We start from the raw sequence: 230,686 nt of genomic DNA, 5'->3' as shown, positions 1-230,686 counted from the left end.
GCACATCCTGCTCGCCCGCCAGGTGCAGGTACCGGCCATCGTGGTGTTCCTCAACAAGGTCGATATGATGGACGACCCCGAGCTGCTGGAGCTGGTCGAGCTGGAGTTGCGCGAGCTGCTCAGCAAGTACGGGTTCCCGGGCGATGAGATCCCGATTGTGCGCGGGAGTGCCCGCAATGCGCTAGAAAGCCCAAGCCAGGACATCAACGCGCCGGAGTACGCTTGTATCCTAGAGCTGATGAAGGCGGTGGATGAGTACATCCCCACGCCGCAGCGGGCGATTGACCAGCCGTTCTTGATGCCGATTGAAGACGTGTTCGGGATCAAGGGACGCGGAACGGTGGTGACCGGGCGGATCGAGCGCGGGAAGGTGAAGGTCGGCGATACGGTCGAGATTGTGGGCATGACCGAGGAAGCGCCGCGCCGGACGGTAGTGACCGGGGTGGAGATGTTCCAGAAGACGCTCGACGAAGGGATTGCTGGCGACAACGTCGGCTGTCTGTTGCGGGGGATTGAGCGCAACGAGGTTGAGCGCGGGCAGGTGTTGTGCGCGCCTGGGAGCATCAAGCCGCACAAGAAGTTTGAGGCGCAGGTGTACGTGTTGAAGAAGGAAGAGGGTGGACGGCACACGCCGTTCTTCTCGGGCTACCGGCCGCAGTTCTACATTCGGACGACCGACGTGACGGGGGCGATTAGCTTACCGGCGGGGATGGAGATGGTGATGCCAGGCGACAACGTGGTGATGACCATCGATCTGATCGTGCCGGTGGCGATTGAAGAGGGATTGCGCTTCGCCATCCGCGAGGGTGGTCGCACCGTCGGTGCCGGTGTCGTAACCAAGATTCTTGATTAGTAGATAGGAAACCGATGGCGGGGGCGTGGGTGTATGCCACGTCCCTGTTGATTGGAGAATAAAGATGGCTAAGCAAAAGGTTCGAATTCGCCTAAAGGCGTATGATCATAAGATCCTCGATCAATCTGCGCGTCAGATTGTCGAGGCTGCTGAACGGACAGGTGCCCTTGTTGCTGGTCCCGTTCCGCTCCCGACAAAAATCGAGCGTTACAGCGTAATACGCTCGGGTTTTATTGATAAGGACTCGCAAGAGCAGTTTGAGATTCGGACCCATAAGCGGCTCATCGATGTACTCGATCCAAGCCAGCAGACAATCAACGCGCTGATGAAGCTCAATCTGCCGGCTGGTGTCGATATTGAAATTAAGTTGTAGAAGAAAATGATGCGCGACACCACTCTATCGACAACTTCACCCTTGGTCAAAAGGAGTGATGTGCGCTAAAAAGGCAGCCGCTGCGCGAAGACGCATGCTGCGGAGGTGTATCCATGATTCACGGATTGTTAGGTCGTAAAATCGGGATGATGCAATACTTCACCAAGGAAGGCATGGCCATTCCAGTGACAGTCATTGCCGCTGGTCCTTGCATCGTCACGCAAATCCGCACCCCTGAGCGTGATGGCTACAGTGCGGTACAGCTCGGTTACGAAGAGGTCGAGTCACGCAAGCTGACTAAGCCTCAGCAAGGGCATCTGAAGGCTTCAGGTGGCAAGATGTTACGCATTCTGCGCGAGTTCAGCGCCGATGACCCTCTGGCCCATAAGCCAGGTGAAGTCGTGACAGTTGAGCTGTTCCGACCAGGTCAAAAAGTTGACATCTCTGGTACCTCAAAGGGGCGCGGCTTTGCCGGTGTTGTGAAGCGACATGGGTTCCGGGGTGGTCCGAAGACCCACGGTCAGAGTGATCGTCATCGTGCTCCTGGTTCGATTGGTGCAGGTACGACGCCGGGTCGTGTGTGGAAGGGTCAGCGCATGGCTGGTCGAATGGGTGGCACGCGGGTTACCATCCAGAATCTGGAGGTGGTTGAGGTGCTTCCCGAACAGAATTTGCTACTGGTAAAGGGCTCCGTTCCTGGCGCCCGCAATGGCCTGCTTCAGATCCGCAAAGCGGTGAAGGGCTAGAGGAGTAAAACGATGCAGGCAACGCTCTATAATCAGGCCGGCGAACAGGTGGGCGCCATTGAAGTGAGTGATTACATCTTTGGCATTGAGCCGAACGTACCGGTCATGCATCAATATGTTGTGATGCAGCAGGCCAACGCCCGCCTCGGCACGCATAATACACGCGGGCGCGGTGAGGTAAAGGGTTCGACCCGCAAGCTCTATCGGCAAAAGGGGACTGGACGTGCCCGTCAGGGTTCGATCCGCGCCCCACACCACAAAGGTGGTGGCGTGGCTCATGGCCCGCATCCGCGTTCGTATCGTGTCTCAATGCCACGGAAGATGCGTCGGCTCGGTGTCCGCTCAGCTTTGTCGGCAAAATTCGCCGCCGATCAGATTCGCTTTGTCGATGAGCTGACGTTCCCCCAGCCGCGGACGAAGGATTTTGTCGCTTTTCTGAAGGCCCACGGCCTCGCTGATAAGAAGACACTAGTCGTGATCGATAGCAAGAGTCCGGCGAATGAGAATCTGCGCCGCTCGGCTAACAATTTACCCCAAGTAAAAACGTTGCTGGCCCATTACCTCAATGTGCGCGATCTTCTGGTTTATGATCATATTGTGATGCCGAAGGCAGCCGTTGAGGTGGTGGAAAGCTACCTTGGCGAGCGTTCTCGCACAGCAGCGCCGGCGCAGGAGGAGTAACCATGCTGACGCCGTATGATATTTTGATCCGCCCGCTGATTACCGAGAAGAACACCAGCCTCATGGAACTCAATAAATATACGTTTGAGGTTCATCGTGAGGCAACAAAGCCGCAGATTAAGCATGCGGTCGAGACAATCTTCAACGTGCGGGTGACAAAGGTGCATACGATGAATGTGCGCGGGAAGCTGCGCCGCCGTGGCCGTTCGGTCGGTTATACCCGCGATTGGAAGAAGGCCATTGTGACCCTTGCTGAAGGCGATCGGATCGAGATCTTCGGATCATAGGTCACTACTGCAATGAAAGTAGTGACCGGCGACGATTCGCACTGAAGAGTCGTTGCCGATGGAGGGAGCAAGACGATGGGAGTTCGTATCTACAAACCAACCTCGGCCGGTCGCCGCAATATGTCGGTTTCGACCTTCGAGGAAATTACAAAAAAGCGGCCTGAGCCGCGCTTGATTGAGCCGCTACGCAAGAAAGCTGGCCGGAATAATCAGGGCCGAATCACGGTGCGTCATCGTGGTGGCGGTCACAAGCGCTTTTACCGAATTATTGACTTTAAGCGCAATAAGTTTGGTATCCCGGCGAAGGTTCAGGCGATTGAGTACGATCCAAACCGTACTGCGCGGATCGCATTGCTGGCTTACGCCGATGGTGAGAAGCGCTACATTATCGCTCCGCTTGGCCTGAAAGTCGGCGATACCGTTATGAGCGGTCCAGATGCCGAAATCCGCGTAGGTAATGCACTGCCGCTCAGTGCGATTCCGCTCGGTACTCAGATTCACAACATCGAACTTGAGATTGGGCGCGGTGGCGTGCTGGTACGTTCGGCTGGTACCGCCGCTCAATTGATGGCCAAAGAGGGTAACTACGCTACGGTTCGTATGCCCTCTGGTGAAATGCGCCTTATCCATCTGCGCTGTATGGCTACCATTGGCCAGGTTGGGAACGTTGATCACCAGAATATCCGACTCGGCAAAGCTGGCCGCTCACGCTGGCTCGGCCGCCGTCCGCGCGTGCGTGGCGCTGCGATGAACCCGCGTGACCATCCCCATGGTGGTGGCGAGGGCCGTGCACCACGCGGTATGAGTACGCCAAAGACGAAGTGGGGTAAGCCGGCACGTGGCGTTAAGACTCGTCATAATCCGCGCTTTGATCGCTTCATTGTTCGCCGGCGTAAGTAACATTGCCCTGTGTCGGGCGGCCACTGTTGTCGCCCGACGTGCCTGTGAGGAGGAACTATGTCCCGCTCGTCAAAGAAGGGGCCATACGTCGATATTAAGTTGCTCGAGAAAATTGAGGCTATGAACAAGGCCAATGAGAAGCGGGTTATCCGAACCTGGTCGCGCGACTCGACCATCTTCCCGCAGATGATTGGTCACACCATTGCAGTCCACGATGGCCGCCGCCATGTGCCTGTTTACATCACCGAAAACATGGTCGGTCACAAGCTGGGAGAGTTCGCACCTACCCGCTTCTTTCGCGGCCACGGTGGCAAAAAAGCCGATAAGCGCGGGAAAGTCAAGTAGCTCCCGCTGTTAGACCTGATTGCATCTTCCCAAAAACGTGGTACAATGGCACGCTTGTGGTGATGCGTCGGGTAGCGATACGAGAAAAAACAATGGAAGCAAAAGCAGTTACCCGCTATGTGCGAATCTCGCCATTGAAGGTTCGCCTCGTGATGGATGTGGTGCGCGGTATGGATGTAGACCGTGCGCTGGCAACGCTTCGGTATATGCCGCAGAAGGCAGCCCGAGAAGTCGCCCGCACGATCAAGTCGGCCGCTGCAAACGCAGAGCACAACTTTCAAATGGATCGCGAATCGCTGTATATCAAGGCAATCTATGCCGATCAAGGCCCGGTCTTGAAGCGGTTTATGCCGCGTGCACGCGGGATGGCGAATCGCATCCGCAAACCAACTACCCATATCACCGTGGTAGTTGCTGATAGGTCGGAGTACTAGTAGAGGGAGGCTCGCTTGGGGCGCAAAGTACATCCGATTGGCTTTCGGCTCGGTTACATCAAGGACTGGCAGTCGAAGTGGTTCGCTGAAGGCGAGGAATATACTCGCCAGCTCCACGAAGACATCGAGCTGCGGAAGCTAATTAGTAAGGAATTGCAAAGCGCTGGCGTGTCGCGGATCGAGATCGAGCGTTCAGCAAACAAGATCGAGATCTCGGTGTACACAGCTAAGCCCGGTATTGTGATCGGGAAACGCGGCACGAATGTTGACACGTTGAAGAGTGCATTGGAGCGCAAGACCGGGAAGAAGATCAAGCTCAATATCAAGGAGATCCATCAACCGGAACTTGATGCTCAGTTGGTTGCTGAGAGCATTGGTGAACAGATTACCAGGCGCGTGAGCTACAAGCGTGCAATGAAGCAGGCTGTGCAGCGCGCAATGCGACTCGGGGCCTTGGGAGTGAAAGTGCGTTGTTCAGGTCGCCTCGGTGGAGCCGAGATGGCGCGCGTTCACGAAGAGGCCGAGGGTCGTGTGCCGCGCCATACGCTGCGGGCCGATATCGATTATGCCCAGGTACACGCCCATACCACCTACGGTCGGATTGGCGTGAAGGTCTGGATTTACAAGGGAGACGTCTTCCCCAACCAGGCTGCCAAGGCACCGGTCGAGCAGGCAGCAGCCGCGCCTACACCTACGCCCGCGCCCGAACGGCGTGAACGTCAGCCGAGGAGGAATAGCAATGCTTCTGCCTAAGCGCACGAAGTACCGCAAAATGCAGAAAGGGCGCAGCCATGGCCTCTCGTATCGCGGCAACAATGTCGTGTTCGGTGAATATGGCCTGATGGCACTCGAACCGAGCTGGATCTCCAGCCGTCAGATTGAAGCTGCCCGTCGTGCAATTACCAACTACGTCAAGCGTGGTGGAAAGGTCTGGATTCGTATTTTTCCAGATAAACCGATCACCCGCAAACCGGCCGAAACCCGTATGGGTGGTGGTAAGGGTTCTGTCGATCACTGGGTTGCCGTTGTGAAACCCGGCCGTGTCATGTTTGAACTGGCCGGCGTTCGCGAAGATGTAGCTCAGGAAGCCCTGCGTCGTGCCGCGCAGAAGTTACCGATCAAGTGCAAAATTATCGATCGGGAAGAGCAGGGTACGATGGCAGCAACTGGGGAGGTGAGCAGTGAAAGCGAGTGAACTGCGCGCCCTCGATGATGCACAGTTGCGCGAGAAATTGGCTGAATATAAGGTTGAGTTGTTTAATCTGCGCTTCCAGAAAGCAACTGGAAAGTTGACCAATACGGCCCGACCACGGCAGGTCAAAAAAGAGATAGCGCGCATCTTAACCATCCTGCGTGAACGTGAGTTGGCGCAGGCTGAGCTCGGCTAATCAGAGATGGAGCAGAGCATGATGACTGCAGAGCAAAAGCGCAAAACGACAAAGGTGGGTCGCGTCGTTAGCGATAAAATGGATAAGACGGTGGTGGTCGCGGTAGATTATCTCAAGCCGCATCCCCTTTACCGTAAGATTATTCGACGAACGAAGAAATTTCACGCCCACGATGAACATAATGAGTGCAAAGTGGGTGATACGGTGCGGATCGAAGAGACCCGTCCGCTCAGCCGCACAAAGCGCTGGCGGGTCGTGGAAATTGTGAAACGTGGCGAGGAGGAGTAGCCATGATCCAGCCTCAGACACGGCTGAAGGTTGCCGATAATACCGGGGCGAAAGAGATCATGTGCATCCGGGTCCTCGGAGGTTCACGGGTGCGCTACGGTCGAGTTGGCGACATCATTGTTGCCTCGGTAAAGGTTGCTACACCCGGTGGTCAGGTGAAGAAGGGTGATGTTGTCAAGGCGGTAATCATCCGCACGGCAAAGGAATACGGCCGACCTGACGGATCGCACATCCGCTTTGATGACAATGCGGCGGTGCTGATTGGGAAAGAGAACAACCCACGCGGCACGCGCATCTTTGGCCCGGTGGCCCGTGAGTTGCGCGAGAAGCAGTTTATGCGGATCGTGTCGCTCGCCCCGGAGGTGCTGTGATGCATGTGAAAACTGGTGACGAGGTGTTGGTTATTGCCGGCAAAGATAAGGGGCGTCGTGGCAAGATTAAACGCGCCTTGCCGGCAGAGAACCGTGTTGTTGTCGAAGGGATTAATATCGTCAAGCGGCACCAGAAGCCGCGTGGCCCTGGTCGCCCTGGCGGTATTATCGAGATGGAAGCGCCACTTCATGCATCGAATGTGATGCTGATCTGTCCGAGCTGCGGTCGGGCGTCACGTACCGGTAAGCGCTTCCTGGAAGAAACCGATCATAAAGGCCGTCCGCGCAAGGTGCGCTATTGTAAGGCATGTGACGCCATTATCGATAAGTAGTCTGTTCACAGGGCCGGCACAAGAGATGTCTGCTGCCAAGCCCCTGGAGAAAACGCTATGACCGTTCGATTACGTGAAAAGTATCAAAAAGAGGTTGTCCCTGCCTTGATGGAGGAGTTTAAGTTCAAGTCCATCATGCAGGTGCCACGTCTCGTCAAAATTGTGGTAAATGTTGGTGTCGGCGAGGCGGTTCAGAATGCGAAGGCTATCGAGGCTGCGGTAAATGACGTTGCTACCATCACCGGGCAGAAGCCGGTCGTGACACGGGCCAAGAAGTCTGTAGCATCGTTTAAGCTGCGTGCCGGGATGCCTATTGGGGTGATGGTAACCCTGCGCGGTGACCGCATGTACGACTTTTTAGATCGGCTCTGCTCGCTGGCGCTGCCGCGCATCCGTGATTTTCGTGGTGTGAGCCGCAGCTCGTTCGATGGGCGCGGCAATTACAGTCTGGGATTGCGTGAGCAGATTGTCTTCCCAGACATTGATTACGATAAGATCGACAAGATTCGTGGTTTAGAGGTGGCAATTGTCACCAGTGCGCCGAATGATGAGCAGGCTTATTCCTTGCTGAAACGTCTCGGCATGCCATTTCGTGATTAGTTTGAACTAAGAGCGCAGGACGCTGACTGGTTCAACGCATTTTGAGGAGGTAATCCTTTGGCTAAGAAGTCGTGGATTGTAAGGGCCCAGCGGCCGCCGAAATTCAAAGTTCGTGCGTACAACCGCTGTAAAATCTGCGGTCGCTCACGAGCGTATATTCGTAAGTTCGGGATGTGCCGCATTTGCTTCCGCGAACATGCATTAAAGGGCCTCATTCCGGGCGTCGTAAAGGCAAGTTGGTGAGTGCTGTGCGGCAAGCGAGTGATGCTGACGCCCGCGATCGTTGAGGAGGCATACCGTGAGTGTCAATGATCCTATCGGCGATATGCTGACACGCATTCGTAATGCGTGTATGGCCCGCCATACAACTGTAACAATTCCGGCATCGAAGATGAAGATCGCGATTGCCGATATTCTGAAACGTGAAGGATTTATTCGGGATTACACTGTAATCGATGATGGCAAGCCGTACAAGACCATCTCGATTACGCTGAAGTATATGCCTGATCGTCGGCCGGCTATCACCGGCTTGCGACGGGTCAGTAAGCCGGGGCTGCGAATTTATACCAAGCGCGCTGACATTCCACGAGTGCGCGGTGGTCTCGGGCTGAGCATTCTTTCGACGCCGAAGGGTGTGCTTGCCGATCACGAGGCTTGGCGCGAGCGTGTCGGCGGCGAGGTACTCTGCTACGTTTGGTAACGCGCACGGAGGAGTATCATGTCGCGAATCGGAAAACGACCAATTACCGTGCCAAAGGGGGTTCAGATTACCATCGGCGAGCAGAATCTCGTGACGGTAAAAGGCCCCAAGGGGACGCTAAGCCAGAGATTGCATCCTGATATGATTATTCGTCAGGAAGGCGATGTCATTACCGTTCAGCGTCCTTCTGATGGGAAGTTGCATCGCGCTTTGCACGGTTTGACCCGTACCCTGATCTACAATATGGTGGTTGGGGTTACCCAGGGCTGGCAACGAGCGCTCGAAATCAACGGCGTTGGGTATCGTGCTCAGCTCGAAGGAAAAACGCTCGTGCTCAATCTGGGTTTTTCACACCCGGTACGTATCGAGCCGCCACCGAACATTAGCTACATTGTCGGTGAACGTAAGTCGGCAAACGATCCGTTGTCGCTGACGATCGTTGGTATCGATAAACAACAGGTCGGCGAAGAGGCAGCCCGAATTCGTAGTCTGCGTCCGCCTGAGCCGTATAAGGGTAAGGGCATTAAGTACGTTGAAGAGAAGATCCGCCGCAAGGCTGGTAAGGCTGGTAAGGCGAAATAGTTGGTTGGGCTGCGGCTGCTATGCCGTAGCCTGCACCCCTAGCGAGCGGTAGGGGATACAATCTCTATCGCGACAGTATTTGAGGATCGTATGGGACAGCGAACACCACGTGAACTCCGGCTTCGCCGGCATCGTCGCATCCGAAAGCGGGTTTTTGGTACGCCTGAACGACCACGCCTGAACGTCTTTCGGAGCCACGTCCATATTTATGCGCAAGTAATTGATGATACTGTTGGTCACACGCTCGTTGCCGCTTCAACGAACGAAAAAGGGTGGACCGGCAGTCCAGAGTTGACCAAAACTCAAGAGGCGGCACTGGTTGGTAAGCTGATTGCCGAACGAGCGTTACAGGCTGGGATTACGAAGGTGGTCTTCGATCGCGGTGGCTATAAGTATCACGGACGAGTGAAGGCGCTGGCCGAGGCGGCCCGCGAAGCTGGTCTGAACTTCTAGTTGCCTAAGGGCAGCGTAGCGGAGGAACTGTGAAACGAGAACGTATCAACCCCGACACGCTGGAGCTCGAGGAGCGAGTCGTCCAGATCAACCGCGTGTCAAAGGTCGTGAAGGGCGGCCGGCGTTTTAGCTTCAGCACGGTCGTTGTCGTTGGTGATGGCAAAGGCCACGTTGGTATTGGCATGGGGAAGGCGGCAGAAGTGCCGGACGCTATTCGCAAGGGAGCTGAGGCCGCAAAACGGAATCTGATTCGCGTGCCCCTTGTTCATGCGACGATTCCCCATGAGGTCACTACAAAGTTTGCTGCAACTAAGGTGATGCTACGGCCGGCAGCACCCGGTACCGGCGTTATTGCAGGTCGCGGTGTGCGTCCGGTGGTGGAAGCAGCCGGGATTAAAGACTTGCTCTCTAAAGTCTACGGTAGCAATAACCCGGTGAATGTGGTGAAGGCAACCTTTAAGGCGTTAAGCGAGATGACCTCGCTCCAGGAAATGGCTCGTCGGCGTGATATGACGCCGCAAGAGCTGATGGAGCGCCGGAGACGACGGGAAACGGAGGCAGCATAATGGCAAAGCTGCGCGTGACCTATGTGAAGAGCGCAATCGGCTATGCGCGTGACCAGAAAGCAACGCTGGCCGCGCTCGGCTTGCGCCGGTTGAATCAGAGTGTACTCAAACCTGATACTCCATCGGTGCGGGGGATGCTGTTTAAGATTCAGCACCTCGTAAAGGTGGAGGAGGTTGAGGACGAGGTGCAGGCATGAAACTTCACGATTTACGTCCCCCTAAAGGTGCGCATCGAGAGCGCAAGCGGATCGGTCGCGGCCATGGTTCAGGGAAAGTCAAGACTGGCGGTAAAGGTATGATGGGGCAGAAAGCCCGCAGTGGACCTGGTCCGTATCGTACCTTTGAAGGTGGTCAGAACCGTCTGGTCAAGCGTATGCCCTTTAAGCGCGGATTTGTTAATAAATTCCGCGTCGAATATGAAGTGGTAAATGTTGGTAGTCTGGCCGATTGGCCAACCGAGGTTGAGGTAACTCCAGAGACCTTGCTGGCCCGCCGTCTGGTGCGCCGCAAGCGGATGCCGGTCAAGATCCTCGGCGACGGTGAGCTGAACCAACCGTTGACAATTAAAGCTCATAAGTTCTCGGCAAGTGCGCGACAAAAGATTGAGTCTGCCGGTGGGAAGGCAATTGATCTCCCTTGGATTGTCGAACGCCACTCACGCTCGCGCGGCCCCAATCCCAGTATGCGCAACGCTCGCCAGGTTCAAGCGTAATTGGTCAGAGCGGCGAGAACCCTCGTGTTCTCGCCGCTGACAGGAAGTACTATCATGCTACAGGCTGTACTTCGTGCTATTCAGTTGCCAGATCTACGGCGCCGCATCCTCTTCACCTTGGGGATGTTGTTTCTGTTTCGCCTGATCGCGCACATCCCGGTACCAAATGTTAATCCGGCGACGCTCAATCAGTTGCGACAGGCACTGGCTACGAATCAACTGGCACAGTTGCTGAATATCTTTGCCGGTGGGGCGTTGGAAAATTTTTCGGTTGCGGCAATGGGGGTCTATCCGTATATCACGGCCCAAATTATTATGCAGTTGCTGCAACCGTTGATCCCGGCACTTAAGGAATTGCAAAAAGAGGGTGAGCAGGGACGCCTGCGTCTAAATCGCTATCAGTTGTGGCTGACGATCCCACTTGCTTATTTGCAGGCGTATGGCCAGACGCTGACACTCGAACGGTCGATCAATCCGAACAACGATCCAGCATTATCGTTATTCCGCACGCCATTTGACCTGGGCGCAAATTTCCTGCCTACGTTCACCGTGCTGACCACGATGGTCGCCGGTACAATGCTGTTGATCTGGCTCGGCGAACAAATCAACGAGCGCGGGATTGGTAACGGTATCTCTATCATTATCTTCGGTGGGATTGTCTCACGTCTGCCAGGATTAATCATTCAAGGCTTCCAGATCAGTCAGGCTGGCGATTTCAGTACGATTCTTGGACTGATCGGCTTTATTGCAATTGCCCTTCTGACAATCGTCGGTATTGTACTGGTACAAGAAGGACAGCGTCGTATTCGTGTCCAGTACGCACGCCGGGTTCGCGGCAATAAGGTGTATGGTGGTCAGAGTAGCTTTATCCCGCTCAAGGTGAACTCTGCCGGGATGATCCCGCTGATCTTTGCACAAAGTATCATCATTTTTCCTGGCATTGTGGCATCGTGGTTCTATCGTCCCGGTGCTGAAGGAATTGGCAATGCCATTGCTGGTTTCTTTTACAACACCTTTAATCCGACGGGTCAGGGTGGTGGTATTGTCTATATGACTCTGCTCTTCCTGTTGACGGTTGGCTTTACCTACTTCTACACTGTTGTGATCTTTACGCAACAGGACCTGGCAGAAAATCTGCAACGGAATGGTGGTTTTATTCCTGGTATTCGGCCCGGGAAGAAAACGGAAGAGTACCTGATGAAAGTACTGAATCGCATCACTCTGGCAGGTGCACTCTTCCTGGGGTTGATCGCTGTCCTACCGTTTATCACGCAGTCGATTACCGGTGTACAAATCGGTCTGGGGAGTACTGCGCTTTTGATTGTGGTCGGTGTGGCTGTCGATACCATGCGTCAACTTGAAGCGCAGTTGATCATGCGAGACTACGAGGGATTTCTGAGCCGCTGATCGCTGCACACAAACGAAAAAAGTGTAGTACAATGGGAATTGTTGCTCGCCGGCGTACCGGTTGGGCAGCGTCTTTGTGAGACAGGCAGATGGTCTACCGTGCATACGATCATGTACGGTTTTGAAGTTGAGCGAGCGCCGAGTCATGACCAATGTAATCTTACTAGGACCGCCGGGCGCCGGCAAAGGAACGCAGGCCAAGACCCTCGCCGACCGCACAGGGTTGACCCATGTTGCGAGTGGTGATCTCTTTCGTGCCGCGCTGCGCGAAGGAACGGAACTGGGGATGCTGGCTAAGTCCTATATGGATCGGGGGGAGTTGGTACCCGATGAAGTCGTGATTCGCATGATCCTCGAACGCATTCGCCAACCCGATTGTGCAGCGGGGGTCATCTTCGATGGGTTTCCCCGAACCCGGGAACAGGCGCGAGCCCTGGAAGAGGCGCTCGCCGTTCATAACTCACGGATCGATGCCGTCCTCTTCCTGGCCGTACCACAAGATGTGCTGCTGCGCCGAATTGCCGGTCGGCAGACGTGCCGCACCTGTGGCGCGATTTTCAACATTTACTATTTCCCGTCACACCGACCGGGTGTCTGTGACGCCTGCGGCGGCAGACTCTATCAGCGAAGCGACGACTCGATTGAAACGGCGCAGCACCGATTGGATGTCTATTTTGCCCAAACGATGCCGTTGATCGAATACTATCAGCGGCAGGGCATTCTCCATGAGATCGATGGCCAACGTGAGATCGCGCTCGTGACAGAGGCAATGTTGAAAGCGCTGAGTCCATACCTGGCTCCGGCGCAGCCGTAGGTTAGGAGGGGTATGTCAAAAAAGAAAGATGTCATCGAGATGGAAGGTACCATCACGGAACCATTACCAAATGCAATGTTCCGGGTGCAGCTCGATAACGGGCACGAAGTACTGGCTCACATCTCGGGCAAGATGCGTATGAATTACATTCGCATCTTAAAAGGTGACCGGGTTCTGGTTGAATTGTCGCCGTATGACCTGACCCGGGGGCGGATTACGTATCGATATAAGTAGGGGGCGCGACGCAGCACGGCGGCGTCCGCCGCCGCAAGGAGGCTGAAATGAAAGTGCGAGCGTCGGTAAAGCCGCGCTGCGAATATTGCAAGGTGATTAAGCGCAAGGGCGTGATTCGGGTGATCTGCTCGCGCACACCAAAGCATAAACAGCGGCAAGGCTAACAACAGGTAACGAGTATCTGTTATCAGGGACAAGCGATCTGTTCTCGCCAGCCTTGTCGGAGCTGGCCGAGTACATCAGGAGCGAAGAGGACTGGCATGGCACGTATCGCCGGGGTTGATATTCCCCGCAACAAGAAGATCGAAATTGCGATCACTTACATCTATGGTATTGGTCGCTCAAACGGCATGGACATTCTGCGTAAAGCGAATGTGAACCCCGAACGCCGGGTGCGTGACCTGACCGAAGAAGAGATAGGCCGTATTCGCGAGATTATTGACCGCGAGTATCGGGTTGAAGGTGATTTGCGCCGTGAGGTGCAGTTGAACATTAAGCGCTTGATGGATATCGGCTGTTATCGTGGGCTCCGTCATCGCCGTGGTATGCCGGTGCGTGGGCAACGTACCCGTACCAATGCGCGTACCCGGCGTGGCCGTCGCGGTCAGGCGATCGGTATCAAGAAGAAGGCCGTAAAGAAGTAGTTGTAATAAGGAGTGAGGCATGCCCGCTAAGGGAAAAACGACCACTACGACACGCCAACGCGGCAAACGCCGTGAGCGTAAGAACGTGCCACGGGGTCAGGCCCATATCCAGAGCACGTTCAACAATACGATTGTAACTATTACCGATCCCCAGGGCGCTGTCGTCTGCTGGTCAAGTGCTGGTCAGAGTGGATTTAAGGGATCACGGAAGAGCACACCCTACGCTGCTCAAGTGGCAGCAGAAAATGCTGCTCGGAAGGCAATGGAAAACGGTATGCGCTCGGTTGAGGTCTTTGTTAAAGGACCTGGCGCCGGTCGTGAGGCTGCTATTCGCGCTTTGCAGGCTGCTGGTTTGCAGATTACTGCCATTACCGACGTAACACCGATTCCACATAATGGTTGCCGACCGCCAAAACGTCGGCGTGTGTAGGAGCGTGTGCGGTTTCATCGTTGGTGTGGTTGAATGATACAACTGAATGTACGCTGTGAGACGACCACAATTGGAACCGGAGGGATTATTCCCGGACGCCCGTTGTGGTAGTGTGTCTGCTCAATTGCAGCACCAGCGCCCATCTCACAGTTTGAGATAGAAGCGCAGTCACTGGCTGCTCGGATGAATATATTCTGAATAAAGGATTAATAAGACTATGGCGCGATATATAGGACCAGTCGGCAAAGTTAGCCGACGCCTCGGTATCGGAATCACCGAAAAAGGTCAACGTATTCTGAATAAGCGGCCAGATCCGCCTGGACAGCACGGTGCCGCCGCTCGTCGTCGGCAATTGTCCGACTACGGTATGCAGTTGCGTGAAAAGCAGAAGGCAAAATTCATCTACGGCGTGCTCGAACGCCAGTTTCGTCGACTGTTTGAGCAGGCGTCACGTCGTAGTGGCGTAACTGGCGAGTACTTGTTGAGCTTGCTTGAGCGCCGACTTGATAATGTGGTGTATCGTCTTGGATTTGCCACAACCCGCGCTCAGGCTCGCCAGTTGGTCAGCCATGGGCATATTGTTGTTGATGGTCGCAAAACAAACATCCCGTCGTATACGGTGAAGGTTGGGCAGGTTATTGCCGTTCGTCCACAAAGTCGGAGCCGTACTTACTTTAAGAATCTCGTCGATAGCGGTGTTTTGAACAAACATCGTGCGCCCGAATGGCTGCGGCTCAATCCTGCCGATCTTTCGGGTACCGTCGTTGCTTTACCACGCCGTGAAGATGCTGAGGCCGGAATTAACGAGCAGTTGATCGTTGAGTTCTATAGCCGGTAATGATTACTCTCGTCTGTAAGACGGAGAAAAGAAATGGGAGGTAGCAGTGCTCGATATTGCACAACCAAAGATTGAGGTTGTTGAAGCAACCGATACCTTTGGACGCTTTAAAATCGAGCCGCTCGATCCGGGCTATGGACACACGCTCGGTAATGCGCTTCGGCGCGTGCTGCTTACGGCCATTCCCGGATCGGCGATCACCCACGTGCGCATCGCTGGTGTTTATCAGGAGACCGACACTATCCCCGGTGTGACCGAGGATGTCGTCGAGATTATCTTAAACCTGAAAGGCATCCATTTGCGTGGTCGCCACGAGGGAACAGTACAGGCAATGATCCGAAAACAGGGACCGGCTGTAGTGACGGCTGCCGATCTGGTGTTGCCAGAAGGTCTGTCGGTCGTTGATCCCGATCACTATATTTGCACCCTTGAGCATGATCAGGCACACATCGAGGTGATCGCAACGATTGAACAAGGTCGCGGCTACCTATCGGCCGATCAGCGAGGCATCTTGCCGCTCGGTGAGTTTCCGATTGATGCTATCTTTACGCCGGTGCCGCGTGTCAATTATGTGGTGGAAAATACCCGTATTGGGCAAGCCACCGACTATGATCGCCTGATCCTTGAGGTCTGGACGAACGGAACCGTGCGACCACAAGATGCTCTCGATTACGCGGCCCGAGTCCTGGTACACTACAATACTACTATCGCGAATTTTAATCGCCTAGCTGCTGAACCGGCAACACAACCAGAAACCAATGGGCTGGAGATTCCAGCACATATCTACGATCTGTCAATTGAGACTCTTGATCTCTCAACCCGAACGTACAACTGCTTGAAGCGGGCGGAGATTACCAAGATCGGTCAAGTGTTGCAAATGGACGAGAAGGCGTTGTTGTCGGTACGGAATCTCGGCCAAAAGTCGATGGAAGAGATTCGTGATAAATTGATTGAACGAGGTTATATTCCGCGCATAGTGCCAAAAAACGGGGCAGCGCGTTCATAAGGATACGACCATGCGACATCGACATGCCGGAAAATTACTGGGGCGGTCGTATGAGCACCGTAAGGCGCTCTACCGCAATCTGATGATTGCCCTAATTGAACACAAGAAGATTAAGACGACGCTGGCTAAGGCACGTGCCGTTCAGCCTGAAGTAGAAGCGCTGATTTCCATTGCGCGCGAGGATACACCCCATGCGCGACGGATGGCGCTCTCGAAGTTGGCCAGTAAAGATGCAATGCGGAAGTTGTTTGCCTTTGCCCCAACGACCTACGGCGGACGTAACGGTGGCTACACGCGCATTACCAAGCTGGGGCCGCGACGGGGTGATGGGGCCGAGATGGCCTTAATCGAGTTGATCTGATGCGCACGATTGCGCTGCTGTTGGCCTACGATGGCACCGACTTTGCCGGGTCGCAGTGGCAGACCGATATTCGTACTGTTCAGGGTGCTCTGGAATCGGCGTGGGAAGCCCTGACCCAGGAACGGCGTCGGATTGTGCTGGCCGGCCGAACCGACGCCGGGGTTCATGCTAGTGGTCAGGTTGCTCATGTGCAGACGACCACCCGTCATGATCTACAAACGATCTGGCGTGGCTTGAATGCTCATCTGCCGGTTGATCTGACGGTACAGAATGTCGGTGACGCAACTGAAGATTTTCACGCTCGCTTTAGTGCGATCCAGCGTGAATATCGCTATCTTATCGATTGTGCGCCAGCGCCATTGCCACAACTTCGCCATCAAGCCCTGCATGTAGCAGGAACCCTTGATGTACCGGCAATGACCGCAGCGCTCAAGTTGCTGGAGGGAACGCACGACTTCGCTGCCTTTACAACGGCAGCACCGGCCCAACGTTCGACCGTTCGTACAATATATTGGACCCGAATCGGTGAGTATGAATGGTTCGAGCGGCGTTTACTGGCTATCGAAGTTGCAGCTAACGCTTTTCTCCAGCATATGGTACGGATGATCGTCGGTACACTCTTACAGGTTGGTCGTAACCGAATGACGGTCGATCAGTTCGGTGAAGTGCTCATGAGTCGTGACCGGCGGCTGGCCGGTCCAACTGCACCGGCTCATGGCTTGACCTTAACGGCTGTACGCTATCCACCCGGCCTCATCCGCTGGGTAGAGACATCGAAACGGCAAAATGGCTCGACGAAGATTGCCCAATCTTCGTCCTACGTACACGAGGAATAGGTGCTGTGAAGACCTATCATCAAAAACCATCAGAAGTGCAGCGCGACTGGTATGTCATCGATGCGAGTGGTAAGGTGCTCGGTCGATTGGCAACGCAGATTAGTACTCTGCTGCGCGGGAAACACAAACCAACGTTCACACCATCAGTTGATGGTGGAGATTTTGTGATCGTGGTGAATGCCGAGAAAATTGTCTTGACCGGACGGAAACCCGATCAGAAAATCTACTATCGCCACACCGGTTATCCGGGAGGTCTCAAAGCGACACCTTACAAGATGATGCTGGCAAAGCATCCTGATCGGATTTTACGCCTGGCGGTGAAGCGGATGTTGCCCAAAAACCGCATGGGTCGCCGATTGTTGAGCAAGCTGCGCATTTACGCTGGGCCAAACCACCCGCACGCGGCGCAGCAGCCAAAGCCTTATATTCCGCGCTAAAACAGTGTGTAGCAAGCGGGAGATATTGCGGTCCGTGTGCAGACAGTCAAGAGCACCCCAGTGGTGCCAAGGTGGTGAGGAGAAGGAATGGAAGCTAAGCGCTATTATCAAGGCACTGGCCGTCGCAAGACTGCGGTGGCGCGGGTTCGCCTCTTCCCCGGAAATGGGGAATTTATCGTCAATGGGAAGAAGCCGGAGGATTACTTCGGTCGTCGTGATCTATACCAGTATAACCTCCGTTTACCGCTGGTATTGACAAACCATCTCAACACGTTTAATGTGTTGGTAAAGGTCAAGGGTGGGGGAATTTCCAGCCAGGTCGGTGCTGTTCGTCACGGTATTGCCCGGGCACTGTTAGACTACGACAGCACCTTGCGTCCGACGCTCAAGCAAGCCGGGCTGCTCACCCGCGATCCACGTGCCAAAGAGCGCAAGAAAGTTGGTCTCAAGCGAGCACGCAAGGCACCACAGTACACAAAGCGCTAATCCGATTGGGGTACGGCAATGGTGCAGTGGGGCAGACGGTCGTATCACAGACCGTCTGCTGTGCGTTATAACGATGGCAACAGAGTCATGCGAGTTATTACCGGAAAAGCTAAGGGACACCGTTTGAAAGCACCGAAAGGCCTCGGTACTCGTCCGATGCTTGATCGGGTGAAAGAAGCCCTCTTTTCGGTGCTCGAGGGGTACGGTCCAATCCGCGGTGCAGTCCTTGATCTCTACGCCGGTACCGGATCACTCGGTATTGAGTGTCTGTCGCGTGGTGCTGATAGTGCTGATTTTGTTGAGCGAAATGCGCATGTCTGTTCCATCATTGCTGAAAATTTGCGCCATACCCACTTCGAACAGCAGGCACATATCTATCACATGCCGGTGGATCGATTCTTGCACCGTCAACGCGGTATCGGACGCTATGATATAATCATCATGGATCCACCTTATGCTGACCCGACGATCGAGATGACGATGCAGCTTGTGGCAAAAAGCGGTGTGGGAAAGGAAGGTAGTCTCTTGATTGTCGGTCATTCACCACGAGTAGAACTGGCCGATGATTATCCAGGGCTGCACCGAATCAAGTTTCGGCGTCTAGGAGACTCGTGCTTCTCGATTTATGAACTGACAGCAATAACGACGCCAGAATCCGATCAGTAAGCTATGCGCATCGCAATCTACCCCGGCAGTTTCGATCCAGTTACATACGCTCATCTTGACATTGCCCGTCGTGCAACGCGGATTTTTGACCGTGTTATTATGGCAGTGTTTGATCGTCCACAGAAAAAACTGCTCTTTTCGACTGCTGAACGACTCCATCTGTTGCGCGTTGCAACGGCCGATCTCGAACGGGTAGAGGCAATGAGCTATGAAACACTAACAGTTGATTTTGCCCGGCAGGTAGGTGCGTGCGCGATTGTACGTGGCCTCCGCGCTGCAAGTGACTTCGAGGCTGAATTTCAAATGGCGCAGGTGAATCAGGCCATCGATCCAGGCATCGAGGTGGTGGTGCTGATGGCCGGTCGGCAATTTGCTCATATCAGTTCAACGGCGGTACGCGAAATGGCCAGCCTTGGACGCGACCCGGTGGAATTTGCACCGCCGGTCGTTGTAGCGGCCTTACGCGACAAGTTCGCACAGAGGGGGTGATCATCATCGAACTGGATGATTTGATTGATGAACTGGAAGAGGTGATTGCTGCCGGCTTCCGGCTGCCCCTCAGCGGTGGACGAACCTTAGTCGATGAAGGTCGTATCCTCGAAATCATCGATCAGATGCGCACGGTTATTCCTGAAGAGATCCGACGAGCCAGACGAATCATTGCTGAACAAGAACAGTTGCTGGCTACTGCTCAGGCCCGTGTGCAGGAGGTATTGAGCGAACGCGGGTTGCTGGCCGCCGTCGAAGCCGAGCGAGAGCGCCTGTTGCAACAGGCCGAACATGAAGCTGCCGAAATCCGCGCTGGTGCCGATGCGTATGCCCGGCAGGTGCTTGAAGAACTCGATGAACGGCTGAGTAAACTGTTGAGTAGTGTGCGTAATGGCTTACACGCGCTGGAAGAACGCCGAACAAGTGCTTGACAATCTTCCGCTCTCTCGCCTATAATTTGGCGCTTGTGGCGGAACCACGGCGCGCCACAGGTGATTGCTATGACTGCATTACGATTCAATCTCGCGCAATTGTTACGCGAAGAGATAGGCGCACGACGCGATATTTCTTTTAGCGAAGCGGCTTTGCCACTCGATGAGGAGTTGACGCTACGGAATATTTCTGGTCGTGTGCGTCTGACCCGTACTGCGGCAGGGGTCTATGCCCAGGTAACGGTGCATGGTGTCGTGACATTGACCTGTGTCCGTTCGCTCGAATTATTTGATTATGAGCTTGACCTCGATTTCAGCGATCAGTTTTATGCGGTCGTTGATGTTGTCAATGGTCACCGATTACCGCAACCCGTTGAGGATGATCCATTTATGCTCGACGAGTTGCATCATATTGATATTGGGGAAGCGATCCGTAGCTACGCGCTGATCAATCTGCCGATGAATCCAATTGCGCCGGCATATCGTGATCAACCGGTCAACTATACGGTTGCATCGGAGGGGATTGAAGATGACGATACGCTGGTTGATGATCGCTTCGCCGCTTTACGTGAATGGGCTGAACGACAACGTAACCAAAATTAAGGAGTAACAATCATGGGAGCAGTACCAAAACGAAAAGTATCGCGTCATCGACGCGGTAATCGGCGGCGACATTTGGCTCTCACCCCACCGGTGTTGGTGTCTTGCCCACGCTGCGGCGAACTGATGCGGGCGCATCGAGTATGCCTCTCTTGTGGGTATTATAAGGGCCGGCAGGTACTCGACATTACTGCTGAATAGCTCTATTCCTGGTACCGAATTTCCTGTCGGGAAATGCGTATCGAGAAGGCTGCCTGCCGTGGTTATCGGGCTGGCAGCCTTTGATTATGATAGAAAGGGTATAAGGGTGAGCAGGGAACGTTATGCAGCAGTGGTCGGCTGGGGGATGGCTGTTCCGCAACGTCTGATTACCAACGATGAACTGGCACAACGGATAGATACATCCGATGAGTGGATCCGTACTCGTACCGGTATCCGTGAACGGCGAGTGGCCGGGCCTGGTGAGAGTACTTCCACGCTGGCAACTGCTGCTGGCCGTGAAGCACTGGTGATGGCCGGTATTGAACCCTCTACGATCGATACGGTCATCGTTGCAACCTGTACTCCTGATCGGCCATTTCCTGCTACTGCCTGTACAGTACAGGCTAACTTGCGAATTCCGCGTGCAGCAGCGTTTGATCTAGCAGCGGCATGTAGTGGCTTTGTCTATGGGCTTACGGTCGCAACCAGTTTAATCAAGAGCGGTGTGAGCCGTCGCTTATTACTAGTCGGTGCCGACATTTTTACGCACTATATCAACTGGAATGACCGTAATACCTGCGTTCTGTTTGGTGACGGTGCTGGCGCTGTTGTGTTGGAAGCCACTGATGAACCACTCGGTCTCTTGACGTCGCATCTGAGTGCCGATGGGAAGCTGGAAGACCTGATGGCCGTTGATGCGGGTGGTACGCGCATGCCGCTTACTGCCGAGTTGCTGGCTGAAGGTCGACAGTACGTGTACATGAATGGACGGGAAATTTTTAAACACGCAGTGCGCGAGATGAGCGACTCGGCGTTACAGGTATTGCAGGCGGCCGGGGTGACGGTTGACAATATTGCTTTGGTGATTCCGCATCAGGCCAATGTGCGAATTATTGACGCGGTCGCTCGTCGGCTCGAAATTCCACCAGAGCGTGTGATGATCAATCTTGACCGATACGGCAATACGTCGGCAGCCTCAATCCCAATTGCCCTCTACGAAGCTGCCTGTCAGGAACGGATAAAAGCGGGTGATTATGTATTGTTGATGGCATTCGGTGGTGGTCTTACGTGGGGGGCGGGTCTGGTACGTTGGGGGAAACCAGCACGCTCAGTATGTTGAAGGAGGTAAGGCGTCAGGGCTTTAGATAAGGCTACGACATACCGCTGATAAGCCGCTGATCTAGAACTATTCTGAACGCGGGCCGACACGATGGGGAGGGGAAGGCAATGGTCGTGTCAGCAAAGAAAGAAGAGGCATCAGATCATGAGCATTGCATGGGTATTTCCGGGACAGGGATCGCAAGTTGTAGGTATGGGGCGTGATTTGATCACGGTATCGCCCGCAGCACGTCGGATCTTCGCCACGGCCGATGAGACACTTGACTATCCACTGAGTGAGTTGTGTTTTAGTGGACCGGAAGCTGACCTCACTGCCACCGAAAACGCCCAACCGGCACTCCTAACAACCAGTATGGCTTTGCTGGCGGCGATGCAGGAATTGCTGGGAGACCGACTTGAACAACCGATTGTCGTTGCCGGCCACAGTCTGGGTGAATTTTCAGCGTTGGTGGCCGGTGGTGCACTCGATTTTACTACTGCCCTGCGTTTGGTACGCCGACGTGGTGAATTGATGGCAGCAGCTCATGAAGGAAGTATGGCTGCGGTTATCGGTTTGGACGCCGATGTGCTCGAACAGATCTGCCAAGAGGTCAGTGCTGCTCTCCAAACCGAACATGACCACAGTACCGTAGTGATTGCCAACTACAATGCACCTGACCAACTGGTGATCAGTGGGAGTGTGGTGGCCGTAGAGCACGCCAGTATGCTGGCGAAAAGTCGGGGAGCAAAACGGGTTATTCCTCTCAGGGTTAGTGCAGCCTTCCACTCGCCATTGATGATCGCGGCTGCTGAAGGGATGGCTCAGGCGCTTACCAATGCAACCGTCCATGATCTCACCATCCCTCTGGTTGCTAATGTGACAGCCGAGCCGCTCTACCACGCCGATGATGTTCGGCGAGAAATCGTTGCTCAGGTTGTAGCGCCGGTACGCTGGATCGCATCGGTGCAACGGATGGTTGCGCTCGGTGTCGAGACCTTCGTTGAAATTGGTCCGGGGAAGGTGTTAACCGGCCTGATCCGGCGTATCGTTCCTGGCGCACGCTTAATCAATGTCGGAACATTTGCAGATATACAGTCGCTCACGGCAATGCAACTGGTATAGAGCGTCGTATGGAATTGCGCGGTCAAGTCGCTATCATTACCGGGGGGGCACGTGGGATTGGGAGGGCCACAACGATCGAGCTGGCTCAGGCCGGTGCACGAGTGCTTATCAACTATCAGCGGAGTGCCGGTGCCGCCGAGGCATTGGCGGCCGAGATTGTTGCGGCAGGCGGTGATGCCTTTGCGTATCAGGCAGATGTATCCGATGAGCAAGCAGTAACCGGCATGGTGCAGGCGGTGCTTGATCGGTGGGGAAGGATTGATATTTTAGTTAATAATGCTGGCATCACCGCTGATGCGCCGCTGGCTCGGCTTCGGCCAGAACAGTGGCAGCACGTGATAGACACTGACCTGACCTCAGTGTTTTTGTGTTGTCGTGCAGTGATCCCGACGATGCAACGTGCTGGCTACGGACGCATTGTATCAGTAAGTTCACTGGCAGCGCTGGCAGGAAATGTTGGCCAGACCAACTATGCTGCTGCTAAAGCAGGGATCATTGGTTTGAGCCGTTCTCTGGCCCGCGAAGTGGCGCGTGATGGGATCACGGTTAACGTTGTTGCGCCTGGCTACGTCGAGACGGACATGGTTGAGACCGTGCCCGAGGCGCTGCGAGCGTGGGCATTACAGGCTATCGCTATCGGTCGATTTGGTCGTCCAGAAGAGGTTGCCGCTGCGATTCGGTTTCTTGTTTCACCTCGGGCTTCGTACATCACCGGCCACGTCTTGACGATTGACGGTGGTTGGGTCATGCCTTGACCATGGATGCTTGCATGATCGACTTTCAAGGACAAGTAGCAATTGTTACCGGCGGTTCGGGGGGGATCGGGCAGGCAATTGTCCGTGGATTGGCGCGCTACGGCGCTCGTGTGCTGGTTGGATACCATTCGAGCGATAGCGCAGCTTACGATGTGGTAACGGCAGCGCAGGCGATTGGTAGTGATGCAGTGGCATTAGCCGTCGATGTACGGGAACCTGACAGTGGTACGGTGCTGGTAACAGCAGCACTGGAACGCTGGGGGCAGCTTGATATTTTGATCAACTGTGCCGGTGTTGCCGATTATGGCCCGCTGCGTGAGATGAGTAGCGAGCGCTGGCGGCAAACGATCCAGACTAATCTTACCGGAATGTACCATACCTGTCGCGCAGCGCTACGCCCAATGATGCAGCAGCGGTATGGTCGTATTGTAAATCTGGCGGCTCTCTACGGTGTGTCCGGATTTCCAGGACAGGCCGATTTCGCCGCAGCCGCTGGGGGAATCATTGGTTTGACACGGTCTCTGGCGCGCGAAGCAGCACCGTGGCAGATCACTGTAAATGCGGTTGCACCGGGCATGATCGAGACCGACCTTATCACCGTGATACCGCAAGCTATTCAACAGTGGAGCGCGGGAATTATCGCCTTACGTCGACTGGGTAAGCCCGAAGAAGTTGCTGCGGCTGTCCTCTTTCTTGCTTCACCAGTTGCTTCGTATATCACCGGGCAAACCTTAATGGTTGATGGCGGCTGGACGATGGCATAGCGGCTAAAGTTCGTAAAAACGCAGATGCGGTAGCTTGAGCTACCGCATCGCGACTAAATGTAACCCTACAACCCACCTACGACCTGACTTGACCAACCACCTCGAGAGTTCATCAGTGTGTGAAGGAGGAGGTCCACCACCGTACCCGCACAGTTCCTTTAGCTGCTCTGCCTTCAGCAGATTAATGCGCCGGGCCAGCTTTTGCTATCGGATTTCCTCACCTCCAGCGTGGGACAGCAGCTCCTTCTTACCCAACGCGGTGAGTTTGTTTGGGAGGTAACCGTACAGCTCGCACAGCATCCAGTTACTCGGCAGCAACCTGGCGCTTGTCTGTTCGTCTCCCCCACCCTCATCACTTATTTTTCTCAATCTCTTGATGAGGGGGTTTCCCCGAACTTACGCTTCATCTCTTCAAACTTTACCCACAGATAACTTTTTACACTTGAGATGAAGCGCTTGCTTTTCGGTTACACGTAAGTGGTTTCGTTCCTCCTTTGCTTTCTGATGTTCTCTCGAGGCTTCGCCCATATCATAGCACTACGTTGGTCATAAATCAAGTAGTTTATCGCAATTTGACGATGATAAACCACAATTCTTGCTGCTATGCACCATCGTAAAGTTAAGAGAGCGTTAAGCGTTTTACCCGTTCCATCGTGCAAGTGTAAAGAGTTTTTGATGTTAAACCGGTATATCTGTCGCAACACGTGCTGCAACCGCTCGTCCTGACAACAAGACGAGCGGAATACCACCACCCGGATGAGTACCACCGCCCACAAAGTAGAGGTAGCGTATCCGGCGTGCTCGCAATGGCGGACGGGCAAAGGCGGCAAAGGGTGAATTTGAGCTGGGACCGTAAATAGCGCCCAGCGCAGCGTTGTATCGTTTAGCCAGATCGTGAGGTGTCCAGTGGTGCATATAACGAATAGCCTGGCGTAGGCCGCTTAATCCCATTGTTTCCAGTTTCGCAATGATGTGATCGCGATAGGCAGGCATTACTGCATCCCAATCAACCCGACCATCATCGGCTGGTGCATTCACCAGTACAAACAGGTTTAGATGACCAGGCGGCGCATGCATGGGGTCAGAACGGCACGTGACTGCGACGTAGATAGTCGGGTCAAGCGCCGGTTGACGTTCGTGGACAATCGCATGGAATTCGGTAGGATAGTCATTACTGAAAAAGATATTGTGATGCACCAGTTGCGGAAAGTCTCCCTCGACACCGAGGAAGAGCACGACACCGCTGTACGATGGTTCAAGGCGAGCGAGTCGTTCTGCTTCCGGTCTACTGTCAGGCAGGAGTTGTTCGTAGGCGTAGCGTGGGTCGGCATTTACTACGACTGCTGCGGCTGGGAGGGTTGTGCTATCAGCCAGTTGCACACCACATGCTCTCCCACGTTCGACCATGATCCTGGTCACCGGGGTCTGGAGACGTATCTCTACTCCCATTTCGGTTGCCAGCCGGCTCAGGGCAATTGCCAGTTGGTACATTCCACCACGTACATACCAGCCACCTTCAGCAAGCTCGATATAGGCGATCAGGTTGAACGTAGCCGGGGAGCGATACGGGGATGACCCGTTGTAAGTCGCGTAACGATTAAAGATTTGGCGCAGGTACGGACTGCGAAAGAATGAACGAACCGCAGTGTCAACGCTCCGCAGTGCATCAATGCGAAGCGCATGGCGGAGTAACGAGGGCGTAATCAGTTCACGGAGACCATCGAATGGCTTTAACAGAAATGGATCGGCGACGGCGTCGTAGATGCGTGCCGTATGCGCCATAAAGCGAAAAAAGTTCGGGACATCTCCCGCGCTGAGACGTTCAATTTCTTGAATAAGCTGTGGTAATCGCTGCCATGCATCAAAGCGGGTACCATCAGACCAGAAGTAACGACAGGTCGGCTCGACCTGTTCCAGACACAGGTAATCTTCCATCCGCCGGTTAGCCGCCGTGAAGAGGTCACGAATAACCCACGGCATTGTCAGCAATGAGGGTCCGGTATCGAAAGTATAACCGGCAGCCTGATGGATATTCAACTTTCCGCCGAGGCGCTCATTCTTCTCACAAAGAATGACTCGGCGACCCTGACCGGCCAGTCTGATGGCCGCAGCCAGGCCGCCCAGACCACCGCCTACAACGATGATAGGGAGTTGCGATCCGTTCATGGGTAACACTCATTCTAGTTCAAGCACGTGGCGTTGTACCGGTTGCTATGGTTTGGTATTGCCAGAACACAAGGGGAGGGCAGCCGTAGCGGCTGCCCGCAGAGGATGGTCGAACAATGAGAGAACGCTAGCGCCGAACACGCTGACCAGGGATTTGGGCGCCGAAAATGCTCGGTGGTAACTTGAATCCATGCGCTTCCAGGCGCGGCGTGAACTTAGGCCGCACTCCCGTCGGGCGTAGTTCAGCGATAATCTTTCCTTCACCCGTCTTCCCAAGGATTTCGAGCTTAAAGATATCTTGCAAGACGACAGTATCGCCCTCCATTCCCTGAACCTCGGTAATGTAGGCGACTTTGCGCGAACCATCTTCAAGGCGGGTCTGTTGCACGATCAGATCGATAGCCGAGGCAATCTGTTCACGGATCACCTTGAGCGGCATCTCCATACCGGCCATCAGCGCCATCGTCTCCATACGGGCAATGGCATCACGCGGAGTATTCGCGTGCAAGGTGGTTAGCGAACCGTCATGGCCGGTATTCATTGCCTGCAACATATCGAGTGTTTCACCACCACGACACTCACCGATCACGATTCGTTCGGGCCGCATACGGAGTGAGTTGATCACCAGATCGCGGATCGTCACCCGTCCGGTGCCATCAATCTCTGGTGGCTTTGCTTCGAGGCGCACTACGTGATCTTGGGCCAATTGCAACTCGGCACTATCTTCTATCGTGATAATACGTTCGTCTTCGGGAATAAAATTCGAGAGCACATTGAGGAGTGTCGTCTTACCAGAACCGGTACCACCGGCGACCACAATATTCAGCCGTGAGACGACACACGCACGGAGAAATTCAGCCATCTCAGGCGTCATCGAGCCGAAGCGAATCAGATCATCGACTTTCAACTTGTTCTTCGAGAACTTACGAATCGTGATCGTCGAGCCATCGATCGCGCACGGCGGAATGATTGCATTGACACGAGAGCCATCGGGGAGACGGGCATCGACCATTGGCCACTTACGGTCAATGCGGCGACCGAGCGGGCGGATAATTCGATCAATGATCTTCAACACGTGTTCATCAGAAGCAAAACGCACGTCGGTGAGCTTTAGTTTCCCCTTTTGTTCGATGTATACTTTATTGGGGCCGTTAACCATCACCTCTGAAATCGTATCATCATCGAGCAACGGTTGCAGTGGGCCAAAGCCAAACAGCTCATCGCAAACCATTGCAAAGAGCTTTTTCACATCCTGATCAGATAGGTGGACATTTGCCTGTTGATAGATGCGGGCGAACCGCTCTTGCAAGAGGCGTTCGGTTTCTGGCGACCGTTTTAGCTCGGTCTGATTACCCAAAGAGGCCTGAATCCGGTCAACAATCCAGAGCGAGAGTTCAAGCATCCGCTTCTGATCGTTGGCCGGCGTAGCATCTTGCACAGTTGGACGGGTGGGCGCTGGTGTAGGGGTAGTTGGCACCGGCGGGGGCGGCGGGGGAGCTGGTGCGACGGCAGCCGCTGTGGGTGGCGATGGCGTGGCAGCAGCCGGAGCAGGCTCTGGTTGCGGTTGATTACCGAGACGTTTGAACAGCGACATAGGGAAAGAACCTCCTTCGTGCCCTTCGTTCTGGCAACGGGTTAATCTGATACGACACGATCTGGCCAGGCGATCAGCCCAACTTGACGAAATAGGCTTCACAGGCCCGGTCGATCAACTCTCGCGACATAGCCGGTGGAATGCCACGGTATTTGGCTTCATCTAGTATCTGGTCGCACAAATCACGTGGGTGACACGCCCGTAATTCGCGCCCAACCTTCATGTAATGCTCCTGGATGAGGTAACGCAGACCATCATCGCTGTAGGGAATGCGCTTGCTCTTACAAACGAGCTGAAAAATTGCCCGGAATTCGGTTGGTGTTGGATTAGGAACCTCGATCTTATGACGGATGCGGCGGAGAAAGGCGTCATCGACGAGGTCTTTCGGGTTGAGGTTGGTTGAGAAAACGATCAACACGTCAAACGGCACCTGAATCTTCTTACCGGTTTGCAAAGCCAGAAAATCTACTTTCTTTTCTAGTGGCACGATCCAGCGATTAAGTAGGTCTTGTGGCCGACACTTCTGCCGACCAAAGTCATCGATCAGAAAGAGACCGCCATTTGCTTTCATCTGAAATGGCGCTTCATAGACCTTTGAAACCGGATCGAAGATCAGTTCAAGTTGTTCCAGCTCAAGTTCACCACCAACCATCACTCGTGGTCGCTTACACACCACCCACCGCGCATCAGGATAGGTCGTCGGTGCAATGGTGGCGGCTGAACCAAACGGCGTCGGCGGCAGGTCGGGGTGACCGACTTCATTGATCTGCACAACCTGATGGTTTAGGGGGTCGAAGACTTTGATAATCTGACCATCGACCTCGACAGCGTAGGGAATAATGACCAACCCACCAAGCAGATTGGCAATACCCTCGGCAATGGTGGTCTTGCCGTTTCCTGGTGGGCCATACAAGAAGAGCGAACGGGCTGAATTGGCTGCCGGGCCGATTTTATCGAGCATCTTCTCACTGACCACCAGATGGCTAAAGGCTTTGCGAATGGTGGCCTGATCGATAACCAGTTCGCCGATACTCTGGCGGAGCGTTACTTCGACATACTGCTGGAGTGGCACCGGCGCCGGTCCGGCGTATTGGTTACGATCAATCACCTCGTGAACTTTGTTTCGACCTTTGGCGGTAATCACATACTGAAACGATCGCTCACTAAAACCACCCTCGGCGCCGATAATATCAACGTATTCCTCAAGTTTGAGAAACTCAAGCACCTTATCAATAACACCGAGAAATGGTAGTTTCACCGTTTCTTCAAGTTTTTGACCGGTAATTGCTCCTGAAAAGTAGATCACCTTCAAGATGTGATCGGTCAAAAACCCCATTGATAACCCGGTTTCGGCAATACTGTTTGGTTGTGGTGGTATTTCAGGCATTCGGTTAGGCGTGTTACCGGTTGAGCTGGTCGTTGGATTGACTTCATGCAAACGGAAGCTCATAGCCTAATCCTTTCTGCCGGATACTGTTTCTCTGCCAGGTGGCGGTTGGTGACAGGTGTCTGTATGCCCGCTAGAGGTAGTATAGCGATCTACGAGGTTCAGCGCAAGGAGAGAAGTGAGGAATCATGGGCGAAAAAAGTCATTTCAATATTGATCGTGCAGGCGTGCCATACGCATATTTGAGGAATATTCTTCCGATCCGGTACTGACAGGGGGCGAAGCGTCGCTTCGCCCCTTCGCGAATATCCGTACCCGCCGGCGGGTGCGGTGACCACCAGTGCTGACCGGTGTGATGGTCGGGAAACGCTCTATACCTCTGCTGAACGTTCTTGCAGCGACAATAGTGTCCACTGACCGGTACGCAATGCCTGAATCGCCTGTACTGCTGCCGCTGCTCCTGATAAAGTAGTAAGCGTTGGCACGCCGTATGTAATCGCTGCCCGCCGGATAGCCGCTTCGTCGAAGAAGCTGGTCTTACCAAGGGGTGTATTAACGATCAACGCAATCTCACCATTCTTGATGTAGTCAACAGCGTTGGGGCGCCCCTCATTCACTTTATAGATGGATTTGACTTCGAGGCCATGTTGCTGGAGATAAGCAGCGGTACCACTGGTCGCCAGGAGTTTGAAGCCGAGAGCCGCCAGATCACGGGCAATCGGGAGCAGCGTTGCTTTATCGCGATCATTCACGCTCAAGAACGCATTGCCGCTGGTGGGCAGATGGCTGCCACAAGCCATCTGGGCCTTGGCAAAGGCCTCGCCAAACGTTGCGCCGCTCCCCATGCCCTCACCGGTTGATTTCATCTCTGGGCCGAGCAGGGTGTCAACACCGCTGAAACGTGACCAGGGTAACACAACCTCTTTGACGTGGAAGCGCTGGATACCAGGCACGGCGAGACGGTAGCGGGGAGAATTGGTTAGTGTTGGATGATTGACATAAACAATTTGACCGTCGCAGAACAGTTTGGCGCCAGCAGCACACTGTACGGCCAGTTGTGCCCATGGAATACCGGTAGCTTTGGCGACAAAGGGTACTGTGCGCGACGCACGGGGATTCACCTCCAGCACATAGACAACCCCGTCCTTCATCGCATACTGAATGTTCATCAACCCAACAACACCCAGGGCGCGGGCCAGTTGTTCGGTGTAGCGCCGCATCGTTACCACATGCTCTTCGGCGACCATATAGGTTGGGATAACGCAGGCACTGTCGCCGGAGTGTACGCCAGCCAGTTCGATTTGTTCCATGATCCCGGCGATGACCACTGTTTCGCCATCACAAATCGCATCGACATCCATCTCGAAGGCATCTTCGAGAAAGCGATCAATAAGTACAGGATGTTCTGGCGAAGCGGCGACTGCCTCGCGCATGTAGCGTTCGAGTGCCGCATCGTCGTACACGATAGCCATGGCTCGTCCACCCAAGACGTAGCTTGGTCGTACTACGACGGGATACCCGATTCGGCGGGCTACAGTCAGGGCTTCTTCCCACGACGTGGCACTGCCATGCTCAGGTGCGGGGATGTTCAACTCCTTGAGTAGAGCGCCAAATCGATCGCGATCCTCGGCCAGATCAATCGCGTCTGGTGGTGTACCCCAGATGGGGACACCGACGGCTTCAAGTGCCTGAGCGAGCTTAAGCGGTGTTTGACCGCCGAATTGAATGATCACGCCGTCAGGTTTTTCAACATCGACCACGTTAAGCACGTCTTCCAGGGTAAGTGGCTCGAAGTAGAGCCGATCTGCCGTATCGTAGTCGGTTGAGACCGTTTCCGGGTTACAGTTGATCATGATCGTTTCGTAGCCAAGCGCACGCAGCCCGAAGACGGCATGGCTACAGCAATAGTCAAACTCGATTCCCTGCCCGATACGATTAGGGCCAGAGCCGAGAATAATAACCTTTTTGCGATTGGTTGGTTCGGCCTCATCTTCACTCTCGTAAGAAGAGTAGAGATAGGGTGTATAGGCGGGGAATTCAGCGGCGCAGGTGTCAACCCGGTGATACGTTGGTCGAATACCAAGTTCGAGTCGTCGTTGACGAACAGCCAGTTCCGCCGACCAGCGCTGTGGGCCTGCCGGCACGCGCAATAAGTGGGCTAATTGGGCATCGCTAAAGCCCATCCGTTTGGCCTGACGCAGCAGATCGGGAGGGATTGTAGCGAGATCAAATGCCCGTAGCCGTCCTTCGAGATTGACAATCTGCTCAAGTTGGCAAATAAACCAGGGATCGATTCTGGTGAGGGTACTGATCTGCTCAACCGACATACCGCTCTGGAGAGCGTAGCGAACATAGAACATCCGATCAGGATGTGGTGTAATCAAACGCTCGCGCAACCGTTCTGGTTCAATCACATCACGACCATCGGCACCCCAACCAGCACGTCCTTGTTCGAGTGAGCGCCATGCCTTCTGGAAAGCCTCAGCGAATGTTCGCCCGATAGCCATCACCTCACCAACCGACTTCATTGAAGTCGTGAGCGTCTGATCGGCCTGGGGAAATTTCTCGAAGGTAAAGCGTGGAATCTTTACCACCACGTAGTCGAGGGTTGGCTCAAACGAGGCCGGTGTCTCGCGGGTGATGTCGTTGGGTAATTCATCGAGAGTGTAGCCAACAGCCAGTTTGGCTGCGATTTTGGCAATCGGGAAGCCCGTTGCTTTCGATGCCAGTGCTGATGAGCGCGACACACGGGGGTTCATTTCGATGACGTAGATACGACCATCAGTCGGTGAAACCGCGAATTGTACATTTGAGCCACCGGTTTCTACGCCAACGGCGCGCAGGACAGCCAACCCCATATCGCGCATCCGCTGATATTCGCGGTCGGTTAGGGTCATTGCCGGTGCCACCGTGATGCTATCGCCGGTGTGCACACCCATTGGGTCGATATTTTCTATCGAGCAGATAATGACTCCATTGTCGTTACGGTCGCGCATCACCTCTAGCTCGAACTCTTTCCAGCCTAAGACACTTTCTTCGATCAACACTTGCGAGACCGGTGAAGCATCAAGCCCACGTTCGACAATAGCGCGAAATTCTTCCATGTTGTAAGCGATTCCGCCACCTTCACCACCGAGCGTAAACGAAGGGCGAATGATAGCTGGGAAGCCAGTCTGATTGACAACAGCCAGTGCCTCTTCAAGAGTGGTGGCCGTACCCGAACGTGGTACCTGGAGACCGATCTCGATCATCTTATCTTTGAAGCGTTGGCGATCTTCGGCGATGCGTACAGCTTCTACCGAGGCGCCGATGAGTTCAACGCCATATCGATCTAGAATACCCGCTTCGTGCAGGGCAACTGCGAGATTCAAGGCGGTTTGCCCACCAACGGTAGGCAGAATGGCATCAGGTTTTTCACGAGCAATAATGCGTTCCAGACTGGGAACGGTCAGCGGCTCAATATAGGTTGCGTCGGCCAGGCTAGGATCGGTCATGATGGTGGCCGGATTAGAATTGACAAGGACGACCCGGTAGCCTTCTTCACGTAACGCTTTGCAGGCCTGAGTGCCGGAATAGTCGAATTCACAGGCTTGCCCGATCACAATCGGGCCGGAGCCAATAATGAGGATCGTATGTAAATCGGTGCGCTTTGGCATGTTTGTTCCAACTCCTCTGCGGTGGGTCAACGAGCGCGCCCCGGCGACGCTGACTGATTATACAATAAGCGATACCGATCAGTGTGAAGGATGGACCCTCACCTTCCCCTTGGCCCCCTCACCTTCCCCCCCAGCCCCCTTCCTCTCCCACGCTGTGGGCGAGGAAGGGGGAGATGCTACCTGACGAGTTGAGACATAGCGCAAGCTCATTTGTGTATTTCTCCCACACTGCGGGAGCGGAAGGGGGGATGAGCGGAGCAGAGGGGTTCCTGCGTCTGGCAACGCTACTGCGTTCACGCACCAGCTCCCCCCTCTCCCCCAGCGCGGGAGAGGGGCCGGGAGTGAGGGCTGCCCTCACCTTCCCCCCCAGCCCCCTTCCGCTCCCACGCTGTGGGCGAGGAAGGGGGAGATGCTACCTGACGAATCGAGACATCCCGCAAGCTCATTTGTGAATTTCTCCCACGCTACGGACGAGGAAGGGAGATGAGCGGAGCAGAAGGGTTCCTGCGTCTGTCAACGCTACCGCGTTCACGCACCAGCTCCCCCCTCTCCCCCAGCGCGGGAGAGGGGCCGGGAGTGAGGGCTGCCCTCACCTTCCCCCCAGCCCCCTTCCGCTCCCACGCTGTGGGCGAGGAAGGGGGAGATGCTACCTGACGAATCGAGACATCCTGCAGGCTCATTTGTGTATTTCTCCCACGCTACGGACGAGGAAGGGAGATGAGCGGAGCAGAAGGGTTCCTGCGTCTGGCAACGCTACCGCGTTCACGCACCAGCTCCCCCCTCTCCCGCAGCGCGGAAGAGGGGCCGGGGTGAGGGCTGCCCGCACGCAATGGTTGCGCGGGTACAGGACGTACCCAACGAGACATCTGGGTTTTTGATCAGGCTCTACGTGCCGATCCGAATCACCGTCTCACGGTGGAACGGATGAAAGCCGTCGATGGATGTACCGGCGCAGCGTTGCTGCGCCCCGACCGAGCGGCTGCTACAACAGGAGAGGTTGAATAGGTGCGCCGTGACCATCGTCGTGGATACCTGTAGGGGCGAGGCGACATCTCGCCCTGCCTCGTGCAGCTCATCAATCGCGTTGCCTCCATCGCCGAGGTTCATCCGTCGTGATGTCATAGGGGATTATTCGGATAGGCGCTCAGAACTCTCTTGTTCTCGTGCGCCGTCGCGTTGTGAGGTGAGCGGGTGAGACTCGTCCTGTAACCGACCGTTTCGGGTAGGTTCAGCATTACCGTGTTTTTTCGTGTAACTTTTTGGCCGCTCAAACGCTTTCTTTATTGAGCACCATTTTGAGCACCAGGAAGACACAATGAATGGAAAACACCACCACCCGCTGCCCGTTGCGCTGCCGCCGTTGCCCCTGCATCCTGCCCAGCGCTGTGCTACAATACCGGCAGACCCACCTACCACAGCAAGGAGGAACTGCGATGACCCATCCTACTGCCACCGCACCTGCACCGCTCCCCGAAGAAGACCCCTTCCGCTACGGCTGGCGCTACGTCCGTCGGCCCACCCCCGACGACCCCGACCACCTCGAACCGGTGCCGCTCACCCTCGAAGACGTGTTGCACCCCGAAGAGGGAGACTTCATCGTGCACAGTGACCGTCACGAAACCGACCGGATGTACCTCACGGCGGTGCTGCGCGCTCGGCTCGAAGCGCACGGGCGGGCCATCGTGCTGAGTGATGTGCGGGTGGCGTGGGACGTGCCCGACCTACGTCCGCACGGGCCGGACGTGATGGTCATTCCAGGGCTGCGCGAGCGGCGCGACTGGAGCACGTTTGACGTGGCGGAAGAGGGGGTACGACCGGCGTTGATGATTGAGATCACGTCGCCGGAGACGCGGGAGAACGATGTGGTGTGGAAGGTGGCGCACTACGCACGGGCGGGGGTAGCGCAGTATGTGATTGTGGACAACGTTGGACGGCGGGGGGAGCGGCAGCTCCGGTTACTCGATTATCGGCTGGTGGGCGATACCTACCGGCTGCAACCGCCGGACGAGCGGGGGTGGGTGTATCTGGAACTGGCTGAGCTGTGGGTAGGAGTGGAAGGCGACCACGTAGTGTGTTACACCGACGACGGCACGGCGTTTGGCGACTACGCGACGGTGGTACAGCAGGCGGCGGAAGAAGCGGCAGCGCGGGCAGCCGCCGAAGCGCGAGCGCGACAGGAAGCAGCCGCACGGGCCGAGGCGGAGGAACAGGCCCGACGGGAAGCGGCAGCGCGGGCGGAGGCGGAAGCACGAGCGCGAGCAGCGGAAGAACAGGCGCAACGGGAAGCAGCGGCGCGAGCCGAGCTTGAAGCCCGTCTGCGCCAGCTTGAAGTCGAGCTGCGGCGCTTGCAGGGTTTAGAAGAATGAAACAGCAACAGTCTTATTGTCGGGAAACCTATTGTCTCTGTGGGGCTTCCATACATGCTATGTGAAGCCCTGCGTGACAGCGTCGCTGAGGAAAGGAGGGTTTGATGTTTTGTAAATGGTGTTGGTCTTCAGGAAACTGGTAATATGTGTGATATAGTATACTAAACAAGTCATATTCGTTGTTGATTACGTTGGCAAGTTCCTATGAACGATCGAAGTTACTTCGGCAGAGTTGCCAGTTGGAAACAAAAAGAGGGATACGGTTTTATCGCTTCACCAAGTCATCCGGGCGACATCTTTTTTCATATTCGCGATACCTTCGACTGCAACTGGCAGCCTCAGCCAGGTGAAATGGTCAAATTTACTGTTCAGCTCGATGCTCAGGGGCGATTACGGGCAGTCAATGTACGAACACAGTCGGCAGCGCCACAGATCGCTGGATCGGTTTCTCGGTTTGATACGGTGTTGGCCTTGTTGGTCGTTGGCGCATTTGTAATCTTGCTGGGGCTTACAGTATTCGCAATGGTAATGCCATCATGGGTTATTGGGTGGTATCTGGCGTGTAGTGCAGTGACGCTGATGTTATACCAGGAAGATAAGCGGCGAGCACAATTTGGAGTTTGGCGTATCCGCGAACAGACTCTGCATGCATGGGAGCTGTTAGGGGGATGGCCTGGTGCGCTGCTTGCGCAGCAGATTTTTCGACATAAAATTAGTAAGTCTTCGTATGCCAGATATTTTTGGGGTATTGTAAGTTTGCATATTGGCGGGATTCTCTTGTATCTGGCAGTTACACTATTGGTCTGGTAACGGATATATCGGGATGCTGATCCTGATGTGGGAGGTTTTCAACCCGCATGTATTGATGTAATGAAGAGAGTGTGCGGCGGTAAGCCGGGTGAGTTGGGTAGGAACGCGCTAACCAGTGGGGTATAGGGTGATGCAAAATAGCAAATTGCGCGTCACAATGCCAGGAAACGTATCTTTATGCACGCCTCTTGTCAGTTCCTCAGCGATTGTTGGGATAGCAAGTGGTGGAAGAGACCAACTGGCGGGCAGGGTGGGATTCGAACCCACGACAGCGTTTCCGCTGTACGGCATTTCCAGTGCCGCGCACTAGACCAACTATGCGACCTGCCCTTGCGGTTGCGATATTACCACATTGTGTAACGCTGTGCAAGTATGATCTGCACCGGTTAGTGCTTTTCTGTGTTCTCAGCTTCGGGTTCCATTCGATGTCTTGACGCTTCAATAGTGTCATCACGAGCTTCTACGCAGCTACGGAGCTGTGGGTTCTTTTCCGCGCTGACGAAGGAGTGCTTCAACTTTTTCTCGGAATCGGTTAAAGTCAATCGGTTTAGTCTCAAAGTCATCACAACCAGCATCCAGTGAGCGTGTCCGATCTTCGGTGAGGGCGTAAGCAGTCAATGCCAGGATCGGAATATGCCTGGTGGCCGGTTGCGATTTGATACGGTGGGTGGCCTGCCATCCGTTGAGCACGGGTAATCCCATATCCATTACAATCAGATCAGGCTGCGCGCTACGGGCGAGGGCGACACCCTGAGCGCCATCGGCTGCCAGAATTGGTTCGTGCCCCATCAATTCTACTAATCGTGCGATCAGATCGCGATTATTAGCATCATCTTCTACGATAAGAATTTTTGCCATTGTTTACCCTGCCTTGTTACTGTTCTATGAGTAGAGACTTGTTTTGGGACAGTAGCCGTCGCAAATGATCGATCATTTGCTCCAGGTTTAATTCTGCTTTGCGTTGAATCATGCTCACACTGACTGCCAGTTGTTGTCGTTCATCAGCGGTTAGCTCATGGGCCGTCATCAAGATCACCGGAATATTCTTCCCGTGAGGATGGCTTCGTAACTGTTCAAGCAATTGTAGTCCATCCATACCGGGCAACATATAATCAAGCAATATCAGGGCCGGTGGTCGGCTTAGCGCAGCAGTAAGACCGGTTTCGCCATCGGAGGCGACCTCTACCGACCAGCCGACGGTTCGCAGGGTTTGGGCGAACAATTCGGCGAGTGCCGTATCATCTTCAACCAGCAAAATATGTGGTGTTGAAACTTCGGCTTTGGGTTGGTAGAAACGTCTAACAATGCTGATCAATCTGTTCGGCTCGACAGGCTTGACCAAATATTCGTCGACTGAGAGGGTCAGACCGTGCTGAGCCTGGTCATCAATCGTTAGCACAACGATTGGGATATGAGATAGCTCTGGGTTTTCACGCAGCCGCGCCAACACTTCGAGGCCGTGCAAATCGGGTAATTTTAGATCGAGGACGATCACCTCAGGGATGAGAGCGGCAGCCAGTTGCAGACCTTCAGTACCGGTCTCAGCAGTAACGATAGTCGCTTCAGTAGCCGGTATGAGTCGACGCAACATATCGCTCATTGTTGGATCATCGTCGATAATCAGTAAAACAGCATTTTTGGCCGTTACTGTCGAGGCGGTCCTGTCAGTCGTGATTGGTGCTGGGATTGCAGAAAGACTGGGCGCGTCCAGGTCTGATGTCGAAGAGATTGCATTAAGTTCGGCAGGGACTTCGATTGTAAATGTTGATCCGAATCCAACAGTGCTTTCGACCGTAATTCTGCCACCGATAAGCGCACATAAACGCTGACTCAAGGCCAGACCCAGGCCGGTGCCACTGTATTTTCGGGTGGGTGTATCATCAACCTGCGAAAACGCTTTGAACAGCTTATCTAGTTTATCAGCAGGGATGCCAATACCGGTATCAGAAACGGTAAAGCGGAACCACTTCTGCGCATTCTCATAATAGTGACTAACGGTTAGGGTTATCTCACCATTTTCAGTAAATTTTGCGGCATTACTTAACAGATTTATCAATGCCTGACGCACCTTGGTCGCATCACTGTTTAGAATACCAATATCTGGTGGACAATTGATCTGGAGGCGATTCCGATTCTTCTCGATTTGGGGCAGAACCGTATTTACGGCAGAGCGCACCAAATCTGCTACATCGGCATATTCGATGCTGACCGTCATTCGACCAGCTTCGATTCGGGAAATATCAAGAATATCGTTAATAAGGGCAAGGAGATGCGTACCGGCAGCACGAATACGTCCGACATCGTGTGCAACCGTATCATAGATACCCTGACCGATTAACTGTTCTAGGAGCTGGCTGTAGCCGATAATTGCGGTCAAGGGAGTACGCAACTCGTGGCTCATTGTGGCAAGAAAGGTACTTTTCGCTCGTGAAGCTGCTTCAGCAGCATCGCGTGCCCTTATCAGCTCTTGCTCGATCCGGCGACGTTGCTGAATCTCGGTTTTCAGGCTTTCTGTCTGGCGGGTAATTTCAAGATTACGGGCATGCAACTGTTGCATCATCGTGTTGAATGCACTGGCGACCTGAGCCAGTTCATGCTCAGGTGGTACGACCAGCGGTTGGGTGAGGTCACCTGTCCCGACTCGTTCGGCACCTTGTCGGAGTTCATTTAGAACGCGGAAGATGAAGCGATCGAGCAGATAATTTATGCTCAGCAGGATGAGCGCACCAAAAAGGAACAGACTGATGGTGACAACAATTCCGGCCCGTGTCGACAGTTCAGTGGCTTCATCTTCAGGTATTTCGGCCAGTAATCGCCAGGGTGTACCGGGAATATTCAGTGCAACGCCGAGAGTCTCTTGCTGAAAGCGATTCATGTAGAAACGCTGGTTCCCATCGGGAGGAAAGGTGCGAAATTCTGGACGTTCGCCAATGGTGGTGTTGGCCAGCACAATTTGTGGATCGGGATGGGCAATAATAGTACCAAGATCATCGACAATATAGGCATGCCCGGTACGGCCAAACCGGATTGTCGCTACAGTTTCCCACAACAAATTCATCCGTAACCGACCGGCGACGACTCCGCCATCACTCGCAGGCATCGACAGAATAATGTACGGTTCACTATTAGTGGTAATGAACAGCGGGCTAAGGTAATTGTTTCCCTTGCGCGCCTGTTGGAACCAGTTTGCGAGCAGAATGCTTGCCGGATTTGTTAGAAGCGGTTGATCACGGCTGGTCGACGCGATGACACGACCGGTTGCATCGACACGGACAATCTCGATCCAGGCGGGTATGCGGTTAAGAATTTCAGGGAGTAATTCAGGTGATTGCCGAATCTGTTGAACCGATAGTGCTCCCACCAGGTTGAGCGTATCTTCAACCCGCAGCAGAAAGTCATCGATTGTGCGCACTGCATACTGAGCTGCTTCGCGTTGGCGACCAGCCCATCCCTTTTGTTCAACCGTTTCAATATATCGGAAAACACCGTAAGCCGCTATCAACAATATTGATAGCATGCTCAGACTTAGAAAGAGCAATAATTTAGCCCGTAAACTGGTTTTAATCGATTGTTGCCAATGTTGTAAGACTTGCACAGACGACCTCGTTGGTGTGAACAGGGTGTTGGTCAATAGTGTGTTTAGCTTCTCCTTCTTCAATCATCGTTGCCGGCAGGCCGGTCTAGGAGCACGCTCATGGGTAATTGCCTGTTGCATAAGATTTGATTGAAAATCCTTGCGATTTCAGCAGGATGCTTATCGTATCGCGAGGAATCGGGCCAGAGCACAATCTTGTCCGTAAGTGCTGTTTCCCAGCGATCAGCCCGTCTTGTAATCGGTTTGTCAACCAGATCGGTACGTACCGGTAAGCCGGTAATACCCCATTGATACACGATTGATATATCAGGTCGTAGAAATCGATCCTGATATTACGTACATTAGGAATGAATGATAACCAGTTTTGATGTGATTGATGACGAACGATACTCTATCGAACACCCACCAACAGGATCACCAGCATTGCCGGAAAAAGTCGCACTGATATTCTCCGGTAAAGCCGGTGCTTCTGTTCAGTATACCACTGAATGATTATCAACTGTTGCTTGCTCGCTCATGTTCGTGCTGATGTGTGCGCTGCGCAGTGAATGTTCCTTCCGTTGACACCGACATGAGGGCGTGTGGAGTGCTGCTCACTGCTCATCGGTTCCAGGTGACGGTTGACCGTCTCTATCCGACAATCTGCTACCTGTTATCCCCGCTGGCGAGGGGGTAATCCCACATCTTACCGTCCCCTGGTGAGGAGTGAGTGGAGAGCAGTGAGCGGTGAGATGAGGCGGTGTAACGCTCACTCTTCTCCGATCTTCATTCGCTTCTCTTCTGCGGTGTGCTGTTGTGGGAAGGTGTTGACTCCTCTCGCAATACGGGCGGGTTTACAACCCGCCCTGACCGGTGAATCGTAAGCCCGAGCCTGAGTTAATCAGCGTTGTCAATCTGTGCCCGCTGTAACGTCCCACTGTAATCAATATAAACGCTCTTCCATTCGGAAAAGACATCGAGCATGGTTGGGCCGGCTTCGCGATGACCGTTACCGGTTGCTTTAACGCCACCGAAGGGCAGATGGATTTCGGCGCCGATAGTGGGGGCGTTGATGTACACGATACCGGCCTGAAGCGCGTGCATAGCCCGGAAAGCAGCGTTGATGTCGCGCGTGTAGATTGCAGAGCTGAGGCCGTAGGCAACGTCGTTGGCAATGGTGATCGCTTCATCAAGGCTATCGACTTCGATCACACTGAGAACAGGCCCGAAAATCTCTTCACGAGCGATCCGCATGTGAGGCGTAACATTGGTAAAGACGGTAGGCGCAATAAAGTAGCCATAATCGTAGTCGCCGCCGGTAAGTCGGTAACCACCGCACAGCAGCGTGGCACCCTCTTGTTTGCCGATTTCGATGTAGTTTAGCACTCGCTGCAACTGCTTTTCATTGACCAGTGGCCCCATTTCGGTAGCGGGGTCGAGACCATTGCCTACGCGCAGTGACTGAGCACGCGCCACAATCCGATCGACCAATTCGCGGGCAACGGCGCGGTGGACAATTAGGCGGCTGGTGGCAGTACAGCGTTGGCCAGTGGTGCCAAAGGCTGCCCACAAGACGCCATCGAGCGCCAGGTCGAGATCGGCGTCGGGCATCACAATTAATGGGTTCTTGCCGCCCATTTCCAGGCTGACCCGTTTGATCCGGCGCGCACCCAGTTCGTATACCAGCCGACCGGTTTCGGTGCTGCCGGTGAAGGAAATGACCGGTACATCGGGATGTTCGACCAGCGGTTGACCGGCCTTTGGCCCATAGCCAGTGACGATGTTGACCACACCGGGAGGTAACCCGGCTTCCATCAGGCACTGCACCAGATTATACGTACTGGCCGAGGCATCTTCACCCGGTTTAATCACAACCGTGTTGCCACAGACGATGGCGGGCAGCATCTTCCAGGATGCAATAGCCATTGGAAAGTTCCACGGCGTGATCAGGCCAACTACACCGATTGGCTGCCGAATACTCATCTGAAACTTGTTGGGCAATTCGGAAGGGGTTGTCACCCCAAACATTCGCCGCCCTTCACTACCGGCGTACTGGGCCATGCCGATCGCTTCGACAATATCACCACCGGCCTCGAAGAGCGGTTTGCCCATCTCGCGAGTCAGATCGCGACTGTACTGCTCTTTACGGGACTGTAGCAGTTCAGCAGCGCGCAGCAAAATCTCGCCACGCTTTGGCGCCGGTACTTTGCTCCAGTGGGGGAAGGCGGCTTTGGCCGCTTCAACGGCGGCATAGACATCGCGCTCGTCGCTGTCGGCAAATACACCTACCAGATCGCGAGTATCGGCGGGATTACGCCGCTCAAAGGTTTTTCCGCTCTGAGCGGGAACGAATTCGCCGCCGATCAAGTTGTGGAATACACGTCCTTCGGACATCGTCGTCCTCCTCAATCGTCTAAAGAATGGCCCTATTCCGGTAACAGTGTGATTATAGCATGGTGTAAGTTGTGGTATGCTGTTACAGATTAACGAGCAAGACGAGGGGATGCATGTGATGGCCGATCTGGAAATGCGCGTAGCAGTTGCCAAAGTTCCTCGTTATGGTGAGCTGGAGAGCGGTGATACGCTCGAGACGATTGAGCGTCCGGGTGGTGGATTTTCGTTTGTTCTGGTTGATGGGCAGGGCAGTGGCCGCAGTGCCAAAACGTTGTCGCATCTGGTAGCAACGCGAGCGATTACGTTGCTGAAAGATGGGGCACGCGATGGGGCAGTGGCGCGGGCTGTGCATGACTATCTGTATACTTATCGAATGGGACAGGTGGCGGCAACGCTGAATATTCTATCGGTTGATTTTGCCGGGCCGAAAATTCTGGTTACCCGTAATAATCCGGCACCGTTTTTCGTTATTACACCACAGGAAATGCGCAGTTTTAACGCGCCCTCCAGTCCGATTGGCTTGCAGCCATTAATTCGTCCTCATATCAGTGAAATACCGGTTGCTCCCTATACCTATATCGTCTTGTTTACCGATGGCTTGTTGCGAGCAGGAGAGCGACGAGGTGAGGATTTGGGATTGCCCAATTATCTAGCGGCGTGGCCGGCCCACGAGGGTCGTGATCCGCAGACGCTAGTTGATAGCATTCTCCAGTACGCACTTGAGCTTGATGATGGACAACCATCTGATGATATAAGTATTGTGGTGCTGGCCATTTTGCCGACGAACGGTATTCCTGGATTGCGTCGCTTGACGATGAGTGCGCCGATTGTGGCAACCAGCCTGTACGAACCACCTGATGAGCCGGAAGTGATAGATGATTAGGGCACCGGATGGCAATGGATCGACAACGTGGCAACCGACGGCAACGATCACCTACGTTACCGCAGGGCAGTGCACGGGAACGAGTTGCTCTGCTCCGTGCCCGGCGTCGGCAGCGTTGGCGATGGCTGGTTCTCATTGGTGGAGTCGTTTGTGTGCTGCTGCTCGCATTCAGCGGTGTAGGTTGGGTATGGAACACTCTGACCAGTATACGCCAGAATGAGCTGCGCCCGCTGACCAGGACGGCAACGCCGACCAGTACAATGTTTCGGCAACCATTTACGGTATTGCTGCTCGGTGTTGATCAGCGTGCTGATGGCGGCGAAGGTGTGCGCAGTGATACATTGATTCTGGCGTATATCCATCCGACCGAACAGTGGGTGAGTTTACTCTCGATCCCACGTGATACGGTGGCCGTGATCCCCGGTCTTGGCGAGCAGAAGATCAATGCTGCTTATAACTATGGTTATCAGCATGCAGCCAGTCTGTATGGGCCTGGTACTGATCCGGCTGCTGCCGGTGGGGCGCTGGTTGCCGAAACCGTTGCGATGTTGCTGAATATGCCGGTTGATTATGTTGCTCAAATCGATTTTAGTGGCTTTGAACGGTTAATCGATGCGATAGGCGGCGTTTTGATCGACGTTCCTGCCCCACTCCTCGACAGTAGTTTTCCTACCGATGATTATGGGTATGAGCGAATCTTCATTCCTGCCGGTCTACAGATTCTCGATGGGAAGACGGCGTTGAAATACGCACGATCCCGTCACGGTTCGAGTGATTTCGACCGTGCCCAGCGGCAACAGATGTTGTTGCGGGCAGTGGTTGCGACGATCCAGCGTCGGGGCCTGATCGATCAGGCAGGAGTGCTCGCAACGTTGCTTGAAGAGGTGCGGCGCAGTATCAAGACGACGCTGCCAATTGACGACCCGGCTGTCTTGCGGGACCTGTTGATGCTGGCCCAAGCGATTGATAGCAGCCGGATCGCAACGTTCGGTATTAATCCGCGTGATGTGGCCGTGGTTGCCGAGATTGGATCAGACATTTACTGGAACCGGCGCGATCTGGCAATGTTGGTCGAACGATTCCGGGCCGGGCCCCAGATCGATAGCGAACTGGCGAAAGTGCAAGTCTTGAACGGTACGCCGGTGAACGGTCTGGCGGGGCGAATCAGTCGTGCGTTGGCCCAGGCAAATTTTCAGACGCTGCCCGCCAGTAACACCGAACGGCGAGAGAAGACTATGCTGATCGATTATACCGGGAAACCGGCAACACTGGCCCGGCTGGCTGCGCATCTGGGTCTGCCACCGAGTCAGGTTTTTGCGACACCACCGGCTGATGCACCGCCCCAACCCTTGGGCGCAGATATTGTGCTGGTCGTTGGGTTGGATTACGAACCACGCTGGGCATTGGTACCGTAATGCGGTGATTCCTGGTTCAGCGTGATGCCGGCGAATGAAATGATATGTTGACAGAAACGACACTCTGGTTTCTACTGATCTTTATTTTTTTGGCGCCGCCGATCGGTGCGCTGATATTGCGTATGAGTCAGCGTTTCATTGGCGCTATCGGTATCGCAATCGGGATGACTGTCATCCTGATCGGAGTGGCAGCGGCTATCTTTACAATCAGTCGGAATCCATTGCCACCCCTGCGGATCAGTGATTTGACGTTGTTACCGGCCTGGGTACCGCCAGTCCCCGATGCGCTCGATCAAGAGCTGTTACCGGTTATGCCAACAGTGCCGGTCGTACCAACAATGACACCCCGACCAACGCTGACGGTAACGGCGACGAGAACGCCTGAACCAACACTCACTGCCGAACCAACTCCCACCGTTGAACCAACACCCACTGCCGAACCAAGTGCGACTCCGGAACCTCCTGCTACCCCAACAGCCGCTGGACCACGACGCTATACTGTGCAGGCCGGGGATACATTGCGTGTCATTGCCGAACGGTTTGGGGTTACAATTGAAGCAATTCTACAGGCTAATAATCTTACTCCGGCACAGGGTGACAACCTGCAAGTCGGGCAGGAACTGGTGATCCCATGACAACGATTCGCACGATTGAACGCCGACCATTCATTGAGCGTGGGCCGGCCCCACTCTTAGTCATGTTGCACGGTTTCGGTAGCAATGAACGTGATCTTTTTGAACTGGCTGATATGATCGATGACCGGGTCCATATTGTGAGTGCGCGGGCGCCAATTGCCCTCCCCTGGGGAGGATTTGCATGGTACGAGCTGAGTGGCGCTCCGGGCCGGTTAATTCCCGATCCAGTTGGGCGATCAAAGGCGGTTGAATTATTGATTAGGTTCATCAGTGAATTGCCGGGTCGGATCGGAACCGATCCCCAGCGTACTTATTTGTTTGGCTTCAGCCAGGGGGCGATCTTGAGCCTGGCTTTGGCCTGGCGGATTCCGGAACGCCTGGCCGGTGTTATTGCGGCCAATGGGTATCTTGATCCTGCCTTCACCACGCAGCCACCGGCTGCCGGTATCGAACGGCTTCCTATTCTGCAACTGCACGGAACCTACGATGAGGTGATTCCGGTCGAGCACGCCCGGAGTACTCGTGATATACTGACGCGCTACGCGCCTCGTCATCGGTATCACGAGGATCCGGTTGGGCACAGTCTGCATCCAAACGGTTTGAGCCTCATGCAGCATTGGCTGGCCGAGCAACTCGATGGGCCGCCGCCGCATACTGCCTGATGATAGGGGGCTTTTTTCGTGCAGGTGAGGTATGACCACTCATGGTTCGCGCTGTGCCAGTTGTGGGAAACCGTTGGTCGGTAGCTACTATGTCTTGGTTGATCGTCCAGAGCGGTTTTGCCCACAATGTATTGCTACCCGGCCCCGCTGTAGTACGTGTGGTGCGCCGCTCGGGAATCACTTCTGGGAGCTGCATGATGGGCGGCAGCAGTGTGATGCCTGCCATGCCGTGGCAATCTACGATCCGAGGCGAGCACAAGACCTGTTTCAACAGACAGCGAGTCTGTTGGCTACAGGGATGGGGTTACAGCTTTGGGTAGGGGTGGCCTTTCGTCTGGTTGATGCGCCAACGATGGCCCGGTTACGTGGCCTGGTTGCTCCGGGTCAAGATACACTTGGGTTGTACCGACGGCAGAATCATGTGCGGGTCATTTATGTGCTCTACGGGTTGCCGATGCTCGTTTTCCGTATCACGGCAGCCCATGAGTATGCACACGCATGGCAGGCCGAGCATTGTCCGCTGTTGCGGAATGATTTTCTCCGTGAAGGGCATGCGGAGTGGGTCGCCTATCACCATCTCTTGCAGCTTGGGAGTCATAAAGCGGCGGCACGGATGCTTGACGAAAATCATCCCTATCAGAAGCCACTGCGCTATCTGTTGAACCTCGAGGCGCAATTAGGAGTTGAAGGCGTCAATGCGTATATGATGCGGATTGATGACTGACGTGGTAGGGCGGGGGTTGATCACAATGCGCCTCACTAGGCCGTTGCCATTGACCATCACATCCTGTCGGCGAGCATAGTAGTACTAAAACGATGAAAATATGGTGGCTTGATCCGTTTCATGGAGGATCACACGCGGCAGTGGCGAGCGGTTATGCCGCACATAGTGCTCATCAGGTCAGACTCATTACAATGAATCAGGCTGGGGGATGGCGGTGGCGGATGCGAGGTGGGGCGATCACGCTGGCCCGGCAGGTGGCAGCGTTAGCTGAAATCCCTGATGTGATCGTTACGACCGATATGCTCGACCTGGCCGTCTTTCGGGCGTTGACCGATCGCACGTTGGGATCGGTTCCAGCCGCGATCTATTTTCACGAAAATCAACTGACGTATCCACTACCGCCGGGCCGCAAGCGCGATTATACCTTTGCCTGGATCAATTTTACCAGCGCATTAGTAGCCGATGCGGTTATTTTCAATTCTGATTTTCATCGGCGCGATTGGCTAACCGCCCTGCCGGCCATGCTCCGACGCTATCACGATTACCACGAGCTACAGACGGTAGATCAGATTGCTGCCAAGTCACTGGTGCTTCCACCTGGTCTTGATCTGCCACCCTTGCCATCGCGTCGTCCGCGTGACCCATCTGCACCGCCGGTCATTCTGTGGAATGCGCGTTGGGAATATGATAAGCAACCACATGTTGTGATGGCAGCGTTGGAATATCTGGCTGCGCGTGGGGTGACGTTTCGCCTGATTGTAACCGGCGAGCATATTGATCCGACGGCCCCTGATCTAGTGGCCGCTCGCCAGCGTTGGGCCGATTGGACCATTCATTGGGGTTTTGCCGAGAGTCGGGCAGCGTATCTGAATCTGTTGCAGCAGGCCGATATTGTGGTGTCGGCAGCCATCCAGGAGTACTTTGGGATTGCGATTCTCGAAGCGATTGCCTGTGGATGTGTGCCGCTGTTACCGGCCCGACTCAACTATCCCGATTTGATACCGCCGGAATGGCACGCTGATTGTCTTTACCCTACAGATGATGATCTACCAGCGGCGTTAGAGCGGTTGATCGCGGATTTGCCGCGATTAATGCAGTACAATTGGTCGGCGCTGGCGCTGCCTTACCGCTGGCAGAATCTGGCCCCACGTTATGACGCGACGCTAGCCGCACTGGTACGGTGATGAGATGGTGGAGCAAGGCTGGGGCGAAGCACCGCTTCGCCCCTACGAGTCAACATCCAACTGCGCGGGTCAGTTCTGGTCGTAACACCGTCCTGGCCGGATCAAGACGAGCCAGCACTCGTTGCACGATTCGCAGATCGTAGGCGATTTGGAGATTTTGCTGGGCATCGGGTGCAAACAAGCCGTGACCATAACGGTCGAAGCTGTTAGCCAGGTATAGCCACATATCGTTATCAAGTGTGTTTTCCGGCAGAAGACTGTACCAGCGCAAAAAATTCGTGATATGGGGTGAAGGATTGAGCGGGGGTAATTGCGGTTGCCCAAATACCATCCGCAGCCGATCACGGGCAGCAACCGCGTCACGGACGGTATCTTGCAGAGCGGCGCGTTGCAAGCCAACCGGTGGTGGTGGCAATTGGGGCAGTGATCGGCGATACGCATTGATATTGATCTGCTGCGCATGGGTCAGTATCTGGGCATCACGCGCTGATAACTGCTGGGGATGGTGAACGGTCGCAACAAACCAAACGTTTGGCGGTACCGGCAGAGCAGATAGCCTTTCAACGGCAAAGGGTAAGAGGTTGAGCCGCTTGTGTACATAATGAAAGAGTTCATCGGGGGCCAGGCCGTCGAAATAGACAATGTACAGCTTTCCGGTACCTTGTGGCGACTGCGCCTCGCTGAGCACCTCACTCAACTGGCTGTCACCGAACCGAGTATGCAGATCACGGAAATAATCATGTTGACCACTGCGTGTTGCCCAGTTTGCCGAACCAATCCTTATCAATTGACCGGGCGCGTCGCCGACAATTGCATGGGCCAGATGCTGCACCAGCGCCGCTTTGCCCGCGCCGGCGCGACCGCTCAGGACGAGACAGGGATAGGTTTTGAGCGCAACGTATACTGCTGTCAAGAGGCGGGCCGTTGCGGAATCGGCGGCAGATGTGAGACGCCGAATAGTTTCTTGTTCGGCACTACGCGAGAGGGCATGGTCAGCGGCGACCATACCTGGCTTCTGCCTGCTACCAGACGAGGCCAACTCCCAGCGGCCATCCTCGGCCTCGCCGCGAGCGCCATTGCTTACGGCATGGAAGTTGTAAGCTATCATAGTGGTTCACCTGAAACGAATATCAGACAAATCGCTGACATTCAACTCTTGACTGACGCCATTAACCGTAGCGCGATCGCCGATCAGGCTACGGTTGAGAATCACCGACTGAATTTGAGCACCGGCATTGATAATCGAATCGCGCACAATAGCCTGGCGCACAACTGCACCATCGGCAATCGAGACGTAGGGGCCGATAACGGCCTGGTCGATCACGGCGGTGGCGGCAATGTTAACCGGAGGAATGATGACAGCGTTTGGATACTCGGTAGCATAGTGGTGACCGTGATCGAGAAGGTAGCGATTGGTATCGAGCAGAGCCTCGATGGTGCCACAGTCGTACCACACCCTGACCGTTTCGGCGCGCAATTCTTCACCGCGGTCAATCATCACTTGCAGGGCATCGGCCAGATAGAACTCGCCTTTGGTTTGGATGTTGTTTTGCATAATGTAGTCGATAGCCGACATAAGGCGGGAGGCCTCTGGTACGTAGTAGATACCGGCCACTGCCAGATTAGAGATCGGCTCGCTCGGCTTTTCGACCAGACGCACGATGCGCCCTTTTTCAACGACTACCACTCCAAAACGACGCGGATCGTCAACCTCTTTGCAATAGACGATGCCATAGTTGGGGTGTTGATTGAGTTGTTCAATATCAAATTCGAGCAACCCATCACCAAACACGACCAGAAGCGGCCCGGTTAGATCATGGGCCAGCGCAATCGCATCGGCCTGCCCCCGCATCACCTTCTGTTCGAGGAATCGCATCGGGTAGGTGTAATTTGCCCGCATAAATTCCTCAATCTGGTTCCCTAAATAACCGACCACGCAGATCAGTTCGTCAATTTGGAGGGGAGCCAGATAATCAATGATGTGGGCTAACACTGCTTTGCCGGCGACGCTCACGAGTGGCTTAGGTCGCACGAACGTATGCGGACGGAGGCGAGTACCGAGGCCGGCGGTCAGGATCATAACGCGCATACGTTAGCTCCTTGGGCCACAACTGCAAGCGCTGCAACTACATCCACTAGCGGAGCTGCTGGTGGTGTTGGTGGTTGCTGCTTCGCCACGGCTATGCGTTGCAAATAAGGACAAACGACGTTGCACGTGGGTGCTTTGGCAGAAGGGGCAAACGATGTTTTGATCGGCAGCGTTCATCGGTCGTAGCTGTTCGAACTGGTGGGTGCAGTCCAAGCAGCTATACTCGTACATCGGCATAGCGTCACCTCATAACATCAGGGGAAAGAATCGGGGGCGGACGTGGCCCACCCGCATTATACCATGGTGCCAGTGGTAATGGGATAACGGTTTTCTTATTTTGGCGATAATGTTTCTGAATAGGAGTAAGGGGCGCAGCAGCACTGTGTCCGTACATCCGTATAGGACATCACCTGGGTACGCGGGCCTCTGGCCCGCCTGGTGCGTAGGACATCACTCAGGTGCGCGGGCCTCTGGCCCGCCTGGTGCGTAGGACATCACTCGGGTGCGCGGGCCTCTGGCCCGCCTGGTGCGCAGGACATCACCCGGGTGCGCGGGCCTCTGGCCCGCCTGGTGCGCAGGACATCACCCGGGTGCGCGGGCCTCTGGCCCGCCTGGTGCGTAGGACATCACTCGGGTGCGCGGGCCTCTGGCCCGCAGTGCGGTGAAGGCAATCCGAAGCGGAACCCGTTGAAAATCCCTGACGATCACCGAATCGTGTAGGCACTTAGCAAGCTCTGTTCGCCGAGCAACTGGCGCTGCGTCTGAAAACTGAGCTGGGCGCGTTCGACAAATGCCCGTGCCTCTTGAAAGCGCAGTGCAGCACGGTTGGCGTGGGATACGTCGTATGTGCTGTAGAACTCAAGAATTGCATCAAGACCAGCCAGCTCTAGTTCAAGGCCACGCCGGTAATCTTCGTGCGCCGGTACCAGTACCCCCGGCGGTCGTAACTCGCCCAGCGTTGCCAGTGCCCCGGCGACAGTTGCCCGCAAGCGTTGGGTTGCTGCTACGTGGTTCACCGATGCACCGCCGGGCTGACTGGTCTCCTGGCGGTAGGTGTCGGTCGCGGTACGCAAAGCGGCACGGATGTCATCTACTGCGCTGAGGTAAGAAACGGTCAGACTTTCAACGACTGCCAGTGGTTCGGCCTCGAGGACGGGTAGTGGTGTAGGGGTGGGAAGGGCAGTCGCAGATGTTGTTTCGACACTGAACGTCTGCGTCTGTGCGGCAGCGAGGGCCGCGAGAGCCTCTTCGCGGGCACGACTGACGCTTTGATGCAGGAGGAGTGCGACGGTCAGTAACACGATGGGTATCAGCCAGAGTACAAGCCGAACCCGTGAGGTTTCACGGCGTTGCCAGCGCCAATGAAACCACCAATCATGACTCGATTGGGTGACTACCGTGGACGATGGTGGCGGTGGTGGGTTGGTGGTTGATTCGGGTGAGACGGTTGGTGGGCTGAGATCGGATACTGGGCGTGACGTGTCTGTGCCCTGACGCTGGAGGTAGGCCAGGCCGCGCCGGGCATACGGATTGGCTGGATTGATCTGTAAAACGGCTTGTAAGCAAAACATGCGTTGCGCAGGATCATCAACGACATCGCTGAGCCACAACCAGGCCCGTTCGTCACGTGGATCAAGCCTGAGCGCACGGGCCAGCAGGCCGGCTGCAACGCGCCGCTGACCACCACGCGCGGCGGCAATACCACGCTCGACTAATTCCCGGGCTTCGGCTGGATGTGCCTGTACTCCAGTCTCACTTGTGGTGGTTGTCATTGTTGTCTCGTTCAACGTGCTGCGATAGATAGCAACTCTAGTTTACCACTGAATGGATGGTGATGTCATTCTTCTTCTGTCGCGGTCTGACATTGCACGGTATCATACACCACCGGCTTCGTGAGAGTGGTATCACGTTTTCGGTGCTTGGGCTACAGGATGCCTGACCCGCTCAACTTTCTCTGTGCATAACGTGCATAAGGCGAGTTGAGAAGTCGCCTTGACCTGGATGCAGGTGGCGTATATTGCATTATTGACTCCACTGCAAAACGGTGATCTTTCCACCACAGAGATCACGGAGATCGCAGAGACTAAAGATAATTTTATCTTTCATTGAACATGGGATTGTGAACATTTTTCTTACAATGCGCCCAATGGCCAAAAATTATCCTTGACTTCACTGCAAAAAGGCAATCGTCTCACCACAGAGACCACAGAGATCACAGAGACTAAAGATAGATTTATCTTCTGTCAAAATAGATCGTAAAAAATTTTTCTTATATGCCTTAAAAGGTTGAAAAATTACTCTTTTACTCATAAATCTTGCACGCTCTGCGCGCCCTATGTGCTCCATGATAGGTTTTTGCAGTAGATTCATCCTTTTATTCATAAACCTTACACGCTCTGTGTACTCTGTGTGCTCCGTGGTAAGTTTTTGCAGTGCACTCAATTGCGATGCGCCAAAACGTATTTTTGCTCAGGTGTTCGTTCCATTCTTGAACGATGGATAAGGTGGTCTTGCGCGTCAGTGATCGGGCAACAACGCATTTAAGGCCCGCTGAATCAACGTCGAATCTTGTACCAGATTGGCCCGCACCGTCTGCCAGTATTCGGGCCGTTCGTACCCCAACTGCCAGATAGCGATCCCGGCCAGATCGAGCCGCTGTACAGTTGCAATTTTATCGGCCAAGCCGGTATCGGTCATAAACCAGACTGTCCGGGTGCCGGCGCTGGTTCGATAGGTAAAGGTGCTCTCGCCGACCCGACCGCGAGCGTTGCGCTCGATAAAACTGACCGTTGGCTGATATTCGTTGATGATTTCTTCAATGATGCGCCACGGTCGGGCTGTTGCATTCCCAGTTGGCGGCCAATCGTAGCCGTAGAAATGTACTCCCAGTAAGACTTTCGCCGGATCGACCACCTCGCGGGCGTAGTTTGCCACTGCTTCGATCCAGTAGGCCGGTGCGACCGGACCAGGCCCGGAGCCACGCCAGTGGTAGTCGTAGGTCATGATCCGTAACTGATCGACGTGCGGCCCAATCGCTGCCCAGTCTTGAAAGGCACCCAGGCCACCGTCGTCGCGATCTTTGGCGTGCACGGCCACGGTAAGCAGTTTGTTGTGAGCGTGTAAGGCAGCGGCTAGATCAACAATAAACGCGGTGAAGGCATCACGGAGCGACGGCGCCAGTGACTCGTAATCGATGTCGATCCCATCGTAGTTGCGGGCCAATACCTCATCGACGATATTCTGAATATGCCGTGCGCGCAGTTGCGGATTGCTCAACACAGGCACGACGGCGCCAGGATTATTGACGTTGTGGATGGATGGGATGATCCGCACATTGTTTTTATGGGCGATCTCTACCAGCTCATCGTCGCGCTGACCGTACAGTCGACCACTGGCATCGGTGGTGTACCAGAAGGGACTGATGTCGTCGATAATATCAACGTTAGCAAAGAACGAATCTCGTGCGTCGCCGACGAAGTTCGGCGGGAGCCAGACCGCAATATAACGACCACTCTTTGGATGGTAGCCAATCGTTTCTGGCTCAGGCGGCGCCGCAGTGGGTAGCGGTGTCGGTGGGAGGGGGGTAGGTAAGATCAGCACCGGTGCAGATGTGGCTGTCGGTTCTGGGGCTGTGGTGGGGGTGATGGCGCCGGTCGAGAAGGTGATGAGCGTGCTCGACATCTGCAATGTTTGCCAGAGGAGGAATCCGGCAATTGCCAGTGCACTCAGATAGATTATTCCGGTGATGATGGTGCCAATGCGCACGCGCAACCTCATACTAGCAAAGCGACAGATGTCTACCCCATCAGTAGGCATCCAGTTCGCGGAGCCGTTCGTCGCTGATTCCAAAATGGTGGGCAATCTCGTGGAGCACTGTGCGTCGTATCTGTTCGCGCAGTGCTGATCTGGTACGAAAATCGCGCTCCAGTGGTTCCTGGAAAATGGTGATGATAGCCGGTGGCACAATGTCACCCGATTGCTGTTCGGTGATCGGCACACCCTCGTAGAGACCGTAGATGGTTTGCCAGGGACGTAGACCGAGGGCACGCCGTTGCTCACGGCTTGGCCGTGGTGCTACAACGATCTCAACCGTCTCCAGGTAACGGGCGAAGACGGGTGGGAGGTTGTCAAGGACTTCAGCCACCAGATCGGCAAACGTTGTTCCAGCCATCAGTTTCAGGGCATCGGTACGCTGTTTCATTTCGCTTCATTATAATGGGCGCGGTTCGTGAGCGTCAAGCATTTTGTTCGTCTAGAAACACCGTGCGAGTCCTAACAGTGTGGGGTGTATGATAAAAAAAGGTAACACTACTCCTATTACAGGCAAAAACTGACCGAGCACGGGGAAGAATCGGCAGGTTCGAGCGGGCAATGATGTATTATCGCGACATAGAGCTATGTCGGGACGTGTCAGGAGGTGGTGTCGCGCTGCCAGGCTTGATGCCTAAGACAGGAGTCGAATGTAGCATGATCTCCTGGCGACATGGTCGGCTATGCTGCACTAGAGAAATAAATACCATCTGACGCACAAGAACACTGATAAGGAAAAAGGCTTATAGCGATGCGACTAGCGCTTGCTGTCTTTTTTATGCTTAGTGGTTTCTACCTGCTTACGATGAGCGGACATACATACTCGGCTGATGAAGAAACGATGCTTGCCGTCACTCGTAGCCTGCTCGAACGCGGCGATGTGGCAGTTGTCGTTGAAGATGGTGCACCGGTCGTGGCGTTGCGTCCTGGTCGTGATGGCAACGTCTATTCACCTTACGGCATCCTTCCTTCGCTACTTGCCATACCACTGCATCTGTTGGGCACGATCATCGCACACACCGGCTCGTCTGCCGACTATGCGTCTCGGTTTACAGTAACGATGCTGAATGGATTGCTCACTGCGGCAACATGCGCCATTATAGCGCGCTGGGCACAACAACTTGGTGCAACTATCGGATGGTCACTCATCCTGGCACTTCTTTACGGCCTGACCACCTTCGCCTGGGTTTATGCCCGGACATTCTTTTCCGAGCCGCTCGCCGCTCTCTTGCTCCTTAGCGCGACCTACAATGCCTGGAGTGCATTTCAATCCTCCAGAACCAATTATTGGCGACTGTTTGTGTCAGGATTGCTGTCTGGGTTGCTACTTGTGACGCGCATTGCTGCTGCGGTTGCACTGCCGATCATCGCTCTGTACATTCTCTGGGAATTATCGAACGTTTGGCTGCAATACCGTTTACTGTTGCAAATGTACGGGGTTGCGGTACGACGATGGCACATTCCGCGTAGCGTATTCATTGGAGTATTAAGCTGGATGGTTGGATTGCTTCCCGGTCTGGCCCTGTTCGGATGGTACAACCTGGCCCGCTTTGCAACACCAATAGCCTCTGGATACGAAAGTGAAGCATTTTCGTTCACCACCCCGCTTGGTGAAGGGCTTTTCGGCTTGCTGCTTAGTCCGGGAAAAAGTGTGTTCTTGTATGCACCAGCTCTCTTGCTGGCACTTCCTGGTGGGATTGTCTTCTGGCGGCGCGGCAAGCGAGCATTGGTTCTGATAGTTGTAGGATTGTTCCTCTCGCACCTGTTCCTCTATGCCTGCTGGGCACATTGGCCAGGTGGTGGCGTTTGGGGACCACGCTTCTTATTGCCAGTCGTGGCGCCGGTTATCATTTTGGCGTCCAGTCTTTTCATGCCAACCTCGGCGCAACAGTTGAAGATAGGCCTGTTGATTCTGGTGCTCGTCCTCAGTACTACAGGATTCATCGGTAATCTTGGTGGTGTTCTTCTTAATTTTGATACATATATTGTTTTGACCCCTTTCCATAACAGTACCTACACTATCGCTGACTCGCCACCGGTTGGGCACTGGCGGCTGTTGTTCGACCGGTGGGCGCGTTATCGTGTTCCGCCACCTTTCTGCCAACTGGGTGATGGTATCTATGCCAGTGAGTCTACAGATGGCGCAATATTCCCGCGACGCACCGGACCAAAGGGGGAATTCGCTTGTCTTGTGAACAGCGCCGCGCGCATCACGCTGATCCTTGATGATCAACGTCCGGTCGGAGCACCTGATAGTCAATTGCGTCTCCGCTTGAACGGTTATGATCAAGGCAGATTACCAAGCGGGCAGCGACGTCTTTATCACCTGCGCCTACCATCTGGTTGGAGTCGTTTGGAGGTTGTTGTACAGCCGTGGAATCCACTTGCCATAGGTTTCAGTGATCGTGATGAGCCATTAGGGCCAATCATCGTTGCCTTGTATGGTCAGACCGATGATGATACTCATCTTGCAATTGTAGATACTGCTGTGGCGCCACTACCGGCACGTCCCAATCCTCGTTGGGCATGGTACTATGAACCGGCAAACCAGCATCTGATCGACCACTGGCTCTGGTATCTACCGCGTTCCGAACTGACAACCGAACAGGCGTTACGCATCGGAGGCCTGGTCATTCTTACCGGAACGATCAGCCTTATTGCAGGGATTGGGCTACTCGTGATGATACGGAAACCCCGTGAGCGCGATCACAACCGAACTCATCTTCCCACCTGAAGAATAGACCATGATGGTGAGTTGTCGTTATCTTCTGCCGTTATGCCCATGGAGATTGGTATGTCTACTTGCGAGTTAATGGCTTAGTAGAGCAGCTTGGGTTGGCGTTACTTACCCCGTGTCAGCTTACCGATTTCGACAGGGATGTTATTAACCTGTTACATAGTCGGCCACGTCTGCCGATTTTACCTATTCACGATGCCAGTCTGTTTGGGAGCTTGATGGCGACGATCCTGAGCGTTGCGCTGTTGCGTTCCGATGTCGTCGATCTCTCACCACTCGCGATTGGTTTGCCCGCAGAGATTGCCTGTCAACTCCAGCGCATTCGTACTATCGATCAGATCGCTTATCTATCAACAGCGGCACGGCGCATGCTGGTATTGAAATGCGGTGCAGGGAGCGGTTTGTATTACAGCCAGGGGCGTGGTGTTTTTCGTGTCAATGGTTCGCGGAGTGCGGCGCAGAAGACACTGGCGTTTGTGCAATCACGAATCGCACAGAGAGAACCATGGATTATCCAGCGCTATGTGAATGCGACCTATCCGGTCGATGTCTATGCCCCGTGGTCACCGCACACATTTGAGCGGATCGATGCGCATGCCCGGTTTATGGTTTATGCCACATTCGATCAATCCGGGTCGCCGCAGATGATTGGCGGGCTAGGAAACTTCGGTCGTGATTGGAAGGTCAGCGGGAAATCGGCTCAGGTTGATGAAGGTGGGCATCTTATAGGAACGGCATTTAACGATATGCGGTTCTATCAGCATTCGTGAATGGGCGCGGCAGCGCCGCGCCCCCACCGTGTGGGTATGATACCTTTCACCGCACTTATGATAACCGCTCCCACGCCTCCAGTACCAGCCGCCGGGTGCGGTATTCGCCGTATTGACGTATCTCCTTCTCTTTCAGCACGCGAAAGGTTTCGCCGGGGAAGGTGCTAGCGGCAACACGGGCAGCATACCCCGCTGGGTCAAGCGGGTCGTGTACCTCTTCCCACGGATCGAGGATGTCGGCCAGTTCGCGCTCGGTCAGGTCGGCGGGGTCGAGGATGTAGCGCAGTTGTTTGCGGGTGAGGCCGTAGAGCCGGGCGTAGTACGCATCCAGTTCAGCGCGGAGCACGGCGCGGCGGGTTTCGTCCCAGGGGAAGGGGGGGAAGGGGATGCCCTTCTGCGGGTTGGTTTCGATCTCCGGGTAAGCGCTGATCCAGGATGGCAGGCGCCATTCATGCCTGCCGACAGCAATACGGTTTGCATCCCACGCAGCATGGATGGCTGCCCGCAGCCCGTCATCAGCTTCGTTCCACACATCGTCGGCGAAGGGCTTGAGATCCCAGGCAGTATAGGTCAGTTCCAGTGCGCACGGCACAATGAAGGCGAGATCGGCGGGGGTGTAGGCAGTGGGGGGAAAAATAGGGAGTTGGCGGAGGATGAAGAAAGTAAGATGCGTCCCACCAATTTTCTGGCGCAATGCCCAATCAAAAATCAGGACATTTAGATTGGCTAGAAAACACGAGAGATGAATAGCCGAAATCTCACCCGTAAGGACTATGGGCATCGTATGTCCTACCCCAACTCTGGGCAGCAGGCTGAAGATGGCAGTGCGCTCGTTAGTGGCGTTAGTAACATCGCGGAATCCCACCAACCACCCACGCTGCCAGTCGCCCAGGCGCTTCGTTACTTCTTCAGCGGGCACCCAGTACCAGGGCTGGACAACAAAGTGCGGGTCGGCGTGCTGGCGCTCATTGGGGGTGGGCAGTTGGGTGCTGGAGCGGTCGCGCACGCCCTCATAGGTGCCGTAGCGGTGGTCGTAGTGCCAGATCATCTTGGCTTCGTAGAGGGGGAGGTAGAGGCCCTCACCCCCTTTCTCCCCCTCTCCCCAAGCTTGGGGAGAGGGGGACGGGGGGTGAGGGGATGGATGCTCGTAGGAATGGGCAGTGACATAGGCAGCAATCTCTTGGAGGACTTGTTCTGTGTGGTTGAATATCTGCTCATTGGTAAAGCGCAGCATGGCAAAGCCATGTTCGCGCAGGATTTCCTCCCGCAAACGGTCGCGTTCCTGCTGAGTGGGTTCGCGGTGCACGGCGCCATCTATCTCAATGATCAGGCGGGCATCGTCACAGAAGAAGTCGGCGATGAATTGTCCAATCGGATGTTGACGTCGGAATTTTCGGCCTAGCAGCCGACAGTCACGCAACAATTCCCAGAGCAGGCTTTCGGCGGTCGTCGCCTCGCGACGCAACTGCCGCGCCCTGGCAATCAGTTCCCGGCTGGCCCTGGGTAACTTGTACTCCCCCTCTCCCGCAGCGCGAGAAGAGAGGTCGGGGGCTGCGATCCTTCCCCCTCTCCCGCAGCGTGGGAGAGGGGGCTAGGGGGTGAGGGTTCTCCCCCTCTCCCGCAGCGTGGGAGAGGGGGCTAGGGGGTGAGGGTTCTCCCCCCCCACAGCGTGGGAGAGGGGGTTAGGGGGTGAGGGGTTCTCCCCCTCTCCCACAGCGTGGGAGAGGGGGTTAGGGGGTGAGGGTTCTCCCCCTCGCCCACAGCGTGGGAGAGGTGGTTAGGGGGTGAGGGTTCTCCCCCTCTCCCGCAGCGTGGGAGAGGGGGCTAGGGGGTGAGGGTTCTCCCCCTCCCCGCAGCGTGGGAGAGGGGGCTAGGGGGAGGGCCATCCCCCTCGCCCACAGCGTGGGAGAGGTGGTTAGGGGGTGAGGGTTCTCCCCCCTCTCCCGCAGCGTGGGAGAGGGGGCTAGGGGGTGAGGGTTCTCCCCCCTCTCCCGCAGCGCGGGAGAGGGGGTTAGGGGGTGAGGGCACAAACACATTCCCCACCAGCCGGTAACCTTGCTTTTCCAGCTCTGCGCGGGTGCGGAAGAGGTGCGAGTCGTTGGACATGTCCAGCATTCGCAGGAAGCGCACGCCCCAGGGGTTGCCCTCACCCCCCCGGCCCCCCTCTCCCAAGGCTTTGGGAGAGGGGGGAGAGTTTTCATTGACCAGCACCGGCACGCGCTGGTAGATAGCCTTCGTCAGGTCGGCGTCCTGGCGGGTACGGAAGACCGGCAGGGTGCGGGTGTTGGGGTTGATGCGGGCGATGTCCTCGGCAGTCAGGCTGAACACTCGGCGTGAGTCGTGCAGGTGTTCGGTGCGGGTCGCGAAGAAGGCGAAAGCAGGGGCACTCGCTGATACGTTTCTGCCGGTGAGGGTGAGCAGGCAGAATTTCATGCGACTATCCACCGCCGGGAAGAGTTTGTCGCGGTTTTCAAAATCAAACAGACTGGCCAGTTGCCCCTTTTCCACCAGGTCGGCGAAGAAGAACTGGTTGGTTGCGTCGGTGGCGATGCCGGTCGGGACGATGATGCCGGCCCGTCCGCGAGGGTTGAGCAGGGCACGGACGCGCTCGGCGAACACGGAGTAGGTGTTGATGTCGCCGCGGCCGGTGAGGGGATATTGACCACTGCCCCGTAAAAAGCGGCTGGTGCTTTCGGCGCCGTGCAGGGCACGCTGGTAGTCGTGCCAGAGGGCGGGGTTGGTCTTGGGTAGGTCGGCGATCAGCCGTTTACGGGCGGCGGCATTCGGAGCCCGAGCAATGGCGGTATCGCGGCTGGCAAAGAACTCTTCTTCCTGCAACTTGATGCGTTCCCAGGGTGGATTGCCGAGGATGACATCGAAGCCGCCCTCACCCCCCAGCCCCCCTCTCCCAAGGCTTTGGGAGAGGGGGGAGTCGATTCCCCTCCCCTACGATGGGGAGAGGGGGGAGTCGATTCCCCTCCGCTGCGATGGGGGGGAGGGGTGAAACACCTCCGGGAACTCCAGCGGCCAGTGGAAAAACCGGTTCTCGACGGCGAGGGCTTGAGCAGCGGCAAGGGCTTGGGGATGCGCCAGCTCAGCGAGGTGATCGGTCACAACATCTGTAGTGATCGCGGCATGAGATTTGAGCAGTTCGGGCGTAAAGCGCTGAAAGAACGCGGCAGTCCAGAGGTCGCATGCTTCGATAAGGCGGAGCCGCTTGGGGTCAGCCAACAAGCGTTCGTAGCGGTTCTTTTTCTCGCGCACAGCCGCAGGGGAGTCGTCGGCAATCGCTTCGATATCGTGGTGCTTGCTGCCCAGGGCCGCTACCACTTGCGCAGGCGCGAATGGGAGCCGCATTTGCCCACTCGCGAGACTGCGGCACTCGCTGCGATTCCGCTTTTTTAGACTATTGGCGATCTCTTTATCGTCTGTGCTCAATGGAGCGAAGGTGTCATCTGGGATGCCAGTTTTGAGCACATCGAGGTTGAGGACGCCGACCAGCGAGTCTCCGCATTTGATGCGGTGGTCGAGGAAGGTGAGCGGTTTTTCGCTATCGTGCGACTCGATCCACAGGGCAACGCGGGCTAGCTCCACTGCCAGCGGGTTCTTGTCAACGCCGTAGATGCAGTGGGCGATCACCTCGCGCACGCTTTGGCGTACCGCATCGGGGGATGGTTCATCTTCCTGGAACCGCAGACGGGCCAGTTCGCGGCCAAGGTAACGGGCAGCGGCCAGCAGAAAATGCCCGGAGCCGCACGCCGGGTCGAGCACCTTGAGGTTCAGGAGGGCAGCGATTTTGGCTTCCTGGGTACGCGCAGCTTGGAGCCGTTCCGCTAAGACTGGCTTGAGGGTACTCGTGACCAGTTCTTGCACCAGTTGCGGCGGTGTGTAGTACGAGCCGGTGGTCTTACGTTCCGAGCCAAGCGATAACGTAAATGTTCCACCCGTAATGACCGGGTGATAGTCGAGTAGGCTCTCGTAGACTGACCCTAGCTCTTCGGTATCCAGTGCGGCGTAGTTGACCCGGCGGGGCTGTTCGCGTTCGGTTGGTCGGTACCAGGCCAGCCGCCAGATTGCGCTCAACAGGTCGCGATTGCGCAACCGACAATGATCGAGCGGCAGTTCGGTAAAGAGGTCGCCGTTGAGTGGCGCTACCCCTAGCTTCTCTGCTAGTTTCTCGTCGCGCAGCACGTACCAGAGCGCACGAACACTGTGCCAGAGGTCAACATCGTCGGTGTAGGCGTTTCGTTCGCTGCTCAGCCGTACCAGCCGCGAGATGCTGTAATGATCGCGGTAGAGGTCGGTTTCGCCGAACAGTCCTCGCTGTTCGGCGACGAGCAAAAAGAGGATACGGTAGACCAGGCGCAGCAGATCGCGGTAGAACTGAAAGGCGTCTGGCGGTTGATAGCCGGTGGCGAGGAAGCCATCGGCGAGGGTGCTAATCGCCTGCTCAACCCCTTCGCGCAAGCGTTCGCGGACGCGCCCACCCTGTTCGAGTGCGGTGCGGTAATACTGTTCGAGCAGGCAGCGTTCGGCGTCGGCATGGCCCTGCGGGAGCCGCGAGCGATGCAGCAGGCGATAGGCGCGAAAGAAATCGTCGAAGCGATTATCGGTGAAGATGGACGCCAGGTCGATTTCGAGGTACGACTGACGGCTGATGAGCGAAGAGGTGCGCAGCAGGCGTACCAGTGAACCATTGGCGACAATGCCCCACAGGGCATCGCTCTGGTTGAGGTACTGTTGCACGAGTACATGCGGTGACCAGCGTGGGCGGGTGGTCGGATCAACGCTCCCCAGTGGTTGAGTGACCGCGACAAGGTGTACCGGGGGAGCATCAGGAAGTGACCCGGCGCGGTGCGAAATCGGGAAGACAAGCTGTCCGATCTGAAAGGGTTCAGGGTTCGGCTGAAGGTCATAGCCGAGCAGACTGAAAAACGGTATATGCCACTGATTGCGGGTCACGCGAGTAATCTGCGCTGGTGACGACTGATCGCCAAGTCGTTGGAGCCGTTGCTGAAACATATCCCAGAGCGCACGGGCTTCGCTAAACACAGCAGCAACCTCATCGGACAGTGATCCAGAGAGACCGAAATCAGCGGCCCGCTGACCGGGTAAGTCGTTCCGGTCGAGTTGTTCGAGTAAGTCGGAGGAAAATAGTCCACCTTCAATGCGGATCGATGGTGTCATAGACGTTGAGAAATCATCCTGGCCGTCGTGGCATCGGCTGCAAGATCAGAATCCCCAGTAGATCGGGTGGAAAAATTGGTTTGACCTGTAATCCCTGGACATATTCCTGAATGGCCTGGCGCAGATCGCGGTACGAACGTCTGAGATCATCGGCCCGTTGTTGAGTCTGGTGGTGTAACGTTGCCCACAGTGGATGGTCTTGATGCGCCTCACCGAATTCGGCTAGTACCATCTCGGCCAGCTCGCGTTTTTCGTCAGCCGATAGATTCGCGTCGGGTTGGGCTGTCGTCAGCAGGTGACGAGCTTCAGCCTCAGTGAGCCAGCGGCGTTCGTTGCCAGCCTCAAACACAAATCCACTGATCAGTGCCTCTTCGGCGAGGAGTGGATGCTGACGCGCCGGCAGATTGACCAGATAGCGTGCCCGCAACAAGATCAAGACCGTCAGCCGGGCCACAGTGTTGGTGCGAATGACACCGAGGCGGGCAACCGGCGCCGGTGCACTGCTGATGCGACCGGTGCGAACGAGAGCGACTTCAAACAGATAGCTGCTCAACGTGCTGACCAACCGGTGATTGCGCCCCACGTACTCAGCACCGGCTGGCGTCGGGGAAACAAAACTGATCGGCCAGGGCTGTGGTCGGTCTGCGATTACGCTTCGGATAACGTCTGGGGTGGTGGATGCGGCTTCGACGAGCAGCACATCGGCCTGGCGCGGATGTTGACGGATCGCGATACCGAGACGTTTAGCAGCCGTGAGGACAAACGAACACACCTCTGCCGGATCGCCGAGCACGCGGTCGGTTGTTTCCAGAATGGGTTGTACGTCGGCCAGCTTGAGCGCATGTTGGGCAAAGCGCGTCCGGGTTATACGTTCTCGCGTCATCGCTTCTTCCCAACGCCGATGCAGCTCTTGCGTGGCCGGCGCCTCTAGCTCTAGCGTCAATTGCTGAGCGTGGGTTCCCCGGCGCAAGAAAAGCGCCTGCGTGAGGGCTTCAACCACACTTTCGGAAGGCACCGGCACATGGGTGCCGAGTGCGCGGCGAATTTCGCGGGCTTTGCGCAACAAGACATCAATGACCACACCATCAACTTCGTTGTTAAGCCCGTAGTAGCGGATGGTCACCACTTTGGGCGCGATCTGACCATAGCGATCAATGCGGCCTTCGCGTTGTTCGAGACGATTCGGATTCCAGGGCAGATCATAGTGAATGGCGGCATTGTAGCGTTCGTGAAGGTTGATCCCCTCGGAGATGCAATCGGTGGCAACCAGGACGCGCTTCTGATCGTTCGGCACATCGGCAATCACTCGCCGACGCTCCTCTTCACCCATCCGCCCGGTCACCAGCGTTATATGCACAGCGGGGAGCTGTTTGCGCAGCGCCTGAGCCACATACTCTGCGGTCGCCACATAGCGACACCAGATAATCGGCGCATAGCCATCGTTGAGCAGACGACGGGTAAGTGCGATCACGCCGGTCAATTTGGCATCTTGCCCCTGGCGAGCGATCTGCTCGGCACGTGCGGCAAACAGTGACAGACGGCGTTGTTCACGTTCATTAAACAGCGTTTCAGCCTGTTCAAGCACCGCAGTTGGTGGCTCGTCATCGGTCTCGGTCTCATCGGATTCAAACACCAATCCCTGCCAGAAGGCATCATCGACTGCGGCATCGTCATCAGCGTGTAGTCGGGCCGCCCGATTACGTAAGGCAGCGACTGCCGCCGCCGGACTAGACATCACACAGCGTAACAGCGAAAGCGCTGCCCAGTAACGCACCCGCCGCTGGGACTCGCGCAATGTCGTACCACTGCTGACCAGCTCAGTGCAGAAGTTATACACATCGTTGAAGAATTCGTGATAGGTGGGGGTAAGCAGATACGACTCATCGCGTAACACCCGTTGAGGAAAACAGGGCAGGCCATCGGCCCAGCCGTGTTCGATGTCGGCGCGGGTACGCTGAACAAAATGCCGGGCCAGACGGAGCCGCTGTTTTTCGTTCAGATTGCTCACATCCCAATCGGCAAATTCCGGATCGAGCAATCCAATCAGTGAACGGAACGTCGCCGGTGCGCCACTATGCGGCGTTGCCGTCAGCAGAATCAGATGACGGTTACGTTCAGCAGCAATCTCGCGCACCAACTCATAGCGCAACTGCCGTCCCGTTTCGGCGGCCGGTACCGCACTATGGGCTTCATCAACAATCACCAGGTCAGGACAAAATTGCAGGAAACGGTAACGATTCCGATCCAGCTTGAGCCAATCGATGCTAATCACCTGCACCGGGAAATGCTGGTAGATGTCGCGCCCGCGAGGTGTTTGCCGTTCGAGCTGCGTAATTGTTCCGGGGCGTAGCACAACTGCATCGAGCTGAAACTTCTGCTGCAATTCGTGTTGCCACTGCTCGCAGAGGTACGGCGGACAGAGCACGGCCAGCCGGCGAATCTCACCCCGATCCCACAGTTCACGGGCAATCAGCAGGGCTTCAATCGTCTTCCCCACGCCAACATCATCGGCGATCAGCAGTCGTACCGGTTGCAGGCGTAGCGCCATCAGCAGTGGCACAAACTGATACAATCGAGGCCGGATCGAGATCCGCCCCGGCGAACGCAACGGCGTGGCGCCATCGCGCAGCGCCATGCGGGCCGCTTGCCAGAGCAACATCGTCGCCTGCGCGTCCTGGATGTCGTCTAAGGTGGGCAGTGGGAAATGCGCATCACTCACCGCCTCGGTCGGCAGGTCGTACCTCAGGACCTCACTCAACTGCCGCGAGATCGCCACCACCTCATCACTTCGTCCGGTCAACGGGCGCAGCAACAGGCGATCGTCGTCAGTACTCGGCAAGAGCACCCAATCGCGTTCCCGACAGCGTACAATCGAACCAGGTGTGGGCATAGACCTCTCCTCGAAACTTACCAAGCCCGCAGATACTGTGGTGGCGGCGCCAGTTCATAACCGAGAGCGCGGGCGGCACGGAGCGGCCAGTTTGGATCGCGCAACAGCTCGCGCCCCAACAAGACCAGATCGGCATCACCGTTACGCACAATCGCATCGGCGTGTTCGGGCCGGGTAATCATCCCAACCGCTGCGGTCGCAATGTGGGCTTCACGGCGCACCTGTGCGGCAAACGGTACCTGATAGCCCTCGCCGACCGGGATAGTAATACCGGGAGCAATTCCTCCTGAACTACAGTCGATCAGATCAACCCCCTCGGCCCGCAGCATACGGGCTACTTCCACCGTATCGGCAATCGTCAAACCGGCTGGTGTCCAATCGGTGCAAGACAGCCGCACGGCGAGCGGCAAGTGAGCTGGCCACGCTGCCCGTACTGCGGCAGTTACTTCGCGTAGTAGGCGTGCACGGCCATGCAGATCACCGCCATAGGCATCACTGCGCGTATTTCCGATAGGTGAGAGGAAGTTGTGGAGCAGATAACCATGAGCGGCGTGAATCTCGACCCAACGAAAACCGGCAGCCAATGCCCGGCGGGTAGCGGCGGCGAAATCATCAACCACTTTCGCGATTCCTCGCGCATCAAGCGGGTTCGGCGTTGGATAGCCAGGAGCAAACGGCTCGGCGGTTGGCCCCACCACCGACCAGCCACCAGCTTCGGGGGGCACCAGCTTACTCCCTTCCCACGGTCGGCCCATACTTGCCTTTCGGCCGGCGTGTGCCAACTGAATCCCGGCCACTGCCCCAAGGCTCTCGATCAGACGTACCAGGCGAGCAAGCGCCGGAATATGATCATCACTCCAGATACCGAGGTCGAAGGGCGAAATCCGGCCTTCAGGCGACACCGCGGTGGCTTCTAGAATGACCAGACCGACGCCACCGGCAGCGCGCGCACCCAGGTGCATCACGTGCCAATCACCTGGGAAGCCATCGTTGGCGCTGTACTGGCACATCGGCGACATACCGATGCGATTCCGCAAGGTGACATCACCGATGGTTAGTGGTGTAAACAGATGAGGTTGCATAGAGCTGATTCCAATTCCACAAGCGACTGTTCCGCTGTCAGTATACCGTTATTCGGGCTGTACGGGCAAGTTGGGAGAAAAGAGGGGAGAGGAGGGAGCAATGAGGAGAAGAGAGCACGCAACACGGAGAGATGGGGCGCAACACGGGGAGAGACGGGCGGTGCGGGGGAAAGGTATGCGTCAGTAGAGGCGGGTTTCCAACTTACGTCATCACTCGCCTCGCTTACTGACCGCCTGATAACATGAAAGGGGGCATGCGTCAGTAGGGGCGGGTTTCCAACCCGCTCGCGCTGGTGTGCTGATGCGCTAACCGATGGTCTATCACCACGCCCCGCACACTGCGGGCCGGAGGCCCGCGCACCCAGTGAAACTATTGGAGGGGCGGGTTTCAAACCCGCTCGTACTGACGTATTTCAGCGCCGGGCGCGGGTGCTACTTCAAGCAGCTAGAGGATGAAGCCTCAACCTCCTTCCTCGCCCCTGGTGGGAGAGGCAAGGGCTTGACAGCGATGAGAAGGCCGCAACGCAGCTCGATAACCACCCCCTTCCTCGCCCCTAGTGGGAGAGGAAGGGGGTCGGGGGGAAGGTGAGGGGTGCTAGGCGTCAGTAGATGCGGGTTCCCACCCCGCTCGCGCTGGTGTGCTGATGCGCTAACCGATGGTCTATCACCACGCCCCGCACACTGCGGGCCGGAGGCCCGCGCACCCAGGGAAACCATTGGAGGGGCGGGTTTCAAACCCGCTCGTACTGACGTATTTCAGCGCCGGGCGCGGGTGCTACTTCAAGCAGCTAGAGGGTGAAGCCTCAACCCCCTTCCTCGCCTCTATTGGGAGAGGAAGGGGGTCGGGGGGAAGGTGAGGGGTGCTAGGCGTCAGTAGATGCGGGTTCCAAATCCGCCCGCGCTAGCGTAGCTCAGCAGCGTAGCCCATCTCTGAATCGTCTGGTCATCGAATGCAATCCGAAGCCGAGAACTCCGAAAAGCCCTACTGACCGTACACACAACATCGGTGGAGAAGCAAGCCGTACACCTTGCGCGGATAGCACGAGTCTCTTCCCGTGTGATGAACCATTGCAGGTGAAAGCACAGGAAACGTTCTTGTGAGCGGCAGGTATGTGGCCTGCAGAACGAAGCTGCCTGGCGCGGGGTTCAACGTATGTCAGAAAATAAGTATGTCAATACCTCCGAATGCCGTCGTGTTTGACGCAAATAATGTCAATACGATCAGGCTCCCAATCCCAATAATCGCAATCGATAACACAGATCTACGGCCAGGATCGGTGATGCTTCGACCCGATCTGCATCAGCAATTGCGCCGCGCAGGTAGTGCCTTCGATCGCTTGGCGTGCGCTCAACTGCCTCCAAAAGAACCTCCCTGCCGAGATGTCTCGCGCCTTCGACGATCGTCTGCTTAGATCGGGAATAACCTGGCTGTGGCGACAAATGAAGGATATCTTCGTAAATCCTCTGCCCGAACCTGTTGGTGAATACGCGCTCCTGTTTCAGATGGAGCCGGAAACCAATAACCTCGCTGGCAAGGCGCTCGACGATCTGGCTGTTGTAAAAGGCCGTCTTGTGGACTTTTGACTCTCGTCCGAGGATCAAGAGTATGGGGGCGCTTTCTGTGCAGACGCGGCGAATCTCGGCTAATGCGAGAGCCATATCGATGCAATACTGAACTACCGTTAGAAACCGGTTCTGGCGGAACTTGCGGTTAGAGCCGATTTCAGAGCGAGCGATGCAGCACTACTGTACGCTGTAGCGCCTGACAGCCGCGTTTTGGCGGGCAGGTCATACGCAACTTTACAGATCCGCTGAATGCGGGGCGGGGGCATGCATCTGATCACTCGTCGTATAAACCCATGTCCATGCGAAATTGTTCGCGGAGATCGCCAAGGCTAATGAAATGACCGTTCACCTGGACAAACCAATGCTCCCAGCCGTTACAGGGCGCATTATTCGTATAATAACTGCCTGCTTGATGAATACTACCCTCGAAGCCATCGCCTGTGCGAAGTCTTGCATCAGGTTTGATAAAGGCAACTTTGTTCGTGTCTTTCCTGAAAAATAATTTCTGACCAGGCTGTACATACCCGTGTTCAACGAGCGTGGAGAACTCAACTCTCGGTGCAGTCTTCGCTTTACTTCGCACGTCAAACACAACGGGGTTGAATACCTCAGGTTGAACGGCGTCTATGCGTTTTCTGGCAATTTCGATGTATTTCTTTTCTCTTTCTACACCGATCCAGTTTCGATGCAGTCGTTTTGCTACGACTCCCGTTGTTCCACTGCCAAAAAATGGATCGAGGACGACATCGCCAGGATTACTGGAAGATAGGATGACACGGTACAGTAGTACTTCAGGTTTCTGTGTCGAGTGGGCTTTCTCGCCATGATCATCTTTTACTCGTTCTGATCCTGTTGCCAGCGATAGAAGCCACCAGTCGGAACGCATTTGTTTGTCATCATTCAGGCCCTTCATCGCCTGGTGATTGAAGGTGTATGTTGCACCCTTTCCAGTACTTGCCCAGATCAGGGTTTCATGGGCATTGGTAAAACGCACGCCGCGAAAATTGGGCATTGGATTTGTTTTTATCCAAATGACATCATTGAGAATCCAAAACCCTAAATCTTGCATAATTGCTCCTACGCGAAAGATATTGTGGTAGGTACCAATAACCCAGATGGTGCCGGTTGGTTTCAGAACTCGTTTGCAAGCAGTGAGCCATCGTCTGGTAAATTCATCATACGCTTGTAGAGACTCGAACTTGTCCCACTGGTCGTCTACTGCGTCCACTTTTGTCATATTTGGGCGATGCAATTCGTTTTGTAACTGTAAATTATAAGGTGGATCGGCAAAGATCAAGTCAATAGACTTCTCTGGGAACGTGGAAAGCGTTTCGATGCAGTCGCCTTCGATGATTTGATTCAAGGGTAGTGTCATGGTTGATCACTTCCAAACCTGCGTTATTGAGTCATGTTGTTATGCACAGCTTGATGATCAGGTCATCTCAGATTACCTGATCATTGGTTTGAACTTCTGCGATGGTGGATGAGGCTCTGCTTCTGCCGACGCCATATCTCTTGGAACGGCAATGCTGCGGTGCGCTTCCATCGTCGCATAGTCGCCGTGTCGCTGTTGTTCATAGCAGTGCCGTCACTTGCCTCAGAGTATACGCAAAACTGGCAGGCAAGCAAGCTGCAACCTGCGCCGCTTTGCCAGCGATTGATGAGCAACGTCATTGATCATCGGTGATGTTCTGCCGACTGATGGTTGATTCCTGAGTGATGGGAACTCCTGCGCCCCACGACGATTGCCGCATTTACCAATACTGCTGCGGTGTAGCACAGTGCGGCAATTAGAAAAATAGTCGTGAAGCCAGCGGTCGCCTGTAATTCGGCGCTGAGGGTTGGGCCGGCGATGTAGCCTACCGATGCGGCAGCCCGGATCATACCGGTTACCGTCGCGTGATGGGCAGGGGGGGCCTGGGCCAGGGCTTCTGCTTCAAACAACGGTGTCGCCATATTCATCAACATTCCGCGCACGATAGCTATTAGAGCGGCCAGGGGTAAGGTCGGTGCAAAGGCGAGTGCGACTAGACACGGGATCGCCAGCGCCTGCGTGAGGACTACTGCCGGGAGTCTACCGAATCGGGCGGCCAGCCGTGGACCAAGCAATGTAGCCAGGCCGGTAGTCAGGCTGATCAAGGCCAGGAGCAGGCCGATGATGGTATCAGATGCGGCAAAGCGTTGGCGGAAGAAGAGACTGAGATAGGGGATGAAGAGCGCAGCGCCCAGCGAAATCAGCAGTGGGCCTGGTACAAAGACCAGGCCCTGACGGATTGCGCGCCAGAAGGCGTTGAACGATCTGTTCCCGGCAACGACAGTAGCCGTCGGCAAAGGCTGCACGCGCAACCCCACCAGCGGGAGAGCAGCCAGGATCACGACGAGCGCACTTAGGAGCGCATTGAGCTGATAAGGGGGGATCGGTGTGCTGCCGCTGAAGAGCCAGCGCCATCCTGTTGTCAGTTGACCACCGAGCAGACTCGCGGCGCCGTTAGTGATCAATGTCAGTGCCGCACTGCGGGCAAAGAGGCGATCCGGCCCAGCGGCGCCACTCAGTTGCATCATTAGCGGCGGGCCGGCCAGATTAAATAGCACACTGGCCGGCCCGCTCAGTGCCACACCGGCCAACAGGAGCCATGCGGTAAGCGGCGATAACCTGTCGGCGGCAGGTGCCAGGCTTAAGGTCAGCAGTGCCAGACTGTGCAAGAGACAACCGAGGATCAGCGCCGCTCGTGCGCCCAGGGAGCGTACTGCCTGCCATGCCGGTGGGCCGCTCAACCCGCCGGCCAGCACCGCTACGCTATTGAGCAGACCGATCAACGCCAGATCGCCGAATAACGGCACATGCAGACGGTAACCGGCATAGCCGAGATCGGCGTAGGCGATGGTGGCAAATAGCCAGCCTACCGTCAAACCAACGGTGAGCATCGCCACCGTCAACAGGTAGCGCTGTGCTGTGTTCATACCGGCGCGAGCGATCATCGCTGGCTACAATCCGTTATGCGCAATAATATCGCGGTAGACGTATGCACTGCGCTTCCACACTCGCCGTTGCGTCGCGTAGTCGGTGTAGATGATGCCGAAGCGTTTACTATAACCCTTCGCCCACTCAAAATTGTCGAGCAGACTCCAGACGAAGTAGCCGCGCAGATCAATGCCAAGGGCCAGCGCACGCCGACATGCTTCGATGTGCGCCTGTAAATACGCTACTCGTTGCGGGTCTTCGACGACCTGATCCGTTGCCGACGGCGCCGGGTCGTCGAATGCAGCACCGTTCTCGGTGATGTACAGCGGTAAGGAAGTATATTGACGGGCTTTTTGCAATGCCTCGATGATACAATCAGGGTAAATCTCCCAACCCATTGCTGTTTTCGGTAACGGCCCCGGTACCTGTTTCGCCATTACGAACGGCTCACGCCAATTCACCGTGTTGAAAAGACGGGTGTAGGTATTGATACCGAGAAAATCAATTGGTTGGCCGATAATCTCAAGATCACCGGGCCGAATCGGGGCAAAAACAAACCGACGAGCGAAGTGTTTGATGATGTCGTCCGGGTAGCGGCGACAAAACAGTGGCTCGAGGAAGAGACGGTTCATGATGCCATCGATCCGTTGGGCCGCTTTGTGGTCGGCAGGTCGATCACTGGCCGGATATTGTGGCCATATCATCAACACGATGCCGATCTGAGGTGACGGCATATCGCTCCGTGCCGGTCGAGGACGGACAGCACGAAAGGCGCTTACAGCCAATCCGTGCGATAACAGCAGATGATGAACGACGGCCAGTACCTTCCAGGGGACACGTTTTCCCGGGGCATTTTCGCCGTTACCGTAGCCGTAAAATGCCTGAATGAACGGCTCGTTGTGGGTGGCCCATAATGCAACGTCGCCGCCAATCGTGCGAAACAGGTAGTCGGCGTATTCGGCGAAGCGCAACGCGGTGTCGCGCTGCATCCAGCCACCGCGATCTTCGAGCGCTTGTGGCAGGTCCCAGTGATAGAGGGTTGCAACCGGTAGAATGTTACGCTGATGGAGACCATCAATCAGCCGCCGGTAGAAGTCGAGGCCGCGTTGATTGGGTTGTCCGGCGCCGGTAGGAAAGATGCGCGGCCACGAGATGCTAAAGCGATAGGCCTTTAGTCCTAATGCCGCCATGTGATCGATATCCTCTTTGTAGCGATGGTAATGGTCACAGGCAACATCGCCGGTATCGCCATTGGCAATCGCACCGGGTCGTCGCACGAAGCGATCCCAGATACTTTCACCTTTACCGTCTTCGTTCCATGCGCCTTCGATCTGATAGGCAGCGGTCGCTGCGCCCCAGAGAAAATTGGGTGGAAAATGGGCTTGCGTGTTCATACAAGGTTACCGTATCTCTTCATCGTGTTACCGTTGTCGCAACGGTAGCAGGAGGCAAAGGTGTCTTGTACTGATCTCCTGTATACCATCTTACCAGACCTGAAGAGACGGAGTGAGAAGGAGCGGGGAGCGTCAGAGCCTGGCAGAGGAGAGGCTCTTCATCCTGGGTTAACAGATGAAACCGGTTGTGGGCAAAAGAACGCCTTACGCTACGATTGAACCCCGACAGGTAGGGTGCGGTGCCGCCGGGTAGAACCCGACGGTGCGGATGGTCTGGTGCTGTGATCGCCATGTGTGGGGACAGTTCACCCCTACGAGGTTGGTGGACACGGGTGCGCAATGACTTGCTGTACACTGTTACGTGAGACAGGGTGTTTGAGCAGGCCGGGCGGCCTACCAGCGATCATTCCGTGGCCAGAGCGCCCACAGAATAGCCGCCGCGGCTGCCCACCAGGCTCGCTTCGCTTCGCGTTCCAGCCCGCGAGTGCGAAGCTGCACCCCGCCGAGGAACAGACCAGTTGCCAGCATTCCACCCATCAGACGGTCAGTAGCCCGCTCGACTCGTTTCATGCTCCGTTCCAAGCGACTCAAATCGGAACGAGTTTGCAGTTCACCCCGATTTGCCGCCCGGTAGTAGGCATCCATCTGACGAGGTAAAGCCAAGAGAATCTGACCCAGTTCGGTGATCTCTTGTTGGAACTTCTCTAGCCAGTTGCCATTGCGCTGCTCTTGCGCCAACATCGCACGTGCGAAGGGACGTAACTCTTCAAACAGATTGATGTCAGGGTAGATTTCGGTTGCCAGACCGGCGACCATACTCAACGCTCGCCCTAGATAGAGCAAGTCTTGCGGAATCTGGAATGGCAGGTCGTAGATCAAGTCTTTGGTTTCGGCCATAATGGCCTCAACATCGAGATTCGTCAGCTCGCGCACGGTACGATTGAACGAATAACGCAGCATCGTCTCGATGGCACTCTTGATCGCACGACGGTCGGCGCCGGGCAAAATCATGTTGAGCTGTTCGAGTGCATTCAGAATCCTATCGGCATCATTCGTTGCCAACCCCAGGACGCCCTGCCGCATTACCTCCATCGTTTGTGGTGGTAACCGACCGACCATGCCAAAATCAACGAAGATCAAGGTGAAGGGTGTACCGGATGGTACATCTGGCGGTGCAGTATCAATTGGCAATCCAGCCTCGATAGGGTGATATCCATTATTACTGGCCGATACTGGCGGCGGTGTCGGTTTCCCCGGCGTCAGACCCGTCTCGACGCGCACAAAGAGATTCCCTGGATGCGGATCGGCGTGGAAGAAGCCATCAATGAAGAATTGCTTGAGATAGCAGTTGTTGAGGCGGGCAGCCAGTTCGAGGCGACTGACCCCCAACTGATCGAGGGTGTGCAGATCGGTGATCTTCACACCACTGATCCGTTCCATGACCAGCACGCGGCGAGTGGTTAACTCGAAGATCGGTTCAGGAATGTAGATCCCCGGATGGTTCGCGAAGTTCTGCCGAAAAGTAGCCGCCGAACGGGCTTCCTGCACATAATCCAGTTCCTGCACCAGGACACGGGCGAACTCAGCTAAGAGGGCCTCTAAATCAGCGCGTCGGCGGATGGGCGGATAATTCTTGATCAGCCGCACCACCCACGTCACCGCACTGAGATCAACTTCGATAATTTTGTCGATCCAGGGGCGTTGCACTTTAACCGCGACTTCACGGCCATCGTGCAACACAGCGTAGTGCACCTGGCCGAGCGACGCTGCCGCAACGCATTCGGTCTCGAAGCTGCGAAAGATTTCGCTGGGTGGGGCGCCGAGTTCTTCAAGAATGACCTCCAGCACATGCCCAGCAGGTGCTGGAGGAACTTCATCCTGGAGACCGGTTAATTCACGGCGTACCACTTCAGGAATGATGTCGGCACGCGAGGAAAGGAACTGACCGAGCTTAATTTGCATCCCGCCCAATTCAACAGCCATCATGCGAAACCGACGGGCGATGTTTACCCAACGTCGGATCATGGTGCGCTGGACATACCAGCGAAAGATGGCGAAGCGGGCGAGAAAAATATCCCAGATGTAAATATGGATGACGACGCCGAGAAAAAATGATGAAACGCGCAAGAAACGCTCACGCGGACGGAAGCGGGGCGGTTCGGTCGGCTTGGGAACAGTGGTTGTGGTGTCAGTTGCCTGAATTGAGATTGGTTCACGCATAATGTCCTACCAGTATTCTTTCGTTTAAATTATACCAGAGGTGAAACTCAATCTCACGACCGATCCATAGAGAATGAATGACCAATTACCATGCAGAGGGTGCCTTATACCCACGGAAAAGGGTTGGATAGGTTATGGTATCACCGACAATATGACTATTGATAGCCTTCGTTTACTAACTAATAGTGCGGCAACACTGTGGCTTCGACTCAGTCAGTTTGGTTCGCCTGAACTCCTTATTCAGCGCTCGTCGTTTGACGAATGGCTCACAACGGTACGTCCTGGTCTCTCCTCTGCCGATGAACAGGCCATTCGCCGTGATTATCGTCGCCTCTCTCTCCTCTTAACTGAACTCGAGATGCTCACTCGCTCACGCGAGCAAGCACTGGCATTAATTATGGATGCTGTTCAGCTTTCTTCACTTCATGAAGCTGAACCTGACGATGAAAGCTCGCCGCCGAGTCGGGATCCCTGTTGAACGCTACGGGACGAACGCAGATCGAGGATTGAGGTGATAGGATACAGCAGCACAGGGGCGGCCTGGATGGTCGCCCCCGACTGACCTGATTGTCTGACTACAAGTCATAGATCGCCGAGTACTTCTCACGCAGGTACGTCATATACGGCTCGATCCGCAGCGGGCTACCTGATGCGCGCTCGATCAGTTCGTTCGGCGTGAAGATGCTGCCATAACGATAAATGTTCTCGCGCAGCCAGCCGTGCAGTGTAGCGAATTCGCCCTGCCTGATCTCCTCATCAATCGTCGGATGTGCTGCCCGGGCAGCAGCCAGGAATTGCGCACTGAGGATGTTGCCCAACGTATAACCCTGGAATGCGCCGCCAATTAACCCACCGAACCAGTGAACATCTTGTAGCACGCCGTCGCGGTAATCCGGTACCGTTACCCCCAAATCTTCGGCGTAGCGCGCATTCCACGCCTCTGGCAGGTCACGTATCTTCAGACTACCCTCAAGTAACGCCAGTTCCAGATCAAACCGAATCATCACGTGCAGGTTGTAAGTGACCTCATCGGCGTCAGTACGGATGAGTGACGGTTGCACCCGATTAATCGCACGATAGAAGGTGTCGAGTGGCACCTGACCCAACTGTTGTGGGAATGTCTGTTGTAGTTCAGGATAGAAATACTCCCAGAATGGCAGTGAACGTCCGATCAGATTTTCCCAGAGCCGCGATTGGCTCTCGTGGACGCCGGCCGAAACCCCTGAACAGAGTGGTGTCGCCTCGAAGGCGGGATCGATTCCCTGTTCGTACATGGCATGGCCTGATTCGTGCAGCGTGCTAAACAGACCGTCACCTAGATCATGTTCGTTGATGCGGGTCGTAATCCGTACATCGCCGACCGAAAACTTGGTCATAAAGGGGTGATGCGTCAGGTCTTGCCGACCTCGTTCAAAATCATAGCCAAAGCGTCGGATAATGTGCTCGCCGAAGGCCAGTTGGTCGTTGCGTGGGTAATACTGACGCAGACACGAATCGTCAATCGGCGGTTGGGCCACAATGGCCCGAATGAGCGGAGTCAGTTCAGCACGCAAGCGGGCAAACAGCTCACGGATCACTGCTGCGCGCATCCCGTAATCGCTGAAATCGATCAATGGATCGGCCGGATGATCGTAGCCAGGGAAGCAATCAGCTACCCGTCGGCTCAGCTCGAGGGTGCGTTCGAGGTAGGGCAGCATCGTTGCAAAATCATTCTCCGGCCGTGCTTTGGTCCAGGCGTGATAACTCGCCGCCGTGTGGGCAGCAATTTCACTCACCAAATCGGTCGGTATGCGCGTCATCCGCTCGTAGTTGCGATGGGCCACTCTGATCAGTGCCGCATCGGGATGATCATACGGTAGTGTTTCGGCATAGGGCATCAGTTCAACCAACAGCTTACCCAGGTCGGGATCAGTGCTCTTTTGGTGAGCCAGCCGCGAAAGCGTAGCGAGTTGACGGGCGCGGGCGGCTGCGCCACCCGGCGGCATGTAGGTGCTCTGATCCCAACTGAGGATAGCAGCAGCACTGTTTAAATCATCAATCTCTTGCAAACGGGCACGTAGTTCTTGCAGTCGGTGTTCCATCGTTGACACTCGCTTTCTGATTTCAGCTTCGCTGTCGCCAGGCCAACAAGCGTTGTTGTGCAGCACGCAGCGTCTCTTCACGTTTGGCAAAACAGAAGCGGGCAAGCAGCGGGAGATCGGTTTGGCGGGCATAAAAGGCAGAAGGTGGGATCGCCGCAACGCCAACTTCGGTAGTCAGGTAGCGGCAGAACGTCACATCGTCGCGAAAGCCGGTCGGTGTAATATCGGCCATCAGGAAATAGCTGCCTTCGGTCGGCAACACGGGCAGACCGGCGCTGATCAGAATCTCTTCGAGCAGGCGATACCGTGCCGTATACTCAGCGCGAAACCGGTCATAGTAGCCGTTCTGCAACGCTCCTTCCAGCGCCACTGCTGCCGCATATTGTAAAGGGGTTGCAGTGGCAAAGGTAATCCACTGATGTGCAGCCCGTAGCGCGGCGATGAGGGGGGCCGCACCAACGGCGTAACCGATCTTCCACCCGGTTAGACTAAATGTCTTGCCCAAACTGTTGATGGTGAGCGTTCGCTCCCACATACCAGGCAGTGTTGCAATCGGAATGTGCTCGGCACCGGCGAAGACGAGTTGATCGTACACTTCATCGGCAATCACGATCACGTCGTAAGTCTGGCAGAGATCGGCGATCTGTTCTAGCTCGTGACGTCGAAACACTTTACCGGTCGGATTGTGGGGCGTGTTGAGCATGAGTAGACGGGTACGTGACGAGAACGCAGCCTGCAATTCAGCCGGATCAAACCACCAGTTTTGCTGACCGTCAGTAGGAGGATGCAGGCGCACAAAGCGGGGGATACCACCGGCCATTGTTACATCGGGCAGGTACGCATCGTAAAACGGCTCGAATAGAATCACCTCATCACCGGGATTGATCAACGCCTGCACGGCGCCAAAGAGAGCTTCGGTCGCGCCACTGGTTATCGTGACCTCGGTCTGCGGATCGACAGTACGCCACCCTTGCGCCTGCCAGGTTGCGGCAATCGCTTCACGTAGGCGTGGCACACCGATGTAAGGCGCGTACTGATTGGCATCGGCGCAAATAGCGTCAATTGCGGCTTGCTTAACCCATTCTGGCCCGGCAAAATCGGGAAAACCCTGGCCCAGGTTGACGGCGCCACATTGTACGGCAAGAGCACTCATTTCGGCGAAGATGGTGGTGCCAAACTGACGAACCCGCTCGGCGCTGCGTGGTGTAGTCATTGTGATCCCCTGAAAGCTAACGTCAGCGTGTGAAGATGTTTCTTGTATGTGCTTGCAAATCCGATTACCTTTCAACTATGGTACCACAGACTGCTGCAACTTTTGCAGTTGAAGCTACGTCATAGCGATAGAAGCGAAGAGGTCACACATTACGGAGGAGATAAACAATGAACAATCAAACACGCTTGATCGGACTGATCTTGATCACGATTGGTGTGGTCGCTATTTTCAGGCTGTGGTGGCTGGTACCGGTTGCTCTGCTGGCCGGTGGTGGCATCGTGATCTATCGCCGTCAGCGCAACCTTGGCCGCATCGATGAGGCAGTACAGGCTCTGTTGTGGGGAGTTGGGCTGGCGCTGCTGTCGCTGTTCAAATTGCTCTGGCCGGGTATTCTTATTCTGGGTGGCGTCAGTCTATTGCTGCGTGGTCGCGAGGCCGAGGTCGAACAACGGATGTGGGCGCTACTCGGTCAACTGTTGAGCTGGTATCGCCGACCGACAACGCCGCCGACCAGTAACAAGGTGCAGATCGTTGAGAAGCACGACGAGGCATAATGAGCTGCGTCGTTGGATAGAGTGCTAAATATCGTGCGGGGCGGGTTCGCAACCCGCCCCTGCGATTTCCTAGAGGGATGGGTGTCACACGACGTGGTCATTTCGACAAAAAAGAAAACAGACGACGGCGTTGACCACGAGAAACGACGACGATTACCGACATGCGCTTGACCGTTGTCATCTGGTTGTGACAGGGATCGCCGAAATGAGTCCAACCATTATCTGGCGTTGCTGATATTATCCCCAGGGTGTCACACCGTAAACGAGACCGTAAACCCCTGCCCTCGGTTAGCAAACGTGAGCTGGTTGGCGACCAATGGCTGGGTCATCCCATTAACGACAAGCGCTGCTGGGGTGGCGCCGTGGATCACTAGCGTCAACGTCTCACGGGCAAACTCCCTGAATCCATCACCGCGCACCGTTGCCGTTACAGTCACCTGCTGGCCACGTCGCTCGATCCGGAACGTCGTGCGGTAACAAGCTCCCTGTGCAAATCCAAACGTCAAACCATCATCTTCGTGCAGGTCTGAGGTGTAAACACCATCGTGCGTTGGCACAAACAGATGTAACTCTAGCGTGCGCGGATAATAGTTCATCGTTGACGGCGGCACTTCTGGCCAGAGTGGAATGACTGCTCCGGCTCGCACGAAGAGCGGGATTCGATTGAGAGGAGCTGCTACGCTGATAAACTGCTCACCGGTAAACTGCTCATCGCTGTACCAGTCATACCACGCTCCGGCCGGTAAGTAAAGTTGCCGGGCAACGGCGCCGGGGGCATAAACTGGCGCAACGAGGAGATCACGACCGAGCAGAAACTGGTCATCAATATCGCGGGTCAAGCGGTCGGTCTGATAAGCAAATACCAGTGGCTGCTGTACCGGTTCGCCCGTTTCCAGCGTGTGCATAAACGCCGTCACCAGATAAGGTATCAACCGATAGCGCAACTCAAGGGCAGCCCGGGCAATCTGCTCGATGGCCGGCCCAAACGACCAGACGTACTGGTCAACATGACCATAGGCGCTATGATTGCGACAAAACGGCGTCAAGGCCGCACACTGCATCCAACGGGCAAAGAGTTCGGGCTGGGTATCACCGGCAAAGCCACCGATGTCGGCTCCGATAAATGCCTGTCCAGACAAGCCCATTCCCATCGCCATTGGCATACTCATCCAGAGATGATCCCAACGCGGGCAATTATCGCCCATCCAATTCGCCGTATAGCGTTGAATGCCAGCAAAGCCTGCCCGTGAGAGCACGAACGTTCGTTGATCAGGGAACGCAGCCTGTAAGCCTTCAACCGTCGCCATCGCCATCAAGAGCGCATATTGATTGTGATAACGCTCGTGTGGTTCTTGCCCACCGTTAAACCGCATTGCATAGGGCGGAATATCACCGGTGGCGGGTTCGTTCATATCGTTCCAGATACCGGCCACACCCAAACGGGCAAGGTTGGCATTCTGTTGCCCCCACCAGGCCCGTACTTCCGGCTTGACAAAATCGGGAAATACCGTTCGACCCGGCCAGACCTGACCAATGTACAACTCACCGCTTGCCGTGCGGCAGAAAAAGTTGTGTGCCTGCCCCTCACGAAACAACGCAAAGTCGGGGTCAAGCTTGACACCGGGATCAACAATCGTGATGAGACGGAAGCCGTACTGTTGTAACTGTTGCACCAGCGCTGCCGGATCGGGGAACAACTCGTGATTCCAGGTAAAAACGCGATAGCCATCCATGTGCTCAATATCGAGCCACAGCGTATCACAAGGAATACGTCGTTCGCGATGACGAACAGCGAGCGCTACGACATCCTCCTGGCGGTAACGGTGCCAGCGGCACTGATGATAGCCGAGGGCCCAGATGGGTGGTGGCGCCAGACGACCGGTCAGCCAGGTAAACCCCTCTAGAATATCGGCAATACGCGGCCCGGCGAACACGTACTCGGTATACTGGCCGCCCAATGCGCAAACACCGTATGTTTCGGCGGGTGAAAAATCGACATGCTGCCGATACGCATTATCAAGAAAGAAACCAGCCGCATTTCCGGCCTGATCGAGATGATAAAAGAATGGGATAGAGATGTAATAAGGATCGAACTCTGTACTGGTATTCTTTGCGCGCGGATCAGCAGGATCACGGCCTGCCGCAAACTCGGCTTCGCCCTGTGGGCTTAACACATCGTTATTCCACAGAATAAAATCGCGCCCCTTACGATTAAGGCGACCGGTCTTCTCACCCAGACCGAGAAATGCGTCATCGCGGGCACATACCCGATGAAACGCGAACGCATCGTTCAGCGTTGCATACGCCCATGGCCGCCCATCATGACCGGTTGCTGTGTTTAAGACGAGACTGTTGTCAGAACGACGGACGGTAAGCGTAAACGGATCACGGCCGATGATTATCTCCAGACGGGTACTGCGTAAGATCAGCGAAGTGTCCGTCTCGGTAAGGGTGAACGACGGCACTGGTACGGTTGTCAGGTCAATACAGACAGCGTAAGTGGGATGTTCATCAAAACGTCCACCGCGACTGATCTTGAAACGAACAATATCCTCACGGATCCATTCTACCCGTAACCACTCGTGATCAAGGGCAGCAAGTATCCCGCGTTCGATGGGCTGTACCGCCCCCAGGCGTGATAATGGCGTAAAGTAACGGGTATCGGTCAAGCCGATCCGGGCCGGGGCTTGCGTCATGGCAACCTCCTCGAGATGTCAAGGCAATATTGATGGATGATTGTAGCATAGGGTATGGATGGGATCATTCTGTTGCAGGGCACTGCTTGGCGCAGAAAGAGGGAGCAGTTCATCCTTCCCTCTCGTGGTCGGCGAGGAAAGGGGCTGCGGGGGCGGGCGTTGGTTTCTATCTCGACTACAATCGCTTATATAACCGCTGATGGTGAAATAACCGATCATGTTCCTGCAACCACGCTATAGTATATACAGAACGATCTTACGCGAAGGTCGCTCTGCACGATAGATTTGGCTGCATATCACAGGTGCATCAACCATGGCACGTCGGCCTCGTCCACCGTTACCCCGCTTTCGTCGGCGGTCTCCGCCACCAACTCCATGGCTTATTCGCGGCCTGGCGTTTGTTTGGCGCTGGTTGAATCGGCTACTGTTTGCCGTGCTTGTTCTTGTATTGTGCGGCTTGATTGGTCTGATCGGACTATACTTCTATTACGGTCGTGATCTCCCCCCGCCAGAACTGATCGATCAGCACCGCAGCTTCGAGAACACGCGCATTTATGCCCGTGATGGGATTACGCTGCTCTACGAAGTTATCGGGCCGGGGGTGCGCGTTCCGGTGGCGCTTGACCGGATTCCGCAGATATTGCGCGATGCAACGGTAGCCGTTGAAGATGCGAATTTCTATACTAATCCTGGGGTTGATTTACCGAGTGTCATTCGCGCTTTCTGGCAAAATCTGACTGCCGGTGAGACGGTTTCAGGGGCGAGCACGATTACCATGCAGTTGGTGCGGACAATTTTGCTGACTCCTGAAGAAGCCCGACAACAAACAATTGAGCGTAAAATTCGTGAGGCGATTCTGGCTATTCGCGTTGGGCAAGAGTACAGTAAAGATCAGATTTTATCGCTCTACCTCAACGAGGTGTACTACGGTGCGCAGGCGTATGGGGTCGAGGCAGCAGCACGTCGTTATTTTGGGAAACATGTCTGGGACTTGAGTCGTGGTGAAGCAACGCTTCTCGCCGGTTTGCCGCAATCTCCTTCGGTCTATAATCCGTTTGAAAATCTGCCGCTGGCCCGTGCCCGCCAGCGTATCGTGTTGAACCAGATGGTCAAAGCTGGTTTCATCAGCGCTGCCGAAGCTGATGCGATCTTCGCCGAACCGATCCGGCTGGTGACACCAACGGTAACGATCAGTGCGCCACATTTTGTCTTCTACGTTTACGATTTGCTTGTCCAGCGTTTCGGCGAGGAGATGGTCAATCGTGGCGGGTTGCGGGTAATTACCACGCTTGACCCGGCGTGGCAGATGCAGGCCGAACAGGTGGCTGCCGAGAAGGTGGCTACTTTACGCGAACGGAAGGCAAGCAACGCGGGAGTGGTGATGCTGTCGCCTGACGGGCAGATTCTGGCGATGGTGGGGAGCGTTGATTACAACGCGCCTGACGGACAGGTGAATGTCACTCTTGCTTTGCGTCAACCCGGTTCGACCCTGAAACCGTTTATCTACGCTGCCGCGTTGCAGCGTGGTTGGACACCGGCAACCATATTGTGGGATATTCCTTCGCGCTGGCAAATCAACGGTGTTGTGTATGAGCCGCGCAATTATGATGGTCGTTTTCGAGGTCCGGTACGGTTACGGCTGGCGCTAGCCAATTCGCTCAATATTCCGGCGGTAAAGGCGCTGGAATTTGTTGGGGTTGAGGCATTTGTCGATCTGATGACCCAGTTCGGCGTAACGTCGTTTACCGATCCCGCTCGCTACGGATTGGCGATGGCACTCGGTAGTAACGAGGTGCGGTTGCTCGAATTGACCGGCGCCTATGCCGGTTTGCGGGCCGGTGGCCGTCAGGTGCGTCCGGTTGCTATCTTGCGAGTGACAAACAGTCGCGGCGAGGTTCTTGAAACGTGGCAGCCGACTCGTGGCAAGCCGTTGCTCGGCCCACAGAGTGAGCAAATTGCCTTTCTGATCAGTGATATTCTCAGCGACAATGCTGCACGCTGGCCGGTGTTTGGCCGCAATAATGTGATGGAATTGCCGGGTATTCCGGCAGCGGTCAAGACTGGAACCAGTAACGATTACCGCGATTCATGGGCGATTGGCTATACCGATGCCGTAATCATTGGGGTTTGGGTTGGGAATAATGATAATCAGCCAATGGCTGAAGTGGCCGGCGCCAACGGGGCTGGTCTGATCTGGCGTGAATTGATGTTACGGTATCACGCTAATCGGGTAGCCAGGCCATTTGTGCCACCGACAGGAATTGTCGAGCAGCCTGTGTGTGTTGAAACCGGTGGCCCACCTAACCCTGAGTGCCCGCAGGTGATTACCGAACGCTTTGTGGTTGGGAGCGGTCCGGTAAGTGCGCTCAGCTTTCAAACGGTGCGGGTGGGTGGTGATGGCTCGTGTCTGGCGACCACGTACACACCGCCAGAGGAGGTGCGCCTGGTTACTTTCCCAGTATATCCAACCGAAGTTGCCGAATGGGCACGTCGCAATGGGAAAGTTGCGCCGACTAGCTATTGCCCGCCGCCGCGTGAACCGGAGCGTGCAATAGCGTTGCTCGATCTCGCCGAGCAAAGTGTGATCACGAACACGTTGATCTTTATCAAAGGCACGGCCCGCGGCCCATTTATTCTCGATGTGGGCAGCGGCACCGATCCAACCGACTGGCAGGTACTGGGGCAGAGCAGCCAGCCGGTTGAACAGGGATTACTCGGTATGTGGAATGCTGGCTCCTGGTCGGCAGGCGATTACACCATTCGATTGCGCGTGACTCTGGCCGATGGTGTGGTGATCGAGGAGCGCCGACGCATTACCTATCGCCCGTGACTGGCAAGCAGGGCCTGCTGCCATGCCGCTTCGACCTGAGCACGAGTGTTGGCCTGCGAACCGCTATTGTCGATGATGACATCGGCCCGACTGAGCCGACTCTCTTGCGGGGGTTGAGCTGCAATACGTGCCTGGGCCTCAGCCAGCGACATGCCACGAGTCGTCATCAAACGCTCGATCTGCTGTTCGGGTGAGCAGGTAACGACCCACACCTGATCGCACTCGTCGGCCCATCCCGATTCGATGAGTTTAATCGCATCGATCACCACCACCGGTCGCTCAACCGGGCGCAGACGAGTCGCGTAGCCACCAGCGTTCGCTACTTCAGCCAGAAACCGCCTGATCTCGGCCCGTACCGCCGGATGGATGATTGCCTCCAGCCGCTTGAGCGCTGCCGGATCGTTGAAGACGATATTACCGAGCTTGCGACGATCAATAGCACCGCCAGGTGCGCTCAAGATGTGTGGTCCAAAAGCCTCGACAATCGCCTGGTAGACCGCTGTTCCCGGCTGTTGCAGGCGATGCGTTACCCGATCAGCGTCAATTGTGCGTGCACCCAGTGCGGCCAGCATTGCCAGCACCGTACTCTTACCGCAGGCAATACCTCCAGTCAGGCCGATCAAGAAGATGCCGGGATGTTTCATGACACAAGCTCCACATACTCTTGCAATATCAGTGCGTCATCGGTGATACCGGCCAATTCGAGCAATTCGCTGATCAACTGTGCCCGCTGCTCGGCATCGCGGCGGCTCCAGGTCCGACTCTTGATTTCGAGAAATTGCCCGCTATCAGCCTGACCAACCAGGGTGTCAAGGTTGATCGCGAAATCATGATCACGGTAGAGGATACGCCAGCGTCGTCGTCGCTTTTCCAACTCTTCAATTCGGTCGGGTTGAAAATACTCGCGGTAGAAGCGCACGGTGTGGTCTGCCGGTGCAGTATACCGTGCGCGTGAGAGCATCATTGCTTTGGGATGATCGAAGCGGCGTGCTTCGGCCATCAGCGTGAGCGTATATTTGGGCTGCGGTCGTGCTCCTGGATCGGTACGATGATCTTCACGAATCCGAATGCGCTCGCCATTGGCAAAAATAAAGTAGGTATCGTACTGCGTGCGCTCGCTGGTCTTGGTTACCGTGATAGCCGGATGGTTGAGAAGGGCTAGAACCCGTTCAACATCACCTGGATCAAGACGGGCTTTGACCTGAATCTCAAAGATTTCGGCCTGTTGGACACCACCCAGAGCCAGAATCTTGGCAAGCAGGTTCCGTTCGCGCGTGGCGAGAAACTCGTTGATGCGGGTCGCGATAGCCTGGGCGCGATCAATAATCTCATTCTCATCAATCGTCAGCAGATGGCGATTGCGGAGGAGTAATTTGCCATCGACCAACACATCACGGACATCGGCGGCCCGACTGCTGTACACGAGATGGGAATAGATGGCATCTGGGGCGTAGGTGTAGCGTGGTGCACTGTGTAGGCGATCCAGTTCAACTACGACAATATCGGCACGTTTACCCACTTCCAACGACCCGATCAGGTGATCGAGATGAATGGCCCGTGCTCCCCAGCAGGTGGCGAGAGCAAACGCCTCACGGGCCGGTACTGCCGTTGGATCGCCACTGAGACCCTTGGGGAGTAGCGCCGCCAACTGAATCTCGGTAAACATATCCTGATCGTCATTGCTTGCCGGTCCATCGGTACCGAGACCAACCCGCACACCCGTCTCGATCATACGGCGGAAAGGAGCGACACCGCTGGCCAGTTTGAGATTACTGGTCGGGCAAGGCACGGCACCGGCACGAGCTTCGCGCAAGAGTCGCAGATCGTCTTCGGTTGCGTGGACGCAGTGGGCGGCGATACACGGAACATCAAACGCACCGACTCGTTTGGCGTAACGGATAGGCGTTACTTCGCGGTCGCGAATACTCTCTTCGACTTCCCGTGCTGTTTCAGACAGATGGGTAATCAGCGGAACGCCAAACTCGGCACAAAGAGCAGCCGCCTGTCGGTAGATGTCGTCGGTGCAGGTATAGGGGGCATGCGGGGCAACCGTAGCGATAATGCGCGGATGGCCGCGCCACTCGGTCATGAAGCGTCGGGCACGCTCGATTCCAGCATCGAACGAATCGGCGTCGGGGGTTGGTAGTCGCATCACTGTTTGGCCGCAGATTGCCCGCATTCCGGCCTGATCGGCTGCTCGTGCTACTTCTTCCTCGAAGTAGTACATATCGACGAACGTCGTCGTTCCGCCACGGATCATCTCGGCACAGCTCAGCAGCGTACCGGTGAAGCTAAACTCAGCATCGACGAACTGACTCTCTACCGGAAACATATAACCGAAGAGCCAGACATCGAGTTGTTGATCGGCAACCAGACCGCGCAAAAGACTCATCGGAACATGCGCGTGGCCATTGATCAGGCCAGGAATAATCGCACAATTACGACAATCAATCGTCTCGGTCGCCGTGTAACGCTCGTTCAGATCGCTTGCCGGTCCCACAGCTACAATCACACCATCACGGATCGCGACGGCGCCGTTGGCAAAAATGTGCCACTCTGCATCCATCGTAACAACAGTGCCGCCGGTGAGGAGAGTGTCAACATGCTCCATTCTATCCTCCTTTACAACACGCTATCTTTATTCATTGTACGAGAAACCCTTCTTCCATGCGATCCACCCATGTGCTGATGTCGGGTATACTGAGAGATATGCAACCAGAAGCTGTTTCTATCGAACATCAAGCGACAACAACTCAGCAAACACCATCGCGATCCCAACTCGAAAAGCGAGTTTTGCGGCTGGCCTGGCCTGTTATCGGCGAAAACCTGCTTCAAACGATGCTCGGTGTGGTTGACACGATCCTGGTCGCCTCTTTAGGTGCCGTGGCCCTGGCCGGGGTTGGCGCAGCGTTGCAGGTGATTTATGTTACCACCGCAGCACTCAGTGCCTTGTCGGTTGGCGTGGCTGTGCTGGTAGCGCAGGCGTATGGTGCCGGGCGATTGGTTGAAGCTGGCGCCCTGGCGCGCCAGGGTCTGTTCTGGAGCGTTTTAATTGGGCTGCCAATCACGGTCATCGGTTTACTGCTCACGCCTACACTTATTGGACTGTTTGGCTTAGCACCCGATGTCAGTCAGGTCGGCATTGATTACCTGGCTGTCACAATGAGCACCATTACAACCCTGACGATGATGCTGTTGATCGGTGGTGTGTTGCGTGGCATTGGTGATTCGCGCACGCCAATGATCATTACTGCTGTTGCCAATGTGATCAATGTGATTGCCAGTGCTGCACTCATCTTCGGCTGGGCTGGCTTACCGGCCTTGGGAGCAGTTGGCAGTGCATGGGGGTCGGTGGTTGCGCGCCTGATAGGGGCAATACTATTGGCCGGTATCCTCTGGCGTGGCCGCAATGGTGTGCGGGCCGGCGGAGGCGGGTTATGGTGGCCGCAGCTCAGCGTCTTGCGTGATATTTTGCGGATCGGGATGCCAGCCGCCGTGGAAGAGGTGTTGATCATCGGCGCTATTGCCTCGCTGACACCAGTAGTAGCAACACTGGGTACGATACCGCTGGCAGCGCATCGGGTAGCGATCAATGTGCTCTCTCTTTCATTTTTACCCGGTATCGGCTTTGGATTGGCAGCAACAGCATTGGTAGGACAGGCCGTTGGTGCACAGCGTCTGGCCGAGGCCCGTGCTGTCGCGCAGATTGCTCTCCGTTGGGCGGTCATTTGGATGGGAGGACTCGGTGTTCTATTCATCGTATTTGCTGAAGGCCTGGTGCGCATATTCAACAACGACCCGCAATTGGTCGCCGAAGGTGCAGCAGCCGTGCGTGTCGTTGCCCTGACTCAACCGGCCTGGGCTGTGACATTTGCGCTTGGTGGAGCGTTGCGCGGTCTTGGTGATACCCTTTCGCCACTTGTGATTAGCGGCTCAGCAATTTGGATTTGTGTAGGGTTGGCCCTGGTCATTGTGCTGTGGTGGGTACCAGCCTTGTGGGGTATCTGGCTGGCCTTTCTGATTGTTGGTCCATTCGAGGCAGCCGTTTTCTGGCGGAAGTGGCAGCAGCGTATTTCCTCCTGGTCTCTGTAGGCGAGCAGTTATGCCGTTGCTCTGTTGTTGCCCTCACCCCCTGGCCCTCGCTCCCGCGCTGCGGGCGAGGGGGGATGGCCCTCACCCCCTGGCCCCCGCTCCCGTGCTGCGGGCGAGGGGGGATGGCCCTCACCCCCTGGCCCCCGCTCCCGCGCTGCGGGCGAGGGGGGATGGCCCTCACCCCCTGGCCCCCGCTCCCGCGCTGCGGGCGAGGGGGATGGCCCTCACCCCCTGATCCCCGCTCCCGCGCTGCGGGCGAGGGGGGATGGCCCTCACCCCCTGGCCCCCGCTCCCGCGCTGCGGGCGAGGGGTGATCTGGTTCGTGGGATCGCTCCTGCTCCGATCATCCCCCCTTTTCTCGCCTCGTGTGGGAGCGGAAGGGTTCGGGGGGAAGGTGAGGGGGCGCCCGGCCTGTTCTGCGGCACTGGCGCTGAACCCAGTGCCAGCGTGGTTTCGGATCTTGGGAGATGAGGCTTCCCGACACGTACCGATCTGATGCGAGCGTGCCTTCCAAAACCTTCAGCTGCAAATGACAGATGGAACTAACCCTGCGGCAAACACGTCTCTGGTATGCGACGTTCAAATGACCTTTGCCTAAAGGAGTTACCACAATGGAAAACCGTCTACTTTCAATCGTACTCGCACTAACAGCGCTTGTCGCTGTGCTGGCGCTGGCCGCAGTGAGTCTGTTTCGTCCGGGGCAAACTGTCACCGCGCAAACCAGTGTCGCCAATATGCCGCAGATCGTAGTGATTGGCACCGGTGAAGTGAAGGTCGAACCTGATATGGCCTCGGTTTTGATAGGGGTTGAGACGACTGCACCGACAACTCAGCAGGCGTTAGCGCAGAACAGCAGCCAGGCTCAGGCGATTATTGATCAGATTCGACAGCTAGGCATTGAGGCCCGCGACATTCAGACCACCGGTATTAACATCTATCCGGTATACGATGAAAAAGGGCGTGAGATCACCGGATATACCGTCAATAACACGGTTCAGGTGACCATCCGCAATCTGGCGCAGGCCGGAAATCTCATCGATAGCGTGGTACAGGTTGGCGCCAACCGGATTTACGGCATCAGCTTCGGAGTCAGCGATCCAGAGCGTGTGCTGTCTCAGGCCAGGGAAGCGGCCATTGCGAATGCCCGTGCACGGGCTGAACAGATGGCCCGTGCCAGTGGCACATCGTTGGGTCGCGTCTTGTTTATTACCGAAAATCTGGGCGCCAGCCCTATCCCGATCTCAATGATGGCTGAAGCCCGTGCGGCTGTAGGGAACGCAGCCCCGCCTATCCAACCAGGTCAGCAAACCTACAGTGCGTCGGTGCAAGTGACCTTTGAACTCCGCTAGATCGCGCCTGATACCCTCTCCGCGCCAGATCATCGGCGCGGAGTACCCCAGGAGCGCGGGCCTCCGGCCCGCGTTGTGCAACGCACCCTGGGTGCGCGGGCCTCCGGCCCGCGTTGTGCAACGCACCCAGGAGCGCGGGCCTCCGGCCCGCGTTCACGTACCAACGTACCCTGGGTGAAAGCTTTAAAAATCATTGATTCTCACATCCACAAACCATCTTTACTTCTGATATAATACAGGTAACCCAACCATCGGCGCGGCGTTGTTGCCCTCTTCGCCCTGGAGCGATCGGCAGCAACCCGCGCTATTGTGATCTCTATACCACAGAAACACGTGAGCACCGTATGTCATTCCGGATCGAAGCGCCTTACCAGCCAACCGGCGATCAGCCGCGTGCCATTGAGCAACTGGTTGCGGGATTGCGCGCAGGTTACCGCCATCAAACACTGCTTGGCGCTACCGGCACCGGCAAAACGTTCGTTATGGCCCATATCTTCTCGCAAATCCAAAGGCCAACGTTGGTTCTGGCGCATAACAAAACGTTGGTGTCGCAGCTTTGGGCCGAGTTCCGCGAGTTTTTACCTGATGCCGCTGTTGAGATGTTCATCTCGTACTACGATGAATATACGCCCGAAGCCTACGTCCCCTCGAAGGACCTCTATATCGAGAAAGAGGCCAGCATCAACGAGGAGATCGACCGGCTCCGCCACGCCGCTACTCAGGCCCTGCTTTCCCGACGTGATGTGCTGATCGTTGCTTCGGTTTCGGCGATTTTTGGTCTCGGTTCACCGCATGATTATGGGCAAGAAAAGGTTACGCTGCGTGTCGGTGAGGTACGTAACCGCGATAAGCTTTTGCGCCAGTTGATCGATTTGCAGTTTGAGCGCAAGGATATGGATTTTCAGCGGGGAACCTTCCGAGTGCGCGGTGATACCCTCGATATTATTCCTGCCAACGCCGAGACTGCTATTCGTGTAGAGTTTTGGGGTGATGAGATTGAACGCATTGTTGAACTCGATCCGCTGACCGGCGAGGTTTTGCTGCGGCATACAGCAGTTGATATTTATCCGGCGAAGCACTTCGTCACTACGAAAGAAAAGCTGCAACGAGCGATTGCCAGTATTCAAGATGAACTGAATGAACGGCTCCGCGAACTCGAAGCGGCCGGTAAACTGCTGGAAGCGCAGCGGCTCAAACAACGCACGCTCTACGACCTCGAAATGCTAAGCGAGATCGGGTATTGTAGCGGGATTGAGAACTATTCACGTCATCTCGATGGCCGTGTTCCCGGTCAGACACCGTGGACGCTGCTCGACTATTTTCCCGATGATTTTCTGATCTTTATCGATGAGAGTCACATTACTATCCCGCAGTTGCGCGGTATGTACAATGGTGACCGGCAGCGCAAGCAGACACTGGTTGATTACGGCTTCCGTCTACCTTCAGCTCTTGACAACCGACCACTGCGGTTTGAAGAATTCGAGCAGCATGTCTATCAGGTTATCTACGTCTCGGCCACTCCTGGCGCCTACGAACGTGAGAAGAGCGAACAAATCGTCGAGCAGATTATTCGTCCAACCGGCCTGCTCGACCCTGAAGTTGAAGTCCGCCCAACCCGCGGCCAGATCGACGATCTACTGGGCGAGATTCGACGGCGAGTTGAGCGGAAACAGCGCGTACTAGTCACGACCCTCACGAAACGAATGGCCGAAGACTTGGCCGACTATCTTAAAGAGATGGGGGTGCGCACGATGTACCTCCATGCCGATATCGATACCATTGAACGGGTAGAGATTCTGCGTGATTTGCGGTTGGGCGTCTACGATGTCGTGGTTGGCATCAACCTGTTGCGCGAAGGGCTGGACCTGCCCGAAGTGAGTCTCGTTGCAATTCTCGATGCCGACAAAGAGGGTTATCTCCGCTCGGAAACCTCACTGATTCAGATTATCGGTCGGGCGGCTCGCCACGTTGAAGGCAAAGTCATTATGTACGCCGACACAATCACCCGTTCGATGGAGGCGGCGATCCGCGAGACGCAACGCCGACGCGATATTCAGATGGCCCATAATCTGCGTCACGGGATTACGCCACAGGGTATCGCTAAAGGCGTGCGTGATCTAACCGACCGTATTCGCAAGCTGGCTGAAGAACGTGGTGAGTATGTCGCTACTCCTGCCACGGCGGTGCCGGTCGATCTACCGCGTGATGAGGTGTTAAAGTTAATTAAAGACTTGGAAAAGCAGATGAAACAGGCAGCGAAAGAACTGGCTTTCGAGAAAGCGGCTGCGCTGCGTGACCAGATTGTTGAACTGCGTAAAACGTTAGCCTTGAGTGAGTGAGGTATGGCCGTTCAGGTCTGGATCGGCGAGAAACCAGAACATCCGCAAGAACGGCGGGCTATTCTAGGGGTGGCTCAGGCCCTCGAAAAGCTGGAGGGTCTGTTCCTGATCCTGGCCAATTTCAGCGTGAATGGTCGTAACATCGATCTGGTTATTATCAAGCACAATGCGATTGTCATTATCGAGCTAAAACATTGTGATGGGCGCGTGATCGGGAGTGTCAACGGGCCATGGTTCGTTGAGGGCCGTAACGGTGAGCAGAAGCGACTCAACCCTGGTCGTAAAAATCCGTACAATCAGGTCATTTCGTATTTTCACGCGCTCACCAATTTTCTCAACGAGCATCGCCGCGAGTTTCTCTCGGAACAAAAGGCAAATGATGTTGATTTTCGCACTTGCAAGCGTCTGATCGTCATTGCTCCCCGCATCGAAGAGGGTTCGCAACTCGATCTCGACTGGAAAGTTGAAGTACGTGGGCTTGATGAGTTGCCCGCGTATATGATTACCGAGCGCTCCTCTGAAATTGAGTTGAGCGAAGAGGAGATGCTGGCTATCCCAAAACTCTTACACTGCACACCCTGGACGGAATTGAATGAGGTGGTGCGGGAAAATGCTCCGCCTGCGCCAACCAAATCCGTTCCTTTACCGTGGTACGTGCAGGCGCGGAACGCTCTCCACACCACAGCCGGTCGGCTGGTTACCATCTTTGCTGGCCTGTCGCTCGTATTGCTGTTCATCCTCTTTGTGCGTCCACCAAGCCCTGCTCCACGCGCTGATAGCCCACTGACTTCTATCACAATGGGGACTTCTGGCGATGGAACGATCTTGAACTTCAACGCGACGACCAGCTTCTGTCGTTGGAACGGGTATCAATTGATCGGTAAACGCTGGGATAGCAGCACCCAAAGCTGGCAAAATATTGCGATTGGCGAAGCAACGACCGGCGCTGCACCCGATATTATTGTTGCACTCGAGCAGATTGACGCCTGCGGTGACCGGATCGAGATTACGTGGAGTGTTCAGAATAACACCAATCGTTCGGTGAGTTTCCCACTGCGCCACAACAACATTAAGATCAGCGACGGTCTGGGGAACGACTATCCTCTGGCAAATGACGATTCGCGTCCGGCGGTCATCAACGTACTCCCCGGTACCCGGCAGCGTGGTGTTGCTGTTGTGCGTCGTCAATTGGCCGCCAATGCCAGTACGCTTCGCATTAAGCTTATCGAGCAGCCGTTTGGTGAAGCCAGTTTTATTGTTGCGCTTCAGCCGTAGGTATTGTGAGCACACCCCCCTCACCTTTGTTCAACAGGTGTCAGGTGTGAGGAAGGGAGAGGATGAACTCTGCCACTTTCCGATTTTTTCTCTTCAAACCTGTAGAAGCGGATTCTACTTCCCCTGCCCCTCTTTCCAGCGGAGGAAGGCTATACGCGCTACAGGTTTTGCCCTTCCTTCCAAGGGACATGATGATGCGCCAGTCGCTTCTGCTGCGTTTCCAGGTGATGGGATGGATGGTGAGTCATCGGTAGTGGGAGAGTGCACTGCATGTTGATAGCGCTTCGCTTAGGCATCGTTTCGTCATCAGACGGCGTGAATGAACAGAGCGTAAAGCACGCTCGTTTGTGCTATCATACCCTTGTTTCCTGGTTATGCTATTGTGCAACGCAGTATGATAAGTTCGTTCAATTGAGCAGGAGGTTCATCGTGGACATTGCAGCATTAGCGAAAGAGGTGGCGCTGTTTCTAACCCCCTTCCTGCCGTATTTGCTCAAAGCGGGGGAGAAGGCAGCGGAAGAAGCCGGCACGAAACTGGGTAGTGCGGCCTGGGAGCGCGCAAAGGGGCTGTGGAGTCGGCTACGCCCGCAGATCGAGGCGAAACCGACCGCGCAGGAAGCCGTGACCGACGCTGCGGCAGCGCCACACGACGAGGATGCGCAGGCTGCCCTGCGCTTGCAACTGAAGAAACTGTTCACCGAGAATGAGGAGCTGGCACGCGAGATCGGGCAACAATGGGCTGCGGCGCAGGCGGCAGGGGTGACAATCATTGCTTCCGGCGAACGATCCGTGGCGGCGCAGAATATCACCGGCAGTACCATTATTACCGGCGATCACAACACCGTACAGAGCGGCAAGTACAACGTCAGGATTGATAAAGCCTCGGGGCTGGCAATTGGCGACAATGCGCGGGTCGAGCAAAGCGGCGGCGAGACGGAGTAAAGGCTCTTCCTGGAATGCCGCAACCCACAGGTCGGAGCCTCAGAGCACAGGCCTTCAGTGCGCATTTGAGTACGCGAGCTTCCGGCCCGCATTCGGAGCACATTTGGGTACGCGAGCTTCCGGCCCGCATTCGGAGCACATTTGGGTACGCGGGCCTCCGGCCCGCATTCGGAGCACATTTGGGTGCGCGGGCCTCCGGCCCGCATCCGCACTGGAACAAAAAGAAGGTAGTCCAGGAAAGGCTGCACCAGGCCTGCCCGTGCATCTCCTAACAATCACATCAAAATGCGATCCATAGATCTATTCGAGCGCCTCTTGCTGGCAGGGAGCCGTCAGGCGTATCATGCACTGAGCGAATGGGATCGGCGTTAACCTATCCAAAGAAAAGAATCTAGCAACTCATCACCAGGTGTATCATGCTCGACGACTTCCTCACCAACCTCGCTGTTAACCTGGCCCACGACCTGCTGCGGGCCGGCGCCGACCGGCTGCGCACCCTGGCTTTCGGCGACACCGAAAAACGCAGCCTGCGCCAGTGCTACCAGTCCGGCTTCCGGGCGATGCTGGATACTGTCTTCGCAGGACTGAACCGCGACCATCAGGCGTTGGTCGAGACCATCCTACGCCAGTTTGTTGCCGCCCCCGGTGTGGCTCAGACGCTGCTAGATGTGGCCCTAGCCGGCGCGGACCTGCCCGACCTGCCCGCCCTGCGTGCCGCCTTCGACGCCCTAGACTTCGACCGTGCGACCCTGCCGGTGGATTTCGACCGGGCGCTGACCGCCTTCCACCGCGGCCTGAGCGAGGCGCTGGTGAACGAGGCCTCCCGTCCGAACAGCCCCCTCTTCAACCGGGTCAACCTGGGCCGGATGCTGACCATCCAGACCCTATTGCAGCAACAGGGCCACACGCTCGCTGCCATCGTGCAGCAGTTGCAGCGCATCGAAGGCCAGGGAAACACCGTCTACAACATCGTCATTGCCGAAGCCACCGGTGTCGCCATCGGCGATGGCGCCCGGGTGGAGCAGGCCCTCCCCGCCGACGTGCGCGCCACGTTAGACGAGGTGCTGCGCCTGATGCGCGATCTATCTCGCGACCGGCGACCGCCGCCCTACACTGCTGAAGACGTGCGCCGCTACCTGGAGAACGTTATCGCGTCCTGCCAGACCCTCGACCTGCGCGGCGCCGGTGGGCCGGTGGATCGCCTGCCGCTAGAGCGCGTATATGTGGCGCTCAAGGCCGATGCCTCCAACGCCGCCGAGCGCCGCGCCAATTGGGAGCAGTTCCTGGCCGACCTGGCCGCGCACGAGCAGGAGCTGACCAGCCTGATGCTGGATGACCGCGAGCGCTGGCGGCTCTATCGTCGCATCTGTGTGGGCCTTGACCCTATGGGTTTGACCTTGGCCCTGCGCAACCGCGCCCGCGCCGAACAGGGCGATTACCTGGCCCTGGCCGCACGACGTATTGACCTGGGCGAACTGATCGGTCAGGAACGCTGGACAGTGCTGCTCGGCGACCCCGGTGCTGGCAAGACCACCCTGATCCGCTGGCTGGCCCTGCGCTTCGCCCAGGCGATGCTGAACGATGCCACCCAGGTGACCGCCCCCGCCGACCAGGTGCGCGCCGATCTGGAGGAAGACGAGACGACGCCGGTCGTGTTAGGACCGCCGCGACTGCCGGTACCCGTGCGCCTGGCCGACTACGCTGCTGCACGTTGGAACGAGAACCGCGACACCGGCCTGAGCCTCTTCGACTATCTGGGCGACCACCGCTGGCAGGGGCGCCTGCTCCACCCCAATCCCGCCGTGGGCCGCGCCATCGTCCAGGACGCCATCCGCAGCGGGCGGGCGCTCATCCTGCTGGACGGCCTGGACGAGATCGCCGAGAGTTATCGCCGCCGGGAGGTGGTGGACGCCATTGTTGACTTTGTGCGCAACTGGGTGCGCACGCCCGATACCAATCTGTGCGCAGCCGACCCGCACTATCGCGCCGCACCAGAACGACACCAGGAACAACCCCGACAGCGTGGCGGCAACCAGGTGGTGATCACCAGCCGACCCATCGGCTACTACCTGGCCCCCTTACCCGCGCCGTTACCCCATTACACCGTTGAGGAGATGAGCGAACCGGCCATTACCCGCTTCTGCCGAACCTGGACGGCGGCTGTTCACGCTCAGACCGGTCGCACCGTGCGGGGCGACCCTGCGGCCGATGCGAAGGCGCTGCGCGCAGCCGTGCTTGATCCACAGCGGCCCGCACTACGTGAGATCGCCGCCAACCCCCTCCTGCTGACGATCCTGGCCAGCCTGTTTTACGACCTGAACGGCAGCCTGCCCGAGCGCCGCACTGAACTGTACGATCAGGTGGTTGAAGCCTTCATTCGCCAGCGCCAGGATGCCTGGGTCAGCCTGGGCCTGAGCGAGGAGCGCTTCCGCTATGCGATGGGTTACGTGGCCGTGCGTCTGCATGCCAACCCGGACTATCCCACCAGCCTGGCCGAGGAAGCTGTGGTGCAATCATGGCTGGAGGATGCGCTGCGCGAGTTCGACGGCGCCTACCGCCCGGCACACCGCGAGCAGGCGGGGGCGCTCTTCCGCAGCGCCGCCGAGCTGGGCGGCTTCCTGCTGGCGCGCGGCGACGGCGCTTACGGCTTCATCCACCGTACCTTCCAGGAGTATTTTGCCGCTCTCTTTCTGGCCTGGGACCCCCACCGCGTTATCGAGGAGGTGTATCACCGCCTGGATGAACCGGCCTGGCACGAGCCGCTGCGCCTGGCGGTGGCCGACCTGGCGCGCCGTCGGCCCGCCGACCTGCGCAACCTGACCAAAGCCATCCTGGAGGTACTGGAACCGGCGCCCGGCCTGCTGCCACGCAACGCCCTCTTCCTGGCCGCATGCCTGCCGGAATTGCAACGCCTGCCGCCGGATGAACTGATCGTCAATGCCGTGACCCAACTTCTGGCCGCCTACGCCGACCGCGATTGGCCTCCCGACGACGAGACGACGCGCCCACCGCCGCCTTTGCGCAACGCCATCGAACGGGCGTTGCGGCCCCTGAGTACGCTGACCGCTGCCCGCGCCGCTTTCGCCGCTGCACTGACCGGCGCCGATCCGGCCCGCCGGCTGGCGGCTGCCGAACTGATCCTGGAGTGCGACTGGCGCCATCCTGACTTGATCCCGCCCCTGCTGGCCGCCGCCCGCGACCACGCCGAACCTGTCGCCGCCATACGCGAAGCGCTCTGGCGTCAGGTCGAGCACCACCCAGAGGCGCTGAGGGGCCAGAACCTGCCGCTGCGCACGCTGCTAGATGACCCGGCGCAGGCTGCGGCGCTGGCGCAGCGCCCGGTGTGGCGTGCTATCCTGCAGGCCCTCTACCTGCGACCCGATTGGGAGCCGCACGAGTCGTTGACACCGGACGCGGTCTGCTTCGACTCGCGGCTCACCCCCTGGCTGAAACAGGTCTGGCAGGAGGGGTGGTCAGACGAGCAGATCTGCGCCGGACTGCTGGAACTGGCGCAGAACGCGACCGACGCGGCCCTGGCCCGCGATGCAGCCTGGGCGCTGGCCGTCAGTGATGAGGCGCGCTGGCGCCAATGGTTGATGGCTGCCGACAGCGGTAAGATCACACCGCAGATTCACGCGACCCTCGCCAGTGTAACATGGGGCGCCCGCGCCCGCGCCCGCGCCCGCGCCTGCGCCCTCGACCGCGCCCGCGCCCGCGCCCTCGCCCGCGCCCTCGCCCTCGCCCGCGCCCTCGCCCTCGCCCGCGACCGCGCCCGCGCCCTCGACCGCGCCCGCGCCCTCGACCGCGCCCAGCGCCCTCGCCCGCGCCCTCGACCGCGCCCACGACCTCGCCCGCGACCTCGACCTCGCCCGCGACCTCGACCTCGACCTCGACCTCGCCCACGACCTCGCCCGCGCCCTCGCCCGCGCCCGCGCCCTCGCCCACTTTGATGAGACTGCCAGAGTGGTGGCAGATGCACGTGCGCAGTGGGGCGCCACAACAGGAGCTGAAGACGTGCTGGAAGCGCTGGATCAGGCATTCGCAGCCCTCACGGCGCTACGCCAGATGGTTGAAGGGCCAGCCTGGCGGGCGCTGATTGTAGCTGATGAGGCGCTGGCGCTGGCAGAGATGCCTGCCCCGCAACCCGGCCAGCGCATGCCCTGGCGGCGGGAGGATCTGCGGACCGCTGTCGATCTGCCGCCCGAGCGCCTGGCCCACCTGCAACCCCCAGCCAGGGACGACGACCCGAATCTACACGATGAACTGCGCAACCTGGCCCGCAACTGGCTGGGGACAGGCGATCCCCTGCCCCGTGGTTATGCCGCGCTGCTGTTGGCTGAACTGGAGGAACTGACGGCGGCCGCTCTGCCGGACCTGCTGCCGCTGCTGGCAGCCACCAATGACCTGCTCCGCCATCGCGCCCGCGTCGCCCTACTCCAGGAGCGCCGCGCCGGCGCCTGCGGTGCTGACCTGCTTATCGCGCTGGCGGACGCCGCCAACCACGCTGTGCCTCCTGCTGCCGACCTGCCCGCCGATGGACCGATGTTGATCGCCACCTACTGCGGGTGGGCACTCAACCACGTCATCCACGATCGCGCCGATTGGTTGCAGGAGTGGGCTGCTCAACTGGACGCCGCGCCCTCGCCGCCCCTGTGGAACCTGCTGGGCTACATCCACCGCCTCGATCCCGCTTGCTGGCCGACATTCCTGGGGCTGCTGACCACGGCCGGTCCGCGCAGCCGGGCAGCGCTGCTCAAGTCGCTCTCCTGGCTGCTGCGTAAGAATCAGATACCTGCTGAGCATAGCCAGGACCTGGCTGATGTGTTGTTGAAGCTGGCGCGCACGCCGGAGACGGCGACAGCGCAGTCTGCGTTCTTCGCGCTGAGCTGTTTTCGCCAACCGCCGCCGGCGGTGGTTGATGCGCTGCTGGCGGCGGCTCAGGATCAACCGGCGGCGCTACCCGCGCTGGCGCGCCTGGCGCACCACCTGGCAGCAGGAGATCAGGAGCGGGTCGACCGCTCGCTCGCTGCTGCCGCTGCTTTGCCGGAGGCTGACGCCGCTCTGGTCAGGCGGCTGGTGAATCGACAACCAAAACCTTCACTGTACAACGAGCGCGATCAATTTGACCCAGCGGCCCTGCTGGAAGCCCTGGCGCAACGGCAACTCGACCCGGAGCGGCAGTTGCGGGCGCTGCTGGCCGCTGGAACCGACGATGATGTGTGGGATGACTTCTACCACGGCCGCATCGCGCTGGCCATCCGTGAGCTGCTGGCGCAGCATGAGGAGGTGTGGTCACTGCTGCTGGATGATCTGCGTGCAGCGCTGGACGACGGCGACTGGCAGCGTCATCGTATCGCCCTGGCCGGTCTGGCGTGCAGCGCCGAGGCGATGCCCGCCCGCTTCAACCGCAGCGCTGCCGATCTGGAGCCGCTGCTGCTGCGCGCCACCCGGAACCTGGACAGCTTCAACGCCCGGCGCTTCGCCATCACCGCGCTCTCCTACCTGCGGGTGATCACGCCAGAAGTGCTGGCGGCGCTGCTGCGGCTGGTCGGCGACACGCAAGAGGTGCGAGACGACGCCCTGGCGGCGGTGGGGCGCTTCAACCGGCTGCATCCCTCGTTGGGCCAGGCCCTGCCGCAGGAACTCGTTGCTGCCCTGACCGATCCCAGCGCGCTACGGGCGCGAGCGGCCGTCCGCCTGCTCGAGGCGCTGGGTACGTCACCGGCGGCCTCATCCGCGCCCGGCCTGCGCCGGCAGATCGTCGCGGCGCTGGCCGCCGCGCTGCAAGCCCCCAACAGCCGCCGGTATGTGTGGGTCTCGGCGGAAACATCCAACGGCACACTCGACCAGGACCTCTGGCAGGCGCTACTGCGGGTGGCGGGGTTCTGATCCCAACCCTGTTGGTGCAAGCCGTATATCAACGCCGCCAGTACCCCCAATCCCCCCGCTTGCAGGGGAAGGGGGTGAGCCGGCGGCACCACCGCCGAACGGACAGGGCACCGCGATGCTGCGCCCCGTCCAGCTCGCAACGCTGCCAGGCCCTTGTGTGGATCAGGCATCACCCTGCTCGCGACGCAAATACCGATCAAACCACTCTAGGGTTCGTCGCATATGATCGGCCCGGTGTCGTGGTTCGCCGCTGCGCGTCAGTTCGTGTCCTTCACGCGGGTAGCGCACCAGTTCAACCACCTTCTTTTGTCGGCGGAGAATCGCGAAGAGTTGTTCGGCCTCGCTGATCGGCACGCGGTAGTCTAGCTCACTGTGCAACAGCAAGAGCGGCGTTTTGATCTTGTGGGCGTGGGCCAATGGCGAATGATCCCACAGCTCCTCGTACAATTCCCAGGGAAAACCGCCAAACTCGATCTCAATCAGCTCGTGGGCGTCACTGGTGCTGTGCTGCGTCAGCAGATTGTAGACCCCGCGTGCAGCAACAGCACAGGCAAAGCGGTCGTCATGCCCGATAAGCCATACCGTCATGTAGCCGCCATACGAACCACCGGTCACCCCGATCCGATTGGGGTCGATGTAGCCGCGAGCGACCAGCGCATCTATTCCGGCCAGAATATCGGGCGCATCGGCTTCGCCCCAGTTTCCGCGAATCGCATCCCGCCATAGCTCGCCATACCCTTCGCTACCGCGTGGATTGCAAAAGAAGACCACATAGCCGCGTGCTGCCGCAACCTGCCATTCGTGCCACATCGAACGAAAGCCCGGTCCCCACATAATATGGGGGCCACCGTGAATGTAGACGGCCAGCGGGTAACGGCGAGCGGGATCGAAATCGGGTGGATGCAGGGTCCATCCTTGCACTTCACTTCCATCGGGGGCGAGATACAACATCTCTTCAATCGGGATAATGATGCGCTGGCTTAACAGATGCTCATTGATGCGGGTTAAACGATGCTCTTGACCATCGGCGCTGCGCCAAAAGAGATCGCACGGATTGTCGGCACTACCAGCGATAAAAGCAATGCTGCCGTCGCGCCCAACATCAAATTCACTGACGATTCGCATCCCGCCAACCAGGGTCATCCCATTGCGGTACGTTGGTGTTCCTGGTAAGCCAATCTGATATACGTGCGTATGACCGCGCCAACCGGCGCTAAACAACACGCCCTGTCCATCAGGTTGCCAGTGAAACTGCTCAACGTTCAGATCGGTATGCGCAGTCAGGTCGTGTGGTTCACCACCTGTTGCTGGAATAATCGCTACGCGATGGCCTTCACCAAGCAGGCGGGCCTCGTTGAGGCGCAAGAATGCGATTTGGCGACCATTAGGTGAAGGTTTAGGATCAAAATACGAGAAACCAGCACTGGTTAATGGTTGTGGGCGTGAACCATCGAGCGGAATCCGTACAACATCGTAATAGGCGAAAAGCGAATCGGCTTCCGGATCACGAGTGGCCGTACTGAGCAGCGCAAGACCATCGGGCATCCAGACCGGTGCGCTGTAATGCAGATCACCGGATGTCAACCGACGCGGAGTTGCCGGTGTGTCGTCATCATTGACTTCAACGACGTAGATATGGCGTCGGCGATCATCAAAATAACTTGTTCCGCTGCGGTACGGCAATTTGGTAATGACTCGCGGATCGGTGCGCAACTCTTCGTCGTGCTGGCGCTGTTCCCGCGCTCGCCGTGCTTCCCAGGCGTCAGCGGGTGGTGGTGGCGTATCGCCGGCGTCTTCACGGGCCTGCTCGTCGGCATTCACCGGCGCAAGAAAGGCAATGTACCGACCATCCGGACTCCAGGCCGGATCGCTGGCCCCGTTCGGATGGTTAGTCAACTGACGTGCCTCACCACCATTGACTGAGATGAGATAAATCTGTCCGCGTTCATCATCGCGGTTGGAGACAAATGCCAGCCACTGCCCATCAGGACTCCAGCGAGGTTGCTGATCCTGTTTGCCACGTGTGAAGCGACGTAATGGTTTGCTGCCATCGGTTGGTACCAAGGCAATATGGCGGTGATAGCTATTGCCTACCCGATCAACCGTTACCCAAACGACCGCTACGTAACGTCCGTCAGGGCTGAGTCGTGGGTCTTCGAGCCAGCCTAATTCATAGAGATCGTCAATTTTAAAGGGCTGAAGGGTTGGATTTGTCATGGCATGGTCCTGTAAATTACTCGGCGAGTCTATGATCTCTTGCTATTGTAGCATACTTCTCGTCGGTCGTCACTTGCGTTTTTGCTAGAAATGGTGACGTAACGTTCTAAACCTTGACACTCTACTGAATATCAATTATAATTCTACAACAGCAAGAGCAATTAAATTAACTATTCACAATTCATCATGGTAGTAATTGGAACAAAACCTGTTGATAACGAAAGGATTACCTCCGTGAGCACGCCAGATCAAGAGATGCCACTTGCAGTGCTCCTTTTCCACGCCGCAATGCAGCGCCGTATGTCATTGGCCGATTTTGCAGCGAACTTACACCTGAGTGTGGCGACATTGCGCTCGTACCTGTTTGAGGCAGGAAAACGTTCGCGAATTCGCAACAAAACCGTCGAGCAAATGGCTAAAGTGTTGCATATGTCGCCCGACGAGGTGCGGGAGCGGGCTGAGTTGTTACCGTGTGGGGGACAGACGTTTAGTGAATGGCTAAAACAGCAAATGCAAGGGCGTTTTACACGGGCAAGGTTGTGTGCAGAGACCAAAATTAGCGATAGTGCCATGAAAAATTATCTCAACGGTCACACCACGCCCGATCCTGATAATGCGATGAAGCTGGCTGAGGTTCTCGGCGCCGATCCACTGGAAATGGCTCGTTTGATTGTGGCTACCGAATTGAGCCAGCGCGGTGTGACGTTACCACCACCGCCGCCAACTACAGTCGCCGCAGAGGTTTCGCCAGCGCCCGCTCAGCCGGTTGAAGCGAAAGTGAGTGCATCCGCACCGGTTAGCGAAGCGCCTGCAACACCGCCTGCCGACGGTCTCAATGCCGAGGCGATCATTACCGCCTACAGCGAGCAGCGGTTACTGAACCTGTGGCGTCGGCTCCATCCACAGGGGCGACGGGCAACACTGACATATATTGCGTCGTTGCTGGCGGAAGAGTTGTTGTAATCGGGGATTACGGATGACCCGCGTTGATGGATGCAAGTAGGGACGAGGCGCAGCCTCGCCCTGGCGGTGGTCACGACGATGGTCACGGAGCGCCGATCAGACATCTCCTGTTGCAGGTCGGGGCGCAGCGCCGCTGCGCCCGTACATCCCCATTCCTCTTATCGGTCAGGAAAAAACGCTGCGGCAGGTGCGATCGTCGTAACAAGCGTATTGGTTGCTCCGGCAGCTCGCAGCGCCGTCGCAATATCTGTTGCACGGTCGGGCGTGGTGAGGGCGATCATCACACCACCCCAACCGCCACCGGCCAGTTTTGCGCCCAAGGCCCCGGCTGCGCACGCTGCCGCCGTCAATTGATCAAGCTCGGTCGATGAAACCCCGATCTCACGCAATAGTTCGTGGTTCGTGTTGAGTAAGTGACCTAACGCAGGTACATCTCCTGTTGCCAGGGCCTCACGGGCAGCAACGACCAGCGCGGCAACCTGATCGAAGAGAGCTTCGTAGCGTACCGGATCGGCTTGCCAGCGCTCACGGACAGCGCCAACGGGTAAGCGAGTTGGGCTACGGATACCTGTATCACCAACAACGAACGTTAGCGGTACGTTGATAGCCACCGGCTCGATCAGCGGTGGTAGGTTAGAACGACGCTGAAACCAGATCGGTTGTTCAAATGCAACCACTGTATTGTCAATGCCGCTGGGTGTGCCGTGATAGCCGCGTTCGCTCTCGTAAACCAGCCCGGCGATCACTGCTGGCGGAAGTGTCTGCCCGCTCAAGGCCAATAGCTCGCGCACAATCGCAGTGGCAATCGCCGCCCCACTCCCCATACCACTGGCGATAGGAATCGCTGAGCGAATAGTAATCTCAATCTGCGGCGAAATACCAAACCGTTCGATCACCGTCTTAACCAGACCGCTCAATGGGTCATCCGGTCGTTCGGCAATCGACCACCGTCCACCGAGATCGGGCGCATTAATAATCGGCTCGTTCGTGGAATAATTGGCGGTTACGGTTGCTGTCGCCCGAACATCGGCCAGCGGCAAGGCAATCGCTGGCCGACCATAGACGACAGCATGTTCACCACACAGGATCAACTTAGCCGGCGCTGTTGCCATAGATCAACCGCGAATGGTAGCGCCCAATTCGCGCTCGAGGCTGGAAATAATCTTCTTGCGAATCTTCGCCAGTGTCTCATCGAGCAGGGTGCGGTCGGGCGCCCGGAAGGTAAGGTGATAAGTCAGACTGCGTTTTCCGGAGCCTACTTGCGGTCCGCTGTACCGGTCGAACAGGATCAGACTCTCAAGGTATTCACCAGCACTCCGTTGAATGACCGCTCGAATCTGGGCCTCAGGAATGGTTTCATCGGCCACAATCGAGAGGTCTTGGGTACTGGCCGGGAACCGTGAAATGGGACGATACACTGCCTGACCGGCGTGAACAAAGAGCGTTTCCAGGTCGATTTCGGCCAACAGAATGCGTGGGACGTTCACCTCTATACGAGCGCGCACCTGGGGATGCGCTTCGCCAAGCACCCCGACCGGTTGCTGTTCAAGCACTCGGCCACGTGGATCGCGTTCGACCGCCAGCATCAGAGTTGCCGAACGCCCCGGATGAAAACGCTCGTCGTCGGTCAGTGGCACAAAACTCAGGCGATCAGCCAGGCCCAACCGCTCACCGAGCAGTTCGACAATGCCCTTTAAATCGTAGAAATCGAGCCAATCGCGGTCGGTATGTAACCAGCTCTCAGCCTGGCGTGGGCCGGCCATTGCGATTGCTAGCCGTCGGGGTTCGTCGGGCAGCCAGCGATCATCTTTTCCTGGCTGCGCCAGCGGGAGATAAACACGTCCAATCTCGAAAACAGTTGAACGCTCACGTTCACGAAGATTCATTGCCAGTGCTGCGGCGAGCGAGGGCAACAGTGAGCGGCGCATGTAGACGTGTTCGGGGGTACTGGGATTGCTCAGCTTGAGGTAGCGCTCGGGAACCGCCTCAGATGGCTGTACCTTAGCCACCAACGCCATATCAATAAGCGAATACGTGATTAGCTCGGTAAGTCCGGCCCCAACCATCAGATCGCGCACCTGTTCTTCTAGCTCGATAGCACGGGGGGTTGCCGGTGGCGGTAATTCATCGGCCAGGCGGGTCGTCGGAATGCGATCATAGCCGTACACGCGGGCGATCTCTTCGCACAAATCGGCAATCATCGTCACATCTTGCCGGAATGAAGGCACCTCAACCCGCACAATCGGCTCGGTTGCCAGCATGGCAAAATCACCAACCGTTGTATTCCCGATAATCGTACATTTAAAACCGAGTCGGCGCAGAATATCGGCAATCGTGTGACTGTCGAGGTGAAGACCGAGCAACCGGCGAACCTCAGCGGGCGGTAAATCAATAGTGATGGGTTGCCACGGCCGTGAGTAGACATCGATGAAATCAGCGGCAATCGTTGCACCGGCGTAGAGCCGCATCAGTTCCAGACAACGCCGGAGCGCGATCGGTGGCAACTCGTAATCAACCCCGCGTTCAAAGCGTCGCGATGCTTCGCTAGGTAACTTAAATCCCCGCGCCGTGCGACGAATCTGCACTGGTTCCCAAATAGCGGCCTCTAACAATACATTTGTAGTCGTCTCGCGTACTTCTGAACTTGCTCCCCCCATCACACCGGCGATTGCCAGTGGGCCGGTCTCATCACAGACCATGAGTGGCGGATGGGTCAGACCACTCTCAGGGCCAGGGGTCAAGTCGCGATCACGATCATCGAGGGTGGTTAACCGCTCACCGGGTTTGGCCAGTCGTACAATCAGATGGCGATTGACAACCCGATCAGCATCGAACGCATGTGTCGGTTGCCCCCACTCTAGCATCACATAGTTGGAAATGTCGACAATGTTGTTAATCGGACGCATGCCCGCGTTGATCAGACGGCGCTGCATCCAGAAGGGCGAGGGGCCGATCTTGACTCCTTCGGCCAGACCGACCATAAAACGCGGGCAGAGATCGGGTTCGTGGACTGTCACATGCGCTCGACCAATGATCGATGGGCCGGTGGCAATAACTTGGGGGTCGGGCAGTGTCAGTGGGGCGCCGGTCAGGGCAGCAACTTCACGTGCCACACCAACAATCGAAAGGCAGCGGGCAAAATTGGGCGTGAGGTCGATTTCTAGCACCACCTCACCCAAGTAATCGCGCAACGGCATGCCAACCGGTGCATCGTCGGGCAGAATCAAAATACCCTCGTGATCATCACTCAAGCCAAGCTCTTTTTCTGAACAGAGCATGGCATCACTCATCACCCCACGCACCGGGCGACCCTTCAACCTGGTAATGACCCATCCCTCTGCGTGGCCATCGTACAACTGCGCACCTTCGCGAGCAAAAACTGCTTTCAACGGATGCGGTAACCGTCCTTGATCGCGGTACGGGAAGAGGTTGGGCGCGCCGGTCACAACCGTATGCGGCTGATCGGCGCCATAATCAACATCGGCCAAAACCAGACGGTCGGCGTTCGGGTGTGAACGCACTTCGAGCACATTGGCAACAACAATCAGCTCAGGGTCCCAGGGCAATGGTGAACCTTCAACGCCGATCCGATGAATCTGCGCTACTTCCATCCCGCCGAACGTGAGGCGACGGGCCAACTCTTCAACCGGCAGGTCGATGCGGACAAATTCACGCAACCAGGATAACGGAACTCTCATACGATCCTCGACATGGCAATCTGGCTGCTGCGATTGTAGCGATGGCTTTGCTTACTGTCAAGAAGTAAGACGAAAAACCGGGTTTCTCGTTGTGATCATCATACCATCGCGGTAGAAGAAGATCGGTTGGGGCGCAGCGCCGCTGCGCCTGTACATCTATCAGGTTTCATCCGCTGTACCGTGAGACAATTTATTCGGATAGGCTCTTCGTCGCGTCTTCAAGCCGCAGCCAGTTGTGTCCAGGCTGCGACTACGTTTAGGTGTTGATAGGAACTACGTCAGCTATTCGGCAATCGAAAAGGCTCGACGGGTTGTACCCGCGATGGCTCTGGAGCGGGGCGATGCAGACTATGGGCCAGAGGATGTGAAACGTAATCTGCCAGAATATGGTATACTGTTAAACGGCTTTAAACAAATAGCAAACGGTTGATGTGTAAGGAGAGAGCAGATCAATGGGTCGTTCAAAAAGTTCAGGGAAGCCACGTTCGCGCCGCCGCGAATGTGAGTTTACGAAACTCGGTATTGAGCCGGACTACAAAGATATAAAGCGCCTGCAGAAGTACCTGACAGCGCAGGGCAAAATTCTTCCCCGTCGCCGCACTGGTGTTTCGGCCAAGATGCAACGTCGACTGGCAGTTGCAATCAAGCGCGCACGCCATCTTGCGATGTTGCCAATGGCTCCGGCACATACACGCTAAATGAGCCTGGGAGATGCGGCACGCCAGCAGGCGGGTCGCATCTTCTTTCGTATTTCGTAAGATCGTATGACAACAAACAGTTCGCCATCACCTCAAACTCCTCTTGATACACAGGCCTGGCTAAACGGTGTCCGGGCATCCTGGCAGCGCTCTGGATTACGGATTACCGCGCCACGCTTGCGTGTGATTGAAACGATAATTTCGTATCAGGCACCGTTTAGTGCCGAACAACTCTACGCCGATCTCTGTGCACACAGTGAAGCGCCGGGGCGCGCAACTGTATATCGTACTATTGAGCAACTTCACGCCAGTGGCTGGCTGGCTCGTATTCATGGGCCGGTAGGCGAAGAGGGATATGTACCCTGTCAGCCTGGTCATCTTCACCACCTCGTTTGTACGCAATGCGGGGCTGTTACCAGTTTTGAAGGGTGTGATCTCGATAGCCTTCTGAACCGAGTTGCTGCGGCAACCGGTTTTAGCATCGAAGGTCATCTCTTACAGTTGTTTGGGCGTTGTGCCCGGTGCCGGGCGAATTGAAGCAGAAACCGTTTTTACTCGCCGGATCGATGATTCCTGACTGGATTCCTCATAACGGTAAGACGACCCCCAGTTCGCTCAGCCGCGGTTGTACAATATTGAGGGCATTCATCGCTTGTAATCGCATCATCAGATAGTCTACATCAAGCCGATGGCGACGAATAATGCCGGCGGCATCGTTTACGTCGTGTTTCCCCTGTTCTGGCCCACGTCGCAGTAGTAACTTATGCGCAACGATGTCTTCGGGTGCGGCAAGAAATACTTGTGTGCCTAGCAATGGCATTCGTCGTCGTCGCTGCTGCATCGGCTCGTCAAGCCAGAATGGATGGCTTACCCCATCTAGCCGCACAGTGAGATCGGCAAACACCTTGATCCCCCGCCAGATCACCCGTGTCCCATCAGACTGCACTGCCTTGTGAGATTGTTGCAACAGAGTGACAACTCGTGGTAATGCGCGACGCTCTATCAGAATGTCAATGTCGTTGAGTGGGCGACGATCACCGTACAAATGGGCAGCCGCACCACCAATAACGACCCACGGTATCTGGTCGCCGTCTAACAAGCGTTGGACGATAGCAAGATTTCCGGCGATAAGTGACATGAATCTTTCCTCTTAAATCAATGCGCCACCAGCAGCCAGCCATGCCTCGCGCGTTAATTCCATCTCGTAAAACTCAACCTGCGTATCAAAGCGATTGCGGCGGAAGAATGGGCGCAAGTGCTGATACTGCTCTTCATCTAGTAATCGTAGCACAGGATCATTACCCGTGGAGCGCCATTCGCTCCTCAACTCAACAAACCCCAGCCGTTGATAGCAGCGAACCGCCCGTTGATTAAACGCCGCCACATCAAGCACCATGCGCTGAAATCCGAGCGATCCAAAGTAGTAAGCGAGAAAGAGCCGTAACGCTTCGCCGCCCAATCCCTGACCAACATACGGTTGAGCCAGCGAAATGCCTAACCGTGCCGATTGCTGCTTACGGTCGATCTCGCGGAGCGAAAGCCGACCAATAAGTTGCCCCGACCGGAGTTCAATCGCCCACGCTTCGGTTGCTCCCGTCCAGAACTGATCATCATGACTGGCCTGATGGTGACGCGGGATATTCCACAATGAGCTAAACGGTTCGCTGTAGCGCGGCCAGCGCTCTTGCATCAGCGTATCGGCTCGTCTCCATGGACGGATACGTACCCGTTCGCCGAGCAATTCGCGCATCTCCGCTTCTTGCTTCACATACCCTCCCTTACTGTCATCGCTATGAGGGGGCAGTCAGATGAGATAGGTTACGGCAGGTATGTCTGCAATGTTGCGCTTGCCCACTCACTCTTGCCGACGGAGATAATTCAGCGACATCCAACCCTCAAAGACCTGGCCGTTCAATTCAAACTGCACTTTTAACCACGGAATGTTGTCGGCTACTACAGGGCCTTCGAGTCTACGAACGACTGTACCATTAGGTACCACCATGAGGATATTATCAGTTTGCGCATTCGGTGCTGATCGTAGATTCAAGCCCTCGCTGATATTTACCACGTAGAGTTCAGGACCGGCACGACCGGGCAGGTTCAGATCAGGCAATTGCCATGAAGGTAATTCAGGTCTTGGCACGTTAAGGTTGAGTCGATCAATTGCCCACGTGACAGTCCAGAACGATCCAGCGGCCACAGCCAGCAGCAATAACATCATGATAAACCAACCAATAATCCCTCGCTTCCAATTTTGGCGACGAAATTGATCAACATCAAAGGAAGAAGTTAACGCACGCTCTACGCGCTCACGAAGGCTATTTTGGGACAATACAACGGCTGAAGGCTTCACTGTGGGAACTGGTGAGCGATTACCGGTCTGTACGGCCTCTGCCGCACGAGGAATCTCGACCGGCTTCATCACTAACTTTCGGGTAGGGACAGTCAATTCATGCCATAGCTCATTCATTGCTAGCACAAACGTCTCAGCGTCGGCAAAGCGTTGATTTGGATCACGAGCTGTAGCACGTGCGATGAGCCGATCAACCGAGGGCAGGTATATGGTTGGCCGTATCCGAAACAGGGGTGGTACGGTCTGGGTGAGATGGGCCAGTGCCGTTGTTTGAGCGTCATCACCGTGTATTGGACGTTGACCGGTGATCAGCTCGAAGAGCAGAATGCCAAGGGCATATACCACGCTTGCTGGCTGTAGCCTCTGACCGGTGCTCAGCTCAGGTGCGCGATAGTGCGCGAGATCGGCAGGAACGAGCTGTGGAAGTAACAGCCAACTCTCGACGAGCTTAACCTGCCCGTCGCCAACCAGGAGCAGGTTCGCACTGCTGATTGGAGGATGGTACAGACCAACCGGCAATTCAGCGGATCGTTGACGTTGGCAGAGCGCAACTGCGTCGGCCACTTGCCGTACAATACTGAGCGCCTGTGCCACACTGAGAGCGCCAATCCCGTATAATGGACGACCATCTACAGCCTCAGTTATCAAGAAGGGACGCCCGTTACTTTCGCCACTGTCGAACACTTCCAGAAACACGGGATGCGAGCGGCGGGCGCTTTGGGCAGCTTCGGTGAGAAACTGCTTGCGCTTCTGCTCGTTATTAAGCAATGTTTTGCGTAAGAGATGTATCAATACCGGGCGCTGAAGACGTAGATCGGTCGCCTTGTAGACGACTGCAAGACGTGACTCACCGAGTGCTTCGTGCACCTGATAACGGCCAAAGATGACCGGTGGCTTGGTTGTTCCCGGAGAGGTCATGAGACAGACCGGTCAATACTATTATCACTCACCTGGCGCCAGCTCAAACTGGTCAGATATGAGCTGGCGCCGGGAAAGATATGGCAAACAACGATTCCCTACTCTTTAGTATAACGCCGTCGCCCAAAATGTGCACTGCCCGTTCGGCAGCTATTTCATATTCACGCATGCTTCAATTGCCAATCCAAAGCGAGCGACTGCTTCATCGGCCTGCGCTTGCGTGAGAATGAGCGGCGGACAGAAACGGATCGTGGATGTACCACAGGTAAGAACCAGCAATCCCTTACGAAAACTCTCGACCATCACCGCATCGGCCAACGCCGGTGCAGGATGCCCGTGTTCATCAACAAATTCGACCCCGATCATCAGCCCACGTCCGCGGACGGCGCCAATTTGTGGGAAGCGCTGTTGAAGGGCCTGTAGTTGTTCAAGCAGGTAGGCGCCAACGATGGCAGCATTCGCCATCAATTCTTCTTCGACCATTGAGAGCAGCTCGTAGGCAACTGCACACGTTAAACCGTTGCCACCATACGTATTTCCGTGTGAACCGGGCTGCCACCGGCGGGTCAGTTCACTGCGGGCAATCATTGCCCCCAGCGGCAAACCGCCACCTAACCCCTTGGCCGAGGCCACAATATCAGGCACAATGTCCTCGTGTTCAAAAGCCCACATCTTGCCGGTTCGTCCAACCCCACTCTGCACCTCATCAACGATGAGCAAGATACCGTAGCGATCACAGATAGAGCGCAGGCGGGAGAGGGTACCGGCTGGTGGTACAATGTACCCACCTTCGCCCTGAATTGGCTCAATAATAATTGCCGCTACTTCTTCGGGTGGAGTAGTGGTTTTGAATAGAGTGTGTTCGATCAGGTCGATACAAGCAATGTCACATGCTGGAAATTGGAGGTTGATCGGGCAGCGGTAACAATTCGGGTAGTACGTATGACTTACGCCGGGTAATAGCGGGAAGAAGCCAATGCGCTGGCGCGGTTTAGAGGCAGTGAGTGAGAGGCTGCCATAGCTACGTCCATGAAAAGCGTTGTAGAAAGCAATAATATTCTGCCGACCGGTGACATAGCGTGCGAGTTTGATACTCGCTTCAACTGCTTCCGTCCCGCTGTTGGTAAAGAAAACCTGCCAGCCCTTGCCTCCGGGCATTAGCGAGACCAACTTTTCGGCGGCACGTACCATTGGTTCATTGTAGAAATCGGTGCCAGCCATGTGCGTAAACCTCTGGAGTTGCTCTTGGGCGACGCGAATCAGGCGTGGATGGCAATGACCGGCAGCTAGGACGGCAATCCCCGCGTTCATATCGAGAAAGCGATTCCCGTCAACGTCCCATACTTCACAACCTTGGGCGTGATCGATGACCAGAGGGTATACCCGCCCTAGCGGAGCAATTACTTCATTGTCACGGGTAACAATGGCCTGGGCACGTGGGCCAGGCACTGCTTCGGGCATGTAATCGCTCGGCAACCGCGCCGTATCAGTTTGAGTCGTCATTGATGTGCTCCCTTGCAGATACACTAGTTGTCAGGGTAACTATTGTAGCCGACGTGTAGAACGAGCGTCAAGCCAGCGCGAGGAGTGCGAGAGCGTAATCAAAAACTTGTGGCGGCCCTCACCTTCCCCCCAGCCCCCCCTTCCGCTCCTCCACGGGGAGAGAAAGGGGGGATGAGCGAAGCAGGAGCGATCTCACGAACCAGATCACCCCTCTCCCGCAACGCGGGAGAGGGGCTAGGGGTGAGGGCCTCCCGCAGCGCGGGAGAGGGGCCGGGGGTGAGGGCCTCCCGCAGCGCGGGAGAGGGGCTGGGGGTGAGGGGGCGCACGGTACGTTCCCAACAAGAAATCCGGGTTGTTGATCATCCCCTGAGATGACAACGCTATGTTCCCTCAAGCATCACCCCCGAAAGCAGGGAAACTGAAGGGGTAATGCACCAACCGATGGGTTGCCTGTACCTGGGCAATCGCGTAGGTCGGAAATCGTCTTACATGCAGGAACGAAGGAGCGCGGTCAAATGCACTTTGACACCTGGACAGACCTGCTATGATGAAAATACCATCGCGCCTTTCGTTCATAGCGATGAGATACAACCGTGAGCCTGATCTATGATGCAGTTGTTGCCCTCTCATCACCATCTCTGGACGACACTGGCTGAGCAGGTAGCCGTGCCATCTGCACCGCGCAATTCGCTCTACCAGAGCATTCAACGCCGCCTGCAAAGCCATCCGGCTGGCGAAGGTGGTGTATGGAGTATCCTCCGTCAGCGGGCCGATCCGACGCGATACCGACCTCAGCGGATTGAGGGCGTAATTGAGGAAACGCTACATGAAGGTAATCAGCAGATCACGGTCTTACGTAGCCCCAGCGGTCATTATCTCCGGCTCAGTCCTGCCGAACGTGAACTCTGGCATGCGATGGATGGTACGAAGACCGTTGCCCAACTGGCAACGATGGGTTTTGTGCGCTTCAAACAGTTGTTGCCGGTAGCCGGATTGGTTGAGTCGCTGCGCTCTCAGGGCTTTCTAACCGACAAACCGCTTGGTATCTATCGCCATTTCCGTCGTCATCTCGAACAGCGTACCGCCGAAGGGTTGGGGCAGCGTCTGTTGAGCCTGACCCATGGTCGTAGTTTCGTCATAACGAATGTAGATCGATTCTTCGATCTTCTATACCGCTGGATCGGGCGCTGGCTGTTTACTCTCCCCTTTGCGGTCATCCTTGGTCTGCTAACAGTCGTTGGCGTGATCTGTTACTTCCTGCCAGGAGTGAGCGGTAGCGAGCTGATGAGCAGCGACCAATTCGCGTTCGACGTTCTCATGTTAGGCGTGGCGTTGTTTTTAACCCTCACGCTGCATGAACTCGCCCATGGATTGGCTGTCAAACATTTTGGTAAACAGGTGCCGCGGGCTGGAATCATGCTCTACTTTGGTATGCCTGCCGCCTTTGTCGATACCAGTGACATTTGGCTGGCTCCGCGCCATGCACGCATACTCGTCTCGCTGGCAGGCCCATTGTGCGATCTGCTGATCGGTTCGCTGGCTGCAATCATCGCATGGTCTGCTCCGGAGACGGTGGGCGGTGTTTGGATGCGACGGATCGCAACGGCGTCGTATCTGACCGCGCTGTTTAACTTTAACCCGCTCCTCGAACTCGACGGCTATTTTATCCTGGTCGATGCCTTACGCCTACCGAACCTTCGCAATCGGGCGCTGGCATTTATCGGTGGGCCGCTATGGCAAAAGATAGGGGCCAGGACTGCGTTGAACCGGGAAGAACGTATTTTCGCTGGCTACGGTCTCTTGAGCACGCTGTATACCGGTGTGGCGGTTGTGATGGCGATACTCTTCTGGCAACGCCAGTTCGCCAGCATGGTCGCGGAACTCTGGTCAGGCGGATTGATCGGACGACTGGTCGCAATTGTGCTCTTCGTGTTGGTAGTCGCTCCCCTGTTGATTGGTGTGGTCCTGGCGGGCTGGGGGGCGGTGCGGGCCATTACCAGTTGGCTGGTGCGGCGGGGCTACACGCGAGATCCGCTGTTTGTAGCAAGTGGATTTGGCGTGCTGGCGATGACGCTGGGATGGTTACCACTTCAATTTGGGTTAAGTGTCGAAACTGGCATGTTGCTGATGAGCCTCTGGATCGCGACGGTCGTTGTGCAGTGGTACCTGCAACGCGACTATGAAGGTGCGTGGATTGGACGCGCTCTGACCAATTTTTTTCTGATTAGTGTGATCGAGTTGATCGCCCAGGCTGGCTACTTGATACTTCCTGACGCGGTGCGTCTCTGGTCGGGGATGGAGGTTGCCGGTTACGCGCTGCTCTTATTTGCCGGATTTGTTGCGCTGCTCGACGTTGATTTGCAGCAGCAGCGCAGCAGTCAACTGATGGCGAGTGCGGTTTTGTTGACGCTGGCGTTTCCAGCCGGTACTATTGCTGCTGAGCTGATTCGGATTGCTCACCCGGAGTATAGTGCGCTTTGGGCGTTGATTGCTGCGCTGCCTGTCTACAGCGGTGTTATTGCTCAGGCTCTCCTCCTGCCACTACTGATCAGTCTGTACGATGCCCGCCTCTTTTGGAGCTGGCTATTGCTCTGGATGGGAATCCTCTTCCAGATCGGCAGTTATCTGCTCGAATTGTTACCGGCCTGGCGCAACACACCACTGACACTGGCACTGCTCGTCATTGCGGCCGGTTTGTGGGCTGCGGCATGGGGGACTCATCTCGTTACGCTGCGCAGTATCAGTCTGATTGGATTGAGCTGGCCACTTCAGGCTGCCCTCGGCGAGACAACGCGCCTGCAAGACGCTTTCAGACACATGTATGTCGGTTTGTACCGCCTGTTACGGGGTAATTACGGTGCACAGCGGACGCGCACGCTCGATGATCGGATGGATGTATTAGCGGCCACAGCGAACTGGGAAGTGACCTTTGACCGCGATCAGGTACGGATTGGCCCTACCGTCTTAGCATTGCCACTCGATGAGCAAGGGGCGCGGTACGCTGAGATTTTGCGCTATGCAGTAACGATCCTTGAAACGTTGGCTGGTCGAACCTTTGCTCGGCGAGCGTTTTTGGCTGCGTATGATGCGTTGCCATGGCCGGAGCGTGAAGCGCTCGACCGGCATTGTCTGGCCCGTCTGCCGTGGGCGCATGAGATTTCACAGGCCTTTGGCGATGCCCGTGAAGCGCGCATTCGCCTCCTGCGCCAGATCGAACTCTTTGCAACCTGCGAGGATCACGAGTTGCAGGCACTGGCAGCCGCATTTGCGCCCCAACGGGTTGCAGCCGGCGAAGTCATCTTGCGCGCCGGTGAGCCACCACGTGGCATTTGGGTGATTGAGACGGGCGAAATCCTTGCTCGCAACGGTGATACAGTACAGGAATTGCACCGGGGTGACTATTTTGGTGAATTGCAAGGGCCAGAAGTCACCGACTGCGAATACCGCGCCAGTATCGAGAGCGAGTTACTCTACCTGCCGCCAGGTGAATTGCAACGGATGCTACGTGAAGCTGCACCTCACACTGCTGAAGGCGCCGAATTACTTTCCCGCATGCGGTTGCTAGAACGTACTCCCCTTCTGGCCGACCTGCCACGTGCTCAATTGCGCGAACTGGCCCGTCATGCCGAACGCAAAACTGTAGCCGCACGCCAGATCATCGTCCGCCAGGGTCGACCAGGTGGTTATCTGTATGTCATTGCCAGTGGTCAGGCGGCAGTCTTGCGGCAGGAAGAGACTGCACAAGGGCCACGCGGCCCTGCCCGACTAGTGGCCCGTTTGGGGGTAGCCGAGTTTTTTGGCGAGATGGAATTATTACGCGGAACGTTACCGGTGGCAACAGTTGTTGCTATCACGCCGTTGGAAGTGATTGCGATTCCGCATCACGTTGTGAAACAGTTCATCCTGGGCGGTGATCACGTTACCAATCGGTTTGAGCAGATCAGCAGTGGTCGTTTGCTCGAGCTACGTGCCCAAGGATGAGCATGTTACAGGAGATGCTTATGACTACCATCGTGGTCGTTGGAAGTTTAAATATGGATCTGGTCGTCCATGCACCGCGTCATCCGTTACCGGGCGAAACGCTGATCGGCAGTCATTTTCAAACCTTTCCAGGCGGTAAAGGGGCGAATCAAGCCGTTGCCGCAGCGCGGCTAGGGGCGCGGGTCTGTATGATCGGTCGCGTAGGGATTGATACTTTTGGCGATACTCTGCTGGCAGCCGTTCAGTATGATGGCGTTGATACGAGCTTTGTCCAACGCGATCTCAATACCGCTACCGGCGTAGCGTTGATAACGCTCGATGCACATGGCCAAAACACCATTGTCGTTGCACCCGGCGCGAATATGCAGGTCAGTGAAGCCGATGTTATCCGTGCCGAATCGGTGTTGCGCAGGGCTGATGTGCTCCTTATGCCGTTGGAATGCCCTCTCGAAGCAGTTGTAGCAGCAACCCATCTGGCGCGTCAATCGGGAGTAAGGGTTGTGCTCAATCCGGCGCCGGCTCGTCCGCTGCCAACCGAACTCCTGGCTCAGATCGACTACCTGCTGCCCAATCAGCTTGAGTTGCAAGTACTGGCCGATGGGGAGACCGATCTGCTGACGGCAATTCGTCGGGTACAACAACAGGGTGTGCGTAATATCCTGGTAACGTTAGGGGAAGAGGGCGCGCTGCTGGCGATGGGTGATCAAACGACGCATGTGCCGGCATTTCAGGTACCGGTAGTAGACACTGTGGCCGCCGGTGATGCGTTTGCTGCCGCATTCTGCGTCGCTCTCGCCGAAGGTAAATCACCGCTCGAAGCAGTGCGCTGGGGGAATGCCGCTGGTGCGCTGGCTGTTACCCGATCAGGAGCTCAGCCCTCGCTCCCAAGTCGGTTTGAAGTGATGCGGTTGCTGGAGGTGAGGGGTGAGTGAAGGGGAGTGTTTTTACGGTCGTCTAAGGATCAATACATATTCTGCTAAGTCGTTCCCGGTTACGGTCGAACGTCGAGTACGCCACAGTTCAATGCCTTCTACCGTATATCCGACCTTGTGTGCAACATCAGCGAGCAGATGGGCAGTACGAATATGCACACGGAAGAATGACATTTGATCGCCAACCACGTATGCACATCTGGCGCCGGGGCGTAATTTCGGAAATAACGCGGCAAAGTGCCGATACATGCCACCAAAATATAATCTGGTCACTCGATGATAGAGACGTTCAAATCCAGATGTCTTCCCGAGTTTTACTCGTTGGGTTTCTATCTCTTCTGCTATTTGCCTGATCGTCGGAATGTCGGCAATGTATTTATCATCATCATCACCGGCAAACACATTTCGTGAGTTGCTGCGCAGGAGATGTTCTTTGAGCGTACGGACATCGTGCCTGGTGTTCAGCAAGCCGAGTAATACGCTTTCAAGACGGGTACTGCGCGTGTAGTCTTTTTCATTCGGATACGGTGGTGAGGTGATCACAATTCCAATTGGGGGGCATTGCGCTAATGATGAGAGCAGACGTGCATCGTCATGATAGACATGCGCTGGCGGAAATGGTGCACGGTGTCTGCCCCGAATCGTGTTCACATCGTCGATCATGCGCTGAATCATGCGGGCAAACGCCCCCAAGACATCCGCATCATCACGTGGTGGAAGACGGTACACCTCTGGCCCAAATCCGACATTGCCAGCAGTGGTTACGATGACGTTGGCGAGAGCGAGGCGCATGAAGTCGGTGATGATCGCATCGCCACCCATCGTTTCAATGGCAAAGCGAAGGGCAAGCACGCGAAGGAGTGGTTTGGGACTGATGAACCCTTTGGGAATAAGGGCAGCCACTGTAGGTGGGAGCAGCTCGTCTGGATTGAACTGTTCGACGTACCGCTATATTGTCGGCGTCGTTCGGCGAACACGTTGTGGAGAGAATAAGGTCAGTTGTTGGAGATTGTCTGATCGATTCGCGAGACCGACGTACGCAAGGCATGCCTCGGCAAGCTCAAGCACATCGTCGAGCTGGCAACGTACCGCTTCCAGATCAATATCCCACGCGAGTTTCACGTGCGTTGCCAGCAGCGCGATGGGATTAGCATCAGTACTGATCGTTGTAAATCCGTGCAGGCGTGCTTCGACCGGTGTTGTTGCTGTTCCACAGAACGGATCACAGACCCAATCGCGCTCAGGATCGGCGCCGAGACGTTGTACATATTCGCGCACAAGGTGTGGCGGATATCCGAGAACAAAACGATACCAACCATGAATTGCTGCATCTTCCGGTTGTAGTTGATTTTTTACGACGGATGCCGCTGCCGGTGATGCGGCTATGGTTGTGGGATTGTCAACGGCATCTGCTGGCTTATCCATCATGATCTGCCTGACCTGAAATACTTACGGCAATAAAAACATCTGTATCTCGCCATTTCGCGCATTGCGCGCTGTGATACGATAGCGAATCTGTCCCTGTGCGTCGCTACGTAGGGGGCCACTTCGGGTAACCTGCGTGCCCGGACGAGCGGCAAGCACAAATGAAACAGAGCCATCGGGTTGAAGGAGTGCGATCTGGAGATCACCTGACTCGACGGCGACCATTACAATCGCCTGCACCTCGGTATTCGCCGGTAACGCTGGCAGCCGATATTCGTCGCTGCCTTCAGCACTCACAAATGTGGTAAAAATACTGGCCGTTCCACCTTCCTGAGCAATGGTGGTCTGTTCGCCGCTGATGAGCAGGCAACCGCTGAGCAGAACGGCACACCCGATCATCCAGATGATGACTGCCCAGCGGATCGCTGCTGATCGAAACGTGTCGTGTGTCGTGCTGCCTGACCATGGGTTCACCGCGGAACCGATAAGGACTCCTTTCCGACTAGCCATACGACTCGGGGCGATAATCAACGGTATACGTCGCCTCTTCAGGAACCAGCTCGATCCGCAATGGTCGGCGCGAAACCAGGCGAATGCTGGCGCCACAATTACGATTTGCGCAGACGACCTGTCCTCCAATGGGAACGTAAGGAAAGATAGCCAGTTTCTGTTTGCACGATGGGCATTTGACGATTTCTACAGACATAGTAGCCCCTGTCAACAAAGCTATCGCAGTGTCACGAGCAACAGGTTGCAAGATAGCGTGTACCTGTGGCGGTACTCGCATCGTGAGCAGATGACCGACGGTTCATGACTTTGATTCGGCGAAGAGTGCATCGACAAATGTCTGTGCATCGAAGAGGGCCAGATCGTCGAGCTTCTCGCCAGTACCGATATATCGAATCGGGCGCTCGATGTCTTGGGCAATGGCAAACGCAATACCGCCTTTGGCCGTTCCATCCATCTTGGTGATAGCTACGTCGGTGACACCGGCCGCCTTGAGAAAGGCTTTGGCCTGCAAAACACCATTCTGGCCGGTCGTGGCATCGATCACCAGGATGGTTTCGTGGGGTGCGCCGGGTAGTTTACGAGCAATGATATTGCGGATTTTTTCTAGCTCTTGCATCAGGTTGTATTTCGCGTGCAGGCGACCGGCCGTATCGACGATCAGGATGTCTACTTCCTGCTCAAGGGCAGCATCGATGGCCTTATACACGACAGCGGCAGCATCAGCGCCCTGACCAAGGCTCACACATGGCACCCCAGCACGCTCGGCCCAGGTTTCAAGCTGCTCAGTTGCTGCAGCCCGGAAGGTGTCACCGGCGGCTAACAGCACCTTCTTCCCAAAACGATTCTTGTACCGATGGGCCAGTTTTGCAATCAGCGTGGTTTTACCGGCGCCATTGACTCCAACCACGAGTATGACATACGGTTTGGCATCGGGCCGTTTCTGTCCGGCATACTCGGCAAACGTGCGTACCATCTCGGCCTTGAGCATGTCGCGGGCTTCACGGGCTTTTTTGACCCCGTAGCGGTTCACCCGGTCGATAGTTCGGTTCACCAGATATTGGGTCGTTTCCAGACCAACATCAGCCTGGATCAATGCCTCTTCCAGTTCATCCCAAAGCTGATCGGTGATCGGGTCATCACTGGCAAAGAGCTGGGCGATACGGCCAAAGATCCCTTTGCGTGATTTCTCAAGTGAAGCGGCAACCTGTGCTTCTTCACGCGCAGCCTCTTCCTCGCTGCGCGGTGCATCCTGGGCGCGCCCAAACAAACGGCGAAACATACCGTGTTCCCCTTCGTAACTATTGCTGAAGGCGTGAACAACCCGCATCAATAACAGAGTTGTTCTTCGCTGTACGACCTGTGCATCGTTCAGATCAGGCACGTTGGCCGACAGCAGAAGCTACTGTAACCTGCGCTTCTGTTTGATTATAGCTGATCCCTGTTGGTGGTGTCACAGCAAATGCCGTCGCCGCCTGCCACCAGATGGCAACCGTTGCCTGACTTGAACCGTACCAGAGGCGATCTGGTCTGGGATCGTGACGCAGGCCGGGGATAACGATTTGCAATGATCCTGGCAAGAGGCCATATTCCAGTGGAACGACCCCATCGCCCCACTGCGCTCCTTCACCGCTAATCAGGCGATAACTCTGGTAAGCACCGCGTTCTGGTGGGGGACCATCAGGATCACCGAAGATACTACGCCCGATAACACTCACATATCGAACGCTCGACCAGTAAGCCCCTGGATAGTGTTGTTCAGCCCAGCGAATCTGGCTTAACCCGCCAATTCGTCCATCCCGCACCGCTCGTTGCGGTGTGCCCAGGGTGATCAACATATTGACCCGTCGGTAGCCGGAATAGACGCGCTGGCGATACGGCTGGTCACCGAGAAAAATCCGCGCTAGCACACCACCGGCACTATGGGCGACCAGTGTCACTTGCTGACTGCCGGTTGTCGTCATGGCTTGATGAACCGCTCGATCAAGTTTGTCGAGTAGACCAGCGTAACTGTCGAACACGACAACCTGCGCCCAATCCCAGCGGTTGATAGGGGTGATAAACACCGGTTGACCACTAAGGTCGGCCAGATAGTTACGGAGCGGCTCGTAGAGTGATGGATTGCTCCCGAATCCACCCACGATGAGAATAGGGGTCTGTTTTGTGAACGATGTTGTCATCGGCATATCCTTGTGAATGAAGAGAGCATTGCCGATCATTTACCCGGCATAGCTCCCTCTACCCCATGAGTTTAGTTTACACGCGCAAACGATACGTGATAGTCGCAGCATGTCTTTCGTATCAGAAGGCGATTCGCTGTAAATATCTTCGCACTGGTAGTATACTATGAACAGAGATTGCACAGCAATTGTACGAGAGGCTCATTATGGAATTAAACATCAACGGCCAACGTTACACCATTGCCGATGAACCGGCACGTCCACTGCTCTACGTATTACGCGATGAACTAGGGTTGACGGGAACTAAATTCGGTTGTGGCGCCGGTATCTGCGGCGCCTGTACCGTTCATGTGAACGGCAAGGCGACACGCAGTTGCCAGACGATGGTCACAACGCTTGCCGACGCCCAGATTACAACTATCGAAGGATTAGCCACCGGTGAGCAACTACATCCAGTACAACAGGCCTTTCTCGAACTTCAGGTTCCCCAATGTGGCTGGTGTATGAGCGGTCAGATGATGACGGCTGCTGCACTATTGGCAGCGAATCCCAATCCAACTTATGAAGAGATGATCGCCGCGATGCGCTACAACTACTGTCGATGTGGAACGTATGCCCGTATCGGACGGGCGGTTATGCGCGCAGCCGAGCTGATGAGGGGGCAAAAGGTATGAAAAAAGAGACACGTCCACAGCGCTGGCGAATGTCGCGGCGAGGCTTTCTCATTGGCCTGGGAGTTGTCGGTGGCGGTCTGGCTCTTGGTGCCGTGTTCGGCTTACCGGCAGCGCGTTTGATGTTGGCCGATATGTTTGGTGATGTGATCGAGATTCCATCCACGATGCCTCGCGAACCCGATCTCTGGTTCACGATCCGGCCAGACGGTCAGGTGCTGATGACTATGCCGAAGGTGGAAATGGGGCAGGGAGTGCATACGGCGCTGGCCCAGATCGCAGCCGAAGAGTTGGGCGTGGCCTGGGAGCAGATGCAGGTCGTGCAGAGCAGTTCTCGTGGCCCGATAGCCGATGGCGCCGGTACCAGTGCTTCGTACTCGGTGATTTCGCTCTTTCCCGTGCTACGGGAAGTAGCAGCGACGTTACGCGAGATGATCCGTGCTGCGGGAGCCGAGCAGCTCGGCATTCCCCTGTCTCAGACTCGTATCGAGCGCGGGGTTGTCATCGATGCTGAACGGCCCGAACGCCAGATTACGTTCGGCGAACTCGTTGCTCAAGAGCGCGATTGGCAACTACCATCTGAAGCGGCGCCGCTCACCCCACCCGAACGCTGGCAGATGATCGGTCAGCCGCTCCCCCGGCTCGATCTGCCGGCCAAGATTCGGGGCACGGCAGTGTACGGCTATGATGTTCGCGTCGATGGAATGTTGTACGGTGCAGTGGCTCGTCCACCCCGTCTCGGCGCCAGACTTCGCCGGGCAGCTCCAGGAACGGCGCGCAATCGACCGGGTGTGATTGAGGTTGTGATCCGCGACGATTTTGCCGGGGTTGTCGCCGAATCGCGTCTGACCGCCTATGCAGCGCTCAATGATGTAGAGCTTGACTGGGAGTTACCACCACCGTTTGATCTGCAAGATATTGAGCAACGATTGGCCGCCCAGGCCGGAGCGGGGACGGTGATTCAACGTCAGGGTGATGCACCGGCAATGTTGCGTGGCGGGCAAGTCATTGAGGCGACGTACCGCACACCGCTGGCGGCACACGCCAACCTTGAACCACAAGCTGCATTAGTTGACGTTCAACCAGATCGGGTGCGGGCCTGGGTCAGTACCCAATCACCGGTGCAGGTTGCCCGTACACTGGCGCAAGTGCTCGGACGCAAGCCCGAAGCAGTTGAGGTAACACCAACCTACCTGGGCGGTGGTTTCGGGCGCAAAGTCACTACAACGGTTGCTACCGAGGCAGCGTTGTTGTCGGCAGCAGTCGGACGACCGGTACACGTTGGTTGGACTCGCACCGAAGAGTTTCGCTACGGGTACCTGCGTCCACCAACGTATGCTACATTTCGCGCAACGCTCGACCAAGGTGGTCAGATTATTGCTCTTGAACAGCGCCATGTGAGCGGCAATGTGCTGTTCGATCTCTTTCCGGCCCCGCTGCGCTGGCTTTTCGGGAGTGACTTTGGCGGGTGGCGCGGCGCCCGTCTCGTGTATGCAATCCCTAATCTGCTGGTTACCGCGCAGACGGTAGAATTGCCGTTACCAACCGGCCCGTGGCGTGGGTTAGGACTCCTGGCAAACGTCTTTGCCGTCGAGAGTTTCATCGACGAGTTGGCTACAGCAGCGGGGATTGATCCGCTTGATTTTCGGCTCCGTCATCTACCGGCAAACGAGCTGGGCCAACGCTTCCGTACAGCACTCGAAACCGTAGCGACCATGTCCGGCTGGCGAGAGGCGCCTCCTCCCGGTCGCGCTCGTGGTATTGCCTGTAGTATTGATGCCGGGACGATAGCGGCCCACGTTGCCGAAGTCGGTCTGGTTGATAATCGGCCACGGGTCTATCGAGTGTGGGCAGCCATTGATCCAGGGGTGGCGATTAACCCCGACGGCCTGGCAGCTCAGACCGAGGGCGGGATTATGATGGGGTTGAGTGCTGCATTGCTTGAGCAGGTCACGATTAGCGATGGCAGAATTGAAGCCGGAAACTTTGATCGTTATCCGCTGCTCACCATTGCTGATGCGCCAGAGGTGTTCGTGCAGATTCTCCGCAGCGGTGATCAACCGTTTGGTGGCGGCGAACCACCGATGGGGCCGATTGCCGCCGCCGTCGCTAATGCGTTAGCCGCCCTCACTGGTGAACGCCGCCGCGAATGGCCGCTGGTCTAGCTGCAAGGTCTGTGCTCGTTTTACATACGAACGAGACGAAACTTGCCATTGATCTGGACGGGGGATGCTGATCGTATCCGTCATACCGTAGGGGCAGGTTTCAAACCTGCCCTTATTAGCAGGTCGTATCCGTCATACCGTAGGGGCAGGTTTCAACCCTGTGCTTATTAGCTGGTCGTATCCGTCATACCGTAGGGGTAGGTTTCAACCCTGTGCTTATTAGCAGGTCGTATCCGTCATACCGTAGGGGCAGGTTTCAACCCTGTGCTTATTAGCAGGTCGTATCCGTCATACCGTAGGGGCAGGTTTCAACCCTGTGCTTATTAGCAGGTCGTATCCGACATACCGTAGGGGCAGGTTTCAACCCTGTGCTTATTAGCAGGTCGTATCCGACATACCGTAGGGGTAGGTTTCAACCCTGTGCTTATTAGCAGGTCGTATCCGACATACCGTAGGGGCAGGTTTCAACCCTGTGCTTATTAGCAGGTCGTATCCGTCATACCGTAGGGGCAGGTTTCAAACCTGTCCTCGTTGGCGTGCTGATATGACCCGACAGAGGTTGAGCCAACTACTCATAGACCGTCTATGAGCGACTAGCTCTGCGCTGTCAGCACGTTAAGCCCCGACCGAGACAGTGATAGAGCTTCGCGCCGGGCAACGCTCGCAGCAACATCTACGTGCGTCTTCAAGCCTTCGCATCGGGGAGTGATGCTTCATCAGGGTGGACTCAAGCAAGGAATAGATTCGCCTGTCGCCTGAAAGTCAAGGTATTCAGCCAACTTAGCAGCTAGAAAGATGTCGTCACGGATTGTCTCAAATCCTTCGCGGGTCATTGGCACATTATCTCGGCACAACCCGACCGTTCCTGCTTCCACCATTAGCTCATCACGATGCTGCCTTTCTGTGAGCCATGACCGCAGGGCAGGCGCAAAGTGTTCTGTACCCTCGGCGATGTCACAGGCGGCGTTTCATTTCGAAGGTTTGAAACCTCTCTTTGCTGTGAGATGATTACAGGTTGGCAATCACACGCTTGTTCGTGACAGCAAATTCGGTTGTAAGGAGAATGATCAACGCCTGAACTCCTAGAAAAATCGAGGATAGGAAAAACCATATGGCGGTTAGCAACAAGAACCCCGCAAGTAACCCCGATGTCATATCACCTTTACCACCTGTCATAAGGGCGTAAACAACGAAGCCGACGCTCACTACGAAAGAAAACACTGAAGGTAAAAACACAGCAGGATGCACATTGGCAGTAAAAAGGACCTTTTCGTTCGGCATTAGATTGTCTTGGATGTAGCCCATAGTCAATTCTCCCGGTTCGTTACTCAGTTATGCCTATCGAACAATGCCTGCTTGCTCTCTTGAATTCAAGAAGACGGCTAACGGCTCGCGCATTAGCCGTCGCGAGCGAGCGAAGCGCTGTTGGCTGGAAGCGCGTGTTGAGCGGCTCCTTGCAATTGCGGCTTTTCTGGAACTACAATCTTCCTGCTTAACCAAAGATGCCGAGAATATCCCAACGGTCTTTCCACGGTTCAAGTCTGCGCTCATCAATCGAGTGGTGCGTTGAATCGGGATTCCCAGGACGTATTCCACCGTGTTTGTTCAGATACGCCTGGTGTGTTTTGTAGATATTATCTTTTATCCACCATTCTGGCACAATCCAGTAGCGTGGGGGTGTGTTGGTATCACCCAAATTGACAAACACCCAAAAGTGAGTTTCATCGGCTTTTGGAGACATTGGCTGACTATCAACGATACTTGAATGCCAGTTCTTCCCACCACGCTTCGTCTTCACTTGAATGTAAACGGTGCGGCTGCTATCGCAGTTGGACGCAATGATGTCGATCTTGGGCATATTTCCAGCAACAGTCACGGCAAATGCACCGCGTTTGTTTCGTTCAGCCGCGACAAAATACTCGCCTGCTTGCGCAACTTGTTGAATGCTTGATCCACGTGACTCTGCCACTACAGAATACTACTGTCCAGATACAGCCGTCCAACGGCTTGCGGTTCAGCCGCCCCACGCAAGGTACCGCATCCCACACCACCAAGCCCGCAAACAAGATGACACGCGGGATCGAGCCGAAGGCGTTCGACTGGATGCGCTTGTTATGCGGCGTGCGGATTGGGCAAAGCCAACGCACCCTGCCGCGCATACCCGCCCGCCACACGCACCCGTACACACGACGCTGCGTGCACGTTGACGTCAAGAAGCACGTGCCTGAACGCGACACAGATCGCACACGCCGCTTTGCATTCTGCTGGTGACGCGCCGTATAACGACCTGCGCTTCAGCCGCCGCGAAGCGAGCGCAGCGAGCGAAGCGGTCGGCTGGAAGCGCAGGTTAGCCCGCTCTATATACTGAGATACAGGACCACTGCCCAGCAACCTTTCGGAGAATTACAAAACTGCAGCAATCTATTCTGGGCATTGGGGCTTATCAAGACTACCCAACAGGCGCTTCCAGCCGACGCCACCTATCGGTGCTACGACTGCACGTGTCCATTGGCCACACAACGATTAGCTATCTACTTTAGCCTTTATGGTTCTACAACATAGAACTCAAGATACCCACAGGATGGGCAATAATACGGCTTGATATCGGATCCTCTTAGCACAGTTCCGATTCCTGTCTTTTCGGCGAAGGCGTCTCCTTTCTTCACCACTTTGAGTAATGGTGCGAAAGGCCCCAACGCAGCCTCAAGCAACTCTGTTTGACACTTCGGGCATTTCATTAGGAACCCTCCTCTATCGTTGGATTTAGAGCGGGCTAACGGTTTGTGCTTCACCTGCGCCGCGAAGCGCAGCGGAGCGGCGTCAGGTGCAAGCGCGTGTTGGGCGCTTTATAATATGTTCAAAATGAATTCGATAATTCGCACCACAACTACGAAAATTCCGAGAACCATAAAGAATAAGACAAACGTATTCCATACCAAGTCTGAGATTTTGGGTTTTATAAAGTCCACTGTTTCTGTTATTCCTGAAAAACAGGTATTGACATTGTGCACCATCTGGTCTTTTTCAATAAATCCAAGTTCAACACATGCTTGGGTGTCGTTCTTCAGACGCTCAAAATTCCGAAACTTTATGGGCAGACTAATAGCAGTATAAAAGTCTGCCCTATCTTGTAGTTGAAAATGTAGATGGGGTTCTGAAGAATGTCCCGAATGCCCACATTCTCCTATTTTCTGTCCCGTGACAACAGCTTCGCCTTTTTTACCGTTATACTGCCCGCTTTTAGATGAGCGTAAAGAGTGTATCTACCAGAATCGTGCCTTATCACGACATAGTTTCCACGTATATCAGGAGTTTTTATATCTACCCATCCCATTCCTGCTCGATGATAATCCTTGATGTCATTCCGCACATCCACTACGATCCCATCGGATGCTGCAAGGATAGGTTTTCCAAAAGCCAGATGGTTTTCTGGTCTGTTTGAAGAACCTCGATATGTTTTCCCGGCATCGTCAACCACTACAAAATCATAAGCATACCTTTGTCCTACGATATCCCACGAATGGGATGTTTGTTTACGAATACCACCATTCGCAACTTTCCAGGTTCCTTCGAATGGCAGAACAAAAGTTACAGTGTCATCGTACATGACACCTTTCACGACAGATCGACTAATAGCTATGTATTGTCCCACTGTTTGTCGCAAAGTCTGTACTAATCCAAACGGATTCAAAAATGACCATATAAAGACTGATAAGAAATACTCAAAGAGTATTTTTAGCGACGTTACAAAAGACATTGCTCTTTCCTCTCGATCATTTCAGGGCAAGCACCCGACGGTACTAAGCTCAGCCGCTGCGACCTAGGGTGGAGGCTGGATGTGCCGGTTGTGTGGGGCTCAGGATAGCTTTCTTGGGTTGCACATCGCGAAGGGTCACTCATTTGGATAAGTAGAAGAAAATTGAGCAAGGCCATACACAGTAACAATGAGCTGGCTCTGAATAGAGGTCGAACGTGTGCGTAACGCTTTGGCATCGCTCTCTCCTTCCAAATTATGGAACAAGAAAGTGGAAGGCCATCTTGATCACCTTCAGCCTGTCCACCCAAACGAAGTTATCCAGTTGGAAGATTGAGTCAATGGTATCTGCGCCATCGGTCCCCCCGTGACCTGCACCAGATAAGCCAAGGACTGGAGGCGGAGGTACTTAAGAACAACCAGCCACTTTCCTTCCGGCGACCAGGCTTAAGGAATCAAGAATTTGTCTCCATTATAGGCTCTGTTGGTATCACGTGCCTCTGGCCCGTTCGTAGATCAATCCGCTCCAGGTGAGCTGGCTGCCCGGGCTGGGAAGGGATATGAACGAAAATACTCTGGGCAGCGGGAGACCAGACTGCGGCATATTGATTGAGAGGCTGGTCTCCTGTTGCTCCGCTCACGATTGTCTTTTGCTCTTGCCCATCTACACGGAGCACAATAAGGGCGTATTGACCTTTATCCAAAACCTTAAGGAGGACTTTGGTCCCGTCCGGCGAAAGTGAAGCGCTCTGGATGAGGTACTGGGAAGGGAGGGAGGCCTGAAACCGGGTTAATCCGCCGGCCCTGTCTACCGTCCAAAGCTCCCATTGACCCTGAAGGGTTCCTATCGCATAATAGAATTGCCGCCCATCCACGGACCAACCGAGTGGTTGGAGGCCATAAGCAGGTTCATCACTCAGCAACAGCCTCTGTTCTGTTCCATCGGCTGTTACCAGGTAGAGTTCTATCCAAAATGGTACTTGAGGGTTCTCCAGTGCAACTAAGTGACCAAATGCTAAAGCGCGACCGTTAGGCGTCTACATAGCCAGGCAACCTACCTGATTTGCTATATGATGAAGGCCTGTACCGTCCAGGTCAATCACCCACAGTTTCCTTCCGGCAGTTCGTGCAGCTCTCTCGCTAGCATTAGGAGTGATGACAAGGCAAGCAATCTTATCCCGGTCAGGAGAAACAGCCCCTTACACGCCATAACCTACCTTATGGGCGAAGGTGGTAAGTACTCTCCGCAATGTCGGATTCGTGGCGCTAGCCAGCCAGATCGTCGTGGTTCCAGAAAGAGCGTCTGTTTCTCCATACACCATTCAGGCCGGGTGGCAGCGGCCCTGATGGTGTGGGCACAGATGTGGAGTGTATGAAAAGCTGGCGGTGTGATAGTCGCCTATGGCTTAGATACTGCGATTGACGTTCCAGATGGCGTCGGAGTTTTCGGCATTGGATAGGGCAGCGAGGTAACGGTCATCGTAGGAGGTGAAGGCTTCGGTAGGATGGTGGGCGATGGTATCATGGGTGTGGGCTTTGGGGGATGCGTTGGCGTCTCGATAAGGGATTGGAAGGTTTGAAATCCCAGTTGCGCTCCCTCCCGCAGCTGGTTCAGGGTCATGGAAAGAACCACTGCCAGGCCTACAAGCACCAGCAGGCCCAACAAACTTCCTACGATGGTGAACATGCGTTTCATGCTGCGCTTCCAATCGATTCGTGTATGCGCTCCGCTGCAAGTTCGGTCACGCACACAGCGGCCTAACGGCCCGCGCATCACCTGTGTCGCGAAGCGCAATCGGCTCGATGCGCATATTAGCTGCCTTCTCGTTGAGGAGTTCCCTGCTGCCCAGGCTGAGCATCAGCTTGCATATAATGCTCAACAATTTGGGTTATCTTCTTGCGGACTTTAATGGGTTCAACAATTGCTCTAAAACTCTCTCGTGTACCTCCCGTTCCGGTAACCGTGACCGTTCCGAAGTTCAACAATCTGCCCAGTATGTTCTGGTGTACCGAGATACTTTCCACTTTGGGCAACAATATCTCGAGCGTATGTCTGCGAATAAGGCCCCTTTTGGCAATCACACGCTGGTTCGTGACAGCAAATTCGGTTGTAAGGAGAATGATCAACGCCTGAACTCCTAGAAAAATCGAGGATAGGAAAAACCATATGGCAGTTAGCAACAAGAACCCCGCAAGTAACCCCGATGTCATATCACCTTTACCACCTGTCATAAGGGCGTAAACAACGAAGCCGACGCTCACTACGAAAGAAAACACTGAAGGTAAAAACACAGCAGGATGCACATTGGCAGTAAAAAGGACCTTTTCGTTCGGCATTAGATTGTCTTGGATGTAGCCCATAGTCAATTCTCCCGGTTCGTTACTCAGTTATGCCTATCGAACAATGCCTGCTTGCTCTCTTGAATTCAAGAAGACGGCTAACGGCTCGCGCATTAGCCGTCGCGAGCGAGCGAAGCGCTGTTGGCTGGAAGCGCGTGTTGAGCGGCTCCTTGCAATTGCGGCTTTTCTGGAACTACAATCTTCCTGCTTAACCAAAGATGCCGAGAATATCCCAACGGTCTTTCCACGGTTCAAGTCTGCGCTCATCAATCGAGTGGTGCGTTGAATCGGGATTCCCAGGACGTATTCCACCGTGTTTGTTCAGATACGCCTGGTGTGTTTTGTAGATATTATCTTTTATCCACCATTCTGGCACAATCCAGTAGCGTGGGGGTGTGTTGGTATCACCCAAATTGACAAACACCCAAAAGTGAGTTTCATCGGCTTTTGGAGACATTGGCTGACTATCAACGATACTTGAATGCCAGTTCTTCCCACCACGCTTCGTCTTCACTTGAATGTAAACGGTGCGGCTGCTATCGCAGTTGGACGCAATGATGTCGATCTTGGGCATATTTCCAGCAACAGTCACGGCAAATGCACCGCGTTTGTTTCGTTCAGCCGCGACAAAATACTCGCCCGCTCGCGCAACTTGTTGAATGCTTGATCCACGTGACTCTGCCACTACAGAATACTCCTGTACTGTTCAGATACGTGTTGACATAGCCCAATGATAGCACAAAACAGTTCTTCCCACCACGCTTCGTCTTCACTTGAATGTAAACGGTGCGGCTGCTATCGCAGTTGGACGCAATGATGTCGATCTTGGGCATATTTCCAGCAACAGTCACGGCAAATGCACCGCGTTTGTTTCGTTCAGCCGCGACAAAATACTCGCCTGCTTGCGCAACTTGTTGAATGCTTGATCCACGTGACTCTGCCACTACAGAATACTACTGTCCAGATACAGCCGTCCAACGGCTTGCGGTTCAGCCGCCCCACGCAAGGTACCGCATCCCACACCACCAAGCCCGCAAACAAGATGACACGCGGGATCGAGCCGAAGGCGTTCGACTGGATGCGCTTGTTATGCGGCGTGCGGATTGGGCAAAGCCAACGCACCCTGCCGCGCACACCCGCCCGCCACACGCACCCGTACACACGACGCTGCGTGCACGTTGACGTCAAGAAGCACGTGCCTGAACGCGACACAGATCGCACACGCCGCTTTGCATTCTGCTGGTGACGCGCCGTATAATATAAACTGAGCTGAGCCGCCGTGCGGAGCGTCAGCGGAGCAACGTGGGCTCTAGCGCGAGGTTAGTCCGCCGTACTGTGGTTATGCACTCCTACGATGTCTCATATTCGCCCGTCTCCTCCAAAAGATATTGCTGCATTGTTCCCTGCGGAATAATGATCCCCTTTGTGCCTTCAGTGATAAGCTCACTATACAAATCCCTCACGGCATCTTCTTCGGCTCCGTTAAGAAAGCGGAACGCTGACGTCGCAAGGTACGACCGATCAATCTCAAAAGCAATCCATCTCCGCCCCAAAGCTTCCGCCACTGCGCCTGTCGTGTTAGAACCGGCAAAAATGTCTAAAACGGTATCTCCTACATCGGTGAGAAAGTGGATAAAAAACTCTGGGAGCTTCTCAGGGAACCTGGCCGGGTGACCATTGATGCCAACAATCTGACAGCATCTGAGGTATCGCGAGTTGCTCTCAGTATTAGGAATTTGAAGAAGATTTGGCGGGATCGCTCCACCCTTATCCTCCGCAAAACGGCTACTGATGTCGTGTCCAGACGGTCTCTTCTTAGGTGAATAGTATTTGTCGCTGTTCTGCAGCAGAAGCTTCATTCGCTCAGAATAAGGCAGCAGAACTTTGGTAATATCAGCCTTGGGAAAGTCCGTCTTAGAAAACCACCATATGGTATTGACTGCGTCCTTTGCGCGAATTTTGCGTTTGTTCACCCACTCTATAGGGGATGGTAATTTGGATGGGTTAAACCAGAAGAACTCCTCGGCAAGATTCCAGCCTAGATCGTCACACATTCTGATGAGAACGCGATAATTATAGAGCGAGCGAACCGGTCTCCCTCTGCGGTAAGCACCTCCAAGGTCCAGTACAAAACTGCCTGAGCTTTTCAGTACACGTTTTATTTCGATGGCGAACGATAAAAGCCAATCTACATACTCATCCTGATCAACATTACCATATTCTTTCTGACGTTGCAGAGCAAACGGTGGCGACGTGAGCACAAGGTCAATGCTCTCATCAGGAAGCCCCTGCAGCAGCTCAAGAGCATCGCCGACATAGGCTGCTCCATAACGAGTCGTATATAGCGGCTCCGGCAGAGATTCCATCAGTATTCCTCCAGGTTGTAGACCCAACTCGTCATAATTTTCCACAGGACTGTTACGGCGAAATATACCTCTGAGTCTCGCGCCCTCAGTTTCTCTATCTGGTTGATGTATCTTTGCTGATCTTGTGTGCCAAGGATGTATGATACCCAATGACGGACGTCCTCATCATCGGTGAGTGCGTTGAGCAAGTCCTCAAGTTTGAAGTTCCCTGACTTGCTCAATGACTTGCTCAATGCCCAAGCTATTCCCGGCCGTTTATCTGGAGCAGCCCGAGGAAACTCTTTCACGATCTCTCCGGTAAAACGTGAGGCCAATTTCGCGAGAGCTCTGGCGGCCTCGATGCGAATACCCTCATCCACGGCAGAAAAGCTATCGATCAGAACATGCAGAGCCAAGCTGTTGTCAAGTTCACCGAGCGCCCAAGCAGCTCCGGCGCGAATTTCAGGATGTTGCTGGTTATCACTCACAACGCGGCATAACAGTCTGCAAGATGTATCGTTCAGGATCTCTCCCAAAACAATAACAGCTTCCAGTCTATTTTGGAGATAGTCATCTGTCAAACATCGTTCAATGAACGACCACCCTTGTTCTTCATTGTGACGAGCAAGGCCTGCGGCTGCTTCAAGCCTTACATAGATGTGCTCATTGCCCGCATTGACCCTATCAATGAGCGCCTTGGAAACACTCGCTGATTCGAAGGTGGATAAAGCTTTTGCTGCGGTGTATCGCTTGCTCAGAGACGGGCTTAAAAGCTGAGCAATATAATAATCCTTCTGATCGGTTTTTCGCGAGCAGGGGAATTGCTTGACTACAGGGATGACTGCTGCGAGCAGTTGATGTTCAGAAATGACATCTCCTTCACGAACAAGAGGATTCAGATGAAGCCCTTGCTTAGACAGGCTCAATGTGATCATTCTACTATCGTTTTGTCTGCGATATTGAATGCGATCGTTGGTAACGGTCTCAACGATACCTGCAGATTTCGCAACTGCGGCAGGCCAACTGATTCTGGTCTCGAATCCTTCTTCCGCACCTTTTGGTTTCACGAGAACAATAAGGTTGTTTCTCTGGGCAGAACGGAGATCATGAACGGAGATATACTGGACAAGCTCATCGGCTTACCAGTCTATTGGCCTGTCGCTAACCCGCCTGCAAATCACCAATGCTACAAAGTCGCTGTCGTTAAGGCCATAATCCCAACCTCGTTCTGGATCGGACAATGAATGCGACATAGAGATTTCAAAAGTAGTCTTGGCTCTGGATTCGACCCTACGACCACAAGCTACGCAGAGAATATCAGGCACCCTGATCCGCTTAATCTTGATATTCTTCCAAATTTTGAAGCTCATTGAGCCACGCTCAAGTTCGAGGGGGTTGTGCCCTTGAGCTCTCAGATGCTCAAAGACTCGATGTGTCCCTACCGCACCCATCGAAATCTTCTCAAGAAAGCTGACATCAGATTTGAACGCCCAACGGTTGGCCATTATCTTGACTCACCTTAAACTTCTCTTACATGCATTGCTTACACCCGCACGTACAAGATCGCACAGCTCATCACAGCAGGCGGGCTAACGGTCTGCGCTTCACCTGCGCCGCGAAGTGCAGCGGAGCGGCGTCAGGTGAAGCGCGTTTTAGCCAGCCCCTTTTACCCATTGCCAAAGTAATCCGAATCAACTCGTTTAAGTTGGTAAGTCGTTACTGTAGTAACACCTACATCGTAGTCTATCATTAACTCAGCTAGACGTTTTCCGTCAATCAGGACAATCTTAGCATCAATGCTTGATACATATTCCACAGCTTCTTTAGAAAACGATGAAGTTGTAATAAAGACTCCTTTCTTCGATCGTTTCCCCATAAGTGCTCCAACAAACTTCTGTATCTCAGGTCTTCCCACAACATTGTCCCATCTTTTGGCTTGTATATAGATGGTGTCAAGCCCAAGTCTATCTTCATCAATAATGCCATCTATCCCCTCATCGCCTACTTGTCCTACTGCTCTTGCCGCATCACGACGCGACCCCCCGTATCCCATACTTACAAGAAGCTCGACCACAAGACGTTCAAAAAACGAAGGAGAGCTTTGCTTGACCAATCCCAACAGTTCTTGAGCTAAACCGTCTCGTATTTCTTCATAGGCATCTTCAAGAATTTCTTCTGGTGTTTTCTCTTCTTCATTGTTCCTTGATTCTTTGGGTCTGCGACGCACACCCTCGCGTTCTCGGAATTCAACATATTCAGGAAATTGCTCGAGAAATCTCGTATCAATTCGTGATGGATTACTTGCCAGTACTTGCTTACCACGCTCAGTTATTCTGTAATATGAGCGGCGTGACATTTCAAAAAGTCCCGCTTTAGTCAAATAAGTTCTGGCCCAACCTACCCGATTGTAAAAGATTTTCTGCTTGCCGCTGGGTGACAAAGTGTTTAACTCATCTTGACTAAGAGCAAATTTCTTAGCAAGGGTACTCATTAAATCCTGAACGGAGTGCTCTTGCTCGTCACTAAAACATTGCAAGAGCGGAAGCATAATCGTTTGGAAATTTGGTATTGACATATTTCTCTCCAAAGGACTAGGGCTGCCTAACGGCCTGTGCTTCACCTGCGCCGCGCAGCGCAGCGGCGTCAGGTGGAAGCGCGTGTTGGGCAGCTATTTTTGTGTTCCTGACCATTGGTTAGCCAGCTTTATCACCTTTCGCGTCGCAACGGGCACAAAGGCTGCCCCCGCAATGATTACTGTTCCCAAGTAATAGCGCCACACCCAACCATCTTCACGAAATATAAGGGGATGGTAATCGGTTGTCAATGAGCTGGTTCCCAGGTTGACAATCGTCCATGCGTAGGTAGCCGGTATCATTTGCACTGGAGCAAGCCAGAGTAACCGTTGTAGCCAGTGAAGGTAGCGTTCTGGGGGCATTCGTTTAGGAAATTGACCTGACATCTCATAATTGCTGACCCATATGAGGGGCATCCACATCATGAGTAAGAGGATCTCAGAGACTTTGTGCGCAAATATAGGTCCACTCAAGAAGCCGATCCAGCCCAATGAAGGGATATCTTGCTGAGCTAAGCGGAAGAAATCCCACGCCAGAAATATGCCCCCGATCGCTCATACGAGGCTCATCATGCGGTCATTACGAGCTAACTGCTCAGGAGTCATTGGCCTGAAGAGTCGCATCTTCATCCTCCCATCTCATGTAATTTTCACTGTGCATCCGCCTAATGGCACCGAGCTCAGCCGCTGCGACCGAGCGCAGCGAGGGAGCAGTCGGCTGGGACGAGTTGTTAGGCGCAATTCTATTTCTTCTGAGTAGTGACTGCTACAAGCCACCGTCTTCCTGCTTCCGTAATCTCCCATACCCCACGCGGAGAGTCTGATGACATCAAGCCCTCTTTCACCATTGCATTTCGTGCCCATTGAGCGGTATTACGCCAACGAGGTAGGGTGGGGTCTGAGGGCAATGTAGAACGGTCGTAGGCATTTAACCGGCCTCGCATTTTCGCTTCTACTTTATCCAAAACATCTGACATAGGAGCAGAGCCGCCTAATTCAACCAGGCTTTGGAGTACGGGATACGAAAAGTGTCTTCAGAGGTACGTAGACCACGCTTCAATCTCTCAGCGACTTTTCTGCTTCTCTTCCATACCTTTGGAGAGGGCACAGTGGCAAAGATATTGAGCCACTCTTTCTGCAGGTCCTTAACCTTGCTTCGAAAAGCCGCCATTTGCGAGCCTTTCTCCATTAGGTTCCTTGCGACGTCATATTTGCCACTCTGGAAAGCCTGCGCTCCCTGCTGATTCAGCACTGCAATAGCGTTCTCGATTTCTTCTAGAACAATATCGAAAGCAACTGCAACCTCATTTTGGTCCATCAGACTCTCCTCTTGCACACTGCAACGAATGTGCACTTGCGCCTAACCTGTAACTAGACGGACATCTATTATACCCAGGTTAAGAACGACAAACATCCATCTATCTTTCCCTACAGCGGTTTATACGGATAATCATCCGTATTTCACCATCCTGCAGCGGTATAGACGGACAAACCGCCATCTAAACTTGGCTCTTGTCAAAACGGAACTAATGTACTACACCGGAGCCGCTCTCAGCGTGCTGTTTATGTTTTACCATATCTCACCATAGAAAAATGCCGAGTGCAGTGGCAAGAGGATAAGCGCACCGATGCCATCCGTTCCCCACCTCATCGCGCTGATGTATAATGGGACGAAATATGGGTTTCACCGCCAAGACAAGATTAGTATTACATCTGATACCGCTCCACGACGTTCACTCGGCGTCGGTGAATAGCAAGCCGTCGGCTGGTTTCACTGATAGTATTCTTCGTAAGAGGGCCAAATAGGAATGAGAAAAATTATCGTGCTTGACCATATTTCCCTTGACGGAATCATGCAAGCCCCGGACGGACCGGAAGAAGATACCAGTGGTGGCTTTGTGTACGGTGGTTGGATATGCTCATATTCTGATGAGACTCTCGGAACGCTTATAAGAAGGCAAATGCAATTGCCGTTTGACTCGTTGTTAGGACGTACAACCTTTGAAATTTGGAAGCAATACTAGCCTCAACATGCAGACATATGGCATCATGTCAATGTGGCTGTTAAATACGTTGTATCAAATACCAGAACTTCTAGCAGTTGGCAGCCGTCCGTGTTTTTAAGTGGAAATATTCCAGAAAAAATCGCTAATCTTAAGCAGCAGCACGGTTCAGATTTGCACGTTTGGGGAAGTAGTGAACTTGTTCAGACTCTCATCAGGCATGATTTATGTAGATACGTTTTGGCTGATGATATATGTGAGTAAGTAAAAACTGGTATGAGCTGGTGGCCGGTGATGCTTTGCAGCGCCTAGCTGTGAAGCACCCCAAGCAAGCTGACCTGCCCACGATGGCACAGGAATGGGGAGGTGGCAGATGGTAACATGCAGAAGTTGTGAACCTGCCCCTCCCAATATGCGTGATGGGACATTCACAAGACGTCAGAAAAGCGTCGTAGACGAATGCCCAATAGCGTATAGCTACACTGCAACTGAAGTTTCTTGGGGTACCTGCTTGACAATTTCAAGTTCGATGTCGATAGCAACCTCTTCACCAACTAGTACCCCACCCGTTTCAAGGGCTACGTTCCAGGTTAACCCCCAGTCTTTGCGGTTGATCCTCGTCGTAGCGCTGAAACCGGCGCTGACTGTTCCCCAAGGTGACTTTGATTGTCCGTTGTACTCTACATCAAGCACGACCTCGCGGGTAACGCCGCGTATCGTCAGATCACCGATGAGTCGTCCGTGATTGTCATCAATCACTTCAATCTGCTTGCTGACAAACGTGAGCGTTGGGTAATTGGCGACATCCAGAAAGTCGGGTGACATCAGATGAGCATCACGGCGTTCATCGCGAGTATCGATGCTGCTCGCATCAATGTTCACTTTTACTGATGAATTCACCGGGTTGAGTTCGTCGAAATCAACCGTGCCATCAAATCGCGAAAAGCGGCCACGTACCCTGGAAATCATCATGTGGCGTACCGAGAAGGTTATGGTTGAATGGGAAGTGTCAATGATCCACGTCATAGCGCATGTGCTCCTGTCAGATTACAGATATACCTCACGTGATAGAGCATACTTGCCTACCGTAGACAGGAGCGTAAGCAGGAGCGTGAGCAGAATGCCAGAGCTTTTCAAAGAGCAACATAGGGAGAAGAGCGAGTAAGAATGTGAGTTCCCGATCCATCCACGCTATGTGTGGATGCGTGTAACGCCGCGCTCCGATAGCGATCTGCCAGAACCTCCTTTTGACTCGCTGATCGCGCTCGTCAGCGCAACGATAGGGGCAGGTTCACCACCGCAAGCCGAACCTGGCGAGGAATGGTGTCCTGATGTGCCAAACGATGGTTTACGGCTACACAACGCGGGTTAGCAGTCGGCGTTTTCAGACGAATCAAACTCTGAAAACTATCGGCAGAATGCGAGGTGAATAGAGGGATGTATTCAAAGAGGCAGCAGGTGGAATAGAAGTCCGCCCGCTGCCTGAACGTGGCTGGTGTCGTGTACAGACATCAGTGGTCTGCTGTTCTCGATCAACAACCGCGTGCGATGGTAGGGAAGTTGCACGCACCAATCCTGACAGCTTCCCGTGCTGTTGTTCTTGCAACTGACCAACAACTAATCGAGCGTCGGTACAATCTCGTAGCGATAGCGAATATTGACCGTTGCGCCTAGCATACGCCAAACCGGGCAGTAGCGTTCACGTGAGAGTTCAATCGCCCGTTCGAGTGCAGCCGGCTCAACTTCACCTGCGCACCGGTATACCAGCTCTATTTCAGTGTACGGTTTCGGATACTCATCGCCTCGTACACCCTGTGCCCGTACCTCAAGCCCGGCTACCGGTTGCCGTTTCTTGCGCAGAATGCTGATCACATCCATTGCCGTACAGCCGGCCAACGCCATCAGCACTGTTTCCATTGGTGAAGGCCCGGCCAGTTCGGTATTGCCTTCGTGTGGGCTGTCAAGTTCTATCGGACGCCCAGAGTTCGCAACCGCTGTAAAGTGCAGGCCTTCACGCAGCCGCACACTGGCATTAATCACTGCTCCCATACAGATCCTCTCGATGTAAACGGCGAAAGAGCTGATCAGTCAATATTGCTATTGACTTTACCATCAGTATAACACTCCGGGTTATAATGTAAGAAGAGCAGGCCAAATGGCCGTAACAGAAGAAAACCTATGGACTACGACTATATTATTATTGGTGCAGGAGCGGCCGGTCTTAGTCTGGCCTATCAGCTTGGACAAAGTCCATTAGCTCATCAGACCATTCTGATAATCGATCCCAATGTCACTCGGCGCAACGACCGCACTTGGTGTTTCTGGGAAATCGGCGAGGGTTCCTTTGAAGCGGTTGTTTCACGACGTTGGGAGCATCTCTGGCTTCACGACAGCCAGTGGTCGTCCCGGTTAGCCATTGCGCCGTACCAGTACAAGCTGATCCAGGGAATTGACTTCTACCACTTTGTCGATAACTGGATCGCACAACGCCCGAACATTACCCGCTTGTACGGCAGCGTTGATCGCCTGGTTGAATTGCCCAACGGGGTTGCTGCAATTGTTGGTGGAAAGCAGTACACGGCACGCTTTGCCTTCAACAGCGTGTACCGCCCGGCGCCAACACCACCCGGTTATCATAGCTGGCTGCAACACTTCAAGGGCTGGGTGATTACTACTCGCCAGCCGGTATTTGATGCGGAAGCAGCGACGTTTATGGATTTTCGGATTCCGCAAGCCGGTGATGTGCGATTTGGCTATGTTTTACCCTTCGATACGCATACAGCGCTGGTAGAGTACACTATCTTCTCGCCACAACTGGTCAGTCAGTCTGAGTATGAGGTCGGTTTACAACGCTACATTTCTGGACAGCTCGGTATTGACCAATACGACATTACCCATGTCGAGTATGGGATCATCCCGATGAGTGATGTGCCCTTACCACTTCGTCCTAGTCCGCATGTGCTTAACATTGGTACTGCTGGTGGGATGAGTAAACCATCAACCGGCTATACCTTCCAACGTATCCAACGTCAGACCCGGCAAATCGTGGCGAGTCTGCTCAAGGAGGGGCATCCATTCTACCCACAACCATTGTTTAACCGGCACGCCCTTATGGATAGCATCTTGCTCAATGTCCTTGATGCAGGACGCACGCCAGGGCATCGTTTCTTCGCCAACCTGTTCCGCCATAATCCGATTCAGCGGGTATTACGCTTCCTCGACGAAGAGACGACGATCACCGAGGATATGGCGCTGATGTCATCCGTTGAACTCATGCCGTTTGTTGTTGCAACACTGGCGGTAGCCTGGGGACGCATGAGCGGATTAGGGCGACGGGCATTGGAGATGGGGTAAACGAGGAGAGAGGAGAGTGAGAACAGGCCTGGAGCCTATCCAACTGCGAAAAGCTAACTCCTCCTCTCTCCTCACGATAGGGTGAGGGCTTACGGATGGCTCTCGCGCACATCAACAACTTTCGCAACCACCGGTGTGATCACTTCGCGCACCTGATCAATCGTCATTCCACTTACCTTAAAAGTAACTTCCGACATCGTCGCTGTTTCTCCGGCAAAGGTACCAAGGGCTATGATATTCCCGCCACTGTTAGCAATTGCCGCAGTCAGCCTGGCTAGGGCACCCGGTTCATCAGCCATCGTCACCGTCGCCCGGATACCAGGTGAACGGGCCCCCATCAGCTCAAGAAAGACTTTGAAGAGATCGGTTTCGGTAATAATGCCAACTAGCTCATTTCCTTTCATCACCGGCAAACCACCGATCCGGCGGTCGGCCATAATGCGCGCTGCCTCTTCGATAGGCGTATCGACAGTAACTGTGTAGACCTCTCTGGTCATTACCCGTTCAACTGTTAACTTGCTTAACAGGTAATTCAATTCCCAAACGCTCAGCGTCGTTGCTGGCGAAGGCGAGGCGTTGATCAGGTCTTTGAGAGAGACGATACCAACTAGATGCCCATGAGAAACAACCGGTGCACGCCGAATGTGTTCGGTGCGCATAAGATGCATTGCATCGTGAATCGATGTATCGGGGGTAACTGTGATCGGGGGATGCGACATCCGTTCGCCAACAAACATAAAGACACCTCCCTGATGCCTCGTCTCGTGAGCAGCGCCTTCGCTGCTCTCTCGTTCAACTATACCATGTCTTGCCGTAGACGAAAGTAAATGAGTGACAACGTTCACGGGCATCACCATCCCCCGGGTGCTGGGCCGCTGGCCCGCCGGGTGCGCTCCTTAAAGCCTGATCAAAAACCCAGCTTTCTCACTGACTACGTGCCGTACTTGTGCGACCATGGCGTGAGGGGTTGCCAACATGCTTTCGCGCTGGCCACGCTCTGTCCCCCTTCCTCACCCCGTGTGGGAGCGGAAGGGGCGAGGGGGAAGGTGAGGGGGTCAACCATCCCCTTCAATCGCCTCGTGTAGAAGTGGAAAGGAGCCAAGGTGGAAGGTCGGGGCAGTTGTTCGCCACCGTTCTCCGAACCATTCTGGAGATGCCATGGTCGCACCGCATCAAAAACTCGGGTGTTTGATGCGGCGCTTCGTTACTCGCCACTTCAGCCGACACCCTTGCTGAGCGCCTGATCAAACCCACGAGTTTCTGCGCAGGCGTTCACTGCTGAATATGCTACAAACATCACAACCTCATTCTCCGCTATCCCTGTCGCATTGACGCAATGCAGTACGAATGATAAGATCAACAAAGTTCCGGGTACCTGCATTGAAGCGGAGAAAAAGGAATGGAGCAAGAGCAAATTATTGCAATCCGCGAGATCTACTGGAACATCGATCATACCGTCGGCTCAACGTTTCTCTACCTGACGGCCCTGATTACCACAGTGGTGATGGCGTGGGGTATCTTGCGTGATATTGCACGCTGGCGAAGAGGGAAACCGGCAAATCGGATTGGAAACCCGCTGAACCGTCTCCTTGAGTTTACCCGTCAAAGTTTGGGTCAGAAAAAGGTGCTGCGCGACCGTCGGGCCGGAGTGATGCACGCCCTTATCTTCTTCGGCTTCCTGGCTTTGTTTATCGGTACTGACATCATTGCTGTCGAAGAAGATTTTACCGTGCCATTGATGGGTGAACAGGCCGGAAAAATTCTGGTCGGCGATTTCTACAAGAGCTACGAATTCATTCTCGATACGCTCGGGTTGGCCTTTGTGGCCGGTTTGCTCTGGGCAACGTGGCGACGCTACCGCACACGTCCTGATCGGCTCGATAATCGGCGTACTGATGCCTGGGTGCTCGGTATCATGCTCTTCCTGGGTATTGGCGGTTTCTTGATCGAAGGACTGCGCATTGCCAATCAAACGATCAGTGGGGTGGCGGTATACGAGCAAGATTGGGCCAGGCTGGCATATGTTGGGTTTGCTTTGGCGACGGTGTTTCGGGCAATTGGCTTGGGTGATGGCAGCCCGGTCGCATTAACCATTCATCCAATTCTCTGGTATACCCACGCTGCTGCGACCGGGCTGTTTATGGCCTCGTTGCCGTTTAGCAAGTTTCGCCATATTCTGTATACGCCGCTCAATACGTTCTTCCGCGATCTTCAGCCAAAGGGCGCACTCGATCCTATCCCCAATCTCGAAGCCGAAATTGAAAAGGATGAACCACGGCTTGGAGTTACGACACTGGCCGATCTGACCTGGAAGCGACGGATGGATCTCGACGCCTGTATGCGCTGTGGCCGCTGTCAGAGTGTCTGCCCGGCGCATACCAGTGGTGCGCTGCTTTCACCTAAGTATCTGATAACCAAAATGGCCGATTTGCAGCGGGGCGATCCGATCCACTTCAAAGACGGAACCGTTCGCACACTGGCTCAATTGAACGGTAACGGAGCTACTGCTGAGACACTCCCGCTGGTGGGTACTGTGATCGAGGCTGAAGAGCTGTGGGCATGCACAACTTGCAATGCCTGTGTTCATGAGTGTCCGGCGATGATTGAACACGTAGACGATATTGTAGATATGCGTCGCCATCTCACCATGATTGCTAGTGAAGTACCACAGGGTGTTAAGCGCGTCTTAGAAGGGATCGAACGCCAGAGTAATCCATGGCGGTTACCGGCCCGTGAGCGTACTGCGTGGACGGAAGGGCTTGATGTGCCGCTGTTAGCCGAGAAGGAACAGGTTGAGGTTCTTTACTGGGTTGGCTGTGCACCGAGTTACGACGAACGTTCGCGTAAAGTCGCACGAGCAATGGTGCAACTTCTCCAACAGGCTGGGGTAGATTTTGCGATTCTCGGCGAAGAGGAATGTTGTACCGGCGATCCGGCCCGTCGGATGGGAGAAGAGTTGCTCTTCCAGTCGCAGGCTCAGCAGGCGATTGAGACAATGCATCAGTACAAGTTCCGTACTGTCGTTACCACCTGCGCACATTGTTTCAACAGCATCAAAAATGAATATCCCCAATTCGGTGGGCGGGCCGGTATTGATTACGAAGTAGTGCACCATACCGAGTTTCTGGCCCGTCTGGTTCGTGAAGGGCGGCTCAAGCCGCAAACTCCGGTGCAAGAGCGGGTAGCGTACCACGATCCATGCTACATTGGTCGCTACAACGATATTTACGACGATCCGCGCACGCTGCTGACCAGCATTCCAGGGCTTGAGCTTGTCGAGGCCCCGGATCGTAACCGTGAGCGGGCGATGTGTTGTGGTGGTGGCGGTGGTAATGTCTGGCTCGAACGCTGGGGCGAGCGCAATGTGAATGTTATGCGGCTTGAACAGCTTACGGCTGCCCAACCACAAACGATAGCCGTTGCCTGCCCGTTTTGTATGGTGATGTTTGAAGACGCGGCCAAGAATACCGGTCGGGCCGAGACACTCCAGCGCCGCGATGTGGCCGAGCTGTTGCTAGAGAGTGTCAGGGGGCATACCCAGACATCGTAAGCGCTGGCGTTGGGGGAGGGTGGATCATCGTTGCTCCTCTGATACCAGTTCTGTCTGTCATATCTGTCAGCAACGGTAGGGGCGGGTGCTACCGCTCCTACCTCCTTGCAAGGAGAGCGATCATACGGCCATCCCATCCCCCGGCATACCGACCGGTGACTGTGTATCGGAGATCAAGTTCCACCGCACACACACCTGCAGCTTGACGATGCGGGCTGCCTGCCCAGAGAGTGCCACGATAGCGAGCTGTCACTTACGACTAGACGGGTGATTGCTCAATCTGCAATGGGATGATACGTGTGCTGGCAGTCATTGCTCTGATGTCATGAACAAACCGCGTATTTCAATCATTCTTCCCATCCACAACGCCGCAGCAACCCTCCCGGCCTGTCTGCGTTCGCTGGCCCGGCAAACCTTCAGCGATTACGAGGTGTTAGCGATTGACGATGGTTCAAGCGATGAGTCACCCGCTATCGTTGCCGCAGCCGCTGCACGTGATGCGCGGATTGTGCCGATTGCGGCCGGACGTATCGGTTTGGCCGCAGCTCTTAATCTGGGGCTTGAACTGGCCCGTGCACCACTGGTTGCGCGTATGGATGCTGATGATGTCATGCATCCGACTCGCCTGGAACTCCAATATCACGCACTCCAGTCCCAACCCGAACTGGTGTTAATCGCCAGTCGGGTAGTAGCCTTTCCGGCACGAGTGATAAAGGCCGGATTGCGGGAATATCTCCGCTGGCAAAATCGGATTTTAACGCCTGAACAAGTAGACGCCGAAATCTACGTTGAAGCACCGTTTGCCCATCCTTCTGTGATGTTTCACCGGGCGCCGGTACGAGAACTGGGCGGCTATACGACAAAGCCTTGTCCAGAAGACTACGAATTGTGGCTGCGCATGCACGAAGCCGGTATGCTTATGCAAAAGCTCCCGCAGAATCTGCTGGCCTGGCGCGAGCATCCCGAGCGGGCGACACGTCGCGATCCGCGGTATGCACGGGATGCGTTCGATGAATTACGGGCCGACTTCCTGGCCCGCGATCCGCGTTTGCACAGTGGAAGACCGTTGGTATACTGGGGTGCCGGACGGGTGACCCGTCAGCGGGTGCGCCGTCTGATCGAACGTGGCTTTGTTCCCTTCGCCTGGATCGATATCGATCCGGCGAAAATCGGCCAAACCATTTGGGGAGCGCCGGTATACGCACCAGCCTGGCTGAACCGACAGCCGCGCCCGTTTGTGCTGGTCTACGTCACGAATCACGGTGCACGAGACCTGATTGATAGCTGGCTTCAGGGGATGGGGTACCAGCCCGGACGTGACTATCTGGGTGTGGGATGACCATTAATCCGCCGCTTTATCACGATGCTCATCGTCGCTCGAATTGACCAGACTGCTGTACAACGACTTTAACAGTTCACGCAGTTGGTAGACTTCGTGTTCCGAGAGCGATCGCATCCGTTTGCGCAACTTCTCGTGATGACGTGGACGTAAATTGCGTAACTTCTCGGCGCCAGCTTCAGTGAGACAAATCAGACTGACACGGCGATCATTAGGATCAGGTCGACGTTCGACGTAGCCCTTGGCGATTAATCGGTCAACGATGCCGGTCAGATTAGAATTGTCGCACATCATACGCGCACTAATCTCACTCAGTGGCACGCCGCTGCGTGATGCGTAATTCAAAATCATGAACTGCGGAACGGTCAAATCTTCACCACGCAAATCGTAGCGGTTATAGGTTTCGAGGATCGAGTGAACCTGACGTAATAACGTGTATGCCTCTATTTCAGGTGTCATCTCGCCACTCTGCGGCCATCCGGTAGGATCAGTGGAGATGCTCATCGCTTTCTCCTCACTAGTGCGCCAGAGGCGCAGGGGTTAGGGTATCATGTAACAGGGATCACGGTGATCTGCCGTATAATTCCTTCTACTTTCAACTATATCATGGGTGTTGGTTGTATGTCAATCTTGTTTCAAATGAAACAGTTTCAACTTGCAAAGGGGGCATCGTGTATATCCCACAACCGCGTTACGAACAGATCGTGACGATGGCTTTGATCGGGGCCATCGGTCTGGCAACCGTATTTTTGATCGATAGTAGTCCGGTGAATGCCCGGTTTGCACTCGGCGGTGATTTGCCGGAGATTAGTCTCTCGTGGGTACTGATCGGCACTTTAATTGCATCGGCGGCGATCAGTGCTGATTGGATACGTCGTAGCCATCCGCACCCGCATGACTGGATTGTGCGCTCGTTTGGCCCGTTACGCAATATAACGCCTGCCCTCTGGGTCTTGCCAGGTTTGAGCATTGCAGCGGCCTACGCCTTCTGGCGTCTCTTCAATCCGGTGTTGGGCGGAACGGCGTTTCTGGCAGCTCTTGTCTTAACTGCCGGTACGCTCTTCGTGATTCTGACTGTGCAGTATTTTAGTCTGCACCGGCAGCCGGAAATACATATACCGGCTCAGATTATTCTTCACATAATTGGCTACATCATCGCATTCAGCATCTTTAGTGCTATTTATTACACGCGCTATCGTACCCTTTACTCGGCCACGATGGTTGCGATTGTCGCTGCGGTGCTGGTCTATGCGTTGCTCAATATTCAGCAGCGTCCGATTTCGGTAGGCGTGGCCTTTGTTGCCGGTCTCGGTATTGCTGAACTGATGTGGGCTCTTAATTACTGGCAAACGACGTTCTTGCTAGCTGGAGTAGTGCTGGTGACGGTATTGTATGTTGTGATCGGCTTGCTCGGTTACGCCTGTATTGGTCAACTGAATCGACGATTGCTGATTGAATATGGTGTCCTGGGGGCGCTTCTGATCGGGGGAGTTGCCTATCTTTCGATCCGGTAGCAGAAAAGAGGAGCGTGAAAAATAGAGGAGGGCAGAGCTTTTCAGTGTTTTCAGGTTTTGGTTGTGCTCACCATGTGCTGAGCGGGGTGGCGAAAGGAACCGATTCTCACCACTGCCATCTCCCCACTCCTCTTCCACAAGGTGAGAGGAAGGGGGTGGCGGAAGGAGAGGGGTGCCGGACATACTGCGCAGTACAGACATTGAAAACGTTGAAAAGCCCTAGAATTGTCAGGATCAGTCTTGCCGCACCGCCTGCTTTCTGCTACACTTACTCATGCTCTAACTAAAAACACCCAGGGTTTATCGCGGCGACCCTCTCTTTCCGGCCGCCGCCGGGAGAATGCGGGTGCGACACCTTATTGATACATGGCGGCAGCGTCTACATCCCGTCCATTTGTTTATCGGGTATCGCTGGCTGGCGTGGTTGATCGCCGGTATCGCGCTTACCTTACCTGGACGTGCTGCCGATAGCTGGCCATTGAACGCCAGTCTGTTGCTGATAACGCTGCTGGTGGTGCTATTCATTACCCGGCAGGCCCAGCACTACCTGCAATTGATGCAGCGGCGGCCTGTCTTGTTGGCAGGTGATGTGCTGCTGGGCTGGCTGGTTTTGATACTGAGCGGCCACGACTTTTTGCCTTTTGGTCCCCACGCTCTGGGTAGCCTGATCGCACCAGCCTTGATCTTCGGGTGGCGTGGAGCGCTGATCGGTGGTGTTGGCGGTGGTATTCTCTTTGTCATTGGTTACAATGGGGTAGCCGATGGATGGTCCTTTATGATACGGATCGTCTTACCGGTGATCTTTGCGCTGGTTTGGGCAGCGTTGGCGGTCTGGTGCCAACCACCACCTGATCGGCTCAAATATACTGGTGAGCATTTCCCGCGCTCTGCTTCACCACCCGCTAATCCCTCACGATCATCTCTGACCTCAGGTGAGACGGTTGGTCGGTCAACTGAGTGGTACCCACCGAGCTTCACCAGCACCGGTAATCGCACGACGACCGGCCTGGCTTCAACGGTATCGCTCCGACCTGATCTGCAATTAGCGATCAGTCAGTTGGTCGATGTTGAACGCCAGCGCGGGGGGTTGCAGGTAGAATGTCGAATCGAAGGCACAACACAGCGACTAACCGTTGCCCAGCAAATGGTGCTGATCCGTGCTGCGCAGGAAGCATTGTCGAATGTGCGCCGCCACGCCCATGCCTCGTCGTGTGAGGTCTGGTTACGAGTCGACGATCAAGCTGCGACACTCCAGATACAGGATGATGGTGTTGGGTTGCTCGATGGTACTTACGAACGACCACACCTGCATGCTCTCCGTGCTCTCCGTTACCGGGTCGCTGAACTTGATGGGCAACTGGCCGTCTTTGAAGGCGAACGGGGTGGACTGATCGTGCGTGTGACACTTCCCCTTGATTCGTAAATGTGCGTTATCATATCACCGAGCCTCGTTGTTGTGGCAGTTGAGCAGAGGAGTTTGTGCGCATGAAATGGCGCCGTTTCCTGGCAATACCGCTGCTTGCGGTTGTGCTGGGTTTGTTGGGCTACGGTATCTTGCTGCCGGTTGAGCAAGAGCCGCTCTGGTTGTTGTTGCTCTGGATCGGTGGCCCACTGGCTGGTGTAGTACTGTTGAGTTGGCTGGATACATCAACTCCGACGAGTGATCTTGCCCGTACAGTTTCGCGGGTAGGCACAGTGATTATGATTGGCTTTTTAATGTTGAGCCTACAGTTGCTTCGCCAGCAATTTGTGCAGGCTAGTGCGATCAGTAATCATGTCGTCGTGAGTGTCGATGGTAGTACAACCAGCAATGTGCGGCCTGTGTTGGCAACACAGCGTGTTTTGCGGGGCACGATCCTTGATCGGCGAGGTCGTATCTTGACCGAGAGTGTTTTGATTAACGGTATCGCCCGTCGAGTCTACCCACTTGCCGATCAGTATGATATGACGGCATTTGGACATATTCTCGGTTTCTTTAGTCCGCGTTACGGTCAGAGCGGCCTTGAAGCTGTCTACAACGAGTATCTTTCGGGTGAGCGGGGCAATGAATGGCAGTTGCTCCTCAGTGAGTGGACAGGTGAAACCCAACGTGGTAATGACTTGACGTTGACGCTCGATGCTGAACTTCAGGCACGGGTAGCAGCATTACTTGGTGATCGGCGGGGTGCGGTTGTCGTCCTCGATCCTCGGAGTGGTGCTATTTTGGCCCTTGTAAGTCGGCCCGGGTTTGATCCAAGTCAACTTGTGGTGAACCCTGCTGCTTCCGATCTGACGGCTGAACGTCAACGGGTCAGTGATTATTGGGCTGCGTTGAATCGCGATGATGCTGGTCAGCCTCTGCTCAATCGAGCGACGCAGGGGCGTTATCCGCCCGGTTCAACGTTCAAAACGGTGACGGCAGTGGCCGTACTCGAATACTGGCTTCAGAGTCAGCCTGACCAGATTTCCTGTCCCAATGAATATTATCCCCAACCCGACGCACCGCCAATTGTGAATGCAGTTGATAATTTAGGCGCTCAAATTGGTGAACCGGCCACGTTAGAACGAGTGTACGCTTTCTCTTGCAACACGGCCTTTGCTCAATATGCGGTCCGGCTTGGCGCTGATCGGTTGGCCGAGGTGGCGCAGCGCTTTAATATTTTCTTGCCCAATCGCCTGCCAGCCGGTTTTCGTCCGCTGCGCGATTTACCTTCAGAACCGAGCCTTCTCAGTGTACAGGCTGATTTTTTGCGGCAGCCGCGTGCGTTAGCCGATACCGGTTATGGTCAAGGACAGTTGCTGGTGTCCCCACTCCAGATGGCGTTAGTCGCCGCTGCTATCGGTAATGATGGGGTGATGATGCAACCCTACCTTGTGCAGCGGGTAACGCGCCCCGATGGGAGTACGATCTGGCAGGCTGGTCCGACCAGTATTCGGCGCGTGATGTCGGGTCAGACTGCACGCTTGATGCGTTCGTACATGGCGGCTGTTGCCCGGTATGGTTTTGGTCGTAGTATTTCGCAATTTGTGAATCAACCGGTTGGTGGTAAATCGGGAACGGCTGAACATTTGCCTGGTGCGCCGCCACATGCCTGGTTTATTGCCCTTGGCCCGATTGACACACCGCGTTACGCAGTGGCAGTTGTAATCGAACAGGGTGGCGAGGGGAGCGGTGTTGCTGCTCGCCTGGCCGGTGAGGTGTTGGCTGCGGCTTTTGCATTAGAGGAATAGATGCTCTTTCAAGAACTATGTGCTGTGAATGCGGTATAATCTGTACGCTCTGTAGTAGCCTGCTCTTTTCACCCGCTGGTTCGTCCATGTTGTGCGAGGTGTACAGCGCAGATCTGTCCACTCGCTTTCGCAGCAGAGTCAAGTGTTGAACATGCGCATACAGACTTGCCTGCGCTATACCTTTCTGTGGCTGTTAGTGGTCGTGCTGGTTGGCTGTTCGTCGGTACCGGCAGATGATACGCCAGAAGCAACATCTCCTGTGACAGCATCGCCTGTGCCTGAGATGGCGCTCACGCCGACGTTGCAACTGCCGCTCGATGCAACGCTGCGTCAGCAGATTTTTACCGAGGTTTGGACGACGATCAATGAGCATTATCTTGATCCGACCTTCAACGGTGTGGATTGGGCGCAAGCACGAGTTGAGTATGGAGCACGAGCATTGGTTGCCGAGGATGATGCCTCGTTTTTTGCCGTGATCGGCGCGATGGTTGCCCTCCTACGTGATGATCACTCTCGTTTTGTACCGCCACAGGCTGTCGTCGCCGAAGATCGCTTGACCAGCGGGAGAGAGGAGCAGGTCGGGATCGGCGTAAGTACGTTACGTCTGAGCGATGGTCTCCTGATTCAACACGTCTTTCCGAACAGTCCGGCAGAACGGGCTGGCCTGCAACCGCGTGACCGCATTGTTGCCATTGATGGTCGAACCTTTACACTAGGGTCTATCGAAGGGCCGGTGGGTAGTCGTGTGCATTTGCTTGTCGTACGGCCCGAAGGTGGTTCGCGTGAATTGGAATTGGTACGCGAGCAGGTAGAAGGACGGATTGAGCCATTCGTGCGGCGGTTGACCAACGATGTGGCGTACATCGGTATCAGCACGCTGTGGGTCAATACGATGCACGAACAGGTCGCCGAGGCACTGCGTCGGCTTGTCGCCGAACGACCGCTGCAAGGGGTGATTCTCGATCTGCGCAGTAATCCAGGAGGGTGGCGTGATGTGCTGAGTGGATTACTTGGCCATTTTGTGACCGGTGAAGTAGGCGCCTTTATCAGTCGTAAGGGGGCTACGCCGCTGGTTGTCTCCTTATCTGATCCCGATTTGCGTGGATTACCGGTGGTGGTGTTGATTGATCGGAACACCGCCTCGTATGCCGAGCTGCTTGCGGCGGTGCTCCAGCAAGAGATTGGGGCAATAGTAATTGGACAACCTTCTGCCGGTAATACCGAAACGATCTACGCTTACGAGATTACCGGTGGCGCCCGTCTGTGGGTTGCCCAAGAGGTGTTTCGGCTCAACGATGGCAGTGATCTTGAGGGCCGAGGGGTACAACCCGATATCCAACCTACCAGCGATTGGACGCGCTTTCGTTTCGAGACCGATCCCTGGATAGTGCTCGCGCATGATCAGATACAAGTTGCAAGAGCACATCAGCAAAGATGATCTTCATCGTTTCTAAATGAGCAGATTCGTTTCTGATAAGGGAGACTATTATGCAGCCATTCAACCCCATGACGATCCGTCCCCTCTTTCCGGCGTTAGCGCAGGAAGTTGCCGGTCGGCCAGCCGTGTTCTTCGATGGCCCTGGTGGGACACAGGTACCCCAATCGGTTATCACGGCGATTGCCGATTACCTGACACACAGCAATGCCAATACGCACGGTGTGTTTATTACCAGTCAACGAACTGATGCAGTGATCGCCGGTGCCCATGCTGCGATGGCAGACCTGCTGGGCTGCGCTCCCGATGAAGTCTTCTTCGGCCAAAATATGACCTCGCTTACCTTTGCGCTGAGTCGGGCGATTGGTCGTGAGTTGCAGGCCGGTGATGAAATTATTGTGACGCGCCTTGATCACGACGCTAACGTTGCTCCGTGGCGGGCACTGAGTGAACGCGGTGTGGTGATTCGCGAGGTAGACATCGACACCGAAGATTGTACCCTTGACATGGACAATCTAGCGGCCTTGATCGGCCCACGTACCCGTCTGGTTGCAGTTGGCTACGCATCGAATGCAGTGGGAACGATCAATGACATTCCCCGGATTGTGGAGTGGGCGCATCAGGTAGGGGCACTGGTATTTGTCGATGCCGTTCACTATGCGCCCCATGGCTTGATCGATGTTAAGGCACTGGATTGCGACTTTTTGGCCTGTAGCGTGTACAAATTCTTTGGCCCGCATGTAGGGGTGATCTACGGCAAACGAGAGCATCTGCAACGCTTCCAGCCATACAAAGTTCGTCCGGCTGCCGATACAGTTCCCGAGCGTTGGATGACCGGCACGCAAAATCACGAAGGTCTGGCCGGTGTGATCGCGGCTATCGATTATCTGGCTAGCCTGGGGCAGCCAGCACCTGATCGTCGTGCTGCCTTGACCACGGCAATGCAGCAGATTGCAGCCTACGAGCGAACGCTAGCTGTGCAGTTAATTGAGGGGATGCTTGCGATCCCTGGTCTGACCTTCTACGGCATTCGTGAGCCGGAACGTTTTGCCTGGCGCACCCCCACCGTCTCATTCCGCCTGGCTCATCTGTCACCACGAGCAGTGGCTACTGCCCTGGCCGAGCGGGGAATCTTCGTGTGGGATGGAAATTACTACGCCCTGAGTTTAAGTGAACGTTTAGGGGTAGAGTCGAGCGGTGGTATGGTGCGGGTAGGGCTGGTTCACTATAACACCGCTGAAGAAGTAGATGTTTTTCTCACGGTACTGCGTGAGCTGACAAACGGCTAAGATCATTCTGGTGTTGGCGGGGCAGGTGAGAAACCTGCCCCATCAGATCGCTTCATTCATAGACGTTCGCCGGTGGTGTGGCAATAGCCGGCCTGCGTTGCTCTCCTTCCACACGATCCCACATCAGCAATCCCGGTTGTTCGCTGAGGAGTACCCGGTCGGGGCTATAACGCACCATCGTTCCGTGGGTGCTCCCTAATACCCGACGGTTCAGGTCGGGTGGCATCGTCGTGATAAATCCCTCATCATCGAAGAAGAGACGGACACACGAAAAGGCAAAGGTCAGATCGTGTGGGCTGGCAAGTGTCATCTCAAGCTCAGAGTCGCCGCTGATACCAATCTGACCGCCGAGATCGCTGATCATCTGGCGTAACGCATCGATATCAACGTTCAGGCGCTGCCCCTTCGTACCGCTGAGGGTAATCGTGATATGGCGACTGGTCAGGACGGAATCGATCAACAACAATTCATACGGCGTTTGCTCGAAGAGAATGGCTGCTGCCGGATTGGTGCGATCAATGGCCCGGCCAGCTAATGCCCAGCCCAACGCATTGACATCGTAGGCAACCCGCATTGCCGTTGGGAACGAAAACGCAACGGTAGACACACCCTGGAGCGAGATAGACAGGTTGGCGGTCGGCGCCCCAAAGCCGTAGAGGAATCCGCGTAGGATATGGATGCCGAGATCAAGACTGACTCGCCGCGAGCGCCGCCCACTGACATCAATGAGCTGTGACACGGCAGGTTGGACACTCAGTGGACTGGAATCGGTCAGTAGCGGTAACAATGAACCACGAAAGATACTTCGTCCATTCCGATGAACGACGACCGATAACGGACGGATGCGAGCATCAGGTACCCGCACGGCATTCGCGCCAAACAGATCGTACACTAGCGTAACGAGTGGATCATTGGTGCAGAGGTGAAGTATCATAGGCTACCTCGATGGTGTAATTTCAAAAAGGGTGGTAGATCGTCAGGGTACAAATGGTTCGATGCAGATACGATGTTTGCCGGGCGTACTGAGCGTAACGGTTGGCGAAACGACTCAACCTCGCTGGCAATCAGCGTCACCCGCACACGATCACGATGGGCAGGGTGGGGCGAAGTTACAACCCCGATGACTGGATCAATCTCGTTGTTGATCGTGCGATGAATCTGCTCGATCGCTTGCTGGACATCGATCAGACCAAGCTGACTCCCACCAATAATCGACACAAAGACCCGGCGCGCCTTCAACAAATTCCCTTCCAGGAGATCACATTTAAGAGCATGGTGCATCGCACGTTGTGCGGCATCGCTCCCCGAGGCGCTACCAATACCGAGCATCGTTTGTCCGGCATTACTGAGCGTTTGCCGTATATGCGAAAAATCGAGTTGCATCAGTGACGGTAATGAGAGTTGATCAACAACGCCACTGATCGCGGCGCCCAGGATGGTGTTGCTGTAGGTTAGTGCAACGGATAGCGTCGTGCGCGGATCGACAACATTGAGAATTTTCTGGTTGGAGACAACCACGACGGCATCAGCTTCGCTGGTTAGTGCCGTTAATCCCTGTTCAGCGGTTCGACTACGCTGACCCTTTTCAACGTAGAATGGCATCGTGACAAAGGCCAGGGTGAGCGCACCGAGCTGGCGGGCAAGACGGGCAACAACCGGCGCAGCACCGGTACCGGTACCTCCACCCATGCCAGCAACGATCACAACCAGATCGGCGCCGCTCAACACCTTTGCCAGCGCCGGCTCACTTTCTACCGTTGCCGCTGCGCCGACTTCCGGCCGCCCACCAGCTCCTTTACCGGCAGTACACTGTGGCCCCAGCAAAATGCGCGTGGGCACATTCGTGCGACCGGTCAGGTCTTGGTGATCGGTATTTGCAACGATCAGATCGACCCGGTCGGTTTGGAGCTTCAACGTACTGACCAGATTTCCGCCACATCCGCCCAACCCGATCAGTTTGATAGTGATCGGAGGGTAGGGTTGAAACGAAGGTGTTGTTGGCTGCATAGACCCCCCATGTGTTTCTGGCAGCCGGTGATAGCAATAGCCCGGCTCTTCGTTTGCAGACAGGATTTGTTCTCACTTTTTTGCTCTCACACTGGGGAGAGGAGAAGAGAAATACTGCTTTCGGGAATGGCATTTGCAAACCCATGCTAAGAATCACCTGTCAGACTACCTGATCGCACCCGATCGTGACCGATCTGAAAATGTCGTTGCAGCCATCGTACCAGCGTGCGCACTGCCTGCCGTAGCACTGGTGGAGTGTGATCGAGCGATCCTTCGACAGCGATCACCAGTGCGCGCTGGTCGAGTTGTTCGGCAGGTAGACCAATACCGCGTGCAGCACGTGCCACGTAGCGTTCATTCCGTAACCGAAAAATGGTTCCAGTATGATCAATATAGTAGTGCCAGCGCGCCTCGATGTGTGCGTTGCATAGTGAAAGGCTTGCTGGCCCTGGTGCTGGCACTACCAGGATGGTGTCAATGGCACGTCGCCGCAGCTCACCATCACCGGCAAACAAGCTGACGTCGATCAGTGGTCGATGCTGCCGCGGTGGCCCCAAGACGGGCTGGTTTCTGATGACCGGCAGTGAGCCAAATTGATGACCGAGCCGTGACAAGCGGACAATGCCGCTCGTGAACTGACGACGTGGGCCAAGCAGGGTTGTTAACCGGCCAAACGGATGACCGGGCGGTAATGGTTGGTCGAGTGGCCAATCAGGGGTTGGCAATCGACAGGCAACCACATCGAGCGCGAAGGGCATCAGTGCCATCGGCACGCCAGCAATCAGCGCAGTTTCGGCCTGACCAAGTGGTGCGCCTAATTCCTCATCGAGTGCATAGCGTACCAGTGCCGCATCTGCCTGATACCGTCGCCCGGTACGTAAGGTGAAGAGATCATCGAGGATGAGGTGCGCTAATTGCGCTGCCCGGTCGCGGCTTATACCGGCGAGCAGTATTTCACCTGCTGCCGCACGACGGATTTCACTGAGGCGGTAGATAATTTGCCATTGACCAACCGGCGAGCAAAGGCTATCGAGGGCGAAATGCTGGCAGGCAACATTCCAGCCTGGAGCCAGCGTCAGCCGATGATTGTGACTGATCGGCATGCCAAGTTCACCGACATGAGCGAGAAAATATTGGTGAAATGCCCAGCCTGGCTGGAAGCCGTTGATCGGATCGGCCGCTCGGAAGATGGCTTCCAGCAAGGTCAGGCGTTGTGGGCTGGCTGGAATATCGCTCAACCGTCGAACTGGCTCATCGGTGCGTATCGTATCATCGGGGCAAACGGCCGCAAACAGCGCATCACGTGCGTATACCTCAACCAGATAGCGCGTGCCATCTGGGAGTGACAACACCCGTTCGCGATCATCAGGCGCCGATGCTGGCCGTGGCGCCGGTGGACGGGCCACCAATGAAGTCACCGGCATCCCCAGATGAGTCGTGCGCGCTACGGTAAAGAAGGGCCAGTTGGCAGGAAGACCACTGCCGGCGGCCCGGTATGCAACATCGAGCATATGTTGCTGCAACTGTTCGGCTGGCGGTAACGCCGGCTGACCGGGGAGATCAGCAAAGACCTCGGCAAGAAAGCGTTGCCAGGGAAACCCGGCCGGATCGGTCTTCCGACCGGGCGAGATGTCAAGGTGGCGTACTACCTGATGCGGCGGAATCTGATACTTCTGCGCTAGCTCGCGGGTCAGCCAGCATGCTGCGGCGTACTGTTCGGGCGGATAAGGATCGCGTCCGTCGTTGCGATTCTCTAACTCGATCCCTAATGACACTTCATTACACCCGATAACCGTGCGTCCATCGACCTCCCAACGGCTTATACCAGCGTGCCAGGCAATATCGCGATCGGCAACTAGTTGGAAAATCTGACCGCTTTTGTTGATGTAGTAATGTACCGAAACTTCACGTCCCGGTGCACCACCCTGACGCAACCATTTCAGATCGCCAGGGTAGGTACCGGCGGTCGCATGCAACACGATCATGCGAATACGATCCGGGGTGCCCGGTTTGAAATGATTGCGGAGCATCCCAACCCATTCAATCTGATACATGCCTCACCTGATCCTGGAATAGGTATTCTCGAATCATTCACTGCGATGATGATGACGTTGACGTGCCCACTCTTCCTGGATACGCAGACGGCGAATACGTGGTGTCTGACGGGAGCCAAGCGTCAGTGCTGGCGGCTGATCGCTCGGTGGTCGTACATAGACTGGCCCCTGGCTCCGGCTACGCACGTACAGGGCCGGTACAAACCATGACACCTGATCCGTCTCACTGACGTACAATGCGATGCGGGCCGCCGCCAGTGCTTCCTGAACACTGCGCCCCTGTGCCAGTCCGGCGTACACAATGCTGGCAATGCGGGTTGCGGCATCGGCACGAATAGTAAACTGCATGCCGATCACGACCGGTACCCCGGCCAGACTGAGTGCAGGGGCCACACTACCAAGCAGATTCGGGCCTGGGGTGGTCATGGCGCCCTGACAGGCATGCAATACAACCATTCGCACGCTACCCAGAGCAGCCGCTAATGCCCCGGACGGTATCCACTCTTCCCCACCACGTTCACTGTCGAGCAGTAGTGCCCCACTGCCCTCTTCATACCGTCCGTGACCGTAATAGTGGATCACATCGGGTGACCACTCGCGAACGACCCGTTCCAGTTCGCGGCGCGAAACAGGACTCAGCTCACGTATTTCTGCCAGGTTTCGTTCGAGGAGCGGTTGCAGGGCATGCATTCGTGCACTCCGCTCGATCTGGCGTAGTTCGGGTGGAATGCCAGCCTGTGGTGAAAGTGCTAGAATGCGCAGCGCCCCTAGCCCCGGTACATGTGCCGGTGGCGGACCGGTATGCTTCAGACGACGCTCAATCGTTGCTGCCAAGCGCCGTTCGGCTAAGAGTGGCGTCGGTTCATCGGCCCAAAGCAGCTCCCATGGTAGTGATGCCAAGGCGACATCAGCCGGAGCATGGGCATTGAAGTGACACGAAATCAGCAACGGACGATCAACTGCCAGCGCATAGGCTCGCACGATCTTCAGGGCCTCGGCGCCGCGCTTATCGTGCGTCAGCGCTCGAAAGAGACGGCGTCCGACCCGGTACGGTAAATCGGGCGGAACACGCCAATCATCGTCCCAAAAATCGAGTTCACGTAAGCGATCCTGTTCGCTCTGGGTGAACCTGAACACCGCTTCCTGTGCTGCTGTCCACGGATGCGGGTATGCCGGGTCTTGCAGAACATCAAGGGCCCGCAATACGAGGGGAAGATCGGCTTCGGCAATCGGCATTGGCATTTGGCTCTGAGTAATATCGATCACCTCACTGGCTTCCCAGCGCACAAAGAATCCGCGCTGATACGAACTAAAATCAATTGAAAGTAAGACGGGCTGGTATATTGATCTCATACGTAGCAGTCGCCGAATCAAAGTAATGAGCGGGAAGGAGAGCGGGCTGAAGGTGATCACCAGTACCTGCCACCTGGAAAACAACCAGAACAACAACAATCCGAACAAATCGGTGTACATCCTGGCCACGAACCACCATTCAGCCATTGTGTTCGTCATAGCACAACAATGATGATAAGCGTCCCACACTTCATTCTTGCCGCGATGCATGAGGTACGTCCGCGCCCAGCAGCGTACTCAGCAACTGCTGATCGAGACGAGGGTCATGGGTCGCGCGCCGATCAAGTTGCAGTGTGCTGCGTAGGCGCTGACGGGCAATCGCAGCGCTGGTGGTTGGTCGGCTTAGCGTGGAATAGAGCATAGATCGGCTTGAGATGGTCATGAGTCATTTCCTTTCTACTATGGTATGTAGTAATTTTGGCGACAAAAAATAATCACCGTCGGTCGTGTTGCTCGGGCTTGACTCCCCACGATTCTCGTTCTCAACGGTGACCAGCAAGGCGTGGTAAGAGTAGAACACGACATGAACAACCGTTGCATCGTTTTACTACATATTGTAGTAAATACGATCATAAAGAAAAACCATCGCGTAACGATACGGCCATATCCCAGTCACGCCGTGACCAACGTCCGGTTGCTGCTACCAGCGTAGCCTGGCATTCTTGCCATCGTTCAGGATTCCACACCTCCAGATACTGATCCATTCCAATCAACACTACCTGACGGTCGATACCGGCATAGCCGCGCAGGGCTTCGCTGAGGGTAATCGTTCCCTGGTCATCTAGCCGCAAGACCATAGCTTCGGCAAACAACAACCGACGAACCCAGCGTTCGTCGTCGCCGCTGAGGGTGAGATTATTTACCCGTTGCGCTAGCCCACGCCAGAACGGTTCTGGACAGAGTTGTAAACAGCGGTCAAACCCACGGGTGATAATCATACCGGGCTGAAGCAACGGTCGCAGCGGAGTCGGGATTGTAAAGCGGCCACTGTTATCGAGCAGCGTATACCACGTACCAAGGAGCATGGTTCCCTCGCATGTCAACAGCAACTTCACCAGTTTCAGGGTGCTTATTGGGAGCTTACTGGCTTCACCAATGTTACTATAGCATATAATATTCGAGTTGTCTAGCCATGTTTTACGGTCTGCTGATGGGGGCTTGATTTTACTACAATTTGTAGTATGATGATTGCGAACTGAGTCGGTCAACCAGAACAAGGAGGTGTCATGAGCGCCGATATTCATCAGGAGTAACGGATGAGATTGCCAGAAGACAACTAAGAAGCGTATAATAACAACCCAGTAACAACCTAAATACTGGACAAGTTTGCCGAATCGTGCTAGAATGATACCTGACAAGAACCTGAAAGGAACCCCGCAATGCGAGCAGTGAATGACAACGCCACGATCAACACCGTGACCGAAGCCGATCATCTGACAGTACAACTTCCTCTACAGGTTATAGGGCTATCGTCTGTCTATGCTGCAACGCTAAGTCTGCTTCAGCGTCGTTTTCCAACCGTACTGCCTGATCACCTCTGGGCCGAGGTCGCCGGCGGGGTTGTTCTCTCGCTGGCGCCAGTTGCGCTGGCTGCCCGTCGTTTGGGCCATCTTGACTGGCGCCGCTATGAAGAGCTGGTCTGGCGTAGTTTTGTCGCCGCAGGCATTCCGATCATCCTCTGGCAACTGGGCGAAAACATTCTGCGCCAGCAAGCAACCGAAGAGTACCTGCGTCGACCACGAAGGAGCGCGATTGATTATGCCGACGATACCACGCCGCTGGCCAACCGAACTGGAGACCGAGAGGGTCGAGTTGATCCGCATAGCGGAAGAGGCGGCTCAGCACATCCTGCAGGCCCGGAGTACGCTGGATGAGGTGCGTAACGAACTGAGCCGCAACCCTCACCTGTGTCGGATACTGATCGTTACTGCCGAACGTGCCGTGTGCGATGCCTTGACCTGCACCGAACGTATGCGTCGCTACCTGGTCATCGTGCGCGGCACCGAAATCCATGGCCGCTGGCCGATGGTCGCTGCCCGTCAGCGTGACGATAGCGAACACGCTCTTGCAGAGGCGATCCAAAATCTTGAAGCGGCCCAAGACCTGTTTCCGACCTTGCGCCAGAATCACCAGTCTAATTTTTTGTTGGCCGAGGCTGTGCTGGCCGATATGACACTGGCACTTGCCCGTGCTCGACGTTCGATTGAGCAGATGGTACGTTTCTTGACCGAAGCTGCTATCGGGCGTGATTAGAGTCTATCCGAAGTGTCCTTTCGCAGCAGAAGACTGGTCGGGGCACAGTGCCCGTATCCCCTGCGATGCGGGCATGCAGGGTAGGCACGGTCGAGCCGATTGGCGAGGTACTGGTAGGGGTGAGGTACCGCCTCGCCCCGTACTAGTCGCAGACAGAGATCGGTTGGGACGCTTCTACATCTATCGATGGGGTGCATCCGTTGCACGTGAGACGGGTATGCAGATAGGCCTTAAGTGCCTATCCGGAATACCCTGTCGCAGAAGAAGATTCGGTTGGGGCGCAGCGTCGCTGCGCCCGTACATCTATCAGGTTGTATCCGCCGTACCGTGAGACGATTATTCGGATAGGCCCTTAAGTGGGTGCAGTACCGCTGTTCACGTTACGGTGTTGGTGTTGCCTGCGCGGTCATAGTCGGTGTTGGGGGTATTGGGGTGATACTGGTCGGTGTGGGTGAGGCTACGTCATCGGCGGTATCGCCAGCAATGTCGCTCAGGCGATTGAGAAAGCGAATCAGCCGCTCACTCCGCCGCTCAACTTCTCGAATCCGCTCGTTCTGCGTAGCCTGTACAGTTGCTACTACCGCTACCAGCACTTGCCCCTCACGAAATTGATCTTGTAGCGCCCCATTTTCAGCAACGGCTGTCTGAAGTGAACGCCCCAGTGCCACCGCGGTTGCGGCGTAGCTAGCCTGGGTTGTGGCAACAACTGCCAGTTCGCTAGCCTGTACTTCTAGTTCGTCGATCCGCTCTCGTGCACTCCCTAGCTCGCCAACAAGTTGGGCCTGCGTTGTCTGCAATTGATGAATCTTGACCGCCTGATCGGTCGCTACCATTTGCAACGTCTGCATACCGGTGCTGGCCTGGCGAATCTGCTGTGGCGTTGTCAGATCAACACCCACCCAGTAGAGGAAGCCACCTGCAACGGTCAGAGTCAATGCGACCGCAATGATCAGCGTGAATAACCAGCCGATGAATCCGGTGATCTGGCGAAGGCAACTTCGTGGTTGTGAGCCTGGCGGTTTAAGTGATTGAGTAACAGTTGGTGGGACTTGATTCGGTTCAGGTTGACTCATTGCGTATCTCATCAGTATCAGCACGGAGATACCTTATTGTACCATGCCTCACAACAGATTCCGACATTCCCTATTTCCCTGGGAGTGCAGACCGCTAGTCCGCAGGTTCGGCGCCTGACAACGCATGGTGTGGCGCATCAGCACATTATTTCCCCCAAGCGTGGTTGAAAAGAGGGGGAAATACCCCTCCTGTACGCTGACCAACAGGTGTTCCGTGAGAGGGTATCGCTATAAGTGGGTTGGGAACCCGTTGCTGCTGCGCTCGCTCCAATGTTATCACTTTGGTTGGGTAGGGCGAACATTGAGTTGGGGATTCGTTGCTACCACTGATCCCGCAACTTCTCGCTCCTACCCGCTATCGCTGTGTCTATGCAGGCAGATCAGGGCGATAGGTGTGCCATTCAGTCGCACGCTGATAGGCATCACCAACGCGCAGCAGGGTTGCCTCATCAAAAGGTCGCCCGATCAATTGAAGACCTACCGGTAGTCCTTCACTGAACCCGCAAGGTACTACCAGTGCCGGCACACCGGCCAGATTGATCGGCAGCGTACAGACATCGCTCAGATACATCGCTAACGGATCGTTGATCTTTTGACCGATAGGGAAAGCGACCGTCGGTGAGGTGGGGGTTGCCAGGACATCAACTTCCGCGAACACGTGCTCGAAGTCACGTTTGATGAGTGTGCGTACCTGCTGGGCGCGACGGTAGTAAGCGTCATAGTAGCCGGCTGAAAGCGCATACGTACCGAGCATAATACGTCGTCGTACTTCCGGGCCGAAACCCTGGCCCCGTGTCTGCTCGATCTGTTCCCACATCGTTTCACCCTCAGCACGGAAGCCATAGCGCACTCCGTCAAATCGGGCCAGATTCGCACTAGCTTCGGCGGGTGCGATGATGTAGTATGTAGGTAAGGCATATCTGGTGTGCGGGAGCGAGACCTCTACCAGCGTGGCACCTAGCTCGCGCAGCACCTCAATGGCCGTGCGGGTCGCAGCTTCGACACCCGGTTCCATTCCTTCAACGAAGTACTCACGGGGAATACCGATACGCAACCCGCGAATATCACCGGTAAGGGCCGTCGTGTAATCGGGGGGAGTGATAGGAGCACTGGTACCATCACGCGGATCGTGCCCGGCAATCACATTCATTAGCAACGCTAGATCGGCGACCGTCCAGGCCATTGGCCCGATCTGGTCGAGTGATGAGCCGTAAGCGATCAGACCGTAGCGGCTGACCCGGCCATACGTTGGCTTGAGACCACTGATGCCGCAGAGTGCGGCCGGTTGGCGGATCGAGCCGCCAGTGTCGGTTCCCAAGGTGGCCGGTACCTGTCCGGCAGCGACGGCTGCTGCACTACCGCCGCTACTACCGCCAGGAACCCGCGTCCGATCCCACGGATTGGTCGTGATCTGGTAAGCACTGTTTTCGGTGCTTGAACCCATCGCGAACTCGTCGCAGTTGAGTTTCCCGATCAACACGGCACCGGCAGCCAGGAGTCGTTCGATAACAGTGGCATTATAAGGTGGGCGAAACCCCGCCAGAATGCGTGAACCGGCAGTGGTTGGGATACCATTGGTGCAAATAACATCCTTGATTGCAATCGGGATGCCGTCAAGCGGGCCGAGTGATCGACCTTGCCGACGTCGTTCATCGGCGGCTTGTGCCGCATCCAGAGCAATCTCTGGTGTGAGGTGCAGAAATGCGCGAATCAGTGGTTCGGTGGCGTTGATCCGCGCAAGACAGGCTTCAGTAAGTTCTACCGCTGTGATGTCGCCAGCAGCGAGCGCTGCGTGTGCGGCGGTAACGGTGAGATGATGTAATTCGGTCATATCGCCTCCAGTGGAGTTGTGGCGCATGGTCGCTCTATTGTACCAGACTTCAAGCCGATCGGTTGCGTTCTGGTTGCGTTGGATCGGCCTGTTTACCTGTACTATCCTGGTGATGGTCGGTTGGCCATCGCGGCTTGCAGCCGTAAGCACCGAGCCACCACCTACCCCTAGTAATTTGATTTGTACTGATGTGATCGAGGACTCAACGATCAGTCGGCCACGGTCGTCGTCGCCATGGCAAGCGGTACGAAACGAAGTACTCTTCACAACCGTCAGTGCCCGTGTGTTTTCTGCACCCCAGGCAATCTATCTGGTCGAAGATGACGATGGTGATGGCGATGTCAGTACAGATGTTGATGCGTTTAGGCAACGGTTTACTGTTCCCTCGGCGGCTGAACAGATCATTGGTACGATCCGCTACCGGATCGTACCAGGTGCTCTTGGCCCGAACGATACGGTGACGATTGCCCTCAATGTGCCTGATGATCCGACACCGACCGGGCGGGTCTTTGCAGTAGATATTCCGCTGGCCGGAAAAGCCGATGGCAATTGGCGGAGTTTCTCCTGGGCGGCGACCGATATTACGCCCCTCGTCGAGCAAAGGGCCGCACAGTTAATCATAACAATGCGGGGTGTTAATGATGGTACAGGGCTGGCGATCTCGTTCGATGACATTGAAGTGCAGCTTTGTTCGCGAAACCTTGCTACCCTTAGTGGTCGCGTTACCCAAAGCAATCGTGAGTCGCCCGATTTGCGCGATGTTCAGATTTTGCTCGTGCGCTCCGATACAACTAGTCGGAGTGTCGTTGCAACAGCTCAGGTAGTAGCTACCGATGACGGGTTTCGTTATCAGTTCAGCGTGCCACCTCTGTCTGCTGGTGCAGCATACCAGGTCTGGTTTGTCAATCAACCACTGGTCAACCGTCGTGATGGACAACGGTTGAGCGTGTTGGCAGGGCCGGTCGTTACTGAGTTAGGGGCTGGTGATGAGAGAACCGATCTCGACTTGGAACTCAGTTCACCGCACCTGCTTGATCCGCAACCCAATGCCCGGCTCGTCCTGAATGATGATTCGCCAGTGCGCTTCCTGTTTGAGCCGCGATCAATTGATGGTGAAGAGTATCAGATATGTCTCTACGACCCAACTCTGTTCATCCCTGAAACCGGCTTGCCACCCCAGTGGTGTAGTCCGCCTTTAACTGCTGCTGAGCCATACGTCGATCTCGTTCCTTCCATTGTAGATACCATGCCCCTGCGCTATGGTCATCCTTACCGCTGGTATGTTAAGGTTCTGGATCGGCGGGGGACAGAAACCCTGCCGGCGTATGGCTACAGCTTCGCTGAGCGCACAATCACGTTTCTTTCGGCGCCGGCTTCGCTACCGGTGCAGGTGATTGACAATGAAGGGTTGCCTGCTGGCGCCGATCCAGTGCGTTGGACAATCCTGATCTATGTTGCTGCCGATAACGCGCTTGGCGATCCGTTACGTACCAGCGTCGTGGCCCGGCCTGATTTCGAGTTAGAACGCTTGCGTACACTGGCGGCTGCCTATCCCGATTTCTCAATTGTGACGTTCTACGATGCTTATGGGATCACCGGAGGTCAAATTTGTGCATTCCGGGGTAGCTCAGTCGATTGTCGGCGCCAGTTTGAACCGAACAGTGCCGAACCGGCTACCCTCCGTGAATTTGTGAGGTTTGGTTTAAGCGAATTTCCGGCTGCGCGTACTATGCTGATCCTGGTTGGTCCAGCTCATCCAGCTTTTGGTTTTGGCAATGATGAGTCGGTCGCCGCTACGCCAGCAATGGCTATTACCGATCTCGGTGTTGCGCTGCGCGAGGCAACAATAGCCGCCGAAAAGCGGATCGATCTGGTGCTCTTCCAGGCACCGTTGATGGCGAACCTAAACACGGCGCTGGCGCTGGCGCCGTCAGCCGATTATCTGGTTGCTCCGCCCGGCAATATCTGGCGCACAGCCTGGATTCACCGCGTGCTTAGCCGATTAACGGCAAGTGATGGCGACAATCCTCGTGCAGTTGCCGTTGATCTTCCTACGATCTATAGTAACGCTGTGCGCTCAGATGGTGTGTTGCGCGAATACGCTTTGACGGCACTTGATCTGGATCGCGCCGATGAGGTGCGGTCAGCGCGTGATGATCTCGCTACTGCATTGCAGCAAATTTGGAATGAGCGCGCAGCCGTCATTCAGTTATCGTTACTGGAAGTGCGATCCAGGAGTACGGTGTACGATAGTTCTGGGAATGGTCTGGCCGATGCAATCCCCGATCCTACCGGTCAACGCTGGTCGGTGCCCGAAGATGCCTTTGTCGATCTGGGTGATTTCACAGCAGCGCTGGCCAATGCACCGGTACTCCAGGATAGTAATCTGGCCGCAGTACGTACCGCGACTATTAACCTTTCCAATGCGCTAGGAGGGAGTACGCCACTCGTGTTGGCAACCCGACGCAACGCCGCCGAAGAGATTGGCATCCCCTCGCTCCCGCCTGGCGCCGGTCTCGCCGAGTTCTTCCCTCATCGCTCACTGTTCGGTACGCAGCCAGTGCTGGTTGAATCGCTGCTATACCGTGGGCAAACCGATCCCTGGAGCGGATTTATCCGTTCCTGGCTGGCAAGCGATCTTCCGGTCGGTATTGGTGGCGTTACTACAGCACCATCTGGTGGTATTGCCTTTCCACTGATAACCGGTCTCCCAATAGCGTATGATCGCTATCTGCCAATCATTTCCCGCTGATTCGCGATGTGACGGTCACATGTGCCTCAAGACAGGCTTCATGAGACCGTCTCTACACCGCTGGCGAATTGCTGTTGATACAGCTCATAGTATGCGCCACGCTGGGCCAGCAGTTCGTGATGAGTACCGCGTTCGACAATTTGGCCATTTTTCACCATCAGCACCAGATCGGCATTACGAATGGTACTCAGCCGGTGGGCGATCACAAAACTCGTTCGTCCTGCCAGTAACTGGTCAAAGGCCCGCTGAATGATCCGTTCCGTTCGGGTGTCAACACTGCTGGTAGCTTCATCGAGGATCAGAATACGAGGGTTGGCCAGCGCAGCACGGGCAATTGCGATCAACTGGCGCTGTCCTTGACTGAGACCGGTGCCCCGTTCGCCAAGCACGGTTTGGTACCCCTCGGGTAGACGCTCGATAAACTCGTGGGCGCCAACCAGTTGGGCTGCTGCGATGACTTCATCATCGGTCGCTGTGAGTCGGCCATAGCGGATATTGTTCATCACCGTATCGGCGAACAAGAAGGTGTCTTGCAGCACAATACCGATCTGGGAACGCAGGCTGGCACTCGTTACGTTACGCACATCGTGACCATCAATCGTCACCGCTCCGGCGCTTACGTCGTAGAACCGTGGGATCAGATTGACCAGCGTTGTTTTACCGGCACCGGTAGGCCCAACGATGGCGATAGTCTGACCTGGTTCAGCAACGAAACTCACATCACGCAGGACCGGCTCACCCGGCTTATATTCTGCCCATACCCGGTCAAAGACCACTCGTCCTTTGATCGGTGGTAACGGATAGGCCTGCGGCGCATCAACCAGGTCGGGCTTGACATCAAGCAAACCAAAGATCCGCTCGCCACCGGCAATCGCATTCTGTACGTTTGTCCACAACGAGGCGATTTGTTGAATCGGCTGATTGAAGCGCTGGACATACTGGATGAAGGCAAAAATTGTGCCCAACGAGATAACCGCTGTTCCGAAGAGTGGGGCATTGCGCAGGACACTGATCGAACCGACAACGACCACGAGCGCAATGGCGACATAACCGAGCGCTTCAAGTACCGGGTTTAGGGCGCTGGTAAAGCTCGCCGCTCGAATATTTGCGTCACGATTTGCAGCGTTGGCCCGTTCAAACTGGGCAATACTCTCGGCTTCACGGTTAAAGGCCTGCACTTCGCGGGCACCGGCTATACTCTCTTGCAAACCGGCATTGACGTTACCCATCTGTTGGCGGCTGGCTCGAAACGCACGACGGGCCTGGGTCGAAAAGTAGAAGGTCGCTAGGATCATCAATGGCAAGACACTCAGACTGATGAGCGCATACGGCAGATTGCTTTGCACCATGGCATTGATGGTGAGACCAATTTGCAGTATGCCGTTGACCACACTCAACAGTGCGAAACTGAGCGCTTGCTGTATCGTATCGGTATCGCTAGTGATTCGGCTCATGACATTACCCGCTTCGTTACGGGCAAAATATCCGAGCGAAAGACGATGAATATGGGCAAATACATCTTCACGGATCTGACGCAAAGCGCGTTGACCAACCCAGTTCATACTGAAGAAGGCTACACCCTGCAACAGTGCACCACCGATAAATACAACCAGCAACAACCCGACCAGGCCGGTCAACCCACCTAGTCGGTCAGCATTTGTGGCTGCCGGGTCAATAGTGGTATACCAACAGGCATCGGCCCGTGGGAAGAGATAACAATCAACTGCCTGTCCGATCAATTCCGGTGCGGTGACCTGCAACTGAGCACTGGCTGTAATGGTGATCAACGTCAGTACGATGGCAGGCCAGTATGGATAAAAGTAGGTCCAGAAGCATGCAATAGTTGCCAGCACATTCTTCGGCTTCTGTACCTCGGTGTTGAGCATTCGACCGGGGCCACCAAGTCCTCCCATCATAGCGTTGTTGCTCCTTCTCCAGTCTGGCCATTTGGTGATGGTAATGGTGCATCTTCGACTAACTGCGACGTATAGATTTCGGCGTAGATCGGGCTTTGTTCCATCAACTCGGCATGCGTGCCGCTGGCAACCAACCGTCCTTTATCGAGCACGAGGATCAAATCGGCATTCCGCACCGTACTGATCCGCTGTGCAATGACGAAACTAGTGCGTCCTCGCATCAAACGGTCAAGAGCACGTTGGATCAACGCTTCAGTTGCAACATCAACGTTACTGGTACTATCATCGAGAATAAGCAGCCGTGGATTCAGCAATAATGCACGGGCAATCGCGATCCGCTGTTTTTGCCCGCCAGAGAGTGTCATTCCGCGTTCACCCACCCGTGTGTTATAACCGTCGGGAAAACTCGTGATGAAGTCGTGAGCTGCCGCAGCCTTTGCAGCAGCAATAATCTCTTCGTCACTGGCATCAGGGCGGCCAAACGCAATATTCTCGCGGATCGTACCACTAAAGAGATTGGTCTCTTGTAACACAATACCGATCTGACTCCGCAGACTATCAATTGTTACCTCACGGACATCGTACCCATCGATCAACACCGCCCCCTCACTTACATCGTAGAAGCGGGGAATGAGATTGATAATCGAGGTTTTACCACTACCGGTTGCTCCCAGCAAGGCGACGGTTTGTCCTGGCTCAACAACGAAACTTACGTTCTGCAAGACGGGGGCACTGCTGTTGAAATAGCGGAAGGTGACATTGCGAAATTCGACTCGGCCCTGGATGGGTGGCAACGTGATCGCGTCTGGTCGCTCGACAATCTCACTTCGGGCATCGAGCACCTCAAAGATTCGTTCGGCAGAGGCACCAGCCTGAGCCAGCAGCGCAATAATGAAACCGAGCTGACCGAGTGGGAAAAAGACGTATACCAGGTAGAGGCTGAACTTCTGATACTCGCCAAGCGCAAGCGTACCGTTCAAGATTTGCTGACCACCGAAATAGAGGATCGCTACCTGTCCCAATTGTGCTATCAGAAATATAACCGGAAACAGAAAGGCGAAAATGCGATTTACCCGAATCTGTTGCTCCATCAGCGCAGTAGCTGCCCGATCAAACCGTTCCTCTTCGTAAGATTCGCGGGCAAATGCCTTGACAACCTTCATACCTGCAATATTTTCCTGCAAAATGGTATTCAGACGCGAAAGGCGATTCTGTACTTCCAAAAATAAAGGCTGGCTGATCCGACCGAAAATAAAAAAGATTGCCAGAGCAAGCGGTAATAATGGCACAATAACAAGTGTTAATTGCCAGTTTGTAAAGGCTAGCACGATCAACGCGCCGATTAAGAGGAGAAACGACTGGGCAGCCAGTACTAATCCCTGCGCCACAAATGTCCGCACGCGCTCGACATCATCGGTTGCGCGAACCATGAGTTGCCCGGTCTGATTACGGTCGTAGAAACTGAACGACATGCGCTGAATCTTGCTGAAAATTGCATTTCGCAGATCAAAGGCTAGACCATGCGAGGTTCGCTCAGCCATGAACGACTGTAAAAACGAAAAGATTCCGCGCATGACGGCAAATACGAGAATGAGCAATGCTGCATTGATCACAATTTCTTCCGCATGAGCCGCATTACGCTGTAACTCCTCAATGGTTAAACCAAGCCGTGCTGCGGCTGCTGCCTGAAACGCCGCCGGCACCTCGGTCAAGATGCGCGTCGCAACAACACTGCGTGTCACGGCATCGATCATGTTCTGAACCAACTGTGGTACGGCCAGTTGCGCCAGGGTGGCTACAACCAGCGAACCGTAAGCAACCAGCACTGTCTGCCGCTGATTACCGAGGTAGCGGATGGCGCGGAGTAAGGCGCCAGAAGTCGGTCGACGCCCTGGCGAGCGAGACATTCCCTGTTGAACCTGCATACGTGACTCTTTGTTCCTATGTGTTCTCAGTACGTCGATCTACCATCGTGTCTGAAACAAACTCTTCGTACTTGCAAACGAAATCCGCTAGCCCTGTGCTGAGGTGAGCGGCAAACCCGTTGGGCTGTTGTTTGACCGGGCCGCCGCAGTCGGTAGCCAACGGTGCTCACCGTCTCCTCTGCCGTTGCCAGCGAATCGTCGGCACGTGAATGTTCAGAAACGTGCTAACTGTTCTCATGCCCATCGTTTCCGCTATGTCTGCATGGCCCGTTCAAGCAGATCGAGAAATACCTGCTGTTCGGCATGGCTTAAACCGGCCAGCAGTTTGGTCATACGGGCCAATCGCTCGGTTTCGAGATCGTGGTGTAGTTGTCGGCCACGACTGCTCAGCGAGAGGAGAATGATCCGGTTATCATCAGGGTGTGGCCGCCGCTCGATCAGACCGGTTTGTACCAACCGTCGGGTCAATGCCGTGAGCGATGGTGGTTTGACGTTAAGCGCCTCTGCCAGTTCGCGCATCGACACTTCCCGATCAGGTGCGAGGAGACTGAGCAGTCGTAAGTGCGATATTGATAAGCCCCACTCGCTGAGCTGATCAAAGAGAGAGCTGCGCGGCTGTTTTGCCCGCATACAATCGAGCAGCTTGATCAGGCGTTGGGCATTGCGAATTGTCGGATCGTCCATGGGCATAGACAGTTAGTTAGATAAACTAATTGTATGATACGCCTAGAATGATGGACTTGTCAAATGAGAATCGGGTTCAGATATGTCATGCGCCGATCCAGTTATAATGGAAACACAATGCAATCGCTTCGTATCGGCTTTGATGCTCGCTATGCCAGCGACCACTTTCCCGGTATTGGTCGCTATATAACATCACTCTTACCCGAACTGAGCCGTCTCACCGGTCAGCATCGGCTGTTTGTGTTCACCAATATCGGGCAAACACTACCGACGTTGACCGATGCGCATGTCGAAATTGTTTCGGTACGTAGTTCACCCTTTGCCTTGACGCAACAACTCGAACTCCCGTTCCTTGCCGGTCGGTTACACCTTGATCTTCTCCATTCACCCTACCTTGTCAAACCATACCTGCTCCCTTGCCCTTCGGTAGTAACGATCTATGATCTATTGCCGTTACGGTATCCGCAGACCCTCAGTCCAAACGGACGACGTTTCTACCGGCTGGCATTGCGTCTTGCCGCCCGGAGTGCTCGTCAATTGATTACGATCTCGTCGGTCTCACGGGATGATCTGGCCTTCCATTTGCGTATCCCCCGTGAGCGGATTGCTGTTACCCCGCTGGCTGCCGCTCCTGCCTTTGCCCCGCAGCCGCCTGATGTGATTACCGATATGCGTCGGCGGTACGGTGTCCCGCGCCATTATGTGTTGTTCGTTGGCTCAAATAAGCCACACAAAAATATCGACCGTCTGTTACGGGCTTGGCAGCGCGTGTTGCCTGAATTGCCGCCCTCACTGTCTGATACTACCTTGGTGGTTGCCGGCAAGTTCGATCCGCGTTACCCGTTGCCGACCGTGATGGCTGCCGGGTACGGCTTGCAGGAGCGGGTCAAAGTGCTCTCTCATGTAAGTGATGACGATCTACCGGCACTTTACAGCGGCGCCCTGCTCTTTGTCTTTCCTTCATCATACGAGGGTTTTGGCTTACCACCGCTTGAGGCAATGGCGTGTGGTGTACCGGTTGTTTGTGCCTATGCGGGCAGTCTGCCAGAAGTGGTTGGCGAAGCGGCGCTCACGGTTGATCCGCACAGCATGCACGAAATTGCCGATGGTATCTTGCGCGTCCTACGTTCACCTGCCCTGTACCAGTTTCTCCGTCAGCGTGGTCAACAGCGTGCGACCCTCTTTTCGTGGCGCGCAACGGCCCAGGCAACTCTGGCTGTATACGAGCGAGTGGCGGCGACAGTATAGTCATTACGGCTCTGGTTGGCTCAGCAGGGTAGCACTTACCCATCCCTCCGTCCCGGCCTTCACCCGCTGCGGTGCGCAATCGTTGGCGGTAGCGACAACGCGCAGCCGGTACCAGCGATTATTGCCGGCGAGCGTCTCTTCGGCTAATAACTCGACCTGATCGCCAACGCAGACCTGTCCGATGACTGTCTCTGCTGCGATGCGTGGTTCACTGCGGATATTGCCGCCATTGATGACCCGTGCGCGACCAATAATTGGCGGCGGCGTTGCAGTCGGGGAAGGTATTGGGGTCGGTGTCAGTGTGGACTGTTGGGTAGCTGTTCGCTGAGCTGTCGCTCGCGCTTCGCGCGTCTGTAGTGCGATCTGGGTTGGTCGCATAACCTCACGACTGATTTCAATTTGACGCAGGATAAACGGGGCAGCACTTATCAGGCCAAGGATCAAGAGGCCGCCAACCAGCGCGGTAACGAGCGTGCGTAATGGCCCACGGCGACGTCGGCGACCGCTGAACAGCCGTTCCCAATCACGCGGATCAACTTTTGGTGGCACGGTTCACCCTCTCTACAACCAGCGACACAGCACCGGCTGACGCTCGCCGGTCGGCACGAAGCCGAACCAGCGGTAGAGTCGCTGGGCATGATGGTTGTACGCCTGTGTATTCAGAGTGAGCAACTCGGCGCCAGTTTCTGCCGCATAGGTTACGAACTCGGCCAGCAACCGCACACCAATGCCACGTCCTCGTTGTTCTGGATCAACGGCGATTCGCACTAGATGCACAAGCCTGCCGCCAAAATGGCTGGTTGCGTAACTGTACCCTACGACCTGTCCGTTAAGTTCAGCCATCACAAAGAATGAACCATCGGCAATTGCTGGCGCGAGGATACCTTCGTCTTTGACCCATTGTGGTTCAAAACAGCGCGTATCGAGTCGCAACACTTCAGCTAAATCAACGGCACGGGCAGGGCGAACTTGCACATCAGGATTACCGTTGGCCGGTATTTCCCAGCCACGCTTTTCATAAACAACGACATCGGTCTGATGATAGTAGCCAGCCGCTGTAAGGAGCGGACGAAGCCACTGATCGGACTGTTCATCACCCGCATAGTAGATATGTGTGACCGCGTGATCGCGAGCCAGGTTGTCGAGTGCTGACGCTAACTGTTTGAGGGCATCTTTAGGATGCACTCGCTCGTTGATGGCCAGAGCGCGTAACCACGTTACGTGATTGAACGGCTTCCCCAAGACAGCCACTGCCAGGATGTCAGCGCCAAATTGTAGTACTGTCGCCCGCCCTTCCTCGACAGCGGTGTACAGTTCGCTGCCATTTGTAGCCAGAAAGCGACGACCGGCAGCACGAAACAAATGACTCACTGCCGTGACATCGGCAGGTTGGCTGGAACGGGTAGTAGTCGCGTTGAGGTCGACCGGTTTGCGAAATGGCCACATAGCTGTGTTACCATACCTGTAGAGTCTAATGTCGTATTGTACCAGAGAAATCCTATGATGAGACGACTGCGGCACTACGTTTCTACCCAATGGCAACGATTCTTCGGGCTTAACATCTCGCCTGTCACCCCAATGCTCTTTGTTGGCGGTCAGTTCAGTCCCCGGCAGTGGCCGGCGATCCATCAGTTAGGTGTGCGGGCTGTGCTCTCGCTCCAGGCCGAGCGTGCCGATCCGTTTGTCGAACCATTCCCCATGCGCAGTTTACGGCTGTTGGTGCCCGATTTCCATCCGCCAACACTGAACCAACTCGACGAAGGCGTGCACTTTATCGCGCAGGCTATTAGTGATAGGTTACCGGTCTTCGTCCATTGCCATGCCGGGGTTGGACGAGCACCACTGATGACGGCGGCGTACCTCATGGCTCGTTACGGTATCGGCTCTCGTGCTGCGTTGACCAGGCTGCACCTCGCACGCCCCATTATCCGCCCCAACCGACGACAGTTACAGCGATTGCACGAATACGAACAGCTTCTGCTCCAACGTCGGCAGTCTGGTCTGCCTACGCTGCCCGTCGGTGATACAGACCACTGGCCGCCAGTTCCAGACACCCAGATACCGTGAAGAGATCGACAAGGGCGCGAATTGAGAGCCGTGGTCGCGCACAGAGATAGACAGGGCGCCAGAAGTCGGCGAATTTGGCTTTGAAGCGGTAGAGGCCATGAGCGTTGTACACCGCTGTCATCTGGCGTCCTACCAGTGTGACCAGCCGTTCGAGTGGACGTAAATCTTGTTCAAGATGGTAAAAAGGTACTTCATTGAGGCTGAATGTCCGACATCCTTCAGCGTAAAGGTGCTGCCCGGCGGTGGTAAAGAGTGCTTCCATAATCCCAGAGGGAGCAGTGACTCGCCGCAACATCAATTCGGTAACGGCAGTTGTCGGGGTCGGTTGCGTCAGCAATAATGCCCCCTGCCATTCATCGGCTCTGTCAACAAATACAAACAGCCGGGTTTCTGGTTCAAAGACAGTGCGGAAAAGGTAACGCAGTTGTGGTCGCTCACCGTAGCGAGCTTCCCGCGCCAGCCAGCGTAGGCGAGCAACTGCGGCGGGATTCCATGGTACTTCGATCACGCTGCCAAAACGGAGCGCAGCCCGTGTCATCTTGCGGATCGACCGACGGGAGAGACTGTCACTCGTTAGATCAATAATCCCTTCAATCCCCACCCGAATCGTTTCCCAACCTGCTGCAGCTAACGTACTGGCTACACTAGAGGGGCAGCCGCGCAAGAGGAGACCCGAGTTGGCAAAGTATTCACGTTGCAGGTGCGTTAGCGTGAAGGTTGCGGGAAGCGTAGCGTATGCCAGCCAGGTCAGCCCTGAAAGCGGCAGTTTGATCGCCTGCCAGCGTGGTCTGGTCAGATGGGTACGTGTCCAACTGAGCGGTAATTCATCGATATTCGCCAGGGCAGTGACCTCCATAGTCCATTGATCCAGGCGACTGTTACCAGGACGACGGCGAAAATAGCCATCCTTCCCTTTCAATTCAGCGTTGGCCGGGCGTCGAACCTGCCGTACTGGCTAACAGCAGGTGAGGTACTATGTTGAGCACAACTACCTCTCTACTAGTAGTTTGCTCTCAGTTGTGTATCACGTCAAGCCATCGCCTGGAGTGCTGCTTCAATCCGCGCAACGACCATATCAATTGCGATCGGATTACGTCCACCCCCAGGGAAAATGACATCGGCGTATCGCTTTGTCGGTTCAACGAATTCGAGGTGCATTGGACGCACGGTGTTCAGATATTGTTCGATCACTGAATCAACCGAACGCCCACGTTCAGCAATGTCGCGCCGCAGCCGTCTGATAAAACGCAGATCGGCATCGGTGTCAACAAACAACTTAATCTGCATGCGTCGTCGCAATACCGGCTCATAGAAGATCAAAATCCCTTCTACTAGAATAACCGGTCGCGGTTCGAGCCGTTCGGTCTGCGGTAAGCGAACATAGGTTGTATAGTCGTAGGTTGGCAGATCAACCGGTTGTCCGGCACAGAGCGCATCGAGATGCGCGACCAACAAATCGTTGTCGAGTGCGTCGGGATGATCGAAGTTAAATTTGGCCCGTTCTTCGAGCGGTAAATGGCTCAGGTCCTTGTAGTAGCGGTCGTGGTCGATATGGGCAATACGGTCAGCGCCGACCCGCTGCAAGATCGCTTGGGCAACACTCGTCTTGCCACTGGCGCTGCCACCGGCAATGCCAATGATGATCGAAGATGTGTTCATAGCACCATCCTGAATAAGCCTGAGATATGCTGCGTATCCTTCCCCCATCATAGGCGGAAAGGAAATTGACAAGAAGTGAGGTCTATCAGCCGTCCTCTACGTTGTAGAGAGCATGTTTCAGAAGAAATATGCGCACCGAACGTCAGCGGTGGAACACCTTTTCAGGTCATTAAAAACGAAGGAAACCGGCAAGGAGACATGTGTTCCGTTGCCGGTGAATCTGCCAGATACTCCACCGTGCACCGTCGTAGAATTACACGGTTTGCGACTCTGACTTCGGTGGCTCACCAAGAAGCTTGTTCGTCAGGTATGTCGCCAGCCAGGCTGCTGCCAGGCTGAGCACCAGGCTGAGCAAGCCGTGGACCAACTTTCGCCGCAACTCTTCTTCGGTCATGGAATTAATCCCTCCGTCGCATCAAAATGGTCACAAAGTAGAGCAATTGCGCAATCGCCTGCGCTGCTGCGGCTACATACGTCAACGCTGCGGCATTAAGCACCGCATTAACACCTTCAGCCTCTTGCACCGTCACAAGACCGGCTCGTTGCAGCATCTCGCGTGCACGGGCACTGGCGTTAAACTCAACTGGCAGCGTGACCAGGGTAAAGGCAACTGCCGCGCTAAATAGTATCACACCGACCACTGCCAGTTGAAAGCCGAAACCACGGCCACCAGCTGCGCCTAGCAGCATCCCAATGAAGAAGAGCCAGGTACCGAGTTGCGAACCGATGTTGGCAAAACCAACGATACCCGAACGCACGCGCAGCCATGCGTAGCCCTCTTTGTCTTGTGCGGCGTGACCAAGCTCGTGCGCAACAATAGCCATCGCGGCGACTGAAGGCTGTAACGACCCTTCCGAAAGCCGGATCACCTTGCTCGCAGGATCGTAGTGGTCGGTTAACATGCCGGGAATGGTCTCTACGCCAACGTGATCAAGGCCCTCGTTGCGCATCAGCACTCGGGCAACATCGAACCCGTTCAGCCGCCGCATGTTGGCGACCTGTGACCATTTATTAAATGCTGACTGAACCTGAAATTGGGCCCAGAGGGCGAAAAGCATCGCCGGCACCGCAAACAGCAAGTAGGTTGGATCGAAGAAGAATGGCATAGACGCCTCCTTGTATGCAAGAATGAAACTCTATTCTGTGCACAGTATACCACTCACAGATGATTACGGAACGTTGATAGAATGTTGGATTTTTGCAAAAACTCATCGCTTGCCCAACGAGCATGAAGTCAGCAACGTTTCCCATCCATCAGCCAGGGAGGAAATAGGGATACGTCGGAGAGGCAGAGATTCACACTACTGTTTTAACCGTCGTTTTCCGCTTCCTGTGGGCAAAAAAAGAGAGCTGCGGGAAAGGTAACGGGCGTCTTCCGCCACGGCGTGCGCTAGCGGTCATCGACTACTCACCGAAAGCGAGTCGATGGCCTGCGCTTGCAGGCAAGCAGCGCAGGCCACAGATCGCAGTGAACGTGCGCACGGTATTCACCGGCGGAATCAAACACGACCGAACATCAGCAAGATCGAAACTGGCTACAGATGATGCTCACCGGTCAGTACCTGCCGAATGAGACCACGGAGCACCATTCCCCGCTCACGTAGCAACCTCCGCAACTCCGGACCACTGCGGGGGAGGAGGAGCGCAGCAGCACCAGCACCGCCGGCCAGTCCTAGCAACAAACCTGACAAGAAACGTCGGCCATTTGTGCGGTGGGGAACGAGATCGTTTATTATCGTATCAAGATCGTCCATAGCTCATCACTTTACGGATAAATACCGCGCGTCGTTACAGCATCGGCAACCCGCTGCACCGCCAGCATATACGATGCCGTGCGTAGATCGACCTGGCGTTCAGCCGATACGCGCAGAACCTGTTGCAACGCATTTGTCATAACCCGACGCAATTGCGCGTTCACTTCACGTTCGCTCCAAAAGAATTCTTGTAGACCCTGCACCCACTCAAAATAGCTGACCGTGACTCCACCGGCATTGGCGAGAATATCTGGGATCACGACGCACCCACGATCATACAGAATCGCATCGGCAGCCCTGGTTGTAGGCCCATTCGCAGCTTCAGCGATGATATGTGCCTTGATTCGCCAGGCATTATGAGCAGTAATAACCCCACTCAACGCTGCCGGAACCAGGACCTCGCATTCCACTTCCAGCAATTCTTCGTTGGTCAGGGTATCGGCGTTCACGGCGCCAACAACACTCCCCGTGTACGCTTTATGCGCCAACACTGCTTCAACATCAAGGCCGTGAGGATTGTAGACTCCGCCGCGACTGTCACTCAGGGCTACAACCTTCATCCCCAACGCTACTGCTTCGCGGGCAACGGTCGAGCCAACATTGCCACAACCCTGAATTGCCAGCCGCATATCCGAAATATTCAGCCCCAGATGATGGGCTGCCGCCGTCAACACATATGTCAACCCTCGACCGGTAGCTTCGCGTCGACCTTCAGACCCGCCGATATTGATTGGCTTGCCGGTGACAACCGCCGGAACGGTATGGCCCTGATGCATCGAAATGGTATCCATAATCCAGGCCATCACCTGCGGATTGGTTCCCACGTCAGGGGCAGGAATATCGCGTTCGGGGCCGATAACGACACTGATCTCAGTTGCAAAACGGCGGGTCAGGCGCTCAATTTCGCCTGGCGAAAGCTGTTTGGGGTCAACGATAACTGCCCCCTTCGCGCCGCCGTAAGGCAAGCCGGCTAACGCACACTTCCAGGTCATCAGCATAGCAAGGGCACGGGTTTCATCGAGGGTAACTGACGGATGGTAGCGAATACCACCCTTCGTTGGACCGCGAGCCAGATTGTGCTGAACACGAAAGCCCTGAAAGACTTCAATGCGTCCGTCGTCACGCTTCACCGGAAAGTTTACCGTCAGCTCACGTTGTGGAATGCGTAGGATACCACGCAGACTTGCCGGAAGATCAAGCAGATCAGCCGCCTGATCAAAGTGCTGTTGCACGATGCTCAACAAATCGGCGCTCTCAAAAGGTGCAGCAGCAGATCGTTCTACATCTGTCATGACCATGACATTCTTCTCCTCAACAATGAGTAAAAAACGGCCCCCATTGGCCGTCCGCGACAACGGTGGCGCGGCAGCCCGTATTGTACCACAGGGTGATAGGCAAATAAAGATGTGCGTTATAATTTTTATTCATCGGATGGAATAAATTCGTTCACGCTGGATACTGAATGTGCAAAAGCTGTAATCAGGCGAATGGCGTGTTCAACATCGCTGAGAGCGATCATCTCGTTGGGTGAGTGCATATAGCGGTTTGGAATGGAGATCACCGCACTTGCAATCCCACTACGCACATGATGAATAGCATCGGCATCAGTACCGGTATGGCGTGGTGAAATCTGCACACTGTACGGGATCGATTCACGTTCAGCCAGATCGACCAGACGGCGAAATACCCGACCGCTGTTTGCCGAACCGCGCGATAACACCGGGCCGCCACCCAGTTTTACGGTATTCCACTGTCGTTGATCGGCATTCGGATGATCCGTTGCGAAGGTTACATCAACCACAATCGCTATTTGGGGATCGAAGCTGAAGGCTGCGGTGGTAGCGCCGCCAAAGGTAATCTCTTCCTGGGTTGTGGCAACAGCGGCTATGCAGGCGTTGGGCCGGTTTTGGCTTAACGAGCGCAGAGCCTCAAGCACTGTAAAGGCACCGATCCGGTTATCTATCGAGCGACTCACAATCCGACCGCCCGGCAACTCATACACCGGAGCATCGATGACCCCTACGTCGCCAACCTGTACCAATTCACTCGCTTCACTCTTGCTCGATACACCGATATCGATCCACATCTGTTCAATCTTTGTAGCCTGCTGACGTTCATCGGCTTGTAACAGATGGATTGGCTTCTTGCCAATGACCCCAATAACTTCGCCGTGCCGACCCAATAAGCGCACTCGTTGACCAACCAGTACCTGGGGGTCCCATCCGCCAATCGGGCTGAAGAAGAGAAAGCCCTGATCGTCGATGTGACTGATCATGATCCCGATCTCATCGATATGACCTGCCAGCAGAATCCGTGGGCCACTACCTTCCAGCACGGCAAAGCTGTTTCCCAGTACATCACTGTACACCTGATCGGCAAATGTTCGTGCTTCACTGCGCCAGACTCGTGCAGCCCGGTCTTCATCGCCCGATGGGCCGGGGGTAGCGAGGAGTCGTTTCAGAAATGAGAGTTGTGTGGTTTCCATAACATCCTTTGTTCGGTGCGCATATCACAGTTTGACCAGCCAACACATCATAGCAAAACGTGATGGCTTTGATCAAATTGTGACGTAGAGCATAAACCATGATTGCGGTGAGCACCGACTCGTGTTGAATGCGTTTGGGAATGCGGGCGTCTTACCTGTATCGCGTCGAACGCATGGCATGACGCACCGACGTACCACCTACAACGGACATATCGCGGCTTGGTGGTTTTGTTATTGTAAACCATTTTTCTTCCACTTGACACGATGTCAGTTACTGTGCTACACTAGCCGAGCGCGAGGGAGTTCAAAATATGCGCTCTATCAATCATCGTAGGCACTAAATATAGTAGTTTTTCTTTCCTGCGCCTTGTCGTCGTGAACCTTGTCGGTTAAAAATTATTTACAACACTCTTAGCGCATCAACCGTCCATGTAGCATGAGGAGCTTTCAATCCATGATGAAACACGAGCTTGCCCCTGCCAATCTGACCGACATTGCCCGAACCGTCCTTCAGAAGCGCTATCTACTCAAGAACGAGCATGGCGACGTCATTGAAACGCCCGAAGCGATGTTCTGGCGGGTAGCCGAGACGATCGCTGCCGTTGATGCTCGCTACGGTGCATCATCAGAACAGGTTGAAGAGCGAGCCGAGCGATTTTACCATCTGATGACCCAGGGCTATTTTGAACCCAACAGCCCAACTCTGATGAATGCCGGGCGGCCACTGGGTCAGCTCAGTGCATGCTTCGTGTTGCCAATTGACGACAATCTGACCAGCATTTACGAGACTCTGAAGCATCAGGCTCTGATCCATCAGAGCGGCGGTGGCACGGGCTTTAGCTTCTCGCGCCTGCGTCCGCGCAATGATGTGGTGCGCAGTACAATGGGCGTTGCCAGTGGTCCGGTCAGTTTTATGGATGTCTACAACCACTCGACCGAGGCCATCAAACAAGGTGGAACCCGCCGTGGCGCGAATATGGGGATCTTGCGCTGCGATCATCCCGATATTCTTGAGTTCATTACCTGCAAACTCGATACCACAAAAATCACGAATTTCAACATTTCTGTTGCCGTTACCGATGCGTTTATGCGCGCTGTTGAGCGCGATGAAACGTATGATCTCATCAATCCTCGCACCGGTACGGTGCATATTGCGTCACGCGATGGCCTGAAACATCCCCTGACCGGTGAGGTGCTGGTTCCGCCCGGTCAGCCAACACGCCTGCGTGCCCGGATGGTCTTCGATCTCATCGTTCAGTGTGCCCATGCTACCGGCGAACCCGGTCTGTTCTTCATCGACCGGGCCAACGAGTACAACCCGGTTCCGCACCTCGGCGAGTACGAGGCCACCAATCCTTGTGGGGAACAGCCACTCCTGGCGTATGATGTCTGTAATCTTGGCTCGATCAATCTGGGCAAATTTGTCACTCCAGAACGAACGATTGATTGGAATCATCTGCGTGAGGTAGTTCACGAAAGCACGCGCTTTCTCGATAATGTGATCGATGCCAACCACTATCCGCTCGAACAGATCACCCAACTGAGCCAGCGCATCCGGCGCATCGGGCTCGGGGTGATGGGATGGGCCGATATGCTAGTGCGGTTGGAGATTCCGTACAATTCGCACGAAGCAATCGATCTGGCGCGGAAGGTGATGCACTTCATCGACGAAGAGAGCAAGGTCGCTTCCGAGCAGTTGGCCCGTGAGCGTGGCCCGTTCCCGGAATGGGAGTATAGCATCTGGGGTCCTGATGCGACCTGTGCCCGCCGTCCTGATGGGTCGCGGATTCGTCCGCAACGACTGCTGCGGAATTGTAATGTGACCACCGTTGCCCCGACCGGGACGATCAGTATCATTGCAGGGTGCTCGTCTGGGATCGAGCCACTCTTTGCCATCGCCTTTTGGCGGTATCAGGCCGATACCCGGATGCTCGATATCAATCAAGATTTTGTCGCTCAGGCGAAACGTGAGGGCTGGTACAGCCCGGAACTGATGGAGCGGATTGCCGATACCGGCCACATTCATCACCCTGAAGTCCCGGCCCATGTGCAGCGGGTGTGGGTCACTGCCCACGATATTGCACCGGAATGGCATGTGCGGATGCAGGCTGCCTTCCAGGAGTATACCGATAGTGCGATCTCGAAGACGATCAACTTCCCCCACGAAGCGACCCCCGATCAGGTGCGCGAAGCCTACGAGCTGGCGTTCCGGCTTGGATGTAAAGGGATTACCGTCTATCGTGATGGGTCACGAGCGAACCAGGTTCTCTCGACCGGTTCGACCGCCAAAAGCACCGGCACGGTACAGGCGCCTGCACCACTACCGGCAGAGATTACACCGCGACCGGTACCGGCAGAGGGTCTTCCTAGTCACTCATATCCGGTCGTTACGCCGCTTGGCAAGCTTCGTCTGTTTGTTACCGAGTTAGATGGGAAGCCATTTGAAGTGTTTGCAATTATCGGGCGCGCCGGGAGTGATGTCACTGCGTTTACCGAGGCTATTGGACGGTTGATTTCGCTGGCGTTACGCTGTGGTGTACCGGTGAAGCTCATCGCCGAGCAGCTTCGCGGTATCGGTGGTTCACGTTCGGCAGGGTTCGGTCCTGATCGGGTCCGTTCCGTTCCCGATGCTATCGGGAAGGTCTTGCTCGATCACTATGTGAAGAATGGCAACGGGAATGGCAATGGTCATGGCTACGACGATAATACCGGTAACGGTGAAACGACACCAGACGATACGGTGAGGGTAAGCGAACCGACGCCATCGCAGGCGGTCAACTCTCTGCACGCTGACCTCCATCACGCTTCGTCAGAGGCTGCTGAGATCTGCCCCGAATGTCAGAATGCGGCGATGTTCAACGAGGAAGGATGTCGGAAGTGTCATGCCTGCGGGTATAGTGAATGCTAGCGTCGCTGTCATAGCGTGCTGAAGGTTCTCACATTTGCCTGCATACTACCTGGCCCGTATCAGGGCACGTGAATAATGAGCGTCATCCAACGCTTCAGGATGCCTCTGAATCATACAGTTGTCCTGAGATCGCGGGTCACCGGTCCGCGTCGGGTGGTCAATAGCCGAAAATCGGCGTGTAGTGCATGAGCACACTATGACCTTCATAGGTGGGGGGTAGGGGCGTGGAACCTGCCCCTCCTGTATGGTGACAGAACGTTATTAGGGATGCGGCATTACAGCGGGCAGCTTGGGAACCTGCCCCTCTCAGATTGCATCATCGGCGAGGAAACGGCAGTTTTGTGCTTCGGCCACTGCTGGTATGGAAGGTTGGGTATCTCTACACGCAATGCGGATAGCTGAGGAGTCGCTTTATCTCTCTACTGGGGCGGGTGAAAACATGTTGAAAGCCCTACTGCTCTTCATTCAACGTTGCCAGCATCTCTTGTGTGTCGATAAGATGATTGTTGAAGATAATACGTGCCACATCGAGCAACTGAAAGATCATCGGGTCGCGAACCCGGTAGTATACGGTTGTGCCTTCTTTACGCGAATCGACGATGTTTTTGTTGCGCAGAACAGCCAGTTGTTGTGACACGTTAGACTGTTCGATGGCGAGTGCCTGTTGTAATTCTTGCACACTGCGTTCACCCGCCCGCAATTGATCGAGAATGGCCAGGCGGGTAGGATGAGCGAGGGCTTTGAAGAATTCGGCTTTAAAGCGATGAAGTGGCATAAAAGTATCTTTTAATATTCTAATATTCGTATAGATTATACAACAATGTATGATAAACAGTAATAACCCTTTAAGCGCGACAAGGGGTTTTCAGGTTTTGGTTAGGTTTTCCGGTCAACGTTGTTTACCCTCGCATAATGCTCCCGATCCGAGCGTTTGCACCGGCGATTCGGGCCGTTGGCCTGCCCCTGTGGGAGCAGCCGTGGCGGATGAGCCTGCCTCAGAAGCAAGCCATCTTCCTGCTTGTGAAGAAGGTGTTTTCCTTGCCGCTCCTGCCGTGCATTGACGCGAGAAGCGAGAAAAGAGGAAAGCGGATTGGGAGCGGGGGATAGCCTCCTTCATCGCACCATCTCCTTGGGGTTCGTGTAGAGCAGTGGTGAACGGCCAGTGAGGGTATCCCCCGGCGCAGGTGCTTCACACTCCCCTGCCGCTCCCACCAGCGGAGCGGCAGGGGCTTGGGGAAAGGTGAGGGGGGCTGCTGTAGCCTCCTTCATCGCACCATCTCCTTGAAGTTTGCGTAGAGTAGTGGTAAACGGTCGGTCGGCAGGGGTGTCCCCCGGCACCGGCTTCTGGGCATGTTTCGCTTTTCTCGCCCTTCTCGCCCTTCTCCCTCAACACATCTCTCCCAGGTCGGGTGAACTGTTGAACAACCATCGCTACCCAGTACCTTGACAGAGAATAGTGAGCGTGATAGAATTTCGATAATATTAGAATATTATCATATATCCATCAAAGGGGCAGAAACTCGCTTCTCGCCGTTTTCCTCTCATTTCCCTGCTAGAGCGTGAATTTGCCGGTTACTCGGTCAATCATTTCCGCTCTGACGTATTGGCCGGCTTAACCACCGGTGCCGTGGCCTTACCGCTGGCTTTAGCATTCGGTGTTGCTTCAGGGGCTGATGCCCCTGCGGGTTTGGTGACTGCAATTATTGCGGGTCTTATTATTGGCGGACTCGGTGGTGCGGCCTATCAGATCAGTGGCCCCACCGGTGCGATGTCGGCTATCTTGATTGCCATTTCCGCACGCTATGGTCTGGAGGCAGTGTGGGTGGCTACGCTCCTTGCCGGTCTCATGCTGATCTTGCTCGGTATCTTTCGGCTTGGCCGGTATATCTCTTTCATTCCCTCACCAGTCATTGCCGGTTTTACCAGTGGGATTGCGCTGATTATCGCGATTGGTCAACTTGATAATGTGTTGGGGATCAGAACCCCAGCAGCCGAGAATGCGCTGGAAAAACTCCTCCACTATTTCACCCATCCGCTTATGCCCGATTGGCGGACACTGGTGATTGCCGGAATCGTGATTGTAGTGATGATTCTGTTGCCACGGGTGAGTAAGGCGGTACCAGCTTCACTGATTGGAATCATTGTGGCAACGATTGTAAGTGTTGTATTGGGATGGAATGTTCCCATTATTGGCGATATTCCGCGTACCATCCTGCTAGAGAATCGGCTAACGTGGGATAAAATCCCTTGGGATCATTTGAACGACCTCCTTGCGCCGGCTGTTTCAATTGCCGCCCTCGGTGCGATCGAAAGTCTCCTGTGTGGTGCAGTTGGCTCGACGATGAGCGGGAAGCCGTTCGATAGCAACCAAGAGCTGGTGGCCCAGGGTATTGGCAATCTGCTGATCCCGTTTTTCGGTGGAGTGCCAGCGACTGCTGCCATTGCTCGGACCAGTGTTGCAATCAAGAGTGGGGCGGTTACACGTCTCACCAGTATTGTCCATGCATTGTTACTGCTCCTCAGTGCACTGGTATTGGGGCCGATCATTCGCTACGTACCTCTGGCTGCGCTTGGTGGGGTATTACTGGTCACAGCCTGGCGGATGAATGAATGGGAGACGATTCACTTTTTCGTGAATGCCCGTCTTCGCCACGCTCTGATTGGTTTTTTCATTACGATGGTGGCAACTGCGGCACTCGATCTCACGCAAGCAATTCTCATCGGGGTTGCGATTTCGGCAGTTATTTATCTGCGGCAATCGGCAACCAGTACGACGGTCACCAGTTCTCCGATCAATCCGCAACAGTTACAGGTACAGGGTTCACCCATTACTGCCACTTGTCCGAGCATCCATGTCTACTACCTTACCGGTCCAGTTTTTTTCGGAAGTGTGACGACTGTACTTGAAGCTTTTGAAACTGCCGGTGATTATCACACGATTATCATCAGTATGCGCGGTGTACCACTGGTTGATGCGATGGGTATTCAGGCGCTCCATCAAATTGTTGAAGAACACCATGCCCGTGGTGGTGAGGTCATCTTTACCGCTTTACAACCGGCTGTACTTGATATGTTCAAACGTACCGGTTTATTTGATCTGGTCGGTGCACGGAATATTTACTGGAGTTCAGCCCATGCGATTATTGAGTTGCACGAGAAACGTCTAGTCGCCAGTTGTCCACGCTGCCATAACCATGGTGAGAGTTGTCAGGTCTTGCAGATGGCTCGTCAACGTCTCGTACCGCAACTGAATAACCTTTCATCACTCCCAACCGAATCGTCGTCTCAGACTTCCTCATAGCCGGGCCGATCATCGCTCATCGGTGTGTGTAGAGGTGAACATCCATCCGTTGCGTCTGGTTTCTAGATCATAGGAGAACAAGGAAGGATTTTTCAACCTACCTGCTAGCGGTGATGAGAGAGGGGACGCGACCACGTGTAAGCTGGCGCCCCTCACCTTCTACCCAACCCCCCTTCCGCTCTCACACGAAGAGCAGAAGGGGGTAGCAGTGTCCGGACCTCCTCTCTCCTTCTCACTTCCGATTGACCATAACCCTCCTGATCGCTACAATACAACCGCAGTGTAACGAGGAGCGTTTAAGGAGTGGAGCATGAACATTCGCGAGGCGATAGCCACCGTAGTTGCACGACGCGATTTAACTCAGGCAGAAGCGGCCAGCGTGATGGAAGAGATTATGAGTGGGGCTGCAACACCGGCGCAGATCGGTGCGTTTCTGACTGCCTTACATATGAAAGGTGAGACGGACGCCGAAATTGCCGGGATGGCTGCCGTGATGCGCGAAAAGGCAACTCACGTCTATTTCGATGGTCCGGTGATCGATACCTGTGGAACCGGCGGCGATGGCGCGCACACGTTCAATATCAGTACGACAGCAGCGTTTGTTGCGGCCGGTGCGGGCTTAACCGTGGCAAAGCACGGTAATCGGGCTATGTCAAGCGTATGTGGCAGCGCTGACGTGCTGGAAGGTCTGGGAGTACAGATCGAACTCGATGCCGAGGGGGTGGCGCGCTGTTTACGCGAAGCCGGGATCGGCTTTATGTTCGCTCCGAAGTTTCATCCGGCAATGCGCTTTGCCGGGCCGGTTCGCCGTGAGATAGGGATTCGTACCGTGTTTAATATCCTCGGTCCGTTGACCAATCCCGCTCGCGCTCGCTATCAGGTGTTGGGTGTTGCCAGCGCTGCGTTAGCTGAAAAACTGGCGTATGCACTTAGTCGGCTGGAGACGATTCATGCTCTGGTTGTACACGGTGACGGCGGAGTCGATGAATTGACGCTGTCAGGCCCCAACCTGATCTTTGAAGTACGTGCCGGTCAACCGCCACGTCAAATCATCGTAACTCCAGAAGATGTTGGTTTGGCCCGTGCACCGCAGGATGCACTGCGCGGTGGTGATGTTGCCTACAATGTTGCCATCATTCGTGCCATCCTGAGCGGTGAAGACCAGGGACCGCGGCGTGATGTCGTGCTATTAAACGCGGCTGCGGCGATGGTAGCTGGTGATCTGGCTCCTGATTTGAAAACTGGTGTGGCAATGGCCCGTCACAGTATCGATAGTGGACGCGCTTTAGAGCGACTCAACCGGATGATCGCTGTTAGTCGCGGTGATGTAGCGTAATACGCAAGCATGGCCCAGGATATTCGTCTTTCTCGATTACGGCGACGACGGTTCGCTTTCTGGCGTCTACTTGTCGCTAACCTGCTCGACGACCTACGCATTCTCCGTGAAGCGTGGTTCCCGGTAACGGCGTTACTACTCGTGCTGGCCAGTGGTGCGCTCTATTTGCAGTGGTTTTACTTGCCACCTCTCTGCAACTGTCGTCCCGATATTGCAGTTGCGCTCTTTGAAACGCTGAAACTGCTGATTTTTCAGACTGACCTTGAGTTGCCCCCCGATCGCATTGGCCGTGTCCTCTTCTTCCTGATACCCTTGCTTGGACTATTCTTTTTGTTGCAGAGCGCGGTTGATGTTGGACGCTTGCTGGTCGATAAACGGTCGCGCCCCGAACGCTGGCAAGAGGCGTTGGCCGCTACGTACCGTGGTCATATGATTGTGTGTGGTTTGGGTCGAGTTGGCTATCGTGCCGTGCTCCAACTGCTCGATTGTCGGCGCGAGGTTGTGGCGATTGAGCTTAATCCTAACTGTGAGTTTTTGCCAACCCTGTATCAGTTGGGCGTACCGGTTGTGCAGGGTGACGCCCGTGATCCGGTTGTTCTGACTCGGGCGGGCTTGCGTCGTGCTCAGGGTTTGATTGCAACCATTGACGACGATTTAAAAAATCTGGAGATTGCCCTGGCTGCCCGCCGTATTCGTCCTGAATTACCAACCGTCCAGCGCATCTTTAGTCGCGCCCTTGATGCTCGCATTGAGCGATCCTTTGGTCGTAATTCGGCATTCAGTCCGGCAGCGCTAGCCGCACCAACGTTTGCTGCCGCGCTATTGAGTTCTCAGGTCCGCTATGTGCTTGATTTACCTGCCGGATTATTGGGCATCGCCTTCGTTACCGTAAGTAACGATAGCCCACTTATCGGATCGGTCGCCAATCTAGAGGCTCGTTTTGGTGTGCGTCGCATCCCTGGGCCTCATGCGAACCTGCCTGTCTTGCCCAGCGAAGAGATTGCGCTGGTTGGCCCCTTACCGGCACTTGAGGCGGTACAGTGGGCTAATCAACCACGACCAAAGCGCAGTGATGCCAGCCTAATAGTTTGTGGGCTGGGAAAGGTGGGTACGCAGGTGGTGCGGTTGCTCAACCGCTACCAGCCACGACCGTCGCTGACCGTGATTTGTACGGTAGAGACACCGCCACGCTATGTTGAGGCCTTAACGGCGCAGGGAATACGGGTCTTGCGTGGTGATGCTCGCGATCCCACTATCCTCCGTGAAGCCGGTATTGAACAGGCAACGGCACTGGCCGCTCTCTACAGTGATGATCTGCTCAATTTACAGATCGGGTTAACTGTACGCAGTATGTATCCTGATGTTCACCTGGTGCTGCGCGTGTTTAGCGATGTGCTGGCAGACCGCCTGGCCGACTTGTTTGGCATTCGTACTGCTTTCAGCACCTCAGCGCTGGCCGCCCCCAGCCTGGTTGCCGCCGCTCTGCTCCCCGATGTTGAAGCGGCCTTTGACGTCGGTGATCAGTTACTGGTTGTGCGCCGTCAGGTTATTACCGACCGGCGGGTCGGGCAAACAGTTGCCGAACTCCGTGCTGCGGGTCAGTTACCGTTGAGCCTGCGACGTGGTGATCATTTTCAGTGGTTGCCATCAGATGATATGGTGATCGAGCACGATGATGAGGTTGAGTTGCTGACATTTTTGACATAAAGTCAGTCAAGATGTGCCGTAGGGGCATAGATCGGAGTCTCTGAATTGTCCGTTTTGCGAAGGGTACCTGCTCGTTCCTTAGGTACGCGGACCTACGGCTCGCATCTTAACGGTCTCTTATCGAACCTTGTTTGGAATTAGCGATGACGATCAGCGTGTAAAAACGACTCGTCCTCCTACCATGGTCAACATAACTCTTGCCGTAGTAATCTGGTTGGGCGGTAAGGTCGTAATATCGCGATCCAGAAGGATCAGGTCGGCCAGATAACCGGGAGCTAGCCGTCCCAGTTCGTGTTCGCGATAACCGGCATACGCTGCCCAGGTCGTATAACCAGCCAAAGCTTCAGTAACTGTGAGGCGCTGATCGGGAAACGGACTGTCAGGCGGGCTGAAATCGAGTTTTCCTCTCGTACAAGCCGCCTGTATCCCTCGCAACGGATCTGGATCGGCAACCGGCCAATCACTTCCCAACGCCATTTTGGCTCCGGCCTGCAAGAGATCACGCCAGGGAAAGCCATAACGATGGCGCTGTGTTCCGACTAAGCGCCACCACGGATTGTGCTGATCCATGCCGAACTCGACGTGCAACGGCTGCACAGAGGCAATGACACGCAGTTGTGCAAAACGCGGGAGATCAGCCGGATCAACAATTTCGGCATGTTCAATCCGGTGCCGTGAATCGCGATGACCGTTGATGTGGCGAGCGTGCGTAAAGGCATCGAGTGTCTGGCGCACACCGCCATCACCAATTGCATGGACACAAACCTGGAGACCAGCAGCATCGGCATGGGTTGTCAGGTTAGCGAATTCGCTTGGATCGTAGACCGCAGCGCCACAATCGCTGCTGTCATCAGCATACGGTGCCAGCATCAGAGCCGTTTTCGCTTCAACCACACCATCAACGAACAGCTTTACCGCATCGGTCTGCACCAACGGATGTTGATATTGTCGGGCATCAATTGCCCACTCGGTAATCCGTTGTGGGGCAGTTCCTGGTGTTATCGACAGTGGTAACCGAATACGGAGCGTCAACAGTCCATCAGCCGCCAACTCGCGATAGCGCATCCGCTGCACTTCATCACCATCCATGTTGTGCACGCCAGTCAAGCCAAGTGCGGCTAATTCGCGGAGCGCATGCAACAACGACGACCGAATTTCGGCTTCAGTTGGTGGTGGAATACAGCGTCGCACCAGGTCTATCGCCGGTGCTTCACGCAGTTCACCGCTGGCTAGACCATCATCTCCGATCACGACCGTACTACAGGGATTACCGGTGTCTGTGCCGATCAGGATACCGGCTATCTGCAATGCTCTGGTATTGACCCAGGCCGTATGACCATCAAACGCCGTTAACAGTACCGGTCGGTCGGCAACGACGGCATCGAGCATGTGACGGGTCGGTGACTGACCGGCAGCGAACAGGCGATAGCGCCAGCCACGTCCGATCAGCCATGGGAGATGCGGGTTGGCAGCAGCATATCGGGCCAGAAGGTGCTGGACATCAGCAATACTGTTGGCCTGCTCCAACCGCAGAACGTTCAGCACCCGAGCACCGTTCTGCAAATGAAAGTGACAGTCGTTGAATCCGGGAAGCGCCAGCATCCCGGCGCCATCGATGATCTGCGCGTTCGGCTGTTGCCATCGTGAAGCATCCTGATCAGAACCGATCCAGGTAATACGATCACCCTGAATGAGCAGGGCCTGAGGACTTCCCTGACCGGGCAGCATAATGTTGCGTAGAACAATCATACCTATCGTACCAGGCTAAGTAATACGCTCAGTGTTATCAGACTGGCAAACGACGACACCACGACGGTACTGACCACCAGTTGTGGCCGAGTATCAAACTCAATCGCCAGGATTGTGGTATTCACTGCTGTTGGCATACCGGCCATCATCACCCCAACCCCGAGTGCAACTCCCTCCATACCGAGTAGACGGGCCAGACCGAAAGCCAAGATCGGTGATATTACCAACCGGATTGTCGTGGCAATTGCCACCATTCCTGGTCGAACAAGAGGTGCTCCGGCACCCAGTTGTACGCCAAGAATGAGGAGCATGACCGGCAACGCCGCTTCACTCAAGAGCGCTACGCCCTCAAACAGACTGTGAATAAGCCCTGTCGCTGTTGCCGGCTGGAACCCCACACTCCGTAAAGCCAGTGCACCGGTCACAGCATAGATTTGTGGCATACGGATCAGGCGGTAACAGATTGATTGCCATGCCTGTCGGCCTCCTTCTGCCGCACCCGCTGCTGCCACTCCCACGCCTAACGTTTGCGCCATGATCGATTGCATGATAAAGTAGAACACCCCTAATGTAAAACCGGTTTCCCCAAAAGCAAAACGTGAGGCTGGCAGACCATAATTGCCCGAATTCATAAACATACTGGTCAGCAACAACGCCGTCACGTCCTTTCCGCGTAACCCCAGCCCCAGTGCACTGATCCAGACGGTTAACGCCATCAACCCCAACACTCCCACCGCGAAGAAGAGCATGCGTCCGGCATCCGGGCCACTCAAATCGGCGCGCACCAGGGCGACAAAGATGAGCGCCGGGCTAAGACCGTAAATCATCAGCCGGTTGAGTGTCATCAGATCAAGCGGAAAGGCGCGCCGTAGTGCGAATCCTGCACTTGCTACCACCGCAATCGGCAAGAGAACCTCGATTAAGACCGCGATCATGGACTCTCCAAACAGCAATACTTTACAAGTCAAATATCATAGCATAGATTCGGTTTGCACTTGAACAGGTAGAGCGAATATCCAGGAGGTCTTCAACATTCTCGGCCCTAGATGGCGCAGACTAACAAACCTTATACACGTGCTAACGGCGATCCCCGATCTGTGCGGTTTCCCCTGGGAGTGTAGGTTAGCGGCCCGCGCTCTGGGGGAGTAGTGATGGAATGTGTGTCCCTCTCGAAAGCATGCCGTGCGGAAGTTGAGAATCCACCTCTCCAGAGACAACGATGGATTATCGGCGAGAGGACGGGGGTTGACCGTGGATCACCGGATTGGCACGGGAAGCTGCGCACCGCTGCACGAGCTGCGGATAGGCTCGGAAACTCGCCATGCCTCTCATCACTGCTGTCGGGTCGGATGAGAAGGTTGAACAGACCTGTCAGCACCACAAATCGGTAGCAGCAGTGGTCGTACTGTGTTAACATGGAACAATCTCACCGTACCTGCGCAAAGCGGCGATACACCCGGACGACGCACATTGCTCTTCCGAGTGACAGTCAATCCGAACCAGGTGACTGGCAGCCTAACGAATACGGTCGAGATTGTCAGTAGTTCGGTCACTATTGAAACGCAATTACTCGAAGCACCAGTTTCAATCAGTGCACCACGATTGTGGGTACCGCTGGTTTTGCGCTAATCGTGACGGGGATGCGTTATCAGACGCATCCCCTCAACAGTGGAGTCAACGATGAACTGCTGGCACTGCAATCGTCCCGCTCACGGCACCTGTATCTTTTGTGGGCGGGCTATTTGTCGCGATCACGCGCAAGAGATGCCCCATATTGTTGCCCTCTTCGCCGACCACAAAGGTGGTCATAAGGCTATTGTCACTGCCCGTGCACTCTTTTGTGGCCTGTGCGAACCACGTGAAGACCCGATTGAATTACCTGAGTTGCGGTAGTTCGGTAGGTGCTTCAGTTTTTACCGGTGTTAATCCAGGAATGATAGGCGTAGCATATCCGTCGTGTCTCCTTACCGAGGGAATGGGCTGTTCCAAAGACATTCGGCGGCTTTCTCGTCGTCGCGTGCATAGAGTGTGAGGCTTGCGCCGTTCACCGCGCTCAGAAAGTGTCTGCACAATGCTTCCCTCATCCGGGATCGCGGGTCTCTGGCCCGCATCTGCGCTGGCAATCGCGGAACTCGCATCCGTCTCAAGAACACGTTATTGGGGCGAGTTTGGAACCCCGCCCCTCCCGCTTGTTCCTAAACGCACGTAAAGAACGTTGAAAAGCCCTGGCTCCATCTTCACGAGCAAGGAAGAGGGATACTAGCAGTGGCAAGAGCATATTCCGTCCCTTGCCAGGCGTAATCGCTCTGATCGCCTGAACTCTGTTCCGTACTCATCCTCTATGACCCGGCAGACGTGAACGGAAGCCCAATAACCGCATCCCATTCAGCGTCACCAACAACGAGGTGCCCACATCGGCCAACACAGCCATCCACATTGTGCCCAAGCCGACCAGAACCAGGCCGATGAAGAGGAGTTTAATGCCAATGCTGAATGTAACATTCACGGCGATCGTGCGCATTGTCTGGCGGCTGAGTTCAATGGCAAACGGTAACTGACGGAGATCACCACTGAGTAGAGTTATATCGGCAGTCTCCATCGCTTGCGTCGTACCACCAGCCTGCTTACCAATCGCAATCCCTACATCGGCAGTCGCCAGTGCTGGCGCATCATTGATTCCATCACCGACCATCGCTACTGCACCGTCAGGTTGACGTAATGCACTGACTGCCGCGGCTTTGGCTTCAGGGAGTAATCCAGCCCGAACCTCATCCACCCCAATGTCGTCGGCAATGCGCCGCGCAGTGGCCGGTTCGTCACCGGTGAGCATCACGACCCGCAAACCTTGGGCGCGCAGAGCAGCCACGGCGTTCCGACTCTCTTCACGAATCGTGTCAGATACGGTTATTGTGCCACGGTATTTACCATCAACACCAACCAGGAGAGGTGTATATCCGGACTGGCTGTCACGTTGCGCTGCCAGACAATGCTGTTCATCGTGAGTCAATGTCTGATCGAATACCCGATGACTTCCGATCAGCACCTTGTTCCCATTCACAACTCCCACCACTCCTTGACCGGTCAAGGCCCGCACGTTTTCGGCCATCGGGAGATCGAGACCGCGCAGGGTTGCAGCCTGGACGATGGCATGCGCCAGTGGATGTTCTGAACGCCGCTCAACGGCTCCTGCCAGCATCAATAGCTCATCGCAGGTCTGACAATGCCCGACCGGTACGACATCATTGGCCAAACATCCCAAGACCCGTAGCCCCACCACCGCCGGTTTGCCGGTGGTCAGCGTGCCAGTTTTATCAATGGCAATGGTACGCACACGTGCCAGCGTTTCGATGTATGCCCCACCCTTGATTAACACACCGTTGCGGGCAGCCGTGCTTAAGGCGCTCACAATACTCACCGGTGTGCTGATAACCAGCGCACACGGGCATGCAACAACGAGGAGAGCCAGACCACGGTAGAGCCAGCCAAATGTTTCGGGATCGGGGTTTAAAAAGGGTTGACCAAACAAGAGTGGTGGAATACTGGCCACCAGCACGGCTAGCATGACCACTGCGGGCGTGTAGATACGTGCAAAGCGATCAACAACCCGCTGCACCGGTGCCCGACGCTCTTGCGCTTCCTGAACGAGATGAATCATCCGCGCCACCATACTCTCAGCAGCGGGTCGGTCAACAATCAGCTCAAGACTCCCTTCACCGTTTATCGTTCCTGCAAAGAGCGAGTCTCCGGCCTCACGCTCAATCAACCGACTTTCACCGGTAATCGAAGCCTGATTCACCAGCGAATAACCGGCGACAATCGTACCGTCAACCGGTACCCGCTCTCCTGGCTTGATGAGAATGCGGTCGCCAACCCGCAACTCGGCGACCGGTACGATCTCTTCACCAGCAGGCCCAAGACGTGTTGCCGTCGGTGGAGTCAATTCAAGCAGGCTGCGGATTGCATGACGGGCACGATCGGCTGTATACTCCTCTAAAGCCTCGCCAATTGCGTAGAGCACCATCACCAGCCCGGCTTCAACATACGTTCCGATAATGACAGCGCCAATAGCGGCGATCGTCATCAAAGCATCGATATTCAGCTCACGATTTGTACGGAACGTGCGCCAGGCGTTTTGAGCAATTTTTGGCCCCACCAGGCCAAGGGCAACGAGTGCCAGCCCATCAATCCAGAGTGCATCCCAACCAAGCAATTCATGCAGGATGATACCCGGTAGAACGAGCACAAGACCAACCAGCGCGAACAGATGTTGACGACGGCGGCGGATAAAGTCGAACAGGGTTGGTGGATTCTCGTCAGCCACTGTCGTTGCTGACTGAATTTCGTAGCCTAAATCTCGTACCCGGCTGATGATAGCTGTCGGGTCTGCATCACCGGTGACGTGCAATTGAGCGGTGGTGAAATTCACTTCACAGGTCTGTACCCCTGGAAGCCGCGCTACACCGCGTTCAATAGCACGTGCACAATCAGGACAATCCATGCCGTTAATTGTAAACTGCTGTTTGTTCATCGTGATCTTCCCTCAGCAGAATGAGTATGTGCGTTTCATGCCCTCACTTTACCCCATTCAAGCATAAAGTCAAGAGGTTTACCTGAAAATGAAACAATGTCTTATTTCCATTTCTCAGTAGTAAAAACACTATCTTATTTTGAGATATTATCTTCATAGCCGGTATCCTTTTCTGATCAACGAGCGTATGCCGCTAACGCATTCACCCAGCATCTGGAGCGGCTGCCAAACTTTGCCCCTACCGATGCGGTAACGGGCATATTCTGCAAGACGACCGAAGTGAAGGTACAAGCCTACCTGCTACAGGTAGGGCGTCATCTCTCCAACTGACTCCTGCTTTCTCTGCCCTATCTCCTCACATCACCTCTACCGGGTAGCGGATGTGATCTTCACTGATCACTCGTGACTCTGTGATATACTTGCGTATGCAACCATATTGCTATCCGCCAGAGAGGCGAGGGATACAATGACACATCCAACAATCCGTATCGGAGTACTGACGAGCGGTGGTGATGCGCCTGGGATGAACGCTGCGGTGCGTGCTGTAGTACGTACTGGCATCAGTCGTGGGTGTGAAGTCTTTGCGATCTATGAGGGCTATCAGGGCCTGATTGAAGGGGGCAAGTTCATCCGGCGTATGGATTGGAGTTCGGTGGGGGGGATTATTCATCGCGGTGGCACAATTATTGGTACCGCACGGAGTAGTGCCTTTCGCACTCGCGAGGGTCGGCGTCGGGCGGCGGCTAATTTACTGACCCATGGCATTGACCGCCTGGTTGTCATTGGTGGTGATGGTAGTCTGACCGGAGCTGATCTCTTTCGCCGTGAATGGCCGGAGTTACTGGCCGAATTGGTTGCGGCAGGTGAAATCAGTGCTGAACAGGCGGCAGCCCATCCTAACCTGCTGATTGCCGGAATTGTTGGCAGTATCGACAATGACTTTTGTGGCACTGATATGACGATTGGCGCCGATACTGCACTTCATCGTATTACCGAGGCGATTGATGCGATCAGTTCAACGGCTGCCAGCCATCAGCGCACCTTCGTCATCGAGGTGATGGGCCGTAATTGTGGGTATCTGGCATTGATGGGGGCAATTGCTGGTGGCGCAGACTGGGTATTTATCCCGGAAATGCCTCCCCAGATGGACGATTGGGAGCAGCATATGTGTGATGTGCTGCGAATCGGACGTGAGCAAGGTCGGCGCGATAGTATTGTTGTGGTCGCTGAGGGTGCTCGTGACCGCCATGGCAAGCCTATCACTGCGTCGTATATCAAGAAGGTGCTGGAAGAGCGACTAGGGGAAGATACCAGAGTCACTATTCTCGGCCACGTTCAGCGTGGTGGTGCACCAAGTGCATTTGATCGCTGGATGAGTTCATTGTTGGGCGCAACGGCTGTCGAAGAGCTGTTAACCGCCAGTCCAGACGCCGAACCGAAATTGATCGGTTTGCGTGAAAATCGGGTGATGCGCTTGCCGTTGTTGACCTGCGTTCAGGATACGCATCAAGTTGCCGAGGCTATCGCGCAGCACGATTACGAGCGAGCGCTGGCAATGCGGGGCAATAGTTTTGCAGAAGCGTATCGGACGCTGGGGACCCTCATTCAATCACAGCCCTCGCCACCTGACCGCCTGAAGCGCGGTTATCGCTTTGCAGTGGTGCATAGTGGTGGGCCAGCGCCCGGTATGAATACGGCAGTACGGGCGGCAGTACGCATTGGAATCGACCGTGGTCACATCATGCTCGGCGTTCGTAATGGATTCCAGGGCCTGATCGATGGTGAGATCGTTGAGATGGATTGGATGAGCGTCAGTGGTTGGGCAACGATGGGGGGGGCCGAACTGGGTACCAATCGCAAGATTCCGCATGGCAGCGAGCTGTACCAGATTGCGCGTAACATTGAGCGTTTTGGGATAGATGGCATCCTCATGATCGGTGGCTTGAGTGGGTATCAGGCAGCGTACAAACTCTACAGCGAGCGCCAGATCTTTCCGGCGTTTCATATTCCGATTATCTGCCTGCCGGCAACCATTGACAACAACCTGCCCGGTTCTGAACTGAGTTTAGGCGCAGATACAGCACTGAATAGTATTGTCCAGGCCATTGACCGTATCAAACAATCGGCCGTGGCATCACGCCGCTGTTTTATCGTTGAGGTTATGGGTCGCGATTGCGGTTATCTGGCTCTGATGAGCGGATTGGCAACCGGCGCCGAGCGGGTCTATCTTCCCGAAGAAGGGATTAGTCTGCGCAAACTACAGGCCGATTTGGAAGAGATGATGTATTGGTTTCGGGCTGGGAAACGGTTAAGTCTGATCGTGCGTAACGAAAAGGCGAATCCGGTCTACACAACATCGTTCATCTGTTCACTCTTTGAAGAGGAGGGGAATAAGTTGTTCGAGGTACGGCAGGCGATCCTTGGTCATTTGCAGCAAGGCGGTGATCCATCGCCATTTGACCGTATTCAGGCAACGCGGTTAGCGGTGCGCTGTATCGAATTTCTGATCGAGCACGCTGATCGCCGTGAGCCGGTCGGTGCGTTCATCGGTTATCGCGGCGGGAAAGTTCAATTTCATCAGCTCGACGATATGCCTCGCTTGATGGACCCCACCCATGCCCGACCGCGTGAGCAGTGGTGGCTGGCGTTGCGTCAGATGGCCGATTTACTGACGACACCGCCCGTAAAAAGTGAATCGACAACGTAAATCTGTCGGGGCACGGGTCGCTGAACCGCCAACACAACTGTCGCGTTGACTGGCAAAACACAGCGAGTCTCCAAAGTTATTGGACGTGGAATGAGGTCATAGTTCTGCTGCGCTGCTCACGTTCTCAGTGAGATCGCTGGGACCCCAGCAGGAAATTGGCCCCCAATGTAATTGCCTGTAGACAACATAATGTAAGCGTAGCAACCTCAGATATCTATTCGCCAGACTACTGCCGCCAACCTGGCCATTTCGCGTTGACGGGCAGCTAGTCGCTCTGGCGTCCATTCCTCTTCCTGCGCCAGTTGTTGGGTTAAGCGAAAGCGACTTTCTTGATAGATCACACGCTTTTGTGCGAATGATTTGTTTCCTGCCTCTCTATTCCGGCTGCTCTCAATAATCGTCATGTTCCCTAAACGGTAGACAAATTCCTCTAGATCGCGGTCACTAAAAGCCTCCCATCCGGCTTCAGGCGACTGAGGCAAGATATGTTCAATGGTATAGGCAGGAGAATCGTAATCAAACTCAACGCCGCCTACCTGTTGTTCTAGTTTGCTGAGAATGTAACGTACAATTCGTGCATTTCTGCTCTGGGTCGTTTTGATCGACTTTTCACTAAAATCGGCCTTAAACGCGGCATCACTTCGATAGATAGGGCGTAGCGTCTGCACGGCGAGCGTGTAATTGTTGATTATTCCTTCATGTATTTTCTTCGCTACTTCGTGATATAGCCGTTCAGACTCACCGGTGTGGAGCGAACCAATGACATTGTACCGAAACGATATAACAACGGTTGCCCGTAACAGTCTGGCAAAATCATCGTCGGCTAAGCGGCGTTTGGCTGCCATAAGCATCGGGTATGGCTGGCGAACCGAAAAAAGCCGTAGTTCTTGAGCATAGACCTTCCAATCTGATGGCCAACTTGAACCTTCGGGTTGGTTGAGTGCTAGATACGTATCAACATCCTCGTCCATTTCACGCAGCAGCCCGAACACGGCTTCACGGTTTTGGATTCGATTCCGAATTGCTTTGAACAGCTCGGATTGGCGGGCAAAACTGTGTCGGCTATTCCAGTGCATCCGAAGAAAATCCGGCAGACTCTCGCTCCCTAACCGGCTAACCAGCGTATCCCACCGACGTTCCAGCTTTTTTAGCTCCACTTCCGATTGTGAATGGCGAGCCAGGACTGCAAAGAGATAGTTCTTAAGCAGATCGGTGGCCGACAAACGAACTCCACGGGCATTGAGCGTCTCGAAGACACGGTAGGCGTTTAGTTCATCAGACACGGTGATAACGGTGAAGAAGAGCTTATCACTCATCGTCTCGATAAACTGCGCTAACGCCCGACCCTGATCGCGTTGCGTGCTGGTATACTCATTGAGACGACGCTCAAACCATTCAAATGCCTTTCGCATAGTGTTGGTTGAAGCCGGAAATCCGCGCTGCGGGAGTGGATCGGTCAATGTGACCAGATACTGACGGTAATACGGATCATTCTGGCGGTTCAGCGAGAGTTTATTTTGCGTGATGAGGGTCACCGGATCGAGGTAACCGATGTAGCTTGTCCGTAGCTGTCCCAGCCGCATCTGATTGGCTTCGGCGGCAATACCGTTATCGATCAGGCGTTTGAGCAGGCGCATTGCCGCCAGAACAATCAGACTCAACGTGGTGAGGCGCTGTTGACCGTCGATAACCTCAAATACCCGGTTATCAACTGTTTGGAGAACTAGATACCCCATGTAGTGCGCAGGTTCACCATCGGCAGAAAGTGTGCCCTGAATATCGAGCCATAAATCCTCCCACTCTTCTTCATTCCAGGCGTAATCGCGCTGAAACGGTGGAATCCGGTAGATCAGCCCATTGCCCATCAACTGGCGGTAGGTTCGGTTGTCCGTACTAAAACTGGTGACACTCATACGCACCTCAACCGTTGTGCTATCAGCATTGCAACCTCTCAGGTTGCCTGTATGCCGGTTGTTACATCCGCTCAGGCGCCTTGATCCCCAGCAACGCTAATCCATTCTGCAATGCAGTCGCCGTTGCCGCAACCAATTGGATGCGTGCGGCTCGTAATGCCGGTGGCTCAGCACGCAAGACCGGACATTGCTCGAAGAAGATACCGAATTCGCGGGCGGTGGCATAGCACCAGTCGGCGATCACGAATGGCGCATAGCGTGCAGCGGCCTCGCGGACTGCTTCGGGTAAGCGGGCCAGATGGCGAATGAGACGTTGTTCACTCGGATGGGTCAGAAGGGTCAGATCGGGCGTCTCTGATCCCACGCCCTCTTCGGCTGCCCGGCGCAAAATTGAACGGCAGCGAGCGTGCGAATATTGTAGATAGGCGGCGCTGTTCCCCTCAATCGAGAGCATCCGATCCCAATCGAGGGTGATATTTCGGCGCGGGTCTTGATAGAGATCGTTGTAGATTACGGCGCCGATGCCAACCGCTTCGGCAATTGCTGCTCGTTCTTCAGGCGATAGGTCAGGACTTTTCGCATCAACCAGGGCGCGTGCTCGTGCTACAGCCTCATCAAGTAGAGCTTCAAGATAGACCATGTTGCCTTTTTTGGTCGAAAGTGGCTGACCATCGGGAGTGGTAATAACTCCGAACGGAACATGAACCAGCTCTACATTGTGCGCATAGCCCATCGCCCGCACAATAGCGAAGAGTTGTCTGAAGTGCAATTCCTGTCGTGCGTCTACCACATAGATAATGTGCGAGGGGTTGAACTCCTGAATCCGAAACTTGATCGTGGCGATGTCGCGTGTCATGTAGACGGTACCACCATCGCTACGCTGGATGATAAACCGAGGGAGTTTGTCAAGTTCGGCTACAACGGCGCCATCGACATCGCGGAATGCGGCTTCCGAGCGTAAGGCTTCTTCAATGACACCGGGCAGCATCGGCTCGTAGAAACTCTCGCCGTAGGCATAATCAAAACGAATACCTAGCCGGTCGTAGTTACGCTGTGCAGCCCGTAATGTCAGATCAACACACCATTGCCAGAGCGCACGCGCCGTCGGATCACCCTGTTCGAGTGCCAGCGACCAGCGCCGGGCCTCCTCCTCAAGGGCCGGATCGTCCTTCATCTCGGCATTGTAGCGCGTATAGAGTGCCTCAAGCTCGGCCATGGCCGCTTCGCCTTCGCTCTGCGGACGTCCGTAGCGCTGCATCGCAGCTAAAATAATGCCAAACTGAGTACCCCAATCGCCAAGATGGTTATCGCCGATCACCCGATAGCCAAGGGCGCGAAAGATATGCACGAGCGATTGCCCGATGATCGTCGAGCGAATATGACCTACATGCATCCGCTTGGCAATGTTGGGCGAAGAGTAATCAATCACGACCGTTCGACCGGCACCATCCGTCAATGTCCCGTATGCCGTACCGCTTGCCATAATCTCTTCGAGCACGGTAGCAGCCAGACGTTGCGGGTGCAAGGAAAAGTTGAGGAACGGGCCGCTGGCAGACACTTCACCAATCAGCGAATCTGGTGGGAGAGTCAACGTTGCAGCCAGATCGGCAGCCAAACGATTCGGATCAATACCAAGCGCCTTTGCTGCTTTGAACGTAACAAAAGTACGATCAGCAGGAATATTGGGTTTTGGGGTTGTAATTTCGATCAAATCAGCCGGTACCTTACCGGTAGCCAGAATAGCATCTTTGATTTCAGCAATAAACCGTTCGAGCGCATAGCGCATAGACATCTCCTCAGGGCGTGCCTGAAAATCTCTCTTGACTTCCGCATATTGCCGTGTGTCTCCCGCTCCTATCGGTAAGAGAGAGAACGAGAGGTGTCGTCCGGCTACCAGCGCTGTGTTTTCCAGACACACTCTCTATCTTTTCTTCTGTTCCTTAGTATACCGCATATCGAAGAGGCGGCGGGGCAAACCAACTTCACGTTTACATATCGTGATACATATTCCTCAAACCCATCTCCTTCTTTCGCTACGTTCGCCAACGTTCTCGTCTGGTACAGGCAAGTGTTGAATGGAGGTCATGCTTTCTCTTCTCACTCTCTCAGCTCCTTGCAAGGGTGACCAGAACGTTATGTACTGCACCCGTTTGGGTAGTATCAGAACGCCACGGTAAGCGGGTTTAGAACTCGCTCCTACCGATACGATAGATAGTGTTGGACAACGGAGCTTTTCAACGTTTTCTCTTTTCGCCGCAACCGAAGTGAGGGACACGCATGAGGAATGTCATCCATGCACCAAGACGATTCCCGACCCACCAGGTACCTGGGAACGTAGGCCTCCGGCCCACGTCCTTCAGTGTGGAGCCGGAATCCATCGCTCGCCCGACGCGCACGCTCGCTGGAGAGGGCGCCCAATCAGCCTCGGCGCCGCCTTCCGCTGCCGGTGTGAGAGCACTCGTAGATTAGGGCAAAGGGGGCGTGCTTAATGTCCTGCCTCAGCCATCCCCCTTCCTCTCCCCTTGTGGGAGAGGAAGGGGGATGGGGGGGAAGGTGAGGGGGGAGGCGACATCGTAGTACGGATACCGAACCCGTTGGAAACTCCTGGTCGGACAGCAAGGCAGCTTGCACCTATGGTCGATGAATATTTGACAGCATACAAGACGTAGCAAATAATTTAGGCGAACGTTCGCTTTTTCCTCTTGACAACTCAACCTACAGGGTGTATGATAAAGGCGAACGTTCGCCTAGAGAGATCGATACGCCTATGACAGCCACCAAAGTCACGCTCAAAGATGTAGCGGCGCGTGCCGGGGTTAGTTACCAGACTGTCTCCAAGGTGCTGAACGGCGATATGCAAGTTGCGCCCGAAACGATGGAGCGGATTCAGGCAGCGGTACGGGAATTGGGCTATCGACCTAATCGTATCGCCCGCAACATGCGAGCCGGGCGGAGTTTTATGATCGGGTATTCGTGGACGCAAACCGAACCCGGTCAAGTCAATCACATTCTCGATCAGTTTCTGAGCAGCATGGTGCGCGAGGCAAGCGCAGTTGGTTACTATGTCTTGCCCTTCCCCTTTCAGGAGGGTAGCGCGCAGGTGGATGCGTACCGTGATTTAATTCGGAGCGGAAACGTTGACGGATTTGTGCTCTCGAGCGTTAACTACAACGATCCACGGATTCAATTTTTGCTAAAACAGAAATTCCCCTTCGTGGCTTTTGGTCGTTCCAACCCCGACTGGGATTTTGCCTGGGTTGATATTGATGGTGCAGCAGGAACAAGGCAGGCTATTGAGTACCTCATCGGGCGTGGACACCGGCGAATTGCGATTCTTGCCTGGCCGGAAGACTCACGAGTCGGGAATGACCGCCTGCAAGGGTATCTGGATGCGATGCAGGCTGCTCAGATTGGTATCGAGCCTGGGTACGTGTTGCGCGGTGAAGGAACTTTTGACGTTGGGCGGGCGATGACCTTGCACTTGCTTGATCTGCCATCCGAACAGCGGCCAACCGCGATTATGGCCCTGAACGATACGATGGCTATTGGGGCGATGGCCGCTGCCCGCGAACGTGGCCTGGGGATCGGAACCGACCTGGCGATTATCGGCTTTGATGATGCACCGATGGCCCAATACCTTTTCCCGCCGCTGACGAGTGTGCGCCAGCCAATTGCCGAGGCCGGTCATAAATGCGTTGAGTTGCTGGTGGCGTTAGTGGAAGGGCAACCGGTAGCGCAGAAACATGTTCTTCTCCAACCTTCGCTGATCATTCGCGCTTCTGCCTGATACAGTACGCCAATGTTCGTTCCCGATCATCGTCTGGCGATGATTGGGTGGTTGGTTGTTGTTTCAAAAAGGAGGGTAAGAAATGATCTAAACATGCAACTTTTTTACGGTCGTTGGTCTTTATGTTTTCTTTAGTCTTTGAAAGGAGAAGCTATGAATCGCCTGATCAAGCTCCTACTCGTTCTGACTGTGCTGGCGCTGGGTTTGAGCGCCTGTGGTCAGACCACCACTCAACAGACTCAACCCACTCCACAAACTGTGCGCGAGACAGTTGTTGTCCCGGCCGAAAAGGTTACTGTGCGTCTATCTGGATGGGCTTCCAGTCCGGCTGAGACGGCTCTGCTCGAATCGCTGCTGTATAAGTTCTCGGTAGAAAATCCCGATATTCTGGTCAAGTACGAGCCGATTACCGGTGATTACAAGCAGGTGCTCCTGACATCGATTGCTTCGGGTACCGAGCCTGACATCTTTTACGTCGATATTTTCTGGTGGCTTGAGCTGGCGGCGAACGATGCACTGCTCCCGCTCGATGATCTGATGGCGACCAGTGGTGTTTCGCGTGACGACTTCATCCCGGCGCTGATCGATGCTTTTACCTATAAAGGCAAGACCTACGGTATTCCAAAAGACTTCAACACGCTCGGTATGTTCTACAACAAAGCATTGTTTGACAAGGTTGGTCTTGCCTATCCAACCGATGACTGGACATGGGATGATCTGCGTGCGGCTGCTGAAAAGCTGACCGACCTCAGCGATCCCAATCGCCCGATCTACGGCTTCTGCACACCGCCTGATCCAGGTCGGTTCCCGGTCTTTGTCTTCCAAAATGGCGGGATGGTGATGAAGGATGACTACAGTGACACGATGCTCGACAGTGAAGCAGCGGTAAAAGCTGCCGAGTTCTACACCTCATTCCGCACCGCCAAGATTGGTGCATTGCCTTCAGATCTCGGCGAAGGCTGGCAGGGCACTCTCTTCGGCAAAGGTCAGTGTGCAATGGTGTACGAAGGTGGCTGGTTGATCCCCTATCTGCGCGATCAATTCCCGAACACACAGTATGGTGTGGTGATGCCGCCGGCCGGGCCGGGTGGTGAAGGCAACCTTATCTTTACCGTCGCCTGGGGTATCTCGGCTAATACGAAGAATCCGGATGCGGCGTGGAAGGTAGTGAATTTCCTGACCAGCGAAGCCAGTCAGAAGACGGTGCTCGAAAGCGGATTTGCGCTGCCATCACGGAAGTCGTTGCAGAACAGCGACTATCTGAAGAACAATCCCAACTCGGCAGCGATCTTCAACGGTTCCTTCTTCGGTGCACGTCCGTTCTTCTGGGGCGCTGTCGGTTCCGATGTCAACGATCAGATGGCGAAAGCCCTGGAGCGCATCTTCAAGGAGAACCAGCCGGTATCTGAAGCGATGAAGCAAGCGGCGGATTCAATTCGGAAGGCGTTGCGGTAATTGCTACGCGCAGCGACCGGTCAGCTCCGGTCGCTGCGCTCCACCAATGACGGGAGTATAATATGCGAGCGAGAACTGACCGCCGCAAGATTTTCGAAGCGTTGAATGGGTATCTGTTTATTTCGCCGTGGCTGATCATTTTCGTTATCTTTAGCCTGATCTCTCTATGTTACGCGGTCTACCTCTCGTTCACCGAATACAACCTGCTCCGACCACCGCGCTGGTGGGGGTTAGAGGGTTATCAGCGTGTGCTGGAAGATGAACTCTTCCTGGCAAAAGCGCTGCCCAATACCTTCAAGTATGTGCTGATCGTCGTGCCGATCCAGACCTTTCTCAGCCTGGTGCTGGCATTTGCCATGGATCAGAATCTGCGATTTCAGCGCTTTTTCCGCACTATTTTCTATCTGCCTTCAGTGACATCATCGGTAGTGATTTCACTGATCTTTATCTGGATTTTTGCGCCGCAGGGGATTTTCAACCAGATCACGGGGTTGACGGTCAATTGGCTCGATGACCCACGTACCGCGTTTTATGTCATTATGGGAATGAACATCTTCACGACGAGCGGTACGTTGATGCTGATTTTCCTGGCTGGTTTGCAAGATATTCCGCTGGCAGTTTATGAAGCAGCCGAAATTGATGGCGCCAACGGTATTCAGAAATTCTTCTACATTACCATTCCGATGTTGCGACCAGTCATCTTCTTTGTTGTGACGGTAGGCGTAATCGGCTGTTTCCAGGTCTTCGACCAGATTTATGTGATGACTGCCGGTGGGCCGCTCGATAGTACGACGACGATTACCTACCTGATTTACAAGTGGGCTTTCCGCGATACTCGTATCCAGATGGGCCAGGCATCGGCATTAGCAGTGATTCTGACGCTCATCATCCTGGCAGTTACCCTGTTGCAACGAAAAGTGATCGAAGGCAGCGGCAGCGGCGCCGAGCGCTAGAAAGGCAACACCGATGGCAGTAACAACACAAGCACAGACACGGGTGTACGAGCAGACCGTCTTCTTCGACCGGCTGCGTAAATACCTTTTCTTTGCTATGCTGGCCTTCTGGGCTGTCCTTTCGGTAGCGCCGCTCTATTTTACGCTGGTCTTCTCGTTTAAGCCGGTGGCCGATATTTACACACCACCGATCTGGGCGCCGATCCCCTTTACGCTCGAAAACTACCAGACGATCCTGGGCACGTTCCAGCTCTTCCCGCGCTGGGTGTGGAATAGTGTCTTTATCTCGGTCATCATCACAATCTTCCGCGTTCTCTTCTGTGCGATGGCCGGTTACGCCTTTGCCCGTATCGAGTTTCCTCTGAAGAACTTCTGGTTTAACCTGCTGCTCATTTCGATGATGATGCCCGGTGTTGTCACGCTTATTCCATCGTTCCTCATCATTGGACCGGGTCTCATTCGCGGTGGGATTGATCTGGGGATGTTCAAGCTGCCTACCGGTTTTGGCCTCATCGACAATCCCTGGGGGGTGATTTTACCCGGTATGGCCGATGCCTTCGGCGTCTTTATGATGACCCAATTCTATAAGTCGTTCCCCAAAGAATTGGAAGAGGCAGCGATGATGGATGGATCAGGGCGATGGGGAACGTTCTTCCGCATTGTGCTGCCGATTAGCCAGACCCAGTTGATCACCCTTGCCCTGCTGACGTTTCAGGGAGCCTGGAACAACTTTATGTGGCCCCTGCTAGTTCTCCGTTCACCCGAGCAGTTTACGCTGCCAATCGGCTTGCAATGGTTCCGTGGTGAGTACTATACGCTCTATTCGGTGATCCTTGCCGGATCGATCTTCAACACGCTCCCAATTTTGATCATCTTCTTCGTCTTCCAGCAGTATTTCGTGCGGAGTATTGCTGCTACCGGTTCAAAAGAAGGATAGGGCACGTGCACGCTGCAATGTGAGTAACACCGTAACACCGTACAACCTGGTAATGGGCAGCGCATGGATGCGCACGATCGCGTCTCGGCTGCCCAGATCGTTTTCGCCGCTTCACAAGACAAGAGAACAGGTATGTGGATACTATCTGAGACATCATTCGATCCAACGAAACAACACCACAAAGAGACCATTTTCACCATCGGGAATGGCTATCTCTCAACTCGAGGTACCTTTGAGGAAGGGTATCCCAACGATCGACGGGCTACGTTTATCCACGGCGTCTTTGATGATGCACCGGTTGTCGTGACCGAGCTTGCCAATACACCCGACTGGCTGGCTACGCAGGTGGTAATCGACGGCGAGAAGTTTTCGCTGGCAACCGGCACCATCCTGGCTTACCGACGTGATCTTGATTTACAGACTGGCGTTCTGCGCCGCGAGGTGCGCTGGCAATCACCAAACGGCCGCGTAGCGACCTTGATTTTTACTCGCTTCGCTTCATTGGCAGACGAACACCTGCTGGCGTTACGCTGTGAGATCATTCCCGAATTCGATGGTCAGATCGAACTCCGAAGTGCACTCAACGGCCAGACCGACAATGAGGGACTGCTTCACTGGCGGCATATTGCGCAGGGGCAGCTTGCCGATGGCGCTGTCTTCTTACGCACCCGCACCCGCAAAAGTGGGATTGAGCTGGCGCTGGTGATGCGTCTGGTGGGTGATGCTGCACTCACCACCACATTCTGGGATGTTGAGAATGTGCCGACTCTCCGACAGGTCTATCAGGCCAGGTCTGGTACGCCGATTGTCGTGAATAAGTTTGTCGGCGTTGCCACTTCACGCGATACCGGCAACCCACTGGAACTGGCTCATCATCATCTCCAGCGTGTAACAGACTGGGATCAGGAGCTAACTGCGCAACGGCGGGCCTGGGCGTGCGAATGGGAACGCTGTAATGTCGTCATAGAAGGCGACGAAGAGGCCGATCTAGCTGTGCGCTTCAGTATCTTCCAACTCCTGATTGCTGCACCACGCCACGATCAGCGTGTCAATATTGGCGCCAAGACTCTCTCTGGATTTGGTTATCGCGGGCATGCTTTCTGGGATACCGAAATCTTCATGCTTCCCCTCTTCATCTACACCATGCCCGAAGTGGCTCGCAACCTGCTTGATTATCGTTACCTGACGTTGCCGGCAGCTCGTGCCAAGGCTCGTGCCGCTGGTTATGAAGGGGCGTGGTATGCGTGGGAGAGTGCCGATACCGGTGAGGAGGTAACGCCTACCTGGGTGCCAGATTTTCACGATAAGAAGAAGCTGGCTCGGGTCTGGACAGGTGATTTGGCAATCCACATCTCTTCTGATGTTGCTTACGCCGTTCAACAATATTGGCAAGCGACCGGTGATGATGCGTGGTATATCGAACGTGGCGCTGAAATCGTGTTGGATACAGCCAAATTCTGCGCGTCGCGTGCCGAATGGTTGGCCGACCGGGGCTGCTATGGCTACACCGACGTCATTGGCCCCGATGAATACCACGATCACGTGAACAACAATGCCTATACTAATCTGTTGGCGCAATGGAATCTGCGTGCCGGTTTAGAGACGTTAGCCTGGCTCGAACAACATGCACCGCAGAAAGCTGCCGAACTGCGGCAGAGGCTTGATCTGACTGCTGAACGTCTACAACACTGGCAGACGGTCGCCGAAAAGATGTGCGTGAACATCGCGGCCAACGGCCTGATCGAACAGTTCGATGGCTTTTTCAAGCTTAAAGATGTCAATCTAGCTGATTATGAACCACGCACAAAATCGATGCACGAGATTTTCGGGATCGAAGGTGCTAACGAATATCAGGCCATCAAGCAACCCGATGTCTTGATGTTGCAATTCCTGCTACGCGAACACTACAGCGACAGCCAGATTCGGGTTAACTACGATTATTACACCCCACGCACCGATCATACCTACGGCTCATCGCTCGGCCCGCCAATCCAGGCTATTGTCGCCTGTCAGATGGGTGATGTTGACGAGGCGTATGAGCACTTCATTCGTGCAGCGCGTGCCGATCTCCGTGATGTGCGCGGAAATGCCGGTGATGGTATTCACGCCGCGTCAGCGGGTGGTGTCTGGCAGGCTGTCGTCTTTGGGTTCGGTGGTTTGCGCATCCATCCAGACGGTACTTGGGAGGTGCATCCACGTTTGCCCAAACACTGGCAACAGCTCACCTTCCGTTTTACCTTGCGTGGTGTCATGCATATCGTGACCTGCTACCCCGACGGTCGTGCTATCGTTGCGTAACCAACGAGCGGGTGCAACGACTATCGCTGCATCCGCTTCTGCGGGCATATAATAAATGTCGAAATGATTTTTATTCACAAATGTGAGCAAAGACATGCCAATTCAGGGCTTCATTTTCGATCTCGACGGTGTTATCACCGATACCGCTGAATACCACTATCGAGCCTGGAAACGGCTGGCCGACGAGTTAGGAATTCCGTTTACACGCGAAGAGAACGAAGCATTACGCGGTATTCCGCGCCGTGAGTCGCTTCTACTGATGCTCAAAGGCAGGTCCTATCCTGAGGATGTGCTTACTGAGCTAATGGAGCGGAAAAACGGCTACTACCTTGAATTTATCCGCGAAATATCACCGTGTGACCTCTTGCCGGGCGCCCGTGAACTGCTGCACGAGATTCGCGCTGCCGGACTAAAAATTGCACTCGGCTCGGCGAGCAAAAATGCCCGCGAGGTGCTCGAACGGTTAGGGATTACCGACCTATTTGATGCCATTGCCGACGGTTACAGTGTCACGCGCCAGAAACCAGCGCCTGATCTCTTTTTACACGCTGCACGCCTGCTCGATCTACCACCAACTGCCTGTGTTGTCGTAGAAGATGCGACTGCCGGTGTTGAAGCTGCATTAGCCGGGGGATTTTATGTGGTTGGGATTGGCCCGCAAGAACGGGTGGGCCGGGCACACCTGGTTATCCCGAGTCTGTCTGGAATACGCTTACAGGACATTTGCCGTCGGTTAGAACAGTAGCAGGGTCGGTGCGACGATAATGATCCTGCGCCGGAACGTAATCGTGTGCTGGGAATGACCGGATTCGACATAACAACGTGACGAACGGCTGATGAACCGCTGTTGTAGGGCGGGTTCCCAACCCGCCCCTACCGATTCTCTGCACCTCTCTTTCTGTTCTCGCTTCCCTGGTTCAGATACACTATTCAGACCACGCAAATGACTGGGGTGTGGTATACAATGTATGTGGAGTGCGTGGAATAAATACCCTCTGTGCGGAGATCACCTTTCCCAAGAGAAAAGGGAAGAGGGGAAGATGATGACCACAAGATACGCTATGGCGCGCTGTTCGCAGTGAGTTTATACTCATCACCGGTTTACCACGATTGCTACGAAACAAGAGGAAAAGAGACGATGTCAGAACCACTCGTTATCACCCCTGAACCTGCTCCTATGCGGCGACCAGGTATCTGGCTTGCCGGTGTAGGCATCTACATCCTTCTGCTGAGTATCGGTGCTGCTATTGGTGGCGAGATCGGGAATTTCACCTCCGCCAGTCTCAATGCCTTACCCTTTGTTGGTCTGGCAATTCTGGCCTATTTTGCCGGTACGTCTTTCAATTGGGCCTGGATTGCTACTGGCGTGTGGCTGACCATCCTCATCGGTGCATCTGCCGTGTATGCGTTTGGCCTGGGGGTATTGAATATCGTTGACATACCACCGGGTGGATTTGATCCGAACAATCCGCCGACACTTCAGCCGGCTTCTCTCTTCACGATCCTGCTCCTCATTTTTGGTATCTTCCTCAGCTTTGGAATAGGCTTGTCAACGCTACTTCCACCGGTGCGTCGGTGGTTAACACGATTTCTTCCGCTCGATCCAAACTCATTTGTGCATAGCGTGGCGCTGGCAGCAATTGTCACTATCACGCTGATCATGGTAATGCCACTGCTGGTAACCGGCCAGCCACCACTACTCACCCTTGTGCGAGCTGTAGGTAGTGAAGAATTGAATGCTGGTGATCTCAGCGCTGGCGCTCAGTTGCGTAGCCAGGTTTATGGCCTGGTCTGGACAATTCCGGCTGCGTTTCTCGCAGTCGGCTTTGGAATTCGCCGCAATCTATCGGCGACGCTCCTGCGCATCGGTCTGGTACGACCGACCGTTAGCCAAGTTATCACTGGTGTGGGGATCGGTCTGGCTCTGGCCGGTTTGATAACGCTCACATTGCCATTAATAGATACAATCTGGCAGACATTTGGTTGGCCTACCACCGACCATGAGGCGTTCAGTGAACTGATAGCTTTTGCGATTAGCCCACTTGGAGCATTGGTGATTGGTGTCACAGCCGGGTTAGGTGAAGAACTGGCAATCCGTGGAGTTTTGCAGCCCCGTCTGGGCATTTTCCTCTCGAATCTTTTCTTCGTCAGCCTGCACGCTTTTCAGTATCATTGGGATGGTCTGCTGGTCGTCTTTGTTGTGGGTCTCATATGTGGTTTGGTAAGAAAACGTACCAATACGACGACTGCTGCTATCGTGCATGGAGTGTACAATTTTGTGTTAGTTATGCTCGAAGTCATTGCCGGTTAATACCAGGTCTGGATATGTGACCTGGCTTGCCTGGACATCTATGGGTATGCAGGCGACCAGGTTGATGGCAGGGCAGCATATGTGCTGCCTCGATCACCTGGCGTCAGGGTACCTGATAAGAACTCACCAGCCGCCCTTGTGCATCGAACAATTGCGCAATGTCTCCGCGCTGCCAAACCGGTGCTGAGCGCCCCCAGTAGAAATCACCGGTGTTCAAATTGTTTGTGCCGCTACCTGTGTAGAGGTATATCTCACTTTCAGGCGCCAGCACATAATTCGGAAAAACGAATGTTGGCCGTTCAGGGCGTGAAATGTTGATAATCCGCCAGCCACCGATTGTGAGGTCGTTCTCTTCGTTACTTAGCAATGTCACATATTCATCGTTAAGTGAGTTTGATGTATCTGGGTCGTAAGCAACAATTTCAAGCGTTACCGATATACCGGCTGGTATTGGGGTCGGTGTAGCGATAGGTACACCGCCAAGGGTAGAAGTTGGTGTCGGCGTGAAGGTGATGCGGGGCGTCTCCGTCGTTGGCACGGTTGGTGTAGTGGTAGCAGTGATCTGTGGGGTTGCCGTCGCTCGACCCGTCGGTGTCGTAGTTCGGGTTGCCTGCGGTACTGTTGGCAGCGCAGTCGTTGGGCGAGGAGCTAACGTTGGCGTTGGTGAAGGTATTTTCGTTGGTGATGGAACAACAGTAGCTGGCAATGGAACATCAACGTAGCATACCATCCTGGCAAGCAATTGTTGATTATCCCGTAGTCGCACCTCAACCGGATAGATACCAGGAGGTTCGTTCACCCGCAGCGGGATTTGCCAGCGTCCGGCAGCATCACTGACCCCGCCGCCGACCGGCAAATCGGCGAAGAGTACGATCAGGCCCTGAAATGGTGGAGCCTGATCACCACGGAGGGTAATCGTCTGATTCCGCGGACACGCAAGCGCCTCCGGCTGGGCGTACATCTGTTGCGTGACAACAGCAGAAAAACCTGCCAGTACGAGAGCGATGAAGAAACTCGCGATAAGACGGTGACGAGGATAATTCATGAGGCGTGTTACAATAAATGTGGTGGGCGATAGTGGATTCGAACCACTGACCTCCACGATGTCAACGTGGCGCTCTAACCAACTGAGCTAATCGCCCGTGCGAACTCTATCCTATCATTGAATGCCTGCTCTGTCAAGCGCACATGGACAATCTTATCACCAGACTTGAACCAGAACTGCGGCGTCTGCTTGCACGTGCCGTTGATCTGGCATCGTCGGTTCAGGCAACGTTATGGCTGGTTGGCGGTGTCGTTCGTGATCTGTGGCTCGGTGTACCCATTGGACGTGATATTGATCTGGCCGTCGAAGGCGACGTTCATCGGATTGTTCCCCTGCTCGCAAATGTCTGGGGTGGCGACATCGTGGCGCAGCATCCATCATTTGGCACAGCTTCAATAACCGTCGGCAATTGGCTGATCGATTTGGCCCAGACGCGCACCGAACGCTACCCACGACCGGCTGTCTTGCCCGAAGTGCAACCGGCGCCGTTGGCCCTTGATCTTTTCCGCCGTGACTTCAGCATCAATGCAATGGCGATTCAACTGGTCGCGCAGGGCAACGACTTGTTGCCGATGCCCCTCTTCGATCCGCTGGGGGGGGCTACCGATCTGGCAGCTCGCCGCTTACGGCTTTTGCACGAGCAGAGTTTGCGCGATGATCCTACCCGCCTGTTACGTGGTCTGCGCCTGGCCGCTCGTCTTGATCTTACTCCTGATGCAGCGACCAGGGCGCAGTTTCAGGAAGCTATCGCAGCTCAGTATCTGGCGCTCCTCACCCCTGAACGAGTACAGACTGAACTCTGCCTGACATTGAGTGAACCCGATCCGGCAGCGGTTGTGGCGCTGGCCGACCGATGGGGGGTCACGTACCAGATTGTGCCCGGTTTACACTGGACACCGGCCATGACCGAGCGATTAGCCCGCTATCAGCGCGATCCGGCGCATGTGGCAGCCGTCGCGCCGACTGATCTGGTTATCGCCGGACTGTTGCTCTACGATGTCAGTGATGCTGAGCTGATGATGTTTCTGCGCCGTTACCACCTACCTACCCCGGTGCGTCGAATGCTCAACGACCTGATTGCACTGCGCGTCCGGCTACCAACCATCGCCTCGGCATCCAGCCCGAGTCGTCTTGATGCCCTGTTACAGCCCTATAGCGTAGCCGCGATTGCTGTGCTACACTACGCGACAGATGAGCTAATTCAGCAGAACATCGCCCGCTATCTGCACGAATGGCGGCTGCTGCGCCCGCCGCTCAACGGTGATGACTTGCGTCACTTGGGGGTACCGCCAGGGCCGCAATTAGGACAACTGTTACGGCGTCTGCGGGCAGCGACGCTCGATGGTCTGATCACTGATCGCGCAACGGCTGAACAGTGGGTACGTCAACAATTGGTCGATTCCTGAATAGTTGAGCGAGGAAAAATCTGTGGATGCAATGATGCAACTTTTGAAGGAACTCACCGAGGCTCATGGTGCCTCTGGTTATGAAGGACCGGTTCGCACTCTTATGCGGCGCTACCTTGAGCCGGTAAGTGAGATCGAAGGTGACAATCTGGGAAGTATTATTGCTCGTCGGATCGGCGTACCCGATGGGCCACGGATCGCGCTGGCAGCGCATCTTGATGAGATCGGATTGCTCGTGACCCGTATTACCGACGATGGCTTTCTCAAGTTTCAGCCGCTTGGTGGCTGGTGGGATCACGTGTTGTTGGGTACACGAGTGGAAGTTATGACCCGCCAGGGATCGATTATCGGTGTGATCGGCGCAAAACCTCCGCATATCTTAAGCAACGATGAACGGAATCGCCTCGTTGACAAAAAGTCAATGTACATCGATATTGGTGCCTCTAGTCGTGAGGAAGCTATGGCATGGGGAGTGCGACCGGGCGATTCAGTGGTACCGGTCGGTCCATTCCTGCCGATGCGCAATCCCGATCTCTTCATGGCAAAGGCATTAGACAATCGCGTTGGCTGCGCTATCGTGGTTGAAACCATTCGTCGCCTGGTCAATGAACGCCACCCCAACATTGTCTACGGGATCGGTAATGTTCAAGAAGAAGTCGGTCTGCGTGGCGCGGCTACAACAACGTATCTGGTCAAGCCTGATATTGGCTTTGCTATCGATACGGCGATTGCTGGCGATATGCCCGGTGTGGGGGCTGATGATGCGATGAGCCGACTCGGTCAGGGACCGGCCATCCTGCTCATTGACGGATCATTAATTGCCCACACCGCTCTGCGCCATCTGGTTATTGACGTTGCCGCCGAAGAGGGTATTCCGCTGCAATTCGATCTGATGCCAGGGGGCGGTACTGATGGTGGACGGATGCATATTTTCGGGAGTGGGGTACCAACCGTGGTTATCGGGCCGCCAGTACGTTATATCCACTCAACCTCAGCTATCGTCCATCGTCGCGATATTGAGCAGACGGTACAACTATTGTTGGCGCTGGTTCGGCGTCTCGATGGCGAGACAGTGCGACGCTTGCAGAAAGAGGCATAAGAAGGCTATGTATGGCGTGATTCGTGTGCTGCAAATTCGTATTCCCATCTGGCTTACCGTGCCCCTCTTCCTTGTGACCTTGATCGGCGGAATCAGCAGCGGCGTCTGGTTGGGAGTCTGGTTAAGCAATCCAAAAACGACCGTTGCCTGCCCTGAAACAACCGAGATTTGTGACCAATTTGCCGTCTTTTGGGAAGTGTGGCAGTTAGCCCGTGAGCGTTACGTCGATTCTACCGCCGCCGATCCAGATCGGATGATCGAAGGCGCGATTGATGGCATGTTAGCTACGCTCGGCGATGAGGGTCATACCCGCTTTTTGAGCGCGACCGAGGCCAAAATCTGGCAAGAGTCGCTGAGTGGTGCTTTTGAGGGCATCGGTATCTACATCGGCAAACGCGATGGCATGCTGTTGGTGCTGGCGCTGATTGAGGGTTCACCGGCAGCGTTGTCTGGCCTGCAAGCGGGTGACCGCATTATCACTGTCGATGGGCATCCGGTTGAGGGGTGGTCGATTGACGATCTGGTTGCACGTGTACGTGGCCCTGCTGGCACATCAGTTACTCTTGAGGTGAATCGACGTGATGCCGGATTGTTACGCTTTACCATCACCCGCGCCAAAATTACGGTGCCGAGTGTCAGTTGGGCATTACTGCCTGATCAGATTGCATTGATCCGGATCACGTCGTTCGACGAACAGGCTGTTGATGGCTTACGCACCGCCCTCGCAGAGGCGAAAGCAGCAGGTGCCGAGCGGCTGATACTTGACCTGCGGAATAACCCCGGTGGTTTACTCAGCGTCTTACTGAAGGTTGCCGGTGAGTTCTTACCGGCGGAGACACCGGTGCTGATCGAACGGAGTCGAGACGGCAGTCAGCGCGTCAACACGACTCGGACTGCCGGGATCGCCCAGGATATGCCGCTGGTCGTGTTGATCAACAGTGGTTCGGCCAGTGCAGCCGAGATTCTCGCCGGAGCTTTGCAAGATGCTGGTCGGGCAGTGTTGGTTGGTGAGACGACGGTCGGTACCGGTACCGTTCTAACGCCCTTCCGCCTTGCGAACGGCGCTCAACTCTTGCTTGGTACGCAAGAGTGGCGTACCCCAACTGGCCGTCAGATTCGGGGGAAGGGAATTACGCCGGATCGTATCGTTGGACAACCCCTCGAAGCGCCCATTGTAACCCCGTCTGAAGTCCGTAATTTGAGCGCAGCCGAACTGGCGAACATCGGTGATGTGCAGTTGTTGGCTGCAATAGATGTATTTCACGAACATTAACGATGTCTATCGAAGGTTACTAAGAGCCTATCTGGAGTACCCTGTCGCAGAAGAAAGATCAATTGGGGCGCAGCGCCGCTGCGCCCGTACATCTATGATCAGGTTTCATCCGCCGTACCGTGATACGATTATTCGGATCGGCTCTTGGTCGTGTTCGCCAGCAGATTTCATTCACACCCGCATGATGAGATTGCGAACCTGCGTTGTGTGGCAACGTGTGCCCGTTTCGGGATCACACTATCCTCTCTGTTTGCCTGGGCATCCGCCCCTCCCAACGCATGAACGGGCATCGTCGGTGAGCGGAGAGGGAGGACTTCTCTCCTCCACACCCTCCACTCACCAGGTGAGAGCAGCCGAACGCTGCAATGCAGCACTTCCCCCGTTCAATTACCGGCTGCGAGCAGCCGAACCGCACAGCGTAACGCATTTACCCTTCCTCTCGCCGCGTGGGTAAGGAAGGGGCCAGGGGAAGGTGAGGGGACGTCCATGCTGCGGCAATACCAAGTCGGTAATGGGCATCATCGGTGAGAGAACGGACGGCCTGACCGCAGAGCACTGTTGGAACAGAAAGCTGCTCCTGCGGCACTCGTTTCGCTTTCCTCTTTCTGTTCCTCAACGCTGCCAGTCAAGATGAAAACGCTGAAACGCCCTATAGAAGACGAGCGTCGGCGTAGGAAGCTGTGGATGGGTTAGGCCGCTGGCTCTGCCAATCATACGTACCCACTCTTCCCGCCCTCCTTGTAAACACAAAGACAGCCAGAACATTCTGGCTGTCTTTGCTTCCGCCTCATTTGGCGGGCCCGACGGGATTCGAACCCGCGACCTCCACCTTGACAGGGTGGCATCCTAACCGCTAGACGACGGGCCCTGGTGACCCCAGCGGGATTCGAACCCGCGATCTCCACCTTGAGAGGGTGGCGTCCTGGGCCGCTAGACGATGGGGCCAACCCGCTCAACACGTTAGGAGTATACCACAGGTTGGAAAAGATTGCAAATTGGTGGAGGGAATAGATTCCCCCATCGCACCCTCTCCCTCGTCTTCCGTGGCGAAGAGGTGAACAGTTGGTCAGCAGGTCTGTCCCCAGTGTACACGACTCACCTTCTCCTTCCTCACTCCAGATGGGAGCGGAAAAGGGCAAGGGGGTGAGGGAGCTTCCACGTCTCCATGCACGTGCGCGACGGGAAGGCATCGGCTAGCGCATGAGTACGCCGTGGGTTTTCAACTTGTCCCTATCGTGCGGCAACGGGTATCGAGGGAATATTCAGATACTCTCTTACGAGGAGCATACCTTACCCGGCTGAAGGCAGTCTTGGTCAATGTGAAAACTGTCTGCCGTCAGTCTTCTCTATCTCATCGCCATGCCAGACCCATTACTCCAGTCATCCCCGCTTGCGCCAGATCGTGACCCAGGTTTAGCCGTTCGCTACTTCTCTTTCTGGTGCTCTTCCCCTATTCTTGTGACAGACAGAACTCATTTCGTTCAAGGAGTAGATAACCTATGGCTCGCACCGTTCCTGCTACCGAACCAAAACTGGAAAAGTCGCCGCTCGAAAAATTTGTTGTCTTGCTGATTGTCGTGCTTCCCTTCCTGGGTACAATCTACGCGATGGTGATGCTCTGGCAACGATACGTTGATTGGCTCGATGTAACGTTGATGATTGTATTCTATGTTATATCCGGTTTAGGGATTACCATCGGTTTTCACCGGATGCTTACCCACAAGAGTTTTGAGACTAGTCGACCGCTCAAGGCCCTATTTTTAATTATGGGTTGTATGGCGCTCGAAGGTGATCCGACCTCTTGGGCTTCCACCCATATTCAGCATCACGCTCACTCTGATGATGAAGATGATCCGCACAGCCCCCTCGAAGGTCTCTGGCATTCGCATATCGGATGGCTCTTCTCGCACAAGCACAACATTGAAATGTACGGTAAGTGGCTTACCAAAGACCCAACTATTGTCTGGGTAACAAAAACCTGGTACATCTGGGCAGCCCTCGGTATCGTGATCCCGACCCTCATTGCCGGCTGGAGTGGTCTGATTTGGGGTGGACTTGTTCGTATCTTCCTGACTCACCACATTACCTGGAGTGTTAATTCGATCTGCCACACCTTTGGCCGCCGTGATTACAACACACGCGATGCCAGTCGCAACAACTTCATTGTCGGTCTGCTCGCCTTTGGTGAGGGATGGCATAATAATCATCACGCTTTTCCACGTTCAGCGTTCCACGGGTTGCGCTGGTGGCAGATCGATGTCTCGGCCTACATCATTCGCGGTCTGGAGAAGCTGGGGTTAGTCTGGAATGTGCACCGGGTCAGGCCTGAAGATATGCAAAAGCGCCAGATTACTCCAACCTTACAGGAAGTGATGGGTGATTAGTCCTGGTTGAACATACAGAGCTGTCGATAGGCGACCGAGGGAGCAACGTTATTCCCTCGGTTCGATTGTTTATTATTTTAACTGTTGGCGAACAACCCTTTTCACTGAAAGAAGGTATTTCGGTCGTGTGAAGTGACCGAGAGTAGATTGTTATGACTTAGACCTGTTTGACGAAGATCGAGGTAAGCGTTACCATTATCATAATATTCACGCTGGCAAGAGAAGACGACCGGGCAACGTCGCCCACGGCTCGCCGGGCGTAAACGCTCATCAGTTAGGTTATGATTGTGGATGCGACGACTATGCCTGAAGCCACGGATCCGGTTATTGGTCAACCTCCGTTTGAAAACTATACGCTCACCAACGCCTATGACGAGATGTTTGCCCCGGATGGTAGTATCCGACCGGCATACATTGAGCTGGCTCGTCGTCTGTGCAGCCTCAGCCCAGATGAATTACAACAACGGCAACGGTACGCCGATCTGACCTTTCTCAATCAAGGGATCACCTTTACAGTTTACAGCAATGAAGCAGGTGTTGAGCGGATCTTTCCATACGATCTGCTGCCCAGGATTCTCACCACCACTGAGTGGCAACAGATAGAAAGTGGTCTCCATCAGCGTATCGTCGCGTTAAATGAATTTCTGCGTGATTTGTACCATAACGAATATATTTTGCGTGATGGGATCATCCCCCGCCATCTGGTGTATAGTTGTCGCCATTATCGACGAGAAATGCGCGGCTTGACGGTGCCACGTGGCGCTTATACAGCAATTGTTGGCACCGATTTGGTACGGCTACCCGATGGTCAGTTTGTAGTTCTCGAAGATAATCTGCGCGTGCCAAGTGGAGTCAGCTACATGCTGACTAATCGTACCGTAATGAAGCGAGCGCTTCCGCTCTTGTTCAGTGCGTATGGTGTCCGGCCAATAGATCACTACGGCCAGGTATTGCTTGCCACGTTGCGTGCTCTAGCACCCGCTCATCGTCCTGAACCGACGATAGTGTTGTTGACACCAGGAGTGTTCAATTCGGCGTACTTTGAGCATACGTTTCTCGCCCGGCAGATGGGCATTGAATTAGTGGAAGGACGTGATTTGCTGGCGCATAATAACATTATTTACATGCGCACGACAAAGGGACTCCGACGAGTAGATGTTATCTATCGGCGGATCGATGACGACTTTCTCGATCCAATGACCTTTCGCCCCGATTCGGTTCTTGGGGTACCTGGTCTCTTCAATGCCTATCGAGCCGGCAATGTGGTATTGGCAAATGCAATCGGTACCGGAGTTGCTGATGATAAAGCTATCTATTCCTACGTGCCGGCTATTATTCGCTACTATCTCGGCGAAGATCCGATCTTGCCGAACGTACCAACCTACTTGTGTGATCGGCCTGATGAACGAGCGTATGTGCTCGAACACCTTGACGAACTGGTCGTCAAGGCAGTTGGTGAGTCGGGTGGTTACGATATGTTGATAGGGCCACACAGCACTCGTGAGGAACAGGCACAGTTTGCCGAACGGATTCGTGCCAATCCCCGGAACTACATCGCGCAACCGACATTGCAACTCTCACGAGCACCATGTTTTGTCAATGGTGTGATTGAACCACGTCACGTTGATTTGCGGCCATTTGTGTTATTTGATGGTGAGCGAACAACGATTGTACCAGGTGGGTTAACCCGAGTTGCTCTACGACGTGGTTCCCTGGTCGTCAATTCATCACAAGGCGGTGGGAGTAAAGATACCTGGGTTTTATATTGACGTGACAAGCGCATCACTATCAGCTAACGAGCGCCGCTTCTGCTACGTCGGGCAAAAACATATTGACAGGTGCTACTTATGCTTTCAAGGGTTGCTGACAATCTTTTCTGGATGAGTCGCTACCTCGAACGAACCGAGCATACTGCCCGTCTTATCGGGGTGGGACTAACGCAAATTCTCGATCAGACACCTCAAGCCATCGCACCGCGTTGGCGACGTTTGCTGGCAGCCTTGCATGTCGAGCCACCAGGCGACAATTTAGACGATCCTCAAATCATTACTCGTCTGCTTACCACCGACGCTACCAATCCGGCCTCGATTATGGCCTGTATGACATTAGCACGCGAGAATGCCCGACAGGTACGCGAACAGATCAGTTCGGAAATGTGGGAGCATATCAATCAGCTTTATCTGAATGTACGTTCGACCAGTATCGAGCAGATCTGGCAAGATGAGCCGGTTGAGTTTTATCAAATGATCAAAGAACGACTACACCTGATCCAGGGCATAACCGATGCGACGATGAACCACGGAGAAGGGTGGCACTTTATTCAGGTGGGACGTTACCTTGAACGAATCTGGGCAACCACGCTTCTGCTCGAAGTCTTCTTTCGACCCTACCTCACATGCAATGAAGGTGTCATCGATGCCATCGACTGGGTCGCACTTCTCAAATGCTGTACGGCGTTCGAAGCCTACTGCAAGGTTTATACTGCTGATGTACAGCCAGCGCGAGTGGCCGAATTTCTTCTGCTTAATGCCGAAAGTCCGCGTTCAATCAGATTCGCTGCCGATCAGGTGCAGACAAGTCTCGATCAAATTGGCCAGTTTGCAGGCACTCGCCATGCGGCACGTGCCGAGCGCCTGGCCGGAAGACTTCGCGCTCAACTCGATTACGGTCAGGTTGATGAGATTATCAGCCAGGATCTACTCCTGTTTCTCAGCCAGATTCGCCAGCAGTGTAGTGCAATCCATGATGCAATTTACCAGGCATATATCAGTTATCCGATCAATCAGGCACTGCCTCAGTAGTGCCCTTTGATGAGGCGTTTGACAAACATCGACGTATGTTCTATTCGATCCTCCATAAGACTCGTTTCCGCTATAGCGCACCCGTAACCGAAAGCCAGACCGAAGTTCGAATGTGCCCGCGGAGTGAAGGAAACCAGCGTCTTCTCGAATTCCAATTAACTACGGCGCCTTTCGCCCACATTCAACACTATCGTGACTGGCTTGGTAACGAGGTTTACCATTTTGACATAGCGGCAGCCCACCGGCAGGTATTGATTATCGCCGAAGCAATCGTACAGATTACTGCCCCACCCCAGCTTCCTGATCAACTGGATTATACGGTGTGGCGTGCACTCGACCTTCTAGCTGAGCAGGGAGAGTACTGGGATTTTCGCATGCCCAGTCATTTTATTCAGGCTACTCCCGCCTTGCTCGATCTGGCCCGCGAATTGGGAGTAGAACGTCGTACTGATCCATTGAGTCTGCTACGTGAACTGACAAGTCAAATCGCGGATTCATTTGTGTATGCGCCACAAACCACGCGCGTCGATTCACCAATCGACGAGGCACTATTGGCACGTCGGGGAGTTTGTCAGGATTTTTCCCACATTATGATTGCGTTGGTACGGCGCATTGGCATCCCTTGTCGTTACGTGAGTGGCTACCTCTTCCACCGAACTGAGGATCACGACCGTTCGGAGGAGGATGCGACTCATGCCTGGGTAGAGGCATTTTTACCCGAGTTAGGTTGGGTGGGGTTTGATCCAACCAACAATTTAATCGCCGGTGAACGTCATATTCGGGTAGCGGTTGGTCGCGACTATGCCGATGTACCGCCAACTCGTGGCATCTACCGTGGTCAGGCTACCAGCCAACTTGAAGTTGGTGTGAAAGTTCTCCCCTCTGCCGTCCATATTGATGAAAGTGAAGTATTGCCACAGGTAACAACAGCAAGTGTTCGAGCCGAATTGATGGATCAACAGCAACAGCAACAATAGAGTCCTGTTAGGGCGTGTCTGAAAAATGCTCCTGATTGCCCGAAGAGTGCGGGCCGTTAGCCCACGTCTTGAGGTGAGAGGATAAAACCCGTCGCACTCCAGGTCGTGCGTTCCTACACTTCATCATCACTGCCAGATAGACAATACTCAAACACACTCCTAAACTCTCCGTGGTGAGGAGAGACTTTCTCAAGATAATGGGTTTCTAATCTTACGGTACAATAATCTCTATGAACGTCTTGCTTATCTCAACCTACGAACTCGGTCACCAACCACTGAGTCTGGCATCACCAGCCGCCTGGTTACGTCGGGCAGGAGCTAGTGTCACTTGTGTAGATGTCAGTGTCACGCCATTGACTGAAGCGATGGTCGCCAATGCCGGCCTTATTGGGATTTCGGTGCCGATGCACACCGCTACTCGTCTGGCATTGACCCTCTTACCACGCCTGCGCGCCACTGCACCGGAAGCATTTATCGTCTGTTACGGTCTATATGCACCACTTAACGCGAATATGCTGCGGGCCGCGGGTGCTGATTGTTGTCTTGGTGGCGAAGTCGAAGCGGTGCTGACTGCCATCTGGCAACGCCTAGCTGCCGGTGAGCGGCCACCAGCTATTGATACAATAGCGCTGCATCGCCTTGATCTCATTCCACCTGATCGGAGTGACTTGCCGCCCCTCAATCGCTATGCAACCCTGATCACGGCCACCGAGATGCGCTATGCCGGTTATACGGAAGCAACTCGTGGCTGCAAGCATCTTTGCCGTCACTGTCCGGTCGTTCCGGTCTATAATGGTCGTTTCCGGGTCGTCCCTCGCTCAACGGTTCTCGCCGACATTCGCGCTCAGGTCGCAGCCGGCGCTCGCCATATCACCTTTGGCGATCCGGATTTTCTGAATGGTCCTAGTCATGTGTTACCGATTGTCAGGGCTATGCACGCTGAGTTTCCCGATGTTACGTATGATGTAACCATCAAGATAGAGCATATCTTGCGTTACGCACATCTGCTCCCAGAACTGCGCGCAACCGGTTGCATTATGGTGGTCAGCGCAGTTGAGGCGCTCGATGATGCAATTTTAGCGCGGCTTGCCAAGCGTCATACGCGGGCCGATGTTGTCCGTGCCGTTGAATTGCTGCGTGCGCACGATATTGCCTTGAACGCTACATTTGTCGCCTTCACTCCCTGGACAACCCGGCAGCTTTATCGAGAGTTGCTGCTTGGTATCGCCGAATTTGGTCTGATCGAGAGTGTCGCACCGGTACAGTATGGCCTGCGTTTACTCATACCGGCAGGCTCGCGGTTGCTCGAATTACCCGACGTGCAAGAGTTGATAGCGCCATTTGATCCCGTAGCTCTGGCTTACCCCTGGCAACATCCTGATCCGGCAATGGATGAATTGCAGCGTCAGGTGATGGCGTTGGCGCAAGCGAGTGAACAGTGCGGCGCGTCACGCAGCAGTTTTTACCAACGCTTGCTTGATCTCTGCGATCAGATTATTGGCCCGGGTGAGCGCCCAATCGTGTTACCAGAACCAACACCGATCCCACGCTTGAGTGAACCATGGTATTGCTGCGCTGAGCCATCTGGTAACCAATTGATAACAACCTTCTTGTAGCAGGGTGAGCGTATACGGCAATGACCAGAACTTTCTCATCGAGGTGGTTATGCAGCCCCATCTCCTGTTGCTGACAACCCCATCTTCGTACCGCCTACCGGCTTTCTTAGCTGCTGCTGGGCGGATTGCCGTTCAGGTCACGGTAGCCGAAGACACACCTTCAGAGTTGATCCGCCCGCTCCCGACACGCCTGTTGATCGATTTTCGTGATCGGGAAGCAGCGTTGAAGGCGATTCGCGATCTGCACGAGGTTAAACCGCTGACTGCGATTGTACCGGTTGATGATAGTGGGGTTGAGCTGGCCGCCATAGCATGTGCCGAATTGGGCCTACCGTTTAATCGACCAGAAGCAGCCGCAGCCGCCCGTGACAAGCACCTCATGCGGCAACTCTTTGCCCGCGCTGGTGTACCGTCGCCTGCTTTTCGACTCTGCTCTACCACTGATGATCTCACGACGCTGGCCCAGACAGTCACGTTCCCCTGTGTCGTCAAGCCGTTACGCCTCAACGGCAGTCGTGGTGTTATCCGGGCTGACAATCCGCGCCAGTTTGTGGCAGCGGTACGCCGCCTGAATGCGCTGTTGGATCGGATTGAAGGGACAGGCGGGCATGAATTCTTGGTTGAAGATTTTATACCGGGCTTCGAAGTTGCCCTGGAAGGGTTGATTGACAACGGCAACCTGCAAGTGTTGGCACTCTTCGACAAGCCCGATCCGCTAGACGGGCCATTTTTTGAAGAGACTATCTACGTCACACCTTCACGGTTGCCTGAAGCGATCCAGGCCGCTATTCGCACGGTTACGGTATCGGCGGCGCGGGCAGTTGGTTTAGAGCGCGGCCCACTCCACGCCGAACTTCGCATAAATGAACGTGGGCCGTGGATGATTGAGTTGGCGAATCGGAGCATCGGCGGTCTATGTTCGCGCACGTTACGCTTTGGTACCGATGCAACGCTGGAAGAGTTGATTTTGCGGCAGACTGCTGGCTTACCGATTGACACCCTTAGTCGGGAAGGTCGGGCAGGTGGGGTTATGATGATCCCTATTCCGCAGGCAGGGATACTACGTGCGGTTGATGGTGTGGATGAAGCACGTGCTATTCCTGGCATTGAAGCCGTCGAAATAACTGCCCCTCTGAACTACCCGCTGGTTCCGCTTCCAGAAGGGGACAGCTATCTCGGCTTTATCTTCGCCCGTGGTTCTGATCCGGAGACTGTCGAAACAGCGCTCCGCGCTGCTCATGCTTGCCTGCGGTTTACGATTGTACCGGCAATTGAACTACAACCGGTTGCCGGATAACTTTAAATGATCACAGCACTGTTTAGCAAACGAGTCTGATCACTTACGCCGTGGGCCACCCTTCGCCGGTGCCGATGTTGGCGGTGTCCATCCTTCAGGCATCTGGGCATTCTCGCCAAAAAAGAACTCTTCCATCGCCTGCATCAGGATGCGCTGTGCGTTCGGATCACCTAAACTAAGGCCGTAATGATTAATAATCAGTGTTGCCTGCTGCGGCCACATACGCCACGCCTGTGCTGATACCTGTTCGTAGATGCGTTGACCGAGTGGCCCAGGAAACGGCGGCTGATCGAGGCCTGGCAATTCGCGCCCAAGTTTGACACATTTGACCATGCGTGCCATATGTTTTTCTTTCACTCGTGCAATTGACGATACCATATCTATTATACCTGAAAGCAGTGAGTGACTATGCGCCTTGTGATGTTTGCAATGCCAGGCCCGATGGCGCTGACGGTCTTGCAAGGGCTGCTGAGGTTATCAGTTGAAATTGTTGGACTGTTCTATACTGCGCCGCCGGGCACACCTACCCTCAGCACGTTGCCGACCGCAGATGCGCGGGCAAAGACCATGGTTCTTGCGCCGCCGACGGTTACCGCTGTCGCCGATCAGGCTGGTATTCCACGCTATGCGGTTCGCCGTAATGCAGTGTTGGCGCTGAGTGAACAGTTGCGTCAGCAACGGGTTGATCTGGCAGTGGTTGCATGCTGGCCGTGGCGTATCCCATCAGCACTCCTCACTGTACCCAGGATTGGCTGGCTAAATCTCCATCCATCACCGCTCCCCGAATTGCGTGGGCCAGAACCGCTCTTTTGGGCTTTACGGCAAGGCTGGACTCGTACTGCAATGACGCTTCACCTAATGGATGAACTGCTTGACCACGGCCCAATTGTGCTCCAACACTGGTTTGATCTGCCGATTGGCGAGCGACTTTCCACCATCGAAGCCCTGGCAGGTTCTTGGGCAGTGCAGATGCTTCCCATAGCCTTGCAAAACCTTGCCGATCCGGCCTGGCAACCACGTCCACAGCTAGGCGATGGGAGCTTTTTCCCATCGCCACGGCCGCAGGATTTTATCGTTACCGCCGACTGGACGGTGCAGCGAGCGTATGCGTTTGTGCGCGCAGTGGCTGAATGGGGGCAACCGTTCACCTTCATCGCCACGAATGGTCAGACGGTCACGATTGTCGATGCTGTTGCTTATCATCTCTATCAGCACCTGGTAGCTCCTATTATCGAACAAGGTGAGTATCTTCTGTTGCAGTTGCGTGACGGCTATCTCGTAGGGATTGCTGAACCGTGAGGTTGTTTAGCAGACGTGTAAATCTTGATCAACGCCTTCATTCTCTCCGAACGAGGTGCGTTAGCGAGGGGAGCGGAAAGAGAAAGAGAGAAGAAACTGCTCGCAACCTGTGCGGAGGTGCGCAGCTTCCCGTTTCAACGGTAGCTATGCCGGCCAAAGACCTGCGCCCCTAGGTATGTTAAAAGCCTCTCTAAAACATTCTCATTCCAGAACATGACGGTCAGCATCGGTTGCCCCTCTCTGTACCGATGCGACCGCAGTGATGTTAGGATGTGCCGACGGCTAACGTGCTAGGGTAGGACGCAGCGGTCACCACGCGGGAGGCCAACGCGATGCACCGCTATCCATATAACACCGGTCGCAGATGCATCCGCTGCACCCCTATCCGCCGGTACGATGGCCGCGATACGGGTCGGGTAGCGTGGTCAGGTCGATGCGTCGGTGGGTGGGATTCCGTCGGCGCTAGGTTGGTCGTCCATCGTGTGGGAGCGGATAGGGTTCATCCGTCGTGGACGTGACGACACGATATTCGGATTGGCACTAGACAAAGGTTGCGTGATGAAAGATTTCATAAGTAGTGTTACAATAAAACAAGTGAGTGCACTGCAAAAACTCACCACGGAGCACACAGAGTACACAGAGCGTGTAAGGTTTATAAATAAAAGGATCATTTTTGGCCATTGGGCGCATGGAAGAAAAATGTTCACAACCCTATGTTCAATGAAAGATAAAATTATCTTTAGTCTCTGAGATCGCCGTGGTCTCTGTGGTGGAAAGATCACCTTTTTGCAGTGGAAGTCATAAGTTATTCTCAAGACACTACAATATCAAGGCGCCAGAGAAGTTTTGCGAACACGATCAGGAAATACCCATGGATAACGCGCAGTTATCTACCACAAATGCTCCAAAACAAGGTAGTAGAATTGTGCAGGAATGGCGCGTGCAGATTCTGAATAATTTGCTGTGGGCAATTGTGGTACTCGGTGGTATTGCGTTGATAACCGGATCGTTGTCAGATTACAATACGATGGGCGAGCGAGCGTTTCCCTACATTGGGGTATACACCCTTTCGTACCTCGCCATTGGAGCTGCGGCTATCCTGCACCGGTTGAATGTCACCATTCGTGCCCTCATTCTGCTGATCGTTTTGGGCGGTACTGCTACATTTCTCACGATTACCTTTGGGCTGACAGGAAGTGGTCGTCTGCTTTGGATTGGTGTTATTACGCTTGCGCTGATTTACTTTGATATACCTGGTGGTCTTATCGGGTTTGTATCGTCGCTGCTCGTAATGATAGGCGCGGCAGTGATCTATGTAACCGGGAATGTACCGTTTGTTGCCCCAGAAGTGCTAATGGTACAGGATACCATTGAAGATTGGGCCGGTTCCATTAGCCTGTACGTCGCTATCCTTACGCTGACCCTGGTTCCAACCTATTACCTGATCAGACAGCTTGAGGTGCTTGCCAATCAGGCTACGGCTGAGGCAGCACGGGCACGCTTACACGCTCGCCAGGCTGAGGAGCATACCCAAGTCCTAGAACAACAGACTGCGCAACTCCAGCAAACGGAGCAGATGCTGCGTAACTTAGTTCAATCACTCGAAACACCCACCGTTGAGATCGGTGATCACGTTCTACTGGCGCCGATTGTTGGTCAGCTCGATCAGCAACGTGCTGATACCTTGTTGAAGCGACTGCTGGCTGTCGTCAGTGATCGTCGGGTCAGACAGGTTGTGATTGACGTTGCCGGTGTGCCAACCTTCGACACAATGGCTGCCCAGGGTTTGCTGCAAACCGTGCAGGCATTGCGCCTGATCGGCTGCGAGGCGGTGATTACCGGTATCTCACCAGCGATGGCGCAGACCATCACCACCCTGGGCATCGATATGAAAACGATTACTACTGCCCGTTCGCCCCAAGATGTTTTGCTGCGCCAGCTATAACACTATCCCAACGCTGCAAGCGCACGTTTGACACTATCAGCAGGACTGACTTTTATCTCAGCCTGTACAATCCGACCTGATTCGTCGATAACAAAGTGAGAGCGGATGATTCCCATATACTTCTTACCCATCATCGACTTTTCACCCCATACACCATACGCCTCGGCCACGCTATGCTGTTCATCGGCGAGCAAGATGAAAGGCAAATGGTGTTTGGTCTTAAATTTCGCGTGGGATTTGGTCGAATCCGGGCTGATACCGATAACGACTGCATTCTTCTCTGTGATGATGGGGTACGAATCGCGGAAGCCACAGGCCTGCGACGTGCATCCAGGTGTGTCATCTTTTGGGTAGAAGTACAGAATAACCCGCTTTCCGCGAAACTGACTGAGCGAAACCAGTTCGCCCGCCTCATTCGGAAGCGTAAAGTCTGGAGCCAGATCGCCTACTTGTGGTGGGTTTGTCATAGTGATCCACTTCCTGTTATGTATCGAATCCTGCAATAGTATGCTACCACAAATTACACTCCATCTGGTCTTGAGAATGGAACGATTGCAGAAGGGGCGGAATGTTTATCACTCCCCGCCCTTTCTGGGTGCAGAGAGTACCAGAGCGCGCTCAGGCAAATGGTGCTGATCAGAGGATTCCTGTGAGTATGTGCAAGACACGCATTGCTGGGTACGACCGAACATTGAAGATGTTAAACACTTCTGACGAGCTGCGACACGATGCCGTAAAAACCTCATATTCAGCTATACTAAGAATAATCGGCTTTGTGAGGAGGATTTCATGGCAATTGTCATTGTCGGTGGTGGCGCCATCGGGTTATTGTTGCTCTCACGTCTGTCTCAAGCTGGTAATCCGCTACCGGTTGCTTTGTTGACACGACCAAACGGAGTAGCGGCATTGCGGGCGAACCCGTTGCAGGTCAACGGAATTGGTGCGTGTACACTCAGTGGCTTAACTGTTGCCAGTACGGCGACCGATCTTCCATCAGCGTTTCAGCAACCGGCACTGGCAATGCTGTGTGTCAAGGGTTACGACACTAATGGTGCAATTCCCACCCTGCGCGATCTCAATCCAACCGCTATTCTGACCTTGCAAAATGGGCTTGGGAATGAAGAGATACTGGCGCAAGCCTTCGGGGCCGACCGCGTCATTGCCGGGGCAATTACGACTTCGGTTGACGCTACCGGCCCCACAACGATTACGGTGACAAAAGCAGGAGGCATTGGGCTGGCGCCGGTAGGCAGTGCTAGTAATCTCACACTGGCCGAGTCAGTGTTGCGCAAGGCCGGTTTTATCGTTCGGTGCTACGCCGATTACCGGGCGATGAAGTGGTCGAAAGCGCTCCTGAATATGCTGGGGAATGCTACGGCTGCTATCCTTGACTGGTCAGTTACCCAGGTCTATGCCGATCGGCGCCTGATTGCCCTTGAGCGGGCAGCCGTGCGTGAGGCGTTGATGGTGATGCAACACCTCGGGATAAAGCCGGTCAACTTACCCCGTTATCCGGCAGCCCTGCTGGCCTTCGGCATTCGCTGGGTGCCGTCGTTGATCCTTGATCCAATCTTACGGCAGCGTGTTGCAGGAGGACGGGGAGGCAAAGACCCTTCCCTCCTCCGCGATCTACGCGCCGGACGTTCGCGCTCTGAGGGTGAGTTTCTCTACGGCGCGGTAGCCGCCGCCGCAACCGGGCATAATCTGAGTGCGCCGGTGAATGCCGGTTTGTGGCGTGTTCTAGGCGGTATTGCCCGTGGTGAGTTGTCTTGGAACGAGTATCGGGGTCGTCCCGAACGGTTGCTAGCTGCGTGTAGTATGGGATAAACTGTTAGTGCGTGGGATGTGCGCACGAATACGTGGCAGAACACACAGCGGGTTGGATCTCGCTGTGAATCGGTACCCTGCATCGTGCAACATGTTCGTCAGGTTGACACAATATCTTACCAAAGCGCGAATATCACATACGTACTGACTGTTTCAAGTATCATCTTCCGGTGTACCTATGATCCAACCGGCTATTGTAAGC

Annotated in this window: 199 protein-coding genes, 4 tRNA genes and 1 pseudogene (2 of these 204 only partly in view); 113 read left to right on the top strand and 91 right to left on the bottom strand. The window is 55.1% G+C overall.

What is annotated here, in order from left to right; translation table 11 throughout:
- From tuf to QTO31_RS01925, 43 genes are all read left to right on the top strand, one after another.
- Positions 1–853: the 3' portion of an elongation factor Tu gene (tuf, locus tag QTO31_RS02135; RefSeq protein ID WP_301427941.1), read on the top strand. The gene continues 353 nt to the left of window position 1, outside the view; only the last 853 of its 1,206 coding nucleotides appear in the window; the start codon falls outside the window, past its left edge; it ends in the stop codon at positions 851–853.
- A 64-nt stretch (positions 854–917) separates the two neighbouring features.
- The gene (rpsJ, locus tag QTO31_RS02130) at positions 918–1,226 is read left to right on the top strand and encodes a 30S ribosomal protein S10 (protein WP_012258230.1); all 309 of its coding nucleotides are present in this window, start codon (positions 918–920) and stop codon (positions 1,224–1,226) included.
- A 113-nt stretch (positions 1,227–1,339) separates the two neighbouring features.
- On the top strand, positions 1,340–1,972 hold the full coding sequence (gene rplC, locus QTO31_RS02125; RefSeq protein ID WP_031458225.1) for a 50S ribosomal protein L3: 633 nt from the start codon (positions 1,340–1,342) through the stop codon (positions 1,970–1,972).
- A gap of 12 nt (positions 1,973–1,984) precedes the next feature.
- Positions 1,985–2,653, top strand: coding sequence for a 50S ribosomal protein L4 (gene rplD / locus QTO31_RS02120; RefSeq protein ID WP_301427940.1), 669 nt, complete (start codon positions 1,985–1,987; stop codon positions 2,651–2,653).
- A 2-nt stretch (positions 2,654–2,655) separates the two neighbouring features.
- On the top strand, positions 2,656–2,940 hold the full coding sequence (rplW, locus tag QTO31_RS02115; RefSeq protein WP_031458227.1) for a 50S ribosomal protein L23: 285 nt from the start codon (positions 2,656–2,658) through the stop codon (positions 2,938–2,940).
- A 75-nt stretch (positions 2,941–3,015) separates the two neighbouring features.
- Positions 3,016–3,840 (top strand): 50S ribosomal protein L2, encoded by an 825-nt coding sequence (rplB, locus tag QTO31_RS02110; RefSeq protein ID WP_031458228.1) that lies wholly within the window; start codon positions 3,016–3,018, stop codon positions 3,838–3,840.
- A gap of 57 nt (positions 3,841–3,897) precedes the next feature.
- Positions 3,898–4,185 (top strand): 30S ribosomal protein S19, encoded by a 288-nt coding sequence (rpsS, locus tag QTO31_RS02105; protein WP_031458229.1) that lies wholly within the window; start codon positions 3,898–3,900, stop codon positions 4,183–4,185.
- Positions 4,186–4,277: 92 nt separating this feature from the next.
- Positions 4,278–4,619, top strand: coding sequence for a 50S ribosomal protein L22 (rplV, locus tag QTO31_RS02100; protein ID WP_028457712.1), 342 nt, complete (start codon positions 4,278–4,280; stop codon positions 4,617–4,619).
- Positions 4,620–4,634: 15 nt separating this feature from the next.
- Positions 4,635–5,372 (top strand): 30S ribosomal protein S3, encoded by a 738-nt coding sequence (gene rpsC, locus QTO31_RS02095; RefSeq protein ID WP_031458230.1) that lies wholly within the window; start codon positions 4,635–4,637, stop codon positions 5,370–5,372.
- A complete protein-coding gene (gene rplP / locus QTO31_RS02090) occupies positions 5,359–5,814 on the top strand; it encodes a 50S ribosomal protein L16 (protein WP_301427939.1) in 456 nt (151 codons plus the stop codon). The genes rpsC and rplP overlap by 14 nt, the downstream gene beginning before the upstream one ends.
- On the top strand, positions 5,801–6,007 hold the full coding sequence (gene rpmC, locus QTO31_RS02085; protein ID WP_028457709.1) for a 50S ribosomal protein L29: 207 nt from the start codon (positions 5,801–5,803) through the stop codon (positions 6,005–6,007). The genes rplP and rpmC overlap by 14 nt, the downstream gene beginning before the upstream one ends.
- Positions 6,008–6,025: 18 nt before the next feature.
- Positions 6,026–6,295 carry a 30S ribosomal protein S17 gene (gene rpsQ / locus QTO31_RS02080; RefSeq protein WP_028457708.1) on the top strand — a complete coding sequence of 90 codons (270 nt, stop codon included), beginning with the start codon at positions 6,026–6,028 and terminating at the stop codon, positions 6,293–6,295.
- Between the two features lie 2 nt (positions 6,296–6,297).
- Entirely contained in the window at positions 6,298–6,666 is a 369-nt protein-coding gene (gene rplN / locus QTO31_RS02075) for a 50S ribosomal protein L14 (protein ID WP_012258241.1), read from the top strand.
- Positions 6,666–6,998, top strand: coding sequence for a 50S ribosomal protein L24 (gene rplX / locus QTO31_RS02070; protein ID WP_028457707.1), 333 nt, complete (start codon positions 6,666–6,668; stop codon positions 6,996–6,998). The genes rplN and rplX overlap by 1 nt, the downstream gene beginning before the upstream one ends.
- Before the next feature lie 57 nt (positions 6,999–7,055).
- A complete protein-coding gene (gene rplE / locus QTO31_RS02065; protein ID WP_028457706.1) occupies positions 7,056–7,598 on the top strand; it encodes a 50S ribosomal protein L5 in 543 nt (180 codons plus the stop codon).
- Positions 7,599–7,655: 57 nt separating this feature from the next.
- Entirely contained in the window at positions 7,656–7,841 is a 186-nt protein-coding gene (locus QTO31_RS02060; protein ID WP_081909979.1) for a type Z 30S ribosomal protein S14, read from the top strand.
- 55 nt (positions 7,842–7,896) lie between these two features.
- Positions 7,897–8,298, top strand: coding sequence for a 30S ribosomal protein S8 (gene rpsH, locus QTO31_RS02055; RefSeq protein WP_031458232.1), 402 nt, complete (start codon positions 7,897–7,899; stop codon positions 8,296–8,298).
- An 18-nt stretch (positions 8,299–8,316) separates the two neighbouring features.
- Positions 8,317–8,880: a 50S ribosomal protein L6 gene (gene rplF / locus QTO31_RS02050; protein WP_301427938.1), complete on the top strand. Its 564-nt coding sequence runs from the start codon at positions 8,317–8,319 to the stop codon at positions 8,878–8,880.
- A gap of 90 nt (positions 8,881–8,970) precedes the next feature.
- A complete protein-coding gene (gene rplR / locus QTO31_RS02045) occupies positions 8,971–9,333 on the top strand; it encodes a 50S ribosomal protein L18 (protein WP_031458234.1) in 363 nt (120 codons plus the stop codon).
- Between the two features lie 29 nt (positions 9,334–9,362).
- Positions 9,363–9,899 (top strand): 30S ribosomal protein S5, encoded by a 537-nt coding sequence (gene rpsE / locus QTO31_RS02040; RefSeq protein WP_028457702.1) that lies wholly within the window; start codon positions 9,363–9,365, stop codon positions 9,897–9,899.
- A complete protein-coding gene (rpmD, locus tag QTO31_RS02035; protein WP_031458235.1) occupies positions 9,899–10,096 on the top strand; it encodes a 50S ribosomal protein L30 in 198 nt (65 codons plus the stop codon). Before rpsE ends, rpmD begins: the two co-directional genes overlap by 1 nt.
- The gene (gene rplO / locus QTO31_RS02030; protein ID WP_301427937.1) at positions 10,093–10,611 is read left to right on the top strand and encodes a 50S ribosomal protein L15; all 519 of its coding nucleotides are present in this window, start codon (positions 10,093–10,095) and stop codon (positions 10,609–10,611) included. The genes rpmD and rplO overlap by 4 nt, the downstream gene beginning before the upstream one ends.
- A gap of 54 nt (positions 10,612–10,665) precedes the next feature.
- Positions 10,666–12,018, top strand: a complete 1,353-nt coding sequence (gene secY / locus QTO31_RS02025) for a preprotein translocase subunit SecY (RefSeq protein ID WP_301427936.1) — start codon at positions 10,666–10,668, stop codon at positions 12,016–12,018.
- A gap of 145 nt (positions 12,019–12,163) precedes the next feature.
- Entirely contained in the window at positions 12,164–12,832 is a 669-nt protein-coding gene (locus QTO31_RS02020) for an adenylate kinase (RefSeq protein WP_031458238.1), read from the top strand.
- Positions 12,833–12,844: 12 nt separating this feature from the next.
- A complete protein-coding gene (gene infA / locus QTO31_RS02015) occupies positions 12,845–13,066 on the top strand; it encodes a translation initiation factor IF-1 (protein WP_012258253.1) in 222 nt (73 codons plus the stop codon).
- 47 nt (positions 13,067–13,113) lie between these two features.
- A complete protein-coding gene (rpmJ, locus tag QTO31_RS02010; RefSeq protein ID WP_012258254.1) occupies positions 13,114–13,230 on the top strand; it encodes a 50S ribosomal protein L36 in 117 nt (38 codons plus the stop codon).
- Between the two features lie 96 nt (positions 13,231–13,326).
- Positions 13,327–13,710: a 30S ribosomal protein S13 gene (rpsM, locus tag QTO31_RS02005; protein WP_031458239.1), complete on the top strand. Its 384-nt coding sequence runs from the start codon at positions 13,327–13,329 to the stop codon at positions 13,708–13,710.
- Positions 13,711–13,729: 19 nt separating this feature from the next.
- Entirely contained in the window at positions 13,730–14,140 is a 411-nt protein-coding gene (gene rpsK / locus QTO31_RS02000; protein ID WP_028457696.1) for a 30S ribosomal protein S11, read from the top strand.
- Between the two features lie 217 nt (positions 14,141–14,357).
- On the top strand, positions 14,358–14,978 hold the full coding sequence (gene rpsD / locus QTO31_RS01995) for a 30S ribosomal protein S4 (RefSeq protein WP_028457695.1): 621 nt from the start codon (positions 14,358–14,360) through the stop codon (positions 14,976–14,978).
- Between the two features lie 46 nt (positions 14,979–15,024).
- Positions 15,025–15,984, top strand: a complete 960-nt coding sequence (locus QTO31_RS01990; protein ID WP_031458240.1) for a DNA-directed RNA polymerase subunit alpha — start codon at positions 15,025–15,027, stop codon at positions 15,982–15,984.
- A 10-nt stretch (positions 15,985–15,994) separates the two neighbouring features.
- Complete coding sequence (gene rplQ / locus QTO31_RS01985; protein WP_028457693.1) at positions 15,995–16,345, top strand: 50S ribosomal protein L17; 351 nt, start codon at positions 15,995–15,997, stop codon at positions 16,343–16,345.
- Complete coding sequence (gene truA, locus QTO31_RS01980) at positions 16,345–17,181, top strand: tRNA pseudouridine(38-40) synthase TruA (protein ID WP_301427935.1); 837 nt, start codon at positions 16,345–16,347, stop codon at positions 17,179–17,181. Before rplQ ends, truA begins: the two co-directional genes overlap by 1 nt.
- Positions 17,182–17,186: 5 nt before the next feature.
- Entirely contained in the window at positions 17,187–17,618 is a 432-nt protein-coding gene (gene rplM, locus QTO31_RS01975; RefSeq protein WP_031458243.1) for a 50S ribosomal protein L13, read from the top strand.
- An 87-nt stretch (positions 17,619–17,705) separates the two neighbouring features.
- The gene (gene rpsI, locus QTO31_RS01970) at positions 17,706–18,104 is read left to right on the top strand and encodes a 30S ribosomal protein S9 (protein WP_028457690.1); all 399 of its coding nucleotides are present in this window, start codon (positions 17,706–17,708) and stop codon (positions 18,102–18,104) included.
- An 87-nt stretch (positions 18,105–18,191) separates the two neighbouring features.
- Complete coding sequence (gene rsmD / locus QTO31_RS01965; RefSeq protein WP_031458244.1) at positions 18,192–18,770, top strand: 16S rRNA (guanine(966)-N(2))-methyltransferase RsmD; 579 nt, start codon at positions 18,192–18,194, stop codon at positions 18,768–18,770.
- A 3-nt stretch (positions 18,771–18,773) separates the two neighbouring features.
- The gene (gene coaD, locus QTO31_RS01960; protein WP_031458245.1) at positions 18,774–19,259 is read left to right on the top strand and encodes a pantetheine-phosphate adenylyltransferase; all 486 of its coding nucleotides are present in this window, start codon (positions 18,774–18,776) and stop codon (positions 19,257–19,259) included.
- Entirely contained in the window at positions 19,256–19,690 is a 435-nt protein-coding gene (locus tag QTO31_RS01955; RefSeq protein ID WP_031458246.1) for a hypothetical protein, read from the top strand. The genes coaD and QTO31_RS01955 overlap by 4 nt, the downstream gene beginning before the upstream one ends.
- A gap of 69 nt (positions 19,691–19,759) precedes the next feature.
- Positions 19,760–20,293, top strand: a complete 534-nt coding sequence (locus QTO31_RS01950) for a YceD family protein (protein ID WP_031458247.1) — start codon at positions 19,760–19,762, stop codon at positions 20,291–20,293.
- A 12-nt stretch (positions 20,294–20,305) separates the two neighbouring features.
- Positions 20,306–20,491 (top strand): 50S ribosomal protein L32, encoded by a 186-nt coding sequence (rpmF, locus tag QTO31_RS01945; protein WP_081909980.1) that lies wholly within the window; start codon positions 20,306–20,308, stop codon positions 20,489–20,491.
- A 106-nt stretch (positions 20,492–20,597) separates the two neighbouring features.
- Positions 20,598–21,611 carry a beta-ketoacyl-ACP synthase III gene (locus QTO31_RS01940; protein WP_301427934.1) on the top strand — a complete coding sequence of 338 codons (1,014 nt, stop codon included), beginning with the start codon at positions 20,598–20,600 and terminating at the stop codon, positions 21,609–21,611.
- A gap of 144 nt (positions 21,612–21,755) precedes the next feature.
- Positions 21,756–22,712 (top strand): ACP S-malonyltransferase, encoded by a 957-nt coding sequence (gene fabD / locus QTO31_RS01935; RefSeq protein WP_031458249.1) that lies wholly within the window; start codon positions 21,756–21,758, stop codon positions 22,710–22,712.
- An 8-nt stretch (positions 22,713–22,720) separates the two neighbouring features.
- Positions 22,721–23,467, top strand: coding sequence for a 3-oxoacyl-ACP reductase family protein (locus tag QTO31_RS01930; protein ID WP_301427933.1), 747 nt, complete (start codon positions 22,721–22,723; stop codon positions 23,465–23,467).
- A 14-nt stretch (positions 23,468–23,481) separates the two neighbouring features.
- Positions 23,482–24,231: a 3-oxoacyl-ACP reductase family protein gene (locus QTO31_RS01925; protein ID WP_301427932.1), complete on the top strand. Its 750-nt coding sequence runs from the start codon at positions 23,482–23,484 to the stop codon at positions 24,229–24,231.
- A 678-nt stretch (positions 24,232–24,909) separates the two neighbouring features.
- Here QTO31_RS01925 and QTO31_RS01920 read toward each other — a convergent pair.
- From QTO31_RS01920 to carB, 4 genes are all read right to left on the bottom strand, one after another.
- Positions 24,910–26,397 (bottom strand): phytoene desaturase family protein, encoded by a 1,488-nt coding sequence (locus QTO31_RS01920; protein WP_031458252.1) that lies wholly within the window; start codon positions 26,395–26,397, stop codon positions 24,910–24,912.
- Positions 26,398–26,524: 127 nt separating this feature from the next.
- A complete protein-coding gene (locus QTO31_RS01915; RefSeq protein WP_031458253.1) occupies positions 26,525–27,991 on the bottom strand; it encodes a CpaF family protein in 1,467 nt (488 codons plus the stop codon).
- A 73-nt stretch (positions 27,992–28,064) separates the two neighbouring features.
- Complete coding sequence (locus tag QTO31_RS01910) at positions 28,065–29,441, bottom strand: AAA family ATPase (protein ID WP_031458254.1); 1,377 nt, start codon at positions 29,439–29,441, stop codon at positions 28,065–28,067.
- A 308-nt stretch (positions 29,442–29,749) separates the two neighbouring features.
- The gene (gene carB / locus QTO31_RS01905) at positions 29,750–33,034 is read right to left on the bottom strand and encodes a carbamoyl-phosphate synthase large subunit (RefSeq protein WP_301427931.1); all 3,285 of its coding nucleotides are present in this window, start codon (positions 33,032–33,034) and stop codon (positions 29,750–29,752) included.
- A 1,433-nt stretch (positions 33,035–34,467) separates the two neighbouring features.
- Here carB and QTO31_RS01900 point away from each other — a divergent pair.
- Complete coding sequence (locus tag QTO31_RS01900) at positions 34,468–35,400, top strand: Uma2 family endonuclease (protein ID WP_301427930.1); 933 nt, start codon at positions 34,468–34,470, stop codon at positions 35,398–35,400.
- A gap of 204 nt (positions 35,401–35,604) precedes the next feature.
- On the top strand, positions 35,605–36,210 hold the full coding sequence (locus QTO31_RS01895; protein ID WP_301427929.1) for a cold shock and DUF1294 domain-containing protein: 606 nt from the start codon (positions 35,605–35,607) through the stop codon (positions 36,208–36,210).
- 239 nt (positions 36,211–36,449) lie between these two features.
- On the opposite strand, the gene QTO31_RS01890 is transcribed toward QTO31_RS01895, so the two are convergent.
- From QTO31_RS01890 to QTO31_RS01880, 3 genes are all read right to left on the bottom strand, one after another.
- A tRNA-Ser gene (locus QTO31_RS01890) sits at positions 36,450–36,540 on the bottom strand.
- Between the two features lie 138 nt (positions 36,541–36,678).
- Positions 36,679–37,068, bottom strand: coding sequence for a response regulator (locus tag QTO31_RS01885; protein WP_031460628.1), 390 nt, complete (start codon positions 37,066–37,068; stop codon positions 36,679–36,681).
- Between the two features lie 16 nt (positions 37,069–37,084).
- Entirely contained in the window at positions 37,085–39,805 is a 2,721-nt protein-coding gene (locus QTO31_RS01880; RefSeq protein ID WP_301427928.1) for a response regulator, read from the bottom strand.
- 351 nt (positions 39,806–40,156) lie between these two features.
- On the opposite strand from QTO31_RS01880, the gene QTO31_RS01875 reads away from it, so the two are divergent.
- Complete coding sequence (locus QTO31_RS01875) at positions 40,157–40,297, top strand: hypothetical protein (RefSeq protein WP_301427927.1); 141 nt, start codon at positions 40,157–40,159, stop codon at positions 40,295–40,297.
- A 384-nt stretch (positions 40,298–40,681) separates the two neighbouring features.
- On the opposite strand, the gene QTO31_RS01870 is transcribed toward QTO31_RS01875, so the two are convergent.
- Positions 40,682–42,178, bottom strand: coding sequence for an aldehyde dehydrogenase family protein (locus QTO31_RS01870; protein ID WP_301427926.1), 1,497 nt, complete (start codon positions 42,176–42,178; stop codon positions 40,682–40,684).
- Positions 42,179–42,296: 118 nt separating this feature from the next.
- On the opposite strand from QTO31_RS01870, the gene QTO31_RS01865 reads away from it, so the two are divergent.
- From QTO31_RS01865 to QTO31_RS01840, 6 genes are all read left to right on the top strand, one after another.
- A complete protein-coding gene (locus QTO31_RS01865; protein WP_031460632.1) occupies positions 42,297–43,061 on the top strand; it encodes a PP2C family protein-serine/threonine phosphatase in 765 nt (254 codons plus the stop codon).
- A gap of 14 nt (positions 43,062–43,075) precedes the next feature.
- Positions 43,076–44,476 carry an LCP family protein gene (locus QTO31_RS01860; RefSeq protein WP_031460633.1) on the top strand — a complete coding sequence of 467 codons (1,401 nt, stop codon included), beginning with the start codon at positions 43,076–43,078 and terminating at the stop codon, positions 44,474–44,476.
- Positions 44,477–44,520: 44 nt separating this feature from the next.
- Positions 44,521–45,111 carry a LysM peptidoglycan-binding domain-containing protein gene (locus tag QTO31_RS01855; protein WP_301427925.1) on the top strand — a complete coding sequence of 197 codons (591 nt, stop codon included), beginning with the start codon at positions 44,521–44,523 and terminating at the stop codon, positions 45,109–45,111.
- Positions 45,108–45,773 (top strand): alpha/beta hydrolase, encoded by a 666-nt coding sequence (locus QTO31_RS01850; RefSeq protein WP_031460635.1) that lies wholly within the window; start codon positions 45,108–45,110, stop codon positions 45,771–45,773. Before QTO31_RS01855 ends, QTO31_RS01850 begins: the two co-directional genes overlap by 4 nt.
- 31 nt (positions 45,774–45,804) lie before the next feature.
- A complete protein-coding gene (locus QTO31_RS01845; RefSeq protein ID WP_031460636.1) occupies positions 45,805–46,497 on the top strand; it encodes an LIM domain-containing protein in 693 nt (230 codons plus the stop codon).
- A gap of 92 nt (positions 46,498–46,589) precedes the next feature.
- Positions 46,590–47,681, top strand: a complete 1,092-nt coding sequence (locus QTO31_RS01840) for a DUF3524 domain-containing protein (protein ID WP_031460637.1) — start codon at positions 46,590–46,592, stop codon at positions 47,679–47,681.
- A gap of 49 nt (positions 47,682–47,730) precedes the next feature.
- Here QTO31_RS01840 and QTO31_RS01835 read toward each other — a convergent pair whose 3' ends face one another.
- The 6 genes from QTO31_RS01835 to QTO31_RS01810 all read right to left on the bottom strand — a co-directional run bounded on the left by QTO31_RS01835 (position 47,731) and on the right by QTO31_RS01810 (position 53,971).
- Positions 47,731–48,789 (bottom strand): hypothetical protein, encoded by a 1,059-nt coding sequence (locus QTO31_RS01835; RefSeq protein WP_031460638.1) that lies wholly within the window; start codon positions 48,787–48,789, stop codon positions 47,731–47,733.
- A 6-nt stretch (positions 48,790–48,795) separates the two neighbouring features.
- The gene (locus QTO31_RS01830) at positions 48,796–49,770 is read right to left on the bottom strand and encodes a sugar phosphate nucleotidyltransferase (protein WP_031460639.1); all 975 of its coding nucleotides are present in this window, start codon (positions 49,768–49,770) and stop codon (positions 48,796–48,798) included.
- A gap of 3 nt (positions 49,771–49,773) precedes the next feature.
- Complete coding sequence (locus QTO31_RS01825) at positions 49,774–50,001, bottom strand: FmdB family zinc ribbon protein (RefSeq protein WP_152556087.1); 228 nt, start codon at positions 49,999–50,001, stop codon at positions 49,774–49,776.
- Positions 50,002–50,474: 473 nt separating this feature from the next.
- On the bottom strand, positions 50,475–51,542 hold the full coding sequence (locus tag QTO31_RS01820) for a hypothetical protein (RefSeq protein WP_301427924.1): 1,068 nt from the start codon (positions 51,540–51,542) through the stop codon (positions 50,475–50,477).
- A 745-nt stretch (positions 51,543–52,287) separates the two neighbouring features.
- Positions 52,288–53,535 (bottom strand): glycosyl hydrolase family 18 protein, encoded by a 1,248-nt coding sequence (locus tag QTO31_RS01815; protein ID WP_301427923.1) that lies wholly within the window; start codon positions 53,533–53,535, stop codon positions 52,288–52,290.
- 40 nt (positions 53,536–53,575) lie between these two features.
- The gene (locus QTO31_RS01810; RefSeq protein WP_301427922.1) at positions 53,576–53,971 is read right to left on the bottom strand and encodes a metallopeptidase family protein; all 396 of its coding nucleotides are present in this window, start codon (positions 53,969–53,971) and stop codon (positions 53,576–53,578) included.
- 360 nt (positions 53,972–54,331) lie between these two features.
- Here QTO31_RS01810 and QTO31_RS01805 point away from each other — a divergent pair, with 360 nt between their 5' ends.
- Together QTO31_RS01805 and QTO31_RS01800 are read left to right on the top strand one after the other, a co-directional pair.
- Positions 54,332–56,314, top strand: coding sequence for a hypothetical protein (locus tag QTO31_RS01805; RefSeq protein WP_301427921.1), 1,983 nt, complete (start codon positions 54,332–54,334; stop codon positions 56,312–56,314).
- Positions 56,315–56,382: 68 nt separating this feature from the next.
- Entirely contained in the window at positions 56,383–57,087 is a 705-nt protein-coding gene (locus tag QTO31_RS01800) for a hypothetical protein (protein WP_301427920.1), read from the top strand.
- A 55-nt stretch (positions 57,088–57,142) separates the two neighbouring features.
- On the opposite strand, the gene QTO31_RS01795 is transcribed toward QTO31_RS01800, so the two are convergent.
- The 10 genes from QTO31_RS01795 to QTO31_RS01750 form a co-directional block, all read right to left on the bottom strand.
- Positions 57,143–58,510, bottom strand: a complete 1,368-nt coding sequence (locus tag QTO31_RS01795; protein WP_411278397.1) for an endonuclease domain-containing protein — start codon at positions 58,508–58,510, stop codon at positions 57,143–57,145.
- A gap of 401 nt (positions 58,511–58,911) precedes the next feature.
- Positions 58,912–59,925, bottom strand: a complete 1,014-nt coding sequence (locus QTO31_RS01790) for a hypothetical protein (protein WP_301427919.1) — start codon at positions 59,923–59,925, stop codon at positions 58,912–58,914.
- Positions 59,926–60,033: 108 nt separating this feature from the next.
- Positions 60,034–62,274 (bottom strand): DNA methyltransferase, encoded by a 2,241-nt coding sequence (locus tag QTO31_RS01785; RefSeq protein ID WP_301427918.1) that lies wholly within the window; start codon positions 62,272–62,274, stop codon positions 60,034–60,036.
- Positions 62,275–62,287: 13 nt separating this feature from the next.
- Positions 62,288–65,164, bottom strand: coding sequence for a helicase-related protein (locus QTO31_RS01780; protein WP_301427917.1), 2,877 nt, complete (start codon positions 65,162–65,164; stop codon positions 62,288–62,290).
- 17 nt (positions 65,165–65,181) lie between these two features.
- On the bottom strand, positions 65,182–66,246 hold the full coding sequence (locus tag QTO31_RS01775) for an NADH:flavin oxidoreductase/NADH oxidase (RefSeq protein WP_301427916.1): 1,065 nt from the start codon (positions 66,244–66,246) through the stop codon (positions 65,182–65,184).
- Positions 66,247–67,467: 1,221 nt separating this feature from the next.
- Complete coding sequence (locus tag QTO31_RS01770) at positions 67,468–67,905, bottom strand: hypothetical protein (protein WP_301427915.1); 438 nt, start codon at positions 67,903–67,905, stop codon at positions 67,468–67,470.
- A gap of 181 nt (positions 67,906–68,086) precedes the next feature.
- Positions 68,087–69,187, bottom strand: coding sequence for a site-specific DNA-methyltransferase (locus tag QTO31_RS01765; RefSeq protein WP_301427914.1), 1,101 nt, complete (start codon positions 69,185–69,187; stop codon positions 68,087–68,089).
- Between the two features lie 302 nt (positions 69,188–69,489).
- Complete coding sequence (locus QTO31_RS01760) at positions 69,490–70,773, bottom strand: MFS transporter (RefSeq protein ID WP_051871112.1); 1,284 nt, start codon at positions 70,771–70,773, stop codon at positions 69,490–69,492.
- A 24-nt stretch (positions 70,774–70,797) separates the two neighbouring features.
- Positions 70,798–72,168, bottom strand: a complete 1,371-nt coding sequence (locus QTO31_RS01755; protein WP_301427913.1) for a GH1 family beta-glucosidase — start codon at positions 72,166–72,168, stop codon at positions 70,798–70,800.
- A gap of 393 nt (positions 72,169–72,561) precedes the next feature.
- A complete protein-coding gene (locus tag QTO31_RS01750; RefSeq protein WP_031459407.1) occupies positions 72,562–74,388 on the bottom strand; it encodes an ABC1 kinase family protein in 1,827 nt (608 codons plus the stop codon).
- 151 nt (positions 74,389–74,539) lie between these two features.
- Here QTO31_RS01750 and QTO31_RS01745 point away from each other — a divergent pair, with 151 nt between their 5' ends.
- Positions 74,540–74,866, top strand: a complete 327-nt coding sequence (locus QTO31_RS01745; protein ID WP_301427912.1) for a hypothetical protein — start codon at positions 74,540–74,542, stop codon at positions 74,864–74,866.
- 97 nt (positions 74,867–74,963) lie between these two features.
- Here the strand turns inward: QTO31_RS01745 and QTO31_RS01740 are convergent, their stop codons facing one another.
- Together QTO31_RS01740 and QTO31_RS01735 are read right to left on the bottom strand one after the other, a co-directional pair.
- Positions 74,964–76,469 (bottom strand): carboxypeptidase M32, encoded by a 1,506-nt coding sequence (locus QTO31_RS01740; RefSeq protein WP_301427911.1) that lies wholly within the window; start codon positions 76,467–76,469, stop codon positions 74,964–74,966.
- Positions 76,470–76,491: 22 nt separating this feature from the next.
- Positions 76,492–77,682: an aminotransferase class I/II-fold pyridoxal phosphate-dependent enzyme gene (locus QTO31_RS01735; RefSeq protein WP_301427910.1), complete on the bottom strand. Its 1,191-nt coding sequence runs from the start codon at positions 77,680–77,682 to the stop codon at positions 76,492–76,494.
- A gap of 167 nt (positions 77,683–77,849) precedes the next feature.
- On the opposite strand from QTO31_RS01735, the gene QTO31_RS01730 reads away from it, so the two are divergent.
- Positions 77,850–78,236: a hypothetical protein gene (locus tag QTO31_RS01730; protein ID WP_301427909.1), complete on the top strand. Its 387-nt coding sequence runs from the start codon at positions 77,850–77,852 to the stop codon at positions 78,234–78,236.
- 251 nt (positions 78,237–78,487) lie between these two features.
- Here the strand turns inward: QTO31_RS01730 and QTO31_RS01725 are convergent, their stop codons facing one another.
- A complete protein-coding gene (locus QTO31_RS01725) occupies positions 78,488–80,932 on the bottom strand; it encodes a TIM-barrel domain-containing protein (protein ID WP_301427908.1) in 2,445 nt (814 codons plus the stop codon).
- Between the two features lie 313 nt (positions 80,933–81,245).
- Here QTO31_RS01725 and QTO31_RS01720 point away from each other — a divergent pair, with 313 nt between their 5' ends.
- Positions 81,246–83,762 (top strand): transglycosylase domain-containing protein, encoded by a 2,517-nt coding sequence (locus QTO31_RS01720; protein ID WP_301427907.1) that lies wholly within the window; start codon positions 81,246–81,248, stop codon positions 83,760–83,762.
- Here QTO31_RS01720 and coaE read toward each other — a convergent pair.
- Positions 83,750–84,406, bottom strand: coding sequence for a dephospho-CoA kinase (gene coaE, locus QTO31_RS01715; protein WP_301427906.1), 657 nt, complete (start codon positions 84,404–84,406; stop codon positions 83,750–83,752). The two genes, QTO31_RS01720 and coaE, sit on opposite strands and share 13 nt — an antisense overlap.
- The gene (locus QTO31_RS01710; RefSeq protein ID WP_301427905.1) at positions 84,403–86,373 is read right to left on the bottom strand and encodes an amidohydrolase family protein; all 1,971 of its coding nucleotides are present in this window, start codon (positions 86,371–86,373) and stop codon (positions 84,403–84,405) included. The genes coaE and QTO31_RS01710 overlap by 4 nt, the downstream gene beginning before the upstream one ends.
- 98 nt (positions 86,374–86,471) lie before the next feature.
- Between QTO31_RS01710 and QTO31_RS01705 the strand changes: the two genes are divergently transcribed.
- From QTO31_RS01705 to QTO31_RS01675, 7 genes are all read left to right on the top strand, one after another.
- Positions 86,472–87,854 (top strand): MATE family efflux transporter, encoded by a 1,383-nt coding sequence (locus tag QTO31_RS01705; protein ID WP_031459415.1) that lies wholly within the window; start codon positions 86,472–86,474, stop codon positions 87,852–87,854.
- Positions 87,855–88,465: 611 nt separating this feature from the next.
- Positions 88,466–89,203 (top strand): SIMPL domain-containing protein, encoded by a 738-nt coding sequence (locus QTO31_RS01700; RefSeq protein WP_301427904.1) that lies wholly within the window; start codon positions 88,466–88,468, stop codon positions 89,201–89,203.
- A gap of 344 nt (positions 89,204–89,547) precedes the next feature.
- Positions 89,548–91,542 carry an excinuclease ABC subunit UvrB gene (gene uvrB, locus QTO31_RS01695; protein WP_301427903.1) on the top strand — a complete coding sequence of 665 codons (1,995 nt, stop codon included), beginning with the start codon at positions 89,548–89,550 and terminating at the stop codon, positions 91,540–91,542.
- A gap of 3 nt (positions 91,543–91,545) precedes the next feature.
- On the top strand, positions 91,546–92,817 hold the full coding sequence (locus QTO31_RS01690; protein ID WP_301427902.1) for a nuclease-related domain-containing protein: 1,272 nt from the start codon (positions 91,546–91,548) through the stop codon (positions 92,815–92,817).
- 429 nt (positions 92,818–93,246) lie between these two features.
- Positions 93,247–93,759, top strand: a complete 513-nt coding sequence (locus QTO31_RS01685; RefSeq protein WP_201771210.1) for a hypothetical protein — start codon at positions 93,247–93,249, stop codon at positions 93,757–93,759.
- 416 nt (positions 93,760–94,175) lie between these two features.
- Complete coding sequence (locus QTO31_RS01680) at positions 94,176–97,709, top strand: NACHT domain-containing protein (protein WP_301427901.1); 3,534 nt, start codon at positions 94,176–94,178, stop codon at positions 97,707–97,709.
- Positions 97,710–97,773: 64 nt separating this feature from the next.
- Positions 97,774–99,648, top strand: coding sequence for a hypothetical protein (locus QTO31_RS01675; RefSeq protein ID WP_301427900.1), 1,875 nt, complete (start codon positions 97,774–97,776; stop codon positions 99,646–99,648).
- Positions 99,649–99,810: 162 nt separating this feature from the next.
- Here the strand turns inward: QTO31_RS01675 and QTO31_RS01670 are convergent, their stop codons facing one another.
- Positions 99,811–101,865 (bottom strand): alpha/beta hydrolase family protein, encoded by a 2,055-nt coding sequence (locus tag QTO31_RS01670; RefSeq protein WP_301427899.1) that lies wholly within the window; start codon positions 101,863–101,865, stop codon positions 99,811–99,813.
- Positions 101,866–102,099: 234 nt separating this feature from the next.
- On the opposite strand from QTO31_RS01670, the gene QTO31_RS01665 reads away from it, so the two are divergent.
- On the top strand, positions 102,100–102,828 hold the full coding sequence (locus QTO31_RS01665; RefSeq protein ID WP_301427898.1) for a helix-turn-helix transcriptional regulator: 729 nt from the start codon (positions 102,100–102,102) through the stop codon (positions 102,826–102,828).
- A gap of 158 nt (positions 102,829–102,986) precedes the next feature.
- Here the strand turns inward: QTO31_RS01665 and mvk are convergent, their stop codons facing one another.
- A complete protein-coding gene (gene mvk, locus QTO31_RS01660; protein WP_301427897.1) occupies positions 102,987–103,940 on the bottom strand; it encodes a mevalonate kinase in 954 nt (317 codons plus the stop codon).
- Between the two features lie 3 nt (positions 103,941–103,943).
- Complete coding sequence (pheT, locus tag QTO31_RS01655; RefSeq protein WP_301427896.1) at positions 103,944–106,526, bottom strand: phenylalanine--tRNA ligase subunit beta; 2,583 nt, start codon at positions 106,524–106,526, stop codon at positions 103,944–103,946.
- A 452-nt stretch (positions 106,527–106,978) separates the two neighbouring features.
- On the opposite strand from pheT, the gene rpsR reads away from it, so the two are divergent.
- Together rpsR and QTO31_RS01645 are read left to right on the top strand one after the other, a co-directional pair.
- Positions 106,979–107,224: a 30S ribosomal protein S18 gene (gene rpsR / locus QTO31_RS01650; protein WP_031460964.1), complete on the top strand. Its 246-nt coding sequence runs from the start codon at positions 106,979–106,981 to the stop codon at positions 107,222–107,224.
- Positions 107,225–107,290: 66 nt separating this feature from the next.
- Entirely contained in the window at positions 107,291–107,761 is a 471-nt protein-coding gene (locus QTO31_RS01645) for a Fur family transcriptional regulator (protein ID WP_031460963.1), read from the top strand.
- Between the two features lie 49 nt (positions 107,762–107,810).
- On the opposite strand, the gene QTO31_RS01640 is transcribed toward QTO31_RS01645, so the two are convergent.
- The 4 genes from QTO31_RS01640 to QTO31_RS01625 form a co-directional block, all read right to left on the bottom strand.
- On the bottom strand, positions 107,811–108,362 hold the full coding sequence (locus QTO31_RS01640) for a nucleotidyltransferase family protein (RefSeq protein ID WP_301427895.1): 552 nt from the start codon (positions 108,360–108,362) through the stop codon (positions 107,811–107,813).
- Positions 108,363–108,374: 12 nt separating this feature from the next.
- Entirely contained in the window at positions 108,375–108,992 is a 618-nt protein-coding gene (locus tag QTO31_RS01635) for a GNAT family N-acetyltransferase (RefSeq protein ID WP_301427894.1), read from the bottom strand.
- An 87-nt stretch (positions 108,993–109,079) separates the two neighbouring features.
- Positions 109,080–110,495 carry a serine/threonine protein kinase gene (locus QTO31_RS01630; protein WP_301427893.1) on the bottom strand — a complete coding sequence of 472 codons (1,416 nt, stop codon included), beginning with the start codon at positions 110,493–110,495 and terminating at the stop codon, positions 109,080–109,082.
- A 150-nt stretch (positions 110,496–110,645) separates the two neighbouring features.
- A complete protein-coding gene (locus tag QTO31_RS01625; protein ID WP_301427892.1) occupies positions 110,646–111,998 on the bottom strand; it encodes an acetyl ornithine aminotransferase family protein in 1,353 nt (450 codons plus the stop codon).
- Between the two features lie 1,317 nt (positions 111,999–113,315).
- Between QTO31_RS01625 and QTO31_RS01620 the strand changes: the two genes are divergently transcribed.
- Together QTO31_RS01620 and rbsK are read left to right on the top strand one after the other, a co-directional pair.
- A complete protein-coding gene (locus QTO31_RS01620) occupies positions 113,316–115,979 on the top strand; it encodes a cyclic nucleotide-binding domain-containing protein (protein WP_411278396.1) in 2,664 nt (887 codons plus the stop codon).
- 20 nt (positions 115,980–115,999) lie between these two features.
- Positions 116,000–116,911: a ribokinase gene (gene rbsK / locus QTO31_RS01615; protein ID WP_301427890.1), complete on the top strand. Its 912-nt coding sequence runs from the start codon at positions 116,000–116,002 to the stop codon at positions 116,909–116,911.
- 12 nt (positions 116,912–116,923) lie between these two features.
- Here rbsK and QTO31_RS01610 read toward each other — a convergent pair whose 3' ends face one another.
- The 6 genes from QTO31_RS01610 to QTO31_RS01585 form a co-directional block, all read right to left on the bottom strand.
- Positions 116,924–117,814: a hypothetical protein gene (locus QTO31_RS01610; RefSeq protein WP_301427889.1), complete on the bottom strand. Its 891-nt coding sequence runs from the start codon at positions 117,812–117,814 to the stop codon at positions 116,924–116,926.
- Between the two features lie 45 nt (positions 117,815–117,859).
- Positions 117,860–118,339, bottom strand: a complete 480-nt coding sequence (locus QTO31_RS01605; protein WP_301427888.1) for a hypothetical protein — start codon at positions 118,337–118,339, stop codon at positions 117,860–117,862.
- 21 nt (positions 118,340–118,360) lie between these two features.
- Complete coding sequence (locus QTO31_RS01600) at positions 118,361–118,846, bottom strand: hypothetical protein (protein ID WP_236631306.1); 486 nt, start codon at positions 118,844–118,846, stop codon at positions 118,361–118,363.
- A complete protein-coding gene (locus QTO31_RS01595; protein WP_081910074.1) occupies positions 118,839–119,042 on the bottom strand; it encodes a hypothetical protein in 204 nt (67 codons plus the stop codon). The genes QTO31_RS01600 and QTO31_RS01595 overlap by 8 nt, the downstream gene beginning before the upstream one ends.
- Positions 119,043–119,144: 102 nt before the next feature.
- Positions 119,145–120,125, bottom strand: a complete 981-nt coding sequence (gene ftsY / locus QTO31_RS01590; protein ID WP_301427887.1) for a signal recognition particle-docking protein FtsY — start codon at positions 120,123–120,125, stop codon at positions 119,145–119,147.
- 94 nt (positions 120,126–120,219) lie between these two features.
- Positions 120,220–121,023: an esterase/lipase family protein gene (locus QTO31_RS01585; protein WP_301427886.1), complete on the bottom strand. Its 804-nt coding sequence runs from the start codon at positions 121,021–121,023 to the stop codon at positions 120,220–120,222.
- A gap of 206 nt (positions 121,024–121,229) precedes the next feature.
- On the opposite strand from QTO31_RS01585, the gene QTO31_RS01580 reads away from it, so the two are divergent.
- Positions 121,230–121,697, top strand: coding sequence for a (2Fe-2S)-binding protein (locus tag QTO31_RS01580; RefSeq protein WP_031461199.1), 468 nt, complete (start codon positions 121,230–121,232; stop codon positions 121,695–121,697).
- Complete coding sequence (locus QTO31_RS01575) at positions 121,694–123,859, top strand: xanthine dehydrogenase family protein molybdopterin-binding subunit (RefSeq protein WP_301427885.1); 2,166 nt, start codon at positions 121,694–121,696, stop codon at positions 123,857–123,859. The genes QTO31_RS01580 and QTO31_RS01575 overlap by 4 nt, the downstream gene beginning before the upstream one ends.
- A 1,008-nt stretch (positions 123,860–124,867) precedes the next feature.
- Here the strand turns inward: QTO31_RS01575 and QTO31_RS01570 are convergent.
- The 13 genes from QTO31_RS01570 to QTO31_RS01520 form a co-directional block, all read right to left on the bottom strand.
- Positions 124,868–125,164: a hypothetical protein gene (locus tag QTO31_RS01570; protein ID WP_301427884.1), complete on the bottom strand. Its 297-nt coding sequence runs from the start codon at positions 125,162–125,164 to the stop codon at positions 124,868–124,870.
- A 187-nt stretch (positions 125,165–125,351) separates the two neighbouring features.
- Positions 125,352–125,828, bottom strand: coding sequence for a hypothetical protein (locus QTO31_RS01565; RefSeq protein ID WP_301427883.1), 477 nt, complete (start codon positions 125,826–125,828; stop codon positions 125,352–125,354).
- A gap of 877 nt (positions 125,829–126,705) precedes the next feature.
- Entirely contained in the window at positions 126,706–127,047 is a 342-nt protein-coding gene (locus QTO31_RS19220) for a hypothetical protein (RefSeq protein ID WP_367620628.1), read from the bottom strand.
- Positions 127,044–127,616 (bottom strand): M23 family metallopeptidase, encoded by a 573-nt coding sequence (locus QTO31_RS01560; RefSeq protein WP_301427882.1) that lies wholly within the window; start codon positions 127,614–127,616, stop codon positions 127,044–127,046. The genes QTO31_RS19220 and QTO31_RS01560 overlap by 4 nt, the downstream gene beginning before the upstream one ends.
- A 1,809-nt stretch (positions 127,617–129,425) precedes the next feature.
- The gene (locus QTO31_RS01555) at positions 129,426–129,974 is read right to left on the bottom strand and encodes a PH domain-containing protein (RefSeq protein ID WP_051871211.1); all 549 of its coding nucleotides are present in this window, start codon (positions 129,972–129,974) and stop codon (positions 129,426–129,428) included.
- A gap of 187 nt (positions 129,975–130,161) precedes the next feature.
- Positions 130,162–130,638, bottom strand: a complete 477-nt coding sequence (locus QTO31_RS01550) for a hypothetical protein (protein ID WP_301427881.1) — start codon at positions 130,636–130,638, stop codon at positions 130,162–130,164.
- Positions 130,639–131,302: 664 nt separating this feature from the next.
- Positions 131,303–132,319 (bottom strand): DNA-methyltransferase, encoded by a 1,017-nt coding sequence (locus QTO31_RS01545; protein WP_301427880.1) that lies wholly within the window; start codon positions 132,317–132,319, stop codon positions 131,303–131,305.
- A complete protein-coding gene (locus tag QTO31_RS01540) occupies positions 132,319–133,233 on the bottom strand; it encodes a HEAT repeat domain-containing protein (protein WP_031461229.1) in 915 nt (304 codons plus the stop codon). Before QTO31_RS01540 ends, QTO31_RS01545 begins: the two co-directional genes overlap by 1 nt.
- Before the next feature lie 204 nt (positions 133,234–133,437).
- Positions 133,438–133,803, bottom strand: coding sequence for a hypothetical protein (locus tag QTO31_RS01535; RefSeq protein ID WP_031461230.1), 366 nt, complete (start codon positions 133,801–133,803; stop codon positions 133,438–133,440).
- Positions 133,804–133,964: 161 nt separating this feature from the next.
- Positions 133,965–134,873: a restriction endonuclease gene (locus QTO31_RS01530; RefSeq protein WP_301427879.1), complete on the bottom strand. Its 909-nt coding sequence runs from the start codon at positions 134,871–134,873 to the stop codon at positions 133,965–133,967.
- A 93-nt stretch (positions 134,874–134,966) separates the two neighbouring features.
- Positions 134,967–135,257: a hypothetical protein gene (locus QTO31_RS01525; protein ID WP_301427878.1), complete on the bottom strand. Its 291-nt coding sequence runs from the start codon at positions 135,255–135,257 to the stop codon at positions 134,967–134,969.
- A gap of 356 nt (positions 135,258–135,613) precedes the next feature.
- Positions 135,614–135,847 carry a winged helix-turn-helix domain-containing protein gene (locus tag QTO31_RS19215; RefSeq protein WP_367620608.1) on the bottom strand — a complete coding sequence of 78 codons (234 nt, stop codon included), beginning with the start codon at positions 135,845–135,847 and terminating at the stop codon, positions 135,614–135,616.
- 14 nt (positions 135,848–135,861) lie between these two features.
- Positions 135,862–136,188: a hypothetical protein gene (locus tag QTO31_RS01520; RefSeq protein ID WP_201771222.1), complete on the bottom strand. Its 327-nt coding sequence runs from the start codon at positions 136,186–136,188 to the stop codon at positions 135,862–135,864.
- A gap of 490 nt (positions 136,189–136,678) precedes the next feature.
- Between QTO31_RS01520 and QTO31_RS19210 the strand changes: the two are divergent.
- A pseudogene (locus tag QTO31_RS19210) lies at positions 136,679–137,129 on the top strand (dihydrofolate reductase family protein); the annotation flags it as partial.
- A gap of 221 nt (positions 137,130–137,350) precedes the next feature.
- Here the strand turns inward: QTO31_RS19210 and QTO31_RS01515 are convergent.
- Positions 137,351–137,899: a YceI family protein gene (locus QTO31_RS01515; protein ID WP_301427877.1), complete on the bottom strand. Its 549-nt coding sequence runs from the start codon at positions 137,897–137,899 to the stop codon at positions 137,351–137,353.
- Positions 137,900–138,074: 175 nt separating this feature from the next.
- Between QTO31_RS01515 and QTO31_RS01510 the strand changes: the two genes are divergently transcribed.
- Positions 138,075–138,245: a hypothetical protein gene (locus QTO31_RS01510; protein ID WP_301427876.1), complete on the top strand. Its 171-nt coding sequence runs from the start codon at positions 138,075–138,077 to the stop codon at positions 138,243–138,245.
- Positions 138,246–138,490: 245 nt separating this feature from the next.
- On the opposite strand, the gene QTO31_RS01505 is transcribed toward QTO31_RS01510, so the two are convergent.
- Entirely contained in the window at positions 138,491–138,922 is a 432-nt protein-coding gene (locus tag QTO31_RS01505) for an OsmC family protein (RefSeq protein ID WP_301427875.1), read from the bottom strand.
- 129 nt (positions 138,923–139,051) lie between these two features.
- Here QTO31_RS01505 and QTO31_RS01500 point away from each other — a divergent pair, with 129 nt between their 5' ends.
- Positions 139,052–140,227, top strand: coding sequence for a lycopene cyclase family protein (locus tag QTO31_RS01500; RefSeq protein ID WP_031460531.1), 1,176 nt, complete (start codon positions 139,052–139,054; stop codon positions 140,225–140,227).
- 89 nt (positions 140,228–140,316) lie between these two features.
- On the opposite strand, the gene QTO31_RS01495 is transcribed toward QTO31_RS01500, so the two are convergent.
- The gene (locus tag QTO31_RS01495) at positions 140,317–140,964 is read right to left on the bottom strand and encodes a CBS domain-containing protein (protein WP_031460532.1); all 648 of its coding nucleotides are present in this window, start codon (positions 140,962–140,964) and stop codon (positions 140,317–140,319) included.
- A gap of 662 nt (positions 140,965–141,626) precedes the next feature.
- On the opposite strand from QTO31_RS01495, the gene QTO31_RS01490 reads away from it, so the two are divergent.
- Positions 141,627–143,777 (top strand): heterodisulfide reductase-related iron-sulfur binding cluster, encoded by a 2,151-nt coding sequence (locus QTO31_RS01490; RefSeq protein WP_301427874.1) that lies wholly within the window; start codon positions 141,627–141,629, stop codon positions 143,775–143,777.
- A gap of 325 nt (positions 143,778–144,102) precedes the next feature.
- Entirely contained in the window at positions 144,103–145,116 is a 1,014-nt protein-coding gene (locus QTO31_RS01485; RefSeq protein WP_031460534.1) for a glycosyltransferase family 2 protein, read from the top strand.
- A 3-nt stretch (positions 145,117–145,119) separates the two neighbouring features.
- Here QTO31_RS01485 and QTO31_RS01480 read toward each other — a convergent pair whose 3' ends face one another.
- Positions 145,120–145,620, bottom strand: coding sequence for a MarR family winged helix-turn-helix transcriptional regulator (locus tag QTO31_RS01480; RefSeq protein ID WP_031460535.1), 501 nt, complete (start codon positions 145,618–145,620; stop codon positions 145,120–145,122).
- A gap of 167 nt (positions 145,621–145,787) precedes the next feature.
- On the opposite strand from QTO31_RS01480, the gene QTO31_RS01475 reads away from it, so the two are divergent.
- From QTO31_RS01475 to QTO31_RS01455, 5 genes are all read left to right on the top strand, one after another.
- A complete protein-coding gene (locus tag QTO31_RS01475; RefSeq protein WP_031460536.1) occupies positions 145,788–146,630 on the top strand; it encodes a hypothetical protein in 843 nt (280 codons plus the stop codon).
- 346 nt (positions 146,631–146,976) lie between these two features.
- On the top strand, positions 146,977–148,053 hold the full coding sequence (locus QTO31_RS01470) for a sensor histidine kinase (RefSeq protein ID WP_031460537.1): 1,077 nt from the start codon (positions 146,977–146,979) through the stop codon (positions 148,051–148,053).
- 62 nt (positions 148,054–148,115) lie between these two features.
- A complete protein-coding gene (locus tag QTO31_RS01465; protein ID WP_031460538.1) occupies positions 148,116–149,840 on the top strand; it encodes a peptidoglycan D,D-transpeptidase FtsI family protein in 1,725 nt (574 codons plus the stop codon).
- Positions 149,841–149,991: 151 nt separating this feature from the next.
- Positions 149,992–151,278: a S41 family peptidase gene (locus QTO31_RS01460; RefSeq protein ID WP_301427873.1), complete on the top strand. Its 1,287-nt coding sequence runs from the start codon at positions 149,992–149,994 to the stop codon at positions 151,276–151,278.
- 50 nt (positions 151,279–151,328) lie between these two features.
- The gene (locus QTO31_RS01455; protein WP_301427872.1) at positions 151,329–152,564 is read left to right on the top strand and encodes a cysteine desulfurase-like protein; all 1,236 of its coding nucleotides are present in this window, start codon (positions 151,329–151,331) and stop codon (positions 152,562–152,564) included.
- A gap of 52 nt (positions 152,565–152,616) precedes the next feature.
- Here the strand turns inward: QTO31_RS01455 and QTO31_RS01450 are convergent, their stop codons facing one another.
- From QTO31_RS01450 to QTO31_RS01425, 6 genes are all read right to left on the bottom strand, one after another.
- A complete protein-coding gene (locus QTO31_RS01450; RefSeq protein WP_301427871.1) occupies positions 152,617–153,498 on the bottom strand; it encodes a hypothetical protein in 882 nt (293 codons plus the stop codon).
- Positions 153,495–154,571 (bottom strand): cell division protein FtsZ, encoded by a 1,077-nt coding sequence (locus tag QTO31_RS01445; protein ID WP_301427870.1) that lies wholly within the window; start codon positions 154,569–154,571, stop codon positions 153,495–153,497. The genes QTO31_RS01450 and QTO31_RS01445 overlap by 4 nt, the downstream gene beginning before the upstream one ends.
- A gap of 146 nt (positions 154,572–154,717) precedes the next feature.
- Positions 154,718–156,625: an N-acetylmuramoyl-L-alanine amidase gene (locus QTO31_RS01440; protein ID WP_301427869.1), complete on the bottom strand. Its 1,908-nt coding sequence runs from the start codon at positions 156,623–156,625 to the stop codon at positions 154,718–154,720.
- Positions 156,626–156,658: 33 nt separating this feature from the next.
- The gene (locus QTO31_RS01435; RefSeq protein WP_301427868.1) at positions 156,659–158,137 is read right to left on the bottom strand and encodes a CHAT domain-containing protein; all 1,479 of its coding nucleotides are present in this window, start codon (positions 158,135–158,137) and stop codon (positions 156,659–156,661) included.
- A gap of 31 nt (positions 158,138–158,168) precedes the next feature.
- Positions 158,169–158,360, bottom strand: a complete 192-nt coding sequence (locus QTO31_RS01430) for a hypothetical protein (RefSeq protein ID WP_031461410.1) — start codon at positions 158,358–158,360, stop codon at positions 158,169–158,171.
- 187 nt (positions 158,361–158,547) lie between these two features.
- On the bottom strand, positions 158,548–159,003 hold the full coding sequence (locus QTO31_RS01425; protein ID WP_031461411.1) for a division/cell wall cluster transcriptional repressor MraZ: 456 nt from the start codon (positions 159,001–159,003) through the stop codon (positions 158,548–158,550).
- A gap of 354 nt (positions 159,004–159,357) precedes the next feature.
- Here QTO31_RS01425 and QTO31_RS01420 point away from each other — a divergent pair, with 354 nt between their 5' ends.
- Together QTO31_RS01420 and QTO31_RS01415 are read left to right on the top strand one after the other, a co-directional pair.
- Positions 159,358–159,852, top strand: a complete 495-nt coding sequence (locus tag QTO31_RS01420) for a hypothetical protein (protein ID WP_051871228.1) — start codon at positions 159,358–159,360, stop codon at positions 159,850–159,852.
- The gene (locus QTO31_RS01415) at positions 159,737–160,231 is read left to right on the top strand and encodes a hypothetical protein (RefSeq protein WP_031461413.1); all 495 of its coding nucleotides are present in this window, start codon (positions 159,737–159,739) and stop codon (positions 160,229–160,231) included. Before QTO31_RS01420 ends, QTO31_RS01415 begins: the two co-directional genes overlap by 116 nt.
- A gap of 380 nt (positions 160,232–160,611) precedes the next feature.
- Here QTO31_RS01415 and QTO31_RS01410 read toward each other — a convergent pair whose 3' ends face one another.
- Together QTO31_RS01410 and gatA are read right to left on the bottom strand one after the other, a co-directional pair.
- Positions 160,612–161,304 carry a hypothetical protein gene (locus QTO31_RS01410; protein WP_301427867.1) on the bottom strand — a complete coding sequence of 231 codons (693 nt, stop codon included), beginning with the start codon at positions 161,302–161,304 and terminating at the stop codon, positions 160,612–160,614.
- 367 nt (positions 161,305–161,671) lie between these two features.
- Entirely contained in the window at positions 161,672–163,135 is a 1,464-nt protein-coding gene (gatA, locus tag QTO31_RS01405; protein WP_301427866.1) for an Asp-tRNA(Asn)/Glu-tRNA(Gln) amidotransferase subunit GatA, read from the bottom strand.
- 25 nt (positions 163,136–163,160) lie between these two features.
- On the opposite strand from gatA, the gene QTO31_RS01400 reads away from it, so the two are divergent.
- Positions 163,161–165,887 carry a clostripain-related cysteine peptidase gene (locus QTO31_RS01400; protein ID WP_301427865.1) on the top strand — a complete coding sequence of 909 codons (2,727 nt, stop codon included), beginning with the start codon at positions 163,161–163,163 and terminating at the stop codon, positions 165,885–165,887.
- 38 nt (positions 165,888–165,925) lie between these two features.
- On the opposite strand, the gene QTO31_RS01395 is transcribed toward QTO31_RS01400, so the two are convergent.
- From QTO31_RS01395 to QTO31_RS01385, 3 genes are all read right to left on the bottom strand, one after another.
- Entirely contained in the window at positions 165,926–167,803 is a 1,878-nt protein-coding gene (locus tag QTO31_RS01395) for an ABC transporter ATP-binding protein (RefSeq protein WP_301427864.1), read from the bottom strand.
- On the bottom strand, positions 167,800–169,728 hold the full coding sequence (locus QTO31_RS01390; protein ID WP_301427863.1) for an ABC transporter ATP-binding protein: 1,929 nt from the start codon (positions 169,726–169,728) through the stop codon (positions 167,800–167,802). Before QTO31_RS01390 ends, QTO31_RS01395 begins: the two co-directional genes overlap by 4 nt.
- Positions 169,729–169,980: 252 nt before the next feature.
- Positions 169,981–170,418 (bottom strand): MarR family winged helix-turn-helix transcriptional regulator, encoded by a 438-nt coding sequence (locus tag QTO31_RS01385; protein ID WP_031459576.1) that lies wholly within the window; start codon positions 170,416–170,418, stop codon positions 169,981–169,983.
- A 111-nt stretch (positions 170,419–170,529) separates the two neighbouring features.
- Here QTO31_RS01385 and QTO31_RS01380 point away from each other — a divergent pair, with 111 nt between their 5' ends.
- Positions 170,530–171,660: a glycosyltransferase family 4 protein gene (locus QTO31_RS01380; RefSeq protein ID WP_301427862.1), complete on the top strand. Its 1,131-nt coding sequence runs from the start codon at positions 170,530–170,532 to the stop codon at positions 171,658–171,660.
- 3 nt (positions 171,661–171,663) lie between these two features.
- On the opposite strand, the gene QTO31_RS01375 is transcribed toward QTO31_RS01380, so the two are convergent.
- Positions 171,664–172,209, bottom strand: coding sequence for an SH3 domain-containing protein (locus QTO31_RS01375; RefSeq protein WP_031459578.1), 546 nt, complete (start codon positions 172,207–172,209; stop codon positions 171,664–171,666).
- A gap of 12 nt (positions 172,210–172,221) precedes the next feature.
- Complete coding sequence (locus tag QTO31_RS01370) at positions 172,222–173,106, bottom strand: GNAT family N-acetyltransferase (RefSeq protein WP_031459579.1); 885 nt, start codon at positions 173,104–173,106, stop codon at positions 172,222–172,224.
- A 54-nt stretch (positions 173,107–173,160) separates the two neighbouring features.
- On the opposite strand from QTO31_RS01370, the gene QTO31_RS01365 reads away from it, so the two are divergent.
- On the top strand, positions 173,161–173,727 hold the full coding sequence (locus tag QTO31_RS01365; protein ID WP_301427861.1) for a dual specificity protein phosphatase family protein: 567 nt from the start codon (positions 173,161–173,163) through the stop codon (positions 173,725–173,727).
- On the opposite strand, the gene QTO31_RS01360 is transcribed toward QTO31_RS01365, so the two are convergent.
- The 7 genes from QTO31_RS01360 to QTO31_RS01330 form a co-directional block, all read right to left on the bottom strand.
- Positions 173,666–174,583, bottom strand: a complete 918-nt coding sequence (locus QTO31_RS01360; protein ID WP_301427860.1) for a phosphatidylglycerol lysyltransferase domain-containing protein — start codon at positions 174,581–174,583, stop codon at positions 173,666–173,668. The genes QTO31_RS01365 and QTO31_RS01360 overlap by 62 nt on opposite strands.
- 173 nt (positions 174,584–174,756) lie before the next feature.
- Entirely contained in the window at positions 174,757–175,386 is a 630-nt protein-coding gene (gene udk, locus QTO31_RS01355) for a uridine kinase (RefSeq protein ID WP_031459582.1), read from the bottom strand.
- Between the two features lie 253 nt (positions 175,387–175,639).
- On the bottom strand, positions 175,640–175,780 hold the full coding sequence (locus QTO31_RS01350) for a hypothetical protein (RefSeq protein ID WP_012257572.1): 141 nt from the start codon (positions 175,778–175,780) through the stop codon (positions 175,640–175,642).
- 4 nt (positions 175,781–175,784) lie between these two features.
- A complete protein-coding gene (locus QTO31_RS01345) occupies positions 175,785–176,492 on the bottom strand; it encodes a zinc metallopeptidase (protein ID WP_031459583.1) in 708 nt (235 codons plus the stop codon).
- Between the two features lie 429 nt (positions 176,493–176,921).
- Positions 176,922–177,140, bottom strand: coding sequence for a hypothetical protein (locus tag QTO31_RS01340; protein WP_031459584.1), 219 nt, complete (start codon positions 177,138–177,140; stop codon positions 176,922–176,924).
- Positions 177,141–177,151: 11 nt separating this feature from the next.
- A complete protein-coding gene (locus QTO31_RS01335) occupies positions 177,152–178,438 on the bottom strand; it encodes a Glu/Leu/Phe/Val family dehydrogenase (RefSeq protein ID WP_031459585.1) in 1,287 nt (428 codons plus the stop codon).
- A gap of 122 nt (positions 178,439–178,560) precedes the next feature.
- A complete protein-coding gene (locus tag QTO31_RS01330; RefSeq protein WP_301427859.1) occupies positions 178,561–179,625 on the bottom strand; it encodes a M42 family metallopeptidase in 1,065 nt (354 codons plus the stop codon).
- Between the two features lie 454 nt (positions 179,626–180,079).
- Here QTO31_RS01330 and QTO31_RS01325 point away from each other — a divergent pair, with 454 nt between their 5' ends.
- The gene (locus tag QTO31_RS01325) at positions 180,080–182,533 is read left to right on the top strand and encodes a vitamin B12-dependent ribonucleotide reductase (protein ID WP_301427858.1); all 2,454 of its coding nucleotides are present in this window, start codon (positions 180,080–180,082) and stop codon (positions 182,531–182,533) included.
- A 451-nt stretch (positions 182,534–182,984) separates the two neighbouring features.
- Here the strand turns inward: QTO31_RS01325 and QTO31_RS01320 are convergent, their stop codons facing one another.
- A complete protein-coding gene (locus tag QTO31_RS01320; RefSeq protein ID WP_031459588.1) occupies positions 182,985–183,308 on the bottom strand; it encodes an ArsR/SmtB family transcription factor in 324 nt (107 codons plus the stop codon).
- 714 nt (positions 183,309–184,022) lie between these two features.
- On the opposite strand from QTO31_RS01320, the gene QTO31_RS01315 reads away from it, so the two are divergent.
- The 3 genes from QTO31_RS01315 (at position 184,023) to QTO31_RS01305 (ending at position 188,877) form a co-directional block, all read left to right on the top strand.
- Positions 184,023–185,834, top strand: a complete 1,812-nt coding sequence (locus QTO31_RS01315; RefSeq protein WP_367620627.1) for a SulP family inorganic anion transporter — start codon at positions 184,023–184,025, stop codon at positions 185,832–185,834.
- 310 nt (positions 185,835–186,144) lie between these two features.
- On the top strand, positions 186,145–187,170 hold the full coding sequence (gene trpD / locus QTO31_RS01310) for an anthranilate phosphoribosyltransferase (protein ID WP_301427857.1): 1,026 nt from the start codon (positions 186,145–186,147) through the stop codon (positions 187,168–187,170).
- A 9-nt stretch (positions 187,171–187,179) separates the two neighbouring features.
- A complete protein-coding gene (locus QTO31_RS01305; RefSeq protein WP_301427856.1) occupies positions 187,180–188,877 on the top strand; it encodes a potassium channel family protein in 1,698 nt (565 codons plus the stop codon).
- Between the two features lie 150 nt (positions 188,878–189,027).
- Here QTO31_RS01305 and QTO31_RS01300 read toward each other — a convergent pair whose 3' ends face one another.
- Positions 189,028–190,626 (bottom strand): amidohydrolase, encoded by a 1,599-nt coding sequence (locus tag QTO31_RS01300; RefSeq protein ID WP_301427855.1) that lies wholly within the window; start codon positions 190,624–190,626, stop codon positions 189,028–189,030.
- 2 nt (positions 190,627–190,628) lie between these two features.
- Positions 190,629–191,561 carry an AEC family transporter gene (locus tag QTO31_RS01295; protein ID WP_301427854.1) on the bottom strand — a complete coding sequence of 311 codons (933 nt, stop codon included), beginning with the start codon at positions 191,559–191,561 and terminating at the stop codon, positions 190,629–190,631.
- A gap of 472 nt (positions 191,562–192,033) precedes the next feature.
- On the opposite strand from QTO31_RS01295, the gene QTO31_RS01290 reads away from it, so the two are divergent.
- Together QTO31_RS01290 and QTO31_RS01285 are read left to right on the top strand one after the other, a co-directional pair.
- Complete coding sequence (locus QTO31_RS01290; protein ID WP_301427853.1) at positions 192,034–192,255, top strand: hypothetical protein; 222 nt, start codon at positions 192,034–192,036, stop codon at positions 192,253–192,255.
- Positions 192,256–192,306: 51 nt separating this feature from the next.
- Positions 192,307–192,519 (top strand): hypothetical protein, encoded by a 213-nt coding sequence (locus QTO31_RS01285; protein WP_301427852.1) that lies wholly within the window; start codon positions 192,307–192,309, stop codon positions 192,517–192,519.
- A gap of 439 nt (positions 192,520–192,958) precedes the next feature.
- Here the strand turns inward: QTO31_RS01285 and QTO31_RS01280 are convergent, their stop codons facing one another.
- A complete protein-coding gene (locus tag QTO31_RS01280; protein ID WP_301427851.1) occupies positions 192,959–195,154 on the bottom strand; it encodes a heavy metal translocating P-type ATPase in 2,196 nt (731 codons plus the stop codon).
- Positions 195,155–195,620: 466 nt separating this feature from the next.
- On the opposite strand from QTO31_RS01280, the gene QTO31_RS01275 reads away from it, so the two are divergent.
- The gene (locus QTO31_RS01275; RefSeq protein ID WP_301427850.1) at positions 195,621–197,861 is read left to right on the top strand and encodes a 6-phosphofructokinase; all 2,241 of its coding nucleotides are present in this window, start codon (positions 195,621–195,623) and stop codon (positions 197,859–197,861) included.
- A 206-nt stretch (positions 197,862–198,067) separates the two neighbouring features.
- Here QTO31_RS01275 and QTO31_RS01270 read toward each other — a convergent pair whose 3' ends face one another.
- Positions 198,068–199,774: a DUF262 domain-containing protein gene (locus tag QTO31_RS01270; RefSeq protein WP_031459597.1), complete on the bottom strand. Its 1,707-nt coding sequence runs from the start codon at positions 199,772–199,774 to the stop codon at positions 198,068–198,070.
- A 61-nt stretch (positions 199,775–199,835) separates the two neighbouring features.
- Complete coding sequence (gene argS / locus QTO31_RS01265) at positions 199,836–201,560, bottom strand: arginine--tRNA ligase (RefSeq protein WP_031459598.1); 1,725 nt, start codon at positions 201,558–201,560, stop codon at positions 199,836–199,838.
- Between the two features lie 981 nt (positions 201,561–202,541).
- Between argS and QTO31_RS01260 the strand changes: the two genes are divergently transcribed.
- The 7 genes from QTO31_RS01260 to QTO31_RS01230 all read left to right on the top strand — a co-directional run bounded on the left by QTO31_RS01260 (position 202,542) and on the right by QTO31_RS01230 (position 211,515).
- A complete protein-coding gene (locus tag QTO31_RS01260) occupies positions 202,542–203,561 on the top strand; it encodes a LacI family DNA-binding transcriptional regulator (protein WP_301427849.1) in 1,020 nt (339 codons plus the stop codon).
- Between the two features lie 153 nt (positions 203,562–203,714).
- Positions 203,715–205,016 (top strand): ABC transporter substrate-binding protein, encoded by a 1,302-nt coding sequence (locus QTO31_RS01255; RefSeq protein ID WP_031460970.1) that lies wholly within the window; start codon positions 203,715–203,717, stop codon positions 205,014–205,016.
- Positions 205,017–205,078: 62 nt separating this feature from the next.
- Positions 205,079–205,969 (top strand): carbohydrate ABC transporter permease, encoded by an 891-nt coding sequence (locus QTO31_RS01250; protein ID WP_031460971.1) that lies wholly within the window; start codon positions 205,079–205,081, stop codon positions 205,967–205,969.
- Between the two features lie 13 nt (positions 205,970–205,982).
- Positions 205,983–206,906, top strand: coding sequence for a carbohydrate ABC transporter permease (locus QTO31_RS01245; protein ID WP_031460972.1), 924 nt, complete (start codon positions 205,983–205,985; stop codon positions 206,904–206,906).
- 132 nt (positions 206,907–207,038) lie between these two features.
- Positions 207,039–209,204, top strand: coding sequence for a glycoside hydrolase family 65 protein (locus QTO31_RS01240; protein ID WP_301427848.1), 2,166 nt, complete (start codon positions 207,039–207,041; stop codon positions 209,202–209,204).
- Between the two features lie 94 nt (positions 209,205–209,298).
- Complete coding sequence (pgmB, locus tag QTO31_RS01235) at positions 209,299–209,949, top strand: beta-phosphoglucomutase (protein ID WP_301427847.1); 651 nt, start codon at positions 209,299–209,301, stop codon at positions 209,947–209,949.
- 393 nt (positions 209,950–210,342) lie between these two features.
- Positions 210,343–211,515: a CPBP family intramembrane glutamic endopeptidase gene (locus QTO31_RS01230; RefSeq protein ID WP_031460975.1), complete on the top strand. Its 1,173-nt coding sequence runs from the start codon at positions 210,343–210,345 to the stop codon at positions 211,513–211,515.
- Between the two features lie 103 nt (positions 211,516–211,618).
- On the opposite strand, the gene QTO31_RS01225 is transcribed toward QTO31_RS01230, so the two are convergent.
- Together QTO31_RS01225 and QTO31_RS01220 are read right to left on the bottom strand one after the other, a co-directional pair.
- On the bottom strand, positions 211,619–212,560 hold the full coding sequence (locus tag QTO31_RS01225) for a lamin tail domain-containing protein (RefSeq protein ID WP_081910068.1): 942 nt from the start codon (positions 212,558–212,560) through the stop codon (positions 211,619–211,621).
- A gap of 20 nt (positions 212,561–212,580) precedes the next feature.
- Positions 212,581–212,657: transfer RNA gene (locus QTO31_RS01220), tRNA-Val, on the bottom strand.
- A 46-nt stretch (positions 212,658–212,703) separates the two neighbouring features.
- On the opposite strand from QTO31_RS01220, the gene QTO31_RS01215 reads away from it, so the two are divergent.
- The 3 genes from QTO31_RS01215 to QTO31_RS01205 are packed head-to-tail and all read left to right on the top strand — an operon-like array spanning position 212,704 to position 216,338.
- On the top strand, positions 212,704–213,966 hold the full coding sequence (locus QTO31_RS01215; protein ID WP_301427846.1) for a CCA tRNA nucleotidyltransferase: 1,263 nt from the start codon (positions 212,704–212,706) through the stop codon (positions 213,964–213,966).
- 22 nt (positions 213,967–213,988) lie between these two features.
- Positions 213,989–215,065, top strand: a complete 1,077-nt coding sequence (locus tag QTO31_RS01210) for a M42 family metallopeptidase (protein ID WP_367620607.1) — start codon at positions 213,989–213,991, stop codon at positions 215,063–215,065.
- Positions 215,066–215,072: 7 nt separating this feature from the next.
- Complete coding sequence (locus QTO31_RS01205) at positions 215,073–216,338, top strand: S41 family peptidase (RefSeq protein WP_301427845.1); 1,266 nt, start codon at positions 215,073–215,075, stop codon at positions 216,336–216,338.
- Between the two features lie 792 nt (positions 216,339–217,130).
- Here the strand turns inward: QTO31_RS01205 and QTO31_RS01200 are convergent.
- Together QTO31_RS01200 and QTO31_RS01195 are read right to left on the bottom strand one after the other, a co-directional pair.
- Positions 217,131–217,206, bottom strand: a tRNA-Asp gene (locus tag QTO31_RS01200).
- Positions 217,207–217,283 (bottom strand) — tRNA-Glu (locus QTO31_RS01195). It abuts the tRNA gene before it with no gap.
- A gap of 554 nt (positions 217,284–217,837) precedes the next feature.
- On the opposite strand from QTO31_RS01195, the gene QTO31_RS01190 reads away from it, so the two are divergent.
- The 6 genes from QTO31_RS01190 (at position 217,838) to QTO31_RS01165 (ending at position 225,413) form a co-directional block, all read left to right on the top strand.
- Complete coding sequence (locus QTO31_RS01190) at positions 217,838–218,722, top strand: acyl-CoA desaturase (protein ID WP_301427844.1); 885 nt, start codon at positions 217,838–217,840, stop codon at positions 218,720–218,722.
- A 302-nt stretch (positions 218,723–219,024) separates the two neighbouring features.
- Positions 219,025–220,491 carry a circularly permuted type 2 ATP-grasp protein gene (locus QTO31_RS01185; protein WP_301427843.1) on the top strand — a complete coding sequence of 489 codons (1,467 nt, stop codon included), beginning with the start codon at positions 219,025–219,027 and terminating at the stop codon, positions 220,489–220,491.
- Between the two features lie 78 nt (positions 220,492–220,569).
- Complete coding sequence (locus QTO31_RS01180) at positions 220,570–221,523, top strand: alpha-E domain-containing protein (RefSeq protein WP_301427842.1); 954 nt, start codon at positions 220,570–220,572, stop codon at positions 221,521–221,523.
- A gap of 35 nt (positions 221,524–221,558) precedes the next feature.
- On the top strand, positions 221,559–222,500 hold the full coding sequence (locus tag QTO31_RS01175) for a transglutaminase family protein (RefSeq protein WP_301427841.1): 942 nt from the start codon (positions 221,559–221,561) through the stop codon (positions 222,498–222,500).
- Positions 222,501–222,730: 230 nt separating this feature from the next.
- Positions 222,731–224,116 carry a CUAEP/CCAEP-tail radical SAM (seleno)protein gene (locus tag QTO31_RS01170; protein WP_301427840.1) on the top strand — a complete coding sequence of 462 codons (1,386 nt, stop codon included), beginning with the start codon at positions 222,731–222,733 and terminating at the stop codon, positions 224,114–224,116.
- A 49-nt stretch (positions 224,117–224,165) separates the two neighbouring features.
- Positions 224,166–225,413, top strand: coding sequence for an ATP-grasp domain-containing protein (locus QTO31_RS01165; RefSeq protein ID WP_301427839.1), 1,248 nt, complete (start codon positions 224,166–224,168; stop codon positions 225,411–225,413).
- A 39-nt stretch (positions 225,414–225,452) separates the two neighbouring features.
- Here the strand turns inward: QTO31_RS01165 and QTO31_RS01160 are convergent, their stop codons facing one another.
- Positions 225,453–225,755: an oxidative damage protection protein gene (locus QTO31_RS01160; RefSeq protein ID WP_031460821.1), complete on the bottom strand. Its 303-nt coding sequence runs from the start codon at positions 225,753–225,755 to the stop codon at positions 225,453–225,455.
- 66 nt (positions 225,756–225,821) lie between these two features.
- Here QTO31_RS01160 and QTO31_RS01155 point away from each other — a divergent pair, with 66 nt between their 5' ends.
- Both QTO31_RS01155 and QTO31_RS01150 read left to right on the top strand, forming a co-directional pair.
- Entirely contained in the window at positions 225,822–226,712 is an 891-nt protein-coding gene (locus tag QTO31_RS01155) for a methionyl-tRNA formyltransferase (protein WP_301427838.1), read from the top strand.
- Between the two features lie 925 nt (positions 226,713–227,637).
- Entirely contained in the window at positions 227,638–228,657 is a 1,020-nt protein-coding gene (locus QTO31_RS01150) for an STAS domain-containing protein (protein ID WP_301427837.1), read from the top strand.
- A gap of 2 nt (positions 228,658–228,659) precedes the next feature.
- On the opposite strand, the gene bcp is transcribed toward QTO31_RS01150, so the two are convergent.
- A complete protein-coding gene (gene bcp, locus QTO31_RS01145) occupies positions 228,660–229,124 on the bottom strand; it encodes a thioredoxin-dependent thiol peroxidase (RefSeq protein WP_031460824.1) in 465 nt (154 codons plus the stop codon).
- A 322-nt stretch (positions 229,125–229,446) separates the two neighbouring features.
- Here bcp and QTO31_RS01140 point away from each other — a divergent pair, with 322 nt between their 5' ends.
- Together QTO31_RS01140 and QTO31_RS01135 are read left to right on the top strand one after the other, a co-directional pair.
- Positions 229,447–230,484, top strand: a complete 1,038-nt coding sequence (locus QTO31_RS01140) for a ketopantoate reductase family protein (protein WP_301427836.1) — start codon at positions 229,447–229,449, stop codon at positions 230,482–230,484.
- A 178-nt stretch (positions 230,485–230,662) separates the two neighbouring features.
- Positions 230,663–230,686: the 5' end (the start) of a hypothetical protein gene (locus tag QTO31_RS01135; protein WP_301427835.1), read on the top strand. It continues 849 nt past the right edge of the window; 24 of the gene's 873 nt are visible here — the first part of the coding sequence; it begins with the start codon at positions 230,663–230,665; its stop codon lies beyond the right edge, outside the window.

Source organism: Chloroflexus sp. MS-CIW-1, assembly GCF_030444705.1.
GTDB lineage: Bacteria > Chloroflexota > Chloroflexia > Chloroflexales > Chloroflexaceae > Chloroflexus.
Note: the sequence above shows the minus strand (reverse complement) of the source record. Positions and strands in the feature narration are given on the sequence as shown.

What these genes read in the sequence shown, in the direction of transcription:
- rpsJ (WP_012258230.1), top strand. Translation starts at nt 918, where the DNA reads ATGGCTAAGCAAAAGGTTCGAATTCGCCTAAAGGCGTATGATCATAAG.
- rplC (WP_031458225.1), top strand. Translation starts at nt 1,340, where the DNA reads ATGATTCACGGATTGTTAGGTCGTAAAATCGGGATGATGCAATACTTC.
- rplD (WP_301427940.1), top strand. Translation starts at nt 1,985, where the DNA reads ATGCAGGCAACGCTCTATAATCAGGCCGGCGAACAGGTGGGCGCCATT.
- rplW (WP_031458227.1), top strand. Translation starts at nt 2,656, where the DNA reads ATGCTGACGCCGTATGATATTTTGATCCGCCCGCTGATTACCGAGAAG.
- rplB (WP_031458228.1), top strand. Translation starts at nt 3,016, where the DNA reads ATGGGAGTTCGTATCTACAAACCAACCTCGGCCGGTCGCCGCAATATG.
- rpsS (WP_031458229.1), top strand. Translation starts at nt 3,898, where the DNA reads ATGTCCCGCTCGTCAAAGAAGGGGCCATACGTCGATATTAAGTTGCTC.
- rplV (WP_028457712.1), top strand. Translation starts at nt 4,278, where the DNA reads ATGGAAGCAAAAGCAGTTACCCGCTATGTGCGAATCTCGCCATTGAAG.
- rplP (WP_301427939.1), top strand. Translation starts at nt 5,359, where the DNA reads ATGCTTCTGCCTAAGCGCACGAAGTACCGCAAAATGCAGAAAGGGCGC.
- rpsQ (WP_028457708.1), top strand. Translation starts at nt 6,026, where the DNA reads ATGATGACTGCAGAGCAAAAGCGCAAAACGACAAAGGTGGGTCGCGTC.
- rplN (WP_012258241.1), top strand. Translation starts at nt 6,298, where the DNA reads ATGATCCAGCCTCAGACACGGCTGAAGGTTGCCGATAATACCGGGGCG.
- rplX (WP_028457707.1), top strand. Translation starts at nt 6,666, where the DNA reads ATGCATGTGAAAACTGGTGACGAGGTGTTGGTTATTGCCGGCAAAGAT.
- rplE (WP_028457706.1), top strand. Translation starts at nt 7,056, where the DNA reads ATGACCGTTCGATTACGTGAAAAGTATCAAAAAGAGGTTGTCCCTGCC.
- rplF (WP_301427938.1), top strand. Translation starts at nt 8,317, where the DNA reads ATGTCGCGAATCGGAAAACGACCAATTACCGTGCCAAAGGGGGTTCAG.
- rplR (WP_031458234.1), top strand. Translation starts at nt 8,971, where the DNA reads ATGGGACAGCGAACACCACGTGAACTCCGGCTTCGCCGGCATCGTCGC.
- rpmD (WP_031458235.1), top strand. Translation starts at nt 9,899, where the DNA reads ATGGCAAAGCTGCGCGTGACCTATGTGAAGAGCGCAATCGGCTATGCG.
- rplO (WP_301427937.1), top strand. Translation starts at nt 10,093, where the DNA reads ATGAAACTTCACGATTTACGTCCCCCTAAAGGTGCGCATCGAGAGCGC.
- secY (WP_301427936.1), top strand. Translation starts at nt 10,666, where the DNA reads ATGCTACAGGCTGTACTTCGTGCTATTCAGTTGCCAGATCTACGGCGC.
- QTO31_RS02020 (WP_031458238.1), top strand. Translation starts at nt 12,164, where the DNA reads ATGACCAATGTAATCTTACTAGGACCGCCGGGCGCCGGCAAAGGAACG.
- infA (WP_012258253.1), top strand. Translation starts at nt 12,845, where the DNA reads ATGTCAAAAAAGAAAGATGTCATCGAGATGGAAGGTACCATCACGGAA.
- rpmJ (WP_012258254.1), top strand. Translation starts at nt 13,114, where the DNA reads ATGAAAGTGCGAGCGTCGGTAAAGCCGCGCTGCGAATATTGCAAGGTG.
- rpsM (WP_031458239.1), top strand. Translation starts at nt 13,327, where the DNA reads ATGGCACGTATCGCCGGGGTTGATATTCCCCGCAACAAGAAGATCGAA.
- rpsK (WP_028457696.1), top strand. Translation starts at nt 13,730, where the DNA reads ATGCCCGCTAAGGGAAAAACGACCACTACGACACGCCAACGCGGCAAA.
- rpsD (WP_028457695.1), top strand. Translation starts at nt 14,358, where the DNA reads ATGGCGCGATATATAGGACCAGTCGGCAAAGTTAGCCGACGCCTCGGT.
- rplQ (WP_028457693.1), top strand. Translation starts at nt 15,995, where the DNA reads ATGCGACATCGACATGCCGGAAAATTACTGGGGCGGTCGTATGAGCAC.
- truA (WP_301427935.1), top strand. Translation starts at nt 16,345, where the DNA reads ATGCGCACGATTGCGCTGCTGTTGGCCTACGATGGCACCGACTTTGCC.
- rpsI (WP_028457690.1), top strand. Translation starts at nt 17,706, where the DNA reads ATGGAAGCTAAGCGCTATTATCAAGGCACTGGCCGTCGCAAGACTGCG.
- rsmD (WP_031458244.1), top strand. Translation starts at nt 18,192, where the DNA reads ATGCGAGTTATTACCGGAAAAGCTAAGGGACACCGTTTGAAAGCACCG.
- coaD (WP_031458245.1), top strand. Translation starts at nt 18,774, where the DNA reads ATGCGCATCGCAATCTACCCCGGCAGTTTCGATCCAGTTACATACGCT.
- QTO31_RS01950 (WP_031458247.1), top strand. Translation starts at nt 19,760, where the DNA reads ATGACTGCATTACGATTCAATCTCGCGCAATTGTTACGCGAAGAGATA.
- rpmF (WP_081909980.1), top strand. Translation starts at nt 20,306, where the DNA reads ATGGGAGCAGTACCAAAACGAAAAGTATCGCGTCATCGACGCGGTAAT.
- fabD (WP_031458249.1), top strand. Translation starts at nt 21,756, where the DNA reads ATGAGCATTGCATGGGTATTTCCGGGACAGGGATCGCAAGTTGTAGGT.
- QTO31_RS01930 (WP_301427933.1), top strand. Translation starts at nt 22,721, where the DNA reads ATGGAATTGCGCGGTCAAGTCGCTATCATTACCGGGGGGGCACGTGGG.
- QTO31_RS01925 (WP_301427932.1), top strand. Translation starts at nt 23,482, where the DNA reads ATGATCGACTTTCAAGGACAAGTAGCAATTGTTACCGGCGGTTCGGGG.
- QTO31_RS01920 (WP_031458252.1), bottom strand. Translation starts at nt 26,397, where the DNA reads ATGAACGGATCGCAACTCCCTATCATCGTTGTAGGCGGTGGTCTGGGC.
- QTO31_RS01915 (WP_031458253.1), bottom strand. Translation starts at nt 27,991, where the DNA reads ATGTCGCTGTTCAAACGTCTCGGTAATCAACCGCAACCAGAGCCTGCT.
- QTO31_RS01910 (WP_031458254.1), bottom strand. Translation starts at nt 29,441, where the DNA reads ATGAGCTTCCGTTTGCATGAAGTCAATCCAACGACCAGCTCAACCGGT.
- carB (WP_301427931.1), bottom strand. Translation starts at nt 33,034, where the DNA reads ATGCCAAAGCGCACCGATTTACATACGATCCTCATTATTGGCTCCGGC.
- QTO31_RS01900 (WP_301427930.1), top strand. Translation starts at nt 34,468, where the DNA reads ATGACCCATCCTACTGCCACCGCACCTGCACCGCTCCCCGAAGAAGAC.
- QTO31_RS01895 (WP_301427929.1), top strand. Translation starts at nt 35,605, where the DNA reads ATGAACGATCGAAGTTACTTCGGCAGAGTTGCCAGTTGGAAACAAAAA.
- QTO31_RS01885 (WP_031460628.1), bottom strand. Translation starts at nt 37,068, where the DNA reads ATGGCAAAAATTCTTATCGTAGAAGATGATGCTAATAATCGCGATCTG.
- QTO31_RS01875 (WP_301427927.1), top strand. Translation starts at nt 40,157, where the DNA reads ATGATAACCAGTTTTGATGTGATTGATGACGAACGATACTCTATCGAA.
- QTO31_RS01870 (WP_301427926.1), bottom strand. Translation starts at nt 42,178, where the DNA reads ATGTCCGAAGGACGTGTATTCCACAACTTGATCGGCGGCGAATTCGTT.
- QTO31_RS01865 (WP_031460632.1), top strand. Translation starts at nt 42,297, where the DNA reads ATGGCCGATCTGGAAATGCGCGTAGCAGTTGCCAAAGTTCCTCGTTAT.
- QTO31_RS01860 (WP_031460633.1), top strand. Translation starts at nt 43,076, where the DNA reads ATGGATCGACAACGTGGCAACCGACGGCAACGATCACCTACGTTACCG.
- QTO31_RS01855 (WP_301427925.1), top strand. Translation starts at nt 44,521, where the DNA reads ATGTTGACAGAAACGACACTCTGGTTTCTACTGATCTTTATTTTTTTG.
- QTO31_RS01850 (WP_031460635.1), top strand. Translation starts at nt 45,108, where the DNA reads ATGACAACGATTCGCACGATTGAACGCCGACCATTCATTGAGCGTGGG.
- QTO31_RS01845 (WP_031460636.1), top strand. Translation starts at nt 45,805, where the DNA reads ATGACCACTCATGGTTCGCGCTGTGCCAGTTGTGGGAAACCGTTGGTC.
- QTO31_RS01840 (WP_031460637.1), top strand. Translation starts at nt 46,590, where the DNA reads ATGAAAATATGGTGGCTTGATCCGTTTCATGGAGGATCACACGCGGCA.
- QTO31_RS01835 (WP_031460638.1), bottom strand. Translation starts at nt 48,789, where the DNA reads ATGATAGCTTACAACTTCCATGCCGTAAGCAATGGCGCTCGCGGCGAG.
- QTO31_RS01830 (WP_031460639.1), bottom strand. Translation starts at nt 49,770, where the DNA reads ATGCGCGTTATGATCCTGACCGCCGGCCTCGGTACTCGCCTCCGTCCG.
- QTO31_RS01825 (WP_152556087.1), bottom strand. Translation starts at nt 50,001, where the DNA reads ATGTACGAGTATAGCTGCTTGGACTGCACCCACCAGTTCGAACAGCTA.
- QTO31_RS01820 (WP_301427924.1), bottom strand. Translation starts at nt 51,542, where the DNA reads ATGACAACCACCACAAGTGAGACTGGAGTACAGGCACATCCAGCCGAA.
- QTO31_RS01810 (WP_301427922.1), bottom strand. Translation starts at nt 53,971, where the DNA reads ATGAAACAGCGTACCGATGCCCTGAAACTGATGGCTGGAACAACGTTT.
- QTO31_RS01805 (WP_301427921.1), top strand. Translation starts at nt 54,332, where the DNA reads ATGCGACTAGCGCTTGCTGTCTTTTTTATGCTTAGTGGTTTCTACCTG.
- QTO31_RS01785 (WP_301427918.1), bottom strand. Translation starts at nt 62,274, where the DNA reads ATGACACCATCGATCCGCATTGAAGGTGGACTATTTTCCTCCGACTTA.
- QTO31_RS01780 (WP_301427917.1), bottom strand. Translation starts at nt 65,164, where the DNA reads ATGCCCACACCTGGTTCGATTGTACGCTGTCGGGAACGCGATTGGGTG.
- QTO31_RS01775 (WP_301427916.1), bottom strand. Translation starts at nt 66,246, where the DNA reads ATGCAACCTCATCTGTTTACACCACTAACCATCGGTGATGTCACCTTG.
- QTO31_RS01770 (WP_301427915.1), bottom strand. Translation starts at nt 67,905, where the DNA reads ATGGCTCTCGCATTAGCCGAGATTCGCCGCGTCTGCACAGAAAGCGCC.
- QTO31_RS01765 (WP_301427914.1), bottom strand. Translation starts at nt 69,187, where the DNA reads ATGACACTACCCTTGAATCAAATCATCGAAGGCGACTGCATCGAAACG.
- QTO31_RS01760 (WP_051871112.1), bottom strand. Translation starts at nt 70,773, where the DNA reads ATGAACACAGCACAGCGCTACCTGTTGACGGTGGCGATGCTCACCGTT.
- QTO31_RS01755 (WP_301427913.1), bottom strand. Translation starts at nt 72,168, where the DNA reads ATGAACACGCAAGCCCATTTTCCACCCAATTTTCTCTGGGGCGCAGCG.
- QTO31_RS01750 (WP_031459407.1), bottom strand. Translation starts at nt 74,388, where the DNA reads ATGCGTGAACCAATCTCAATTCAGGCAACTGACACCACAACCACTGTT.
- QTO31_RS01745 (WP_301427912.1), top strand. Translation starts at nt 74,540, where the DNA reads ATGACTATTGATAGCCTTCGTTTACTAACTAATAGTGCGGCAACACTG.
- QTO31_RS01740 (WP_301427911.1), bottom strand. Translation starts at nt 76,469, where the DNA reads ATGGAACACCGACTGCAAGAACTACGTGCCCGTTTGCAAGAGATTGAT.
- QTO31_RS01735 (WP_301427910.1), bottom strand. Translation starts at nt 77,682, where the DNA reads ATGACTACACCACGCAGCGCCGAGCGGGTTCGTCAGTTTGGCACCACC.
- QTO31_RS01730 (WP_301427909.1), top strand. Translation starts at nt 77,850, where the DNA reads ATGAACAATCAAACACGCTTGATCGGACTGATCTTGATCACGATTGGT.
- QTO31_RS01725 (WP_301427908.1), bottom strand. Translation starts at nt 80,932, where the DNA reads ATGACGCAAGCCCCGGCCCGGATCGGCTTGACCGATACCCGTTACTTT.
- QTO31_RS01720 (WP_301427907.1), top strand. Translation starts at nt 81,246, where the DNA reads ATGGCACGTCGGCCTCGTCCACCGTTACCCCGCTTTCGTCGGCGGTCT.
- coaE (WP_301427906.1), bottom strand. Translation starts at nt 84,406, where the DNA reads ATGAAACATCCCGGCATCTTCTTGATCGGCCTGACTGGAGGTATTGCC.
- QTO31_RS01710 (WP_301427905.1), bottom strand. Translation starts at nt 86,373, where the DNA reads ATGGAGCATGTTGACACTCTCCTCACCGGCGGCACTGTTGTTACGATG.
- QTO31_RS01705 (WP_031459415.1), top strand. Translation starts at nt 86,472, where the DNA reads ATGCAACCAGAAGCTGTTTCTATCGAACATCAAGCGACAACAACTCAG.
- QTO31_RS01700 (WP_301427904.1), top strand. Translation starts at nt 88,466, where the DNA reads ATGGAAAACCGTCTACTTTCAATCGTACTCGCACTAACAGCGCTTGTC.
- uvrB (WP_301427903.1), top strand. Translation starts at nt 89,548, where the DNA reads ATGTCATTCCGGATCGAAGCGCCTTACCAGCCAACCGGCGATCAGCCG.
- QTO31_RS01690 (WP_301427902.1), top strand. Translation starts at nt 91,546, where the DNA reads ATGGCCGTTCAGGTCTGGATCGGCGAGAAACCAGAACATCCGCAAGAA.
- QTO31_RS01680 (WP_301427901.1), top strand. Translation starts at nt 94,176, where the DNA reads ATGCTCGACGACTTCCTCACCAACCTCGCTGTTAACCTGGCCCACGAC.
- QTO31_RS01670 (WP_301427899.1), bottom strand. Translation starts at nt 101,865, where the DNA reads ATGACAAATCCAACCCTTCAGCCCTTTAAAATTGACGATCTCTATGAA.
- mvk (WP_301427897.1), bottom strand. Translation starts at nt 103,940, where the DNA reads ATGGCAACAGCGCCGGCTAAGTTGATCCTGTGTGGTGAACATGCTGTC.
- pheT (WP_301427896.1), bottom strand. Translation starts at nt 106,526, where the DNA reads ATGAGAGTTCCGTTATCCTGGTTGCGTGAATTTGTCCGCATCGACCTG.
- rpsR (WP_031460964.1), top strand. Translation starts at nt 106,979, where the DNA reads ATGGGTCGTTCAAAAAGTTCAGGGAAGCCACGTTCGCGCCGCCGCGAA.
- QTO31_RS01645 (WP_031460963.1), top strand. Translation starts at nt 107,291, where the DNA reads ATGACAACAAACAGTTCGCCATCACCTCAAACTCCTCTTGATACACAG.
- QTO31_RS01640 (WP_301427895.1), bottom strand. Translation starts at nt 108,362, where the DNA reads ATGTCACTTATCGCCGGAAATCTTGCTATCGTCCAACGCTTGTTAGAC.
- QTO31_RS01630 (WP_301427893.1), bottom strand. Translation starts at nt 110,495, where the DNA reads ATGACCTCTCCGGGAACAACCAAGCCACCGGTCATCTTTGGCCGTTAT.
- QTO31_RS01625 (WP_301427892.1), bottom strand. Translation starts at nt 111,998, where the DNA reads ATGACGACTCAAACTGATACGGCGCGGTTGCCGAGCGATTACATGCCC.
- QTO31_RS01620 (WP_411278396.1), top strand. Translation starts at nt 113,316, where the DNA reads ATGTTAGGCGTGGCGTTGTTTTTAACCCTCACGCTGCATGAACTCGCC.
- rbsK (WP_301427890.1), top strand. Translation starts at nt 116,000, where the DNA reads ATGACTACCATCGTGGTCGTTGGAAGTTTAAATATGGATCTGGTCGTC.
- QTO31_RS01605 (WP_301427888.1), bottom strand. Translation starts at nt 118,339, where the DNA reads ATGATGGATAAGCCAGCAGATGCCGTTGACAATCCCACAACCATAGCC.
- QTO31_RS01600 (WP_236631306.1), bottom strand. Translation starts at nt 118,846, where the DNA reads ATGGCTAGTCGGAAAGGAGTCCTTATCGGTTCCGCGGTGAACCCATGG.
- QTO31_RS01595 (WP_081910074.1), bottom strand. Translation starts at nt 119,042, where the DNA reads ATGTCTGTAGAAATCGTCAAATGCCCATCGTGCAAACAGAAACTGGCT.
- ftsY (WP_301427887.1), bottom strand. Translation starts at nt 120,125, where the DNA reads ATGTTTCGCCGTTTGTTTGGGCGCGCCCAGGATGCACCGCGCAGCGAG.
- QTO31_RS01585 (WP_301427886.1), bottom strand. Translation starts at nt 121,023, where the DNA reads ATGACAACATCGTTCACAAAACAGACCCCTATTCTCATCGTGGGTGGA.
- QTO31_RS01580 (WP_031461199.1), top strand. Translation starts at nt 121,230, where the DNA reads ATGGAATTAAACATCAACGGCCAACGTTACACCATTGCCGATGAACCG.
- QTO31_RS01575 (WP_301427885.1), top strand. Translation starts at nt 121,694, where the DNA reads ATGAAAAAAGAGACACGTCCACAGCGCTGGCGAATGTCGCGGCGAGGC.
- QTO31_RS01570 (WP_301427884.1), bottom strand. Translation starts at nt 125,164, where the DNA reads ATGGGCTACATCCAAGACAATCTAATGCCGAACGAAAAGGTCCTTTTT.
- QTO31_RS01560 (WP_301427882.1), bottom strand. Translation starts at nt 127,616, where the DNA reads ATGTCTTTTGTAACGTCGCTAAAAATACTCTTTGAGTATTTCTTATCA.
- QTO31_RS01555 (WP_051871211.1), bottom strand. Translation starts at nt 129,974, where the DNA reads ATGGGCTACATCCAAGACAATCTAATGCCGAACGAAAAGGTCCTTTTT.
- QTO31_RS01545 (WP_301427880.1), bottom strand. Translation starts at nt 132,319, where the DNA reads ATGGAATCTCTGCCGGAGCCGCTATATACGACTCGTTATGGAGCAGCC.
- QTO31_RS01540 (WP_031461229.1), bottom strand. Translation starts at nt 133,233, where the DNA reads ATGATCACATTGAGCCTGTCTAAGCAAGGGCTTCATCTGAATCCTCTT.
- QTO31_RS01535 (WP_031461230.1), bottom strand. Translation starts at nt 133,803, where the DNA reads ATGGCCAACCGTTGGGCGTTCAAATCTGATGTCAGCTTTCTTGAGAAG.
- QTO31_RS01530 (WP_301427879.1), bottom strand. Translation starts at nt 134,873, where the DNA reads ATGTCAATACCAAATTTCCAAACGATTATGCTTCCGCTCTTGCAATGT.
- QTO31_RS01525 (WP_301427878.1), bottom strand. Translation starts at nt 135,257, where the DNA reads ATGTCAGGTCAATTTCCTAAACGAATGCCCCCAGAACGCTACCTTCAC.
- QTO31_RS19215 (WP_367620608.1), bottom strand. Translation starts at nt 135,847, where the DNA reads ATGTCAGATGTTTTGGATAAAGTAGAAGCGAAAATGCGAGGCCGGTTA.
- QTO31_RS01520 (WP_201771222.1), bottom strand. Translation starts at nt 136,188, where the DNA reads ATGGACCAAAATGAGGTTGCAGTTGCTTTCGATATTGTTCTAGAAGAA.
- QTO31_RS01515 (WP_301427877.1), bottom strand. Translation starts at nt 137,899, where the DNA reads ATGACGTGGATCATTGACACTTCCCATTCAACCATAACCTTCTCGGTA.
- QTO31_RS01510 (WP_301427876.1), top strand. Translation starts at nt 138,075, where the DNA reads ATGCGTGTAACGCCGCGCTCCGATAGCGATCTGCCAGAACCTCCTTTT.
- QTO31_RS01505 (WP_301427875.1), bottom strand. Translation starts at nt 138,922, where the DNA reads ATGGGAGCAGTGATTAATGCCAGTGTGCGGCTGCGTGAAGGCCTGCAC.
- QTO31_RS01500 (WP_031460531.1), top strand. Translation starts at nt 139,052, where the DNA reads ATGGACTACGACTATATTATTATTGGTGCAGGAGCGGCCGGTCTTAGT.
- QTO31_RS01495 (WP_031460532.1), bottom strand. Translation starts at nt 140,964, where the DNA reads ATGTTTGTTGGCGAACGGATGTCGCATCCCCCGATCACAGTTACCCCC.
- QTO31_RS01490 (WP_301427874.1), top strand. Translation starts at nt 141,627, where the DNA reads ATGGAGCAAGAGCAAATTATTGCAATCCGCGAGATCTACTGGAACATC.
- QTO31_RS01485 (WP_031460534.1), top strand. Translation starts at nt 144,103, where the DNA reads ATGAACAAACCGCGTATTTCAATCATTCTTCCCATCCACAACGCCGCA.
- QTO31_RS01480 (WP_031460535.1), bottom strand. Translation starts at nt 145,620, where the DNA reads ATGAGCATCTCCACTGATCCTACCGGATGGCCGCAGAGTGGCGAGATG.
- QTO31_RS01465 (WP_031460538.1), top strand. Translation starts at nt 148,116, where the DNA reads ATGAAATGGCGCCGTTTCCTGGCAATACCGCTGCTTGCGGTTGTGCTG.
- QTO31_RS01460 (WP_301427873.1), top strand. Translation starts at nt 149,992, where the DNA reads ATGCGCATACAGACTTGCCTGCGCTATACCTTTCTGTGGCTGTTAGTG.
- QTO31_RS01455 (WP_301427872.1), top strand. Translation starts at nt 151,329, where the DNA reads ATGCAGCCATTCAACCCCATGACGATCCGTCCCCTCTTTCCGGCGTTA.
- QTO31_RS01450 (WP_301427871.1), bottom strand. Translation starts at nt 153,498, where the DNA reads ATGATACTTCACCTCTGCACCAATGATCCACTCGTTACGCTAGTGTAC.
- QTO31_RS01445 (WP_301427870.1), bottom strand. Translation starts at nt 154,571, where the DNA reads ATGCAGCCAACAACACCTTCGTTTCAACCCTACCCTCCGATCACTATC.
- QTO31_RS01440 (WP_301427869.1), bottom strand. Translation starts at nt 156,625, where the DNA reads ATGTATCAGATTGAATGGGTTGGGATGCTCCGCAATCATTTCAAACCG.
- QTO31_RS01435 (WP_301427868.1), bottom strand. Translation starts at nt 158,137, where the DNA reads ATGACGAACACAATGGCTGAATGGTGGTTCGTGGCCAGGATGTACACC.
- QTO31_RS01430 (WP_031461410.1), bottom strand. Translation starts at nt 158,360, where the DNA reads ATGACCATCTCAAGCCGATCTATGCTCTATTCCACGCTAAGCCGACCA.
- QTO31_RS01425 (WP_031461411.1), bottom strand. Translation starts at nt 159,003, where the DNA reads ATGCTCCTTGGTACGTGGTATACGCTGCTCGATAACAGTGGCCGCTTT.
- QTO31_RS01420 (WP_051871228.1), top strand. Translation starts at nt 159,358, where the DNA reads ATGCGAGCAGTGAATGACAACGCCACGATCAACACCGTGACCGAAGCC.
- QTO31_RS01415 (WP_031461413.1), top strand. Translation starts at nt 159,737, where the DNA reads ATGCCGACGATACCACGCCGCTGGCCAACCGAACTGGAGACCGAGAGG.
- QTO31_RS01410 (WP_301427867.1), bottom strand. Translation starts at nt 161,304, where the DNA reads ATGAGTCAACCTGAACCGAATCAAGTCCCACCAACTGTTACTCAATCA.
- gatA (WP_301427866.1), bottom strand. Translation starts at nt 163,135, where the DNA reads ATGACCGAATTACATCATCTCACCGTTACCGCCGCACACGCAGCGCTC.
- QTO31_RS01400 (WP_301427865.1), top strand. Translation starts at nt 163,161, where the DNA reads ATGGTCGCTCTATTGTACCAGACTTCAAGCCGATCGGTTGCGTTCTGG.
- QTO31_RS01395 (WP_301427864.1), bottom strand. Translation starts at nt 167,803, where the DNA reads ATGATGGGAGGACTTGGTGGCCCCGGTCGAATGCTCAACACCGAGGTA.
- QTO31_RS01390 (WP_301427863.1), bottom strand. Translation starts at nt 169,728, where the DNA reads ATGCAGGTTCAACAGGGAATGTCTCGCTCGCCAGGGCGTCGACCGACT.
- QTO31_RS01385 (WP_031459576.1), bottom strand. Translation starts at nt 170,418, where the DNA reads ATGCCCATGGACGATCCGACAATTCGCAATGCCCAACGCCTGATCAAG.
- QTO31_RS01380 (WP_301427862.1), top strand. Translation starts at nt 170,530, where the DNA reads ATGCAATCGCTTCGTATCGGCTTTGATGCTCGCTATGCCAGCGACCAC.
- QTO31_RS01370 (WP_031459579.1), bottom strand. Translation starts at nt 173,106, where the DNA reads ATGTGGCCATTTCGCAAACCGGTCGACCTCAACGCGACTACTACCCGT.
- QTO31_RS01365 (WP_301427861.1), top strand. Translation starts at nt 173,161, where the DNA reads ATGATGAGACGACTGCGGCACTACGTTTCTACCCAATGGCAACGATTC.
- QTO31_RS01360 (WP_301427860.1), bottom strand. Translation starts at nt 174,583, where the DNA reads ATGGAGGTCACTGCCCTGGCGAATATCGATGAATTACCGCTCAGTTGG.
- udk (WP_031459582.1), bottom strand. Translation starts at nt 175,386, where the DNA reads ATGAACACATCTTCGATCATCATTGGCATTGCCGGTGGCAGCGCCAGT.
- QTO31_RS01350 (WP_012257572.1), bottom strand. Translation starts at nt 175,780, where the DNA reads ATGACCGAAGAAGAGTTGCGGCGAAAGTTGGTCCACGGCTTGCTCAGC.
- QTO31_RS01345 (WP_031459583.1), bottom strand. Translation starts at nt 176,492, where the DNA reads ATGCCATTCTTCTTCGATCCAACCTACTTGCTGTTTGCGGTGCCGGCG.
- QTO31_RS01340 (WP_031459584.1), bottom strand. Translation starts at nt 177,140, where the DNA reads ATGGACGATCTTGATACGATAATAAACGATCTCGTTCCCCACCGCACA.
- QTO31_RS01335 (WP_031459585.1), bottom strand. Translation starts at nt 178,438, where the DNA reads ATGGTCATGACAGATGTAGAACGATCTGCTGCTGCACCTTTTGAGAGC.
- QTO31_RS01330 (WP_301427859.1), bottom strand. Translation starts at nt 179,625, where the DNA reads ATGGAAACCACACAACTCTCATTTCTGAAACGACTCCTCGCTACCCCC.
- QTO31_RS01325 (WP_301427858.1), top strand. Translation starts at nt 180,080, where the DNA reads ATGATGAAACACGAGCTTGCCCCTGCCAATCTGACCGACATTGCCCGA.
- QTO31_RS01320 (WP_031459588.1), bottom strand. Translation starts at nt 183,308, where the DNA reads ATGCCACTTCATCGCTTTAAAGCCGAATTCTTCAAAGCCCTCGCTCAT.
- trpD (WP_301427857.1), top strand. Translation starts at nt 186,145, where the DNA reads ATGAACATTCGCGAGGCGATAGCCACCGTAGTTGCACGACGCGATTTA.
- QTO31_RS01305 (WP_301427856.1), top strand. Translation starts at nt 187,180, where the DNA reads ATGGCCCAGGATATTCGTCTTTCTCGATTACGGCGACGACGGTTCGCT.
- QTO31_RS01300 (WP_301427855.1), bottom strand. Translation starts at nt 190,626, where the DNA reads ATGATTGTTCTACGCAACATTATGCTGCCCGGTCAGGGAAGTCCTCAG.
- QTO31_RS01295 (WP_301427854.1), bottom strand. Translation starts at nt 191,561, where the DNA reads ATGATCGCGGTCTTAATCGAGGTTCTCTTGCCGATTGCGGTGGTAGCA.
- QTO31_RS01285 (WP_301427852.1), top strand. Translation starts at nt 192,307, where the DNA reads ATGAACTGCTGGCACTGCAATCGTCCCGCTCACGGCACCTGTATCTTT.
- QTO31_RS01280 (WP_301427851.1), bottom strand. Translation starts at nt 195,154, where the DNA reads ATGAACAAACAGCAGTTTACAATTAACGGCATGGATTGTCCTGATTGT.
- QTO31_RS01275 (WP_301427850.1), top strand. Translation starts at nt 195,621, where the DNA reads ATGACACATCCAACAATCCGTATCGGAGTACTGACGAGCGGTGGTGAT.
- QTO31_RS01270 (WP_031459597.1), bottom strand. Translation starts at nt 199,774, where the DNA reads ATGAGTGTCACCAGTTTTAGTACGGACAACCGAACCTACCGCCAGTTG.
- argS (WP_031459598.1), bottom strand. Translation starts at nt 201,560, where the DNA reads ATGCGCTATGCGCTCGAACGGTTTATTGCTGAAATCAAAGATGCTATT.
- QTO31_RS01260 (WP_301427849.1), top strand. Translation starts at nt 202,542, where the DNA reads ATGACAGCCACCAAAGTCACGCTCAAAGATGTAGCGGCGCGTGCCGGG.
- QTO31_RS01255 (WP_031460970.1), top strand. Translation starts at nt 203,715, where the DNA reads ATGAATCGCCTGATCAAGCTCCTACTCGTTCTGACTGTGCTGGCGCTG.
- QTO31_RS01250 (WP_031460971.1), top strand. Translation starts at nt 205,079, where the DNA reads ATGCGAGCGAGAACTGACCGCCGCAAGATTTTCGAAGCGTTGAATGGG.
- QTO31_RS01245 (WP_031460972.1), top strand. Translation starts at nt 205,983, where the DNA reads ATGGCAGTAACAACACAAGCACAGACACGGGTGTACGAGCAGACCGTC.
- QTO31_RS01240 (WP_301427848.1), top strand. Translation starts at nt 207,039, where the DNA reads ATGTGGATACTATCTGAGACATCATTCGATCCAACGAAACAACACCAC.
- pgmB (WP_301427847.1), top strand. Translation starts at nt 209,299, where the DNA reads ATGCCAATTCAGGGCTTCATTTTCGATCTCGACGGTGTTATCACCGAT.
- QTO31_RS01230 (WP_031460975.1), top strand. Translation starts at nt 210,343, where the DNA reads ATGTCAGAACCACTCGTTATCACCCCTGAACCTGCTCCTATGCGGCGA.
- QTO31_RS01225 (WP_081910068.1), bottom strand. Translation starts at nt 212,560, where the DNA reads ATGAATTATCCTCGTCACCGTCTTATCGCGAGTTTCTTCATCGCTCTC.
- QTO31_RS01215 (WP_301427846.1), top strand. Translation starts at nt 212,704, where the DNA reads ATGGACAATCTTATCACCAGACTTGAACCAGAACTGCGGCGTCTGCTT.
- QTO31_RS01205 (WP_301427845.1), top strand. Translation starts at nt 215,073, where the DNA reads ATGTATGGCGTGATTCGTGTGCTGCAAATTCGTATTCCCATCTGGCTT.
- QTO31_RS01190 (WP_301427844.1), top strand. Translation starts at nt 217,838, where the DNA reads ATGGCTCGCACCGTTCCTGCTACCGAACCAAAACTGGAAAAGTCGCCG.
- QTO31_RS01185 (WP_301427843.1), top strand. Translation starts at nt 219,025, where the DNA reads ATGCCTGAAGCCACGGATCCGGTTATTGGTCAACCTCCGTTTGAAAAC.
- QTO31_RS01180 (WP_301427842.1), top strand. Translation starts at nt 220,570, where the DNA reads ATGCTTTCAAGGGTTGCTGACAATCTTTTCTGGATGAGTCGCTACCTC.
- QTO31_RS01175 (WP_301427841.1), top strand. Translation starts at nt 221,559, where the DNA reads ATGTTCTATTCGATCCTCCATAAGACTCGTTTCCGCTATAGCGCACCC.
- QTO31_RS01170 (WP_301427840.1), top strand. Translation starts at nt 222,731, where the DNA reads ATGAACGTCTTGCTTATCTCAACCTACGAACTCGGTCACCAACCACTG.
- QTO31_RS01165 (WP_301427839.1), top strand. Translation starts at nt 224,166, where the DNA reads ATGCAGCCCCATCTCCTGTTGCTGACAACCCCATCTTCGTACCGCCTA.
- QTO31_RS01160 (WP_031460821.1), bottom strand. Translation starts at nt 225,755, where the DNA reads ATGGCACGCATGGTCAAATGTGTCAAACTTGGGCGCGAATTGCCAGGC.
- QTO31_RS01155 (WP_301427838.1), top strand. Translation starts at nt 225,822, where the DNA reads ATGCGCCTTGTGATGTTTGCAATGCCAGGCCCGATGGCGCTGACGGTC.
- bcp (WP_031460824.1), bottom strand. Translation starts at nt 229,124, where the DNA reads ATGACAAACCCACCACAAGTAGGCGATCTGGCTCCAGACTTTACGCTT.
- QTO31_RS01140 (WP_301427836.1), top strand. Translation starts at nt 229,447, where the DNA reads ATGGCAATTGTCATTGTCGGTGGTGGCGCCATCGGGTTATTGTTGCTC.